Genomic DNA, 173,520 nt, shown 5'->3' on the forward strand with positions numbered 1-173,520 from the left:
CAAATCGAGACAGCTACCTGTGTAGAAGTTATCAGTTGATTTTGAATATAGAATGTAGACAAAAGCCATATTCAAATATAAAAAAAGCTCCTTCAATAAAGAAGAAGCTTTTCGTACTGATGGCGGGACTTGAACCCGCACGACCTAATGGTCACAGGATTTTAAGTCCGGCGTGTCTACCAATTCCACCACATCAGCTTAATTCGGTTGCCAGTTGCAACCGGGACTTAACAAAAAATGCCGAATTGCATCGGCATGTTGCTTGAGCGAAAAACGGGATTCGAACCCGCGACCTCCACCTTGGCAAGGTGGCGCTCTACCAACTGAGCTATTTTCGCATTTTTAAATTCTGCGCTCTAACATCCCGATAGCTATCGGGAGAGCTATTTTCGCATTTTTAAATTCTGCGCTCTAACATCCCGATAGCTATCGGGAGAGCTATTTTCGCATTTTTAAATTCTGCGCTCTAACATCCCGATAGCTATTTTCGAGTTTACTTTTAATGAACGTCACTTCCTATTGAAAGCGGGAGCAAATTTAAAAATTTTACTTCAAAAGCAAAGTCTTTTTTGATAAATTATTAATGAATTTTACTTTTTAAATTTTACCGATGCATTCCGCTGTAGCATCCGCCGAATCTCGTTCAGTTTCATTAACGCCTCTATGGGCGTAAGTGTATCAATATCAATATCTAATATTTCTTCGCGTAGCTCTTCCAAAAGTGGATCGTCCAATTTAAAAAAGCTCAATTGTATTTCCTCTTTTGAAACTGCTTTCATTTCTTCTGTCAATTCTTCGGAAGCGTGGCTTTTTTCAAGCCTTTTCAGAATTTTGTTGGCTCTTTGCAGCACCGCTTGCGGCATTCCAGCCATTTTCGCAACGTGAATTCCAAAACTGTGATGGCTTCCACCGGGAACCAATTTCCGAAGAAAAAGCACATTGTCTTTCAATTCCTTTACCGAAACATTATAATTTTTGATTCGTGCAAAAGTCTCCGTCATTTCGTTCAATTCGTGATAATGGGTAGCAAAAAGCGTTTTTCCGCGCGAAGGATGCTCGTGCAGATATTCGCTAATGGCCCACGCGATTGAGATTCCATCATAGGTACTTGTTCCACGGCCAATTTCATCCAAAAGAATCAAACTCCTTTCGGAAAGATTGTTGAGAATACTTGCCGTTTCGTTCATCTCTACCATAAAAGTAGATTCTCCCATCGAAATATTATCGCTCGCGCCAACGCGTGTAAAAATCTTATCAACACAACCCATCCGAACCGCAGAAGCTGGAACAAAACTGCCCATCTGTGCCAGCAAAACAATTAAAGCCGTTTGCCGAAGAATGGCCGATTTACCACTCATGTTTGGCCCAGTAATCATAATGATTTGCTGGTTGTCGCGATCTAGAAAAACATCGTTTGCAATGTAGGGAGCGTCGGGAGGCAACTGCTTTTCAATTACAGGATGACGACCTTCCTTTATATCTAAGTCGAAAGTTTCATCTAAAAGCGGGCGCGTGTAATTTGCTTCTTTGGCCTGCGTTGCAAAAGAACACAAACAATCCATTTGCGCAATCAAAGCTGCATTTTGCTGTACGGAACCAATAAACTGAAGCATCCAATCCACTAGCTTTCCAAAAATTTCCTGTTCCAAAGCCAGTATTTTTTCTTCGGCGCCTAGAATTTTTGTTTCGTATTCTTTCAGTTCTTCGGTTATATATCTTTCAGCGTTTACAAGTGTTTGCTTCCGAATCCATTCCTGCGGAACCTTGTCTTTATGGGTGTTTCTAACTTCTATATAGTAACCGAAGACGTTGTTGGAATCAATTTTAAGGGAAGAAATTCCAGTGCGTTTGGTTTCGCGCTCCAGCATATCACCTAAATATCCCTTTCCGTTGGCTGAAATATTTCGAAGTTCATCGAGTGTTTCGGAAAAACTTTCGGCAATTGAATTTCCTTTCAGAATATTCACCGGAGCATCCTCAAAAAGTGTTTCCTTTATTTTGTTCCGAAGTAATTCGCAATCATGCAATTGTTCGCCTATAATTTTGAGCGATTCGTTTTTAGAATTTAAGGCCAACGCTTTAATCGGAACTACAGCTTCCAAAGAATTTTTAAGCTGAATAACCTCGCGTGGATTCACTTTGCCTGTCGCTACTTTTGAAATCAATCGCTCCAAATCGCCAATGCGTTTGGTGTATTGTTGGGTTTTTTCTAAAACCACGGGATTGTCGAGCAGAAAACTTACAACCTCGTGCCGACGTACAATTTTTTCAGCATTTTTAAGCGGAAGTGCCATCCAGCGTTTCAAAAGTCTGCCGCCCATCGGCGAAATGGTTTTGTCAATAACATCCAAAAGCGTAACGGCATTCTGCTGATTGGAATGGTAAAGTTCCAAATTACGAATGGTGAAACGGTCCATCCAAACGTATTCGTCTTCTGCAATTCGCGATAAACGTGAAATATGCTGCAGTTTGGTGTGCCGCGTTTCACTTAAATAATGAAGTGCGGCTCCGGCGGCAATAATGCCCTCGTCCAAATGGTCCACGCCAAAACCTTTCAGATTTTTTGTGTCGAAATGTTTCGTAAGCGTTTCAAAGGCATAATCGTTTTGGAAAATCCAATCTTCCAAATGGAAAACGTGATATTGGTTCCCGAAAGTTTCAGAAAAAAGCTTTCGCTTCTGTTTCGAAAAAAGCACTTCCGAAGGGTTGAAATTCTGAAGCAGTTTGTCAATATATTCCGCAGAACCCTCAGAAACTAAGTATTCTCCAGTGGAAACATCTAAAAAAGAAACACCGACTTTCGGATCTTTAGAGAGATTCCCGCCTGCGCGGGAACTAAAGTGAACAGCTGCCAAAAAGTTATTTGACTTCGATTTTAAAATATCATCGTTAAAAGCAACCCCCGGTGTAATCAATTCCGTAACGCCACGTTTTACTATGGTTTTGGTCATTTTTGGATCTTCCAATTGATCGCAAATAGCAACGCGGCAACCGGCCATAACCAGTTTTGGCAAATAAGTATTAAGTGAATGATGTGGAAACCCAGCGAGCTCAACATGGTCGCCACCATTGTTTCGGGCGGTAAGTGTAATATTCAAAATTCCTGAGGCTCTTACTGCATCCTCTCCAAAAGTTTCGTAAAAATCGCCCACGCGAAACAGCAGCAAAGCATCGGGATACTTTGCTTTAATGGTATTGTACTGCTTCATTAACGGGGTTTCCTTTTTGGGCATTTTTTATTTTTTATTCTAATTGTTTATTTAAGTGATAAATGTAACGAAAATGCCTTTTTATTTAAAATGAAGGGGTTGGGAATTATTGGGTTTTATCAACAATTCCCGCACCACTTTGCACCTCTGCGCCTTTGCGAGAAAAATTTGCACGCAAAGGCGCTAAGACGCTAAGAGCTACCTTTCACAATTAACTTTTAACAACTAACTTTGCCCCCTATGAAAAATCGCAAACTAAAAAACAGCGAACTGGACCGAATAAACACCGAAGAATACAAAGCTTCGGAAAAAACGCCGTTGATAATTATTCTTGACAACATCAGAAGCTTGAACAACATCGGCTCTGTATTCCGCACAGCGGATGCTTTTTTGGTGAAGAAAATATATCTCTGTGGCATTACTGCACAGCCACCGCACAAAGATATCCAGAAAACCGCTTTGGGAGCGACTGATAGTGTGGATTGGGAATATGCTGAAAATACGTTGGATGTGGTTTCAAAACTTCAAAATGAAGGTGTTTTTGTGGCCTCCATCGAGCAAGCGGAACTTGCCGTTAACCTCACCGATTTTTCTGTTCAAAAAGAATTGACTTATGCTGTGATATTTGGAAATGAAGTGAAAGGTGTGCAGCAAAAAGTGGTTACTTCCAGCGATGCGGTGATTGAAATCCCACAGTTTGGAACAAAACATTCATTAAACATTTCGGTAAGCGTAGGAGTTGTGGTTTGGGATTTATTCGTGAAGCTGAAAAACTTAAAAAGATATTCTCTTCAAAAAAAGCGGTGAAGCAATAATTCCACGTGAATCAATACAATGCTGAAAACACCAAGCACGATGGCAAACTTTAGAATATTGTGTAAAATAATGTAATGTATTTTGTTTTTTGAATACCATAAAACCGCAAGAAACACAGCCAATCCAGCAATGCTTGCGTAAAAATAATAATCCATGTAGCCTATTTCTTCCTTAAATTTTGTGATCAGCAGAAAGATTGGCGCTAGCGTTAAAATACTTAAAACCGTAAGCATCCTTTTTGAAGTTCTTTCGCCATAAACCACGGGAATGGTATTGTAACCGTGGGTTAAATCTCCTTTTAGGTTTTCGAGGTCTTTTACCAATTCGCGCATGGAAATAAGCAAAAATAGAAAAGTGGCATGTACAAAAATGATGACGTCAAAATTTCTGTAGTGCACAAAAATTGCAAAAAACGGAATAACCGCGAGAATGGCAGCCGTGATGTTTCCTATGAAAGGATATTTTTTCAGTTTATGAGAATAGAACCAAAGAAAGAAGATGTAAATCGAGAAAAAAAGGACGGCTCTAAATGAAACATAGCTCGCAAAAATGACCGACAAAAAGTTGAGCACAAAATAGGCCGATAGCTTTGTACGCTGACTAACGAGCTTGTCGAGCATCGTTTTTCGGGGACGGTTTATCAAATCCTTTTCGCTGTCGTAAAAACTGTTGATGATGTAGCCGCTTGCAATTGCTGAAGAAGAAGCAAGTACCAACATGAGCAAATTAACATCAAACAAAACATCGCGAACGCGCAAATCTGGAGCCAAAATGTAAATACTCGTAAGATATTGGGCAATTACAATTATGAGAATATTGTAGCCGCGAACCACAGAAAACAAGCTGAAAAACTTTAGGAGGAAGAGTTTTTGTTTTCGGTTCAACATAAAATTTAAAAATTGAAGGAATCAGAAAGAACTTCAGAAAAAGCTATTGCTAAAAACTATAAACCACTTCCAGTTTATAATCTTTCAAGGCTTTGCGCGCTTTATCAATATCTTCTGTAAAGCCGAGCATATAGCCTCCACCGCCAGATCCGCAGAGTTTTAGATAGTATGCGTTGCTGTCAATTCCTTTTTTCCATAGTTTGTGGAATTGTGCAGGAATCATAGGTTTAAAATTATCGAGCACCACTTTTGAGAGTTGCTTGATGTTTCCAAAAAGTGATTTTACGTCGCCTTGCAGAAAATCTTCTACGCAGGCGTCAGTATGTTTTGTGAATTGGTTCTTCAGCATATTACGGAAACCTTCCTGCTTCATATTCTCCATAAAAATCTGAACCATCGGCGCGGTTTCACCAGTGCTGCCGCTATCCAATAAAAAGACGGCACCTTTTCCATTTTCGGTTTGTGAAGGTATTCCGGCAGGTTCAATATTGTCTTTGGAATTGATTAAAATAGGAAGGCTCAAATAACTATTCAAAGGATCCAAACCCGAAGATTTTCCGTGGAAAAAAGATTCCATTTCAGCAAAAATAGCTTTTAAAGTGAGTAATTTTTCACGTGTTAGATTTTCAAGAACGGTTATTTTATCATTGGCATACTTATCATAAATGGCCGCCACCAAAGCACCGCTGCTTCCTACACCGTAACCTTGCGGAATACTGCTATCAAAATACAGCCCCCTTTCTACGTCATTTTTCAAAGCTTCCATATCAAAAGAAACCAATTGCGGGTTTTCAGTTTGAAGCGTCTCCAAATAGCCAGAAAACCTTTTAAGGCCTGCGTTTGATTTATGGGTAGATACAGTGTGGTGAGCATCAATCTTCAGCGCACCTTTATAAAAATTGTAAGGAATGGAAAGTCCTTTGGAATCTTTAATAATTCCATATTCGCCGAAAAGTAAAATTTTTGAGTAAAAAAGGGGGCCTCGCATAGATTGTGTTCTTGTAACTATAAAAATACAGGTTTTTATTCTTAAAACTGAAATCTGCCACAAAGATAACCATTAAAACAATTATAGTTTCAGAAATATATGTGAATAAATCCATTCACCAATCTCTTCAATAAACTGTATTTAAGCCTGGTAATATTGTTTTTATGAAACTAGATAAAGCATCGATCCATTGATATATCACACAAAATTGCACCCAGTGAAATTTTCTCACTCCTCTCTGAGCCTTTTATAAATCACTACTCTTTTGAGTTTCTGCTTCCAATGGAAAGAGTGACAATCCACTCTACCATCCCCATCTTGATCAAAACATTAACAATCAAACTTGGACGGAAATTAAAGAACAAGACCCGTGCATTCAAAAAAAATCGTCACAAAATACCCCAATAGAAAATAAATTGTATCTTTCAATACAATATCCCCGGCTAGGTTTTATCTTTTGAAGCATTACTGTAGTATGGTATCCATAAACCGGAAATTTCTTTTTGTCTTTCAATTTTTTTTTCTTTTCGCATTTTCCGAAGGATTCTCACAGGAAAATACTGCTACCGTAAAAGAAATCCAAAATCTCGTTGAACAAGATTCTTTAGTAAAAGCACGATCAGAAGTTTTAAAGAGTATTGCCTATTACAAAGTTGAAAAAAATTACGATAGTCTTTACAACTACATTCAGTTTGAAGGAAGTTTTAAGCTGAACAAAGGCGACAAAAAACTGGCCATTAAAAAAGCGGAAAGTCTTACCGAGCAAATAATTGAAAACGCCTCTCCACATTTTGTTGTCGAGGCTATTACTGAATTAGGCTGGATTTACGATGATGCCGGGCAACATCAAGAAGCCTATAATCTGCTTGAAACAGCCATTCCCTTCGCACTTCGCAATAAAGAACCGCAAAATACAGACGTTGCAGGTGTGGAGTACCGTCGCGGGTATTACGCCTCCAAAATGGGCGATTTTCCTTTGGCAAACAAACATTACCAAAAGGCATTACGCCTATTGAAAAAAAGCGGAAAGGAGGACTATGTTTTTTACAATCAAGTTTTCAACGCTTTGGGTGGAATGATGTGGCAGGAAGCAAAACTGGACAGTGCAAAATTCTACTTTCAAGAAGCCGTGAAGGTATTGGAGAAAACGGACGATACCGATATTATGAACCGTTATTACCGTCCCTCACTGGTAAAAATGAACCTTGCAGTTTTGTGGAACGCGTTGGGTAAAAACCAGGAAGCCATTGCAATTTCAGAAGAAGCGCTCGCCGGATTTCAAGAATATATAAACCGCTCAACAGATGAGGCGCGAACCTTTAAAGCAAAAAACCACCAATGTGTGGTTATAGATAATATGGCCACGTTTTATAACACATTGGGCGAATATTCCCGGTCACAGGAACTCATTGAATATTCCTTTGAACAGAAAAAAAGGTTATTTGAGAAGAATGACATCAACCTCATCATTTCAAATATCATTCTTGCAGAAGCCAAAACGGCAAGTCGCGATTTTGAAGGTGCCGCAGAAAATGCCGATCAAGCACTGGAACTTTTAAAAACCAGTCCCGGCGCCGATTTATACTGGGAAGCCGCAGCCCTATCAACTCGCGCCACCATTTATGAATTTATGGGCGATGTTGAAAACGCAGCCAAATTCTATGAAAAGGCTGAAACCGTCTATCGAAAATCCATGGGAACTACTTACACCAAGGATTTTCTGGACAATATTTTGGAATACTCCCTTTTTTCTGCAAAAAACCAAAAAAAGGAGAAAGCAATTGCATTGGCGAAGGAAACCTATGACTTTACGCATACCGGCGATTTTAAAAACACCCTTCAGGAATTTTATCATATCATCAATTTAGCGCAGGTGCATTACCTGCTGAAAAATTATAAAGAAGCAGAAAAGTACAGTGACGAAGCACTCCTTTTCAACGTTTTAAAAGAAGGCGAGAAAATAAGCGCTACCGATTCTATTTTAAGCCAGTACCGAAAACCACAGGCGTTGCTGATTAATGCGGCCTCAAAATATTATTCAGCAGAAAATAAAAATCCATTTTTCTTAAAAGAACTGTTGCAGCAGGTAGAAGAAGGGATTTCTATTCTTGACCAACGAAAAAAAGTAGTAACCAACCACGAAGATGTTACCCTCCTCATTACCGAAAATGAAGAACTTTTAACTTTTGCTGGAAAACTGAGACTTGAGCTTTTTGAATCTACCAAAGACCAAATGTATCTGGACAAGCTTATTGCACTGCACGAATCCAGCATTTACAACCGAATCCGTTCGCGTTTAAACCTTCGTGAGAACGTGGCTTTTCAGAATATACCCAAAGAAGTTTTAATACGCGAAAAGCAGCTGAAAGATAAAATGGTTAGTTCACTGAACGATTCCGAAAGCGGCAGCATTACTACATTTTTTGAAGCTTCAGAGAATTGGGAACGCTTTTTAGATTCCCTAAATCTCAATTTTCCAAAATACTACAAAATGCGCTATGCAACTTTGGAAGAACCTATTGATGACCTACAAGAAAAAATTCCTGAAAACACAACAGTAGTTCGCTATATATTTATAGAAGACCAACTGTATGTATTTGTGGTTTCCAACGTGCTTAAAAAAATGATTCGCTTGAATTATGCTACCGTTGCCAACCATATTTCAAATCTTAAAAACGATGAGTTTTCAGTTGAAAAAGCACGACCCTTGCTTTATGAATTGTATCGCGCACTATGGTTTCCGCTTGAAAAATATGTGTTGACCCCAAAAGTGGTGATAGTTCCAGACCGCGAATTATTTAACCTCAGCTTTGAAACCCTAACCCCAAAACCATTAAAGAATTTTCAGGAAATGGCAACAAACAGTTTACTGGCGAAGTATGAAATTTCATATAATTTTAGCCTGCTGCTCTACAAAGACAAAGGAAACGTTGCAAATTATTCTTCAGACTTTATTGCCTTTGCGCCTGGTTTTAATAAAAAGATGAAAGATGATTATAAACTTGCCATAAAAGATTCGGTAAAATTGGACAAAAGCTATCTCACGCTACTGCCGCAGCCTTTTAGCGAAGATTTGGTAAAACAATATTCTAAAATTTTCAACGGTAATTATTTTATAAATGAAAATGCAAGTAAAGAACTGTTTATAAACCAAGCCAAGGAACACAAAATAATCCATATTGGCACCCACGCCGAGAGCAATAACATAAGCCCAGAACTCAGCCGCCTTATTTTTGCAAAAAAGACAGGTGCCAAAGAAAATTATGATGAAAATTCACTGTATTCCTTCGAAATTTATAATATAGACCTCTCCTCCAATCTCGCTATTCTAACGGCCTGTGAAACTGGAAAGCCCACTTATCAAGCCGGCGAAGGAATGATTTCTTTGGCACACGCTTTCAATTATGCAGGCAGTGAAAGTATTTTGACCAGTCTTTGGGAAATAGACGAAGAATCCAGCGCCAAAATTGTCAAGCTTTTTTACGATAATCTTTCCGAAGAAATGCCAAAGGACGAAGCCCTGCGAAAAGCAAAACTAAGCTACATAGCCACTGCTGAAGGCCGAACGGCAGCCCCGCAATATTGGGCTGGCCTCGTACTAATTGGCGATACTGCACCTATAGATTTGGGCAATCGCTTAGCTTGGTGGTGGTATTTATTGGCAGGAATTGTTGCTATTTTACTGGTAATAACTATCCTTAGAAATAGAAGACAAACAAGCGATTAAAGTTGTTTAGCGCCCAAGCCAATCTCATCATCTATAATCTCTCCGTTTTTACAGAATTGTTTAAGTTCGGCTTTTATAAATTTTAAAATAGTTTCCATTTCAGCCTTTGGGTAAAGTACGTGAACATTGGCGCCCGCATCTAGTGTGAAGCAAATGTCACTGTTGGTTTCCTCTCTAAATTTCCAGATGCGATTTATAATTTCTAAAGTGTTGGGCTTCATCAATATGAAGTACGGCATCGAGGTCATCATCATTGCATGTAAAGACAACGCTTCGCTTTCCACAATTTTTATAAATTCGGAAATATCGCCATTTTCAAAAACTGGGATCAATTTTGAAAGATTGTCCTTCGCCTGCCGAAAACGCTCCGCAGCAAAGGGATGGTCAAACATTAGTTTGTGGCCAAGGGTACTGCTCACTTGTTTTTCGCCTTTATCAACCAAAAGAATGGTGTCTTGATAATTCTGAAAATTCTCGTGAATTTTGAAAGGATATTTCGTCCCGAAAAGATTGCTGCTACCGTCAATTTCTGGATTTTCGCCCCAAACAATTAGTGGCCCTTCCAAACTTCGGCAAGCACTACCCGAACCCAAACGTGCAAGAAAAGAAGCTTTTTCATTAAAATATTCTTCCGTAATATTAGGTTGCATTTGCCGTTCCATATCCATCAAACAAAGCGCTAGTGCACTCATCCCACTTGCTGAGGAAGCAATGCCGCTACTGTGCGGAAAACTGTTGGAAGTTTCTATTTTAAATTTGAAATCTTTCAGAAATGGTAAATACACTTCTATCCTTTCAAAGAATTTTTGGATTTTCGGCTCAAAGGAAATTTCTCTTATTCCGTCGAGGTACACTTCGAAATCAAATCCCTTGCACTCTGTAGCTTTAGTGAATATCCGCTTTTCAAACGACAGAGAGGTTTTTGTGTTGCAATTTTTCAAAGTAAAACTAATAGAAGCGTTCATCGGCAACTGCTCTCCATATTTACCCCAATATTTTACCAAAGCGATATTACTGGGTGATTGCCAAGAAACTGTGCCAGAAGATAAGGGGTGGGAATAGTTGGAAATGATAAAACGGTGTTCGGCCATAACGTTGAGGATAGTATTACAAAAGTAAAATTCTTTTCGGTTAAAGTGATGACATAATGGGGTTGTTTCGATATAAATATAGGCTAAAGAAGGATCAAACACTTTAAGGATTATAAAACAATGATTTTTCGATAGCTTGTGAGGTTGTATAACAACCGGAATGCCCCTGAAATATGGGGCATTTTTTTTATCCAACAGTTTTCATCCGTAATCAAGCATCCGTCCTCCAGCATCCGTCTTTGTTCTTTATTCTTTCATCTATTAAGTCTTGGTTCGTGGTTCCCTTAAGCCGTGTTTCAAAAATAACAGTGATGACATTTCCAAACTTTTTCGATGTATCTTTATAATCCTTAAAACCAAATAATTATGAAAACTTCAATTACATTTTTCGCATTATTATTGGGCGTCTTTAGCGCCTTTTCACAAGACCCAGCCATTATTTGGCAAAAAACGATTGGTGGCAACGACACTGATTTTTCTACCGCCTTTGAAGCTACTTCTGATGGAGGCTTCATCATCGGTGGCTATTCCACTAGCAACATTTCTGGCGAAAAGACAGAAAACAGCAACGGCGCCATCGACATTTGGATTGTTAAGATTGACGCTTCCGGCAACATTATGTGGCAAAACACCATCGGCGGGAGCGGGAACGATTGGCTAATCTCTATAAAACAAACTTCAGATGGTGGTTACATTGTTGGTGCGGGTTCAGACTCAAACATCTCGGGCGATAAGACCGAAAATTCTCGTGGCGGCTTGGACTACTGGATCTTGAAACTGGATACCATCGGTAACATTGTATGGCAAAAAACTTATGGCGGCAACCAGCCCGAATTTGACAATAACGTGGTCCAAACTCCAGATGGAGGCTACTTTGTGGGTGGTTATTCCGACAGTGATGTGAGTGGTGACAAAACCGACCCAACAAACGGTCAGCGCGATCTTTGGGCTCTCAAACTGGATGGCAGCGGTGCCATTGTTTGGCAAAATAGCATCGGTGGTAGTTTGGTTGACCGTCCGTCAGCGGCATTTCAAACCACTGACGGAGGGTTTATTATGGGAGGGTTTTCAAATTCTCCTGCCTCGGGCGATAAAAGCGAAAACTCCCGAGGCGGCAACGACAACTGGATCGTAAAACTGGATGCAAGCGGAAACGTACAATGGGACAGAACCTATGGCGGAAATGACAGCGATGTGCTTCGCGATATGATACAAACAGCAGACGGTGGCTACTTGGTGGGCGGTTATTCAAAATCGAATATTTCTGGAGATAAAACCGAAAACTCCCAAGGCGATTACGATCACTGGATATTGAAACTTGACGGCAGTGGAAATATCGTTTGGCAAAACACCATTGGCGGTAGTGGCATCGATTACCCGCGCGATGTGAAACAACTTTCTGATGGCACGTATATGATCGCCAGTTGGAGCAACAGCAACATTAGTGGCGACAAAACCGAAAACAGCAACGGTGGTTATGATTATTGGTTGGTAAAACTGGATACTTCTGGCAATATCGTTTCCCAAAACTCTATAGGGGGTGCCGCGGATGAAAGCGGTCCATACGTTCTGCCAACTTCTGATGGTAATTTCGTTATGTTCTGTTCCTCAGATTCAAATATTTCTGGTGATAAAAGCGAAAACAACCGCGGCCTGGACGATTATTGGGTGTTTAAAACAACTCCTGCAATTTTAGGAGTTTCAAAAAATACTTTCGGGCCTTCGCTTAGCGCATATCCAAACCCTACAAACGGAAGATTTACGATAAATCTGGGCGAAAGCTTTTCTGAAACTCACGTTACCATAATCAATATGCTGGGACAAGTTATTTTTACTTCAAAATATAAAAACACCCAAACTCTTGATGTGGAGATAAGCGGCGCGGCCGGAATCTATCTTGCAACCGTAAAAACACTTGATGGAAAACAAGCAACCCTTAAAATAACCAAACAGTAATTTTTCATTTTCAATTAGTTGAAGCCCCTTAAAATAGGGGCTTTTTCCATTTCAAAAGATATGGTTCTTTAATATTGTATTTCCGACTTCCCTTCAGTCAGGTTTCATTCCAATCCCGCGAACCTTCTGTCTTGTTTCGTGTTTCCCTTTAAGTCGTGCATCAAAAAGCATAAAATTTCCTATCTTTCACAAAAGTTTAAAAACACATTAAAACAATTCTTTAAAATAATATATCCATGAAAAATCTAATTATTCTCTTCGCCTTCGTTCTTTTTGCTGCCACCGCACAAAGCCAATCCCTTACCCAAAAAGACATTACCGGCACTTGGCTTGTTGTGAATGTTGAAAACAGCAGCAGCAACCCACAAATGGCAGCGGCAATGACCAATGCTGTTATTAATTTGTATGCTGAAAATAGTTTTGAAGTAAAGGAAAAACAGGAAAACGGTTCAGCTTACGTATATAACACCACTACAAATAAAAATGCAACTTGGAGTTTCAATCCAAGCACCCAAACCATCTCTACTACCCGCACAAAAATGTCTTTTAAAATTTCCAAAAGCGGCGACAAAGTGTTTTTTACAGAACAAGACAGCGGGTTAAAACTTGAGGTTATAAAGCCTATTTAATAGTGAAAGGAAAAAGATTCACAATGGCTCCATGAATAAAATCCATACAGAAATTTACCGCAATGGTGGTCTAAAGATTTCTGATTTCCAAACCGAGCCCGAAAGCAAGGAATACAGCGCCTGCCAATTTAAAGTAAACGGACAGATTGTAATATGCCGTACTGCAAAAATAACCCCTAAAAAAGTGGGGCAGTTCGTTACCTTTTGGAAACGGAGCAAAGTAGGAATCACCCAACCCTATTCTGAAAAAGACAACTTTCACTTTTACGTTATTAATGTAGAGAGGGAAAACCGTATGGGCCAATTTGTGTTTGCCAAATCCATTTTAATAGCCAAAGGAATCGTTACTACTGAAAAGAAAGACGGAAAAAGGGGGTTTCGAGTGTACCCCTGTTGGGATTCACCCACCAGCAAACAAGCTGAAAAAACACAGCGATGGCAGCTCGATTATTTTTATGAAATTGGGGAAATAATCAATTTTGAAAAAGTAAAAAAATTATACAACGCCAGCAGCTAATGCAAGGATCCAACCTGTGTCAACTATAATAATTCACCAGCTTAAATTATGATAACAAGCATAGCAAAATAGACAGTACTACTGTTCGGAGTATTTATAATTTTTGTAGGATTCCTTATGCTCTTTGCCCCTAAAAAAGCAAGAGCAATACTAAGAAAAGCCGGAAGCAACAATTTTATTAACTACGCTGAAATTACAATCCGACTAATCCCAGCGGCAGCAATGATTTTATACTCAGATTTCTCCAAGCTCCCGATAGCATTTAAAATATTCGGATGGATTATGGTTCTAACATCCTTAATACTCTATATGGTTCCAAGAAAAACACACCACAGTTTTTCAATGAAAAGTGCAGACAGGCTTAAGCCAGTTTATTTTCAATTGATTTCACCATTTGCAATGCTATTCGGCGCGTTAATACTTTATAATTTGAATTGGGTTTAAATACACTTACGGGCGCGACACCCCAAGCCAATCGTAACTCCATCGGCAAAACATAAAAATGAAAATCGCAACACTAAATATTGATTGGGCCAAGAAGTATAAATCGAAAAATTCGAAAAAAGCTAGTCAATTAACCAACAGAAACATGGCATTGATTTTCAATAATTTAAAAAAAATGTGCTGAAACAAATGAAATATTTTCAATAACAATTAGATATATTTTAAGATTATTTTAAGGGTTTACTATATTTGGAAAATGAAAAAGTACATCCTACTGGCATTAGGGCTATTTAGCTTTGCCGCAATTGGTCAAGAAAAACTAGATATTACTGACCTCGACGAAATTAATAATTCCATTGCATTAAAATCTCAAGAAGAAGACTACGATGGTGTTCTTGAAGTACTAGAAAAGATCAACAAAAATGACACGACTTACGCTAGTTCACTGATCAGAAAATCCTACTATTTGATGGCTTTGGAGCGGTATGAAGATGCCAATGCAACCATAGATGAAGGTCTAGCAATGAAAGTTGGTGATCTAAAAAGCTCATTTTACCAAAACAAAACGGTCTTGTTTATAAAACAGGAAAAATTTGAGAAAGCCATTACTGCCGCTGATGAAGGATTAGCAGTTTTCCCTGCAAATCATATATTGCTTTACAACAAGGCTGTTGCTTTACAAGGACGGGGTCTACTTAAGGAGGCGGTTAAAGCCTTAGAACAAGTAATTGCTATGAGTCCTTTTTATGCCAAAGCATACATACAACTTGGTTCTATTTATTATGCTCAGGAGCGCCCTACGCAAGCATTAATGGCATATAACTTAGCACTTATGGTAGAGCCAGACGGTGAAAGTTCATTTGAGAGACTTAAGGCGATCAACACAATGTTTAGTTCAGAGAATGAAAACAAGCGAACTCCCGATCTAGTGCTTTCTGAAGACGATAAGGCTTTTGACGACATTGATCTGATAATAAGCAACCGGATTGCCCTAAACAAAAATTATAAAATAGATAATGATCTGGATTTTGAATTGACCAAACAAAATCACGCACTCTTGGTCAAGCTTGAGGATTATAAAGGCAAAGGCGGTTTTTGGAGTGAAAAAGTCGTTCCCTTTTTTCAGTGGATTCAGGATTCTAAAAATTTTGATGCTTTTAGCTATACCATTTCCTATTCCATAGAAAATGAAAAGTTTAAAAAGATTGTTGAGAAAAAAACTAAGGAGGTTAAGGAATTTATAAGAGTCGCAATTCCGGCTTGGACTACAATTACCAGAACTGATAATAAAGCACTTTCTAGTGACAAAACAGTTCAATACGTATATGACGGGAGTTCACTTTCCCTAAGCGCTATGGGTACTATGGAAGGTGACGAAAAACAAACTGGAGACTGGTTTTATTTTAATGAACAGGGAAGAATGGTCACCGAAGCACATTATGATGGGAATGGAGAGCGCACAGGTAATTGGAAATGGTACAACGATCACTTAGAACTTAGAGAATCTGCCATTTATAAAGATGGCGAGCTGGAAGGGAAGAACACTATTTTCTACCCTAACGGGCAGTTGTCTATCAAGGCATTTTACAAAGATGGCGAACTTAATGGCGAATACCTCTATTACAACGAGAAGGGCGCGCTGAAACAAAAAAAATATTACGAAGCTGGAAAACTGACAGGTACCTTCACCTCTTACTTTAGTGTAGGCGAAGAAATTCCAGAATTTATTATCCCTTACAAAGAAGACGAGGTACAAGAGAAAGCCAGCGAGTATTATGCCAACGGAAAACTATATTCTGAAATTCCCTTTCAAGATGGAAATCGACATGGTAAAGAAAAAACATTCCATTTAAATGGTAATGTATTGAATGAGTTCACTTATGTAGACGGTAAGCTTCAAGGGAGCTATAAATCATATCATAAAAATGGTAAAATTTCTGAAGTAGGCACGTATGAGGAAGATCTTTTACAAGGATCTTATACCTCCTATTATCCGGATGAAACATTAAAAAGTGAGGCCCGCTATGTAGATAATTCCCTTGACGGAAGCTTCACGTTTTACGATTATGATGGCAAAAAATATTATAACTATACTTACAAAAGGGGAGATATCATTGATTATAGGTTTTTCAATAAAAAGGGTGAAGTCTTAAAAGAAGGAAAAAAACGAGGAGGCGAATTCTATTACAACGGTTTTGCCGCTAACGGAAATCTTACTTCTGAAGGGCTCTATGATGTTTCAGGTGGACGAAAAGGAGAATGGAAATATTATGGCCAAAATGGTAATTTAATGGCAAAAGGCACTTTTGAGGATGATTTGACAAAAGGAATTTATACTTCATACTTTCCTAACGGAACGACAGAATGGATAGGTAATTATAGAAACGACACCCTTACCGGTTACTACGCAAACAACCATAAAAATGGCAATATAGAGAATCAAGGAGGTTATAAAAATGGGCTGCAGCAAGGAGAATGGCGTTTTTATTATACTGACGGAAGTTTAAAAAGCGTCAATTTTTTTCATAAGGGAGATTTTCAGGGAGAGCAAGAATATTATGGTATTGACGGAAAACTAACAAACACTGCTTTATACGATCATGACAATCTTATATCTGAAACTTTTTATGACCGTGACGGAAAACAATTTCAGATAATAAACTATAAACCTTCAAAAGAAGATACGCTGCTCATATTCAAACATTACAATGGAAAAACACTTACAGAGACTTCTTTCATCCATGGAATAAAACATGGAGCATATAACTCGTATTTCTTTGACGGAAAAATAGAAAACGAAGGGAAATACCTCAACGGCTCTCAAAACGGGGCTTGGACTTGGTACTTTGAAAACGGAAAACCTAAAATAGTAGCCAACTATGTTTTGGGCAGTCGGGACGGCGAGTTTGTTCGGTATTATGAGAATGGGCAAATTGAAGATTCAAATTTTTTCGAATTAGGTGATCCTGTGGGAACTTGGAAATCCTATTACGAAGACGGTACCCTTTACACAAAAACCACTTATCTTAACGGAGAAGAACACGGTCGTAAGGAGTTTTACAGTCCAACCGGAAAGCTGCAATTGATTCGCTTTTACGACTACGGCACCCTAATTGGATATAGTTATAGCGATAAGGATGGTAAAGAGTTGGCAATGATTCCTATCGCTAATGAAACGGTCAAGATCACTGCATACTACGATAACGGGAAAGTTTCCCGGGAATTGGAATTTAAAAACGGGCAATACGCAGGCGCTTATAAAACCTACTTTTATAATGGCCAACTCAAAGAAGAGTTTGAACACGAAAACGGTGAGTATCAAGGCCCAACAATTTCGTATTATGCAAACGGAAATATTAAGGAACGACAGGATTACATAATCGGGGAACTTCACGGAAAAGAAACTAAATATTATGAAGATGGCACGCTTAAGGAAGAAGCCTTTTACAAAAATGGCATCCAAACAGGAAATGCGACCAGTTATGATAAAACAGGAAAAAAGACCAAATCTGAAGATTATTTTAATGGAAAAATATATGCACAGCAGACTTTTTAGCTTTAACAACGTATGGGTCATTTTGATTCTGGTTGCAACTTCTGCACAGGCTCAATATTCTGAAATTTATCAGAAATATAAGGATAAGCATCCTGAAGCCTCTGTTGTTTGCCTAAATCAGGAGTCTAATCTTTTTATCACTCTTAACAATGGGGCGTTTGATATTGTTCAAGAGAACATAGAGGAGAATTTATACCTCAATGAGGCAGCCACACAAGGATCTCAAAAATCCATAAACTTTTCAAGCTTTTTTGAGATGGAAGATATCGAGGCTTCTGCCTTTAACTACGAAGACAACAAATACAAAGAAGTAAAAGTTTCTGAGTTTACGGAAAAAGATGAGATGGGCGAATCTTTTTATGACGATACAAAATCGATAAACTTTATTTATTCAAACCTAAAAAAGGGTTCCACGTCGAAGCTTAAATATTCCCAGAAAATCAAGAATCCACGGTTTTTAACTCCTTTCTATTTTGGCGACTTTTCTCCCATAGCTCAGAATAAATTCAGTATTACAGCAGATGCTTCGGTGAATTTAAAATTCAAACAGTTTAATACTGAGGGAGTGAATATAGCATTCACTAAACAAGAAAAACGTGGTAAGATCATTTATACTTGGGAATTAAAAGATGTAAAAGCATTCGATTACGAATCCCAGTCATCAACTTATAAAAATGTACTTCCGCACGTGGTTCCGTTTATCGCGTCCTATCAGGTAAATGGCAATACGGTACCCGTGCTTAATGAAACCAGAGATCTTTATAATTGGTATTACTCGTTAGTCAAGGATGTGAATCAAGAGCCAGCAGACCCCGAACTTATAGCACTTACTAAAAGTCTTACCGATGGTCTTGATAGTAATCTAGAAAAAGTAAAGGCCATCTATTACTGGACACAACGCAACATCAAATATATCGCTTTTGAGTATGGTCTAGGCGGATTTATTCCCAGAGAGGCCAATCAGGTTTTTAAGAAAAAGTATGGCGATTGTAAAGACAATAGCAGCCTCCTTTATAAAATGCTTGAAATTGCCGGGTTAAAAGGTCATTTAACTTGGATTGGCACCCGCAAAATTCCTTACAGTTATGAAGAAGTGCCAACGCCCATTGTGGACAACCACATGATCCTGAGTTACTTTGACGGTTCTGATATTTATTATTTGGATGCAACCGGCAGAAATATCCCAATAATGTATCCTTCCTCCTTTATACAGGGAAAAGAAGCACTTATTGCCCTTGACGACAGCAACTATCGTATTGCGAAAGTGCCAATTATTCCAGCCGAAAAGAATTCAGTTAAAGATATCACCCAACTCAAAATAGAAGGAAAGCAACTCGTTGGCTCAACAAAAGTAGAAGTGTCCGGATATAACAAAATCGATTATATCTATGCACTGGGAAATCTTAATACAAAGAGTGAGCGCGATAATTTTTACAACGATATTTTTCAGAAAGGAAACAATAAGTTTATTGCTCAGAATATTTTAGAAACCAATAAGGACGATTACGACAAAAACATGATTGTTTCTTACAAATTTACAATTGGTGATTATCTCCAGCAATTTGGAGATCAGATTTTCATTAACCTCAACCTCAATAAAAATATTTCTCAATACCGCACAGACCCTAACCGTAAGCGCGATATTGAGGTAGATTACAAAAACTATTTTACTTTTGAAACTGAACTCCTAATTCCCCAAGGGTACCAAGTAGATTATCTTCCAGAGTCACAAACTTTTGGTAACGACTTCATAAAAGCGACCATTAATTATACCCAACTTGATGGAAAAATAAAATATAAACACACCGTAACCTGCGACTTTTTAATCCTAGATCTTAACCAGCAAAAGGAAGTTAATGAACTCATCAAAAACGTTGAAAAAGCGTATAAGGAAGTGGTGACTTTTACTAAATCAGAATAACAAACTATGAAAAAAATGATCAGTTGTTGGGCGCTTTTATTTATTGCTCCCCTACTCCTCGCGCAAGAGAATCCATTTTATAAAAACTATTCTTGGGAAGAAAATCCTGATTTTTCCGTAAAGGCTTCAGATAGCACTTCAATTATTGGTCTAAAGGACAAAATTATCTCCGAATTTATTTTTGAAGGCGAGGATTTTTTGGAGTATTTCTTAGAACACAAAGCGGTGTGGCTCAACAGCGATGAACGCATCGAGGAATATAACAAAATATATCTGCCATATGATAACAACTCAGAACTTCTTGTAAATAAAGCCCGTGTAATTAAGCCTAACGGCGAAATTTTAGAACTTGACGATTCAAAAATTCTAACAGCCGAAAATGAGGAAACACAACGTGTTTATAAATTTTTTGCCTTTGAAGGCATCGAAAAAGGAAGTATCATCGAGTATTATTATTTGGTAAAACGCGTCCCTGAATATTCCGGCAAGCGACTCACTTTTCAGACTTCTTACGACAAGAAAGATGTCTCTTTTGATCTTTACTCACCTTCCAACTTAGTGTTCCAGTTTAAAAGTTTCAATGATCTGCCTGAAATTACAAGAAATACGCTCTCAGAAAAAAAACTGCATTGGACGATGCGCGCTGCAGAAATTCCTGGATTAGAGGAGGAAAGCCAAGCGGCTTATAAGGCCTCAAGCGCCTTCGTGATATACAAACTGGATCAAAATCTGTCAAATAACACAAAAGATATTACTTCCTATAGCAAGGTTTCGCAGAATCTATACAATTTCTATTATGGCGAAATTGACAAAAGAGCACAGAAAAAGCTTAATAAATTTTTGGACGAAGCAGGTGTAAAACCAGGTACGGATACAGATGAGATACTCCGAACATTGGAATCCTACATCAAAACAAATGTCTACCTCGGGAAAGGCGAAAATGTAGGCAGCGATCTAGAGAGCGTCCTCAATCAAAAAGTGGCCAGTTCTAAAGGACTCATGAAGTTGTTTATTTCACTTTTCAATACTTTAGATATTAAGCACGAAATAATATTGACCAGTGACCGTCAAGACCTAAAATTTGATCCGGAATTTGAAGCAAACACGTTTCTGAATGAGTACCTGTTCTACTTTCCAAAGACCGATAAATATATGGCTCCAACAGAGTTCGACTCGCGTTACGGTTTTCCACCGGCGTATCTTACAGACACCTACGGACTGCACATTAAGGAGGTTGCTTTGGGTGATTTTAAATCTGCCACGGGAAAAATAGAATATATCAATCCCGTTCCTGCAGAAGAAACTGTAGATAAAATGATCATCGATGTCAATTTTGATCCCGAAGATCTCACCGTGACTACTATCAAACTCGACCGTACTTTGAGTGGTTATTATGCGATGTATATGCAACCCTTTATGAACATTATTCCTGAGGAAAATAAAACCGAGCTTCTTGAAGATTTTGCTAAACGGCTTGACGAAAGTGCAGCCATAAAAAGTAAGGAAATGAATAATGCTGATCCCGCACTTTTTGGAATAAAACCCTTGCAGTTTGTAATCGATTTTGAGTCGGAAGCTTTTGTGGAAAAAGCTGGAAACCGCTACCTTTTTAAAGTGGGTGACCTTATTGGTCGGCAAATACAGATGTATCAGGAAAATGAGCGCAAACTCCCGCTCGAAGACGAGTTCACGCGCACCTACTACCGCACCATAAATGTTAAAATTCCTGAAGGTTATCGTGTCGCCAATGCTGAGGACATTAACATTAATCACTCCTTTTCCAAAGATGGAAAAGAAGTGTTGATGTTTAAGTCGTTTTATGAAATGGATGGTGACACCTTAAAAATAACTGCTGATGAATTTTATAAAATAAATAAAATTTCAAAAGAATTCTTTGAAGATTATCGAACAGTGGTAAACAGTGCTGCAGATTTTAATAAGGTAACTTTGGTTTTGGAACCCAAATAAATCCCGGATAGAAATTCTTCAAAATATAACTAAAGTTCTTTCCCACACCACAAAAATTAGGTCGTAAATAGCGGCCTTTTTTTGCGGAATGCGGAAATCCATAAAGTGAGCTCTGGGTTAAAGTGTTATCTTTTAATAGATATTGAATCGAGAATAAAATTAACCAGCAACCAATAATTAATCAGCCGTTGTAACATTCTGAAACAAATAGCGTTATATAGATTCATCAATCTAAATCCATATGCTACAACGCTTTTTCATCTTCTGCTCCGGCGCAGATACCGACATCCTTGACGAATGTTCCTCTGGCGAACGCACCAAATATGCCGGCATTGGCGCCACCGTTTTCTTTACCGCCGTTATGGCAACCATCGCTGCATCTTATGCGCTTTATACAGTTTTTGACAATTACTACTCCGCTATTTTCTTCGGAATAATTTGGGGATTGTTGATTTTCAATCTGGACAGATTCATCGTTTCCACCATCAAAAAACGCAATAGTTTCTTTGATGAATTAATACAGGCTTCGCCACGAATTGCTCTTGCAATAATCATTGCCATCGTAATCTCAAAACCTTTGGAAATGAAGATTTTCGAAAAGGAAATCAACCAAGTTTTGCTTATCGAGAAAAACGAAATGACCCTCGCCAACAAAGACCAATTGGCATTGCAATACACGCCTTCCGTAACAGCATTAGATACTGAAATTGCAGGTTTAAAAAAGGAAGTAACCGACAAAGAAACCGAAGTAAACGCGCTTTACAGTACCTACATCTCCGAAGCAGAAGGAACCGCTGGCACTCAAAAATTAGGCAAAGGCCCAGTATATAAAGAAAAACGCGAAAAACACGACGCCGAACTCGCAGCCTTAGCCGAACTCAAAAAAACCAACGCCGAAAAGATTACGGCAGCCGAAGCAAAAATAACAACCCTCGCCACAGAATACAAAACAAAAGTAGCAGACACCCAACCCATAATCGACGGCTTTGATGGTTTGATGGCACGCGTAAATGCACTGGACAAACTTCCTTTATTACCTTCGTTATTTATCTTTTTGCTTTTCTTAGCCATTGAAACTTCGCCCATCCTTGCAAAATTATTGTCTCCCAAAGGCGCTTACGATTTAAAACTAGAAGAACAAGAAAGCGCATTAAAATCTTGGGTAACCCAACAGAAAACCCAACGAGACATACTAGTAACCACAGACCGCGACATAAACAACAGAGTCTACGCAGACATTGCAGAAGAACAGGAACTTTACGATTACAAACGTAAAAAAGCCCGTGAATTGATGCAAATGCAAGCAGATGCTTTTTATAAAAAACAGAAGAGCGTTTTATAACCTTTGCCTTTATTAAAATTTTGAAAAGCTCCTCCCCTGATAGGGGGAGGTGGCATTTCATTTTGCTTTTCGCAAAATGAAATGACGGAGGGGGACAGGATTTTAGTCATTATTCAGTAGTTTTGTTAGTCAATTATCCTCAATAATACTATGTCTAAAGCCACCCTCGCAGAAGCTTCAAAAATTGCCCGCAAAAACTATAATATAAACGTCAAAGCCTCAAAACTAGACGGCTATGTTGACGAAAACTTTTTATTGAAAACAGCATCGGGTGAAAAATTTCTTTTGAAAATTTCTTCCGAAGTAAACCACGAACAGTTAGATTTTCAAATTCAAATTCTGAAACATCTTTCTTCAAAAAATCTAGCAGTTTCACTTTCTGAGATTGTTCCAAATAAAGAAGAAAAACCACTCACCAAACTTCAAAATAATAAAGCTGCAAGAGTATTGACTTGGCTTCCCGGACGTCTTTGGGCAACGGTTAATCCAAAAACAGAAAGTCTGCGACACAGCCTAGGCGAAGCTTCTGGAAGTTTGACAAAAGCATTACAAGATTTTGAACATTCCAGCGCAAACAGAAACCTGGATTGGGATTTAGCAAATTCTGCTTGGACTTCAAAACATATAAATCGATTTTCAGGAGAACGAAAAAAGATTCTTCAATACTTCCAAAATCGTTTCGAAGAAATTCAAACAACATACAAAAACCTTCCGAAAAGCATTGTACATAGTGATATAAATGACTACAACATTTTAGTAACTGAGGATTTAAACAACCCAAAAGTTTCTGGTTTAATAGACTTTGGTGATGCCGTTTTTACCCAAACCATAAACGACCTCGCTATTGTTTTAGCGTATGCAATAATGGCTCTCCCCGATCCACTCACTGCGGCCTTGGAAGTTATAAATGGCTATAACAAGCACTACAAACTCTCTGATAAAGAGCTGCAATGTCTTTGCACTTTGGTCGGAATGCGTTTGGTAACAACGGTAACTAGCGCTTCCCTAAGAAAAGCTGAATTCCCAAATGACGAATATTTCGTTATCAGCGAAAAACCCGCTTGGGATTCACTGGAGAAATGGTTTGAGCTGAATGAAAATTTCGCCTATTATTCCTTCCGAAGCGCTTGTGGATATACAGCGCATCCACTGGAAAAGAAATTTGAAACTTGGGCCAAAACCAATCAAGTTACTTTAAGAACGATGTTTCCAACTGTTGCTTCTGAAAAAGTAGTGAATCTCGACATGAGCGTTGGAAGCACACTGCTCGGCAATCTTTCGGAATATAATGACCCAGAGGTTTCGGAATTTAAACTTAACCAATTTCAAAAACATCATCCTAAAACCATTCTACTGAACGGTTATTTAGAAACACGGCCTTTCTATACCACAGAAGCCTTTAAAAGCGAAGGCAACAATGGCCCGCAATACCGCACCGTACATTTGGGAACTGATTTTTGGGTATCAGCAAAAACACCCGTGCAGGCACCGTTTGATGGAACCGTAAAAATAATGCACCATAACGATTACGACAAAGATTACGGCCCAATGCTCATCTTGGAACACTCTTTTAAAGGCGGAAAATTCTATTCTCTTTACGGCCATTTATCCCTGATGTCGCTAGAAATTTTAAAAGTTGGGCAAAAGGTAAAACAAGGCGATCGAATTGCGTACATCGGCGGGTCTAATGAAAACGGCAATTGGGCGCCGCATCTTCACTTTCAACTTATTTTAGACCTTTTGGGAAATAACGAAAATTTCAATGGTGTGGCTTTGCCTTCAAATGTTGAAATCTGGAAAAGCATTTGCCCCAATCCAAATTTTATTTTTAAAGAAGAATTAGATACTTCCGAAGAAAAGATTTCTGATAAAAAAATCATCAATTTCAGAAAGGAGCATCTCGGAAAAGGCCTAAGTCTTTCTTATGATAAACCGCTACACATAGTCCGCGGAGAAGGGGTTTATTTAATTGATATTGAAGGTAGAAAATATCTAGACACCGTAAACAATGTAAACCACGTGGGCCATCAGCACCCAAAAGTAGTTGCCGCCGGGCAAAAGCAAATGGCAGTTTTGAATACGAATACACGCTATTTACACGAAGAGATTATCGCTTACGCTGAAGCTTTGCTGAAAAAATTACCAGCGCATTTATCGGTACTCCATTTTGTGAATTCGGGTAGCGAAGCAAACGAACTTGCGCTGCGAATGGCAAAAACCATTACAGGAAACAAAGATTTTTTAATTATCGAAGTTGGCTATCACGGAAATACAAATACCGTGATAGACGTAAGCTCTTATAAATTTGGAGGTAAAGGCGGTTTCCCCAAACCTGAAACCACGCACATTCTTCCACTTCCCGATACTTATAGAGGAAAATATACTTCCGAAAATTGTGGAATTGATTACGCAAATCACGCCAAGGAAATCATTCAAAATTTAAAAGCGGAAGGAAAAGAAATCGCAGGTTTTATAGGCGAAACTATGATAAGCTGCGGCGGACAGATTGTTCCGCCAAAAAATTATTTCAAAGAAGTTTACAAACACGTTCGCGAAGCTGGCGGCATCTGCATTGCAGATGAAGTACAAACAGGTTTTGGCAGAATGGGCAAAACCTTTTGGGCGTTTGAACTCTATGACGTTCAGCCAGACATAGTTACAATGGGGAAACCCGCTGGTAACGCGCATCCGCTTGCCATTGTAGCTTGCACAAAAGAAGTAGCCGAAAAATTCAATACCGGGATGGAATATTTCAACACCTTTGGCGGCAACCCCGTTTCCTGCGCCATTGGGCGTTCGGTTTTGGAGGTTATTGAAGAAGAAAACCTCCAGCAAAATGCTTTGGAAGTCGGCGGTTTTTTAATTGCTGAATTGAAAGCACTTCAAAAGCAATTTTCAATTATTGGCGACGTACGTGGCGAAGGACTGTTTTTAGGATTTGAATTAAACAATTCAAATAAAAATCCGTTACCGGAACACGCTACTTTTTTGGCAAACAGAATGAAGCAACTTGGAATCCTAATGAGCATCGATGGTCCAGACCACAATGTTTTGAAAATAAAACCGCCTATGGTTTTCAGCAAAGAGAATGCAGAAGAACTTATTTTTAGATTGAAAACTGTTTTTGGGGAAGATTTTATGTCCTTCGGCTCCGCTCAGGAACCAACACAATAATAAAATTTTTGCGTCTTAGCGCCTTTGCGTGAAAAAATTGCTCGCAAAGACGCTAAGGCGCAAAGTTAAAAAGTAGAAATAATCTATGAATCATTCTTATTAATCAAATAAGCATAGGCTTCCATCCCTTTGGTATGCTCAAATATTACTTTTAGTACACCAATTAATGGTAGCGAAATAACGGCGCCCACAATTCCCCAAAGCACTGAAAAAAGAATAACGCCAAATACCGTTATAAATGGGTTCAGATTGATTTCATCACCAATAATCCACGGAGTTAGAACGTAATTTTCAACTAATTGCGCTGCGGAGATAACACCAATCACAATAAGAGCAGGCGTGGTTCCCGAGTAGAGATATGCTAGGATAACCGCAATACCGCCACCTATAATATTTCCCACATAAGGTATTATAGAAAAAAGCGCTGCAAAGATTGCTAAAAATAGCGCGTAGGGAACAGAGCCAAGTGTAAAACCAAGGTAATATATACCGAACAAAAAAAGCATAATCTTACCCTTTCCAAGAAGATAGCCGTTAATGATTTTTGATGAATCACTTAAAAGTGAAGCCATTGCAGAAGGATTTGAAGAAAGCTTTTTGAAGAAATTGACGAACATATTTTTCTGCATCAAAAAGAGTATTATATAAATAAAAATTATCAGCGATTGGGAGAGTAAATTCATTAAGGATGATAGAAAGACTCCCGCTACGCTTTCCAATTTATCGACCAATCTTTTGTTGTTTTCTATATAATCTCCGTAATCCCAGTTTAACTGTTGGTTCGCCCATTGAGATAGATTATTCAATTTCTCGCCTGCCTTTTCCTTAATGGTTGGCCAATCGCCTGCCATTATATTAATTTGTGAACTTATAAGCCACGTAAGCAGTAGAAAAATCACTAACATCAATAGTATAGACAGTGTTATAGATAACCAATTTGGCAATCCCCACTGCTTCAGTTTTTGCGTAGGTTTATCTAATAGAATAGCTATGATTACCGCCACTAGCAACGGCATTAAAAGGCTGGAACCAATATATAAAATCGCTAATATGCTTCCTACTATAAGAAACGCTCTAATTAAATAACTGCCAGAAATACTTATTTTTGGATTGCTCAAAATATTATTTTTTAGAAACCTGAGGTTTTCAACTTACCCTTTCTGTAAATTTAACTGATTTTTTTAATTTCTCCTTCGTTATAGTCACTACTGTTTATGAATTTGAATATTAGTTATCTTTATTGTTCCTTATTTTTTACTTAAAGCCCAAACGAAAATTCACAATAACAAAATATTAAATTTGAATTTTATGAAAAAACTACTGCTACTTTTTTGCTTAATCGCAACGTTGAATGCTTTCTCACAAACCGAAGCTGATGATAAAGAAGCCATTCTTTCGGTATTAAAAACACAGGAAAATGCGTGGAACAAAAACGATTTGGACGGTTTTATGCAAGGTTATTGGAAAAGCGATTCCTTAAAATTTTACGGTAGTAAAGGAGTTACAAGCGGTTGGCAAAAAACGCTGGACAATTATAAAAATGGCTATCCTTCAAAAGAATATACAGGCAACCTGAGTTTCACAATTGAAGCTATTACCAAAATTGAAGCTGATTCGTATTACGTAATGGGCCAATTTCATTTGGTTCGGGATGCCGGAAATGCAAACGGAGTATTTCTCATTATTTTCAGAAAAATAGAGGGTGAATGGAAGATTATCGCAGATTTGAGCTGCTAACTTTAGCCACTTTTAAAAATCATCAGGATTCTCAATAATTTTGTGAGCTCTTATAATGTGCGCTTCCAAGATTTCAGAATTCATCTTTTCCAATAGGCTCATCATCATACTCATTCTTTGATTGTGTTTGAAATATTCCCGTTTTTCATTTAGAAAATTCCAATAAAGCGAATTAAATGGACAAGCGTTTTCTCCAGTTTTTTCATTCACATTGTAAACGCAAGTTTTACAATAATTACCCATTTTATTGATGTAGCTTCCACTGGAAATATATGGTTTTGTTGCTACAATTCCACCGTCTGCATATTGGCTCATTCCTCTTGTATTCGGCATTTCCACCCATTCTATTGCATCTATATAAATTCCCAAATACCAAGCATCTACTTCATCGGGATGAATCTGGGTGAGCAGCGCAAAGTTCCCAGTAATCATCAATCGCTGAATGTGGTGTGCATAGGCATTATCCAGACTTTGAGTGATGGAATGACTTAGACAATTCATTTTTGTATTACCTGTCCAATAGAAATCAGGCAATTTATTTTGATTGTCCAATTTATTGAGATGTTGATATTCTGGCATTTTCATCCAATAAATTCCACGCATATATTCCCGCCAACCCAAAATTTGACGTACAAAACCTTCCACTTGTGAAATGTCTATTTCAGATTTTCGGTCGTAATAGGTTTCTATCGCTTTATTTACGACTTCTTGAGGTGAAAGCATTTTTGAATTTAATGAAAAAGAAAGCCGCGAATGAAAAAGGAAAGCCTGTTCCGTATGAAGCGCATCCTGATAATCGCCAAAATGAATCAATAAATTATCACAGAAATAATTGAGCATTTGTAAACTATCCGCGCGCGATGTGGGCCAATTAAATGTTGTAGCATCAATATTCCCAATTGTTTTTATTTTTTGCTTTTCAATCTGTTTTAAAATTGAAGAAACGTCTTTTCGGAAACCTTTTTCGTGGGGAATTTCGGGCTTGCCACTCCATTTTTTTCTATTGCTTTTATCAAAATTCCACTTTCCGCCTTCGGGATTAGTTTTGTTTTCCATCAAAAGCTCGTGTTTCTTTCGCATATCGCGGTAGAAATACTCCATCGTCATCTCCTTTTTTCCTTTGTAGAAATCGGCCATTTCTGTTCGCGTAGTGTAGAAATGTTCAGTGTCAAAAGCTTCGTTTTGTATATTTAAATAGTTGCAAAAATTTCGTAGTTGCTCATCTAATCTATATTCATCGGGAAGCTGATATTCAAATTTTTCAATGTTATGTTTTTGAATTAGATCTTTCAGATTTTCAACTAAATCCTGTTTGTTCTCTTCGGAATCTATTTCGTAATAAATTACTTGATGTCCGTTACCTTTTAAATGCTCGTGAAAATTCCGCATCGAAGCAAAAAACCCGACTACTTTTTGAATGTGATGGTTTACATAATCAGTTTCCTGACGCATTTCCGCGATAAAATACAGCGTATTCTGTTCGGTTTTTGAGTACCAAGAATGTTTGTGGTTCAATTGATCGCCAAGAATGAGACGTAGTGTTTTCATAAAGTATTTAGTTGAAAGAAGGTATTATTTAAGCCAAGTTTTTTGATACTTTCCATCTGCATCATATCGTTCTACCTGCATTTTTATATTGAATTTTCTATCGCGCGGATCGTTGCCAACGCCGCTATTGTAAATCCAATTTCCCCAATTGCTGTGCACGTCATAATCTATTAGCATACTTTCAAAATAAGCTGCGCCTTTTCGCCAATCCTGCAATAATTCCTTAGCCCAAAAACTGTTTGCGTTTTGCCTCCCACGATTGCTCATAAAACCGGTAGCTGCAATTTCATTCATATTCGCGTTTATAAATGGTTCTTTTGTTTTGCCATTAATCCAGTTTTTGAAAGTTTCTGAATCGTTATTCCAATCTAAATCTTTCTTCGAAATTCCTTTTAACTGAAAAATTTTAGAGCCGTGTTTAAGCGAAACATATTTAAAATAATCACGCCACAACAATTCAAAAATCAGCCAATACGTGCTTTCATTTTCTACGATTTCACTTTCAAATTTTTTAACTTCTTCGTAAATATAGCGAGGCGAAAGACTGCCGTTGGCGAGCCAAGCAGAAAACTTGGAGCTGTAATCAGCGCCTAACATTCCATTTCTAGTTTCCTTATAATTTTTCAGATTTTTCGTTTCCCAGAAATATTGCTTCAAGCGTGCTTCCGCAGCATCTTCTCCTCCTCTAAATGGAAATGCCGAACGTGAATCAATCTCAAAATCTTTTAATCCCAAATCTTTTAAAGTCGGAACTTCTGTGTTGTTTTCCACAAGATTGTTTTCTTGCTGAATTCCAGGTTTTTCAATACATTTTCTAACCTCAGCATTTGCTTCAACTTTTTTTCTGAAGTTCGTAAATACTTCTGGAATATCTGAAAAATCACTATAGGGAATGTCTTCCGGATGGAAGAGAAACTGGTCGTAGGTTTCAACAAAGTTGCAGTCGGGAAGTTTTTTCCGAAGATTTTCAAAAACGTGAACTTCTTCGCTGGTCCATTCGCGTTGGTAATAAATTGATTTTATTTGATGAGTTTGTATAATTTCTGGAAGAATCAATTCTGGTTTTTCGTGAAATACCAAAAGACTAATATTAAGTTTTTCGAGATTCTTCCGAAGATTTTCAACCGTTTCAATCAAGAATTTTGCGCGGAATTTTTCAGTTTTCTTAAATCCGTATTTGGTAGTTGAAAATTGGCGTGGATCAAAAAAATAGACTGCGATTACTTTTTCATTTTCACTTAAAGCCTTAGAAAGTGAATGGTTATCACGCACTCTTAAATCTTTGGTAAACCAAACTAAACCGGTGGATTGTCCTTGTTTTTCTGACATTTTTTACTGCAATATATTACGTTGTCCCAATCCCGCTCCCATTTCTTTCGCCAAGTAAAAGAACGAGCACAAGTGGGGCAAGTTTTCTAGGGAAGATCAGATTTCCTTTTCATTAACTAATTCCCCTTTATTCGCTCCCAAAGGTCTGAAAGCAGTTTGCCGCCTTCCTTAACTTCTTTGGGTTCTTCTGTAATTTTAACGTCGTCACCTTCATTTTCTATCAAAAAGCTGAAAGCAAATTTATCTGACTGTGGATCTAGGCTGATCTTCCCAAAACGCAAATCGTTCAAATAGATTCCGTCTTGTTTTTCAGAAATGGTGTACCAACCTTTGGTTATTTTTATAAGCCGTTGTACTTTATTGTATTCCCCGAAATTGCCAAGCGCTTCGTGATTTTTAGGGTACGGAAAAAACTGAATAGGCTTCGTGTCGAAAAACGAATAATCGCCAATTAAAAAAGCATCTTTAGTTTCTACATTTGCTGTCCACAAAATAGTGTTCAATGGGCTTGGTTTTGTAATCATGCCCAAATAATCTATGTTTTGTTCCTCAAGTGCTTTTTCAAACTTTTGATACGTAATTGCCTTTGTAATCAACGTTAACACCATATATGAACTGCTCACAATTAAACCAAGATTGTTGAATTTTCGCCTTTTAATGCTCCCCCGTTTTTGAAGCATTGCCAAAATTAAAAACACTAAAAATGGCAGTGTGTAAAGCGGATCGATTACAAAGATATTCTTGTACTCCAAACGAATATCCAGTGGCCAAAAAAGCTGCGTACCCCAAGTGGTATGTGCGTCGAGTAAAGGATGCGTAAAAAAACAGAGGAACCAAAACCAAAGCCATTCTTTTAAACTTGCCCGTCTGTCCCACAAAGAAAGTAACCACCCAAAAAGTAACCCAAAAACCACAGCAAAAACGATGGAATGCGTAAACCCACGATGAATTTCCAAAGCGGTTACAGTATCTGTAAACCTATTTGCAATAACATCCAAATCTGGAATTGTGCCTGCAATGGCGCCCAAAAGCATTGCTTTATTGCCAATCTTTTTCCCCAAAACCGCTTCGCCAACGGCAGCACCTAAAACTATTTGTGTTACTGAATCCATTCGGAAAACATTCTTTTTATTTGTGCAGCCGTGAAAATACGCACTTCCTGAATATAAAAAAAGGATGCTTTTTTAAAACATCCTTTTTCAACAAATTATAAATGCCAAAGCTTATTTTGAAAGTTCCGCCACTAAAGTGTAAGCGGTATCACCGTGAATTCCAGTGAAATATTTCCCCCATTTTTTTCCTCGTTGTTTTCCAGAATCTCCTGGCCAAGCTTGACCAATCAATTCTCCATTTTTATCGAACATCTTCTCCATATCACACATAGAATCTACAAAAAATGCTTCTACAAATTCGGTTTTATCACTTCCCCATACGTGAACATTTGGATAATACCCTTTAATATATTCGTTTTTTGAAAGAACCTTTGCGAAATGTTCAGCTCTCATTTCATCGAATTCTTTCTGTGAACCATCTTCGGGAAACGTGAAATAAGTTCTTCGAATATAGAGAACCAAATCTTTGGTGTTGCCCTGCGCTATTAACTTAGCACCATCGATGGGAGCATAAATTTCGTCGGAATGGTTTGCCGAGAAGTAATCATCGCGATTTTTAAAAAAGGCTCCCCTTGCTTTTTCATCGGGCCAAGCTTGTTTGGCAAGCTCCTCACTTCTTTCAGCAGCCTTGTCCATAGCTTCCCATGATGGATAGGTCTGTACATAAAGAACTTCAGAATTGTCTGGTGAAAAAAGATGTGTGTAATAAGATGCCGAAGTAATATATTGATTTTTACTCACTACTTTTTGCAAATACTCCTTTTCCGCAGCTTTCCAAGCATCCATGCTGAAGTCTTCTTTATCCATATTCCAATGCATCGTTGTGGCTGAAAGATACTTTGGCCTATTAGCTTCATTTTGGGCTAAGACACTAAAACTTAATAGCAACATAATAGATGCCATTGCAATAAACTTAAGGTTGGTTGTTGTTTTCATAATCCTATAAAATTAAATTAGTATAAATATTAAATTGATTACTATTTTAATATTTGGAACAATACGTGGAGTAAAATAAAGATACTAATGAAGGATAAATGAGGAATAACAGAGATTTAAATGTACAAAAAAATAGTTACAAATAGCCGTTTTACTGATATTTATGAATCAATCTACTATTCTCATCTTTTTCAGCAGAAATGAGGCGTTCATATTTTGGCAAATTCCGGGTTTGAAAGTATAATCGAAAAAGAGTTCATCATTTTCAATACGCGCGTCGAAGAAATAATTTTTCACTTCTGGCAATTCTTCTGCAGCAACACAAAGACTTAAATCGTGTGTGGCGATAATTCCAGTGGAATTGCTTGCCACGAGTTTTTCAACAAATTTTCGGGAGCCGATGGCTTTATCAGTACTATTTGTTCCTTTCAGAATTTCATCGAGAATTATAAAATATCGATCCGTTTTTATTTCGTCCACAATAAATTTTAGGCGTTTCAATTCGCTGAAAAAGTAAGATTCGTCGTCCGTCAAACTATCCGTAGTCCGCATACTTGTAATGAGTTTTATGGGATGGTATTCTGCTTTTTCGGCACAAATTGGCAGGCCTATATTCCCCATTACAATTTGGAGGGAAACGGTTCTTAAAAACGTACTTTTTCCCGCCATATTCGCGCCTGTAACTATGAAAAACTCTTCAGAATTTATCTTAAAATCATTTCGAACCATTGTTGATTCATTTAAAAGTGGATGACCGGCGCCTTTCACATTTAAAACTGGAATCTCACTATTTATTTCTGGAAAAACATAATTGGGGTGATTGAATTTGAAATTTCCCAAACTATTGTAAGCATCAAAAAAAGTGATACTTTCAAACCAAACAGGAACGCTTTTTTTATGGGCTTTGATCCACTTTTCTATATTGTAACATTGCCGAAGATTACGAAGCGTAAATCCATTTATGATTGTACCAAAAATCATAATATCTCCTTGACCTAAAACATCTAAATATCTGGAAAACTGCTTTAAAACTGTTGAAGTTTTTGTCTCTGATTGGATAATAGAATTTCTTTTTTCAGAAAGGATCTCAGTAGAAAAATCTTCATTTTCAATCTCTAAAATTAGCTTATAATATTGCTCAAAAGTGCTTTGCATTTTTGAAGTGTGGGAAGAAAGATTATTTACTTTTTTCTGAAAAAATCCTGAAATTGCTAATCCCAAAACGAACCATCCTGCAGTAACATATCCCGAAAGTAAATCAATAGAATTCAAAACGATTAAGGCTACCGAAATTGTTGAGAATACAAGTGAAACTGGTTTTATCCATTTTGGAACAAAACTTTTATAGTTTTTAAGCCAATCGGTAACCTCTGTTGCGGGAACTTCAGTTTTTACTAAAGAAGCTATTGCTGAAAACTGCTGACGCCATTCGGGTTTTCCAGCAATTTCTTTGATAGCTTTTTGCTTTTCTGGAATGTTATTAATTTTATTTTCTGTGAACAATTTCGCCAAAAAATCTGAACCACTTTCCAAAGCAGTTCTATTCAAGTATTGAAAAATGGAGCCGCGTCCAAAAAGATCAATATCCTGACTGTAAAAATGTAGCGGATCTTTATATTTTTCACCGGAAGGCAAATGATGGAACGCACGACTTAAAACTTCCAGCTCCGTTTCACTTTGAGCAATTAAGGCTTGTTTGAGATCCCTTTGGTACTGCAACTCGCTGTGTTTTGAAACCAAATAGATAAAAGCTGCAATAGCAACAATAATAATCGCGGTTACAATTTTTGCATTTCCAAAGAAAAAGTAGACGCCAAAACAGGCTAGCAAAAAAACCAGCAATCGAATAGTACTAGAGAAAGCAAGTTTCTTCTTTACTATTTTTAAAGCTTCGGAATGGATTTCAATCTGTAATTTGTAAAAATCAGCGGGATGACTCATCTAGTTTTTTGCGGTTTTAAAGGGAAGCAAGTTCTGCTTGAAGTTTTTCTGTGAGGCTTTTTACAACCAAATCGTAAGAATGATCGATCAATTCTAAAACAATTTTTTGTGGAATATTTTTTTCTAGTTCCACTGTGTTCCAATGAATTTTGCTCATGTGGTAGCCCGGAATTATCAAACCATCGTATTCTTCGCGAAGTTCGATTGATCGTTCGGGATCACATTTTAGATTTGCAGTTGCGGGATTTACAGCAACACTCGTTAGTGCAAACATTTTGCCCATTACTTTAAAAGCAAGTATTTTTTCATCAAAAGGAAAAGATTCAGTAACTCCCTTTTTAGCAATGCAATATTCTCTAAATTCTTCTATGTTCATTTTTCCAGCTTTGGCTTTTCTTCGGCAGCATAAAGTGCAGAATAATCCAATTTCCAATTGATAGTTTCCACTAAAGTTTCCATCAATTTAATAGTTTCCAATGCCTGTTTTGAAGCTTCGTTAAACAAACCTGTTTCTGGAATTTTATCTACGATATGCTTTTTTGCTTCTTGGTTTATATCTGTCAAATCTGAAGCTGTAAAAGGGTTTGCCCAGCCTTCGCGTTTGTCATAATATTTAAAATCTGTTTCAATGGTGAGCAATTCTGGCTGTGGAAAATTAGTGAGAATAATAGTCCGGTTCTTTGTATCGGCTTTCATCTTAACTTTTGTGAGGTCGAAGCCAATGTGCGCTTTTGCTTCAATTAAAATCAATGCTTTCTTTTTCCCCAAAACTAAATTGAGCCATTTGTCTTTTACGTTTTCGTAATAGAAAATTTCAGAGAAATCGCCTTCCACAGTGATGAATTTACAGACGCTCCGTATTTTTTCCATTAAAATAACAGACTGTGTATTTACTTTTTCCCGCTTTCCGGCACCGTTGAAACGAGCGAAAATAAAGTAAGCCAAAACGGCGCCAACGGCCAAGCCTATAAAAAGATATTCCATAATATTAATTTCCAATGCGTCCTAAATGTGTATTCTTAAAACTGTCCGGATATTTTAACCCATAGCCGAAAATTCTATCGAAAGCTGCGTGTGAGAACAAAATTACACCTATTAAAATTAACAAAGGATTATCAAGATAAAACCCTGTCAAACCTATGCCAATCGCAATCGCTTTGTGATGAAAAAGATTGTAAGTGAAAGCGCCAATTTTAGTGCTTATCAAATACCCGAGCATTCCAATATCTGGCGTGAGCAACAACGCCGGAAACCACCACCACGCATAATCTAATTGTGAAAAAAGGTAAATTCCCAAAATGAATTGCGCCAATTCCTCAATTTTTAAAATTGTTTGCATCTTAAATAATTTTATATAAAACCGGTTTGCTGGGTGTGGCATCGTTGTGAAAGGATGCAATCTGCAAATTCAGCAAAAAACTTCCATCTTTAATAGAATCGCTCACATAAATCAATTCTGTAATTGTACAGTCTTCACGCGGGTTTTCGGGATAATTCCAAAATGCTTTGTGTGCCAAAAGTTTGCCTTCGTCCTTTTCTTGGTCAACTGAAGGCAGATCAATTAATAATTGTTTAACTCCAATTTCCCTTAAAAACAAAGCCGCTTTTTCGTGAAGAAATGGCCAATTAGTATCTGACCAATGCTTTGATTTTTTTTCTGAATTATTAGGAAGCGTCCTGATTATTATTGCTTCGGGCGTTTTTCCGTTTAAAGCTTTTTTAATACTTTCTTCGGAAATGATTTCGTCTTCGTCGATTTTTTCAGGTTTCACGGAAATCACTTCAGCTAAAAAAAAGAAGGTTTTTAACGCGTCGTTCACTGAATAAAATTCATTTGAAATATGCCCAAAACACTCTGTGTGCGTACCGTGAGCGTGTGGATTAAAAAACACATTATTGAAATTTACCGAAGCACCTTCCGAAACCTTTCCGGTCCAATCGCCCATTTTTACAGGCACAATTATAGGTGTGTTTTGATACCAAGCCAACGGATTTTCTTCGGAAGCTTGCATTGGGATTGATATATCTAGCGGTTGTGCAAGATCAACTTCAAATGTGCCATTATGCGTTTTAATAGTAGCTTTCATCAACCTAAATTTACTAAGAATAAATCTGCCGCAATGCCGTCACTTAAAAACTTTCCCTTTTTTGAAATTTTCAAGGTTTGGTCCTCGAGAATTAATAGGTGATTTTGTAAATTACTTTCAGCTTGCTTTAAGAGGTATTCAGCATAAAGTTTTCCAAATTCCTTTTCAACTTTATCTAAAGAAACACCTCTTTTAGTGCGCAGTCCGGTCATTATATATTCGTTGTATCTATCTTTTTTGGAAAGAATTTCTGCTTCCGAAGGAAGCGTTCCTGCCTCAATGCTTTTTATATATTTTGTATTGTTGGCAACATTCCAACTGCGCGAATTTCCGTCATAACTATGTGCTGACGGACCGATGCCTAAATACGGTTTACCTTCCCAATAGGCGGTATTGTTACGGGAATGGGAGCCCGCTTTTCCAAAGTTTGAAAATTCATAATTTTCCAAACCTGCTTTTTCTGTTTCGGCCAATAAAATTTCATAATGCTGCTGTGCAACCTCTTCATCAACGGGCGGAACGATTCCTTTTTCAATGAATTTTTTCAATGCCGTTTTTGGCTCCACCGTTAAAGCGTAACACGAAAGATGCGGAACATCAAGTTTTAGAGCTATTTCAAGATTTTCTTTCCAACGTTCATTGCTCATTCCGGGAATTCCGTATATCAGGTCAATGCTTATATTCTCAAAATATTTTTTCGCTTCAACAATACACTCCAAAGCTTCGGAAGCATTATGGGCACGATTCATCAGCTTTAAGTCTTCTTCAAAAAAAGATTGGACTCCGATGCTCAAACGGTTAATTCGTGAATTTGTGAATTTGTGAATTTGTAAGTTTGAAAGATCGTCAGGGTTTGCTTCGAGGGTGATTTCGGGGTTTTGGGAAACTTTGTAGTTTTTATAAATTGTTTCAAAAATCTGCTGCAATTCTTCGGAAGAAAGCAGGCTGGGCGTTCCGCCGCCGAAGTAAATGGTTTCAACTTCACCTTTTAATTGGTCTTTCCGAAGCATCAATTCCCTGCATAATGCATTCACCAACTCGTCTTTTTTTTTCAAAGAAGTAGAAAAATGGAAATCGCAATAATGGCACGCCTGTTTGCAAAAAGGAATGTGTATATAAAGGCCGAAACCACTATTTCTATTTTCAAGATATTCTGAATTCATCGCTATATTCAAGGAATACACTGTTTTAAAGCCGAAACTTTCTAAGACTTCAAAATTAGTTATTATTTTTACCGAAATTGGGGTTCTTCGTTTAAAAAGCCAAGTATCAAATAATTCAAAAAATATTAAATTATGCATCGCTTTTCAGTATACTTCTTTCTTTTGTTTTCCATAATTTCTTTTGGGCAAAACAATGATGAAAAATTAAGGGTAGGTTATGCGGGCTCAGCACCTTTCGTACTTCATGATACAAAAGCACAAGGAATTATTTTTGACATTTGGAAAGAAATAGTGTTCGATCTCAATCTGGAATACACGCTTCAGGAATTCTCCTCTGTTGAAGAAGGCATTGCCGCAGCCAAGAACAACGAAATAGACATTCTATTGGGTCCAACAACGATTAACGTGGAACGCGCTGAAGAAATTTCGTTTTCACAGCCCTACTATAATACCGAAATGGCCATTTTGGCGCCTGTACAGGAACTGACCGTTTGGGATAAAATAAGTCCTATATTTTCAGAAACATTTCTATTTGCCGTACTCGGCCTACTTTTGATACTTACTATCGTTGGCTTATTGTTTTGGCTGGTGGAAGGTAGAAAATATAAAGACGAATACGGCCAACATATTCATCAAGGCATCGGCTCTGGCATTTGGTTGGCAATAGTAACGATGACGACGGTTGGATATGGTGATATTGCTCCGCGCACGCCTGCTGGCAGGGTTGTCATGGGTTCTTGGATGATTATATCTCTAATTTTAGCTACGTCGTTTGTGGCCGGAATTGCCACAACGCTATCGCTAACTACACGCGAAGACAAAACCATTACGAGCATGCAACAGTTGGAAGGCAAAAAAGTAGCAGTTCCTGATTATAAAAAAATCATGGATCGCGTACGCAATGTAGATGGCACCCCAATAGCGGTGAAAACCGTTGCCGAAGGCTATAAAATGCTTATTAACAAAGAAATAAATGCCTTGATTTATGACGAAATACCACTGGAATATCTTTTTGAAGCAAAAGAAAAAGAAGATTTTGTGCTAAGCAAGAAAAAAATTGAGCCACAATATTATGGGTTCGTATTTCCTATAGGAAGTGATTTAAAACGAAAAGTAGATTTAGAAATAATTCACCTTCAAGACACAAAGGAAATCGCTCATATTGTGGAAGATTGGATTTCTAGGAATTAACGCTTCGACTCCGCTCAGCGACCGAAAAAAGCATCAATGTTCTCATTGGTTGCCGAGTATTTTGGCAAAGCTCAACATAAACTGCACAGAGAAACAAACTGCAACTGCTAACTGCTACTTAATTCTACTTTCATTCTGTTTCACAAAAGCTGCCCAACCGGTATAGCTTTTGCCCACTTCTATTTTACCTGAATTGTAAAAATGACAAACTGCAGCAGCCAAACCATCCGTACTGTCTAAGTTTTTAGGAAGCTCTTTCAAGCCCAAAAGACTTTGAAGCATTTTTGCCACTTGTTCTTTGCTGGCGTTTCCGTTACCGGTGATCGCCATTTTTATTTTTTTTGGGGAATATTCTGTAATTGGTATTTCCCGCGAAAGTCCAGCCGCCATTGCTACGCCTTGCGCTCTACCAAGTTTAAGCATTGACTGTACGTTTTTACCAAAGAAAGGCGCTTCAATTGCAATTTCGTCTGGGTTGTGGGTATCGATGAGTTCTATGGTGCGCTCAAATATAAGTTTCAGTTTTAGATAATGGTCGTCATATTTCTTTAACTGAAGCTCGTTAAGTTGCATAAACTCCATATTTTTTCCAACAACTTTTATAAGCCCGAAACCCATAATTGTGGTTCCGGGGTCTATTCCTAAAATAATTTTTTCTGATTTGGTTTCCATTATAATAGAGATTCCTGCTGAAGTTTATCCTGAGCTTTTCGATTTGTTTAAATATGAAATTGGTCGAAGGGCAGGAATTAGTATTTTAGCAACATGATTGCCGCATCCCACAAAACTAAACAATATCTGCTTGCTACCGCGAAAGTTTTGGTGCTTGCGGTAACTTTTGGGTATATTTTTTATAAACTTAAAAATAATCCCTCTTTGAATTTTGGGGAATTTACAGCTACTATCTTTTCCAAGGGAATCATTTCAGGTTACTTTCTTCTGCTATTTCTAATTTTAGCTGCAGCCAATTGGTTTTTTGAAATTTTAAAATGGCAAACTTTGGTTTCTACTTTTGAAAAAATAAATTTCAAAACCGCTGCAAAACAAAGTTTAGCATCACTCACAGTTTCATTGGCAACCCCAAACCGTATTGGTGAATACGGCGCAAAAGCTTTTTTTTTTGAAAGTAGGAAACGAAAAAAAATACTCTTGCTAAACTTTTTTTCCGGTGGAGCGCAAATGCTTGTCACAATCTTTTTTGGTATTTTTGGATTGCTTTACTTGTTTCGAAATTTCAATATAGACCTTTCTATTGCAACATTAAGTTACATTTTAATTGGTCTTATCCTGCTTTTTGCAATTGCGTATTATTTCAAAGAAAAACAACTATTGCTGAAAGGTTTTTCAATAGCAAAAACCATTAAATTTTTTAAAAGTATTCCGTTTCAACTACAATTTAGAACAGTATTTTTTTCAACATTTCGATATGTAATTTTCAGCGGGATGTTTTATGGATTGTTGCTTTTTTTTGGTGCAGACATTCCTTTTTCAAAAGTTATTCCGTTGATTTTCGCAATGTATCTCTTGGTTTCTATCTTACCCACCCTTTTTATTTTTGATGTTGTAATCCGCGGCGGTGTTGCGGTTTGGCTGTTTTCTTTTGCTGGAGTTCCAGAGTTAATTGTTTTATCCACTGTACTCGCAATGTGGCTGTTCAATTTTGTGCTGCCCGCACTTTTGGGCAGTTTTTTCGTGCTAACCTACCAATCCACAACCCGATGATTTGGGTTTTTATATTTCTTTTTGCCAGCTATTTTATTTTTATGGTGGCGTTGGTTTACGGTTTTAAAAAAGTGCAGCTTTTTTTTTCCGCTGAAATACAACCAGCCAATCGTTTTACAGTTGTAATTCCTTTCAGAAATGAGGCTGAAAACCTTCCATTTCTTTTGAAAACAATTGAGGAATTAAAATATCCTTTAGAATTTTTTGAAGTCATTTTTGTAAACGATGCTTCCGAAGACAGTTCTGAAGCAATCATTTCTCAAGCAATTGAGAAAAGTAAAATTTCAATAAAACTAATTCAAAACAAACGCGTTTCGGCTTCGCCTAAAAAAGACGCTATTTCAGAAGCAATCAAAAATTCAAACTTTGAATGGATTGTAACCACAGATGCAGATTGCGAACTTCCCGAAAATTGGTTGAAAGAGCTGGATGCTTTTATTCAAAAGGAAAATCCAGTGATGGTTTGCGGTCCCGTACTTTATGCTTCCAATGGAAGTTTTATTGAAAATTTTCAGCAATTGGATGGTTTGAGTTTACAAGCTGTAACTGTTGGTAGTTTTGGTTTAAATAAACCAATGTTGAGCAATGGCGCAAACTTGGCATATTCTAAAAATGCTTTTTTAAAAGTGAATGGTTTCGAGGGTAACAACCACATTGCCAGTGGCGACGATGTTTTTCTTTTGGAAAAGATGAAAAAAACATTACCAAATCAAGTTCGATATTTAAAATCAAAAGAAGCAGTAGTTTCTACAAAACCCCAGGAAAATTGGAAAAACGTTGTAAACCAACGTATTCGTTGGGCTTCAAAAACTTCAAAACAACAAACCGATACTTCCCTAATTTTAGGAATAGTTGTGTTTTTTGTGAATATTTCAATTTTAGCTTCTCCGCTGCTTATGGTTTTCAATCCCGAAAATTTAAATCTTTATATCTTTTTAATCGTCTTAAAAATAATCACAGATTACGCAGTTTTACTGCAAGCATCACGCTTTTTTGAAGTAAATATTTCACTTTTAAAATTTTTATGGCAGACTTTTTTTTATGCAATAATCGTTTTGATAGTTGTGTTTGGAAGTTTTCGCGGTAATTATTCGTGGAAAGGGCGAAGCTTTGAAAAGCAATGATAAATTGATTAAATTTTTTACCTTAGCCATACTTTAAATAAAGCCCCTATGAAATCGCTCCTCTTTGTTTTCGCCTTATTTCTTCTACTTTTCACAGAAAACCTGCAAGCCCAGCAACAATACGCTATTGATGGCCAAACGTACACTTTGAATACGGAAGTTGAGGGTTCTTTAACTTTACTTTGGAACACTATTGATGGCGAATACCGCTATTTTTCAAAGAAAGGAGAAAACATAGTAGAACTCAAAAACACAAAACAAAACGGTGATTACCAAGAAGAATACAAAGAAACATTACAGCAACAAACTAGTGATGCTATGGTTTCAACTGAAAAAGTGAAGTTAACATTACCAAGCCTTCACGACTTTTTTGTGCAATACAACAAAAAGAAGGATCCAAGCTTCAATGAAACAGAAAATTCAATAGACCCTGGATTGCGTCTTGGAGCATTTGCGGGGTTAAGCAACAGTGTTTATACTGAAAACCCAACAAACGCGCTTCAAGCGGTGGCTGGATTAGATTTGGAATTGGTTGATGACATAAAGTTGAAAAGACACGCAATGGTGCTTCGTTTCAAGCAGACATTTGAAAGTAGTGACAACAAATATTCCGCATCGCAATTTTCGTTGAATTACCGATTTAAATTTGTGAAAACACCAAAATTTGACGCATTTATAAACTGCAAATTTGTTTCGTTTACCCATTCAAAAAGGGAAGTTACCACTGTAATTGAAACATTGCCTCCTATTATTATTACTGAAAACAATTCGGGCAGTGACTTTAACGCACCAGTTACCTTTGGAATTGGTGCTGATTATAAAGTTGGCAACGGCTACATAACTTTCAACTATAATGATATTGTGGGATTGAATGTGGAAAGCAATGATAAATTTCCTGTAGATTTTACACTCGGTTACAAATTCAATCTGTAATCAATTAGTTTGAATAATTACCGGTAAAGTAAATTGGGTTTTAACGGGAATCCCTCGCTTGTATGCGGGAGCTACGGGTTTAAGTGAATCAATACTTTGTAAAAGCCACTTTTCCAAATCAGGGAATTCTTTTTGCAACAACGTATCCATTTTTATCTCTAGAATGGAGAGTTTCCCGTTACTGCTTATTTCAAAATTTACCTTAACCGTATCGTAGATCTCCCGCACAGCAACCATCTCTTCGTGGCTGATGGATTGGTACAAATGCGAACTTATGGTGCTAATAAAACAGTCTTTCTGTTCAGGTTTTTCCAAGGAATTTTCGCAATTTGAAAATGAAGGATAACGGTCCACTTCCTTCCAATCAATAGTTTGCATTTCTTCTTTATATATTTCATCCGAAGAAACCTTTTCAGTCTCAAAAAACTGGCAGGAAGTTGCCACTAGTAAAAGAAGTAAAAAAATAAAACCGTTTTTCATTCCAGAAAAAATTCAACTTGAAAAGTACAAATTTACTGAAACATAATGGCTTCAAAGTGTAGTTGTTGGTTGAAATAAAAAAGCCGAAGAATTTCTTCGGCTTCAAAAATAATTTGGCACGACTTATTTTACCTCAAAAACAATAGGTAAAGAATAGAGTACGCCTACTTTTTCACCTTTTTGTTCTCCGGCTTGCATTTGTGGAAGTAGTTTCACTACACGAATGGCTTCTGCTTCAAGTTCAGGTTTTGGTGCACGGGCACGCACGTTTACTATCTTTCCGGTTTTGTCTATTTTAAATTGTACAGCGATACGCTGGCGACCTAAAAGCCCCAGTTCTTCACCAAGTTTTATATTGAAATTTTCCCCAACAAAACGACTTATACGCTCAGAAAAACACTTTTTCATTTCCTCGTTGTCACCGGAGCAACCTGGATAGGTCGGCACTTTTTCAATGGCTGCAAAAGGAAGATCAGATTCATTATCGTCTTTAGTTTCATCCAAATAATCCTGGACTGAAGTGTAAACTTTATCTCCCGGCTGTGCTTCCGTTGTAAGAAATCTTAACGCTTTTTCTTCCTCTGGCGTCATTTCGCCCTTTTTCATAATTGCTTCGGACAGTTCGTTAATTTTGTTCATCACTTCGGAATCTGACTGCTGGACAGTTTGGGTTTCCTCGGCTTTTGGATCGTTGCTGCAAGCAGTGTAGATTAACATTCCGCAGATTGCTGGTATTAATAGAAAATACTTGAACTGCGCGGTTTTTTTTGATTGTGATTTTTGTAACATAATGATTCGTTTTTTGATTAATGATTGATTGAAAAATGTATTGATGAATGAAAAATTTTCTGTTTGGAATACTTCAGAAAGTAGGTTTTGATAATATTGCTTTTTATCTTTTTCAGCTGCAACCTTAGCATCTGCAATAAATTCGTGAAGTGTGGAGATTCTATTCTGAAACAAATAAACCATTGGATTGAACCAAAAGACAATACGAAGTAGTTCAAAAAAAAGAAGATCTAATGTATGTTTTTGTTCAATATGAATTTTTTCGTGGGCAATGATGCTGGTTTTATTTATTTCGGAAATGTTTTCGCCTAAAAATATAGTGTTGAAAAAGGAAAAAGCTGTGTTTGTTTTGGGTAGGATTTTCAGTTTAAATCCATCAAAATATTCAGTGCGTCCAGCGAATTTGAGTTTAGCTATTTTGTAAAATTTCCAAACAAAAAGAGGCGTGCTAACCAACATCCCCAAATACCAAACATCGGTTAAACTCGGGAGCCAATAGGCTAGTTCATTAGAAATTATTTCTTGCGAATTACCACTAATGATAACGGCTGGCAACTGAATTATATATTCCTGCGGAATGGTTTGTTGAATAAAACTTAAATGTATAAACGGTAAAACTAAACCCAGAACTGGGGCGAGCAACAGATAAATTCTGTTCAAATCGAAGAATGTTTCCTTTTTCAAAAAGAGATCGTAAACTGCCAAAAAGAGTATTTGAAAAGCGAGTATTTGTAGTACGGAATGTATCATTTTTCAGGTTTTTCAGAATTAATTTCTTTCATAATAGTTTCCATTTCTTGAATACTGATATCATTTTTCTTCATAAAAAAAGAAACCATACTTTTAAACGAACCTTGAAAATAGCCATCCATCAATTTATTTAATGATTGGCTGGAGTACTCAGTCTTCTTCACTTTTGGGAAATAAACGTGGCCTCTACCTTCTTTTCTATAATCAACAAATTCTTTACTTTCAAGAATCCTCACAATCGTAGAAACTGTGTTATAGGCAGGTTTTGGCTCTGGCAATTTTTCTATAATTGAAGCAACATTTGCTTCTTCTAAATCCCAAAGGATTTGCATGATGTCTTCTTCTGCTTTTGTTAGTTGTTTCATTTTGAGTATTGAGTATTGAGTATTGAGTATTGAGTATTGAGTATTCAAATATAACTAAATAGTTAGTTTAAACTAACTATTTAGTTATATGTTTTAAAAAAAACCTCACAGGGTTTTATCACTTGTGAGGTTTTAGATTATTTATGAATTAGCTTTTTATACCCAAACAGTTTTTTCTTCAATAGAAGTTTTACGTGTTCCTTCGGAAAGTTCGTCATCAAACTTCCCTAAATAGAAAAATCCTAAGCACCGCTCTCCTTCTTCCAATTGAATAAATTTATCCATATATTTTATAATACCTGGAGAGGCCCAATAAGCGCCGATAGACATTTCGTGTGCAGTAAGCCACATATTTTGAACTGCCATAGCTGTTGCTGCAACCTCCTCCCACTCTGGCAAACTTTCATTGGGATCGCGCTGCATACAGATTGCTATTACACAGCCCGCTTTTACGGGACTGTCCATAAATTTATTATAGGTAAATTCTGAAAAAGTATCGGTTGTCTGTTTGTAGATTTCGGCTACAAATTTACCTAGAGCAACTTGGGATGTGCCGTGAAAAACCTTAAAACGCCAAGGTTCTGTGCGTTTATGGGTTGGAGCCCAATTAGCAGCTTCTAAAATGGTTGAAATCTCCTCCTTAGTGATTGGCTGATTGTTGTATTGTGCAGGAAAAACCGAACGACGGTTTTTAATAGTTTCTGAAATCATTTTTCTTATTAATTGGGTCGTGAAGATAATAAAAGCAAGATTAATTGTTTATTGCTAAAGCAAAAAAAGCCGTTACATTAGGAAAAGCTTCTCATCGGTCTATTTAAAGATAGTACGGGCGATTTTATACTAATTGTTTGGAAATTAAATGAAATCAATTAAAAAAAGGTATGTTTATCACACACCTCTTTTTAACCAAATCTCAATAAAAAATATTACGCAACCTTCGGTTTTGATTGTTGTAGGGCTAAGCTATAGATAACCAAGCCAAATCCAATTTTATTAATTGCATCCGCAATGTTATAAAATACATCCATACTCAGTCCGCCAAATATACCTTCGTACCATCCAGGAGTACCTGCCATATATCCAATCGGGTAGATTGCCCATCCAACCAGCACAAACCAGCACAGAATTTTATGAGCACGTTGTACTGAGCCACCTGCTGCTTTTGCCAACTTTGCCGCTCCTCCGAGCCAAATTTCATAAACAATTGCAAAATAAGCGATTCCTGATACCAATCCCCAAATCTGGGCGCTTTCAGGATAAACTGCTTCTCCTAAATATCCTGTAACAAGCATAATGACGGATAGAAATATTAGTTTCGCCATTAACGATTTTTTCGCGCCCGCTACTTTTAGTATTAAGTAGAATTCAACACACATTAATGGTACCGTAAGAATCCAATCTACATATCTAAAGAAAGTAGGCGATTCTAAGTTCGCTATCCAATAATCTCGCATGTACCAGTAATGTACTGCTGCAATAAAAGTGATTAACCCCGATACCAAAACGGATGTTTTCCATTTGCGTTCGAAATCATTCATTGAAAAAAAAAAGAAGGCAGAAGCTGCCATCATAGCCATAGTCCCGATAAAGAACGTAAAGCCTACATAATCATCTGTAGCCATTCTTGGCACTAAGGAAATAAAAGTTGTCAAATGTCCCATAATATTTTAAGTTTTTTGTTTAAACTAATTTACAAAACATTAAACAATAATATCTTCAAAATTTAAATTATTTTAGTAAAATATTTAGACAATAATTTTTGGGATATGAAATATGAAAGGGTAGCAATTGTGACAACTTTTTTCAGCTTATGGCTGTCTGTTTCTTTTATACATCCTTCCCAAGAATTCATTGCCCTTTTTCTTATATTTTCATTCGGAATTTTACACGGCAGTAATGATCTATCCCTAATCGCTAAAGTCAACACCGCTTCAAGACCGAAGCATTTGGCCATTTTTATTAGTTCCTATGTGGTAACGGTTCTTGTAGCGAGCCTCCTTTTTTACTTTATACCAGTTGTTGCTTTGGTTTTCTTTATTTTTTTCAGTGCCTTTCATTTTGGGGAACAACATTGGAGTGCGTCACTAAATAACACCTCTAGGCTGAATCGATTCTTATTTCTAAACTACGGCCTTGCCTTAGTGTTCATGCTCTTTTATTTAAATTCGGAAGCCACTCAAGCTGTCGTTTTTTCACTTACCAAACTAACGGTACCTAAACAATGGTTTTTATGGATCTTTATAGTGAGCAGTTCATTATGGGTGTTACAAGTCCTGCTTTTAGCATACCGAAAATGTATATTGTTACAACAGCTATTTTTCGAGATATTTATGTTTTTGATTTTTGCCATTGTCTTCAAAACGGCGACACTTATTTGGGCTTTTGGAATTTATTTTATTTTTTGGCACAGCATTCCTTCAATATTAGAACAGCAGTCCTTTCTATATGGTGAAGTATCTTTACGAACTTTTATCATCTATTTGAAGTCTTCTTTTTTCATATGGCTCGTTTCTATAATTTCGATAATACTTTTGTTTTTTTGGTTAGAAGACGATGCGATTTTCTTGCCTGTTCTATTTGCATTTCTAGGTGCCATTACGTTTGCCCATTCTTTCACTATCTCTCAAATGTTCCGTCTGAAAAAATAGAAGCCTCGTAAACTATCAAACTTGAAGCGCTAATCGTTTAAAACGAAAATAAGGAATATGTGAGTGAGAAAATTAGTAAGTAAAGGAGAGATAGTCTGTGTCTGGGTGTTAGGGAAGAATCGTATAATCAAAGTATGCAAAAACTGATTCGGGCGACACAAAGTGAATCATAAAGAGAATATCGCGGATTTCCAAATCATTTCCAAAAACAAAAAAAGCCCATCCTAATGGATAAGCTTCTCATCGGTCTATTTCTAAACCACATCCACCTACGTTAAAACTTCGGTGGACAACACAACATCTTAGTTTGCACTTCTGCTAAGGATTCGGCGCATATAAGCGGTCTGGTAGAAGATTGATTAATCACTTTCAATTGATCTACTTTTGACAACTCCGTATTAAGAGCATCAGTGATACCTGTCTTAAAATAATCATACTCTCCATCCCCTTTAAGTAAAAAAGGAGTTAAGCGAAGAAAAGCAAAAATAATAACGTAATTTTATTCATAATTTAATTGAAATTTTTAATTAAATAATTAAAATGCCACAAGAAAATATTTTATTTTTAAAATAACCACTACGTACAATATGATGTTATTGTTAATTAACATTTCCTAAGAAAAATCATAAAAAATAAAAAAGCCACCCGTTTGATGCGGATGGCTTCTTTCAATTATTATAAAAAATCACTTTACTTTTTAATCAATCTGTAGATTCCGGTTTGTCCTGCTGAAACTACTTTCATCAAGTAATCTCCGGTGGATAAATTAGAAACATTTAACTGCGTAGTGATTGACCCTATGTTTTGATCGATCACTTTTTGACCTAAGATATTGTAAATAACCACACTTTCTATGGTGCTATTTGCACGAAGATGCAACACTTCATTCATTGGGTTTGAATAAAAGGTAAACCCATCTATCGCATTGTCTGCTGTTCCTAATACATCTGTTACAAAAGTAAAAGGACCAGACCAAGTACTAGTTCCGGTTCCACCGCAATCAGCTTGTACGTAATAATCATAAGAAGTATTAGGCATTAAACCTTCTAATAAGTACGGTTTTGCTAACACCACTTGAGGGTTTCCTGTTCCTAAAGTAAACCCAGAAATGCCCCATTCAATGTTCCAAGTAGTTGCTGTTCCATTTTCCGTCCAATCTAACATAGCAGAGGTTAATTGAATATCAATTGCAGTTAAGTTGGAAGGGTTTGAACAAGGATCGCTTCCCCAAGAAATCAAAGCGTAACCACTATAACCCATGCCTGGACCACCCCCATTTCCGTTTCCACCACCACCTCCACCACCGTAGGGCATTCCATTGGCTGAAGGATCGGTTATGTTACAAGAGATATCTGTAAATCCAGCACCTTTACCTCCACTTCCGCCAGGAATTCCACCTCCAGCACCGCCACTTCCACCAGGTGTTTGACAAATTCCTGTCCAAGGGATGGTATCTCCACCATTAAATCCATTTCCTAGTGACCCAGCGGCACCACCTCCACCTCCACCGAAATAGGTATAATATCCGCCACCACCGGCACCACCTGTATAATTTAAAGCACCTCCAGAACCGACACCGCCAGCTCCGCCGCCACCAACTTCTGGATTAGCAACCGAAATTCCTGGTCCACCACCAGTTGCCTGATTAAATATTCCAACGGTTGTTGCTCCTCCAGCGGTATTAACTCCTCCAGCGTCACCAATTGTTACTGAAATTGTTTCTAAGGGGGTTACCGAAAAAGTTCCTATTGAATAACCACCTCCACCACCTCCGCCAGCGCCATTAATTCCACCACCACCGCCTCCACCAACAACCTCAATTGTAATGGATGTGACATCAGGAGGAACAGTAAAATCTCCAGAAGTAGTAAATGGTTGCGAACCTGATTGAGCGCAAATGAAGTTAGCTAATAGGACAATTGAAAGAAAAGAAAGTATTTTTTTCATGATTGGTTAGCGTTAGGTATTTGTTAAAAATTGATCTTTTCGTAAAGTTCTTAAAAAAAGAAAGAATCCGTTTAATGTTTTTTTGGAAGAATAATTGAAAGATACTACTATTTTCTTTAGGAGTTTCTTCTGTTTATTGTTTATAAATGTCTATTGCATAAAAAAAAGTTCTATTAAAATGTAGAAAAAAATAGCCTGATTAAGATTTTGTGGCTCAACACTATAGCCAAAACAGTGTCCATACATTATAAAAACATACTCAACTACTTTGATAACCGAAGTACAAACGCATCAGCAGAATGATTCAATGCAAAAATAAAAGCTTTTAGAGCACAATTCAGAGGTGTGAGGAACGTAGATTTTTTCCTATTTAGACTAACAACAATTTTTGCTTAATCCTAAAATACCACAACTTTTTGACTTGACCCTACCTCAGTGGGTGCCTAAAATAGGTCAAAAAAGCATCTATATTGTGTTAAAACAAAAAAAGCCCATCCTAATGGATAAGCTTCTCATCGGTCTATTTCTAAACCACATCCACCTACGTTAAAACTTCGGTGGACAACACAACATCTTGTTGCGGTCTGGACGAGACTCGAACTCGCGACCCCCTGCGTGACAGGCAGGTATTCTAACCAACTGAACTACCAGACCAAATTTTCAATCTACCTTTCGGCAGACCCCAACAACAGTTGGGCATAGTGAAAAATTGTTACCAATACATTTTAGGACAAGTCCCTTGCTGTATTAAGCGGTGGCAAATATACCACTCCATTTCATTTTCGCAAACTATTTTTTTAAAAAATAATAATTTTTATCCAAACTTCTGACGCTCCACTAGATATGTGGTCAAAATCTTATTGAAACTCTCGTTCACATCAGTTAAAACGTATTTAATTCTGTATTGAGCACATCGCAACTGCAGTTCGGTAAAGTAATTTTGAACCGCTTCCTCATATTGTTCCTTAATATTATCTGCATAAAGGTTTACGTGTTCACCTGTTTCAACATCCACAAAACGCTTCGGGCGGTTACTGAATTCGAAATTTACCTCTCTTTTTTTATCGAAAGTGTGGAAAAGAACAACCTCGTGTTTATTATATTTCAAATGCTGAAGCGCTTCAAATAACTTTTCCGCTTCAGTATCACTCTGGAACATATCGGTAAATAAAAAAACCAACGAGCGGCGTTTTAACTTTTCCGCAATTAAATGAAGGTGCTCATAAGTCTTGGTTTCTGTTTTTTCTTTTGAAGAAAGCAATGCCTCGTTCAACTTTTGAAGTAACATTTGGTGATGCCGTTCACTTCCTTTTTCCGAAGCATAAAACTCATATGCATCGCTGTAAATACTAAGACCTACGGCATCGCGCTGACGCTTCATTAAATTCATAATCGCTGCAGAGGCCAAGACCGAAAACCCAATTTTGTTCAGAGAATTTATATTGAATTCTTTCAGTTTCGGGTAATGCATCGAGCTGCTGTTATCCACAATTAGATGGCAACGCAAGTTCGTTTCTTCTTCGTAACGTTTTGTGTAAAGTTTATCCGTTTTAGCGAAAAGCTTCCAATCTATATGCTTTGTACTTTCACCCCTGTTGTAAATTTTGTGCTCCGCAAATTCCGCAGAAAATCCATGAAACGGACTTTTATGTAATCCAGAAATAAAGCCTTCCACCACTTGTTTGGCAAGTAGCTCGAGGTTTTTAAAACCTGTAATCTCATTGATTTCACTTTCAATATTCATTTTATGATGGTTACTGAGCGAAGCCGAGGTGTGTTTAATTCTTTCTCAATATTCAAACTCGAATTTTTCTACTGAATAGTTTTTTTCAAAATATACATATCGGCCAAATCACCTTCAATAGTGTTTCCTTTTACATCTAACATCCACAGCTGGTTCTCTCCAACTTTATACTGAAAGCCGCCAGTTTCCGTCCTCAAACGGATCATAGCGCCTGCATGGTTCCAAATAAATTCTCCCGTTTGTTTGAGTTCATTTTCACCCGTGGATCCGCCCAAATAGGTCTGTGAAAGTATAAAGGTTTGGTCTTCATTCAACTCCAAAACGGTTTTGATTCCCTTACAATCTGCACAAGGTGTAGTACCTTCGTAAACACCTGCCCAGTCCAAAGAATTTTCAGAGCTATGTATGTCTACAATAGCTGATTCCACATTTTCTGTATTTTCTTCGGAAATGGTTTCTTTCTTTTCATCGTTATTGCAACCAACTAATGTGACCGCTGCAACTGCAAATAATAATACTACTTTTTTCATAAATTTATTTCAGAATTTTATCTACAATCCCGTATTCCACAGATTCTTCAGCACTCATCCAATGGTCCCGGTTGAAGTCTTTCATTACTTTTTCAAACTTCTGGCCACAGTTTTCCGCTAAAATACGTGCGCTTATTTCTTTGGTTTTTAAAATTTCCTGTGCCGTAATTTCAATATCGCTCGCAACTCCACGGGCACCTCCGCTTGGTTGGTGAATCATAACACGTGCGTGCGGCTGAATAAAACGTTTTCCTTTTTCGCCCGCGGAAAGTAAAATACTTCCCATTGACGCTGCCAAACCTGTGCAAATTGTAGAAACCGGACTTTTTATTTCACGAATGGTATCATAAATTGAAAATCCCGAGGTAACGTAACCACCCGGACTGTTTATGTAGAATTTTATTTCGTCGTGGCTCAGCGCATCGAGGTACATCAAGCGATCCACAACGTGGCGCGCGCTTTTGTCATCTACCATTCCCCAAATGAAAACCTTTCTTTCTTCGAGTAATTTACCGTCAATTTTATCCTGTACTTTATTTGTTTTTTCCATAAGTCGTGTCCCTGCCGCGGCGGGAAATATCTTTTAATTTAAGTTCTAAAATTTATTTTAAAAACCGCTCCCCCTTTAGGCGTGGGACAAACGGTTTTTACTATTTCACTAAAATAACAAAAGGCCCGGCAATGCGCCAAGCCTTTTTATAATTTATTTTCTAATTTAATCTTACAAAAGTGCATCAATTGCCTCAGCGTAAACATTTTTAGGGGCAACGCCTACTTGGCGACCTACTACTTCACCATTTTGAAAAACCAAAACGGTTGGAATGTTTCTAACACCATATTTTGCGGCAAACTCTTGGTTTGCATCTACATCTACTTTTCCTACCACCGCTTTGCCTTCGTATTCTTTGCTTATTTCTTCTATGATTGGCCCTACCATTCGGCAAGGTCCGCACCAGGCTGCCCAAAAGTCAACCAATACCGGTTTGTCACTTTTTAAAACCGTTTCTTCAAATGTTGCGTCTGTTATTTCTAATGCCATAATCTTTGTTTTTAATGAGTTTTCAAAAATAGTTATTTTTTATGCGAAATCTTATACTCTTAATATATGTTTAGGAAATGTGGGTATTGTTTCTTTCTATTGTTAATTTAATTTATAACTCAACTGCTCCCGCTCAAGTTCGTCCAGCAATTCCTTCGAAATATTTACCTTATGTTTCCGACTGGGCATAGTAAGATGAATTTTTTCCTCCTTTTCATAAACCACAAAAAATAACTGTTTTTCGCCTTTGTGTGTTTTTACTAATTCTTTGAGCGAGTCAATTTGTCCATCTTTCAATTCGCTCAAAGGAATTGTCAATGTCAATTTTTTCCCGTGAATTTCCATCACATCGTGCAACAATTGAATGCTGTTATACTGAAGTCGTGGCTCGCCTTTTTTGCCAGTATCACGGTTTATCCAACCTTCTTTCACAAAAACACGGCCGTAAATAAAACTGTTTGGAACCAAGAAATGGCGCCATTTTAAATACTCTTCACCAAAAATTTTAAAATCGTAACTGTCTTCATAATCTTCAACTGTGAAAATTGCCCAACCCTTTCCAGCTTTAGATTCCCGGTGCTGCACATCACTAACAACACCTCCAAAACACATTTCCTTATTGAGGAATTTTTCAAGATTATTGAAATCTGAAACCTTACAATTGGTAAAACTGTCCATCTCTATTCTGAAATCGTCCAGCGGATGTCCTGAAATATATACGCCTACCACTTCCTTTTCCTGCTTTAACTTTTTCATCGTACCCCACTCCTCACAAGGTGGCACTTCGGGTTCGGGAATCTGTACTTCGCTGGCATCACCAAAAAGGCTTACCTGTGAAGAATTTTGTGTTTCCTGATATTTTGCCGCATAGCGAAGCACCTTTTCAATAAACATTACCCCATCGCCATCATCATGCAGATATTGCGCTCGGTGTGTATCGAAACTATCAAAACCACCAGCCAAGGCGAGGTTTTCAAAAGCTTTTTTATTTGCTGAACGCAGATCGATTCGCTTAGACAAATCAAAAACCGATTTGTACTTTCCGTCTTTTCTGTGCTCAACAATTGTTGCAACGGCACTGCTGCCAACTCCTTTTACGGCGCCCATCCCAAAGCGGATGGCGCCTTGATCGTTCACTGTGAATTTATGAAAAGATTCGTTAACATCTGGCCCCAAAACCGTCATTCCCATTCGCTTGCATTCGTCCATAAAAAAGGTAACTTGTTTTATGTCGCTCATGTTGTTTGAAAGCACCGCAGCCATATATTCCGCGGGATAATGCGCTTTTAGATAGGCAGTTTGGTAGGCAATCCAAGCGTAACAAGTGGAGTGTGATTTGTTGAAAGCATAACTTGCAAAAGCTTCCCAATCCTTCCAAATTTTTTCAAGTTTTTCCGCATCGTGGCCTTTTTCGGAAGCTTGGGCTACAAATTGCGGCTTCATTTTATCGAGCACTGCTTTTTGCTTTTTACCCATCGCCTTTCGTAAAACGTCAGCTTCACCTTTCGTAAAACCTGCAAGTTTTTGAGACAACAACATTACCTGCTCTTGATAGACCGTAATTCCGTAGGTTTCCTTTAAATATTCCTCCATTGCTGGAAGGTCATATTCTATTTCTTCTTCACCATGTTTTCTTTTCACGAAACTCGGAATGTATTCCATCGGACCCGGACGGTACAGTGCGTTCATCGCAATTAAATCTGCAAAAACCGTTGGCTTCAATTCCTTCATATATTTCTGCATTCCGGCAGATTCATATTGAAAAATTCCAACCGTTTCTCCTCTTTGGAAAAGCTCGTATGTTTTTATGTCATCTAGCGGAAATTCATCCGGATCGAGGTCTATATTGTGTTTGTGCTTTACGAGTTTTACGGTATCTTTTATAAGCGTCAAAGTTTTCAAACCGAGGAAATCCATTTTCAGCAAACCCGCACTTTCAACCACGGAGTTGTCGAACTGCGTAACGTACAAATCGGAATCTTTTGCAGTGGCAACGGGCACGAAATCTGTAATATCACTGGGCGTGATAATTACTCCGCAAGCGTGAATTCCAACATTTCTAACAGAACCTTCAAGGATTTTTGCTTGGTTTATGGTTTGCGCTTCAAGATCACTTCCTTTGGAAAGGTTTAAAAGCTCGTTCACTTTTGGAAGCTCATCGCTTCGGAAACGGCTTCGCAATTCCGCATCGCTCAAACCGAAAATTTTGTTCAGCTTGGTCATATTCGGAATCAATTTCGAAATTCTATCGGCTTCATTCAATGGCAAATCCAAAACTCTTGCCGTATCGCGAATGGAAGATTTTGCCGCCATCGTTCCGTAAGTGATAATCTGAGCTACTTGATTGCTTCCGTATTTATTAATTACGTAATCCATTACCTTACTTCGCCCTTCGTCATCAAAATCGATGTCGATATCGGGCATACTCACACGGTCCGGATTTAGGAAACGCTCAAAAAGCAGATCGTACTTAATGGGGCAGATATTTGTAATTCCCAAGCAATAAGCCACCGCACTTCCCGCCGCGGAGCCACGTCCCGGACCAACGGAAACGTCCATTTTACGAGCTTCAGCAATGAAATCCTGCACAATCAAAAAGTAACCGGGATAGCCTGTGTTTGCTATTACACTCAACTCAAAGTCTAATCGTTGTTTTATTTCCTTAACACGCTGTGATGCTTCCTCGAGAAGCTCAAAACTCGTGAGGGCTTCATAAGAAACCTCAATCAATTCTGGGTAACGCCTTTTGGCACCTTCGTAGGTTAAATAGCGCAAAAATGCGTTCTCCCCACGTTTGCCGCCATCAATATCTTCGGAATTCAAAAAATTCTGTGGAATACCAAAATTGGGAAGCAAAACATCGCGATGCAAAGAGTAAGGCTGAATTTTTGAAACCACTTCCTCAATATTCAAAATCGCCTCGGGAAGATCTTTGAAAAGCAACTTCATCTCGTCCTGCCCCTTGAAATAATATTCTTGGTTTGGCAAACCGTAACGATAGCCGCGACCTCTGCCAATTGGAGTTGCCTGTTTTTCGCCATCCTTTACGCAAAGCAAAATATCGTGGGCGTTGGCGTCTTCTTTCTTAATATAATAAGTGTTGTTGCAGGCGACGAGCTTTACCTTATTGCGCTTCGCCATTTCGATTAAAACATCGTTTACGCGTTTTTCATCTTCCTGATCGTGGCGCATAACCTCCACATAAAGGTCTCCGCCAAACATTTCTTTCCACCAAAGCAGTGCTTCCTCAGCCTGATTTTCGCCGATATTCAAAATTTTTCCGGGCACTTCGCCGTAAAGACTTCCCGTTAAAACAATGATGTCTTCCTTGTATTTTTCAACTATATTTTTATCAATTCGTGGCACGTAATAAAACCCTTCGGTGTAAGCGATGGATGCCATTTTTGCCAAATTGTGATATCCGTTTTTGTTTTTGGCGAGCAATACGATTTGATAACCGTTGTCTTTGTGAGTTTTGTTGAGATGGTCTTCGCAAACAAAAAATTCGCAACCAACGATGGCTTTTAATGGCTTTGCCGAAATTTCTTCTTCTTCATTTTTGGGTAGATCTGCGAGGGATTTGTTGTAATTACTGACCGCCTGCACAAAATGGAACGCGCCCATCATATTGCCCGTATCGGTTATCGACACTGCCGTCATATTATTTTCAACCGCAGCATTTACCAAATCCAAAGTGCTGGAAGTGGATTGTAAAATCGAAAATTGCGAATGGTTGTGAAGGTGAACAAACGGAGCATCTTCAAGCGTGGCGATGTTTTCCTTTATTTCTTCGGAAGAAATTTCTTCGTTTTCCGAAGCGGCCTGCATTTGCTTTCGGATTTTGTCCGAAGCCTTTTTCAGATTTATATGCTCAAGCTCAATTAACTGAATTGTTTGCGGATTTTCTTCGGAAAAGTTTTCGAAGTAATCCGGCTGAACGTCCAATTCTTTCTTAGTAAAAATCTGACGACGCACCAATTCGAAAAAACAACGCGTGGTTGCTTCAACATCTGCCGTTGCGTTGTGCGCTTCGGCGAAAGGTTCGCTGAAAAGAAATTCGTGAAGCTCTGTTAATGTGGGAAGTTTAAATTTTCCGCCGCGACCGCCTGGAATTTGGCAAAGTTGAGCCGTGGTTTCGGTACACGTATCTAAAACCGGAAGATTGGGCAACGGGTTTTCAAATCCCAAACGGAAAAATTCCGCGCCCATAATGTTTACATCGAAGCCTACATTTTGACCAACGATGAATTTGGTCTTTTCCAACGACGCGATAAATCGCGTCGCTACATCAGCCAATTGGAGACCTTCATTCTTTGCCAATTCGGTAGAAATTCCGTGAATTTTTTCAGCATCAAAAGGAATGTTGAAACCATCGGGCTGCACCAGATAATCCTGATGCTCAATCAAATTACCCAATGCATCGTGCAATTGCCACGCAATCTGAATACAGCGCGGCCAATTGTCGCTATCGCTTACGGGAGCGTTGTAGCGTTTGGGAAGACCTGTGGTTTCTGTATCGAAGATTAAAAACATGTGATTAACGATTTAAGACTGATGATTGCCAATTTAAGGTTTAGAATGTGTCACCCAGAGCGCTCCCGATTGTTATCGGGACGAAGGATTGAAACGAGGAAGTAAAAATAGAAAAACCTCCCGCTTTTGGGAAGTAAAATTATCAGGAGTTGTTCACAATAAAAAACCGTCTTTGGAAAATTCCAAAGACGGTTTCATTCTTCTTTTTCAAAATATTAAGCGACTGTTGCCTCAAAATTTTTGGCACTTTGCCACGCAGTTTTTATTGTGTCACGTTGACTAGTCAGAATTTGCTGAGTTGTGGGCGGCAATGTAGTGTCTTTAATCACTTCATTATACTCTTCAACGGCAGCTTTTTCACCTTTTTGAACTTCTTCTAAAATGGTTTCTTCATTATTTGAAGAAAACGCAGTTTCAATGTCTATCCAAGTTCTATGCATCGCACCAGTTGTGCTTCCACCCTTTTCAGGAGTTTCGCCATAGTTTTTAATTTCGGTTTTTAGTTCGTGACCAAAATCATATCGTTTTTGAGCTTGATCGTTAAAGAATTGCTTCAATTTTGTATTATCCACTTTTTCAGCTGCTTTTTTATAACCCTTCTCGGCGTCATAATTTTTCTCTAACAGTTCGTTTAATTTATTACTCATTTTTTCAGTATACTTCATCATCTTTCATTTTAAATTACACAGTTGTTTTTTCGTCATCATTCCTTTCAAGTCAACTGTTCAACTTCATTCGGATATAACCTAATATAGCCTGAATAAAGGGCTTTCAACGAATTATTAACCTAAGCTTACCACAAATTAACAAGGTTTAACCTTTGAAGCACAATTAATCTGAAAATGTTAATTTAATAAGCAACATCAAACTGCCCTTCGGTTATTTCAGTTCTGTTAGTGATAAAAGAAAAAGTGCCTTTGATGGTTTTCTCGGCAATATTATGCTCGAGGATAGTTACCAGCCCATTGGTAGTATCTTCTGGTCCATTAAGACCTTGATATTTGGCAGCAAAACCTCCTCTTGGTAGTGTATATTCTCCGGGTTCAACATTTGCCGTAACGGAAATTACGATTGTGGCATTGGCAGTACTTCCAGAAGTTATAATTGTATTACCCGTATTACGAGATGAAACTATTACCGGTATAAAAGGATTATCGTCTACCCTTGCACTAAAAAGCCCCGCATTGGTAGGGTCGCCAATATCCCCACTACTATATGAAATATTATAGAAGATACCCTTGGACACATAAATAGTATCTATACCCGGAAGGAAGGCGTTAAAGTTGAAGACACCTGAAAGCGTCTTGTTGGTCTCGTTAATTTCTGAAATGCTTACAACCCCCTCCCCATTCGGTTTTGTAGTATAAATATTTCCACCTATATCTTCATAGACCGCGTAATTTCGGGTTCCTTCACTAATGGCAAAATTCCCTTCGCCCAAACGTGAAAGCTGCAATGTCATTGATTCTTCGTCATTAAAACCTTGTATGGTAAGCGTACCATCGTCATTCAATGCCGCGCGGGCATCTGCTGAAATATATAATCTATCGTCCACTTTCGCCTGCAAGGCAACTTCATTGGTTTGTGTATCTTCGCAAGAAATAAGCGACATTGTGGCTAAAAGAACAAATAGAAACTTTTTCATTGGTTATGGGGTGTTTAGGGATTTTCACAAATGTAAAATAAATACTTTAATTGGTTGAATTTCAAAAAGAAAATATACTATCTTTGCCGTCCTTAATTATAACCGGGGTCGAGAACCCCAAAAATTAATTTAAACATGCCTGTAAAAATCAGACTACAAAGACGCGGAAAAAAAGGGAAGCCTTATTTCTGGATTATCGCGGCCGATGGCCGTAGCAAAAGAGATGGTAAATACCTTGAAAAAATAGGCTTTTACAATCCAACAACAAACCCTGCACAGATTGACCTTGATGTGGACAGCGCTGTAAAGTGGCTTCAAAATGGAGCACAACCTACAGATACTGCCCGTGCCATTCTTTCCTACAAAGGAGCTTTAATGAAAAATCACCTTGCTGGTGGTGTTCGTAAAGGCGCTTTGACCGAAGAACAAGCTGAAGCAAAATTCAACGAATGGTTGGAGTCTAAAAAAGGCTCAATCGATCACAAAAAAGCAACACTTTCTGAATCTAAAGAAAAAGAAAGAGCTGAAGCACTTGCTGCTGAAAAAGCTGTAAACGAAAAGCGTACCGCTGAGGCTGCTGCCGCTGCTGCGCCAGCAGAAGAAGAAGTTGCAGAAGAAACTGCTGAAGCACCAGCAACTGAAGGCGAAAATGCTGAAACTGCTACTGAAGACAAGCCAGCTGCCAAAACTGCGATAGAAGAGGCTGCTGATGAAGCTAAAGAAGACAAATCTAAAGAAGCTTAAATTTCAAAGCGATGCAAAAGGAGAATTGCTTCTACTTGGGCAAAATCGTTAGGAAATATAGCTTTAAGGGCGAACTGCTAGTAAAACTAGATACAGACGAACCCGAACTTTTTACCAAAATGGAATCGATTTTTGTGGAACGACGCAAAAACCTGATTCCATTTTTTATTGAAGAAAGCTCACTCCACAAAAGCGAACTGCTGCGTGTACGTTTTGAAGATGTAAAAAACGAGGAGGAGGCCGATGCTCTTATTGGCGCACATCTTTACCTGCCTTTGGAATTCCTTCCAAAACTTGCAGGTAATAAATTTTATTATCACGAAATCGTCGGTTTTTCTGCTGAAGACGAATCATTCGGAAAAATTGGTGAAATTACTGGTGTCAACGACACTACTTCACAAGCTTTATTTGAAATAAATTGCAACGGAAAACAAATTTTGATACCGATGATTGACCATTTTATTAAAAAAGTGGATCGTGAAAACAAAACCATACTTCTCGATGTGCCGGAAGGGTTGATTGAAATGTATCTTTGAAAAGGTTTCAAGTTCCAAGTTTCAAGTTGCTGAGCGTTAATTACAGAGCAAAGTCGAAGTTAGCCGAAGCACCAAAATCGTAAATCGGCAATCGTAAATCTAAAATCATTTGAAGCCTTTTAAATTTAAACAATTCACTGTTGAACAAGATCGCTGCGCTATGAAAATTGGCACAGACGGCGTTTTGCTCGGCGCTTGGATTTCGATAAAAAACAGTCCATTTTCTATTTTGGATATTGGCGCTGGCACAGGAATTATTGCACTTCAACTTGCCCAGCGTTCCAATGCTGAAATGATAGACGCCATTGAAATTGATGAAAACGCTTACGAACAGTGTGTTGATAATTTCGAGAATTCTCCGTGGGGCGACAGACTGTTTTGCTATCATGCTTCACTTGAGGAATTTGTGGAAGAGATTGAAGAGAAATACGACATCATCATTTCAAACCCCCCATTTTATTCCGAAGATTATAAAACTTCCAACGAATCTCGTGATGTTGCACGCTTCAGCGATGCGCTTCCATTTGATGAGTTGATTGAAAGCGCTTCGCAATTACTTTCCGACGAAGGGATTTTCGCAGTTATCATTCCGCGGAAAGAAGAAGAAAATTTCATAAAGATGGCTTCGGAAGTAAATCTGTTTCCAAACAGAATTTGCCGGGTTCGTGGCAATGAAAATTCTGAGGAAAAAAGAAGTATGTTGGAGTTTTCTTTTGAAAAAATTTCAATTAAAATTGAAAATCTTACCATTGAAACTTCACGACACGATTATACCGAAGAATACAAGAATCTGGTGCAGGATTTTTATCTTAAAATGTAGGTGTTTAAGGTTGTGATTTCTACATTTGTATTCCTTTAAATTATTTATAGATGAAACCAGATTTATTCGAAGCTCCCGATTATTATAATCTTGACGAATTACTTTCCGATGAACACAAATTGGTACGCCAAGCTGCCCGCGATTGGGTAAAACGCGACGTATCGCCCATTATAGAAGAATATGCCCAAAAGGCAGAATTTCCAGAACAGATTATTAAAGGTCTTGCTGAGATTGGTGCGTTTGGCCCCTACATTCCCGAGGAATACGGTGGTGCAGGGCTTGACCAAATTTCCTACGGATTGATTATGCAGGAAATTGAGCGTGGCGATAGCGGGGTTCGCAGTACTGCTTCAGTTCAATCTTCTTTGGTGATGTATCCAATTTACAAATACGGAAACGAAGAACAACGCAAAAAATACCTACCAAAACTCGCTTCTGGCGAATGGATGGGCTGTTTCGGTTTGACCGAGCCAGACCACGGCAGTAATCCCGCCGGAATGACCACCAGCTTTAAAGACAAGGGCGACCACTATCTTTTAAATGGTGCTAAAATGTGGATCAGCAACGCTCCTTTCGCACAAGTTGCCGTAGTTTGGGCGAAAAACGAAGAAGGTAGAATTCACGGTTTAATTGTAGAGCGTGGCATGGAAGGCTTCTCAACTCCTGAAACTCACAATAAATGGTCGCTTCGTGCTTCGGCAACTGGCGAACTTATTTTTGACAACGTGAAAGTTCCGAAGGAAAACTTACTTCCGAATAAATCAGGCTTGGGCGCGCCACTTGGCTGCCTTGATTCTGCACGTTACGGAATTGCTTGGGGCGCAATTGGCGCTGCGATGGATTGTTATGATACAGCGCTTCGTTATTCAAAAGAAAGAATGCAGTTTGGAAAGCCTATTGGTCAATTCCAACTTCAGCAGAAAAAACTTGCCGAAATGATTACCGAAATCACCAAAGCACAATTACTAGCTTGGCGCGTGGGTGTAATGCGAAATGCAGGAACCGCAACAAGCGCACAAATCTCTATGGCGAAACGAAATAATGTAGATATGGCGATAAATATTGCCCGAGAAGCAAGACAAATACTCGGCGGAATGGGCATCACTGGTGAATACAGCATTATGCGCCACAGTATGAACCTTGAAAGCGTAATCACGTATGAAGGCACTCACGATATCCATTTGTTAATTACCGGATTAGATATTACTGGGCTGAACGCGTTTCAATAAAACAAAACACATCCCATAGAAAAGCCACGAATTCATGAATATTTTATACTATATTCGTGAATTCGTGGCTTTTAATTTTTGACAATGTCTTCTTTCAAAAGAATTTCCAGAGCTTACCAATCTGCACGCCGGATTTCTTTTAACGATACTTCTAAATTTATAATTTTCAGTGATTGCCATCGCGGCGACAACAGTTTTGCAGACGATTTTGCCAATAATCGAAACATATACTTTCACGCCCTTCAGGATTACTACAAGAACGGTTTTACGTATTGTGAATTAGGAGATGGCGATGAGCTTTGGGAAAATATTTTTTTTAAAGATGTTTTTGAAGCGCATCATAATGTGTATGAACTGATGAAACTTTTTTATGCGGAAAACCGGCTTTATAGATTGGTCGGGAATCACGATATGGCGTATATGAACCAAAAATTTGTAGAGAAAACACTCTCTACCTATTTTGATAAAATAACAGGAAAGGACGCACCTCTTTTCCCAGGAATTGAATTTACAGAAGGTTTGATTTTGGAGCACGAAGAAACCAAACAGGAAATTTTTATGATGCACGGCCACCAAGCAGATTGGATGAATTATGTTGGTTGGAAATTTAATAGATTTATGGTGCGTGCACTGTGGCGACAATTACAAATTTTTGGCATTGGCGACCCAACAAGCCCTGCGAAAAACTACAAAGAACTTATAAAAGTTGAAAGAAGAACAAAACGCTGGATTGTTGAAAACAAAAACGTTTTTACTATTATAGGTCACACGCATAGACCACGTTTTCCAGAGCCCGGCGACATAGCTTTTTTTAATGATGGAAGTTGCGTTCACCCTAGAAGTATTACAGGAATAGAAATTAAAAATGGTGAGATTTCATTAATAAAATGGCAGATTGACACCACTGAAGACGGAACGTTGAAAGTTGTAAAAATGCTTTTGGAAGGACCTCAAAAATTGATCGATTACAAAACCAAATAAAAATATATTCCGTAAGAAATGAAAATTATAAAAATCACACTCCTTTTCGTCTCTCTTTCTCTATTATCATGCGGAGTTTCCAGAAAAAACAATTCTTCGGAAGCCACTTATAAATATCTGGCGCTTGGCGATAGTTACACAATAGGCGAAAGCGTTTGTAGCGACTGCAATTATCCGAAACAATTGACGGATAGTTTAAACAATACTTCAAAAGAAAAAACTTCGGTAAAAATTATTGCAAAAACTGGTTGGACAACAACAGATCTGATTTCGGCAATTGCTGCTGAAAACCCTTCAAAAGATTATGATTTGGTTACGTTGCTTATTGGCGTTAACAACCAATACCAAGGAAAGCCTTTTTCGCTTTACGAAGAAGAATTCCCAAAACTACTGGATATGGCGATTGATTTTGCCAAAGGAAAAAAGGAAAATGTAATTGTACTTTCCATTCCGGACTATGCTTTTACGCGTTTCGGACAAAAATCTGGCAAAGCAGAGAAAATAACTTCAGATTTAATAAGATACAATGCTTTCGCTGAAAGGATTTCAAAAGAAAAAGGGGTTCATTTTGAAAACATCACGCCAATTACACAAGAAGGTTTGGAAAACCTGAAACTCGTTGCTTCAGATGGATTGCACCCTTCAGAAGTTGCTTATAAAAAATTTGTTGAGCTGATGTTTGACAGTGTTTTAAAAATACTCCGCTAAACTTCGGGAGCTAATTCTATTTCTAAACCGTCCAGTTCTTCCTTTATAAAAATCTGACAGCCAAGACGGCTGTTTTCTTTCACATTAAAAGCTTCGGCAAGCATTAAATCTTCATCGTAGCTCATTTCAGGAAGCTCGTGATTGCTTAAAACATAACACTGGCAAGAGGCGCACATGGCCATTCCGCCGCAGATACCGATAGTACCTTCGGGAGCCAATTCGTATGATCGAACTATTTCCATAAGGTTCATATTCATATCTGTTGGAGCATCAACTTCGTGTTTAACTCCTTGGCGATCAATAATCGTTACTTTTATATCAGTCATTTGTTAATTGATTGACCTAATAACAGCCTTTGGGGCTTCTTTTTTACTTCCATCAAAACCTTCTACACCACCAACGGTAGTATATTTCATTACATAGCGTTTATCGGGGAAAATACGCTGGTAGGCACTTTGGCACATTAATGTTGCCTCGTGAAAACCACAAAGTATCAGCTTCAGTTTTCCGGGATATGTGTTTACGTCGCCAATGGCATAGATACCAGGAATGTTAGTCTGATAGTCTAAAGTATTATCAACTTTTATTGCATTTTTTTCAATTTCAAGTCCCCAATCTGCAATTGGACCAAGCTTTGGCGACAATCCGAACAGCGGAATAAAATGGTCGCATTCACGGTTGAAAACCTCAGCACCTTGTTTTATTACTACTTCTTCTAAACCATTATTACCAACCAAACCAATTACTTCGGCAGGAGTTATCAATTCAATTTTTCCAAGGTTTTTTAGTTCCTGAACTTTATCAACACTGTCCAAGGCACCGCGAAATTCGTTTCTGCGGTGGATAAGCGTAACACTCTTTGCTACATCTGTCAAGAAAATACTCCAATCTAGGGCAGAATCACCACCTCCAGAAATAACCACATTTTTGTCGCGGTATAATTCAGGGTCGCGAATAATGTATTCAACACCTTTGTCTTCAAAGTCAGAAAGGTTTGTAATTGGCGGTTTGCGTGGTTCAAAACTTCCCAATCCGCCGGCTATAGCAACAATTGGCGCATGGTGTTTCGTGCCTTTCTCTGTGGTGACTATAAAAGAGCCGTCATCTAATTTTTCAATAGTATCAGCACGTTCGCCCAAGGTGAAGCCAGGCTGAAAGGGTTCAATCTGCTTCATTAAATTATTCACTAAATCACCAGCAAGTACTTCCGGAAAACCTGGAATATCATAAATAGGTTTTTTAGGATATATTTCGGTACACTGCCCTCCAGCTTGCGGAAGGGCATCTATTAAGTGACATTTCAGTTTTAGCAATCCTGCCTCAAAAACAGCAAAAAGACCTGTGGGCCCTGCACCGATTATGAGAATATCTGTTTTTATCATGAAAGACTATTTCTTAATTACGTTCAAAAATAGTTTTGAAATTGAGTTAAAAAAATGACGGTTGTCATTACTATGAAATGCTTACAACTTTTTCAATCTGAGGGGCATGTTTTTTTATAGTCATTTCTACACCGCTCTTGAGTGTCATTTGGTTTACGGAACAGCCCACGCAAGCACCTTGCAGCTGAACATTCACCACTTTTCCATCTTCAATGGACAGAAGCGCAATGTCGCCGCCGTCATTCTGCAAAAATGGACGTATCTCGTCTAATGCTTCCTCTATTTTTGTTGTAAGTTCTTGGGTTGTCATATTATTTTTTTACGGCGCTGCAACCTGCCATTGTTGTAATTTTTATAGCTTCCGTAGGCGGAAGGTTTTCGTTTCTACGAACGGTTTCTTCTACCACGTTTCTTGTAATTGCTTCAAATGCTTCTTCAATTTGCGTTGCCGTTTGAAGAGCTGCTGGTCTTCCCGCATCACCCGCTTCACGAATGCTTTGAACTAAAGGAATTTCGCCCAAAAATGGAACATCTAAATCTTCAGCCAAATGTTTTGCACCCTCTTTCCCAAAGATATAATATTTATTTTCAGGAAGTTCAGCTGGCGTAAAATAGGCCATATTCTCAATAATTCCCAAAACGGGAACGTCGATATTTTCTTGACGGAACATTGCCACTCCTTTTCTGGCATCGGCCAAGGCCACATTTTGCGGGGTGCTAACAACAACCGCTCCTGTGATTGGCAAGGATTGCATAATACTTAAATGTATATCTCCCGTTCCCGGAGGAAGATCGATTAACATAAAATCCAACTCTCCCCAAGCGGCATCAAAAATTAATTGATTTAAAGCTTTTGCAGCCATCGGTCCACGCCAAATTACAGCCTGGTCTGCTTGTGTGAAAAAACCTATAGAAAGAATTTTTATTCCGTAATTTTCAACGGGCTTCATTTTGCTTTTACCATCAATGTTCACGGAAAGTGGCTTCTCCATTGCAACGTCAAACATTATGGGGATTGATGGACCATAAATATCCGCATCCAAAATCCCTACTTTGAAACCCATTTTAGAAAGTGTAACCGCCAAATTTGCCGTTACGGTAGATTTTCCAACGCCGCCTTTACCGGAAGCTACGGCAACAATATTCTGAATCCCAGGAATTGCTTTTCCTTTTATAAGATTCGGGTTTTGAGGTTTTGCGGGTGCTTCAACTTTAATGTTCACTTGCACTTTAGCATTTGCATCCACTTTCTCGTGAATGGTTTTTATTACATCTGCTTCCGCGCGTTTTTTTATGTGAAGTGCTGGTGTGGAAAGTTTCAAATCCACGATAATTTCGTCTGCAAAGGTCATAACATTCTGAACGGCTCCGCTCTCCACCATATTTTTTCCTTCACCTGAAACTGTAATAGTCTCGAGGGCTTTCAGGATATCTTGTTTTGAAATGCTCATTTTTTTATTCTTAATATTTAGACTGATTCTAAAGTACAAATATAGTGGGAAAACTTCGGAAAATGAAGCTGTAAGATTGAAATGATTTATAGTGTGATAACTGGAATATTAGATGACTGGATTGTAAGAAATTCGTCACCTAGCTATTTCCAAAAATTTGTTAATTTTTGAATAATTGGGAAATAAATTAAACAATCACTTATATCATAATAGCACATTTTCAAAGCTCATTCTTAGGATCCCAAAAATGCTTTTCAAAATTTTGGATTTTGTTGTCAACCACTAAAATTCCTTCGCTTTCCAAAAGCTGTTGCATTAAGTTTGTACCCTGAAAATGATGCTTACCAGTAAGCAGTCCATTTCTGTTAACAACCCGATGTGCGGGAACGTCTTTATTATTACTTCCATTCATTGCCCAGCCCACCATTCTGGCACTTCCGGCTGCACCCAAATGCTTAGCTATTGCTCCGTAAGATGTAACCCTTCCGTGAGGAATAAGTTTTGCTACCCGATAGACTTTTTCAAAAAAACCTTCATTGGACATATTATATCTCCCTTAAAATTTTGAAAAGCGTAATTACCGATATAATAGCAGTTACAATTCCAATTACGTAATTCATATTCAGTTTTAGCTTGCGTGACTGCTCTTTCGGTCTAAAAAACTGAACATATAATGCTAGGCTCGCGAATGTGCCAAGGCCCGATGCTAATACAGCAATCCAAAGTTCTGGCTGCGAAAAAGAAAAAGCTCCAAAGGCCGAAAAAGTAATACCGAGATACATCCAGTAAGGTATTGGAAGCAGGTTGAGCATCGCAATAAAAACACCTAAAAAGAATCTATTTTTTTTTGAATGCTCTCCACGATCGCGCAATTCCCTGCGTGTATCCTTTGCAATAAAGATGAAGTAAATGGTAAGGCTAATAAATATTCCCAGAGCCACCTTTTGAAGCATGCTCACAATTTCCGGATGCTTGCCTATATATCGCGCAAAAATCAGGGCAATATATGTTTGCAGCATGACAGTAATACAAACACCAATTGAAAAAAGAAAGCCTTTTTTTCGGCCCTCCTTCATACTTATTTTGGCTGCATACATGTTTATTAAACCAGGCGGCAACACCCCAATAAATGACCCAAGTAAACCTATAAGTAAGTTGTAAAAAATCGCCATTTAGGGCCTTTATTTCTGTGAATATACTGAATTTTTAACTAACGGAATTTAAACCGAATGTAGGTTATTTTTTTACCCACTTCTAGATATTGTTGTTCATAAAAAGTTTGAATATTAGTCACAGCTTCCGGCGCACCTTGGCTACCATAAACATCGTGATGGGCATATTCAATTTCTTCATCCAAGCCGTGCAGAAGTCCGAGTGTATAGCCGTGCATAAATTCGCTATCGGTTTTTAGGTGAACAACGCCACCCGGTTTTAGTATTTTTTTATACTTCCGGAGAAAATCTCCGTTGGTTAAACGATGCTTTGTACGCTTGTATTTTATCTGTGGATCTGGGAAGGTGATCCAAATTTCATCCACTTCGTTTTCACTAAAAATATGATCCACAAGTTCAATCTGGGTACGTAAAAAGCCAACATTACCCAGATTTTCCGCCAAAGCAATTTTTGCACCGCGCCAAAAACGGGCACCTTTAATGTCTATCCCAAGAAAATTTACATCGGGATATCCTTTTGCAAGATTTACAGAGTATTCTCCTTTTCCGCAGCCCAGTTCCAAAACCAAAGGGTTTTCATTTTTAAAGAATTTTTTTCGCCAGTTTCCTTTAAGTTTCAGCGCATCGCTTAAAACTTCTTCCCTTGATGGTTGAACTACATTTTCAAAAGTTTCATTTTCTTTAAAGCGTCTTAGCTTATTTTTGCTTCCCACGGTATAGTTCGATGTTTAAAATTCAATATTCAAAGTTGCAAACAATAAAATGTTTTAAACTTCCCATTTCGTATTACGAACGACAAAATTAAGGAAATATACTCCCGCTGCAATTATTGCTACCTTTGTTTTTATGCCGAAAAACAAAACAATTCTAGTAGCACCTTTAAATTGGGGTTTAGGCCATGCCACACGCTGCATCCCAATTATTCGCGCATTACTGGAACATAATTTTAATGTTATGCTCGCTTCAGACGGAGCGGCACTGCTGTTGCTTCAGAAAGAATTTCCCGAGTTGGAATCCATTGAACTGCCTTCATATAATATAACCTACCCAAAAAAAGGAAGCCATTTTAAATATAAAATCCTCTTCAAACTTCCGCATATAAAAAAAACTATCAATTCTGAAAAGAAGATGATTAATCAATTAGCAGAAGCTGGGAAAATTCAAGGTATCATTAACGACAACCGTTTTGGGGTTAGAAATAAAAATATTCCCTCCGTATTTATTACGCACCAGCTAAACGTTTTAACTGGTAGTACTTCTTTCTTCAGCAGTAAAATGCATCAAAAAATCATCAAAAAGTTTGATGCTTGCTGGGTGCCAGATGTAGATGATGTTGTCATGAACCTAAGCGGAAAATTAGGTCATTTAAATAAAGAAGCATTTCCCGTTAATTACATTGGCGTTTTGAGCCGAATGGTTAAAAAGGAACTACCAAAGACAATAGACATTCTACTATTGCTATCGGGTCCAGAACCTCAACGCAGCATGTTTGAAGAAAAACTGAAAACTGTTTTTAAAGGAAATGATAAAAATATATTAATGGTTCGTGGATTGGTTGAAAAGGAACAGAAATGGGAGAATTTTGAAAAAATTAGAACGGTGAACTTTATGCAAAGCACAGAACTGGAAGAAACTATCAATAAAAGCAAAATAGTTGTTTCCCGCTCTGGCTACACTACTATAATGGATTTGACAATACTGGAAAAAAAAGCCTTCTTCATTCCCACACCCGGACAATACGAGCAAGAATATTTGGCAAAACGGTTAAAAGATTTGGGAATTGCACCTTACTGCAAACAGGAAAAATTTAAATTGAAAAAACTGAATAAGGTCGCAGTTTATAAAGGATTGAAGACACTATCACAGCAACCAGTTAAGTACCCAAAGTTATTTTCCCTTTTCCAAGGTAAATGAAAACTCAGAGCCAATGCCTAATTGGCTCTCCACATAAATTTTTTCATTGTGGGCCTCCACAATGTGCTTTACAATAGAAAGTCCCAAACCACTCCCTCCCTCTTTGCGCGAACCGCTTTTGTCTACTCTATAAAAACGTTCAAAAATACGCTGTAGGTTTTCTTTGGAAATACCTTCGCCATTATCTGTCACTCGCACTAAAAGTTTATTTTTTGTAATATTTTCAACGCTAACTTCCGTGGTCCCGTCCTGCTTGCCGTATTTTATTGAGTTTACTATTAAGTTAGAAAGAACTTGCTCAATTCGCTCCTTATCTGAATTTACAAGTATTTCTCCAAAATATTCCTTATCGAAAACCAGAGAAATATTCTTTTTGGCAGCTTTCATTTCAAGCAGATCAAAAACATTTTGAACCATTGTCAAGATGTTGAAATTTTCTTTATTCAGAATAAGACCACCAACTTCCAACTTGGTAATCATATCTAGATCTTTGATAATATAGATAAGCCTCTCCACTCCCTTACTGGCGCGTTGTAGATATTTTTTACGAACTTTTTTATCTTTCATCGCACCATCAAGCAATGTCAAAATATAACCTTGGACGGTAAATAAAGGAGTTTTAAGCTCGTGCGAGATATTGCCCATAAATTCCTTTCGATAATTTTCACGGATATTCAAGGTTTCAATTTCGAGCTTTTTTACACTTACATAACGCTCTACTTCGCGTGTAAGCACTTCCATGTCTGTAGTTATGGAAGGTTTGGGAAAATCTTTCTCGTTTAGAATCCGAACGTCTTTGTAAATTTTTTTAATTCGCAGATAAATAAATTTCTCAATCCTATACTGAAGAATAAAAAACGAAAGCAGAAAGGAAACCACAAAAAAGAATAGTAGCCAAGTAGAGATTATTTCCAACAATAAGTATAAAAAAACACCCATTGCCACTGTGGAAAACAAGGCAATGAGCAATGAGGTTGTAGCCGCAAAATTATATTTCTTTGAAAATTTCATTTCAGCTAAACTACGAACTTATAGCCAACTCCTTTTACTGTTTTAAATTTATCATCACCTATTTTTTCGCGGAGCTTTCTAATGTGAACATCAATGGTGCGTCCGCCAACAATTACATCATTACCCCAAATTGTGTCCAGAATGTCTTCACGCTTAAAAACTTTTCCTGGCTTGGAAGCTAAAAGCGCCAATAATTCAAACTCTTTTCTGGGTAGCACCATTTCCTTTTTTCCCAGCAGGATTTTATATTCTTCGCGGTTTATGGTCAGGTTACCCAATTTTATTTTTTCATCTTCCTCTTCTTCCTTAAACCTGCGCAATAATGCTTTTACTTTGCTAACTAGCACTTTTGGTTTGATAGGCTTGGTGATATAATCATCAGCGCCAGCTTCAAAGCCTGCCATTTGTGAGTAGTCTTCGCCGCGAGCGGTTAAAAAGGTAATTACGGTTTCAGAGAGCTCAGGAATGTTTCTTATTTTTTCGCAGGCTTCCATACCATCCATTTTTGGCATCATCACATCCATAATTATAAGCTGGGGCTTTACGCTCTTTGCTTTTTCAATTGCTTCCAAGCCATTTTCGGCAGTTTCAATATGGTACCCTTCAGAAGTAAGGTTATATCTAACTATTTCAAGAATATCCGGTTCATCATCTACCAACAGTATTGTAATGTCCTTTTTTTTCATATTAGAATATATGTTTTCAATGGTTCAAAGATACTATTATTTAATGGCAGCAAATGTTTAGCACGCTTATTGGTAACCTTAAGATAACTTTTAAATAACATAGCTCTAAAACGAGAAAAGTTTGATAATTGAGTTCTTTTTATAAACGTTTATTAATTTTTAATTCTTTGAAAGTGAAATATTTAATATCTTTAGTAAACAATCTAAACCAAATGTTATGAGAAAAATTACTTCAATTGTCGCACTTTTAATTAGCGCAGTTTCTTTTGCTCAAATAGCACTAACGAGTTTTGAGGAACCAGCAGCTTTTTCCGGTCCATATACTGATACCGGCGACGCTTCCGTAGCGCATGATTTAATCAACAATCCTAATGAACCATTAGTAGATTACACAGCGTCCAACATTGAGTTAGGCTTCAATGCCTCATATATTCCTTATGATACCCCGGGTGAAGGATTAACAGACGGTGATTTTGTAGGTGTAACAGATTCTAAACCGACCTCGTCAGATCCTTATACTGATGGAGTTCAGGGTTATAAAATAAGTGATGTAGATGGAAACTACATTTTAACTTTTGATGCAGTTGATCTTGCCGGAGTTGGATCTCCTTCCATAAGTTTAGACTATTTTATAGCAGAAACTGGCTATGAAGGTAACGGAACCGTTAATTCATCAGGTTCAGACAGATTGCGAATCTACATTATGGACCTTACAAATAGTACGGAAATTGACATCCTCAATACTGAGGGCAGTGATATTAATGACTTAGGCATTGAAGGCTCTTGGATAACGGGATCTGTAAATTTGGCTACAAACACAAATGTGCAGCTTATTATAGAGGGCAGAACCAATGCCGGTCCAGAGGCATTCTTCTTCGACAATATTGTTTTTGCTGGTACTTTGGGCTCGAGCCAACAGACCCTAGATCAGTTTGCAATGTATCCAAATCCTGCCACCAAAGGCTATGTGAACATTACCTCAAGAGTAAGCGGCGCTAAAAATGTCTCAATTTTTGACGTACTTGGAAAGCAGGTTATTAAAACAACACTTGTTGATGATAGATTAGACATTTCAAAATTGAACAGCGGTGTTTATATCCTTAAAATAGAACAAGAAAAAACTTCTACCACCAAAAAATTAGTTGTTAATTAATCTATTTTAAATTTTATTTTTAAAGCTTCTGTTTCAGCAGGAGCTTTTTTATTTACTTATTTTTGAAATGAAATTTCGTTGTTGAAAAATATGCTGGAAAAGAACATTTTTAATATTAAAAATTCTGAAGATTTTGAGCGAATAGCTATTGAAGTATTCCGTTTTCAATATGAAAATGTCTCGGTTTACAAAGATTTTTGCAATCTTTTGAGTACAAATATTTCCGAAGTAAAATCAATTATTGACATCCCTTTTCTTCCTGTTCAATTCTTCAAAAACCATAAAGTTATTGCCAAAGATTTTACCGAAGAAACCATCTTTACAAGTAGCGGAACTACTGGTAGCATTACCAGCAAACATTTTGTGACCGACTTAAAAATTTACGAAGAGAGTTTTCAAAAAGCATTTACCAAACAATACGGCGAACCAAAAAATCTTAAAATTCTAGCATTGCTTCCATCTTATTTGGAACGCGAAGGCTCCTCTTTAATTTATATGGTTGAAAAGCTGATTGAAGAAAGCAACAATTCAAATAGCGGGTTCTATTTATATGAAATGGATGCTTTGATTGAGAAGTTGGAAATGCTAGAAAAAAGTGGCGAAAAAACATTGCTTATTGGAGTATCCTACGCGCTACTAGATTTAATTGAAAGAAGAAACTTTCAGCTAAAAAATACAATTGTAATGGAAACTGGCGGAATGAAAGGCCGCCGAAAAGAAATGATAAAAGAAGAACTGCACGAAATTTTAAAGAAAGGTTTCGGGGTTGATAAAATTCACAGTGAATACGGAATGACCGAACTGCTCTCGCAAGCCTATTCCGGGGGTGATGGAATCTTCAAATGCCCACCGTGGATGAAGATTTTAACACGCGACACCGAAGATGCACTATCCTATACTTTCGGAAAAACTGGTGGAATAAATGTTATTGACTTGGCAAATCTTTATTCGTGTTCCTTTATCGCCACACAAGATTTAGGAAAAACCTTTGCAGATGGAACTTTTGAGATTTTAGGCCGTTTTGATAGTAGTGATATTCGTGGTTGTAACCTGATGGTTTTATAGGGAAATGTTTAACACAATGCGCTGAATTTCAACGTAAGTTATTGGATAAATGCCCGACCAAACCATTATGAAAAAGTGATGATTTTTCATAATTTGGTTGGTTAGTTAATTGAAGAATCCCCGTGCAAACTTTGCCGGGGATTTTTTTTGTTTATAATAGTTATGACTAAACTGCTTTTATAATAAAGTAGTTCTTCTTGCCACGCTGCAACAATACAAATTGTCCATTGATTAAATCGCTGTTTGAAACGGTAAAATCGTCAGTAACTTTTTCCTTATTTACAGAAATTGAATTTTCTTTTAAGGCACGACGGGCTTCCCCATTAGATTTCAAAAAGCCTGTTTTTTCAGCTAATGCTCCAATAATATCAACTCCTTCCTCTATTTCTTCTTTTGAAATTTCCGCTTGCGGCACTCCTTCAAAAACATCGAGAAACGTTTTTTCGTCCAGTGTTTTCAAATCTTCGGAAGTGGAATTTCCAAACAAAATTTCAGAAGCTTTTACGGCCTTTTCAAACTCTTCAGCGCTATGGACCGTAGTTGTTACTTCCTGCGCCAAACGTTTTTGAAGCAAGCGCATATGTGGTGCTTCTTTGTGCTCTGTTACCAACTTTTCTATAGTTGTTTTATCAAGAAAAGTAAATATCTTGATATACTTTTCAGCGTCGTCGTCGCTGGTGTTTAGCCAATATTGGTAGAATTTGTAAGGTGAAGTTCGGTTGGCATCTAGCCACACGTTTCCTCCTTCGCTTTTTCCAAACTTACTTCCGTCGCTTTTTGTAATCAAAGGGCAGGTAAGTGCATAGCCTTTTCCAGCATCAACTCTTCTTATTAATTCGGTTCCTGTTGTAATATTTCCCCATTGATCGCTGCCGCCCATTTGTAGCGTACAGTTCAAATTTCTGTAAAGGTGAAGAAAATCGTATCCCTGAATTAATTGATAAGTAAATTCTGTAAAAGACAAACCATCCGCACTTTCGCCACTCAAACGGCTTTTCACAGAATCTTTCGCCATCATATAGTTTACAGTAATGTGCTTACCAATACTTCTGATGAAATCCAGAAAAGAGAACTCCTTCATCCAATCATAATTGTTCACTAAAACAGCCTGGTTTTCAACACCTGAAGAAAAATCCAAAAACTGTGAAAGTTGGTTTTTTACACATTCTTGGTTGTGGCGCAATGCAGCCTCATCAAGAAGGTTTCGTTCGGCACTTTTGCCTGAAGGATCTCCAATCATTCCTGTAGCACCGCCAACCAAAGCAACTGGCCTGTGCCCACTGCGTTGATAGAATGACAGAAGCATAATAGGAACCAAATTGCCAATATGCAGCGAATCTGCCGTTGGGTCAAAACCCACATATGCAGAACGCATGGTTTCCATAAGGTGTTCTTCTGTTTCGGGCATTACATCGTGTATCATACCGCGCCATTGTAATTCTTCAACGAAATTTTTCAGCTTCATTTTTATAAAATTTTTACTCCGCCTATAAGGCTTTGGAGTTTGAGGATGCAAAGATAGCGTTCTCCTATAAAGATTCAATAATCAATGTTCAATAATCAATCTTAAGTAGGCTTTCAATGTATTTCGATTTTGTCGAGATAGCTATCGGAATCGATTTCAATTTCAGTATTTTCGCTTTATGATATTAGTAACTGGCGGCACAGGCTTGGTGGGCTCGCACCTCTTATATTTTCTGTTGAAAGAAAATGCAAGCGTGCGCGCAATTCACAGAAAAGGCAGTGACTTACAGTCTGTGAAAAAAGTTTTTTCGCTTTATACTTCTGAAGTAAATGCTCTTTTCAAAAAAATTGAATGGATTGAAGCAAATGTTACCGATGTTACCGCACTGTCGGTAGCATTTAAGGATATTACCAAAGTATACCATTGCGCGGCATTCATCAGTTTTGACCCTTCAAAATATTCAATCTTAAAGAAAGTAAATCAGGAAGGCACCGCAAATATTGTGAATATTTGCCTTGCGAACCGAGTTGAAAAATTATGCTATGTGAGTTCAGTTTCAACATTCGGAAATAGCCTCAACAACAAACTAATTAACGAAGAAACACCTTGGAATCCAGACCAAAAAAATAGTGTTTATGCCATTACAAAATACGGCGCCGAAATGGAAGTGTGGCGTGGTACTCAGGAAGGTCTTGATGCAGTAATTGTAAACCCGGGAGTTATTTTAGGCACATCGCCAGATGGCGGCGGAAGCGGTGTAATTATTGCGCTAGGTGCAAGCGGCATTCCTTTTTATCCTTCGGGAGCAATGGGAATTGTGGATGTTACAGACGTTGTAAGAGCAATGATACTACTAATGGATTCTGAAATAAAAAATGAACAATTCATCTTGGTTGGTGAAAATGTAACTTACCAAGAAATACTTTCGAAATTAGCGCTACACTTCGGCAAAAAACCACCGACTATAAAACTATCAAAAGGTTTCATGTTTTTTTTTAGCGGAATAGATTGGCTCTCGAACAAACTTTTCAATACAAAAAGAAGAATTGTAAAAGCCACGGTTCGCTCTATGTTCAAAACATCTTTTTATGAAACATCAAAGCTTAAGAAAGCTCTTGATTTTACTTTTACACCTACAACAGAAACACTCGAAAGAGTTGCCAACGAGCGTAAAAACTCATCAAATTAAACTATCTCTTATTGGCTCCACGCTTACATTTTTCTCACCAATAGTATCATTTCCAATTTTTTCCATTTCGCGAATACTATCCATTTTTTTCTGCATTGTAGTCAATCTGGCCTCAACTTTTTGAAAAATATCCATATAACTATTTATATCAGCCGCATAGTAGGCATTGCTATTTGCAAATTGAAGACTGTCTATCCCAAAATTATTATAGATTAAAGAATCCATCTTTATGCCTTTGTCAATAATAGTTTGGTTGTTTACACTTCTGGCGGCGTTGGACATATAGGTTTCTGTGAGTATATCTACCATTTGGTCCTTCGGAATAAGGTTTTCTGGTTTTTTGGGTAGTTCAACATTTTGGCAGCCAAAAAAACTTAACATCAACATAAAAAGAAAGGCCGCGTGTTTCATTATCTATTAAAGGTAAGTCTTTCAGGATTGCTTTTATTCGCGAATTTCGTGTTTTCATAAACCACAACTCCGTTTACCAAAGTATGTGTAACGCGCGATTTGAAGATAGTACCTTCAAACGGCGACCATTGACATTTGTAAAGCAGGTTCTCTTTTTTTACAGTCCAGGGCGAATTTAAATCTACCAAAACCAAATCGGCTTTGTAACCTTTTCTTATGTAGCCGCGCTCCTTTATTTGAAACAAGATAGCAGGATTGTGTGCAAACTTCTCAACAATTTTTTCCAAGGTAATTTTTCCCTTGTGGTACAATTCCAAAAGTGCAACTAAAGCGTGTTGTACCAATGGCCCTCCCGAGGGCGCATTCAAGTATTTATTGTTTTTTTCTTCCAAAGTATGCGGCGCATGGTCTGTTGCAATTACATCTATTCGGTCATCCAAAAGCGCCTTTAGCAATCCGTCTCTATCATTTTGGGTTTTTACCGCCGGGTTCCATTTTATTTTTGACCCTTTTGTTTTGTAATCTTCGTCAGTAAACCAAAGGTGATGAATACAAACCTCTGCGGTAATCTGCTTTTCTGCTAGCGGTTTATTATTGCTGAAAAGATGCGTTTCCTTTTCTGTTGAAAGATGAAAAACGTGAAGTCGGGCACCCGTTTTTTTTGCAAGTTTTATCGCATTTGAAGAAGAAATATAACAAGCCTCCTCACTTCGTATTATTGGATGAAGCTCCATGGGTATATCTTCCCCGTATTCCGCTTTATATTTTTCAAGATTTTGTTTTATTGTTGCTTCATCTTCGCAATGCGCTGAAATGAGTAACTTAGTTTTGCTGAAAATTTCTTCTAAAACTTTAGGGTTGTCCACCAGCATATTTCCTGTAGAAGAACCTAAAAATAATTTTATCCCCGCAACTTTTTGTGGATCAACTTTCAGGATTTCGTCAATATTATCATTGGTTCCGCCAAACATAAAGGAGTAGTTTGCCCACGAGGTTTTGGCAGCAATGTCAAATTTATCTTCAAGCAATTCAATCGTCGTAGCTTGTGGAATGGTATTAGGCATTTCAATAAAAGAAGTAATTCCGCCTGCCACAGCAGCCTTTGACTCGGACTCAATATCAGCCTTGTGGGTAAGTCCCGGTTCGCGAAAATGAACTTGGTCATCAATCATTCCGGGCATTAAATAGCTTCCGTCAGCATCAATAACTTTCGTGTCGGAAGATTTTGCACTAATTGTTTCGGAAATTTCTGCAATGCGACCGTCTTGTACCAAAACGTCGCCTTTTACAATTTTTCCTTCATTTACAATATTTGCGTTCTTAATTAAAACTGCTTTCATTTGTCTATTATATTCTTTTTTTTAAGGACAAATGGAACATCTTGCTACAATATTCCACTCTTCATTAAAATTTAATGAAATGATGTTTCATTAAATCTCTTTCTGTTAAATACACTTTTAAATTTCATTGCAATAACTCCAAAAATAGCTTCAGAAATAATGCCCGAGCTCATCTTAGATTCTCCTTTTGTGCGGTCTGTGAAGATTACCGGTACTTCTTTAATTTTGAATTTGTTGATGTAGGCCTTAAACTTCATCTCAATCTGAAAAGCGTAGCCAACAAAACGAATGTTGTCCAAGTTTATTTTCTCCAGCACATTGCGTCTGTAACAAATAAATCCAGCAGTGGTATCATAAATATCCATCCCCATTACAAACCGCACATATTTTGAAGCAAGCCACGACATTAAAACCCTGCTCATTGGCCAGTTTACCACATTTACGCCTTTCACATAGCGCGAGCCTATAGCCAAGTCATTTCCTTCTTTATGGCAGGCGTTAAACAAGCGGATAAGATCGTTTGGATTGTGCGAAAAATCGGCATCCATTTCAAAAATGTAATCGTACTCCTTTTCTAGCGCCCACTTAAAACCGGCAATGTACGCTGTTCCCAAGCCTTTTTTTTCGGCTCTTTTCAATATGAAAAGTTTTTCGGGATATGTATCAAAATTGGCTTCAACAACAGTTGCGGTCCCGTCAGGAGAGTTATCGTCCACAACCAAAACGTGAAACTCACGTTGCAATGAAAAAACCGTGCGCAGCAATCGCTCTATGTTTTCAATTTCATTGTAGGTTGGCACAACTACTACCGCCTTGGACATACTCCTATTTTAGCGCAAATGTACCCTTTTTTGAATAAATAAATGTGAAGTAAAATCTAATTCCCGTCTCAAAAAAGAAATTTATTTTACTGTACCTTTGCCAAAAAAAATAAAGGTGGACTTCAGCCAAAGACTTATAGAATCAACCGATTGGGCTACTTATTTGTTGCTTGGCTGCTTCGTTATATTTGCGTTGGCTAAATATTATTACCCAAAAAGATTTCAGGAATTTTCCATGCTGCCGTTAACCAACCAATACTTTTTTGTGCACGGCAAAAATGATGAATTGAACCATCCCTTCAACATGATGCTTTTTGTGGTGCAGATTATTTGTGTTTCCATATTTGTTTTTTTGCTTTTTCAAGTTTTTAATCCCTCTGAGGTTCAAAACAATAAATGGCTTTACATTCAAATTTGTACCGCCTATAATGTATTCGTTTTGATAAAATTTTCTTTGGAAAAAATTGTGGCAAATATTTTTTCAATGGATGCGGTTATTAACAACTATTTATATCAAAAATTGAGCTATCGCAACTTTCTGGGTATTTTATTTTTTGCTGGTAACCTTTTCTTTCTTTACATCTATCCTCCCAACGCATCATCATTGATCGCTTTTGGTGGAATTTTATTGACCTTAAACGCTATTGCACTGCTTTACAGTTATAAGAAAAACGGAAAATTGATATTGAGCAATTTCTTCTATTTTATTTTGTATCTTTGCGCACTTGAAATTTCACCCTATATTATCCTTTACAAAAGCTTTGTTTAAGTCGTAATATTTAATAAAATCAGGACTATTTATGAAAGTGAAAACTATTTTGGTTTCCCAGCCCGAGCCTAAAATTGAAAATTCGCCTTATTTCGATTTAATTGAAAGACAAAAGGTAAAAATAGATTTCCGCCCTTTCATTCATGTTGAGGGCGTTTCAGGCAAAGACGTCCGGACCCAAAAGGTTGATCTTGCAAATTATACGGCCATAATTCTTACCAGCCGAAACTCTGTGGACCATTATTTTAGAATTGCTGAAGAGCTTCGTTTTAAAGTTCCGGACTCAATGAAATATTTTTGTTTAAGTGAAGCCGTTGCTTATTACCTTCAAAAGTATGTAGTTTACAGGAAAAGAAAGATTTATGTGGGCAAGAGGACCTTTTCTGAACTTGCACCACTAATCAAAAAATACAAAAACGAAAAATTTCTGCTTCCAACTTCAGATAAACTAAAACCTGAAGTGCCACTTGTTCTTAACGAATTGAAAGTAGATTGGAAAGAAGCCACTTTTTATAGAACGGTGATAAGCGATCTTTCGGATCTTCGCGATGTTTATTACGATATCTTGGTATTTTTCAGCCCAAGCGGAATTCAATCGCTTTTAGAAAACTTTCCAAATTTTGAACAAAAAGAAACGCGCATTGCTGTATTCGGAAACACAACGGTAAAAGCGGCTACTGACGAAGGCCTGCGCGTAGACATTCAAGCTCCAACTCCTGAAACTCCTTCTATGACGATGGCTTTGGAAAAGTACATTAAAGAGGTGAATGGTAAAAAATAATATGGATTAATTGCAATTAGAAAAGGCTTGCCAATTGGCAAGCCTTTTTCTTTATGGGTATTTTCAGAAACTATTCTGAAGCAGGAGCTCCTGCTAGAATTTCATCATTAGCATAAGTTTCAAACTTCGCAAAGTTCTCTTTGAAAGAGTTCGACAATTCTTTAGCTTGAATATCATACGCTTTTTTGTTCTTCCAAGTTTCCTTTGGGTTCAATATTTCTGAAGGCACATTGGGACAGGATTTTGGCATCATCAGATTGAAAATTGGATGTCTCTCAAACTCAACGTCTTTTAGTTTTCCTTCCAAAGCAGCAGCAATCATTGCGCGGGTATATTTCAATTTCATCCGGCTACCCACACCATAAGGACCGCCGGTCCAGCCGGTGTTTATCAACCAAACATTAACGCCAGAATCTTTCATCTTTTTACTCAACATTTCAGCATACTCCGTAGGGTGAAGCGGCATGAATGGTGCGCCGAAACAAGCTGAGAAGTTTGGCGTGGGTTCATTAATTCCTTCTTCGGTACCGGCAACTTTCGCCGTGTAACCACTAATAAAGTGATACGCAGCTTGCCCCGGAGTCAATTTTGAAATAGGAGGCAAAACACCAAAAGCATCTGCCGTTAAAAAGAAAATATTTTTAGGGTTGTGACCAATTGATGGCTCTTGAATATTATTGATATGGTAAATTGGGTAACTTACACGGGTATTCTGTGTGATGGAAGTATCAGCAAAATCAACTTCACCGTTTTCGTTCATTACAACATTTTCGAGAATAGCACCTTGCTTTATTGCATTGTAAATGTCTGGTTCATTTTCTTCAGAAAGGTTTATAACCTTGGCGTAACAACCGCCTTCAAAATTGAAGATTTTGTTATCTGCGGTCCATCCGTGTTCGTCATCACCTATCAATTTACGATCGGGGTCTGCAGAAAGCGTTGTTTTTCCCGTTCCCGAAAGGCCAAAGAAAATAGCTGTTTCGCCATCATCGCCCACGTTTGCGGAACAGTGCATTGGCATTGTGTTTTTATCAACAGGGAGTATAAAATTAAGCGCTGAGAAAATTCCTTTTTTAATCTCGCCCGTGTAACCAGTACCACCAATTAAAGCAATTTTTTTAGTGAAGTTCAAAATCGCGAAGTTATGCTGCCGCGTACCATCTACCTCTGGATCTGCCATAAAACCAGGAGCATTCACGATAAGCCATTCTGGATCAAAAGAAGCTAATTCTTGCTCTGTGGGACGAAGAAACATATTATAGGCAAACATATTTGACCAAGGAGTTTCGGTAATCACTCGAATATTTAGCTTGTACTTTTCATCGGCGCAAGCATAGCTATCGCGCACGTATATTTCTTTCTCTGAAAGATAATCAGCAACCTTGTCATAAAGCCTGTCAAACATATCTGGCGGAAACGAAATGTTTATATTCCCCCACCACACCTTGTCGCGCGTAATATCGTCTTTTACAATAAATCTATCTTTTGGGGATCTTCCGGTAAATTCTCCCGTATTTACTGCCAAGGCGCCGCTAGCGGCTTCTGTCCCCTGTCCTTTTCGCAGTGTCTCATTGTGAAGCTCTTCAGAAGAAAGTTGATATTTAACTTTTGCATTTTTGATTCCATATTCATCAACAGAAATCGTTTTCGTAGCTTGGTTTTTATCGACCATACCTTTTTTAAATTTTGTAGAGTACAAAAGTAGGAAATCTTAGAGAGATTGAGGAAAATATAAAAAACATTTATTGCTTCTTTAACGAAAGCAATGAATACGCCAGCCAAATCCAGCCTATTATGAACAAGAATCCCCCTATTGGGGTTATAAAACCAATTTTCGCCGAGTTAAATGGTAAGACAGCATTTAGTGCGAGCAAATAAATAGATCCTGAAAAAAGAATTATGCCCGCTATAAAAAGCCAAAACACGGTTTTCTTTATCTTTTCTGAAATTAAAGGCGCCATTCCCAAAACCAAAATACCAAGGCAGTGATACATTTGGTAACGCACTCCAGTTTCGAAAGTTATGAGTGCAGAAGCATCTACGATATTCTTTAAACCGTGTGCTCCAAAAGCACCAATTGCTATAGTAACAGCTGTAAGAAAAGAAGCCGTTGTGACCATATTTTTATCAAAAACCGTCATTTTTAAAATTTGGAATTAGTAATTTCGTCCTTTACAAAATCTATCCTCAAAGTTAACAAAAAACTCTCCCAATGAGAAACATATTAATTATAGGCGCAGGAAGATCTGCCACAAGTTTAATCCGTTATTTACTGGACAAAAGTGAAAAGGAAGACCTCTTTATAACCATTGGCGATATTTCAATACAATCTGCTCAAAAATTCACCGCAGACCACCCAAATGCCCGTGGCATTATGCTCGACGTTTTTAATGATTTGCAAAGAAAGGAAGCTGTTGAAAATAGTGATTTGGTTATTTCTATGCTACCCGCGCGCTATCATATTGAAGTGGCTCGAGATTGTCTCGAGTTTGGAAAGCATATGGTTACAGCATCTTATGTGAGCAACGAAATGCAAGCGCTTAACCACAAAGCAGAATCAAAAGGACTGATTTTTATGAATGAAATTGGCCTTGACCCCGGAGTAGATCATATGAGCGCGATGCAAGTAATAGACAGAATACGGGCGAAAGGTGGCAAAATGCTACTTTTTGAATCTTTCTGCGGTGGTTTGATCGCCCCGGAAAGTGATGACAATCTGTGGAATTATAAATTTACTTGGAATCCCCGTAACGTGATCTTGGCTGGGCAGGGTGGTGCTGCCGAATTTATACAGGAAGGGAAATTTAAATACATTCCTTATCACAGACTTTTCCGAAGAACTGAGTTTATCAACATTGAAGGTTATGGCAAATTTGAAGTATTAGCAAATAGAAACTCCCTACAATACCAATCCGTTTACGGACTCGAAAATATTCTTACCCTATATCGTGGAACCATCAGAAGAGTCGGCTTTAGCAAGGCTTGGAATATGTTTGTTCAATTGGGAATGACCGATGACACCTATACCATCCCAGATTCTGAAAACCTTACGTATCGTGAGTTCGTAAACTTATTTTTGGCCTATTCCCCAACGGATTCTGTTGAGCTTAAACTTCGCTATGCCCTAAAAATCGATCAAGATGATTTGATGTGGGAAAAATTGGAGGAACTAGATCTTTTTAATACGCAAAAAACCATTGGCGTTAAGAATGCAACACCAGCCATGGCACTTCAGAAAATACTGGAAGACAAATGGACATTAGCGTCAGAAGATAAGGATATGATAGTAATGTACCACAAATTTGGTTACGAATTGGATGGAAAAAAACACCAAATTGATAGCCATATGGCATTGATTGGGGAGGACCAGACCCACACCGCTATGGCAAAAACCGTTGGACTGCCAGTGGCCATTGCATCTATAAAAATTCTAAATGGTGAAATTACAACGCCTGGAGTACAACGTCCAATCGCTAAAGAGGTTTATGAGCCTATTCTAAAAGAACTTGAAGAAAACGGAGTAATTTTCAGGGAAGAAGAAGTGGAATATTTGGGATATAATCCGGAGAATCTTCATCTTGGTTAGATGTTAGAATTTAAAAAAGCCCGCGAATTTGCGGGCTTTTTTATATCAGAAATTGTCAATTTTTTTTATCTTCTTCCCAAGAATATGGAGATGAAATATAATAAGGTAGCTAAAGAGCCGAGCGCTGCAACCACATAGGTTCTAGCTGCCCATTTTAGTGCGTCCTTTGCTCCTTCATGCTCCTGTGGCGTAACCATGTTACTGCTTTCCAACCAGACTAATGCGCGTTTGCTAGCATCAAATTCTACAGGTAGTGTAATAAAGGCAAAGGCGGTTGTTACTGCAAAAAGTATAATTCCAACTCCGAAAATCCAAGTACCAATAGCCGTTCCCATTGCGAATAGAATGATACCTGCCATTATCACAAAATTGGAGAGTTTACTGGAAACGCTTACCGCCGGAACAATAGTGGAACGTAATTTCAACCAACTGTAAGCTGTAGCGTGCTGTACCGCGTGTCCACATTCGTGGGCAGCAACGGCTGCAGCTGCGGCGTTGCGTTGCATATAAACGGGTTCGCTCAAATTCACTGTTTTCTTTGTAGGGTCGTAATGATCCGTCAGTTGGCCAGGAACGGAAATCACCTGAACATCGGTAATGCCATTATCTGCCAGCATCTTTTCTGCAATTTCCTTTCCGCTCATTCCATTCTGAAGGTGGATTTTGCTGTACTCTTTAAACTTTTTCTTTAGTTTGTTGCTTACGTACCAACTCACCAAAAAGATAATTCCTGCAACTATATAGTATCCAAACATGTTTTTTATTTTAAAATTCTTACTTCAAATTTAATCAAAAAGTGTGCAAGTTTTTAGCCTACGATATTTACAATTTTTCCAGGCACAATAATTACCTTTTTCGGCGTGCGTCCCTCCAAATACTGGGCTGTTTTCTCGTGTGCCATTACGGCAGTTTCTATTTCATCTTTGTTTAAATCAAGCGGAAGTTCGAGCGTAAAACGCATTTTTCCGTTAAAAGAGATTGGATATTCCTTGCTGCTCTCCACTAAATACTTCTCCTCAAATTTTGGGAAAGGTGCTGTGGAAATACTTTCTGAATGTCCCAGTTTCCGCCAAAGTTCCTCAGCAATGTGTGGCGCATAAGGCGAAATAAGAATTGCCAACGGCTCCAAAACATCTTTTGAATTACATTTTTGCGCAGTAAGTTCATTTACCGCAATCATAAAAGACGAAACCGAAGTATTGAAACTGAAATTCTCAATATCTTCCTGCGTTTTTTTAATTGTTTTATGAAGCGTTTTCAAGTCCTCCCCCTGCCCCTCCGAAGGAGGGGAGTCAGTTACGTAAAAACTTTCATCCGGTCCAGAATGATAGAGTTTCCAAAGTTTTTTTAGGAAACCGTGCACGCCCGTAATTCCGGCGGTATTCCAAGGTTTTGCTTGCTCCAGTGGACCGAGAAACATTTCGTATAATCTTAAAGTATCGGCTCCGTATTGCTCGCAAATATCGTCGGGATTTACCACATTGTATTTGCTTTTGGACATTTTTTCTACTTCGCGGGAAACAATATATTTTTCATTATTATTATTTATTTCTATTCCTTTTTCTGAAATAAAAATAGCCTCTTTATATTCTTCTCTTGAATTTCGAAATGCTTCAATATCTAATTCATTATGAATATTTACCAAAGACACATCTACATGCAAATCATTAATAAAGGGTACTAATTGGCTTAAAAAATCTTCCGAAACATCTCTTGATTGTTCGCGTATAATACTTAATAATTTATTTCGTAAACTAATTGTGGACAATAGTCCATTTTGAACTTGTCCTTTTTCCCTTAAAATATTATATGATATAAAGAAATTTGGAATTTTTTTTAATATTTCAATAGTTTCAGAATTATCTTCTTTTACATTTCCGGAGGCCAAAGTAACTCGATAAACAAAAGCACTCTCCCCCAAAATCATCCCTTGATTTATCAGCTTTTTGAAAGGTTCTTCCACTGGCGCAAAACCGCGGTCGTGCATAAATTTTACCCAAAAACGGCTGTACAACAAATGGCCGGTGGCGTGCTCGCTTCCACCAATGTATAAATCCACATTTTTCCAATAGTTTAACGCTTCTTTTGAAGCAAAAACTTCGTCGCGCTTGCTATCACTTTCAGTTTTTCCGGATTCCATATATCGGAAAAAGTACCAACTACTTCCAGCCCAACCTGGCATTGTGTTTAGTTCAAGAGGAAAAATGTCCTCCCCCGACCCCTCCAAAGGAGGGGAGACAACCTCCCTAGTTCTTTCATCCCAGTGCCATTTTTCAGCTCGGCCCAAAGGTGGTTCGCCTTCTTCGGTTGGTAAATATTTTTCAACATCGGGAAGTCGCAATGGCAAACATTCCGTGGGGATTGCGTGCGGCATTCCGTCTTTGTAATAAATCGGGAACGGCTCGCCCCAATAACGCTGGCGACTAAAAACGGCATCGCGCAAACGGTAATTTATTTTGCCTTCGCCAACACCTTTTTCTTCAAAGGCAGCGATTATTTTTTCGGTAGCTGCGGAATAGCTTAGGTCATTTAAAAAATCGCTGTTCGTGATGGTTGTATTTTCCTTATCGGAATATGCTTCCTCAGAAATATCTGCATCCTTAAATATATTCGGAATTGGTATCTTAAAATGTTTTGCAAAATCATAATCACGCTGATCGCCGCAGGGAACGCTCATTACTGCGCCCGTTCCGTAGCCAGCCAAAACGTAATCGCCAATCCAAACCGGAAGGGAATCACCCGTAAAAGGATGTTCCGCATAAGCACCTGTGAAAACGCCAGTAATGGTTTTTACATCGGCCATTCTTTCGCGCTCGCTTCGTTTTGCGGTGGCTTCCACATAATTTTCAACAGCTTCTTTTTGTTCCGAAGTTGTGATTTTTGAAACTAAATCGTGCTCTGGCGCCAAAACCATAAAACTTACCCCGAAGATAGTATCGGGACGTGTTGTAAAAACTGGGATTGTCCCCCTTGCCCCCAAAGGGGGGATTGAGACCTGTTCTAAATGCTCTAAAAAGTCCCCACCTAAATCCTCCCCCGTAGGGAGGACTTTTAATGTTGATTCAATTTTTGATACTACTTTTTGTAAATTATTTATGACCTCATTATTAGTAAATCGTAGAATTTTAAACCCTTTTTTTTCTTTTAAAAGCAATTCCCGTTCTCCATCTTTTTCAAGTTGATATTGATGAATTTCGCCGTCAACTTCAATAATTAATCTTTTGGAAAGACAAACAAAATCAACGATATAATTATCGATTGGATGTTGTTGGCGGAATTTATAGCCTACTTTTTTTGTGCGTAATTCGTTCCATAATATAGATTCCGCTTTTGTTGGATTTTTACGCATCTCCTTAGCACGGGAAAGCAATGTTCCGATTATAGCAGAATTTCCCGTCAAATAACCCGCGCTCTCAGCTCCTCTTCCTTTGGAATCTGTTGAGACGTTCACATCTCCCCTTCCTTTGGAAGGGGCCGGGGGTAGGACTTTGAATTCTACTATCGCTCCCTTCGAGCGCCCAATCCAGTTGGTCTGCGAATCTTTAAGCGGTTGCGGCCAGTCTATTTTATCAAGTCCATCTAGCAAGCGTTGGGCGTAGGCGGTAATGCGCATACTCCACTGTTTCATCTTTTTTCGGATCACGGGATAGCCACCGCGTTCGGAAACGCCATTTACTATTTCGTCATTTGCCAAAACGGTGCCTAATTGTGCACACCAATTCACTTCGGTTTCGGCTAAATAGGTTAATCTGTATTTTAAAAGGATTTCTTGTTTTTGGATTTCTGAAAACTCAAGCCATTCGGAAGCAGTAAAATGTGCAATTCCTTCATCGCAGGCTGCGTTTATGTGGATATTTCCTTCCGAAGAAAAAATACTTCGCAGCTCTTCAATGGAGCGTGCTTTATCAGAGTCTTTATCGTACCAACTTTCAAAAAGCTGTAAGAAAATCCACTGCGTCCATTTATAATATTCGGGATTTGAAGTTCGCACTTCGCGGCTCCAATCAAATGAAAACCCAATTCTATCCAATTGTTTACGGTAGCCTTCTATCTCGTTTCCGTTTTTATCCACGCCGCCTTCAATATTCACCTTTGTGGTTTCGGCTGGGTGTTGCCCAGTTTGGATTGCATATTGTTCCGCAGGAAGTCCGAAAGAGTCATAACCCATGGGGTGCAAAACATTGAAACCTTGATGGCGTTTAAATCTTGCATAAACATCACTAGCAATATAACCAAGCGGATGCCCAACGTGTAGACCGGCTCCGGAGGGATATGGAAACATATCCAACACGTAATATTTTGGTTTTTCGCTTAAATTTTCAGCTTTAAAAGTATGGTTTTTGGCCCAATGCTTTTGCCACTTTGCTTCTATTTCGTTGAAGTGATATTTGCTCATTATGGATATTTCAAGTAAAAAAAATGAACTCCTTCGCTGAAGCCTCGGAGTTTGGGGACAAATTTAAGGTTTATTGAAGAAGTAAAACCCTATAATTTAAAAATTTGGATGTAATAAATTTCCAGAATAAAGTACCCAAATCATTGAAAGGATTGCTGAAATATTAATAGCGATCCCGAAGAGTTTCATTTGCGCTACGGTATAAGGTTTGTTTTTGAAAAAAACGAAAATATCCAAAATAAGCCACAAGGAAAAAGCAAACAAAAAACCCGACAGCACCCAATCATCAAACCAAAATTTTAAGATGTACACTTCAAATAAAAGCAGAAAAAGCATAAGAAACTTTGCCTTTTTTCTTCCTATTAAAACTGCTGTAGTTTTCTTTCTGGCCAATTTATCCGGTTCTATGTCCATTATTTCCCCAGCAATGTGGGCCTGAAATGCAAATAGTGAAAGATAAAGCAATGTTTGCCACGGAATCATTTCCAAATCGTTCAAAAGAATACTGAAAAGTGCGGTAAAAACGTAACCAACCTGCATTAAAATCTCGAATGGTGGGCGCTCTTTAATGCGAAAAGGTTTGTAATTATAAATGATATTAATAACAATCATAAACAAAAGCAAAATAAACAATTCACCACCCCCAACATATGAGAAATAGGCTAGAAAAGGTACCATTACAATAAAAATATTGCGCGGCACGCTTGCCAATTTTTCTTTGCTTAGTTTGGCTCCAAATAGATAATTTCCTTTCCTTGGGTTTAATGAATCTGCCTTTCCATCGGTAAAGTCATTCAAGCCATAAACTAAGAAATTCAATGGAAATGTTACAAAGAAGAGGCCAACCCAGAAAAGTGGCTTCTCCCAAAAATTTGAAGATAGTCCAAAAGGGACTAAATAAATCCAAATTGTTGGAAACCATAGTCCCGGCCGGGAGATTTTTAGGGCTTTCAGTAGATTCTTGATAGTAGCAATTAAATTTAAGGCGCTTCAAATTTAATCTTATTATAACAAATCGGAAACTTTCAGCGTTGTTTAACACAAGATGCAAAATTACTTGTATTTTTACGCCAAAATTTAGCAAACCTTATGAGTTCTTCTTTTGAAAAATACCAAAAACGCAGGTTGATTTCTTCCTATTTTTCAGTGGTCATTAGTATTTCTTTGGTACTTTTTCTCTTGGGATTGTTGGGATTGTTGGTATTGAATTCAAAAAAAGTAGCCGATTATTTTAAGGAACAAATAGCAATTACCGTCTTTCTGAAAGACACTGCAAAAGAGGTTGAAATTACACAACTCAAGCAAAGTCTCGCGTTGGCAGAGTTTACAAAATCTGCAAATTTTGTTTCGAAAGAAGACGCAGCGAAGGAGCACCAAGAAACTTTGGGCGAGAATTTTATTGAATATTTGGGCGATAATCCACTGCAAAACAGCATAGACGTTTATATTTTGGCAGATTACGTTACGCCACAAAAAATGGAGGAAATAACTAACGAACTGAAAAACAAGAATTTTGTTGATGATGTAATTTATGACAAACCTTTAATCGCGCAGCTTACTGAAAATGTACAAAGAATAAGTTTTTGGGTTTTAGTAATTAGCGGAATTTTTACCTTTATCGCTGTGTTGCTTATAAACAGCAGTATTCGACTTTCTATTTATTCAAAACGATTTACTATAAAAACGATGCAAATGGTTGGCGCAACTAAAAAATTTATTCGCAAACCCTTTGTTTGGAAAAGTGTCCGCCTGGGGATAGTAGGAGCAATTGTAGCTATGATTGGGATGGGCATAGTTCTTTATTACTTAAACGAAAGCTTTCCACAACTTCAATTATTAAGCGATCCTGTATTGTTGGGAGTGCTCTTTGCAATTATATTTTTGATGGGCGTTTTAATAACCTGGATCAGCACTTTTATTGCTACACAACGTTTTTTAAATTTGCGCACCGATGATTTGTATTATTAACCGTTCATCTAGGTACTAGAAACCTGTAACTTTGAACTTGTAACCTGTAACCTTTTTATAATGGGAGAGAAAAAACGAAAAGAGGATTTTAAACCAGAATTTGTTTTTGAGAGAAAAAATTACACTTTTATGCTCATAGGCGTCGTTTTTATTGCGCTTGGTTTTATTTTGATGACTGGAGGAGGAAGCGACGATCCAAACGTTTTCAATCCTGAAATTTACAATTGGCGCCGCATTCGTTTAGCTCCAGCCCTCGTGCTTTTAGGCTTTGCAATTGAAGTGTATGCCATTTTATTGAAACCCGATAGCAAAGAAGAAAATTAGTGGATACATTACAAGCCGTCGTTCTTGCAATTATTGAAGGACTTACCGAATTTTTACCCGTTTCTTCAACGGGACATATGATAATCGCCTCTTCCTTTTTTGGAATTGCTGGCGATGATTTTACCAAGCTTTTTACCATCGTTATCCAGCTGGGAACCATTATGAGCGTTGTGGTGTTATACTTTAAACGTTTTTTTCAGAGTATGGATTTTTACTACAAGCTTTTTGTAGCTTTTCTTCCTGCGGTATTTTTAGGACTTCTTTTAAGCGATTTTATTGATAGTCTTTTAGAAAACCCAATTACCGTTGCGGTTTCTTTAATTATTGGCGGATTTATTCTCTTAAAAGTGGACGATTGGTTTGGCGATGGAGAAGAAACTGAAATTTCATATTTAACAGCTTTAAAAATTGGTTTCTTTCAATGTTTGGCAATGATCCCTGGCGTTTCGCGAAGTGGTGCGAGCATTGTAGGTGGTATGAGCCAGAAACTTTCAAGAACTGTGGCTGCAGAATTTTCTTTCTTTTTGGCAATTCCAACAATGTTGGGAGCTACGGTAAAGAAAAGTTATGACTATTACGAAGCAGGATTTCAGCTTTCTTCAGAACAAGTTAATTTACTGATAATTGGGAACGTTATTGGTTTTATCGTGGCTTTAGTCGCTATCAAATCTTTCATAAACTACTTGAGCAAACACGGTTTTAAGATATTCGGCTACTATCGCATTATTGCTGGAATCGCTGTTTTATTAATTCACTTTTTCATTCAAGAACTTACAGTAATTTAATGACTGCGGAAGACTACAAAGAAGGCCAAGTAATTTTGATAGACAAGCCATTGGAGTGGACTTCATTCCAAGCAGTGAATAAAGTGCGTTGGTTAATCAGAAAATCTTTCGGAATTAATAAAATAAAAGTGGGTCACGCAGGTACTCTCGATCCTTTAGCTACCGGGCTTTTGATTATTTGTTCCGGAAAATTGACAAAAAAAATAGATACTTTTCAAGCGCAGGAAAAGGAATATACGGGAACATTCACTTTGGGCGCAACCACGCCCAGTTACGATTTGGAAACTGAAGTTGATAAAACTTTTGACATTTCAAAAATTACTTCAGAAAAAATACATGAAGCTACAAAACTATTTTTGGGCGAAATAAAACAACAGCCCCCAATTTTTTCAGCTTTGAAAAAAGATGGAAAACGCTTGTATGAATTCGCCCGAAGCGGTGAAGAAGTTGAAATTCCCTTTAGAACCGTCACCATTTCAGAATTTGAAATAACGAAAATTGAGCTTCCAAATGTTGCTTTCAGAGTGGTTTGCAGTAAAGGGACGTACATTCGCTCGCTAGCAAATGATTTTGGAAAAGCTTTAGAAAGTGGTGCCCATCTTTCTGCTTTGCGAAGAACCCGAATTGGAAAATTTTCTGTGCAAAATGCTATTGGGATTGATGCTTTTGAAGCCTCACTCCCAAGTTAAAATAACGCCAATACCCTCCTAATTTTCAACAGTTTTGTGGAATTTTGCTGAAAATTTCGGTACTTGCAATAATGAATTTAAATTATTCATACAGAGCTTTCCTCATAACTTCCCTACTTACGGGCTGTTTGGTGCTTTTACTTTTCAGTGTAAAACTTTCCAAAGAACAGGAAGAAAGCAACGAAGAAACCTATGACGTTGTTATGGCAACTGAGGAATTACTGCCCGAAGATCTTGCCATTGCTGAGCTTACCCCAGAAAAAGTAAAAATTGAAACCAACCGTGCTTATAACGAAGCTGAAAACTTCATCTCTTCCGTAGAAAATGACGACCAAGAAATAACTGAGACCACCGAGGGCAAACTTCAGGAAATGAACGATGCCATGGAAGATTCAAAAAATGATAACGGCACGGGAACTTCGGTTATAACAAAACCCGTAAAGGAAAAAAAGAAGAAATTCTCTAATAGCGAAAGCGGTAAAGAGAACGATGCAGTTGTGAAAAGTGGCAATAGGAATACAACGATAAGCTATCAATTAATAAACCGAAAAGATATAGAGCTTCCCAACCCTGTGTATACATGTTATGGTTTTGGAAAGGTGGTGATAAACATTGAAGTAAGCAATCTAGGGAAAATAGTTAAAAGTTCATACAACAAAACTGCTTCCTCCACTTCCAATGAATGCTTGATTGATGCGGCTTTAGATTATGCCGAACAAGCACGGTTTAATACAGATGCTTCAAAAGGCAAACAATTGGGAACTATTACTTTTAACTTTCCAGGCCAACAATAATAAGTACGCAGTAATCAGTAGGCTCGAGATTTATCGCGTGCATTATTTAAAATACTAATTATGATTTCAGAAAAAGTGCGCTGTGGTTGGTGCGGAACCGATGAGCTTTATGTGAAATACCACGATCAGGAATGGGGTTTGCCCGTTAAGGATGACGCAACTTTTTTTGAATTTCTGCTTTTGGAAACCTTTCAAGCTGGATTGAGCTGGCTAACGATTCTTCGAAAACGTGAAAATTTCAGAAAAGCTTTTGATAATTTCAACTATAAAGAAATCGCCAAATACGACCAAGCCAAAATTGATGCGCTACTTCAAGATGAAGGAATTATTCGCAACAAATTGAAAGTTCATTCTACAGTTACAAATGCAACGCTTTTTATGGAAATCCAAAAAGAATTTGGCAGTTTCAGTAATTATATTTGGCGTTTTGTAGACAATAAGCCTCTTAAAAGTGTTTGGAAAACCTATAAAGAAGCACCAGCAACAATAGCTGAAAGTGATGCTTTGAGCAAAGATTTAAAAAAACGAGGGTTCAAATTTGTGGGCAGTACGGTGGTGTATGCATTTATGCAAGCCACAGGTTTAGTAAATGACCACGTAACAGATTGCTTCCGTTATAACGAGGTTTAATTATTTTAGAAATGAAATGCTCTGTAAACTTCGCGAATTAGTTACTGCCACGGCTTTTAAGGCTTGATTGTATTGATTTTCAATTTCGGGATCTGTATTTTTCTCTTCAGAAAATAATTTCTGAAACCAAGCAACCGCTTTACCATATTCACTTTTGAAATAATATGTCGTAGCCAATTTTTTATAAATAAGAGGGGTTCCGTAGCCTTCCTCTACCACTTGTTCATACACCCGAGCCACGTCAATGTCTTTATTGACATCAGTTTTGTGAAGTTTCGATTGCGAAAAGGAAATTGCAGAAATACCAGTAAATAAAAAACAAAAAAGCAGTTTTCGTTTAGTAATCATATGGGATAATGAGTTTTTCACGAATAATTATGTTTATGGGGATGCAGTTATTCGCGAGGTTTGTTATCCAAAAGAACTAAAAATCTTCCAATTTATTGCCGTCAGCGAAGAATTTAACACATTCTGAGTAGCTTTTCGCTCTAATAAAATTGTGTTTTCAGTAGTTCTTCTTCGTTGATATTGAGCTTTTTAAAGTTTAGGTCATTAAGTTTTATTGAAAAAGCCACAAGAGATTATGGCTTTTTCAATAAAATTATATTTTAAAAATTGGATTACAACTTAATGACCTTTTTATGAATTTTTCCGAAGTCGCCTTCAAAAGAAACTAATAGTGTTCCTCGCCAATTTTGGTTAAGGTCCAACGTTATTTTTCCGTTGCCGTTTTCAATATTTGCATCATACAATTTCTGACCCAAAAGGTTATGGATTTTTACATTTACTGGACCTTGAATGGCATTCATATTAAAAGAGACCTTGCCATTTGTTGGGTTTGGATAGGCCGCTGAAATATGATTTTGCGCCCAGTCGTCTGCCGATAAGTTTTCCACTTGAATAGTCCAATAACCCGCAGGCGCTACGATGGGGCGGTTCAATTCTTTTCCTGAAAGAGCCTTGGCCCATATATAATATTCTATATTAACGGGGGAATTTGGAATAGTCAAATCTGCAGTCCAATTATCAGAATTGGATGGTTTCATTTCAATTTCGTTATAAGTCGTTGAACCCTCTTCTCTCCAAAAAACTTTGGCTTCTGACACAATTGAAATATGCCTCATATATGCATCAATAGTTACTGTACTTCCGGCATTAGCCTCGTCAATAGGTTGATGCACAATCCAAAGTGGATCTGCAACGCCGATAGTATGTGTAATACAATGAATAGCGCCTTTGGAATTAATCAAGTTTTCCCCTGGATTATCCACATCTATCCCAACAATATTGTAACCCGGTAACATTTCTTGATATTTTGCCAATGCCGGTGCATCTACTTCTGCACGATATGTGGGAACCATAATGGTTTTGTTTACAAAAACAGCATTGCTGAATGTATTGTATGGCCCGCCAGTGTTGGGGTAGTTTCCACCTGTACTGGGCGGTGCATCAATCCATTCAATATTATACGGTGTGCCAAAAGGCGATTGAAAATTATCTAAAACATATTGAATGTTTGCTTCAATCTGCGGGCCGTCTGCTACTCCAGGAGGATATTTGCTCACAAGGATTGTTTCTTCGTCCAGCAATTTCATATGCATATCAATATGATGGATAACATCATAGGGAAGTGTATTCATCTTCACAAAACGGTTAATACCCATATATTCCTGCATAATAGCATCTATTTGCGATTCGGTTTTTACGCTTACTCCATAAGGATTTCCGGGAGCATTTTCATCCAAAATTAAGTTTGACGCAAAAGCATTTCCCAAACCGTCACTCATATAGTTACCTCCTGTATTCACTAAATCGTTAGTGCCAGAGTTGGTAGTATAAAGAGGAATACCGGCTTGTGCAGCGTGTGCAATAGGCATCACGTCGTCATTCGGTCGCGGACGGTTGTAGATCCAATCTGTAAGTGCGAGCTCGCCCACATCATCTGAGTATACTGTGTTTCCGGCATAATCGCGAATCCAGATACTATCCCAATCTACGTCCAAGAAAATTACATTGGTAAGATCTACACCATTGGTGGTCAGGTAATTTGCAACTGAAGCCTCGTTTTGGGTGGTGATAATTACTTTACACTCCTGTACGCCTGCCTGCACTATTTGTCGGAGAATAATTGGGTATGAAGGATTCCAAGTAACCAAAAGATACTCTACTTCTTCCCATTCCGCAGCAGCGCGCACAGGGCCAGAAGGCGGTGGTGAAAATCTAGGGCTTGTAAACTGAAATTCCGAAACCAGCGCTTTCTCGGTTTCGGTGAGATTGTGCGGAAGATTTGGTTTTTCCTGTGAAATGGCGAAAGCGGTCTGCAATGCCATCAACAATACCAGAAGGTATTTTGTGTTGTTATTTTTCATAATATTAGCGGATTGTGGAATACGAAGATAGAGTTTTAAATTATTTTATAATCAACTAACTAAGCGAAAAAATCAATAGTATCTAAAAGGAAATTTAATTTAAATAGAGTAATTAGAGAATAATCGTTTTACTCTAAGACCCTTTCAATTGTTGGAGAAGAACCATCTTTTCTTCAGTTTTAAAAAAATTAAATCTTTTGTGTCCATCATCAATATTGAATTCAATTCTTCCGAAATCATTATACCACTTTTTATAGAAAATTTTAAGGTTAGAAATTTTTTTCATTTCAAATTGACGATTACTACTTTTCAAAAACGCATTAGTATAATCTATATGAAGAATATCATTTTCAATCCAGATTTTATCAATGTATGAAAATCTGAAAGTAAATAGGCTATATGCGGTTCCAATAAAAATCCCATCAAACCAGCAATAAGCACGGAGAGTTCGGAAAACAGACCAATTATAATTACTATAATTGGAACCGCAACAAAAGGAAAATAGCAGTTAAAGAGTATTTTAAAAGGTCTATTCATAATGCACTTTCAGATATAGCCTTTTTAGAAAATAAGAAAAATTCATTCAGTCTTAAAGTTTTAGCATCCCCAAAAACTCCCCTCTGCCAATCTCCTCCGCTCCCAGACTTTCCAAATGCTCATTATAAAGTTGGCAATCGATAAATTTATAATTTTTAATCTTTACATATTCCGAAAGATGATAAAAAGCCACTTTTGAAGCATCGCTCACCAAGCTGAACATGCTCTCGCCACAAAAAACTTTTTTGTGAGGTAGCTCTATCACGTAGAGGCCGCCCACTAATTTATCGTTTTCCCAAACCTCAATAGAGACAGCGTATCCAGCTTTGTGTAAAGCTGTATAGGCCTCTTGCATTTCTTTGGTTATCCACGTTCCTGCTTCACCTTTCCGTGGGACTGTGGCACAATAATCTATGACCTCAGCAAAATTTTTATTGAAAGTAATTTGGAACTTTTCACTTTTCAAGGTCTTCCGAAGACTTTTGGAAACCTTGAATTTTTCGGGAAACAAAACCATCCGTGGATCTGGGCTCCACCAAAGAATGGGCTGATCATCTTCAAACCACGGAAAGATTCCAGAGTTGTAAGCAAGCAGCAAGCGCTGCACCGAAAGATCGCCTCCAAGGGCTAGCAGTCCATCGAAAGTAGCTTCTTTAGGATTGGGAAACCAAAGCTGTTCAGTTAAATAATGCATCATCCAAAATTGGTAAAAATTTTCACATAAAAAAACCTCGAAGAAATTGGTATTTCTTCGAGGCCATTTTAACCATAGGAATGGTTACCATCCTTAATTAAAAGGGAAGATCGTCGTGTTCTTCTTCGTTAAAATCATTAGCCGGCTCAAAAGCATCAGCGGGTGGCATTGGAGGCATATCGCCACTTGGGGATGCCTGTGATGCATTTTCAACACGCCATCCTTGAATGCTATTAAAATATTTGGTTTCGCCCTGTGGGTTTACCCACTCGCGACCGCGAACATTAATGCTAACTTTCACATCCTGCCCCACTTTATAGTTGTTCAGCAAGTCTGTTTTGTCCTGCACAAATTCAATCATTATATGCTGCGGATATTGCTCTTCGGTAGTAATTACCATCTCACGTTTCCTAAAACCATTGTTTCCGTAGGTCTTGGTTTCATCTATCATTTTTATTTTTCCCTGTAATTCCATTTCTAATTTTTTATTCTTAATTATTATTTTTGATTAAATATGCACGCGATGAATCGCGAGCCTACAACTTGCTTAGCAAAAGCTTCCATGCTTCTTCGATTTTTCCATCGCAAAGAAACGTTTGTGCTTTTTTATGGATCAATTCTGAATTGTTTGAAGCAACAATTTTTTTAAGTTCGTCCGAAGCATTTATAAAGATATTAATTTCTTCTGAATTTGGGAAATTTTCTACGTTACCCAACATTCCCAAATCGTTCCCAGTCAATACCTTGCTGTTGCGGATTTTTTCGGGAAGTGCATCTACACCTATTCCCAAACTTGATAATGGTTTTGGCACTTCAAAAAGACCAGCTTTGGCGCGGCTGTACCAATTACCGCCAAGACGCGAAACCGTATCAATCTTAAAAGGATCTATTGCGCCGTTTTCATCCAAGATTTCTTCTTTTATGTGGATTTTTACTACTTCGCAAATCACTAAATTTCCTGCACCGCCTTCTGTACCTAGTGCGATAACTTCATTCACTTTACATTCCAATTGTACGGGAGCTTCAGCAACACGTGGTGGTTTAATCATTTCTGACGCTAATTCTGTAAATCCGGCTTTTGCAAATTCGTTTACACCTTTGGCATATTCCGTTGAGGAAAGGGACATTTGCTGCACCATTTCAAAACTAACAATGTTTATAACCACTTCGGGCACTTCCAAAACATTTTCATAAGTATGTTTCGTTGTATTATCGCGCCCGCGCCTTGCGGGTGAAAATACCAAAATGGGTGGCTTTGCGCTAAAAACATTAAAAAAACTGAAAGGCGAAAGGTTTACATTGCCATTTTTATCTACAGTACTTGCAAATGCAATAGGTCTGGGCGAAACTGCGCCCAGTAGATAACCGTGTAATTTTCCGGTGGATAATTCGTGTGGTTCAATAGAGATCATTGCTTGCAAATGTACCCAAAGATTATAGCTTGTAAAAACTTGATTGTACAATAATATCAACATATTTGCTTTATATTTAAACCTGCTTTTGGAATGTAGGTCTACTTTTAAAGTTCAATCTGCTATTAACTTTTTTTATATGCTTCGCAACAAATCACTCTCCCGTTGGGGTTTTATTTTGGCTTCCCTTATTGTAATCAGTCTTATTTTGTGGAATACGTACATTTTTTTTAGTCAATTGAAGGAAAACGAACGTGCCAAAATGGAGATTTGGGCAGTAGCGCAAGAGGAGTTGGCGCAAAGCCAAGAAGACGAAGGAAGCCCAATAAGCGAAACCGCCCTTACTATAATAAGAAGCAACAGCTCTACCCCAATGATCCTGCATACTTTAAAAGAGGATAGCTATACTGGAAGAAATATTGATGAAGAAATACTGGACAATGAAAAAGACCGAAAAAAGAAAATAGAACAGTTTATTTCGGAATACAAACCGCTTGAGGTAACTTATAACGACCAAGTGCTTTCTGTAATTTATTTTGGAAATTCTCCGTTAATCAATAAACTTAAATATTACCCAGCTGCATTAATTTTGATAATATTTCTTTTCATTCTAGCAGTTTACCTTTTTTACAAAACTTCCAAATCTGCCGAGCAGAATAAGCTTTGGGCAGGAATGGCTAAAGAAACAGCGCACCAAATAGGCACACCGCTATCTTCATTAATTGGTTGGACAGAAATTTTAAAAAGCGAAAATGTAAATCCAGAATATATTTTAGAAATGGAGAAAGATGTTTCCAGATTAGAAACAATTACAGAACGTTTTTCAAAAATAGGCTCGATGCCGAAACTGGAACGCTGTGATTTGGTTGAAGAGACAAAAGCAACATTTCAGTATTTACAAAAACGAACTTCAAAACTTATACATTTTCAACTAAACATTCCGGAAGATCCTGTATTTGTTCAATTAAACCCGCAGCTCTTCAGCTGGACCATAGAGAATCTTGTGAAGAACGGCATTGATGCGATGAAAGGAAAAGGAACCATAACCATTTCCATAGAAGAAAATCCTAAATATGCGCTAGTTCACATTACCGATACAGGAAAAGGTTTGACCAAAAGTGAATTTAGAAGAATATTCACACCAGGCCACACTACCAAAAAACGTGGCTGGGGCTTAGGTCTTTCACTTGCTAAACGAATTATAGAGGAATACCATAATGGAAAAATCCGTGTTCTTAAAAGTGTCCCAAACCAAGGCACAATTATGGAAATAGCACTAAAAACTGAAAACTGACAATGAAACATAAAACCCACACGCTGCACACAGCGCGCTTGAAAAATAATTGTCCAACGTGTTTTGGAACAGATGGGCTTGAAATCACTTTTACACAGGAAGAGAAAGAAACGCCATTCTTTAAAACACCAGATACAGCGGTAGCTGAAAAACTTTATTGTAGCACCTGTAATAACAATATCTACCCCGTAAATTGGACCGAAGACATTGAACGCGTTTTTGATTACAACAAAAAAATAGCGGAAACCAATAAGCAATATTTAAAGGTAAAACCACTATTCTATATTTTAATTGTTACAGCTATTGTTCTCGTAGCGGCCGTAATATATATTTTAATCCCAGCTTAGGCTTTCAATTTTTCTGAAATTGCTTCAGCCAAAAATTTAAATTCCTCAGAAGTCATTTTTACTTTTTTGGTGAAACGCATGTCATCCATTTCATTTAGCGGAATAAGATGAACGTGCACGTGCGGCACTTCCAAACCAACTACAGCCATACCAACCCGTTTGCAGGGAACAGTTTTTTCCAAAGCTCGGGCTACTTTTCTGGAAAACTGCATTAATTGCAAATACATATGTTCACCCATATCGAAAACTTTATCGATTTCATCTTTCGGAACACATAACGTGTGCCCCTTTGCGTTCGGGTTTATATCCAAAAAAGCGATGAAATTATCGTCTTCTGCAATTTTGTAACAAGGAATTTCACCCTCGATTATTTGTGTGAAAATAGATGCCATATTTAATCTCTTGTAATTTCCAATATTTCGAATTTAAGCACACCATTGGGCACTTTTATCTCTGCAACCTCGCCTACCTCTTTACCCAGCAAGCCGTGACCAATTGGAGAATCTACGGAAATCTTTCCGGATTTAAGATCGGCTTCGCTTTGTGCTACCAACTTATAAACCATTTCCATACCGTTGTTTTGGTTTTTAATCTTAACCTTAGAATGTACCAAAACTTTACTCAAATCCAATTGCGATTCATCTATCAAACGGGCATTTGCTAAAACCTCCTCCATTTTGGCGATGCGCATTTCAAGCATTCCCTGCGCTTCTTTGGCGGCGTCATATTCAGCGTTTTCACTCAAATCGCCTTTATCGCGGGCTTCAGCAATTGCATTGGAGGCTTTTGGACGCTCCACATCACGTAGCTGATCTACTTCATCCCGTAATTTTTTTAATCCTTCAGCGCTATAATAAGATACTTTACTCATAACTTCATCGTTTGTGTATGCAGAACATACATATTCTTTAATATAACAAAATCCCGACTCGTGGCGGGACTCACTTTAATAAATTGAAAAAATCCCATACGCTGACGGGATTGTGTTTAACAAATATACTAAAAATTTACTTGTTCTGTAATTTGTTGTAATTTCGGCCTTAAAATTATTTTGATGAAAAATATAATTCTTCTTCTATTGACTGTTTTAATAACGCTTTCTTGCTCAAAGAATGATGATAAAAAAGAACGCAATCCCTTTTTAACTGACCCTGTTGTAAGCTTAAACTTGAACCTTAATTTGCCAGAATACAATCCGTTGAAATTTCCCGGCAATTTCGTACTAACTTCGCAAGGAATAAAAGGAATTGTAGTTTTCTGCGTAAGTGAAACCCAATATTTTGCATTTGATCTTACAGATCCAAATCACGTTCCCAGCGATTGTTCGCGAATGGAAGTGAACGGCCCAATAGCCAGTTGTCCTTGTACAAATGATGACAATGAGTATAATATTATTAATTTCGGAAGGCATACTACTGAGCCAGATGCAAAATACCCTATGCAGCAATATCGTGCGGAGCGCAACGGCAATAACATTGTAATTAGTAATTAACTTTCAAAATATGCTTCAATAGAATTTAGTAGTTAGTTACATTACAAATATATTAGTCTAAAATGAAAATCTTAATTAGCATGCTTATTTTATTTTCTTCAATCACTTCAAAAGTAATTTTTGATTTTAACGAAAAATCCAACATCAAAGACTGGCTTATAGTTGATGATGTGGTAATGGGCGGTAAATCTTCAGGAACCTTTAGTTTAAGTAAAGAAGGTTTTGGTGTTTTTGAAGGAAACATACTGTTAGATAATAATGGAGGATTCTCTTCTGTGCGATATGGTTTTCAGAAAATTCAAGTAAAAAATCACACTAAAATTGTTATTAAACTAAGAGGCGACGGCAAAGAATATCAATTTAGGATTAAAGCAAATTCCGATGACTATTATTCGTATATCGCACCTTTTAAAACCTCGGGGGAATGGGAAGAAATAGAAATTCCTTTAAAAGAAATGTATCCTTCATTTAGAGGAAAAAAACTTGACAAACCAAATTTTACCGAAAACTATATTGAAGAAATTACCTTTTTAATAGGAAACAAAAAAAAGGAAAAGTTTAAACTTTTGATTGATAAAATAGAAGTGAAGTGACACCCTTAAGGCATCACCAATGAAGTCTATTTCGGTGCTTATTCAAAAAAAACAGTGAAAAATAATTCTTAACTTATATCAAGAAAATGAAAACTCGGACCTAAAAAGACCCAAGCCTTCATTTATAAGAGATAGAGACAATTCAGCATAATTTCTTTAAAACTTCACAGTAGCCCCCACCAGAAAATTAATAGTAGCCTGCGGATAATAGCCAGCGCCTTCAACAGTAGTTACAGTTCCCGGATTACTGAAATCATCATCATACGTATAAAAATAGCCGTTGGAAATATATTTCACATTAAAAATATTGTTCACCAAAGCTGAAAAAACCACTTCTTTTATCAACGGAAGCGAATCCAAAGTGTAAACTATATTCAAATCATTGATGAAGTAGCTGTCCAGTTTTGAAGCTTCGCTATCAATATTCCCCATATATTGTTCACCCACAAATTTTGAAAGAAAGCCTAATTGTAATTTTTTTATTGGTGTATATTCCAGCATATTTCCTGCAACTACAGAAGGCGAAAATGAAATATTTGTGTTGCCCAAATTAACCAATCCACCATCGCGAGAGGCAACAAAATCTACGTTTTTATTAGTGCTCAAAGCTATATTTGGAATAGTTCTCAAATTTTTCAAAAGTTGTATTTCTGCATCAACCTCTAATCCCAAACGGTAGCTTTTTCCACTGCTCGTTCGTAAACCCGCACCCACATCGTTCAATTCTCCTGAAAGCACTAATTGGTCTTTATAATTCATATAAAAAATATTGGTATTTACCTTTGTCTTCTCGGAAGCAAAACGCCAGCCTAGTTCAAAATCGTCTAATTTTTCAGGGGTAATAATTCCCTGCTCGTAATCGTTCCGAGATGGCTCGCGATGCGCTTTTCCGTAAGAAAAATAGAATTGATTTGAAAGATTTAATTTATAAGTCAATCCGGCTTTTGGGTTGAAAAATGAATAGTTTTCATCCACATTTAAGGGCACCAAATCTGACGTAATCCCCGAAGTTTTATAATTCAAAAACCTGCCCTGCAAATCGCCGAAAATGCTCCATTTTTCATCAGTTCTATAAGTGGCTTTTGAGAAAACAGTAAACTCGCTTTTCTCACCATTTCCATTATAATAACGATCGCGGATTTCAGAATTACTGGCGTAACGCGCCCAAATTACTTCCCCATAATGATCGCCCGTGTAATAGCTGTAAAAAGCTCCACCCGTAAAATCTATCTTATTGTTTTTATAATTCACGTTTGCATTAGCTGCATAAAAATGGTTGTCTAACCAACGGCGTCTGATTAAATCTGTAGTATTTATAGTATCTCCGCCAATTTCAATTGGTTCAAAACCATAGGTTTCAAAATCCTCATCTTCTTTGTATTGCTCAAAATACCCCTTTCCTTTTGTGTAATTGAAAGAAACATTCGTGCTCCAGTTGTTGTTGAAACGTTGGTTCCAAAGTAATTGATAGTGATCCTGCGCATAATTATCAACTTCATTATCATAAAATTGAATATTTCCCTCTTCATCGGTATATTCTCCAACAGTATTGTAGGTTCTGTCATTTTTAAGTTTTTCGGGATCTTCCAAACCGTTCCAAGATTGGTAAGTTATATTTTTACCACCAAAAGCTAATGCTTTAATTAGCGTATTTCTATTCACAAACGCTCCCTGCAAAAAATACGATTTCAAGTCTGAACTGGCTCTGTCAATATATCCGTCGGATTGAATGGTTGACAATCTTCCTGCTAATTCAAAATGATTAGAAAGCAATCCAGTACTGAACTTAACGTTATGTTTACTCGTATTATAACTGCCAAAGGAATTCGCAATTTCACCGTAAGCTTCGTTAGAAACGGCATCGCTCAACAAATTTAAACTTGCACCAAAAGCTCCAGAACCATTGGTGGAAGTTCCCACGCCGCGTTGCAATTGCAAGCTTTGCACCGAAGAAGTAAAATCGGGCAAATTCACCCAAAACGTCCCTTGGCTTTCAGAATCGTTATACGGAATTCCATTGAGCGTAACATTCACGCGCGATGCGTCGCTTCCTCGAACACGAATGTAGGTATAACCCACGCCCGCACCCGCATCGCTCGTGGTAACAACGGATGGCAGATAGTTTAGCATATACGGAATATCCTGCCCAAGGTTTCGTTTTTCAAGTTCCTCTTTGTCGAGGTTTGAGTGGGTAATTGGTGAATCTGCATCAACGCGGACGGCTTGCACCAAAACTTCATCTAAAGTTTCAACTTTTGTTGTGTCTTGTAATTTTCCCTGTGGCGTTTCCTGAGCGGAAACCGTACAAAATAGTGAAGTAAATACTGCGGAAATCAATAACTTTTTCATTCGTGATAATGTTTAAATTATACGAATAAAAGGGGCTTTATTCTATGTTAGTTAACTGTTTAAATAAAAAATCCCTGAAAATAATACGTCGTGCATTATTACAGGGGGTTTCTATTTAGTGTCCCTTGGCAGCATTACCCGCCCAGGTTCTTTGGGTATAATCTCAGCCTTTTGAAGTTCGAATTTTGAGCGACGAGCGACGAAATAATTTCGTATCTCGTATTTCTAATTTCCTATTTCAAAAAGCACCCCTTTGAGATGTTCGGCAAAGATACCTCTTTTAAATCTCAAATTGCAAATAACAAATTCCAAATAATTGCAAACAATAAAAATTAGTACATCAATCAAGTGTTGGAGGTTTTCGGTTGGATTTTTTGAAAGCGTTTTCCTTTTTAGATTTTAAACGTCTTTCAATCGCCCCTTTTGAAGGTTTTGTTTTTTTTCGTGGCTTTGCTACTTTCAAATTTTTCTGAAGCAGTTCAACCAACCTTTCAATAACGATGGCTTTGTTGCGGTGTTGGCTTCTTGTTTCGCCACATTGAAGCGTAATAATTCCTTCGGAAGAAATTTTTGAAGATAGTTTGTTGCGAAGTCTTTCCTTTTCAGTTTCCGAAAGTGCTTGCGAAGCTTCCAAATTAAATGAAACCTCAACTTTTGAGGCAGTTTTGTTTACGTGCTGTCCGCCCGGACCGCTGCTGCGGATGGCTTTAAAAGAAAGTTCTGATATTAAAATTTCTGTGTTCACTTGGGTTGGTGTACTTCGTTCAAAAGATCGTTTACGGTTTTTACAGGATTGAAAGTGATGAGCGGCACTTCTACAAAAACCGTTATCCAATTTGCCATTGCGCCGTTCCAAAGTCCGGGAAGCTCCAATGCTTTAATAGGTTTTCCTTGATAGGATTTATGTGAAATGAAACCTGCATCCGGATCTGAAAATTTTAGCAAATCATATTTTTCACCTTTATAATTACGCATCCCACAAACCAAATCTACCGGATTGAAATGCGTGGCCTTGTCAACCAAAGCTTTTTGTTGCGGGTTGTTAGTGTCAATTTGTGACATTTCTACAATTTGATACGAAAGATTTCCATTTTTATCTTTTACAAGAAATGGTCCGCCGCCGGGAGCCCCAGTATTTTCAACAACACCACAAATGCGGATTGGGCGTTCCAGAATTTTTAAAAGATCTTCCTTAAATATAGGAGTGTTTTTTATACTTAAATCTACCGAAATAAATTCAGCAACATTTTTTATAATTTCTTCGGAAGGATTTTCGAGGTGAAGCTTTTCAATGAAACTGAAAATTTTCTTCTGAAGGGAAATCAATTTTCCGGCCAATACTTTTTTCTGAAAAGCGATTGTTTCCACATAATTTTCAGAAACAACATTATCTATATTTTTGATGAAAATAATATCCGCATCCACATCGTTCAAGTTTTCCAATAACGCTCCGTGGCCGGAAGGACGTAAAAGCAGATCGCCGTTTTCATCTAAAAACAATTCGTTTTCGGGGGTTGCTGCAACTGTATCTGTCTCATTTTTCTGAAACGAATAGGATATATTAAAACGCACCCCTGTTTTCTTTTCAACAAGATGTTTTACTTCGTCGAAGCGTTTTTTGAATTTTTTTTCATGACCTTCGGAAACTGTAAAATGCAAATTAGCCACGCCGTTTGTAGCTGCGTAAAATGCCGCTTCATACAATTGTTCGCCAAAAGCAGTAACGTAATTTTCGCCGTATGTATGAAAAGGAACGAGTCCTTTCGGGGTATTGCTAAAATTTAATCCAGTTTCCTCCAACATTTCCTGAACAAACAGAAAGTATCTTTTCCCCTGTTCAAAATTTTCAAGTTCAGAATATTTTTCTTCTAATTTATCTTTTACCAAAAAAGAAAATGCAAAATTATCAATTGACTCAAAGAATATTTTTAAATTCCTGTTTTCTTCTTTTTGAAGAAATGATTCGATATTATCTTTTGGATTATAGCTTTCCAAAAACTGATGCAAAAACTTAAACATTCGAGTAGCCGCACCCGATGCCGGAACAAATTTCAGTATATCGAGCTTATCTTTTTCGGTTTCGAAAAGAGTGGCAAAGTGCTGTTGTTCTTTTTCTGAAAACACTTCAATTCCTTTATCGGCTGAAGCAGGTTCCATGACATTGGCGAAGGGAATTCCCTCCTTAAAAATTTCAAGTTGGTGTTTAACTTTAGCCTCGGAAAGCCCGTGATTCTTTATTTGTTGCAGGTTTTTTTCTGTAAACATCTTAGTTCTTCTTCAGCAATACATCAATAATCTCGACTGCTTTTTTAAATCGTTCTTTTTGGTTTCCCTTTAAAATTTTATACGGAAAACCCTGTTCTTTCAATTCAGCCTCAAAAATACGAAACATTTCCTCTCGATTGTTGGGTCTGTCGCGCAAGTCGTCCACTTCCCAAGGCGTGTCAATATAGGTTAAAAGGTAGATGCTGTAATTGTTCCCCCCCACGGCGGACAGGTTGGTTGCTTCGTTTTTTATTTCCGAAGGGCAAAATCCGTTGTAATAATATTCGGAATATACTTTCAGTTCGAGCAAATTTGTATCGCAAATCAACAGATTTTCAACTTGTTGCGAAGCCTCATTTTCAAGTTTCAACTGTCCTTTGGCGATGGGAATTAAATCTTCTCTAGCAACCAATTCTTTCTTGGAATCCCACTTTTTTTGAAGGTATTCACGCATAAATTCCGGAACCCAAAGCGTGTTATAATGTTCCGCCAACTGTTTTGCAAGCGTTGTTTTTCCAGTAGATTCGGGTCCGTATAAAACTACTTTTATCAATTGAGCAGACTGGTTTCGGGTTTGTTCAGGTTTTTCTTCCACGCGCGGTATCCGTAAATTGAAATGATTACAAAAAGCAAAAATTGAAACGATGTAAAAATCAAACCTTTGTAAAAATACAAGGGTAGCGAAATTATATTACCAATCAGTAAAAAAGACCAGTTTTCCAGTTTTTTTCGCGCCAAAAGCCACATTGCCACAAAAAATATGGCTGTAGTAAGTGTGTCAACATAAGCTGTCCAACTATTCCATTTGTCGAAAAATTTATAAATGGCAAAAATGAAAATCAAAGTTGCTACAAAAATGAAAACGCAGATTTGCTTCTCTTTTAAACTTGTTGTGGTTATGGGCGTATAATGTTCGGCATCAATCTTTCGTGTCCAAATATACCAGCCGTAAATGCTCATTGAAAAATAATAGGCGTTGATTACCAAATCGCCCAAGAGCCCGTAGAAAGCTAAAATATAAACAAAAATTGCGGTGCTCAAAATTCCTGTAGGATAGATTAAAATATTGTCCTGTTTGGAAAACCAAGCACTAAGCAGACCTAACACAACACCAATTATTTCAAGGATTATAATGTGTGTGGGAACGCCTTGGTATTGCTGAAAAAACCAATCAAAAATGGGGCTCATAATCGCTTCTATCCGATTTTACAATTTTTATATAAAGCAAACCTCTTTCCACGGCTTCCAAAGCAACTTTAATTTCTTTTTGAAGCAGGTCCATTACCGTATCATAATCGCCATAAACCTGTGTACTCAGCGGATTTTCCAAAACTGTGAGGCCAGAATTTCGTAAACTTTTTATGAAATTGATAATTGCGGGTTCGTAATCGTCTTGTATTGGTGTGAGGGTAAGTTCAACTGAAATTTTCATTGCTTTAAAATTTTTGTTTCAAAGTTACGATTATAAAAGTATTCAGTTAACAGTAGCATTTGGCAGTTTTTGGAATTTGGATTTTTGAGATTTGGAATTTATTTGGAGTTTGTTTTTTGTTATTTGGTGCTTTCGATTTCGAAGGCCGTTCCCATAACTATCATATCGGCACCCGATCTGTAAGCTGTTTCTTTTTGTACTTCTGTTTTTATTCCCCCACCAACAATTAAAGGAATATTGATAGCTTTTTTTACTTCAGAAATAATTTCAGGTTTTACAGGAATTTTTGCGCCGCTTCCTGCTTCCAAATAAATAAGTTTTGCTCCCATAAATTGTCCGGCCAAAGCTGTATTCACAATCAACTCAATATTTTCCTGCGGCAGTGGTTCCGTTTTTGTCACTTTTGAAACCGATGAATTATTTCCACCATCAATCAAAATATAGCCAGTGGAAATAATTTCCAAAGCCAAATTTTTCAATTTCGAAATGGATTTTATTTGTTGGCCAACTAAGTATTCCGCATTTCTTCCCGAAAGCAACGTCAAAAATAAAAGAGCATCTGCAAGCGGTGTAATGTGCGAATGATCGCCCGGAAAAAGAAAAATGGGAAGTTTCGATTCAGCTTTCAAAGCTTTTACCGTTTCTTCGGTTTCTCCATTTGCCACTGTACTTCCGCCCACAAAAAGATGTGTTGTTTCCTTTGGAATTTTATTTAGAAATGATTTCGTTGCAGAAATATCAAATTTATCTGGGTCGATCAAAATAGCGAGTTGCTTTTCTTTTCCGGCAACCAACTTTAGAAAAGATTTATAAAAAATTCCTTCCATCTATTTTTCTTCAGAAATAAGTGCATAAGCACAAGTGAACTCTTCAAATTCCAGAAAATCCACATCATATTGCACTTGTTTGTCTTCGTAAGTTACGGTTGCAGTTGTTTTGGTTTCATCGAGCCTAAAATCTTCAACATAAATATTTTCCAAAAAACTCACTCCTTTTTCGGCAAAACTTTTATAAAGTGATTCTTTCGCACACCAAACAATGGTGAGTTTGCGCATCATTGCATCTTCATTTGCGATGGTTCGGTATTCTTCAACCGGTGTGAATTTATGAGCTATTCTAAGGATTTTGGTGCGTTGCATTTCAATATCGATACCCACTTCGGTATCGCTAATAATTATCGCAGAAAAGTTGTAGGAATGGGTAATTGAAATGTGTTTATCGCCAGTTAAATGCGGCTTGCCGTTTTCATCATAATATAAATCGTGATCCGTAAATCCTTCCAAAGCCATCAAATGCCGAATGCTCATAAACCCGCGACGGTGAAGGTCGCTTTTCATATTCAGCACCCTATTGGTACAATTTTGTGTTAGATCTATCACTGCTGAAAGCGTTTCAAAAGATTCTTCAATCTTCCAAATGAAAACTTTAGTGTTTGGGTTTACTGTTATAGTTTTGTAAAGTGGCATAAACTTTCAAAGGATATTTCGTAGTTTTGCAGACTTAAAACCAGAAAATTAATTTTAAATAAATGTCCGCTTTTGCGGGTATAAATATAACAAATATGTCAACGAAAACTGTGCCTTACACGGCGTTTAAAGTAAAAGATATTTCCCTAGCAGACTGGGGAAGAAAAGAAATTGAGCTTGCCGAAGCTGAAATGCCCGGGCTTATGAGCTTGCGTGAAGAATACGGAAATGAGCAGCCTTTGAAGGGCGCACGTATTGCTGGGTGTCTTCACATGACCATTCAAACTGCCGTGCTTATTGAAACATTAAAGGCACTGGGAGCAGAAGTTACTTGGAGCTCATGTAACATTTTCTCAACCCAAGACCATGCAGCTGCTGCAATTGCTGCTGCTGGATTTCCGGTCTATGCTTGGAAAGGAATGAATGAAGAGGAATTTGAATGGTGTATTGAGCAAACACTTTTCTTTGGCGAAGACCGCAAACCCTTGAACATGATTCTTGACGATGGTGGCGATTTAACGAATATGGTTTTGGACAAATATCCAGAGCTTGCCGATGGCGTTAAAGGTATTTCTGAAGAAACTACTACTGGTGTTCACCGTCTTTACGAGCGTATGAAAAAAGGAACATTGCCAATGCCGGCTATCAACATTAACGATAGCGTTACCAAAAGTAAATTCGATAATAAATATGGTTGTCGTGAGAGTGCTGTGGATGCAGTGCGCCGTGCAACAGATATAATGATGGCTGGAAAGCGTGTTGTTGTTTGTGGTTATGGTGATGTTGGTAAAGGAACTGCCGCTTCTTTTAAAGGTGCGGGAAGTATCGTTACAGTTACTGAAATTGATCCAATCTGTGCGCTACAAGCTGCAATGGACGGTTTTGAAGTGAAAAAATTGGAAACCGTTGTTGGAAATGCAGATATCGTAATTACAACTACTGGAAATAAAGACATTGTTCGCGGAGAACATTTTGAAGCGATGAAAGATAAAACCATCGTTTGTAATATTGGCCATTTTGATAACGAAATTGCAGTTTCTTGGTTAAAGACCAATCACGGAAAGACCCACGTTGAGATTAAGCCACAAGTTGACAAATACACAATTGACGGAAAAGATATTATTCTTTTGGCCGAAGGTCGTTTGGTAAACCTTGGTTGCGCCACCGGCCACCCAAGTTTTGTGATGAGTAACAGTTTCACCAACCAAACTTTAGCGCAAATAGAGCTTTGGAAAAATGGTGAAAACTATGAAAACGAAGTGTATATGCTTCCAAAGCACTTGGATGAAAAAGTAGCGAAACTACACCTTGAAAAAATTGGGGTTGAACTTACTGAACTTCGCCAAGACCAAGCTGAATATATTGGCGTGGAAGTTCAAGGACCGTTTAAGCCTGAGTATTACAGATACTAATGATTTACGATTGTAGATTTTAGATTTACGATTTTTTGAAATTGAAACCCTTGCAGATTTGCGAGGGTTTTTTTTGTTGTGAATAAGTTTCAAAATATTTTATACAGAATTAAATTCTGTATAAGAAAAAAAATATATATTTATAACCATATATAAGGTTGTATAACATGGTTATTAAAGAATTTTATTCTGTTTCAGAAGCAGCAGAAATACTTGGTAAAAATCCGGAAACTTTACGTCGATGGGATAATGACGGAAAGCTGCAAGCTGTTCGGGAACCGATGAGCAATTACCGGGTTTATAAAAAAGAAAATCTTGAAATATTTCCTGAGTTTAAATCATATTTTGAAAGAATCGACGAAAGTAATTATGTTGAACCAATAAATAATTATTCTGTTTTAGAACTTTTTGCGGGTGCTGGCGGTCTTGCAATTGGAATGGAAGAGGCAGGTATAAAATGCAAAGCTTTAAATGAAATTGACAAATGGGCTTGCCAAACATTACGTAAAAATCGTCCAAACTGGAATGTACTTGAAGGAGATATTAGAGAAATGGACTTCTATGAATTCAAAGATAATATTGACGTAGTCACGGGAGGATTTCCTTGCCAAGCGTTTAGTTATGCAGGTAAAAAATTAGGACTTGAAGATGCTCGCGGAACACTCTTTTATGAATTTGCCCGTGTTGTAAAAGAGACAAAACCTAAAATCTGTATAGGTGAAAATGTTAGAGGTCTGCTCAGCCACGACAATGGGAAAACATTGGAGGGAATGATTTCTATTTTAGATGAAATTGGCTATAATGTAGTTTCACCAGTTAGAGTATTAAAAGCTATAAATTATAATGTTCCGCAGAAACGTGAACGATTGATTTTGGTTGCAATACGAAAGGATATTAATACTGAATACGAATATCCAAAACCTTATTCTGAAATATATAATTTAAAGGATGCACTGAAAAAGGGAAAATTATTTGATTCCAATGTTCCAAAATCCAAAGGCGCGAAATATCCACAACACAAAATGGATGTTCTGGACTTAGTTCCACCAAAAGGATATTGGCGAGATTTACCGCTTGATATTCAAAAGGAATATATGCAGAAAAGTTTTTTCTTAGGCGGAGGAAAAACGGGTATGGCGAGAAGAATTGGATGGGATGAACCTTGTTTGACTTTAACTTGCAGTCCTGCACAAAAACAGACCGAGCGTTGTCACCCCGAAGAAACTAGACCCTTTACGGTTCGAGAATATGCACGAATTCAAACTTTTCCCGATGAATGGAAATTCGAGGGTTCGGTTTCGCAACAATATAAGCAGATTGGGAATGCAGTTCCGGTTAATTTGGCGAAGGAAATTGGATACTCGATTATTAAATTTTTGAATAACATTCAGTTAAATGAAAAACCTAAAATTAATGATGAAATTGAAGTAATTTCAACTTTTTAATTTTTCAAACCCATTATAGTATAGAAAGTTTTCAAAAGTAATTTCATCGAGAATCGTTCTTCCATTCTTATTTGCACTTTCAGAAATGTCTGAAAGAATATTGTTTTCGTTTTGTTTTTCCTCGGAAACGCTTTTTATAAAATCATTTACTGCTTTAGGCAGAGATTTATACAAATCATAAAAAGCATTTTCTTTCCTAGTTATCATTTCATAAAATTGATCTCCCGATATCATATAAACTCTACTGTGACTATATTCTTTTCTATTTATAATTCCTTCCCACTTTTTACAAAAACTTTTCTTTGCCAGTATCTGTACTAAATAGCATTTAGAATTTCTATTATCATCGGCAAATCTAGCAAGTTTCTGAAAAGCACTTTCAGCAGAACTACTATTCATTGTATTATGTTTGTTTTTTATTTCGGCAAAAAGAGAACCATCATCCGCTTTCAAATCATATCCCATCAAGCGACCACTGCTAAAACCTTTTACACCGCCCAATACCTCTTCGTGGAAAGTGCCAATTGCATTATTTACAGATTTATCTATTTGTCGGGACATTTCAAGCTTTATCAATTCTTCTTCGGAAAGCTCATTAAATTTCGAATCGAAAGTCAATTTAAAAATATCGACTTTATTATTATAAAATTTCTCTTTGGTAAATTCCTTTTTAGCCGAAAGATAAGAGTCATATAGTTTCGAAATGCACTGCAATAAATGTTTATCTGTGATAAAATCAACATAATTGTTTTCCATTTCGCCAAGATTATTCATAATTTGTATAGTAAGACATGAACTACGAAGATAACAAAATAAAAGTCCCAAGATTCAACGAAGAATCAGGTTTCTACACCACAAAAAAGCGCTCAAAAATGATGAGTAAGATACGTGGGAAGAACACCAAACCCGAATTGCTTTTCAGAAAAGCGCTTTGGAAAAAAGGAATTCGTTATCGTGTGGACAGCAAAAAACTTCCCGGAAAACCTGCTGTTTCCATTCAAAAATATAAACTTGCTGTTTTTATTGATGGTGAATTTTGGCACGGTTACAATTGGCCAGAACGAAAAGAAACCCTAAAAAGCAATCGCGCTTTTTGGATTCCAAAAATTGAACGGAATATGCAACGCGACCGCGAAGTGAACAAACAGCTAGAAGAAATGGGCTACACCGTTTTCCGTTTTTGGGCTAATGAAATAAAACATAATTTACACAAATACATCAACGACGTTTTGGTGTACATAAATACAAGACAAAATGATTAATTCAAAACTACCCAATATTGAAACTTCCATTTTCGCCACAATGAGCAAAATGGCCGCAGACCACAACGCCCTAAACCTCTCCCAAGGCTTTCCGAATTTTCCCAGCGATTCCGCTTTAAATGCATTGGTAGATCAAGCAATGAGCGATGGTTTTAACCAATACGCACCAATGCCCGGCGATTTTGAGCTTCGCATGGAAATTTCAAAAAAGATTGAAAACCTTCACAACCACTTTTACAATCCCGAAACTGAAATCACGATAACGGCTGGCGCTACGCAGGCTATTTTCACCATAATTGCTGCTACCATTAGCAAAAACGACGAAGTAATTATTTTCACTCCAGCGTATGATTGTTATGCGCCTACTGTGGAATTGTTCGGTGGAAAAGTTATTCCCATTCAACTAAAACCTCCTTTTTACAAAGTGGATTGGCAAGAAGTTGCTGATAAAATTTCTTCGAAAACAAAAATGATAATCATCAATAGTCCGCACAATCCAAGTGGAATGTTATTTTCTAAAGAAGATATGCTCCTGTTGCAGGATTTGGTGGAGAAAAATGATTTGTTGGTTTTGAGCGATGAAGTTTACGAACATATCATTTTTGATGGAAATGTTCATCAAAGCGCCTCAAAATTTGAAGCCTTGGCAGCGCGAAGTTTTATTACGGCTTCCTTCGGAAAAACATTTCACAATACAGGTTGGAAAATGGGGTATTGTGCCGCGCCGGAACGATTGATGAAAGAATTTCAAAAAGTGCATCAATTCGTGGTTTTCTGTGTAAACCATCCCATCCAAAAAGCATTGGCCACCTATTTGAAAGATCCGGATCACTATTTAAAACTTTCAAATTTCTATCAGCAAAAGCGGGATTTCTTTTTGAATTTGATGGAAGGCTCCAACTTCAAAATCATTCCTTCAAAAGCAACTTATTTTCAAATGCTTGATTTTTCAGAGATTTCGAATGAAAGTGATATCGCTTTCGCGGAAAGGCTTACAAAGGAATTTAAGATTGCAACAATTCCAACTTCCGTTTTTAATGAAGGAAAAAAAGACTTTAGGCAAATACGCGTTTGCTTCGCCAAAACAGATGAAACTTTGGCTCAAGCAGCCCAAATTCTGAAACAATTTTGATTACTGAAACTTATTCAACCTCCAACTCGCAATAAGTTTTACCAATTAAAACATTAAAACAACCGATTGCTTTTTAATGTATTAGTGGTTTTAATTGGTATTTTCGTAGAGCTTACCCTTAAAATATTTCAATTATGGAAAACAAAGAAGATAAAAACTACCACAAAAACGGAAATCCCAGTGGAAACACAAGCGATGCATGGGAAATAAATGATGATGGTGCTGCAGCCCAATGTCCCTATTTCGGGAATACCCAGCATCAAGTTGCAGGTGGCGGAACAACAAATGGCGATTGGTGGCCAAATAGTTTGCGCTTAAATGTGCTTCGTCAACAAAGTTCGATGTCGGATCCGATGGGGAATAGCTTTAACTATAAAGAAGAATTTGAAAAGCTCGATTACAAAGCTTTAAAAGAAGATCTCGTAAAATTAATGACTGATTCCCAAGATTGGTGGCCCGCAGATTACGGGCATTACGGAGGATTGTTTATACGTATGGCTTGGCACAGCGCAGGAACTTATCGCGTAACCGATGGCCGCGGTGGCGGAAATACAGCAAACCAACGTTTCGCTCCATTAAACAGCTGGCCTGATAACGGAAACTTAGATAAAGCCCGTTTGTTGCTTTGGCCAATTAAGCAGAAATATGGCAAACAAATTTCTTGGGCAGATTTATTACTTCTTGCAGGAAACTGCGCTTTGGAATCTATGGGCTTTAAAACCTTTGGTTTCGCTGCTGGTCGCGAAGATCTTTGGGAACCGGAACAAGATGTTTATTGGGGCTCGGAAACGCAGTGGCTTGGTAACGACAAACGTTACGAAGAGGGCCATCTTGAAAAACCTTTGGCAGCAGCCCATATGGGATTAATTTATGTGAATCCCGAAGGCCCGAATGGAGTTCCTGATCCGCTCGGTTCAGCACACGATATTCGGGAAACTTTTGGAAGAATGGCAATGGACGATTATGAAACTGTAGCTTTAATTGCTGGCGGTCATACTTTCGGAAAAGCCCACGGAGCAGGCGATGCCGAAAAATATGTAGATTCTGAACCTGCGGGAGCTGGAATTGAACTCCAAAGTAAGGGTTGGATTAATAGTTATAAATCAGGGTTTGGTGATGATACTATTACGAGTGGTTTAGAAGGTGCTTGGACGCCGGTTCCAAATAAATGGGATGATGATTACTTTAGGGTTTTGTTGGATTACGATTGGGAACTGACCAAAAGTCCAGCTGGAGCACACCAATGGAAACCAACAGCAGCTTCAAATGCACGAAAAGCTCCGATGGCGCACGATGCTTCCGAAACACAGGATTTAATGATGTCCACGGCAGATATTGCCCTGAAAAAAGATCCTGCTTATTTAAAAATTTCAAAACATTTCCGTGAAAACCACGCAGAATTTGAAGATGCCTTTGCACGGGCTTGGTATAAATTAACGCATCGAGATATGGGTCCTGTTTCCCGTTATTTGGGCCCAGAAATTCCATCGGAAGAATTGCTTTGGCAAGATCCAATTCCAGAAATTAATCATACATTAATTGATGACAACGATATTTCCTCTTTGAAGGGAAGAATTCTTGATTCTGATCTTTCCATTTCTGAATTGGTTTCTACAGCTTGGGCCTCAGCTTCAACCTATCGTGGTTCAGACATGCGCGGTGGAGCAAATGGTGCGCGAATCCGTTTAGCCCCTCAGAAAAATTGGGAAGTGAACAACCCTTCGCAATTAGCTAAAGTTTTGAGCAAATTTGAAGAAATTCAAAAAGATTTCAATCATAGTCAAAGTGACGACAAACAAGTTTCAATGGCAGATTTGATTGTTTTGGGCGGAAGCGCAGCAATCGAACAAGCCGCTAAAGATGCCGGTCAAAATGTAACCGTACCTTTCACGCCCGGAAGAGGCGACGCTTCGCAAGAACAGACCGATGTAGATTCATTTAAACATCTTGAACCTTCTGCAGATGGTTTCAGAAATTATTTGAAATCTGAACAACACGCTTCTTTTGAGGAATTATTGGTTGACAAATCACAACTATTGACCTTATCAGTTCCCGAAATGACTGTATTGATCGGTGGAATGCGCGTTTTAAATACCAATTTTGATGGTTCTGATCACGGAGTGTTTACAGATAAACCCGGAACATTAACAAATGATTTCTTCGTAAATCTTCTCGATTTGGGAACTACTTGGAAAGCAATTGGCAATGACGATCGAGTTTTCGAAGGTCGCCATCGCGCAAGTGATACTTTTAAATGGACCGGAACGAGAGCCGACTTAATTTTCGGCTCCAATTCTGAGCTTCGCGCCATTGCCGAAGTTTATGCCTGCGAAGATTCCAAAGAGAAGTTTGTATATGATTTTGTCTCCGCTTGGAGCAAAGTGATGAATTTAGATCGTTTTGATTTGAAATAATTTTGTATTTAACCTGCAAGGTATTCCCGCTTTTTCAGTGGGTTCCTTGTAGGTTTTTCAATATAAATCACTTTCTTTTCTTAATTTTAAAGGATGAAGGAACAACTTTTTAACGCCATAAGACAGGAAAACTTTTCAGAACTTGAAAAACTTCTGACAAATAATCCTGAATTGGTTTCCACGAAAGATTTACGTGGCTCCACCCCTTTGCTGCTCGCAACTTATTATGGTTTATATGAAATTTCAGAAGTTATTTTAAAATTTCCGCAAAATATTGACGAACAAGATGCTTCTGGCAATACCGCTTTGATGGGAGTTTGTTTTAAGGGCTTTGACCATATTGCAAAACTATTGTTGGAAAACGGTGCCAATCCAAACATTACAAATTTCAACGGTGCTACGGCTTTAATATTTGCTGCCACTTTTGGCCGAAAAGGAATAGCGGGGTTGCTTATGGAAAAAAGCGCAAACACTTCTTTAAAAGACGATAAAGGCCTAACCGCCGCAGATCACGCAAAAATGCAGGGATTACGGGAAATGGTGGAATTGCTTGAAAATAAAAAACACTAGCTAATAAAGAAAATAGATAATTTGAAAGAAAATCTTAAAATAACAATCATTCAAAGCGAATTGCACTGGGAAAATGCAACAGCGAATCGCGCTATGTTTTCCGTGAAAATTCAAAATATTGAAGGCGAAACAGATTTGATTGTTCTTCCCGAAATGTTTTCCACAGGTTTTTCAATGAATGCTGAAAAACTTGCCGAACCAAACGATGGAGAAACATTAAATTGGATGATTTCCGAAGCACAGAAAAATAATTGCGCAATCACCGGAAGTGTTATTATTTCTGAAAACGGTAAATTTTACAATCGGATGTTTTTTGTATTTCCCGACGGGAGTTACAAAAAATATGACAAAAAACACACCTTCACTTTAGCGAAAGAAAACGAAACTTATACCGCCGGAACCGAGCGTATAATTGTAAATTACAATGGCTGGAAAATTTGCCCCTTGGTTTGTTATGACCTGCGTTTCCCCGTTTGGGCAAGGAATACAGAAAACTATGATGTGCTGATTTATGTTGCAAATTGGCCAAAAGTGCGCACCCTTGCTTGGGATACGCTACTACGTGCAAGAGCGATTGAAAATATGACCTATTGCATTGGGGTAAACCGTGTGGGCTTCGACGGAAATGACCATGAATATATTGGTCATTCTGCGGTTTACGATGTTTTGGGAAAACAGATTACCTCTTCAGCATTTGATGAGTTTACCGAAACGGTGATCTTGGAAAAAGAACACATTGAAAGCAACCGCAAGCACCTTCAATTTTTGAATGATCGCGATCATTTTACTTTAAAATAAAGGTTTCGTTCAAGCTCCAGTTGGCACGTACTTCAATCTGTTTTGGATAGTAAATTATTTTTTCGGGCGCCATTCGGTTTAGGAAGCTTCCTGTATCCCATCTTCGGTTTTGGTTTGTGTCGTAAATAATCCGTAAGAAATATTTATCTGGTGATAGCGCATCAAAAAACACATTTTTGTTTTCCGTAATATATTCTTCGGCCACAATATTATACTTGCCATCCAGCATTTGCACAATTACAGGAAATTGCTCCACATTTACCAGAGTGAGGTTGAGCGTTCCATAATCTGATGAAAGCCTCGTTTTTACATTGAATAAAATTGTGTCATTGCTTTTTTCAAAAAAATCAGTCAAGGCACCGGGCAATAGTTTTATTGAATAGCTTTCATCTTCCTTTTTCGGAAAAAATACTTCGGCCCAATTATATTCTTTATTCAGTTTTACGGTGGCCTCAACTAAAGTAGAATCTTTCGCCATTATTTCAAATTTTTCAGCATCAAGAGAAATAAGTGGCGTATTAGCTCGCAGTTTAAAAGTATCTTTTAATTTAAGGGTTCCGGTTTTCAACGCTGAAATATTCAATGAGTCTTTAAAAAGTTCGCGCATTCTTACCGTGGCCGTATCTATAATAGCTCCATTGGTAATTTTAAAAATCAGGGAATCCGTTTCAATAGCTGGCTTAAACCAATAGTGTAGCGTGTCTTTTTTTTCATCTTTAAAAACTGTGGAAATATAATCTTCGGGCACTTCTGAAAGCATCTCTATATTTAAACTATCCGCACGACCTTCATAACCAAAAAGAATATGGTTTTTGCCGACTTGGCTTGGGCGAACAAATTTATAACTTGGTGTTTCCTTAAAAAGAGTCAAGGTATATGTGGAATCTGTGGGGATTGTAATTAATTCTTTTTCAAAACCTATTTTATCGTTTTGCGGCTGAAAAATGTAGTCGCTATTTTTTTCCTTCAAAGCTAAAAGCAGATATTTTCCTTCCTTTAAATTGCTCAGCTCAAAGATTCCCGTGCTGTCTTTGGTAACGGTTATATAGGTTGGCTTTTCAGAATAAATTATTGAATCCGTAAAGGTTTCATTTGCTTCATAAAGCATTACTGTAGTTGGAACTTCTGGCGCTATAAGCTGTGCGTCCTTTACTCTTCCTGATAGTTTTAAACTGTCAATATAACTTCCTGTGGAGAAAATATACTTAAAATACTCAAACTTATTTTCCTCATTATTGTCCACAATGCTATTTCCGAAATTGAAGGAATAGGTTGTATTTGGCTTTAAAGTATCGAGGATTTTAATTTTTAAGGTTTTGGAAGTGCTCAAAGGAGTTATAATTGGCGCAAACTTCATTGGTGGCGAAATGATGAGCTCTTTGTTTACCTCTTTCAATTTTATAAACTCATCAAACCTAATTTCTATTTCGTTGCCCGTAAAGTTAGTAGAATAATTTTCGGGACTGCTTTTCACAATCACTGGCGGAATAGTATCCCGCAAGCCACCCGAAGGCGTTCCTTTTTTTGCGCAATCTGTAAAAGAAAGCAAAAATAAAAATGCGATTGGTATATAAAGAAGGCGGTGTTTCAAGTTATAGTGTTTGGTAAAAGATGGAAGTTCAAAATTAAGCAATACAAAAGAACTAATAACAATTAAAACTATTAACAATTAAACAAAGGCAATTGTGGCTATGCTAATTTTTACATTTTCACTTTTCAGCAATTGGAGCGCACATTTTTCAAGCGTTGCACCCGTGGTTATAATATCGTCTACCAATAATATATGCTTGTTTTCTATAGCTTCCAGATTTTGAATTGTGAAAACTTCTTCAGCCTCAAAACGCAGTATTCTTGTCTTGAAAACTTGCGAGCCAGATTTTGAAACTTTTATTAAGACATCATTGCGATACGGCACTTTTAGGGACTTTGCAATTTCCTTCCCAAATCCTTCTACTTGATTATAGCCGCGCTTTTTCAGTTTTTGTTTGTGAAGCGGTACAGGAATCACCAAATCTATTTCCTTATAAGGATTCAATTCTGAAAGTTCGGCTCCAAGCCATTTTCCGAAGAAAAAACTTATCTCCTGTCTTCCTCGGTATTTTAGGTTGTGGAGCAATTCCTGCGTCAAGCCGCGCTTCTGAAAGTAAATAAGTGCTGTGGCATTTTCTACTAGAAATCTTCCATAAAATTTATTCTTCAGCATATTATTGTCCGTTTTGTGAAATGCTGCTATAGGAAGCGAATGAATACATTCTGCACAAAGCACGTCTTCTCCTTGTAATAACTGCTGTTTACAGCCTGCACAGACTTTTGGAAAGAGAAGATTTAACATATTTTAAGAATTTTTACCATTTTGTAAACGTTTGTTAAAGAATTACGTGCCTACATTTACCGCCTAAACTTAACTTCTTAATTATGAGTACAGAAAACGAAAATAACAGTGGCAAATTCAAGATACTGATAGGAGTGCTATCGGTACTTCTAATTGCCTTGGCTGTATATACAGTAACACTATTCAATGATAGTAAAAATACGGTATCAAATCTTGAAATGCAAAAAGCTGATATTGAGCAGGAGTTAGAAGGCCTAATTGCAAACTATGACGAGGTTATCAAAGACAACGAACTAAAAGATAAAGACTTACTAGCTGCACGCGAAAGAATTACTGTTCTTTTAGATTCAGTAAAGGACGCTCAAGCTAATGTATCTTTGATTGCAAGATATAAAGCTGAAGTTGGTAGACTGAAACAAGAGCGCATATTGCTCTTTAGACGTGCTGACAGTTTGATTTCAGCCAACAAGCAACTTGCTATGGAACGCGACAGTACATCAACAGAACTTCAAAATACACGTATGGTTGTTGATTCCGTTAGCCAAGAAAATGTGGCAATGAACGAAACTATTAAAAAAGGATCTGTCGTTAAGGCTACAGATTTGCGCGGTGAAGCCGTTATTATTAGAAACAGTGGAAAAGTTGTGGATACCAAACGTGCCAGCCGTGCTGACAAAATAAGAGCCTGCTTTACCTTAGCGCCCAACGCAATTGCACCAAGAGGTGATAGAACGCTTTATGTACAAGTTTTAAATCCTCGTAACAAAATGATGGGTGATGATGCTGTTAAACAGTTTGAAGACAAGAATATAAATTACAGTAGTTCTACAAATGTTTTCTATGAAAATGACGAACTTGATGTATGTATTTTAGTAAATTCTTCCGAAATGGATCTTGTGGAAGGTCGTTATACAATCAATCTTTTTGATGGTCCAAACCAAATTGCGACTACATCTATGGAGCTTAAATAAACGTATTTGAAAATTTCAGATGCGTAATTTCAAAATAAATGAAACCGCCGTGAACTTATCACGGCGGTTTTTTTATTTTTGCGCTATGGCAAACAACGACGATCAATTTAAAAAAGTAGTCTCCCACGCAAAGGAGTACGGTTATATATTCGCTTCAAGTGAAATCTATGACGGGCTAAGCGCTGTTTATGACTACGCGCAGAACGGTGTAGAACTTAAGAAAAACATTCGTGAATATTGGTGGCGCAGCATGGTGTACATGCACCAGAATATTGTAGGTATTGATTCCGCAATATTAATGCACCCCACAACTTGGAAGGCTTCCGGCCACGTTGATGCATTCAACGATCCGTTAATAGACAACAAAGATTCCAAAAAGCGCTACCGCGCAGATGTGCTGATTGAAGATTATGCTGAAAAGCTCTACCAAAAAGCACAAAAGGAAATTGAAAAAGCAAAAGGTCGTTTTGGCGATGCTTTTGATGAACAAGAATTTATAACAACAAATCCGCGTGTTGTAAAATATCTTGAAGAACGGCGCACCGTTTTGGAACGCATGGCGCGTTCACTTGAAAAAGAAGATTTGGCAGATGTAAAAGCTTTGATTGAAGAGCTGGGCATTGCAGATCCGGAAACTGGTTCTAAAAATTGGACAGACGTTCGTCAATTCAATTTAATGTTTGGGACCAAATTGGGTGCTTCTGTAGAAAGCGCGATGGATCTTTACCTTCGCCCAGAAACTGCACAGGGTATTTTTGTAAACTTTTTAAACGTTCAAAAAAGCGGAAGGATGAAAATTCCTTTCGGAATTGCTCAGACTGGAAAAGCGTTCCGTAATGAAATTGTTGCACGACAGTTTATCTTTCGTATGCGGGAGTTTGAGCAGATGGAAATGCAATTCTTTGTTCGCCCCGGTGAAGAGCTTAAATATTACGAACAGTGGAAAGAAACCCGTTTAAAATGGCATCTTTCCTTGGGAATGGGCGCAGAAAACTACCGCTTCCACGATCACGAAAAACTTGCGCATTATGCTAATGCGGCAACAGATATTGAATTCAATTTTCCTTTCGGTTTTAAGGAATTGGAAGGAATACATTCCAGAACCGATTTCGACTTAAAAGCGCACGAAAAATTCTCAGGGAAAAAGCTGCAATTCTTTGATCCAGAACTCAACGAAAGCTACGTACCCTATGTTGTTGAAACCTCTATTGGTCTAGACAGAATGTTTCTTGCCGTGTTAAGCAATTCACTACAAGATGAAACTTTGGAAGATGGCAGTATTAGAACCGTTCTGAAATTACCTGCAATTTTAGCGCCCGTAAAAGCAGCCGTTCTGCCGTTGATTAAAAGAGACGGTTTACCCGAAATTGCACAACAAATTATTGACGATCTTCAGTGGGATTACAACGTAATTTATGACGAAAAAGATGCCGTGGGAAGACGCTACCGTCGCCAAGACGCCGTGGGCACGCCTTTCTGTATTACTGTGGATCATCAAACTATCGAAGACAATACCGTAACAATCCGCTATAGAGATACAATGGAGCAGGAACGCATTAAAATTGAAGAAATTTCAGAAAAGATGAAGGAGACCATTTCATATAAAAACTGGCTTTCTGAATAATTTTTTAGGTGATTAATTCTATTTCGAAAAAGGAGGATATTAATTTATTCTCCTTTTTTATTGAACTATAAATTTATTCATCCCGATTTTTTATTTCAGTAAGTTCTACCGGAGCGGCATTTTCACATCTATTCATTCTTCGAAGTCCATTAAATTTTACCCAAACTGTTTGGTTATCTCTCCTAAAAGTTTCTTCCAAATTGATAGGATCTACATAATAAAACTCCCTCTCTCCCTGCTTTAACTGGATAGTATATTCACAATCTCCAACTATATCTGAATAAATTATTCTACCTGGCAAATAACCATCATCCATCATTTTTTCCGCGGCTATTTTCTTGGCTTCTATTTCAGCTGCGCTATTGGTTTCAAGATTTTGCGATTTATTTTGAGAGGAAATACAGGAAAGGATGAAAATTGAAAAGATAGCGAAAGTGACTTTTAAAACCATTTTTATAAAGTTTAATGATGGATGAAGATACAAAAAGTATGCAGCTAGATTCTACGCTAATTCCTTAATTATAAAAAAAATTAAAATTTTAAAATCGAATATTTCAGAAAATAATAATAATATTTTTGTATATGTCGAAATTATAAGCATATTTCGACATATATTTGCAACGTGTCGATTTTGTCGACATATTACAAATATATGTCGATATTATGTACAATCCTGAAAAACCATACAACGAACTCCCGTTGCTTCCACTTCATAAAGAGTTAGAAACGAAAGCGATACTTAAACAAGCCATTTCATCCAATAAAATACTGGCAGAATTGAAGGGACGAGCAGATGAAATCCCTAACCAATCGATGCTTGTTAATGCCATAACGCTACAAGAAGCAAAAGATAGTTCCGAAATTGAAAATATTGTAACTACTCAAGATACCCTATACAAAGCTTTTTCGTCTAATATATCAGAAACGGATGCCCAAACAAAGGAAGTTTTAAGATATCGGCAAGCACTTTGGGAGGGCTTTAATGAATTGAAAAATAGGCCACTCGCAACCAATTCATTCATAAAAATTGTGCAGACCATTAAAGAAAATAGCTCGGGAATTAGAAATGCACCGGGAACAGTTATAACCAGTAATAACAAGACAATATATACCCCACCCGAAGGGGAAAACACAATTCGAAACCTTCTTAAAAATCTAGAAGATTTTATGCACGCCGATGATGACTTGGACTACCTTGTAAAATTGGCAATTATTCACTATCAGTTTGAAGCCATACATCCCTTTTTTGACGGAAACGGCAGAACGGGAAGGGTGCTAAACATTCTTTATATTGTTGAGAAAGGTTTATTGGAGAGTCCTATTTTATATTTAAGTAAATATATTATTGAAAATAAAAATGACTATTATAAAAACCTCAGAAATGTAACTGAAAATGCTGCGTGGGAAGCTTGGATCCTATTTATGCTAAAAGGTGTTGAAGAAACTGCCAGATACACTTTGAATAAAATAAATAAAATCAATACCTTAATGCACACCACAATTAGCTTTGCAAAAGAAAATCTTCCCACACGGGTTTATTCTAAAGAATTGATTGAGCTTTTATTTGAACAACCCTATTGTAAAGTTAAATATATCGTTGATAAAGGCATTGCCAAACGCCAAACCGCTGCGGAATACCTTAATGAGCTTGAAAAAATTGGTATTCTAAAATCTCAGAAAGTCGGGGTGGAAAATCTATATCTAAATGTGAAATTGTTTGAGCTTTTGAAAAATTAAAAATAAGCCCGCAACTGAATGCTACCTGTATGTACCGTTTTGGTAGTTTCGCTTTTTCGACCAAAATATGAAAGATTGGCGTCCAAATATTTAGTTATCCGCTTCTGAAAAAGCAAACGCCACGTAAAATTGGTCCCCGGCTGCAATCCTTCCAGCATTTGGTAAGCTACGGGTGAAAAAGGACTTCCTTCAAATTTATTGTCAATATAATTGAACTCACCATTTATTGAAATCTTTTCAGCGTTGGTATATGCAAAGGAAAAACCGAGCGTTTGCTGATTAAGATTTTCCATTTCACCTAGCTTATTATCTTGATTTGCAAATTCATAGAACACATCAAAACGGGTCTGCTGACTCAATAAATAGGAAATTTTCGGGTTGAATTCATAAGAATCGAGACGATAATTACGGTTTGCAAAATTCTCTGAAAGACTTTCATTACTGCCCATGGCTCCTTTTAAATTGAGCAACCAACTTTCCTGAAATTTATGATTGAAATTAAATTGGTGGCTTTTCAAGTTATTGCGCTGCAAACCCACAGCTAGCAAATTATCTGCCGAAGTAGCTATAAAAGTGTAGCTAGTAGTATAGCGCTGCTTCCCACGATTGTAAAATAGCGCGTTTCTAAAATTCAGCGTAAGTCCCAATTGGTCATCACCACCATCTTCAAAAGGATTTATATTGAAACCGTCATTTTTTCGCTTCACTTTCCGATCCAAAACATAGGAGGTTTGATTGTAAAAATGTGAAAGCACTTTTTTAAACCCTTCCTTATTTGACCAATTTTGAGGATTCAACGTAAGGATTTGGCTGAATTTATTCTGCCTAATTTTCAAAAAAACCTGATTGGGAAGTAAAATCCGAATGTACTCAGCCTGATCTTGAAATTGTGCCACCTCAAATTCTTCAAGCTCTTGAATTCCATTGTTATTATAATCAATCCAAGTGTAAACACCCTGTCCCGGCTCAGTTTTTACATAGGTAAATTCCTGCTGCGCAATCACTCCGTTGTTAGATTCCAACGCAGTATTTAACCGAATGCCGCCGTCAAAAAGCGATTGATTATATATTATCCGCGAGTTGAGCGAACGTTCGGTTTCGCGTTTATCAATAGTTACGGGCAGCGAATCGTTGGGGTCAAAACCCGTTCCCGGTTTGGGTTCGTATTTCAAGGTTCTGTAATTTGCAAAAGCAGAAAGCTGGGTGTTTTCAGTGTTTATAAGCCTCGATTTTAAATAATAGGTGTTGGAAGAATTCACTTTTTGAAGCAGATTATTCCGAACACTATCATTCACCCGAAACTGATAACCCGCTTCCACAAAAACTTTTGTACTATCGCCAATCCCTGAAAACACTTCATAAGAACTAAATTTTTGGCTAATTGGCGAAATGCTGTCGCGAACAACATCTCTTATTTGGTTGTCTTCCAAAGCAACTTTTCCACCCACCCAAGCTTTTTCTAAAGAATAGGTTGTGGTGTTGTTCAGTCTAATAAATTTAGATGAAATGGAATCTGCTTTGCTATTCAGAAAACTTCCGTATGTAAAAATTCGTAATTTTTTCAACTTTAAATCTGAAGCAACAACGTGTCGTGTACCATTAAAATTTTCGGAATAACTCAAGTTCTGAAACTCATAGCGACCGCCTCCAATTTTTGGTTGCGAAACTTCAAAACCCGAAATAACAAAACTCTGGTTGCCCATTGGATTTAAAAGATTCCAATCACGATTAAATTCAATATTGTAAAGTCTTTCTATAGTTCTGAAATCTCTTTGAACAAAATCTAACGAACCGAAAGCATCAACTTTCAGCGTATCGGCCGTTGTTAAAACACGTTGTTTAAACGCCAATCGTCCCGCAAAACCATCGTTGTTATTATCATCAATATCACTGAAAAGATTCAGGTCGTTTTGGCTACCCGCCACTTCAAAATCAATTCGTGTTTTCTCTGATGGGTGGAAACTTCCGTTTAGGCCGCCAACTTGCAATTTTAACGGCGCATTCAATCTAATAACAGGAGCATAATTTCCTTGGGGCACGCCGTTCACGGGAGCCACATATTCAAAAATACGGCTTATCGCGTTGGTCTCACTTATTACATAATTGCCATTATTTGCTCCTACAAGTGAAAACCGCACACTGAAAAGTTCATCATCGGGATTGCTCGAAAAGACGAAAACTTCTACGCCATTTAAAATTTCCTTTTTATAAAGAATTTTATTTTCAGAATAGATATCGGGCACGGCAGAAGGAGCGTTCATTAAATCGCGATCATCGCCCGCAGCTTGCAAAATAGCAACTTGTTCTTCGGAAAGATTTTGCTGCAACGGCTGATTTTTTGCATCGTTTTCAGAATATACATACACGCCTAAATCCAAATTTTCACTGGAATAATTTCCGCCGCCGTAGCCAATGAAACGCGTATAACTTCTATCTGTATATTGGTACTCCACCGTAATCCGCATATTGCTGGTTATGGGGTATGTTGGGTTAAATTTTATTTCGCCCGCGTTGTAATCTATTACATAATCTTCGTTTTCGCCGCGGTTTAAAAGCAATCCATTTACATAAACCCTTTCGCTGCCGGAAACTACTAAAATATAGAGTTCGCCGTTGGGACCGACCAATTTATAAGGCCCTTGGTTACCTTCCTGCCCAATAAATTCACTTTTTGAAAAAACGCCACGCACCAATGCACCAGAAGCAAATGCCGAAATTTTTGAGCCATCTTCATTGTTAAACGTTCCGCCGAGCGAGATTCCCTGTACCTTTTTTGTAAATCTTCCGAAGTAACTGTTGTTGTTTTGAAGATCAATATCGCCCGCACGAATGTTCCAATTATCGCCAAAAAGTTCAATGAAAATCTGGTCAAATTCATTTAAACTTTGTGAATAACCGCCTTCCTGCGTTGGAATATTAGCATCTTGAATAGAAGCCCGAATAGAAACTTTATCGCTCAGTTTCCCCGTAATTTGAAGATCGAGTTCACTGTTTACCACTGCATTTTGATTATTCCCAATGGTGATGCCCCGCGAAATGCTTCCCGAAGTATTTAATCCATCAAATGGCGTGAAAGCATTTTTATTTGTGCTTTCGTCTAGCGAATACAGTTTGTCTATTTGTCCAGTATTTTCAACAATAATTTTGGGGTCGAGCGCAAAGTATTCACGCGTTAAAAAACCTGGATACTGTAAATATTGAATGGAAAGCGAGTCCTGCTGTTGCTGCAATTCTTCAGAAAAAATAATAATTCCTCTCTTAAAATCGATTCGATAGCTAAAAGGATCTGGTGAATTTCCATCTTTATCTAGAATTACAAACCGCTTCGGATTAATACCCGCACTGTCCAAAACCACCGTATCTCTTAAAGCAACTTTCTTCTCTTTATAGTTTGAAGAAATATCCTGCGCATAGCCAGCGGCCACAATAAAAAAGAGAAAAACAAACAGGTATAACTTCATTACCAATATAACTTAATGTAGCGGATTATATTTTGTGAATATATTATGAAAATCTTTATGGGCGTGAGCGGTGTAAAAATACAATGTTAATTAACTTAGTGCCTTTAAATAAAAGCTACTTACAATGAAAATCATTTCATACAACGTAAACGGAATACGCGCAGCGATGCGCAAAGGTTTTATTGATTGGCTGAAAGCTGCAAACCCAGATGTAATATGCCTTCAGGAAACAAAAGCTAATTTTGACCAAGTGGAGATCGAGGAAATTGAAAAAGCGGGTTATCCTTTTCATTATTGGTACAGCGCGGTAAAAAAAGGCTACAGCGGCGTTGCAATTTTTTCAAAAATAAAACCGAACCACGTAGAGTACGGCACCGGCATTGAATATATGGATGCCGAAGGAAGAAACATCCGTGTAGATTTTGACCATGTTTCAGTAATGAGTCTGTATTTGCCCAGCGGAACAAACATTGCCCGTTTGGAACACAAATTCACTTATATGGCCGATTTTCAGAAATATGTTGACAATCTAAAAAAAGAGATTCCAAACTTGGTTATTTGTGGCGATTACAACATTTGTCACGAAGCCATTGACATCCACGATCCAGTTCGGAATAAAAACGTTTCCGGGTTTTTGCCCGTTGAAAGAAAATGGCTGGACGGTTTTATGAAAAGTGGTTTTATTGACAGTTTTCGCCATTTCAATAAAGAACCCGATAATTACACGTGGTGGAGCTACCGCGCGAACGCCCGGAACAACAACAAAGGTTGGCGGATAGATTACAATCTGGTATCGGAACCGTTGCAAAAGAATCTAAAACGCGCCGTGATATTGCCCGAAGCGATGCACAGCGACCATTGCCCGCATTTGGTGGAATTGGAATTCTGACCACCCAGACCTGACAGGTTTTAAAACATGTCAGGTCTTTTCCCCTTTAAAAACACTATTCTAAAAACCATGAATTTCCCAGAAGATTTCTACACACATTTACAGAATCATAATTACACCGAAATAAAAGGTGGAATTGAAAGAGATACATTTTTGGAAATTTGGGTGGTTTCAGTTAACACCCGAGTTTTTGCAAGAAGTTGGAATAAGAGTGCCCGAAGTTGGTTTACAGCTTTTCTTGAAACAGGTGTCGGTCAATTGAAATATGGTGAAAAGGTGATAAATGTAAAAGGGGAGAAACTTGATACAACAGCACCAATCCAAGAAGAAATTAACCAAGCTTATTTAAAAAGATACAACCAAAAAGAAAATATTTTTTATTCCGAAGGTATCACACAACCAGAATATTTAGACTACACAATGGAATTTTTTTATTCTGAAAAAGCTAATAAATGAAATATACAACTCTCCCCAATACAGATTTAAAAATTAGCAAACTTTGTCTCGGCACGATGACTTGGGGTCAGCAAAACAGTGAAGAAGATGCTCACGAACAGCTCGATTTCGCTATTGAAAAAGGAATCAATTTTATTGATTGTGCCGAAATGTACCCAGTTCCCGCAAATCCGAAAACGCAGGGAAGAACGGAAACGTATATTGGTAGCTGGTTGGAAAAAAAGAAGAATCGAGAAGATTTGATTATCACTTCAAAAATTGCCGGACCAAGCCGTTCGATGGACCATATTCGTCAACCATTGGATTTCAGTAAAAAATCTTTGGAAGACGCCATTCATAAAAGTTTGAAAAGATTACAAACCGATTATATTGATCTGTTCCAACTTCATTGGCCTGAGCGAAACACAAATTATTTCGGCCAACTTGACTATACGCACAAAGCAGACGAAGTTTGGAAAGATAATTTTTCAGAAGTTTTGGAGGATTTGGAAGGTTTTGTGAAAGCAGGAAAAATTCGCCACATTGGGATTTCAAATGAAACTCCCTTTGGCGTAATGCGCTGCATCGAGGAATCGCGGAAGGGAAAACTCAAAATTGTTTCCGTTCAAAATCCTTACAATTTGTTGAATCGAAAAGATGAAATTGGCCTTTCGGAAATCATTCAACGAGAAAATATTGGTTATTTGCCCTATTCGCCTTTGGGATTTGGAACGCTCACAGGAAAGTATTTGGATGGAAAGGCTGATGCAAATTCCCGCATCAATCAATTTAAGCAATACAGCCGTTACAGCAGCAAAACCGCTTTGGAAGCGACTCGGCAATATTATGAAATTGCCAAAAAACACAATCTAAGTTTAACGCATTTGGCTTTGGCATTTATTCTTCAGAAGAAATTTGTTACCGCCCCGATTATTGGAGCTACTTCAGTTGAGCAACTTTCAGAAAATATTGAAAGTATCAACATTTCGCTTTCTAAAGAAGTTTTAAAGGAGATTGATGCCGTTCACAGTCAAATTCCAAATCCCGCACCGTAGTCCCCACCCGACCCCCCCCCCCCCCCCCCAAAGGGGAGGAGTTTGCGCAAGAATTCCCCCTTTGGGGGTTAGGGGGACTATACAAACGCACTATAACCAGTAATCGCCCGTCCAACAATCAACGTGTTGATTTCTTTGGTTCCTTCGTAACTATAAATCGCTTCGGCATCGGCAACAAAACGTGCAACGTCATATTCCAAAAGAATGCCGTTACCACCCATTACTTCGCGGGCGCGGCTAACAACATCGCGGGTTCGCATACTGCAGAATACTTTTGCAAGTGAAGCATGCTCATCGGTCAACAAATCTTCGTCCTGCAGTTCCGAAAGACGGAAACACATAGTTTGCATTGCGGTCAAATTTGCTATCATTTCCACCAAATGATTTTGGATTAGCTGAAACGAAGCAATCGGCTTGCCAAACTGTTCGCGCTTTTTACTGTATTTCAGGGCTGCTTCATAAGCACCACGTGCGCAACCCACGGCTTGCCACGCAACTCCCGCACGTGTCATTCGCAAAACTTTGGCCGTGTCTTTAAAAGAATCACATTTTTGAAGTCTATCACTTTCGGGAACGCGGCAATCCGTCATTGTTATCAGCGCATTTTGCACCGTACGCAGTGCCATTTTATTTTCCATCTTTTCGGCTTTAAAACCAGGATTTCCTTTTCGCACTAAAAAGCCTTTTACTTGATCGTCTGCCTCGTTGCGTGCCCAAATTATAATCACGTCTGCAAATGTGGCATTTCCGATCCATTTTTTCTGCCCGTTCAAAACCCACTCATCACCTTCTTGCCTGCAAGTGGTTCCTAAACCTCCCGCAACTGCTGAACCCACTTCGGGTTCCGTAAGGCCAAAGGCGCCAATAAGTTCCATTCGTGCCATTTTGGGAAGCCATTCCTGTTTTTGTTCTTCGCTCCCGCAGATATATATGGAACCCATAGCCAAACCACTATGCACCCCAAAAAAGGTAGAAATGGAAACATCCACACGGGCAAGTTCCATCGCTACTATTCCTTCCATAACGTAAGTTTCGTCGGGCGTTCCGTAGCCTTTATAGGTAAGTCCGCAAATGTTTAATTCTGCCATTTTTGGGATGATCTGGAATGGAAATTCAGCTTTGTTCCAGTATTCATTGGCAATCGGCTTTATTTCGTCTTCCATCCAATTGCGCACCTTTATTTGAAGTTCGCGTTGCTCTGGGCTCAACTTCAAAGATAAATCATAAAAATCACCATCTATGGGCGGGAGTTTGTGCTGCCCCTTTTTTCCGCCTTTGTGTTTCAGCATTCGCATTAAACCAGCAAGTTGCCGATCATCGAGCTCGCCAACGGTTCTCATAATTTCAGAAAGATCTACTTTTTGCGAAAGTTTTCCGAGCGCATCGAGATCTATCTCTTTCATTAAATGAATGGTTTGCTTAATTTTTGAAAAGATGGACATAACAGTTTTTTTGAGAATTGAATTCTAAAGATACTATTAAGCAATTTTCCAATGACTAAAGAAAAGTTAATTTGGAGGAAGCGGTTTTATAACGGTTTCATTTACGTAGCCCTTTAAACTATCGGTTGTTTGAATATGGTACCACTTTTGGTTTTTGCCCAAAACAATAAGAGTGTCGTTTTTTTTCAAACTTCCAAATTCTTTGTAAGCCGAAGCAGGACCTTTGCGGACATCCACCCGATTTTTTAAAGTAACAGCTTTTACGATTGCTGAAGGTTTTTCACTGGGTTGGATTTCCGTTTTTTTGATGAAAGAAAGCGGATTTACCGCGCCTTTTGACTTATAAATGCCAAAGTGAAGATGTGGCGCTGTGGTTTTTGCATTTCCAGTATTTCCAACAAAACCCAACGTATCACCAACTTTCACTTTTTCCCCTTCGGAAACTGCGATGCTGTCTAAATGTGCATAATAAACGGTTTTCCCGAAAAGACCGTCGCGCAGCCAAACCTGTTTTCCGCCAAGGCCGCGTTCACCAGCAGAGGCAATCATTCCATCTGTGACAGCTACAACTGGCGTTCCGCGGTCTGCAAAAATATCTACTCCTTCGTGGGAACGGCTTCCAGCGTCGCGCGGATCTGCCCAAAAACTTTGGATGTTTTTGTTACCGCCGCCGCTTACTGGAAACTCGTAAAGCGGTTCTGTATAAATTTTCAACACAAAAGGAAACTGCAATTGCATTTGTGCCTGGACAATAACTTTGTAAAAACCTGAAGTTTCAATTTCCTGTGAAAGCGTTGCTTTTTTATCTTCGGAACTTTTTAAAAGTTTAAAAATTTTGAGCGAATCGCTTTTAGCCTGAAAAATATCTATAAAAACGATAGCCGAATCGGGCTGTTTTTCAACTTCCACAACAATGCGTTCACCTTCTTTCAACTGAATATTATAACTGTAAACGTTGAAGTTTTCTTCGGAAAAAACGCCACTTTCAGAATACGGCAAGGTTATTTGAATACTGTCGCGCTTTGAATTTTCAAAAGCATTTTTCCAACGAAGCAATAGCGAATCCTTTTTTGAAAAATTGCGCTCATAAACCTCGCGCGCTGTTGGTTGCACAATTACATCGGCTACTTTACGGACTTGCTTACAGCCCAAAATGAGTATTCCGAAAAGCATTAAAACGAAAAGAATTTTGTAATTCATAGCGATGTTAAGTTAGCAAGAAGTCCCCCTAACCCCCAAAGGGGGAACTCACGCTTGATGGGTTCCCCTTTGGGGATTAGGGGGACTATCCAAATAGATGATGCACCACATCGTGTACTTTTGCCACTTTAATAATATTTATGTTAAAGTTGTTCTTCGGGATTTTGCAGTATTTTGAAATAACGATGGAAGTAAAACCAAGTTTTTCGGCTTCCAAAATTCGCTGTTCCACTCGGGTTACGGGACGCACTTCGCCAGCGAGACCGACCTCAGCAGCAAAGCAAAGACGCTTGTCTATAGCGATATCAATATTTGAGGAAAGCACTGCGGCAACAACTGCCAAATCCATTGCGGGATCGTCAACGGTGATTCCGCCTGTTACGTTCAAAAAAACATCTTTTGCGCCAAGTTTGAAACCAGCGCGTTTTTCCAAAACAGCAAGAATCATATTCAAACGTTTTGCGTTGTAGCCCGTGGCGCTTCGTTGTGGTGTGCCGTAAACGGCGCTGCTCACCAATGCTTGAATTTCTATCATCAATGGGCGCATGCCTTCCAAAGTAGCAGAAATTGCCGTGCCGCTTAACTCTTCGTCATTTTTGGAAATCAATATTTCCGAAGGGTTTGAAACCTCTCGCAATCCGCTGCCCTGCATTTCGTATATGCCCAATTCATTGGTACTTCCGAAGCGGTTTTTATTAGCGCGCAGAATTCTGTAAATATGGTTTCTGTCGCCTTCAAATTGCAAAACAGTATCTACCATATGTTCCAAAATTTTTGGCCCGGCTATGTTTCCGTCTTTGGTGATATGACCAATCAAAATAACAGGTGTTCCAGTTTCTTTTGCAAATTTTATAAGCTCGGCAGCAGTTTCACGAATTTGTGAAATGCTTCCGGCAGTACTTTCAATAGCATCTGTATGTAAAGTTTGAATGGAATCGATGACCACAATATCCGGTTCAATTTCTTCGATGTTTCTGAAAATATTTTGGGTTTTTGTTTCGGTTAAAATGAAACAGTTCTCTGAAATTGGTTGAATGCGTTCTGCTCGCATTTTTATTTGCTGGGCACTTTCTTCGCCGGAAACATACAACGTTTTATAGGGAAGTTGGAGTGCAATCTGAAGCATCAACGTACTTTTACCAATTCCGGGTTCGCCGCCCAAAAGCGTCAATGAACCTGGGACTAATCCACCACCGAGCACACGGTTAAGTTCGTTGTTTTTTGTATTGAGACGTGCTTCTGCTTGTGTTGAAATTTCTGAAATACGCTGTGGTTTAGCAACTCTTTTAGAAGTACTTTCAGCAGATTTCCAACTTACTTTTTCAGCTTTTTGGATTATCTCTTCAGCAATGGTATTCCATTCTTTGCATGAATTGCATTGCCCTTGCCATTTGGCATATTGCGCGCCGCAGTTTTGACAGAAAAATGTGGATTTTGTTTTGGCCATAATTGTTCCGCTAAAATAAATATATTTACGCTACAAACCTTCGCTAAAATGAAACGCTTATTCCTCACACTATTTTTTTTGTGTATTTGCTCTTTGGTTGTCACCGCCCAGCAATACCAATTTAAAAAATACAAGGTCGAGGAAGGTTTGGTAAATAATGAGACTTTTGACATTCTTCAAGATCAACGAAACCGAATATGGGTGTCTACTACTGGCGGAGTAAGCTGTTTTGACGGTAAAAATTTCACAAATTACACGGTTGATGATGGTTTGCCTTCAAATATTTGCTTCAGTATTTTTGAAGATTCAAAAGGACGCATTTGGGTTGGAACTATGGGTAAAGGCATTAGCATAATAGAAAATGGAAAAGTTACCAATCCAAAAGGAATTGATTTTAATGCTTTGGCAAGCGCAACTTCTTTTTTGGAAGGCGAAGATGGTATTATATACATCTTTTTTATAAATGGAATTGGTGTTTATAAAGATGGTAAGCTAAGTTATTTATTTGATAGCAGCGAAATGGGAACACTTCATTTTCAACAAGCAGCTTGGTACGATTCCAATACTATTTATATCGCTTCACTTAAAAAAGGGATTTTTAAACTGACCTTAAATCCATTTAAGCTGGAAAATATTTATAATCAAGACGATGGAATAAACAATATTTGTTATTCAATAGTGGTTGATAATGAAAAGAATATTTGGGTAGGAGCCTATGGCGAATTAAATAAAATAACAAATGGCAAGCTTACCATTTACAAATTCAATCCAGAAGATTTTAATGATAACCGCATCTACGGAATCCTTCAAGAAAATGATGATGAACTTTTTTTAAGCTTTGAAGGAAACGGTTTTGGAATATTTAATAAAAAAACAGGCAACCTAGAGGTAATAAATGAAGCTCAGGGACTTCCTACAAAATACCTTTACAGAATAATTAAAGATACCGAGGGCAATCACTGGATGACGAGTTATGGCGAGGGCATTATACGTTTTCGGGACACTGCTTTCAAAATCTATGACGATAAGCAGGGTTTGCCATCTAAATCTGTTTACGCCATTACACAATGGAATGATGAGGCTGTGGTGGCAACAGATAAGGGCATTATTGCATTAACAGATAGCCAGGAAATAAAGCACTTGGCAAAAGATGTTTCAGTAAAAAATATCTTTGTCACGCCAGAAAATAATCTACTTTATACAACCAATGAAGCCGTCTGGGAACTTTCAAAAGATGGAACGCAGAAACTAATCGATGAGGGGGCATACAATTTATTATTTAGTGATAAAAAAAACACCTTTCTTTTTGGAACGGATAAAATAAAAGTAATAACGAAAGATTCATCCTACTCCATAAAATCTTCACGGTCCATCGCTATTGAACCTATAAACGATCGATATGTGTTATGCAAAATTTCGGGCTTATTTCAATTGCACAATAATAAGGTGGATACTATTCCAGGATTGAGCCATTTAGAACACAACAATTTCAGAAGCATAGACGCCATAAATGAAAATGAACTGATTGCCGGAAGCGAAAAAAACCTTTACTACCTCAAGCTTGAAAACGACAAATTTCACATAATGATTTTTGATATGAAGCGATTTGAATCCCTAAAACGCTTCAGGTCGCTGAAAGTGGACGGTAATAATCTCTGGATGACTGGACAGGATCTTTTATTGAAAGTAGACCTTTTACAATTATTAAAAAATGACACCATAATAGCCAAAACCTTTAAAACTGTTCCGAATTTTTTGGAAAATGAAGTAGACTATAATTCTTTAATAGTTACTAAAGATAGGACTGTACTTGCTACTTCTCTGGATGGAGTATTGGCATTTAACGAAAATGTTTACAAACCAAATACACTCCCGCCCAAACTAGAGCTTTCAAATATCCTATTGTTTGCAGAACCACTAGAAGATAGCCTTTACAGAACAAAAAAGGGAATTGTGCTCCCCTATCAAAAAAATTATTTGAGCTTCTCAATGGAGGCAATAACATTTACCAACCCAGAAGAGGTTAAGTATCAATATCGCATGAAAGGTCTTCGCGATGGAGACGAGTGGTCCCTACCAACAAAAGATCCCAAAGTTGTGTTCTCATATCTTCCGCCTGGAGAATATAAATTCGAATTTACAGCAGATAATGGGGCTGGCATTTGGCAGACACAGCCCTTTCAATATTCGTTTATAATAAGAGTTCCGTTTTGGAGAACATTGTTGTTTTGGGTTCCCGTACTATCTATTACCACGATTAGTATTTTTCTTATTTACTATTTCAGAAATAAAACAGAACAAAAAAGAAATGAAACATACACGCACAATCTTTTGAAAGCCCAAGAAGAAGAACGCACCCGGGTGGCACGCGAACTTCACGATAGCGTTGGACAAAAACTTATGCTTCTTACCAAGAAAACTAAAATTACCGGAAATCAAGAAATGGAATCTTTAGCGAGCAATACCTTGGAAGAATTGCGCACTATTTCAAGAGGGCTTCATCCCGCAACCCTGGAACGTTTAGGGCCAACGGTAGCAATAAGAAATATGGTTGATGAAGTAGATTCAAATACAGGTATATTTTTCACCCATGAAATTGAAGACATAGATGCTTTGATAAGCAGAGAAGCATCCTTACATTTGTATAGAATTATTCAAGAAACATTAAACAATATGGTGAAACATGCCGATGCCAAGGCCGCCTCTGTGATTATAGAAAAAAAGAAAAACATTATTGAAGTTATAATTTCTGACAACGGAAAAGGTTTTGAAATTTCCGAAAAAATAAAAACCAGTTCAAGCTTAGGAATGAAAACGCTGCTAGAGCGTGCCAAAATTTTGAACTCAAAACTTGATATTAAAAGTCAAATTAATAAGGGCACTACTATAACACTTATTATTCCTATTTAAATGATTGACAAAAAAAATATTTCTATTGTTATTGCCGATGACCATCCTATGATTTTAAAAGGATTAAACGATGAACTTAGCGCAAGCAACTACAATGTTTTGGCGCAAGCAGCAAATGGAATGCAAGCATTGGAAGCTATTTTAACACACAATCCCACCATTGCGCTACTTGATATTGACATGCCGCTTTTAACAGGCTTTGAGGTGATTAAAATGGCTAAACAAAAGGCGGTTGACACCAAATTTATAATTTTATCATTTCACAAGGAAAATGAATATATCTCTCAAGCCAAGACTTTACAAATTAATGGCTATCTATTAAAGGAAGATTCCTTTTCTGAAATTGAAGAGTGCATTCAAGAGGGTTTAAAAGGCAATATTTACTTCAGCCGTTCATTTGCACCTTCTTCATTGGCAATCGTTTCGGAAGATTTAAAAAAAATTAAGTATTTAACTTCCTCTGAAAAAACCATTTTAAAATTGGTTGCTGAAAAAATGAGCAGCGGAGAAATTGCAGAAAAACTCTTTATATCAATCCGTACTGTAGAAAAACACCGAAGCAACATAATTATGAAGCTAGAAATTGAAAATACCACCACAAACGCACTGACCAATTGGGCCTATTTGCACAAAAATGTTATTAAAGAACTTTAGGGTTAATACCCAAAATCAGTTTTTATTTTGTCCGCCCGGTCTAGTAATTTATCAAGTGTTATAAAGTCTACTTCTTCTTTATCATAAGCTCCTTGAAAGATTTTCATTGCTTTTTTCGGCTCACCAGTCTCTTCGTAATAACGACCCAAATAATAATCTCCTAAAACTGTATCTGGATATTGTCTTTTGGCCAATGTAGCAATTTCCCGTAGCGATTCCCACTGGTTTCTTTTTTCCGCAGCGGTTGCAGTAGCAATAAAATCGTTTACGCGTATATTGTTCGTAATTCCGAAGAGATCTTCAATCACTTTATATTTGTCCAATAAGTATTGGCTAATTGGCGTATCCAATTTCAACAATACTTCAGTATATTCTTTTTTGCTGATTGGCCGATAGACTGAAAATATTTTCTCCAAAGCATTGGGAATGCCACGCCCGCCCAAAGAATAGTGGGTAGCACCCTCGAAGTTGTCGTAATAAAAGTTGAATGTCTTGCTATTTATGGCGCTTAATTGATTGTTTAAATCTTCACTAGATTCCATCAAACCTTTAATATCATCAGTTCCTGTAGCCAAATAATAAAATATTTTTCCGGGAATTGCAGGAATTCGTTCTGCAAGTCGTTCTTCCATCATCGGAGCCAAATCTGGGCTTAGGTTAATGTATCCATTCATTAATGGCGGGTCTTTAAAAAGGTAGTAGTTTAAGAAATTGGCAGTAAAGTCGTGCCCCACCCCAATTATAAATTTTGCGGTTCGGTATTCTTTATCAATATAGGGTATGAGCTCCAGACCAATAAATTCGAAAAACTGTGCGCCTTTATCGCCCGGCATAAAGGTACGGTCATCGTAGGAGCAATCCTCGTAACGTGACTCGCCTTGCATAATCCCTACAACTATTGCCTGCGGCATGTCTTCCCAATAACTGAAATAATCTACATTTCCAGCAACAGGCTCAAAAAGGTAATCGGCATCCAACACCAAAATTATAGGGTATTTTTTATCAATGTTGGAGTCGTAATTTCTGGGAAGCTGTATTTTCAGCTTTCGGGATTCACCGAGCTTTGTTGATTTGAATTCTTCATAAATAATTTGTGAAAATGAAGCGTAATTAATTAAAACGCAGATTGCGAAAAGCAGGAATTTTTTCATTGGTTAGTAGTTTTAGGCTTCGGAAAGATAACAATTTTTGAATTTGTTGTTTTTCCGAAATAAAAATAAATACAAAAAGCTACAATTTTGATCGCTTTCTGTTGTAGATAGGAAGTAATACTAGTGAAACCACCCCGAATAAAACAATGGAGGTAATATTTGAAATCCACACAATCCATCCAAAGGCCGTACCCACTGTTTTTGCAATTCCGAAAACTGTCAAGATTCCCGCAACGGCAGCAGGATAAGTACCAAAGCCGCTATTCGTAAAAGCAAATGTAAAACTCCCCACCACAAAAGTGATAATAATTGTGCCAAAAGGAATATTTGCTGTTTCGGGCAATGCGTGCAGCGCCGTATAAAAAGAAAGCAGGTAAAGCCCCCAGATAATAAATGTGTGAAAAAGAAAAGCTCCTTTCTTACGCATTTTCAAAATACTGAAAACACCTTCTTTTAAACCTATTACGAAGTTTTTCAACTTCTTGTTGATGTTTGATTTTGAAAACTTAATGTAGAGCGGAATGCTTACGGCCACTAAAATAATTCCGAGCACAATTACATATAGAATTGACGGCGGCACACTATCAACAACATAATCATATAAAACATCAAATTTTATAATTAAGGCCAAAGCTGTAAAGAAAAGCAGGAATAATAAATCTACAACTCTTTCAGAAATAATGGTTCCGAAACCCTTTTGAAAAGGAACGCCTTCGTATTTGTCCAATATAATACCCCTAGAAACCTCACCGCTTTTCGGTATAAAAATATTCATTAAATAAGCCACGGAAATTGCCATAAAATTGTTGGCCAATTTGGTTTTATACCCCAATGGCTCCAACATAAAACTCCAACGATAGGATCGTGAAAGATGGCTTAAAATGCTAAATGCAACCGAAAGTAACACAAAGCCATAGTCTGCATCGGCAAAATATTTTTGAGTTTCTTCCAGCTGTTGTGGCGTGAAAGACTGGTAGATGTACCAAATCAAGAAAACTCCCAATACTAACGGAATGGCAATCTGTAAAAATTTTGAAAGGGAGCGGCTCAAATTAACGGAGTAAATTTGTTTCCTCGTCTGGAAAAACCAATGCAGGTTTAAAGGCTTTAGCCTCCTCTATTTCCATAATAGCATATGTAATAAGTATAAGCACATCGCCAGGAGCAACGCGCCTCGCGGCAGCTCCGTTAAGCGTAATCTCGCCGCTGTTACGTGGACCGGGAATGGCGTAGGTTTCTAGGCGTTCACCATTATTATTGTTTACTATTTGAACTTTTTCGCCTTCAATAATGTTGGCGGCGTCCATTAAATCTTTATCAATAGTAATGCTGCCGATGTAATTTAGATCGGCGCCAGTAACTTTTACCCTATGGATTTTAGATTTTATTACGTGTATTTGCATGCTGCAAAGGTATTAATTTAAAGGCATATTATCTATTAGCCTAACTTCGTCCGCAAGCACCGCGATGAATGCCCTGTATTTTAGGTCTTCGTTTTTTCGCTTTGCTGTTTTAAGGGTTTTCTCGTTGGCAATTTCAAAATATTCCAATTCCAAGTGGGGATTTTGCAAAAACCGTTCCGCAACTAAAGTGTTTAAATCTGCAATCGAGGTAGAACTGAATTTTTCCCGCACCTCATTCAATGTTCTATAAATAATTGTGGCTTCTTCAATTTGCTTTGCGCTCAGCCTTTTGTTTCGCGAACTCATTGCAAGTCCGTTATCTTCTCTCAATATGGCACATCCTATAATCTTTACGGGTAGATTTTCAATAGCTACCAATTTTTTGACGATCTGTAATTGTTGAAAATCCTTTTCACCGAAATAGGCCGCATCAGGCTTAACTATTCTGAAAAGTTTGTTTACAATGGTTCCCACTCCGTCAAAATGTCCGCTCCGGTGCTTACCTTCCATTTCGTTTTCCAGACCTCCAAAATTGTATTTTTTTGCGAATATAGAGTCTTCGTACAAACCTGAAACCTCTGGCAAGTAAACAATCAAGTCACCCTTTAATCTTTTTAGAAGTGAAATATCGTCTTCGGGAGTACGTGGATATTTTTGAAGATCGGCGCTATTATTGAATTGGGTCGGGTTTACGAAAATGCTTACCACCACCAAATCATTTTCAGCTAAAGCTTTATTTACTAATGAAATATGCCCTTTATGTAAAGCACCCATCGTTGGCACAAAACCTATTTTGTCATTTTTCGCAGCGGAGGATAAGGCATGCACCAATGTTTCTTTCTGGGTATGTATTAACATAAAATTGGGTTAAGAGCGGGCAAAATTAATATATTAAAGACAATCTACATAAATTTTCGTAATTTTGCGTGTTTTTAAATGCCTCGGAGTATTGGGGCCAATTGCAAATAATTTCTAAAAACCCAATAGATGAAAGATAAAAGAGTCTTGTATGTGTCTTCCGAAGTAATTCCTTACCTTCCTGAGACCGAGATTTCTTCAATGTCGTTTGAAGCTCCCCGCATGATCAACAACAATGGCGGCCAGATACGAATCTTTATGCCCCGCTACGGCAACATAAACGAGAGAAGACACCAATTGCACGAAGTGATCCGCCTTTCTGGAATGAACTTGGTTATCAACGACTTGGATATGCCTTTGATTATAAAAGTAGCATCCATCCCCAAGGAGCGCATCCAGGTTTATTTTATTGATAATGAAGATTACTTTAAAAGAAAAGCTACTTATGCCGATGAAGATGGAAATTTTTACAAAGACAATGATGAACGCGCTATTTTCTTCGCCAAAGGAGTTATTGAAACGGTAAAAAAATTGAACTGGGCGCCAGACATCATTCACGTTCACGGATGGTTAGCTTCTTTCTTGCCTTTATACTTGCGAAATTATTACGGCAACGAGCCACTTTTCGAAAACAGTAAAATAGTTACCTCTGTATACAATCAAGGCTTCGAAGGAACGTTAGCTAAAAACACAATAGACAAAGTTAGGTTTGATGCCATTGATGACGAAGCCATTACGAAACTTGAAGATCCCAGTTACGTAAACTTAATGAAAATAGCTATCGAAAATTCTGATGCTGTTATTGTTGCGTCTGAAGAAATACCCAAAGAACTGGAGGATTTTATTAACACTATTAATAAACCAGTGTTAAAATATCATAATATGGAAAACTTTTCCCAAGCATATTTGGATTTTTACAGTTCGAAAATTTTAAAATAAACTCTTCAACAATTTTATTGAAAATGTTTCCTGAAACATTTCACCTAAAAACAATTAACGAGAACCGATGAAAATTAAAAATTTGCTGCCCATTACTGGTGCTATTTTCTTTATAATTATTGCATTTTCCTCGTGCCAAGAGGATATTTCCACTATAGGTTCCGAAATTTTGGGAACAGAAACCCCTAATGGTATTTTAGACGAATCCCAAACCATTATAGCATACAGTAGAAAACTAGGGCCCGTGCAGAGCAATAGACTGCCCGCATACCAACTTGGTGTGTATAACGATCCCGTTTATGGAAAGTCTACCGTAAATCTTTTGTCGCAGCTCACGCTTTCAAGTAATGATCCAAAGTTTGGTGATAGTGCCGTTGTGGACAGTGTTTTTGTGTATCTACCTTATTTCAGTACCGCCACTACGGCTGATACCGTAACCACTTATGCACTGGATTCCATCTATGGTTCTACGCCCATAAATATATCAATTTCATCTTCAAATTATTTTTTGCGGGAGTATGACCCTAACAGTGGTTTTCAGGAATTTCAAAATTACTACTCTACTCAAGGCGAAACATTTGAGCAGTATTTAGATACAGAGCTTGCTTCGGTGGAAAATTTTATTCCCACCAGAAATGGTTATGTGTTGTATAAAGATACGGATGAGGAAGAAAAAATTGCGCCGGGTCTTCGTGTAAAATTGGATACAACCTTCTTTCAAGAAAAGATTTTAGATATGGAAGGTGCTCCAGAATTACGAAACAGTAACAACTTCAAGGATTACTTCAGAGGAATTTATTTTAAAGTAAATTCACCCACAAACAACGGGAGTCTTTTCATTTTTGATGCTACAGAGTCATATATTACAATATTCTATAGCTATAATAACGAAGATAATTCTGAAATACGCGAAAATGGTACTTTCAAATTAAATTTCAACGGTATTAACGTAAACACTTTTGAAAACGAACTGCCGTCCCCAATTCAAAATGCAGTTGAAAACCCAAACATCCAGACAGGAAATGAAAATCTTTACCTACGTGGGGGCGATGGTATTATTTCGATAGTAGAACTTTTTGGAAAAGACAATGACAATAATGGCGTAGCGGATGATCTTGAGACACTTCGCGATAAAAAATGGCTTATAAACGAGGCAAACCTAATCTTTTACGTTAATCAGGATTTAATGGTCGGTGGAGCCACAGAGCCCGAAAGAATTATAATTTATGACCTTAAGAACAGTAATGTTTTGGCAGATTATAATTTAGACCCTACCAATGGTCTTCCTCCTGTAGATGCGCTCAGCAACCACTACGGGAAACTGCAAAGAGGCAGCGATGGCAATGGCGAATTTTACAAAATAAAGATTACAAATCATATTAGCAATCTAATCAATAAAGACAGCACTAATGTTCCTTTGGGCGTGGTGGTTTCACAAAATGTTCTGACCAGAACTACCGCAGAACTTCTAAACCCCATGGAACCTTTTATTGAACAAGTTCCAACCAGTAGCGTTGTATCTCCGGAGGGAACCATTCTTTATGGAAATGCAACGCCGAACCAAGAAAAAAGATTAAAACTCCAAATCTATTATACTGAACCTAATTAAAACCTGCTTATGTGTGGAATTGTAGGATATATTGGCAAGAGAGAAGCATATCCAATCATTCTTAACGGACTGAAACGTTTAGAATACAGAGGTTATGACAGTGCCGGCATTGCTCTATTTGACGGAACCGATATCCAACTTTGTAAAACAAAGGGAAAGGTTGCAAGCCTTGAAGAGAAAGCCGAAAAAGAAATTTCCCTAAAGGGAAGCCTTGGTATTGGTCACACCCGATGGGCAACCCACGGTGTGCCGAACGACGTTAATAGTCACCCTCACTATTCCAATAGTGGCGATTTGGTGATTATCCATAATGGAATTATTGAAAACTACGATTCTCTTAAAAAAGAATTGATAAAAAGAGGCTACACCTTTAAATCTGATACAGATACCGAAGTACTTGTAAACCTTATTGAAGACATTCAAATAAATGAAAAGGTAAAACTTGGGAAAGCTGTTCAAATTGCTTTGAACCAAGTTGTAGGCGCCTACGCCATTGCCCTTTTTGACAAAAAAAAACCGGATGAGATTGTTGTTGCCAAGTTGGGAAGCCCACTAGCCATAGGTATTGGCGAAGATGAATTTTTTGTAGCGAGTGATGCTTCGCCGTTTATTGAATTCACCAACAATGCTATTTATCTTGAAGATGAAGAAATGGCAGTCATCCGTCGCGGGCGCGATATAAAAGTCCGAAAAATAAAGGACGATAAATTGGTTGCACCTTACATTCAAGAGCTTCAAATGAATCTTGAACAAATTGAAAAAGGCGGCTACGAACATTTTATGTTGAAGGAAATTTTCGAGCAGCCCTCCGTTATAAAAGATACTTACCGCGGTCGTTTACTTGCCGATAGAGGTATAGTTAGACTTGGGGGTCTTGAGGATTATATTGAGAAATTTATCAATGCAGATCGTATAATTATTGTGGCCTGCGGAACTTCATGGCACGCTGGTTTGGTTGCAGAATATATTTTTGAAGACTTGGTGCGCATCCCCGTTGAAGTGGAATACGCTTCCGAATTCCGCTACCGCAACCCCATTATTTCAGAAAAAGACGTAGTTATTGCCATTTCACAAAGTGGTGAAACCGCAGATACGCTCGCCGCCATAAAGCTTGCAAAGTCCAAAGGCGCATTTGTTTATGGTGTCTGTAATGTAGTGGGCTCCACTATTTCGAGAGAAACCCACAGTGGCACTTACACTCACGCTGGGCCTGAAATTGGAGTTGCTTCCACCAAAGCATTTACTACACAAATCACCGTTCTGGCTATGATGGCACTGCGTTTGGCAAAAGCCAAAGGCACTATAAGCCAAAGTGATTTCATGCTCTACTTGCGCGAGCTGGAACTTATTCCAAATCACGTAGAAGAGGCCCTGAAAACCGATGATAAAATAGCAGAAATTTCTGCTGTATTCAAAGATGCACGCAATTTTCTTTATTTAGGAAGAGGATACAACTTCCCGGTAGCCTTGGAAGGCGCATTAAAACTTAAGGAAATTTCATACATCCACGCCGAAGGCTATCCCGCTGCCGAAATGAAACACGGCCCCATAGCCTTAATAGACGAACATATGCCCGTTGTGGTAATTGCCATAAAAAGCGACCATTACGATAAAGTGGTGAGCAACATTCAAGAGATAAAGGCTAGAAAAGGGAAAATTATAGCAGTAGTTTCAAAAGGAGATACCGCAGTTAGGGAGCTTGCAGATTACGTAATGGAAGTGCCGCATACTCCAGAAGCCTTATCGCCATTGGTCACAACCATTCCACTGCAATTACTCTCATACCATATTGCCGTAATGCTTGGCAGAAACGTGGACCAGCCTCGCAACTTGGCGAAGTCGGTTACTGTAGAATAAGTTCTAATTTGAACATCTTTCTTTATTCCTCTTAGCGCATTTTGCAAGAAACCCTTGTACAATTGAAGACGCAATCAAAATACCAAAAAACAAATAGTCATAATTGGGATGGTCTTTAAAAAGCGCCGCTGTTCCAAGTAAGAGAGCAGCCCAAAGCAGTGCGTTTATTATGATAATTTTTTTCATACTCTATTTGTAAATTTTTTAGGCAAATTGTTACAAAATTCTTTTCAGTAGTTTAAATTTAAACTATGAAAGTCATCAACCTAATTTCCGGTCCGCGCAATCTTTCCACGGCTATCATGTATTCTTTCTCGCAGCGTCAAGACATTACGGTTTTAGATGAACCTTTTTACGGCTATTACCTTCAAAATGCTTCGTTGGAAAGCGAGCATCCTTCGCAAAAGGAAATCCTTCAAACCATGGAATTGAAGGAAGAAAAAGTGGTTGAAAGCATAAATTCCCTTTCAATAAAGAAAAATGTATTTGTAAAAGGAATGGCTCACCATTATTTGACTGAAGCACCTTCTTTTATATTGAATTGGGAAAACGTTATCTTGATTCGCCATCCCAAAAAGTTGATTGCCTCCTTTTCAAAAGTAATCCACACCCCAACTTTAAATGATATCGGTATCAAAAAAGCTTCAGAACTTTTTTTATTTCTGAAGAAAAACGGCAAAACGCCAATAGTGATTGATAGCGATGAGCTTTTGAAAAATCCCGAAAAATATCTAAAAAAACTATGCGATTTGCTGAATATTCCTTTTTCTGCGAAAATGCTTCGGTGGAAAAAAGGCGGTATCCCAGAAGATGGTATTTGGGCAAAACATTGGTACGGCAACGTTCACAATTCCGAAGGATTTGCAGTTCAAAAAAGTAGCTCGCAGCCATTGCCTGCACATTTGGAAACTTTGCTGGATGAAGCTTTGCCATATTATGAAACTTTAAAAAATAATATTTTAGTTTAGAAAGAAAATTAAACCCATAAACATATAAACTCTCAACTCCACAAAAATGCTTCAAAAATCCCACCCTAAAAACGACAAAATCCAAGTATTTATAAAAGACAAACTATACCCGCGCAGCGAAGCAAAAGTTTCGGTTTTTGATAGTTCCGTACAGGGCGGTGATGCAGTTTGGGAAGGATTGCGCGTTTATCCGGAAGGGGTAGTTTGTTTGGACAAACATTTAACCCGTTTACACGAATCTGCAAAAACATTGATGTTTGCAGATATTCCTTCCAAAGAATTTATCAAAAAAGCAATAAAACAAACCCTCGAGGCAAACGGAATGCATGATGATACTCACATCCGTTTAACATTAACGCGCGGCGAAAAAATAACTAGCGGAATGGACCCGCGCCTAAACCAAAATGGTTCCTGCTTGATTGTTTTGGCAGAATGGAAACCTTTGGTTTATGATAACAATCACGGCATAAAAGTAATAAGCACCAGCCAGCGCCGTAACTCTCCACAATTTTTGGACAGTAAAATCCACCACAACAATTTGCTGAATAACATAATCGCGAAAATCCAAGCCAACGTCGCTGGAAAAGATGCGGGATTAATGCTGGACGATCGCGGCTTTATTGCTGAACTTAATGGTAGCAACCTTTTTATGGTGAAAGACGGAAAAATTTTTACACCGTTTGCACACGCTTGCCTTCCCGGAATTACGCGTAATTCTGTGATTGAAATGTGCCAAAAACACAATATCGAAATTACCGAAGCAGATATTACACTTTCACAATTCTACAATGCTGACGGAGTTATCGCAACTGGTACAATGGGTGAGCTTACGCCGATTGTTGAAATTGACGGACGCATCGTTTCCAAAGACGATACCCTTCAGAAAAAAATAATTGAGCTTTTTGCTAAAGAAGTTCGGGGATTGTGTGAAAAGCTTTGATTTTTTAAAACTTTAAAAGATCTAAACAATAGTTCTGCCTTCACAAAAAACTCCAAATTTTTTCAACATTCCCATTGCAATTTTCATTCAGAAAAAACTATCTTTGCACCGTTCAAAACAGGGGTGGTTTTTTCGCCCTTAGATAACTATAAAATAAACAGTTACTCATGTCACAAAGCATAGGAAAAGTTGCACAGATTATTGGCCCGGTAGTTGACGTTGCGTTTGATAGCGGATCGGAACTTCCAAAAATATACGACTCTTTAGAGGTAAACAACAACGGAAACCTTTTGGTTCTTGAAGTTCAGTCTCACATTGGTGAGAGCATGGTGCGTACCATATCAATGGATTCTACAGATGGTTTAAGCCGTGGTGTAGATGCAGTTGCAACTGGAGCACCAATCCAAATGCCAATCGGTGACGAAGTTTACGGCCGACTTTTCAACGTAATTGGTGATGCTATTGATGGTATTGGAAACTTGCCAAAAGCTGGCGACAACGGTCTTCCAATTCACCGTGACGCTCCAAAATTTGAAGATCTTTCTACTTCTACCGAAGTTCTCTTCACAGGTATTAAAGTAATTGACCTAATTGAGCCTTACGCAAAAGGTGGTAAAATTGGTCTATTCGGTGGTGCTGGTGTTGGTAAAACGGTACTTATTCAGGAATTGATTAATAATATTGCGAAAGGCCACGGTGGTCTTTCGGTTTTCGCTGGTGTAGGCGAACGTACTCGTGAGGGGAATGATTTGCTTCGCGAAATGCTTGAGTCTGGCATTATTAAATACGGTGACGACTTTATGCACTCTATGGAAAATGGTGGATGGGATCTTTCAAAAGTTGATAAAACAGCTTTGAAAGAATCTAAAGCTACTTTCGTATTTGGACAGATGAACGAGCCACCGGGAGCACGTGCACGTGTGGCACTTTCAGGTTTGACTATTGCTGAGTATTTCCGTGATGGAGCTGGCGAAGGACAAGGGAAAGATGTACTTTTCTTCGTAGATAACATTTTCCGTTTTACGCAAGCGGGTTCTGAGGTTTCTGCACTACTTGGGCGTATGCCTTCGGCGGTGGGCTACCAGCCAACTTTGGCAACAGAAATGGGTGCGATGCAAGAGCGTATTACTTCTACAAAAAGAGGTTCCATTACTTCTGTACAGGCGGTTTACGTTCCTGCGGATGATTTAACAGATCCAGCACCGGCAACAACTTTTGCCCACTTGGATGCTACAACCGTACTTTCGCGTAAAATTGCTGAGCTTGGTATTTATCCAGCTGTGGATCCATTGGATTCTACTTCTAGAATTCTTACTGAGGCTATTCTTGGAAAAGAACATTACAGCTGTGCGCAAAAAGTAAAGGAGCTTTTACAGCGTTATAAAGAATTACAGGATATTATCGCGATTCTTGGAATGGAAGAACTTTCTGAGGAAGATAAAATGGCCGTAGGTCGCGCACGTCGTGTACAGCGTTTCCTTTCACAGCCTTTCCACGTAGCCGAGCAGTTTACAGGTATTCCAGGAGTTTTGGTTGACATTAAAGAAACTATTAAAGGTTTCAACATGATTATGGATGGCGAACTGGATCATCTTCCAGAAGCAGCCTTCAACCTTAAAGGAACTATCGAGGAAGCAGTTGCCGCGGGCGAGAAAATGCTTGCTGAAGTTTAAAATTAGTTAATGGTTGATAGTTGTTGGTTGATAGAGCTTCCAACAACTATCAACTAACAACAAACAACCAAAAATATGTACTTAGAAATAGTAACCCCCGAAGCATCCTTAGTTGCTGGAGAAATAGAAAGCATAATCGTGCCAGGTGTGGAAGGCGAATTTCAAATGCTTAACAATCACGCTCCTATTGTTTCTGTTTTACAGGAAGGAAAAGTGAAGTTTAAAGGAAACCCAACTATTGCGGAAGCTTTTCAGAAGAAATTTACACAAGAGGACGGAAAGTGGGTGCTACAAATTTCTGGCGGAACCGTTGAGTGTAACAACAATCGTGTCATGGTTTTGGCAGATTAAAACTGTTCAAAGGTTCCAATCTCGATGACTATCGGGACGAATCCCAAATTCCTTTTATAGGAGTTTGGGATTTTTGTTTTGTTTAAATCCATAAAGTTATATTAACAATGGCCCAAACAATAAGTTGAGATTTGTAAATTTACCCGTTGATGAAAACTATGCAGCTACAGCAAATAGATAGGGTAAAAACCATTACCAAAGAAGATTTTCTAAAAAATTATTTTAAACCACAAAAACCCGTTGTTATTGAACGGTTTATTGAGGACTGGCCTGCATTTAAAAAATGGGATCTCGATTATATTGCCGAAGTAGCCGGAGATGTAATGGTTCCGCTTTACGATAATCGTCCCGTGAGCCATAAAGACGGATTTAATGAGCCTCACGCCACTATGAAAATGCGTGATTACGTGAAACTTCTTAAAAAAGAACCAACCAAATACCGCATCTTTCTTTGGAATATTTTAAAGGAAGTACCACAGCTTCAAAAGGATTTTGAATATCCAGATTTCGGGCTGAAATTAATGAAAGGATTGCCAATGCTATTTTTTGGCGGAAAGGATTCATACACATTTATGCACTATGATATCGATTTGGCAAATATTTTTCACTTTCACTTTCACGGGAAAAAAGAAGTAATTCTGTTTGACCAAAATCAAAACGATTATTTATACAAAATCCCACACTCGTTAATTACTCGGGAAGACATAGATTTCCACAATCCAGATTATGGAAAATGGCCAGCACTTAAAAAAGCAAAAGGTTATAAGGCAAATTTGGAACATGGCAACGTTCTATATATGCCTGAAGGCTACTGGCACTATATGCGCTACATAACGCCAGGTTTCTCAATGAGCCTTCGTGCAATTGCACGTAATCCTAAAAACTTAGCAAAAGCTTTTTATAACATTGGCGTTATGCGCTATTATGACCAATTGATGCGAAAGCTAAAAGGCCAAAAATGGATTGATTGGAAAAACGAGCAAGCAGTTGTTCGCACTAACAAAAGGCTGTAATTTCTTAATATTTCAGTATCTTTCTTTTAAAATTTTTTAAGATGAAATCCTTCATAGCTATAATCGCTCTTCTATATTTCCAGGCAACTTTCGCGCAAGCCTATACTGGAAAAGGTGATGTGAAATTCCAAGTTGGCGCCCATTTTCAAAATAACGGTACCGGAATTATGGGAAGCCTTGATTTTGGCGTTGGCGAAAATATATCGTTGGGAGTAGCTTCCGCATATCTTTTGGGAATTGATAAAGTGAGAGATTTGGATGGCAATAAAGAGCCATTTGCAAAATTTGAGGACCGTTTTGATTTTAGGGCACGCTTTAACGCAAATCTAGGAAATGTCATTAATGTTGATGAAAATTTTGATGTCTATCCTGGACTTTACGCAAGTTTAAAAAACTTTGGCGCACACTTGGGAGCACGATATTTTTTCACCAGCGGTTTTGGTGTTTTTACGGAAGTGAGCGTTCCTATTTCCAAGTACAATACAGATTCCTTAAGCACTGCTGAAAAATTGCACAATCAGGTTTCGGTTAGTTTGGGTGCTTCTTTTAATATTTAGGCATAACCCCAAGCCACTGAATGCAACTTGAAGCGGTTGCGACTTCGGTGGTTACGTAAATGAATTTTTTTATATTTGAGGATAGGAAATTAAACTATATAATAGGAGTAAATACTATATTGTATTTATTTGGATGTTGTAGCACATTATGAAAAAACTCATCTTTGGAATTTTAATCACTTTTTTGATTTCAGCTTGTAGCTCGAATGAAGAAAATTATTTGATTAAATTCTACGATGGAGAATTTGACGAAATCGGTGTTCCTTCTGGCTATCTAAATTCAAAAGGAGATACAATTGTGCCGATTGGAAAATATTATTATTGCTACACTGACACAATTAGGAATTTCGGAATGATTGTCGAAAAAGAAACTGGAAAAATACTCGGAATTGACCAAAATGCAAATGAATTATTTGAAGTTTATAAGTACGATAATGGCCCTGATTATACAAGAGATGGGCTTTTTCGAATTATTCAAAATGGAAAATTCGGATTTGCCAATGAGAATGGAGAAATAGTAATTCAGCCAAAATACAAATGCGCTCGACCGTTTGATAATGAAATTGCAATGGTAACTGACTTTTGTGAAATAAAACCAATGGAAAACAGAGAAATTTGGATAGGTGACAAATGGTTCAAAATTGACACACAAGGAAACAAGATAATGAAATAACGTTGCCTAACAATGTAAATAAAACATAGCTATTACAGGCTTTTCGAGAGGTTTTTGTGTATTTTCGAAGACCGCCAAATTTTTAAATTTGGCTTTTAGTAAAATAAAGAGAAAAAGTAAAATTTAAAAATTCGGCTCGTGTACAATCCGAAAAATTAGCGTCTATTTACACACTACATATACGGAGAAGCAATAAATCCCCATAAAAATAATGTCAATCACAAAATTAAACCCATTAAAAAGTAAAATTTTTAATTTTTTTACTAGTTCATTCGAAAATTCAAAAGGAATAGAAGAAATAAAAAATCTGCCCAGGGATTCAAATATTAAAGTTTTAATTTCAAGACCGAATCACCGCCTTGGCAATCAGCTTTTGTTAAGCCCATTAATTCAAGAAGTGAAAAACCAATTTCCAAACTGTAAAATTCATTTGGTCGTTAATGGAAACCTTTCTCCTATATTATTTTCGGAATTTCATTTTATCGATACTATTATTAAGCTGCCCAAAAAACCATTAAAAAATATCTTAAACTATACAGCTAAATCAATTGGTCTAATGTCAAATAAATATGACGTCGCTATTGCGGGTAATGAAAACTCTAATTCGAGTAAAATATTTATCAAATTGTCCAGAGCTAAATTCAAGATTTATAATTCTGGGAATATCGACTCGTATAAACCAGAACATATAGCGAAAAAGCCGATATATAATTTAATGAAATTATTGATCGCGCCTAATGAGTTAAGGGACTACAATTACCCAAAATTATCAATCAAACTAACTAATGAAGAAATTGAAAAAGGCAAGCTGCTACTTAGAAAATTGTTTGGAAATAACAAAAATACTATCTGTATTTTCACTTTTGCTACTGGAGCAAAATGTCATTCTAAAGAATGGTGGTCAACATTCTATACACAGCTGAAAAACGAATTTAATGATTTTAATATTTTGGAAATATTACCTATTGAAAACGTTTCACAAATCAATTTTGAAAGTAAACATTTTTACAGTAAAGACCTTCGCGAAATTTCTTCGGTCATTGAGAATTCAAGTATTTTTATTGGGGCTGACAGTGGTATGATGCATTTAGCAGCATCTACAAATACAACTACATTAGGCTTGTTTAATGGTAGCAATTATAATGTATATGCTCCGTACGGTAATGAAAATCAATCCATAGATACTAACTCTGTGCAAATAGATGAAATAATAGAAAAAATTAAGAAGCTAACGTTATAACAAAGATTTGAGTTAAGGACCAAATCCATATAAGCCGCTTTGTTTTTTAATTCAGACAAGAAAATTAACAATATCTAGATATTTTAAAAAGAGAGCACTACCCATCAAGAGAATCTTTTCTGTCGAAAAAAAACAACAAGGTTTCTCGCCTTGCTGGCGCGAGTTTGCACCTCTTGCCCTTGGCAAATATCATTTTGAGATCTCCCCAACCTTCCCATAAACCAACTCACTCTCCCACCCTCGATAAAAAAGATAGTCCGCCAGTTTTTTTCGTTTTTTCTGAAGATTTTTTTCTGAAACCAATTGCTGCAATCGTTTTTCTGCCAAGACCTCAAAGGTTTTGTAATATTCTGAATCTGGTATTTCCTTTAAGGCAATTTTAATGTTGAATTTTGTAATTTGGCGCATTTTCAGTTCATTGACAATCCTATTTCTCCCCCATTTTTTGGTTCTAAATTTTCCACGGGCAAAAGCTTGCGCAAACCGTGTTTCATTTAAAAAGTTGTGCCTTAGTAAATGATCTATTATCTGTTCTACCGCTACAGGAATCATCCGCATTTCATAAAGTTTTTGATGTACCTCTTTGTGGCAGCGCTCTTGGTAGGCGCAGTAGCGTTCCATTCTTTTGGTGGCTTCATCTACGGTGTATGTTTTTTGGGTGTTCAAAGTTCTATTTAAATATTTAGGTGAAGATAAAACTTTTTATTTCCGCAGAAAAGAACCAAGACCGCTGCGCTACAAGAACCAAGAACCAAGAACCAAGAACCAATACAATAGTAACAACAGTATCCATAGCATCAATAGCAAATAAAAAAACCCCTTCCGAAGTGAGTCTTCAAAAGGGGTTTTGGTTATTTTATCAATTCACCATCTTTATCGTGAAAGTGATATTCAAGATACGTATAAGCATCCCGAGGTTGGATTTTCACCCATTTTTTGTGCTCCAAAAACCATTTGGTGCGCACGCTTGGGAAACCTTTGGTTAGAAAGGCCGCTATAAAAGGATGGGTATTAAGAGTTATCTTTTTATAGTCTTTTTTGAAAAGGCGCTTTACCTCCTCGTTTATTCTGTTTACAACAATAATAGGGGCTTCTATTTCGCCATCGCCGCCTACGTTCGGATCTTCCTCACGGGTTTTGATGTTCATTTCAGGCCTAACGCGTTGACGGGTTATTTGTATTAACCCAAATTTACTTGGGGGCAGAATTTTGTGTTTTGCCCTGTCATCCTTCATTTCGTCACGAAGGTGGTTGTAGAGCTGTTTACGGTGATTGGCATTTGCCAAATCAATAAAATCAATCACAATAATTCCTCCCATATCGCGCAACCTTAGCTGTCTTGCCACCTCGGTGGCTGCAATCATATTCACTTCCAGCGCTGTGCCTTCCTGTGTTTTTTGCTTGTTGCTTCGGTTACCGCTATTCACGTCTATTACGTGCATTGCTTCGGTGTGTTCAATAACCAAATAAGCTCCTTTGCTACCTGATACTGTTTTACCGAAGGAAGTTTTAATCTGCCGTTCTATTCCGAATTTTTCAAACATCGGAACATTGCTGTCATAAAACTTTACGATATTGTCTTTTTTGGGTGCAATTTCTTGCACATAATCTTTTATTTGCAAGTAAAGGGTCTCATCGTCAATATGTATCGCAGAGAATGAATCGTTAAACATATCGCGGATAATAGAGGCTCCCCTATTTAGCTCGCTCAGCACTTTTGAAGGGTGGTGCGCCCCTTGTAGCTTCTTACACATCGCCGTCCAGCGATCCATAAGGCTCTGTAAATCTTTGTCCAGTTCTGCTACTTTTTTGCCCTCGGCAACGGTTCTAATTATTACGCCAAATCCTTTTGGTTTTATACTTGTTATCAAGCGTTTTAACCTGTCTTTTTCTTCGTTGCTTTCTATTTTCTGTGAAACAGAAACTCTATCGGAAAATGGAACCAAAACAATATATCTTCCGGCTATAGATAGCTCAGAGCTTATACGTGGTCCTTTGGTGGATATGGGTTCTTTTACAATTTGAACCAAAATGGATTGATTGCTTTTTAAGGCATCATTTAAGTTACCATGCTTATCAATCTCTTTTTCGAATGGAAAATTATTTAAGGTATAATCTTTTAACTTACCTGAACTCACGCTTTTCACAAATTTCAATTGTGAAAGCACTTTGGGACCAAGATCATGATAGTGTAAAAAACCATCTTTCTCGTAGCCTACATTCACAAAAGCGGCGTTAAGCCCTGGAACCGTTTTGCGGATTTTGGCGAGAAATATGTCGCCTACCGTAAAATTGTTACCTTCTTCTTCTTTGTGAAGCTCAATAAGTCTTCCATCCTTTAAAAGGGCAAAATCAACTTCTTGTGAACCGGATCTAATAAATAATTCGTTGTTCACTTTATATCAATTTTGTTGTTCCGATGTAATATCGGAACTAATTAAACAATATTTTTCACAGGTTTTCTATAAAAACCCGGCGAAACTACACCAAAACCAAAAGCCGGCTGTTGCAATTTCATTTTCAAAGAACGATTTTTCGTCTGTTTTATTCGGAAATAACACAAAAAAGGTAAAATTTCCGAAATACTTTTAAAACAGAAAAAGTAGTTTAGAAACTACTTTTTCTTTTTGTGGCGGTTAGCGCGACGTCTTTTCTTGCGCTTGTGAGTCGCTACCTTATGTCTTTTTCTTTTTTTACCACTTGGCATACTAAAGTCTTTTTTAATGCTCCACCAACGCGGAACGGGTTATTATTATTTTACGTCCACATTTGTCTTTACTCCTTCTACAAAAACTTTTGCAGGCTTAAAAGCCGGAATATTGTGGGCTGGTATTTTAATGGTTGTGTTTTTAGAAATGTTTCTTCCTGTTTTCTCAGCTCTTGTTTTGATAATAAAGCTTCCAAAACCTCTTAAATACACGTTATCTCCACCTTCTAAAGAATTTTTTACTTCTTCCATAAAGGTCTCAACTGTAGCTTGAACTTCATTCTTTTCCATTCCTAACTTTTCTGAAATCTTTGCTACGATATCTGCTTTCGTCATTACTTTTAAATTTTAATTAATTTTCTTTTACTAATTTTTTTTTGAGACCGCAAATATACATATTTTAAAATCAATAAATCAAACCATAATCCTTTAAAATTTAATAGGATATAGATTAATTTTACCCAATGCCGAAAATAGCCCCACATTTTTCCAAAAAGCTCATTGCGTGGTATTTACAAAATAAACGCGAATTGCCGTGGAGAAATACACTTGACCCGTACCGTATTTGGCTTTCAGAAATTATGCTTCAGCAAACCCGCGTTTTGCAAGGTTTGCCCTACTATTTGAAGTTCGTTGAAGCTTATCCAAAAGTAGAAGATTTGGCCAATGCCCCAGAAGATGATGTTTTGAAACTTTGGCAGGGCTTGGGCTATTATTCTCGCGCCCGAAATCTTCACGCTACCGCAAAAATAGTTTCTGAAGAAATGAGCGGTGTATTTCCAGATAATTACAAAGGTTTGTTGAAATTAAAAGGTGTGGGCGATTATACCGCCAGTGCTATTGCGAGTATTTCTTTCAATCAACCCGAAGCGGTGGTGGACGGAAACGTGTATCGCGTGCTCTCCCGCTTTTTTGGAATTTCCACTCCTATTAACATAACAGCAGGACAGAAAGAATTTAAAACGCTAGCACAACAACTAATTGATAGAGCTCAACCAGGTACTTTTAACCAAGCAATTATGGAATTCGGGGCGCGCTTCTGTGTACCGCAAAACCCAGATTGTGGAAACTGTATTTTTAATGAGAACTGCTGGGCTTTTCAGCAGAAAAGAGTGGCGGAGCTTCCTGTGAAAATTAAGGCGAAGCCCGTTAAAAAAAGGTTCTTCAATTATATGGTGGTGCTTTCTGAAAATGAGCAGACTATATTACAACAGCGCACTGGAAAGGGAATTTGGCAAAAACTCTATGAATTTCCGCTGATTGAAACCTCGGAAGAAATGAATCTTTCCGCCCTAAAAAATCTTCAGCAGTTTGAAGATTTTTCGAAAGGCCTGAACATTGAGGACATTTCACTTTTCAACGAAAAATCCGTTATCCACAAACTGTCGCATCAGCATTTGAACACGCGTTTTTGGATTGTAGAAATTTCCGAAGAAAAAGAAAGCAGCATTCCTATTTCAGAAGTGAAAAATTATGCAGTTCCAGTTTTAATTGCAGATTTCGTTTCGGAATTTTTTGAGAATTATTGATTTTGCTTACTTTAATATTCACAGCGTGAAATCATTTCATATAAAAATTTAAAAATTCCTTATATTTAAAACGCAAAATCTACCTTTGCACAAATTGAAAAAGCAAGTATTATGAGTGGAACATTGAACAAAGTAATGTTGATTGGGCATACGGGCGATGATGTAAAAATGCATTATTTTGAAGGCGGAAACAGTTTAGGCCGTTTTCCTATTGCCACAAACGAAACCTATACCAATAAAGCAACAAACGAGCGTGTTACCAATACGGAATGGCATAACATTGTGGTGCGCAACAAAGCCGCAGAAATCTGCGAAAAGTATTTGAAAAAGGGCGACATGGTTTATATTGAAGGTCGTTTGAAAACTCGAAAATGGCAAGATGACAAGGGAATGGATAGATACAGTACCGAAATTCACTGTACAGATTTCACATTTCTGACCCCAAAAGGCGATAGTAATAATTCTGCAAATAGCAGCTCTGGGCAAAATACACAGAAACCTCAGCCCTCATCAGCGCCACAAAACAACAATCAAGTTTCTGAAGAAGAGGACGATCTTCCTTTTTAACTTTCAACTAAAACCAATAACTTGGACACAGACCCCCCTGGTTTATCATTCTTTTTTACCGTTTTGGATTTTTCCCAAATAACAAGCGGCGTAATGCTGGTTGTTCTTTTAGCCTGTTCGGCCCTAATTTCTGGCGCTGAAGTGGCTTTCTTTTCATTGACACCTTCAGATTTTGAGGCCAATGAAGAAAAATCCCTTTCAAAAAAGCTGGGTATTGTTCAAAACTTGCTGGCAAGACCAAAAAAATTATTGGCCACGATTTTGGTTGCCAACAATTTCATAAACATAGCGATTGTTCTTCTTTTTGAATCCTTGAGCTCTGTTTGGTTTGACAGATGGGATTATTCGCTGAATCTTTATTATTTTGAAGTAAGTGTTGTATTTCTCCTAAAAGTAGTTTTAGTAACCTTTCTTATTTTGCTTTTTGGTGAAATTCTTCCAAAAATTTATGCAAACCGCAACCGTATATCGTTCGCAGTATTTATGGCGCAGCCGCTCAATGTATTGGATACTTTGCTCTCGCCAATAAGTTTACCGATGCGCCACGCCACCATCTACCTTCACGATCGCTACGGAAAACAGAAATCTAACATGAGCGTAGATCATCTATCGCAGGCGCTCGAACTCTCTAACCAAGACACCACTTTCGAGGAACAAAAAATACTCCAGGGGATTGTAACCTTCGGACTTACCGACACCAAACAGGTAATGAAAAACCGAATGGACATTTTTGCACTTAGCGAAGACCAGCCTTTTAAAGAGATTTTGCCAGAGATTATTCAGCACGGCTATTCGCGGATTCCCGTTTATAAGGATAGTATGGACAACATCACCGGTATTCTGTATGTGAAGGATTTAATTCCTTACACAGACCGAAAAATTCTGGATTGGAAAACCCTAAAACGCGAAGCTTATTTTGTTCCGGAGAACAAAAAACTGGACGATTTGCTGAACGAATTTAAAGAAATGAAAATGCACCTCGCTATTGTTGTAGATGAATATGGCGGCACCAGCGGTTTAATTTCTTTGGAAGATATTATCGAAGAAATTGTGGGTGAAATTAGCGATGAGTTTGACGATGAGGACCTGATATTTTCAAAACTTGATGACAACACTTTTGTTTTTGAAGGAAAAACTCCATTGAAAGATTTTTACAAAGTAATAAAACCCGAAGATCCAGCTATTTTTGAAGATGAAAAAGGTGAAGCGGAAACACTGGCCGGATTTCTATTGGAAATTTCAAAAGGTTTTCCGAAGAAAAATGAAGTAATATCTTTCCACAATTATGCGTTTACTATTGAAGCGTTTGAGGGCAAGCGTATAAAACAAATAAAACTTACCATTGAAAATCTATAGTTTCGTCTTCGTTTTAATTTCCAGTCTTTTCATCCTAGCTTCATGTGATAACGATGTTCTGGTAAAACCTTCGGCTATGTTACGTTTGGATTATCCCAAACCTGAATACCGAATTGTGGAAACGGGCTGTCCCTATAATTTCGCGATGAACGAAAACGCCACAATGATGAAAAAGAAAGCTTGTGGTATCAATATATATTACCCAAATATGAAGGCTACTTTATATTTAACCTATCAAGACGTTCGGAATAACAATCTAGATTCCTTAATGCAGGATGCGCAAAAACTAGCTTACGACCATACGATAAAAGCGAACAGCATACCCGCATATCCTTTTGTGAATCCAGATTCAAAAGCGTACGGAATGTTTTATCCCATAAACGGAAATGCTGCCACCCAAGCTGAGTTTTACGTTACTGATAGTATCAACCATTTTTTGAACGGCGCCTTATATTTTGATGCCAAACCAAACTTCGATTCTATCTATCCCGCAGTGGTTTACCTTCGCGAAGACATCCGGAAATTGATGGAAACCATTATTTGGAAATAAAACTGTTTAATCTTTAATTTAAAAAAGTTAACAAACCATTCACAAATGGTTCGGCAAGTTTTCGTAACTTTTGACAGTTAAAACTAACCACTATGTTAAAAGTATATTCTCGTTACGGCATTTGGATTGCATTAGGTCTGATTGCATATTTTCTTCTTTTAAAATTAATAGGACTTCATCAATACCCTATCTTGAGTTCAGTTAACGGATTGATTTTCGGATTCGGAATTTATATGGCAATGAAAAAATACGCTTCGGGAGAAAGCAAATTCAAATATGAAAAAGGTTTTGAAGTAGGCTTACTTTCTGGAGGTATTGCAACTATTATTTTTACGGCTTTTATGGCGGTCTATATGTACCAACTAGATACCGAATTTTCCAACGCAATTATGGAAAATTGGAATCTGGAATATGATGCGGGTACCCTTATGCTAGTTATTTCTGTTTTAATCATGGGCTTTGCCACGAGTTTGGTATTGACGCTCGCCTTTATGCAACTTCTCAAAAATTCATGGAACACCCAAGATGGAAACAGGAACACCATGAAATAAATTAAGTGTTCGGTGTTCGGTGTTCAGAAAATTAAAAACCATTTCAATACTTGGGCAATTGGTTCTGAAAAGATTAAATAAAAAATACTTTGTCATTTCCTTTTTAAAAATTATATTTGCAGCCCCCTACGCAAACCTTGTTTGCTTCGGAGGCCAAAGCCGCCGCAAACGTTAGGGAAATTTAAGTTTAACTAATTTATAAACGATTCGCTATGTACGCAATTGTAGAGATAGCAGGGCAGCAAGTAAAAGTTGCGAAAGACCAAAAGGTTTTTGTTAATCGTTTGCCAGTAGAAGAAGGTAAAACAGTGTCTTTTGACAATGTACTTCTTATTGGTGACGGAGACAATATTACCATTGGCGCCCCGGCTATAAACGGCGCTCAAATAGGAGCAAAAGTCGTAAAGCACCTTAAAGGTGACAAGGTTATAGTTTTCAAAAAGAAACGCCGTAAAGGATACCGTGTAAAAAACGGACACCGCCAGGCTCTTTCTGAAATTGTAATTGAAAGCATTGTAGCTTCAGGAGCTACACCTGCTAAAAAGGAAGAAGCTAAGAAAGCTGCTCCAAAAAAACAAACAAAAGCTGTGGCTCCAAAAGCAAAAGCCGAAACCAAAGCGCCAGCTAAAAAAGAGGCTCCAAAAGCCAAAAAAGAAGTTGAGATTAGTGAAAATCTTGTTAGCCGTGCCGAGCACCGTGCTGAAGATGCAAACATCGAAATCAACATCGATAAAGTGCTTCACAGTATTGGAACTGCTTTGAAGGGCGATGCCGATGATCTTAAACTGATCAACGGAATTGGCCCAGTTTACGAAGAAAAATTGAACGAACTTGGTATTTATACCTTCGAGCAAATCAGTAAACTTAAAGCTGCAGATCGTGAGGAACTTTCAGCCATTGACGGTATTACCCGTGAAAAGATTGAAGGTGACGAGTGGGTTAAGCAAGCTAAGGAATTGTTGAAAAACAAATAAACCGAAATCATTAATTAAAAAATTATAAACCATGGCTCACAAAAAAGGAGTTGGTAGTTCCAAAAACGGTCGCGAATCGGAATCGAAACGTCTTGGCGTTAAGATTTTTGGAGGACAGGCTGCTATTGCTGGAAATATCATTATAAGACAAAGAGGGAATACACATCACCCAGGTGACAATGTATACGGTGGTAAAGATCATACCCTTCACGCTAGAGTGGACGGTACCGTAAAATTTACCAAAAAGAAAGATAACAAAAGCTACGTTTCTATCGTTCCAAACGCTGAAGCATAGTAACAAAGTTGTTCTAAAACTAAAAAACCTTCACAGTGATGTGGAGGTTTTTTTAGTTTAAATTAATTGTTTTCAAAACTCTGATAAAGAAATAGGGCTTTCCAATAACGTCCATTTAGACTCTTCAGGATAATGAGAGTATATGAATTCTGAAGGCTTGGTTAACAACCAAAAATCGTCGGGTCCCTTGGCACTGCCGTAACCTATAGCCCAAGTAATATCAAGCAATTTCCATTGCCCATCCAGCTTTACAGCACTCCAAGTATGGTTAGGCTTCTTATTTTTTTTGACCTTTCTCGAATAGTCTTTTGTGAATCCATGTACTACTTCCGCAGACAACCCTACATTTCCGCAAAGGCTTTTAAAAAGAAAAGCAAAGCCACCGCAAAGTGCCATTTTTCGCTCTAAAACCTTTTTGATTACATTTTCCTCGGAAGTGTAGAATTGTTTTTGAAGCGTTGAACTTAACCGCAATTCATTGTCATAGGAAATGTTTGAAGTAATCCATTTATAAATCGCCAAAACTTTATCCTCGTCAGAAGCAGCGTCTTTTGTGATTGCAAAAGCAAGCGCGGCAGTAGAATAAGACGATTTTTGTTTTTTGGAAGTAGGCTTTTCGTAATCCTTATTTTTTCCTATTACGGCACCTATCTGAGCGGAGGAGCTAAATACAAAACCTAAAAAAAATATAAAAACAAATAGCTTTCGCATAAATCGAAATAATTTAATTGAAAACGCAACTAATAGAATTATATTTAAATTAAGCTGTTAAATATTATTTGAGCAATTCTTTTAAATGATCTTCTGAAACGTTCAGCAAGCCCACTTTAGGCAAACGCCGAGTAAGCTCTCTCCAGTTTTCATCATTTTTATAGATATTCTGCAGCATTTCAGACGCACGCTCTATTTTGTTATCGTTTGCTAAAGTTATTGCCGTCCAATACTGCATTTCCAAGTTTTCAGGAAACATTTTCATAGCAGCATTGTATTCTTCCATTGCTTCTTTCATTTGTTTCTTTTCAACATATAGATCGCCTTGGTTCATATGTTCATAAGCTCGAAATACTTTTAATAACCTATCAATTTCTTTTATAGGATTTTCAGAATCATCCACGCGTAAATCTATGAGTCTGTCATTCCACGGTCCCTCAGTGGCTTTTGGAGCAACAATCATTAATGCAGCAGATTGTTTTCCACGAATGTCACCTCCAGCATTTTGCGCGGCTTGCAATACTGCAACCATTCTTTCGGCTAAAGGCATTTCACTATTCTCTTTCCAAGCCTTTTCCATCGCTGGCACTACTTTATCGTTGAGCATCATATTTGCCTGTACGGAAAAGTTTTCGCCGTTGGCATGACCTGCATACTCTATACAGTTTTTACCCGTATGTGTCGCAACTCTACCTTGTTTATCCAGAATCGCAACCTGTCGGAAATCCCTTCCGTCGTCATCGCTCAACAAAATATCCAATGCCTCTTGAGGAGATTTTCCCTGTTTCAGCAACTCCAAACCGCGAATACCGAACGATCGGTTAGTAAAAGATTGGGTTGCGACAACGCCCACGCCAGCCTCCCCCCAAGAAACACCAGTGCCTACACTAAACCAATGACTTTGAACCGCTACCGCCATTTCTCCTGTTTTTGCATCACGCCCCACTATTGAAAAGGTGTGTGCCAAGGGATCATTAGGTTTATTTGTTTGCGCCATAGATGGAAAAATCGAAAAAAGACTGAAGAATAAAAGAATATTTTTCATTGTATACAATTTAGTATCTAAAGATAAAATTTTATTACAACAATTAGAAGGTTTTAAACTACTACCTCTGTGAGGTCATTAGTTATTTTACAATTTGATATTTTTTAATTCTTTAAATTTATGATAAATAGTTTAGTGTTTAAATTCCATTATAATATACTATTTTAGTGCTTTTTTAAAACCTACTTTTAAAACTTTCTGAATTTTGAATTATTTACGCTACTATATACTCTTATCTTCCTTTATAGGATTTGCGCAAAATACCCAAGATACTATTTCAACTCAAGACAAGAAAGAATTTGCTATGCTTAAGGATTCCTTAAAAGCACGGCAGGATAGAACGGATTATATGTTTTTTGAAGGAAAGTATGACTCCGTAATCTTATCTTCCATAGATAATATAAAGCTAGCCGAAAATCTGGGCGATTTAGATGCCGCCTATTATTCTAGATATATGATTGGGGCTTCATTTATCTATCTGAAGGATTTTAAGAATGCCCACGTTTATGGAGAAGACTATCTGAATTTTGCAGAAAAATCGAAAGACGATTTTAAGATTGCCCGTGCCTATAATTTTATGGGAGCACTATACCTCACTGAAAAAAAATACGATTCTGCCCTTCCCCTATTTAAAAAAGCACTTCCGCTTTCTTTAAAAAGAAAAGATACTCTAGAGGCTTCCTTGGTGTATTATAATCTCTCTGAATCTTATCTTAACCAAGGCGACAATAAGAATGCCCAACGTTATTTCCAAAAAGCAAAACAGGGAATAGACGCCATGAAATCTGAAGCATTAGTGACTGAAATGAGCCTGCTACAAGGAAAGTTGAACCTTTCTTTAAACAATCCAAAAGAAGCTATTGCAAACTTTAAGAATGCTATCGATTTTGCAGAAGAAAAAAATTATATAGATGACTATCTAATTGAGGCCTATAAAGAATATAGTATTGCGCTTTATGAGACTGGGGAATATAAAGAAGCATTTTTAGTGCGTAAAAAATTCGATAGCCTTACCCAAATTCAGTTCGAAAAAGAAAAATTGATGGCAATTCAAAACGCAGCTGCCCAGTTTAGCGTGAATGAATATAAAAAACAAGCACGTCAAGCAGAACTAGAAAAAAAACTGATTTCAGAAAAAATATTATTGAGCAATACCCTTCTTTATTTCTTTATTGGAGCAGTAATAGTGATGGGACTATTTTTGATAATTCTATATATATCGCACACAGGAAGAAAAAAACTAACCCTTATCCTAAAAGAAAAAAACCAACAGTATTTAAAAGCAAAACAGAAATCGGAAAAACTAGCTTTGGCCAAAAGCAAGTTCTTTTCAACGGTTAGCCACGAATTGCGAACCCCTCTTTATGGCGTTATTGGCTTAAGTTCTGTTCTTCTGGAAGACGAATCGCTCAAAAATCATCAAGCAGATTTAAAAAATCTAAAGTTTTCTGCAGATTATCTTTTGGCACTTATAAATGACGTGCTTCAAATAAGCAGGCTTGAGTCTAACACACTCGAGGAAATGAGAGCTCCCTTTGATTTAAGGGATTTGGTTAAGTCTATTGTATCTTCTTTTCAATATGCTTTGGTGCAGAATAAGAACCAACTTCACGTGGAGATTTCAGAAAATATTCCAAACACCATTGTCGGTGACCGTGTACGTCTTTCTCAAATTCTTATGAATTTAGTGGGTAACGCCATAAAATTTACCACTAACGGCAATATCTACATTAAGGCTCAGGAAGTATTAATTTCTGAAAATGAAGCGACTATTAAATTCAGTATTCAAGATGATGGGATAGGCATTCCAAAAGAAAAACAGAAAGCCATTTTTGAGGAGTTCCAACAAGTTGATTCCGAAGTATCTAAAATTCAGGGCACCGGTCTGGGGCTGACTATTGTAAAAAAATTACTTGAGGCTTCAAAGTCTTCCATCAAACTTAGAAGTAAGCCCGGAAAGGGATCTAAATTTAGTTTTACGCTAAGTTTTCAAATTTTAAAACACTTGCTTCAAGACAAAATACTGGACGATAATAATATCCTTAATGGCAAAAGAATACTTGTAGTAGACGACAACCGAATCAACCAGATAGTAACCAAAAAAATAGTGGAAAACCACGGAATGATCTGTGACATAGCAGAAAATGGAGATGTCGCTATTGAAAAGATGCAGACCGAAACTTTTGATCTCGTCTTGATGGACATAAATATGCCGGGCAAAGATGGAATTGAAACTACTAAAGAAATAAGAAAGTTTGATAAATCAACCCCGATAGTTGCTTTAACCGCCATTGAGGTTGAGGAAATGAGAAATAGAATTGAAGCTTCAGGAATGAACGATATTATTGTTAAACCTTACGACACAGATAAGTTTTTGAAAATTATACTTAACAATCTCAATCAAGAAGAAGATTCGCTTTATAACAATGAAAAATTTTTCATTGACTAGTAACAAAAAAAAATCCTAAGCACTTGCCTAGGATTTTAATGTTTGTATAATATAACTATCTATTTATCCCTTCAAGCTAGCACCAAGATATTCACGATTCATTCGGGCTATGTTTTCCAATGAGATTCCTTTTGGACATTCTATTTCGCAAGCACCGGTATTACTACAGTTTCCGAAGCCTTCTTTGTCCATTTGCGCAACCATATTCAATACGCGTTCGGTTGCTTCAATCCTCCCCTGCGGAAGCAAAGCAAACTGGCTCACTTTTGCAGAGGTGAAAAGCATCGCACTGGCATTTTTACAGGCTGCCACACAAGCGCCACAACCTATACAAGTAGCTGCGTTGAATGATTCATCAGCATCGTGTTTGTTGATGGGAATGGTGTTGGCATCAATAGTGTTTCCAGAGGTATTCACTGAAATATAACCTCCAGCTTGTTGAATTCTATCAAAAGAACTTCTATCTACTACCAAATCCTTTATTACGGGAAATGCTTTAGCGCGGAAGGGTTCAATAATAATTGTATCACCATCGTTGAACATTCGCATATGCAATTGGCAAGTGGTTACCAATCTATCTGGTCCGTGGGGTTCGCCGTTAATTTGTAGTGAACAACTTCCGCAGATTCCCTCACGGCAATCGTGATCAAACTCTACGGGTTCTTCACCTTTGTTTATAAGGCCTTCGTTAAGTATGTCAAGCATTTCAAGAAACGACATATCTCCCTCAATACCATCAAGCGGATAGGTTTTTAATTCGCCTTTTGCTTGGTTATTTTTCTGTCTCCAGATTTTTAAAATAAGTTTCATCTTTATATAATATTTGATAAAGTGGAAGATGAAATGCCCAAATTATTCATCTCCAGTTATTTTGAAATATGCTAATGGGCATTTCATAGTCTATTTATATGATCTTGATTTAACTTCAATATTCTCATACTCCAATTCTTCTTTATGAAGTATTGCATTTCCGGGTTCTCCAGTGTATTCCCAAGCGGCAACGTACATAAAGTTTTCGTCATCACGGAGGGCTTCTCCTTCTTCGGTTTGATATTCTTCGCGAAAATGACCACCTGCAGATTCATTTCTGTCCAAGGCATCTTTTGCAAAAAGTTCTCCCAACTCCAAGAAATCTGCAACTCGGGTCGCTTTTTCAAGTTCGCTGTTCAACTCACTTAATTCACCTGGAATTTTTACATCTCTCCAGAATTCTTCGCGCAATGCTCTAATTTCAGACATTGCTTCTTTTAGGCTTTCGGCATTACGCGCCATTCCACATTTGTCCCACATAATCTTTCCAAGCTTTTTATGGAAATGATCTACGGAATGTGTTCCTTTATTATTTATCAATTTGTCCAACAAATCGCGAACGTTCTTTTCAGCTTCGTCAAATTCCTTAGTATCTGTCGGTATTTTTCCAGTTTTAATATCGTTTGCCAGATAATCGCCAATGGTATAAGGCAATACAAAATAGCCATCTGCCAAACCTTGCATTAGGGCCGAAGCTCCCAAACGGTTTGCACCGTGATCACTAAAGTTGGCCTCACCAGTTACATAGCACCCAGGAATTGTAGACTGCAAGTTGTAATCCACCCAAACGCCGCCCATTGTGTAATGTACAGCAGGATAAATCATCATTGGGGTTTCGTATGGATTCTCGTCAACGATCTTCTCATACATCTGGAATAGGTTACCGTATTTGTTTTCGATAACTTCTTTTCCAAGCTTACTTACCTCTACTTCACTTGGATTGTGATTTCCGTGCATTGCGGCCTGCTCTTTGCCGTAGCGCTCAATTGCAGAAGCGAAATCTAAAAATACTGCTTCTCCGGTTTTGTTTACGCCGAAACCAGCATCACAACGTTCTTTTGCTGCACGGGATGCAACATCACGCGGCACTAGGTTTCCGAAAGAAGGATATCTTCTTTCCAAGTAATAATCGCGCTCTTCCGCTGAAAGTTCTATAGGCCTTTTCTTTCCTTGGCGGATAGCCTCAGCATCTTCTTTTTTCTTAGGAACCCATATTCTACCATCGTTTCTTAAAGATTCAGACATTAAAGTCAATTTACTTTGATGGTCGCCGGAAACGGGAATACAAGTTGGGTGAATCTGTGTATAGCAAGGATTTGCGAAATATGCACCTCTTTTATGAATTTTCCAGGATGCTGTAACGTTGCTACCCATTGCATTGGTTGAAAGATAAAATACATTTCCGTAGCCACCAGAAGCAATAACCACGGCGTGTGCGGAATGTCTTTCTATTTCACCTGAAACCAAATCGCGGGCAATGATTCCTCTTGCCTTGCCATCTACGATTACTAAATCTAGCATTTCATGACGGTTGTAAGGCGTAATTTTTCCACGGTTTATTTGGCGGTTCATTGCGGAGTAAGCACCTAAAAGCAATTGCTGTCCCGTTTGTCCTTTCGCATAAAAAGTACGAGAAACCAAAACTCCACCAAAAGAGCGGTTGTCCAAATACCCTCCGTATTCACGAGCAAAGGGAACACCCTGTGCTACGCACTGGTCAATAATATTTGCAGAAACCTCAGCAAGACGGTAAACGTTAGCTTCGCGAGAACGGTAATCGCCACCTTTTACCGTGTCATAGAATAATCTGTAGTTTGAATCGCCGTCACCTTGATAGTTTTTGGCGGCGTTGATACCTCCCTGTGCAGCAATAGAGTGTGCACGACGCGGAGAATCTTGATAGCAAAATGTTTTTACGTTATAGCCAAGTTCTGCAAGCGTTGCGGCGGCACTTCCGCCGGCAAGCCCTGTTCCTACTACAATAATATCTATATTACGTTTATTGGCAGGATTAACCAGATTTATATCATTTTTATGATTTGTCCACTTATCTGCTAAGGGTCCTTTTGGGATTTTTGAATCTAATATTGACATAGCGTTGCGTTTCGTGGTTATTGAATAAAGTGAAGGTAAAGCGCAATGAAGATAAACCCTAAAGGAATAAATATTGCGTAAAACTGCGTGAATGCCCGTAAACCTTTTGAGTATTTGTTGTTCCAGCCCATGCTTTGGAAAGACGAAGAAAAGCCGTGCCAAAGGTGAAGCATTAAAAGCACAAAGGCCAAGCAGTATAAACCTGTGCGCACAGGGCTTTCAAATTTGTGAAGCAACTCTGGGTAATAACGAGTAGCGTCCAGCGGATTGCTTTCAACGTATTTGTGAATTATCTCTGGGAACCAGAAATCGTAAAAGTGAAGTCCTAAAAACGCCAAAATAACGGCACCGCTAATTATCATATTTCGCGAAGCCCAAGTAGAGTTTTTGTTTCCTTTAAAAGATTTGTAACTTATCTGTCTTGCATTGTTATTTCTTATTTCAAGAATCAATCCCATCACGAAGTGGAAAACCACTCCAAAAATCAAAACAGGTTGTAGAATGAACTGAACCAAAATATTGTGCCCCATAAAGTGGGACCAACTATTAAAAGTATCAGGGTCTATGACCGAGGTGATATTTATTGTGAAATGCTGTCCTAAAAACAACACGAGAAACAAGCCGGAAAGTGCCATCGCAACTTTTCGCGCAATTGAAGAGGATAATATTGCCATTATGGTTTTATTTCGAGAATAATTACCTACAAAAGTACGTCACCCAAAATTGAATGCCAAGAAAATACCTCTATTAGTATCTTATTTAGATTTGTTATATCAAAAAAGCCATTCACTAGCAGTGAATGGCTTTCATATTATTTAAAAATGTTACTTACTGAACTACCAACTTCTTAGTAGCAGTGGCTTTGTTTTGAGTAACGCTTACCATATAAACACCAGCTTTTAGAGAAGAAATATTCAACTCTCCACCAGCAATAGTTGTATTGATAACCTGCTTACCTAAAATATCGTAAACAACAACTTGTTTGTCACCAGCAACAGTTGTGTTGATGTTAACTTTCCCGTTTGCAGGGTTTGGATAAAGGCTAAAGCTTGAAATAGCATTGTCATTAACACCCAAAGAAGGAATCAATTCAAGACCGAATATTGCATTAGAAGGAGTAGACTGGCTAAGACCTATCATTGTTACGCCTCCAGGAACAACATCGTCAGAGATAAAAAGACCTCCTGATAATACTTCAGTAGTGCCAGGAATGGCATCGTTAAGGTAACGGTATGTTACTCCTGTTGGAACCCCGGAAGGAAGTGCCAATTGAACAATTACATCCCTATCCACATCACCAGTAGCACCATCTTGACTATGGGTCCACAAAAATGGACCACCTGTAGAAACATTATCTACAGCTCCACCATAAACAGCTTGTCCGTGGACTGCCGCTGGAATAACGGATAATTGAGCTCCATCCATATCTACTGATGCGATGTCTGAACCAAAATCGCCAATCCAGAAACCACCTGCGCCACCATCTAAGGTAGGATCGTAAGTACACATTCTAGCTTCTGCGCCCGAAGGGGCAATAATATTGATGGTATTGTTTATAGTTCGGCTCGGAGGATCTATATCATAAATCACTGTTGTGGCCGTACCTATAAAAATACTAGTTCCATCTGTAGTCATAGAACGTGTTCCGGTAACTCCAGGAATGCTAAAAGTTTCAATAAAAGCCCCTGTGTTGTCTAACACATGGATTAAATCTGAAGCCCAAGCAGAAACCCAATACTGATTGTTAAAGAAAATAACACCTGCATTTCCTTGTGCTCCTATAGCAGCCCCAGCATCAAAGTTGATTAACACATCAAAAAGTGCAGATTGAGCTTGATTACTAACATAGGTAGAGCCATTTGGTGCTTCGTCTACCTTTTGTGCGTGCGCGGTAATCGTTCCTATTGCTAGGGCAAATACCAATAATTGTAGTTTTTTCATCATATAAAATGTTTAGTTGTTATGAAGTAAATGTAGTGATTTATTTGACTGTTATTATAAAATTTTTATACTTTGAAAATAAATTTATTTTCAAAGTATAATCCACCTTTCGGAAGATAATATTTTCCATTTTACCTTTCTTAATCTTCACATTGGCCTTTTCAAGAGTCTTTATGCCTTTTTCAGAAATAGAAAAATCATAATCAATCACATTTACAGCTTTCTTCGAGGGGAAATAATTTGTTTTCACCAATCAAAAAACTGTTAGATTTTTTATAAAATAAAGTTAATTGGTTAAATATTAACCGCTTACAATGAATGAAATCAGTAGTTTGTAGTATAATTATTAAAAACTTAAAAAAAGAACTATGAAACCACTAAGAACACTTTTAATCGCATCTCTTGCAACCATATTGTTTGCTTGCGGAAATTCGCAACAAGCAACTACGAGCAGTGTAAATAACGCGCCAGATACTAATGCAACCATCGGCAAGGTGGAAGACAATAGCATGAGCAGTAAAAAAATGAATGATAATGAAGTCGAGGTTTATTGGATAGGGCTCAAGAAAAAAGATATGAAGTCTATGTATGAATATGTTAACATGAGCCAAGACCAAATCCTGAAATATCAACGCGGATATGTTGACTATATTGACAGTATGCAAAACAAGAATAAGAGACTGACAATAGACCAAAAAGACTTATTGAAACAGCGAGATGGAATTTTATATGATATTTTAAAAACTGCACAGTATGATAAGTATCAAGAATGGAAAAAGAAAAACTCAAATTACTAAATATAGTTTTACCATTTAAAAATTAAAAAGAGGTCGTCTAAAAACTATTTAGGCGACCTTTTATTTTTTGGTCTTTTTGATTTTATTCTGAAGCTGATTGTTTAATTAGGTGATTAGTCAGTAGATCAAATTAAGCAAAGCGATTCTTACATCG

General features: G+C 37.7%; 159 protein-coding genes, 3 tRNA genes and 1 pseudogene. 74 read left to right on the forward strand and 89 right to left on the reverse strand.

Annotated features, from left to right (window positions below):
* Positions 1 to 114: 114 nt before the first annotated feature.
* The 3 genes from ESV24_RS07650 to mutS form a co-directional block, all read right to left on the reverse strand.
* Positions 115 to 198, reverse strand: a tRNA-Leu gene (locus ESV24_RS07650).
* 67 nt (positions 199 to 265) lie between these two features.
* A tRNA-Gly gene (locus tag ESV24_RS07655) sits at positions 266 to 338 on the reverse strand.
* A gap of 252 nt (positions 339 to 590) precedes the next feature.
* Positions 591 to 3,233 carry a DNA mismatch repair protein MutS gene (gene mutS / locus ESV24_RS07660; RefSeq protein WP_111814360.1) on the reverse strand — a complete coding sequence of 881 codons (2,643 nt, stop codon included), beginning with the start codon at positions 3,231 to 3,233 and terminating at the stop codon, positions 591 to 593.
* 216 nt (positions 3,234 to 3,449) lie between these two features.
* On the opposite strand from mutS, the gene ESV24_RS07665 reads away from it, so the two are divergent.
* Positions 3,450 to 4,016 carry a TrmH family RNA methyltransferase gene (locus tag ESV24_RS07665; protein WP_111814359.1) on the forward strand — a complete coding sequence of 189 codons (567 nt, stop codon included), beginning with the start codon at positions 3,450 to 3,452 and terminating at the stop codon, positions 4,014 to 4,016.
* On the opposite strand, the gene ESV24_RS07670 is transcribed toward ESV24_RS07665, so the two are convergent.
* A complete protein-coding gene (locus tag ESV24_RS07670) occupies positions 4,001 to 4,912 on the reverse strand; it encodes a geranylgeranylglycerol-phosphate geranylgeranyltransferase (protein WP_111814357.1) in 912 nt (303 codons plus the stop codon). The two genes, ESV24_RS07665 and ESV24_RS07670, sit on opposite strands and share 16 nt — an antisense overlap.
* A gap of 49 nt (positions 4,913 to 4,961) precedes the next feature.
* Positions 4,962 to 5,900, reverse strand: a complete 939-nt coding sequence (locus ESV24_RS07675) for a mevalonate kinase family protein (protein WP_111814354.1) — start codon at positions 5,898 to 5,900, stop codon at positions 4,962 to 4,964.
* Between the two features lie 475 nt (positions 5,901 to 6,375).
* Between ESV24_RS07675 and ESV24_RS07680 the strand changes: the two genes are divergently transcribed.
* Complete coding sequence (locus ESV24_RS07680) at positions 6,376 to 9,627, forward strand: CHAT domain-containing protein (protein WP_111814351.1); 3,252 nt, start codon at positions 6,376 to 6,378, stop codon at positions 9,625 to 9,627.
* Here the strand turns inward: ESV24_RS07680 and ESV24_RS07685 are convergent.
* Positions 9,624 to 10,718, reverse strand: coding sequence for a diphosphomevalonate decarboxylase (locus ESV24_RS07685; RefSeq protein ID WP_111814349.1), 1,095 nt, complete (start codon positions 10,716 to 10,718; stop codon positions 9,624 to 9,626). The two genes, ESV24_RS07680 and ESV24_RS07685, sit on opposite strands and share 4 nt — an antisense overlap.
* A gap of 366 nt (positions 10,719 to 11,084) precedes the next feature.
* Between ESV24_RS07685 and ESV24_RS07690 the strand changes: the two genes are divergently transcribed.
* The 8 genes from ESV24_RS07690 to ESV24_RS07730 all read left to right on the forward strand — a co-directional run bounded on the left by ESV24_RS07690 (position 11,085) and on the right by ESV24_RS07730 (position 26,225).
* Positions 11,085 to 12,674: a T9SS type A sorting domain-containing protein gene (locus ESV24_RS07690; protein WP_111814347.1), complete on the forward strand. Its 1,590-nt coding sequence runs from the start codon at positions 11,085 to 11,087 to the stop codon at positions 12,672 to 12,674.
* 236 nt (positions 12,675 to 12,910) lie between these two features.
* A complete protein-coding gene (locus ESV24_RS07695; RefSeq protein WP_111814345.1) occupies positions 12,911 to 13,303 on the forward strand; it encodes a DUF2147 domain-containing protein in 393 nt (130 codons plus the stop codon).
* A gap of 31 nt (positions 13,304 to 13,334) precedes the next feature.
* Positions 13,335 to 13,820, forward strand: coding sequence for a MepB family protein (locus ESV24_RS07700; RefSeq protein ID WP_111814343.1), 486 nt, complete (start codon positions 13,335 to 13,337; stop codon positions 13,818 to 13,820).
* Between the two features lie 700 nt (positions 13,821 to 14,520).
* Positions 14,521 to 17,820, forward strand: a complete 3,300-nt coding sequence (locus tag ESV24_RS07710; RefSeq protein ID WP_111814341.1) for a tetratricopeptide repeat protein — start codon at positions 14,521 to 14,523, stop codon at positions 17,818 to 17,820.
* The gene (locus tag ESV24_RS07715) at positions 17,717 to 19,741 is read left to right on the forward strand and encodes a DUF3857 domain-containing protein (RefSeq protein WP_235003973.1); all 2,025 of its coding nucleotides are present in this window, start codon (positions 17,717 to 17,719) and stop codon (positions 19,739 to 19,741) included. Before ESV24_RS07710 ends, ESV24_RS07715 begins: the two co-directional genes overlap by 104 nt.
* 6 nt (positions 19,742 to 19,747) lie before the next feature.
* Positions 19,748 to 21,709: a DUF3857 domain-containing protein gene (locus ESV24_RS07720; RefSeq protein WP_111814339.1), complete on the forward strand. Its 1,962-nt coding sequence runs from the start codon at positions 19,748 to 19,750 to the stop codon at positions 21,707 to 21,709.
* Between the two features lie 241 nt (positions 21,710 to 21,950).
* Entirely contained in the window at positions 21,951 to 23,051 is a 1,101-nt protein-coding gene (locus ESV24_RS07725) for a DUF4407 domain-containing protein (RefSeq protein ID WP_111814337.1), read from the forward strand.
* A 150-nt stretch (positions 23,052 to 23,201) separates the two neighbouring features.
* The gene (locus ESV24_RS07730) at positions 23,202 to 26,225 is read left to right on the forward strand and encodes an aminotransferase class III-fold pyridoxal phosphate-dependent enzyme (protein ID WP_111814335.1); all 3,024 of its coding nucleotides are present in this window, start codon (positions 23,202 to 23,204) and stop codon (positions 26,223 to 26,225) included.
* An 83-nt stretch (positions 26,226 to 26,308) separates the two neighbouring features.
* Here ESV24_RS07730 and ESV24_RS07735 read toward each other — a convergent pair whose 3' ends face one another.
* Positions 26,309 to 27,343, reverse strand: coding sequence for an AI-2E family transporter (locus tag ESV24_RS07735; protein WP_111814333.1), 1,035 nt, complete (start codon positions 27,341 to 27,343; stop codon positions 26,309 to 26,311).
* 190 nt (positions 27,344 to 27,533) lie between these two features.
* Here ESV24_RS07735 and ESV24_RS07740 point away from each other — a divergent pair, with 190 nt between their 5' ends.
* On the forward strand, positions 27,534 to 27,962 hold the full coding sequence (locus ESV24_RS07740; protein ID WP_111814331.1) for a YybH family protein: 429 nt from the start codon (positions 27,534 to 27,536) through the stop codon (positions 27,960 to 27,962).
* A 12-nt stretch (positions 27,963 to 27,974) separates the two neighbouring features.
* Here the strand turns inward: ESV24_RS07740 and ESV24_RS07745 are convergent, their stop codons facing one another.
* The 11 genes and pseudogenes from ESV24_RS07745 to hemW form a co-directional block, all read right to left on the reverse strand.
* The gene (locus ESV24_RS07745; RefSeq protein WP_111814329.1) at positions 27,975 to 29,510 is read right to left on the reverse strand and encodes a cryptochrome/photolyase family protein; all 1,536 of its coding nucleotides are present in this window, start codon (positions 29,508 to 29,510) and stop codon (positions 27,975 to 27,977) included.
* A 24-nt stretch (positions 29,511 to 29,534) separates the two neighbouring features.
* Complete coding sequence (locus ESV24_RS07750) at positions 29,535 to 30,839, reverse strand: DASH family cryptochrome (protein ID WP_111814327.1); 1,305 nt, start codon at positions 30,837 to 30,839, stop codon at positions 29,535 to 29,537.
* Positions 30,806 to 30,880, reverse strand: a pseudogene (locus ESV24_RS15665) (DUF2256 domain-containing protein); the annotation flags it as partial. The pseudogene ESV24_RS15665 and the gene ESV24_RS07750, both read right to left, overlap by 34 nt.
* 75 nt (positions 30,881 to 30,955) lie before the next feature.
* Positions 30,956 to 31,951: a metal-dependent hydrolase gene (locus ESV24_RS07760; protein WP_111814325.1), complete on the reverse strand. Its 996-nt coding sequence runs from the start codon at positions 31,949 to 31,951 to the stop codon at positions 30,956 to 30,958.
* A gap of 111 nt (positions 31,952 to 32,062) precedes the next feature.
* The gene (locus tag ESV24_RS07765) at positions 32,063 to 32,887 is read right to left on the reverse strand and encodes a hypothetical protein (RefSeq protein WP_111814323.1); all 825 of its coding nucleotides are present in this window, start codon (positions 32,885 to 32,887) and stop codon (positions 32,063 to 32,065) included.
* Positions 32,888 to 33,055: 168 nt separating this feature from the next.
* Complete coding sequence (locus tag ESV24_RS07770; RefSeq protein WP_111814321.1) at positions 33,056 to 34,828, reverse strand: MutS-related protein; 1,773 nt, start codon at positions 34,826 to 34,828, stop codon at positions 33,056 to 33,058.
* A gap of 16 nt (positions 34,829 to 34,844) precedes the next feature.
* Positions 34,845 to 35,204: an MmcQ/YjbR family DNA-binding protein gene (locus ESV24_RS07775; protein WP_111814319.1), complete on the reverse strand. Its 360-nt coding sequence runs from the start codon at positions 35,202 to 35,204 to the stop codon at positions 34,845 to 34,847.
* Complete coding sequence (locus ESV24_RS07780; RefSeq protein ID WP_111814935.1) at positions 35,201 to 35,812, reverse strand: DUF4230 domain-containing protein; 612 nt, start codon at positions 35,810 to 35,812, stop codon at positions 35,201 to 35,203. Before ESV24_RS07780 ends, ESV24_RS07775 begins: the two co-directional genes overlap by 4 nt.
* Before the next feature lie 4 nt (positions 35,813 to 35,816).
* On the reverse strand, positions 35,817 to 36,167 hold the full coding sequence (locus ESV24_RS07785; protein ID WP_111814933.1) for a DUF4260 domain-containing protein: 351 nt from the start codon (positions 36,165 to 36,167) through the stop codon (positions 35,817 to 35,819).
* A 1-nt stretch (position 36,168) separates the two neighbouring features.
* Positions 36,169 to 36,915, reverse strand: a complete 747-nt coding sequence (locus ESV24_RS07790; protein ID WP_111814317.1) for a cyclase family protein — start codon at positions 36,913 to 36,915, stop codon at positions 36,169 to 36,171.
* Positions 36,915 to 38,078: a radical SAM family heme chaperone HemW gene (gene hemW / locus ESV24_RS07795; protein ID WP_111814931.1), complete on the reverse strand. Its 1,164-nt coding sequence runs from the start codon at positions 38,076 to 38,078 to the stop codon at positions 36,915 to 36,917. The genes ESV24_RS07790 and hemW overlap by 1 nt, the downstream gene beginning before the upstream one ends.
* Positions 38,079 to 38,210: 132 nt before the next feature.
* Between hemW and ESV24_RS07800 the strand changes: the two genes are divergently transcribed.
* A complete protein-coding gene (locus ESV24_RS07800; protein WP_111814315.1) occupies positions 38,211 to 39,269 on the forward strand; it encodes a transporter substrate-binding domain-containing protein in 1,059 nt (352 codons plus the stop codon).
* Between the two features lie 114 nt (positions 39,270 to 39,383).
* Here ESV24_RS07800 and ruvC read toward each other — a convergent pair whose 3' ends face one another.
* Positions 39,384 to 39,941 (reverse strand): crossover junction endodeoxyribonuclease RuvC, encoded by a 558-nt coding sequence (gene ruvC, locus ESV24_RS07805; protein ID WP_111814313.1) that lies wholly within the window; start codon positions 39,939 to 39,941, stop codon positions 39,384 to 39,386.
* A 93-nt stretch (positions 39,942 to 40,034) separates the two neighbouring features.
* On the opposite strand from ruvC, the gene ESV24_RS07810 reads away from it, so the two are divergent.
* Genes ESV24_RS07810 through ESV24_RS07820 form a run of 3 tightly spaced genes read left to right on the forward strand, consistent with a single transcriptional unit; the run spans position 40,035 to position 43,048 of the window.
* Entirely contained in the window at positions 40,035 to 40,991 is a 957-nt protein-coding gene (locus ESV24_RS07810) for a lysylphosphatidylglycerol synthase domain-containing protein (protein WP_111814311.1), read from the forward strand.
* Entirely contained in the window at positions 40,988 to 42,115 is a 1,128-nt protein-coding gene (locus ESV24_RS07815) for a glycosyltransferase family 2 protein (protein WP_111814310.1), read from the forward strand. The genes ESV24_RS07810 and ESV24_RS07815 overlap by 4 nt, the downstream gene beginning before the upstream one ends.
* Positions 42,116 to 42,163: 48 nt before the next feature.
* The gene (locus ESV24_RS07820; RefSeq protein ID WP_111814308.1) at positions 42,164 to 43,048 is read left to right on the forward strand and encodes a hypothetical protein; all 885 of its coding nucleotides are present in this window, start codon (positions 42,164 to 42,166) and stop codon (positions 43,046 to 43,048) included.
* Here ESV24_RS07820 and ESV24_RS07825 read toward each other — a convergent pair whose 3' ends face one another.
* The 5 genes from ESV24_RS07825 to ESV24_RS07845 form a co-directional block, all read right to left on the reverse strand.
* A complete protein-coding gene (locus tag ESV24_RS07825) occupies positions 43,049 to 43,528 on the reverse strand; it encodes a hypothetical protein (RefSeq protein WP_111814306.1) in 480 nt (159 codons plus the stop codon).
* A gap of 123 nt (positions 43,529 to 43,651) precedes the next feature.
* On the reverse strand, positions 43,652 to 45,067 hold the full coding sequence (locus ESV24_RS07830; protein ID WP_111814304.1) for a M56 family metallopeptidase: 1,416 nt from the start codon (positions 45,065 to 45,067) through the stop codon (positions 43,652 to 43,654).
* Positions 45,064 to 45,432 carry a BlaI/MecI/CopY family transcriptional regulator gene (locus ESV24_RS07835; RefSeq protein WP_111814302.1) on the reverse strand — a complete coding sequence of 123 codons (369 nt, stop codon included), beginning with the start codon at positions 45,430 to 45,432 and terminating at the stop codon, positions 45,064 to 45,066. Before ESV24_RS07835 ends, ESV24_RS07830 begins: the two co-directional genes overlap by 4 nt.
* Before the next feature lie 156 nt (positions 45,433 to 45,588).
* The gene (locus ESV24_RS07840; protein WP_111814300.1) at positions 45,589 to 46,143 is read right to left on the reverse strand and encodes a nitroreductase family protein; all 555 of its coding nucleotides are present in this window, start codon (positions 46,141 to 46,143) and stop codon (positions 45,589 to 45,591) included.
* A 215-nt stretch (positions 46,144 to 46,358) separates the two neighbouring features.
* Entirely contained in the window at positions 46,359 to 47,054 is a 696-nt protein-coding gene (locus ESV24_RS07845; RefSeq protein ID WP_415501064.1) for a bacteriorhodopsin-like, read from the reverse strand.
* Between the two features lie 144 nt (positions 47,055 to 47,198).
* On the opposite strand from ESV24_RS07845, the gene ESV24_RS07850 reads away from it, so the two are divergent.
* Positions 47,199 to 48,080, forward strand: coding sequence for a Brp/Blh family beta-carotene 15,15'-dioxygenase (locus ESV24_RS07850; protein ID WP_111814296.1), 882 nt, complete (start codon positions 47,199 to 47,201; stop codon positions 48,078 to 48,080).
* Between the two features lie 690 nt (positions 48,081 to 48,770).
* Here ESV24_RS07850 and ESV24_RS15585 read toward each other — a convergent pair.
* The 9 genes from ESV24_RS15585 to ESV24_RS07900 form a co-directional block, all read right to left on the reverse strand.
* On the reverse strand, positions 48,771 to 50,027 hold the full coding sequence (locus tag ESV24_RS15585; protein ID WP_160110583.1) for a T9SS type A sorting domain-containing protein: 1,257 nt from the start codon (positions 50,025 to 50,027) through the stop codon (positions 48,771 to 48,773).
* A 580-nt stretch (positions 50,028 to 50,607) separates the two neighbouring features.
* A tRNA-Asp gene (locus tag ESV24_RS07865) sits at positions 50,608 to 50,681 on the reverse strand.
* Between the two features lie 160 nt (positions 50,682 to 50,841).
* Positions 50,842 to 51,771 carry a DUF58 domain-containing protein gene (locus ESV24_RS07870; RefSeq protein WP_111814292.1) on the reverse strand — a complete coding sequence of 310 codons (930 nt, stop codon included), beginning with the start codon at positions 51,769 to 51,771 and terminating at the stop codon, positions 50,842 to 50,844.
* Positions 51,772 to 51,839: 68 nt separating this feature from the next.
* On the reverse strand, positions 51,840 to 52,301 hold the full coding sequence (locus ESV24_RS07875; protein ID WP_111814289.1) for a copper resistance protein NlpE: 462 nt from the start codon (positions 52,299 to 52,301) through the stop codon (positions 51,840 to 51,842).
* Between the two features lie 4 nt (positions 52,302 to 52,305).
* Positions 52,306 to 52,851: a ClpP family protease gene (locus ESV24_RS07880; RefSeq protein WP_111814287.1), complete on the reverse strand. Its 546-nt coding sequence runs from the start codon at positions 52,849 to 52,851 to the stop codon at positions 52,306 to 52,308.
* Positions 52,852 to 53,022: 171 nt separating this feature from the next.
* Positions 53,023 to 53,340 (reverse strand): thioredoxin, encoded by a 318-nt coding sequence (gene trxA, locus ESV24_RS07885; RefSeq protein ID WP_111814285.1) that lies wholly within the window; start codon positions 53,338 to 53,340, stop codon positions 53,023 to 53,025.
* Between the two features lie 102 nt (positions 53,341 to 53,442).
* Positions 53,443 to 57,873: a DNA polymerase III subunit alpha gene (gene dnaE, locus ESV24_RS07890; protein WP_111814283.1), complete on the reverse strand. Its 4,431-nt coding sequence runs from the start codon at positions 57,871 to 57,873 to the stop codon at positions 53,443 to 53,445.
* Positions 57,874 to 58,088: 215 nt separating this feature from the next.
* Positions 58,089 to 58,538 (reverse strand): ferritin-like domain-containing protein, encoded by a 450-nt coding sequence (locus tag ESV24_RS07895; protein ID WP_111814281.1) that lies wholly within the window; start codon positions 58,536 to 58,538, stop codon positions 58,089 to 58,091.
* A gap of 185 nt (positions 58,539 to 58,723) precedes the next feature.
* Positions 58,724 to 59,518, reverse strand: a complete 795-nt coding sequence (locus ESV24_RS07900; protein ID WP_111814279.1) for a DUF6252 domain-containing protein — start codon at positions 59,516 to 59,518, stop codon at positions 58,724 to 58,726.
* A 135-nt stretch (positions 59,519 to 59,653) separates the two neighbouring features.
* Here ESV24_RS07900 and ESV24_RS07905 point away from each other — a divergent pair, with 135 nt between their 5' ends.
* The 6 genes from ESV24_RS07905 (at position 59,654) to ESV24_RS07930 (ending at position 64,536) form a co-directional block, all read left to right on the forward strand.
* Positions 59,654 to 60,262 carry a 30S ribosomal protein S16 gene (locus tag ESV24_RS07905; protein WP_111814277.1) on the forward strand — a complete coding sequence of 203 codons (609 nt, stop codon included), beginning with the start codon at positions 59,654 to 59,656 and terminating at the stop codon, positions 60,260 to 60,262.
* 11 nt (positions 60,263 to 60,273) lie between these two features.
* On the forward strand, positions 60,274 to 60,798 hold the full coding sequence (gene rimM, locus ESV24_RS07910; RefSeq protein ID WP_111814275.1) for a ribosome maturation factor RimM: 525 nt from the start codon (positions 60,274 to 60,276) through the stop codon (positions 60,796 to 60,798).
* Between the two features lie 160 nt (positions 60,799 to 60,958).
* Entirely contained in the window at positions 60,959 to 61,618 is a 660-nt protein-coding gene (locus ESV24_RS07915) for a tRNA1(Val) (adenine(37)-N6)-methyltransferase (RefSeq protein WP_111814273.1), read from the forward strand.
* 50 nt (positions 61,619 to 61,668) lie between these two features.
* Entirely contained in the window at positions 61,669 to 62,847 is a 1,179-nt protein-coding gene (locus ESV24_RS07920) for an acyl-CoA dehydrogenase family protein (protein WP_111814271.1), read from the forward strand.
* 84 nt (positions 62,848 to 62,931) lie between these two features.
* Positions 62,932 to 63,828, forward strand: coding sequence for a metallophosphoesterase (locus ESV24_RS07925; protein ID WP_111814269.1), 897 nt, complete (start codon positions 62,932 to 62,934; stop codon positions 63,826 to 63,828).
* Positions 63,829 to 63,846: 18 nt separating this feature from the next.
* On the forward strand, positions 63,847 to 64,536 hold the full coding sequence (locus tag ESV24_RS07930) for an SGNH/GDSL hydrolase family protein (RefSeq protein WP_111814266.1): 690 nt from the start codon (positions 63,847 to 63,849) through the stop codon (positions 64,534 to 64,536).
* Here ESV24_RS07930 and ESV24_RS07935 read toward each other — a convergent pair.
* The 7 genes from ESV24_RS07935 to trmB all read right to left on the reverse strand — a co-directional run bounded on the left by ESV24_RS07935 (position 64,533) and on the right by trmB (position 69,254).
* The gene (locus ESV24_RS07935; protein WP_111814264.1) at positions 64,533 to 64,862 is read right to left on the reverse strand and encodes a 2Fe-2S iron-sulfur cluster-binding protein; all 330 of its coding nucleotides are present in this window, start codon (positions 64,860 to 64,862) and stop codon (positions 64,533 to 64,535) included. The two genes, ESV24_RS07930 and ESV24_RS07935, sit on opposite strands and share 4 nt — an antisense overlap.
* A gap of 3 nt (positions 64,863 to 64,865) precedes the next feature.
* Positions 64,866 to 65,918, reverse strand: a complete 1,053-nt coding sequence (locus tag ESV24_RS07940) for an NAD(P)/FAD-dependent oxidoreductase (RefSeq protein ID WP_111814262.1) — start codon at positions 65,916 to 65,918, stop codon at positions 64,866 to 64,868.
* Between the two features lie 70 nt (positions 65,919 to 65,988).
* Entirely contained in the window at positions 65,989 to 66,228 is a 240-nt protein-coding gene (locus ESV24_RS07945) for a NifU family protein (protein WP_111814260.1), read from the reverse strand.
* Position 66,229: 1 nt separating this feature from the next.
* Positions 66,230 to 67,369 carry an Mrp/NBP35 family ATP-binding protein gene (locus ESV24_RS07950; RefSeq protein ID WP_111814258.1) on the reverse strand — a complete coding sequence of 380 codons (1,140 nt, stop codon included), beginning with the start codon at positions 67,367 to 67,369 and terminating at the stop codon, positions 66,230 to 66,232.
* A 220-nt stretch (positions 67,370 to 67,589) separates the two neighbouring features.
* The gene (locus ESV24_RS07955) at positions 67,590 to 67,913 is read right to left on the reverse strand and encodes an MGMT family protein (protein ID WP_111814256.1); all 324 of its coding nucleotides are present in this window, start codon (positions 67,911 to 67,913) and stop codon (positions 67,590 to 67,592) included.
* Position 67,914: 1 nt separating this feature from the next.
* Positions 67,915 to 68,541 carry a LysE family translocator gene (locus ESV24_RS07960; protein ID WP_111814254.1) on the reverse strand — a complete coding sequence of 209 codons (627 nt, stop codon included), beginning with the start codon at positions 68,539 to 68,541 and terminating at the stop codon, positions 67,915 to 67,917.
* Between the two features lie 38 nt (positions 68,542 to 68,579).
* A complete protein-coding gene (trmB, locus tag ESV24_RS07965) occupies positions 68,580 to 69,254 on the reverse strand; it encodes a tRNA (guanosine(46)-N7)-methyltransferase TrmB (RefSeq protein WP_111814252.1) in 675 nt (224 codons plus the stop codon).
* Between the two features lie 133 nt (positions 69,255 to 69,387).
* Here trmB and ESV24_RS07970 point away from each other — a divergent pair, with 133 nt between their 5' ends.
* Positions 69,388 to 70,455, forward strand: coding sequence for a glycosyltransferase (locus ESV24_RS07970; RefSeq protein WP_111814250.1), 1,068 nt, complete (start codon positions 69,388 to 69,390; stop codon positions 70,453 to 70,455).
* Here the strand turns inward: ESV24_RS07970 and ESV24_RS07975 are convergent.
* Complete coding sequence (locus tag ESV24_RS07975) at positions 70,429 to 71,466, reverse strand: sensor histidine kinase (protein WP_111814248.1); 1,038 nt, start codon at positions 71,464 to 71,466, stop codon at positions 70,429 to 70,431. The genes ESV24_RS07970 and ESV24_RS07975 overlap by 27 nt on opposite strands.
* Positions 71,467 to 71,471: 5 nt before the next feature.
* Positions 71,472 to 72,152, reverse strand: a complete 681-nt coding sequence (locus ESV24_RS07980) for a response regulator transcription factor (RefSeq protein WP_111814246.1) — start codon at positions 72,150 to 72,152, stop codon at positions 71,472 to 71,474.
* A 217-nt stretch (positions 72,153 to 72,369) separates the two neighbouring features.
* On the opposite strand from ESV24_RS07980, the gene ESV24_RS07985 reads away from it, so the two are divergent.
* Complete coding sequence (locus ESV24_RS07985; protein WP_111814244.1) at positions 72,370 to 73,305, forward strand: T9SS type A sorting domain-containing protein; 936 nt, start codon at positions 72,370 to 72,372, stop codon at positions 73,303 to 73,305.
* Between the two features lie 90 nt (positions 73,306 to 73,395).
* The gene (locus tag ESV24_RS07990; protein ID WP_111814242.1) at positions 73,396 to 74,370 is read left to right on the forward strand and encodes a LuxE/PaaK family acyltransferase; all 975 of its coding nucleotides are present in this window, start codon (positions 73,396 to 73,398) and stop codon (positions 74,368 to 74,370) included.
* A 166-nt stretch (positions 74,371 to 74,536) separates the two neighbouring features.
* On the opposite strand, the gene tyrS is transcribed toward ESV24_RS07990, so the two are convergent.
* Positions 74,537 to 75,835, reverse strand: a complete 1,299-nt coding sequence (gene tyrS, locus ESV24_RS07995) for a tyrosine--tRNA ligase (RefSeq protein WP_111814240.1) — start codon at positions 75,833 to 75,835, stop codon at positions 74,537 to 74,539.
* 178 nt (positions 75,836 to 76,013) lie between these two features.
* Between tyrS and ESV24_RS08000 the strand changes: the two genes are divergently transcribed.
* Complete coding sequence (locus ESV24_RS08000) at positions 76,014 to 77,024, forward strand: NAD-dependent epimerase/dehydratase family protein (protein WP_111814238.1); 1,011 nt, start codon at positions 76,014 to 76,016, stop codon at positions 77,022 to 77,024.
* On the opposite strand, the gene ESV24_RS08005 is transcribed toward ESV24_RS08000, so the two are convergent.
* From ESV24_RS08005 to ESV24_RS08015, 3 genes are all read right to left on the reverse strand, one after another.
* The gene (locus ESV24_RS08005) at positions 77,016 to 77,435 is read right to left on the reverse strand and encodes a DUF4296 domain-containing protein (protein WP_111814236.1); all 420 of its coding nucleotides are present in this window, start codon (positions 77,433 to 77,435) and stop codon (positions 77,016 to 77,018) included. The genes ESV24_RS08000 and ESV24_RS08005 overlap by 9 nt on opposite strands.
* Complete coding sequence (locus ESV24_RS08010) at positions 77,435 to 78,775, reverse strand: dihydroorotase (protein WP_111814234.1); 1,341 nt, start codon at positions 78,773 to 78,775, stop codon at positions 77,435 to 77,437. The genes ESV24_RS08005 and ESV24_RS08010 overlap by 1 nt, the downstream gene beginning before the upstream one ends.
* A 71-nt stretch (positions 78,776 to 78,846) precedes the next feature.
* Entirely contained in the window at positions 78,847 to 79,596 is a 750-nt protein-coding gene (locus ESV24_RS08015) for a polyprenol monophosphomannose synthase (RefSeq protein WP_111814232.1), read from the reverse strand.
* Between the two features lie 115 nt (positions 79,597 to 79,711).
* Between ESV24_RS08015 and ESV24_RS08020 the strand changes: the two genes are divergently transcribed.
* Together ESV24_RS08020 and ESV24_RS08025 are read left to right on the forward strand one after the other, a co-directional pair.
* A complete protein-coding gene (locus tag ESV24_RS08020; RefSeq protein WP_160110582.1) occupies positions 79,712 to 80,365 on the forward strand; it encodes a DUF4271 domain-containing protein in 654 nt (217 codons plus the stop codon).
* 31 nt (positions 80,366 to 80,396) lie between these two features.
* Positions 80,397 to 81,146, forward strand: coding sequence for a uroporphyrinogen-III synthase (locus tag ESV24_RS08025; RefSeq protein WP_111814228.1), 750 nt, complete (start codon positions 80,397 to 80,399; stop codon positions 81,144 to 81,146).
* Positions 81,147 to 81,216: 70 nt separating this feature from the next.
* Here ESV24_RS08025 and pckA read toward each other — a convergent pair whose 3' ends face one another.
* Together pckA and ESV24_RS08035 are read right to left on the reverse strand one after the other, a co-directional pair.
* Positions 81,217 to 82,818 (reverse strand): phosphoenolpyruvate carboxykinase (ATP), encoded by a 1,602-nt coding sequence (gene pckA / locus ESV24_RS08030; protein ID WP_111814227.1) that lies wholly within the window; start codon positions 82,816 to 82,818, stop codon positions 81,217 to 81,219.
* A gap of 70 nt (positions 82,819 to 82,888) precedes the next feature.
* Entirely contained in the window at positions 82,889 to 83,287 is a 399-nt protein-coding gene (locus tag ESV24_RS08035; RefSeq protein WP_111814225.1) for a DUF423 domain-containing protein, read from the reverse strand.
* 71 nt (positions 83,288 to 83,358) lie between these two features.
* On the opposite strand from ESV24_RS08035, the gene ESV24_RS08040 reads away from it, so the two are divergent.
* On the forward strand, positions 83,359 to 84,732 hold the full coding sequence (locus ESV24_RS08040) for a saccharopine dehydrogenase family protein (RefSeq protein WP_111814223.1): 1,374 nt from the start codon (positions 83,359 to 83,361) through the stop codon (positions 84,730 to 84,732).
* 65 nt (positions 84,733 to 84,797) lie between these two features.
* Here the strand turns inward: ESV24_RS08040 and ESV24_RS08045 are convergent, their stop codons facing one another.
* The 3 genes from ESV24_RS08045 to ESV24_RS08055 all read right to left on the reverse strand — a co-directional run bounded on the left by ESV24_RS08045 (position 84,798) and on the right by ESV24_RS08055 (position 90,103).
* A complete protein-coding gene (locus ESV24_RS08045; protein ID WP_111814221.1) occupies positions 84,798 to 85,487 on the reverse strand; it encodes a zinc metallopeptidase in 690 nt (229 codons plus the stop codon).
* A 53-nt stretch (positions 85,488 to 85,540) separates the two neighbouring features.
* A complete protein-coding gene (locus tag ESV24_RS08050; RefSeq protein ID WP_111814219.1) occupies positions 85,541 to 89,128 on the reverse strand; it encodes a leucine--tRNA ligase in 3,588 nt (1,195 codons plus the stop codon).
* A gap of 96 nt (positions 89,129 to 89,224) precedes the next feature.
* Positions 89,225 to 90,103, reverse strand: a complete 879-nt coding sequence (locus ESV24_RS08055) for a UbiA family prenyltransferase (RefSeq protein ID WP_111814217.1) — start codon at positions 90,101 to 90,103, stop codon at positions 89,225 to 89,227.
* A gap of 114 nt (positions 90,104 to 90,217) precedes the next feature.
* Between ESV24_RS08055 and ESV24_RS08060 the strand changes: the two genes are divergently transcribed.
* From ESV24_RS08060 to ESV24_RS08085, 6 genes are all read left to right on the forward strand, one after another.
* On the forward strand, positions 90,218 to 91,096 hold the full coding sequence (locus ESV24_RS08060) for a cell division protein FtsX (RefSeq protein WP_111814216.1): 879 nt from the start codon (positions 90,218 to 90,220) through the stop codon (positions 91,094 to 91,096).
* A 60-nt stretch (positions 91,097 to 91,156) separates the two neighbouring features.
* Positions 91,157 to 91,420 (forward strand): DUF3098 domain-containing protein, encoded by a 264-nt coding sequence (locus ESV24_RS08065; protein ID WP_111814214.1) that lies wholly within the window; start codon positions 91,157 to 91,159, stop codon positions 91,418 to 91,420.
* Positions 91,420 to 92,205, forward strand: coding sequence for an undecaprenyl-diphosphate phosphatase (locus ESV24_RS08070; RefSeq protein ID WP_111814212.1), 786 nt, complete (start codon positions 91,420 to 91,422; stop codon positions 92,203 to 92,205). The genes ESV24_RS08065 and ESV24_RS08070 overlap by 1 nt, the downstream gene beginning before the upstream one ends.
* The gene (gene truB / locus ESV24_RS08075; protein ID WP_111814211.1) at positions 92,205 to 92,894 is read left to right on the forward strand and encodes a tRNA pseudouridine(55) synthase TruB; all 690 of its coding nucleotides are present in this window, start codon (positions 92,205 to 92,207) and stop codon (positions 92,892 to 92,894) included. Before ESV24_RS08070 ends, truB begins: the two co-directional genes overlap by 1 nt.
* 71 nt (positions 92,895 to 92,965) lie before the next feature.
* The gene (locus tag ESV24_RS08080) at positions 92,966 to 93,688 is read left to right on the forward strand and encodes an energy transducer TonB (RefSeq protein WP_146743122.1); all 723 of its coding nucleotides are present in this window, start codon (positions 92,966 to 92,968) and stop codon (positions 93,686 to 93,688) included.
* A gap of 60 nt (positions 93,689 to 93,748) precedes the next feature.
* Positions 93,749 to 94,318, forward strand: a complete 570-nt coding sequence (locus tag ESV24_RS08085) for a DNA-3-methyladenine glycosylase I (protein ID WP_111814207.1) — start codon at positions 93,749 to 93,751, stop codon at positions 94,316 to 94,318.
* Here ESV24_RS08085 and ESV24_RS08090 read toward each other — a convergent pair whose 3' ends face one another.
* From ESV24_RS08090 to ESV24_RS08115, 6 genes are all read right to left on the reverse strand, one after another.
* Positions 94,319 to 94,666, reverse strand: coding sequence for a hypothetical protein (locus ESV24_RS08090; protein ID WP_111814205.1), 348 nt, complete (start codon positions 94,664 to 94,666; stop codon positions 94,319 to 94,321).
* Positions 94,667 to 94,938: 272 nt separating this feature from the next.
* Entirely contained in the window at positions 94,939 to 96,687 is a 1,749-nt protein-coding gene (locus tag ESV24_RS08095) for an agmatine deiminase family protein (protein ID WP_111814203.1), read from the reverse strand.
* Between the two features lie 330 nt (positions 96,688 to 97,017).
* Positions 97,018 to 97,224, reverse strand: a complete 207-nt coding sequence (locus ESV24_RS08100; protein ID WP_111814201.1) for a hypothetical protein — start codon at positions 97,222 to 97,224, stop codon at positions 97,018 to 97,020.
* A 52-nt stretch (positions 97,225 to 97,276) separates the two neighbouring features.
* Positions 97,277 to 97,918: a leucyl/phenylalanyl-tRNA--protein transferase gene (gene aat / locus ESV24_RS08105; protein ID WP_111814929.1), complete on the reverse strand. Its 642-nt coding sequence runs from the start codon at positions 97,916 to 97,918 to the stop codon at positions 97,277 to 97,279.
* 97 nt (positions 97,919 to 98,015) lie between these two features.
* A complete protein-coding gene (locus ESV24_RS08110; protein WP_111814199.1) occupies positions 98,016 to 98,393 on the reverse strand; it encodes a DUF3127 domain-containing protein in 378 nt (125 codons plus the stop codon).
* 61 nt (positions 98,394 to 98,454) lie between these two features.
* On the reverse strand, positions 98,455 to 99,330 hold the full coding sequence (locus ESV24_RS08115) for a flavin reductase family protein (RefSeq protein ID WP_170227875.1): 876 nt from the start codon (positions 99,328 to 99,330) through the stop codon (positions 98,455 to 98,457).
* Positions 99,331 to 99,469: 139 nt separating this feature from the next.
* Between ESV24_RS08115 and ESV24_RS08120 the strand changes: the two genes are divergently transcribed.
* Together ESV24_RS08120 and ESV24_RS08125 are read left to right on the forward strand one after the other, a co-directional pair.
* Positions 99,470 to 100,624, forward strand: coding sequence for a sensor histidine kinase (locus ESV24_RS08120; protein ID WP_111814195.1), 1,155 nt, complete (start codon positions 99,470 to 99,472; stop codon positions 100,622 to 100,624).
* A gap of 2 nt (positions 100,625 to 100,626) precedes the next feature.
* The gene (locus ESV24_RS08125) at positions 100,627 to 100,971 is read left to right on the forward strand and encodes a hypothetical protein (RefSeq protein WP_111814193.1); all 345 of its coding nucleotides are present in this window, start codon (positions 100,627 to 100,629) and stop codon (positions 100,969 to 100,971) included.
* Here ESV24_RS08125 and ESV24_RS08130 read toward each other — a convergent pair.
* Together ESV24_RS08130 and greA are read right to left on the reverse strand one after the other, a co-directional pair.
* Positions 100,968 to 101,363, reverse strand: coding sequence for an HIT family protein (locus ESV24_RS08130; RefSeq protein ID WP_111814191.1), 396 nt, complete (start codon positions 101,361 to 101,363; stop codon positions 100,968 to 100,970). The two genes, ESV24_RS08125 and ESV24_RS08130, sit on opposite strands and share 4 nt — an antisense overlap.
* 2 nt (positions 101,364 to 101,365) lie before the next feature.
* Positions 101,366 to 101,842 (reverse strand): transcription elongation factor GreA, encoded by a 477-nt coding sequence (gene greA / locus ESV24_RS08135; protein WP_111814189.1) that lies wholly within the window; start codon positions 101,840 to 101,842, stop codon positions 101,366 to 101,368.
* Between the two features lie 183 nt (positions 101,843 to 102,025).
* Between greA and ESV24_RS08140 the strand changes: the two genes are divergently transcribed.
* The gene (locus ESV24_RS08140) at positions 102,026 to 102,463 is read left to right on the forward strand and encodes a hypothetical protein (protein WP_111814187.1); all 438 of its coding nucleotides are present in this window, start codon (positions 102,026 to 102,028) and stop codon (positions 102,461 to 102,463) included.
* A gap of 62 nt (positions 102,464 to 102,525) precedes the next feature.
* On the forward strand, positions 102,526 to 103,056 hold the full coding sequence (locus ESV24_RS08145; RefSeq protein WP_111814185.1) for a CIA30 family protein: 531 nt from the start codon (positions 102,526 to 102,528) through the stop codon (positions 103,054 to 103,056).
* A 156-nt stretch (positions 103,057 to 103,212) separates the two neighbouring features.
* Here the strand turns inward: ESV24_RS08145 and ESV24_RS08150 are convergent, their stop codons facing one another.
* The 8 genes from ESV24_RS08150 to ESV24_RS08185 all read right to left on the reverse strand — a co-directional run bounded on the left by ESV24_RS08150 (position 103,213) and on the right by ESV24_RS08185 (position 110,568).
* Complete coding sequence (locus ESV24_RS08150; protein WP_111814183.1) at positions 103,213 to 105,405, reverse strand: TonB-dependent receptor; 2,193 nt, start codon at positions 105,403 to 105,405, stop codon at positions 103,213 to 103,215.
* A gap of 340 nt (positions 105,406 to 105,745) precedes the next feature.
* The gene (arfB, locus tag ESV24_RS08155; RefSeq protein ID WP_111814181.1) at positions 105,746 to 106,150 is read right to left on the reverse strand and encodes an alternative ribosome rescue aminoacyl-tRNA hydrolase ArfB; all 405 of its coding nucleotides are present in this window, start codon (positions 106,148 to 106,150) and stop codon (positions 105,746 to 105,748) included.
* Positions 106,147 to 107,670 carry a DUF4301 family protein gene (locus tag ESV24_RS08160; protein ID WP_111814179.1) on the reverse strand — a complete coding sequence of 508 codons (1,524 nt, stop codon included), beginning with the start codon at positions 107,668 to 107,670 and terminating at the stop codon, positions 106,147 to 106,149. Before ESV24_RS08160 ends, arfB begins: the two co-directional genes overlap by 4 nt.
* Position 107,671: 1 nt before the next feature.
* A complete protein-coding gene (locus ESV24_RS08165) occupies positions 107,672 to 108,223 on the reverse strand; it encodes an AAA family ATPase (protein WP_111814927.1) in 552 nt (183 codons plus the stop codon).
* Positions 108,220 to 108,858 (reverse strand): nicotinamide riboside transporter PnuC, encoded by a 639-nt coding sequence (gene pnuC, locus ESV24_RS08170; RefSeq protein ID WP_111814177.1) that lies wholly within the window; start codon positions 108,856 to 108,858, stop codon positions 108,220 to 108,222. Before pnuC ends, ESV24_RS08165 begins: the two co-directional genes overlap by 4 nt.
* Positions 108,842 to 109,102, reverse strand: a complete 261-nt coding sequence (locus ESV24_RS08175; RefSeq protein WP_111814175.1) for a thiamine-binding protein — start codon at positions 109,100 to 109,102, stop codon at positions 108,842 to 108,844. The genes pnuC and ESV24_RS08175 overlap by 17 nt, the downstream gene beginning before the upstream one ends.
* A 119-nt stretch (positions 109,103 to 109,221) precedes the next feature.
* Positions 109,222 to 109,929 (reverse strand): phosphoglycerol geranylgeranyltransferase, encoded by a 708-nt coding sequence (locus tag ESV24_RS08180; RefSeq protein WP_111814173.1) that lies wholly within the window; start codon positions 109,927 to 109,929, stop codon positions 109,222 to 109,224.
* A complete protein-coding gene (locus tag ESV24_RS08185; protein ID WP_111814171.1) occupies positions 109,930 to 110,568 on the reverse strand; it encodes a 4'-phosphopantetheinyl transferase family protein in 639 nt (212 codons plus the stop codon). It lies immediately after the preceding gene.
* Positions 110,569 to 110,663: 95 nt separating this feature from the next.
* Here ESV24_RS08185 and ahcY point away from each other — a divergent pair, with 95 nt between their 5' ends.
* Positions 110,664 to 111,980, forward strand: a complete 1,317-nt coding sequence (gene ahcY / locus ESV24_RS08190) for an adenosylhomocysteinase (protein ID WP_111814925.1) — start codon at positions 110,664 to 110,666, stop codon at positions 111,978 to 111,980.
* A gap of 167 nt (positions 111,981 to 112,147) precedes the next feature.
* Positions 112,148 to 113,425: a DNA (cytosine-5-)-methyltransferase gene (gene dcm / locus ESV24_RS08195; protein WP_111814169.1), complete on the forward strand. Its 1,278-nt coding sequence runs from the start codon at positions 112,148 to 112,150 to the stop codon at positions 113,423 to 113,425.
* Here the strand turns inward: dcm and ESV24_RS08200 are convergent.
* Positions 113,414 to 114,199 (reverse strand): Eco47II family restriction endonuclease, encoded by a 786-nt coding sequence (locus tag ESV24_RS08200; protein WP_249041581.1) that lies wholly within the window; start codon positions 114,197 to 114,199, stop codon positions 113,414 to 113,416. The genes dcm and ESV24_RS08200 overlap by 12 nt on opposite strands.
* A gap of 17 nt (positions 114,200 to 114,216) precedes the next feature.
* Here ESV24_RS08200 and ESV24_RS08205 point away from each other — a divergent pair, with 17 nt between their 5' ends.
* The 5 genes from ESV24_RS08205 to ESV24_RS08225 all read left to right on the forward strand — a co-directional run bounded on the left by ESV24_RS08205 (position 114,217) and on the right by ESV24_RS08225 (position 119,601).
* Positions 114,217 to 114,687 (forward strand): very short patch repair endonuclease, encoded by a 471-nt coding sequence (locus ESV24_RS08205; protein WP_111814167.1) that lies wholly within the window; start codon positions 114,217 to 114,219, stop codon positions 114,685 to 114,687.
* The gene (locus ESV24_RS08210; RefSeq protein ID WP_111814165.1) at positions 114,680 to 115,819 is read left to right on the forward strand and encodes a methionine aminotransferase; all 1,140 of its coding nucleotides are present in this window, start codon (positions 114,680 to 114,682) and stop codon (positions 115,817 to 115,819) included. Before ESV24_RS08205 ends, ESV24_RS08210 begins: the two co-directional genes overlap by 8 nt.
* Positions 115,820 to 115,953: 134 nt before the next feature.
* Positions 115,954 to 118,233, forward strand: a complete 2,280-nt coding sequence (gene katG, locus ESV24_RS08215) for a catalase/peroxidase HPI (protein WP_111814163.1) — start codon at positions 115,954 to 115,956, stop codon at positions 118,231 to 118,233.
* Between the two features lie 93 nt (positions 118,234 to 118,326).
* On the forward strand, positions 118,327 to 118,803 hold the full coding sequence (locus ESV24_RS08220) for an ankyrin repeat domain-containing protein (RefSeq protein ID WP_111814161.1): 477 nt from the start codon (positions 118,327 to 118,329) through the stop codon (positions 118,801 to 118,803).
* 21 nt (positions 118,804 to 118,824) lie between these two features.
* A complete protein-coding gene (locus ESV24_RS08225; protein WP_111814159.1) occupies positions 118,825 to 119,601 on the forward strand; it encodes an amidohydrolase in 777 nt (258 codons plus the stop codon).
* Here the strand turns inward: ESV24_RS08225 and ESV24_RS08230 are convergent.
* Both ESV24_RS08230 and ESV24_RS08235 read right to left on the reverse strand, forming a co-directional pair.
* Positions 119,588 to 121,192, reverse strand: a complete 1,605-nt coding sequence (locus ESV24_RS08230) for an Ig-like domain-containing protein (protein ID WP_160110581.1) — start codon at positions 121,190 to 121,192, stop codon at positions 119,588 to 119,590. The genes ESV24_RS08225 and ESV24_RS08230 overlap by 14 nt on opposite strands.
* Positions 121,193 to 121,270: 78 nt before the next feature.
* Entirely contained in the window at positions 121,271 to 121,933 is a 663-nt protein-coding gene (locus ESV24_RS08235; RefSeq protein WP_111814155.1) for a ComF family protein, read from the reverse strand.
* Between the two features lie 83 nt (positions 121,934 to 122,016).
* On the opposite strand from ESV24_RS08235, the gene ESV24_RS08240 reads away from it, so the two are divergent.
* Both ESV24_RS08240 and ESV24_RS08245 read left to right on the forward strand, forming a co-directional pair.
* Positions 122,017 to 122,904 (forward strand): hypothetical protein, encoded by an 888-nt coding sequence (locus ESV24_RS08240; RefSeq protein WP_111814153.1) that lies wholly within the window; start codon positions 122,017 to 122,019, stop codon positions 122,902 to 122,904.
* A gap of 85 nt (positions 122,905 to 122,989) precedes the next feature.
* The gene (locus ESV24_RS08245) at positions 122,990 to 124,528 is read left to right on the forward strand and encodes a glycine--tRNA ligase (protein WP_111814921.1); all 1,539 of its coding nucleotides are present in this window, start codon (positions 122,990 to 122,992) and stop codon (positions 124,526 to 124,528) included.
* A 73-nt stretch (positions 124,529 to 124,601) separates the two neighbouring features.
* Here the strand turns inward: ESV24_RS08245 and ESV24_RS08250 are convergent, their stop codons facing one another.
* Complete coding sequence (locus tag ESV24_RS08250; RefSeq protein WP_111814151.1) at positions 124,602 to 124,979, reverse strand: hypothetical protein; 378 nt, start codon at positions 124,977 to 124,979, stop codon at positions 124,602 to 124,604.
* A 212-nt stretch (positions 124,980 to 125,191) separates the two neighbouring features.
* Between ESV24_RS08250 and ESV24_RS08255 the strand changes: the two genes are divergently transcribed.
* The gene (locus ESV24_RS08255) at positions 125,192 to 126,265 is read left to right on the forward strand and encodes a Fic family protein (RefSeq protein WP_111814149.1); all 1,074 of its coding nucleotides are present in this window, start codon (positions 125,192 to 125,194) and stop codon (positions 126,263 to 126,265) included.
* Here the strand turns inward: ESV24_RS08255 and ESV24_RS08260 are convergent.
* Positions 126,262 to 129,726: a hypothetical protein gene (locus tag ESV24_RS08260; protein ID WP_111814148.1), complete on the reverse strand. Its 3,465-nt coding sequence runs from the start codon at positions 129,724 to 129,726 to the stop codon at positions 126,262 to 126,264. The genes ESV24_RS08255 and ESV24_RS08260 overlap by 4 nt on opposite strands.
* A gap of 124 nt (positions 129,727 to 129,850) precedes the next feature.
* Here ESV24_RS08260 and ESV24_RS08265 point away from each other — a divergent pair, with 124 nt between their 5' ends.
* From ESV24_RS08265 to ESV24_RS08275, 3 genes are read left to right on the forward strand one after another with little or no spacing between them, the layout of a single operon-like run.
* Complete coding sequence (locus tag ESV24_RS08265; RefSeq protein ID WP_111814147.1) at positions 129,851 to 130,615, forward strand: exodeoxyribonuclease III; 765 nt, start codon at positions 129,851 to 129,853, stop codon at positions 130,613 to 130,615.
* 27 nt (positions 130,616 to 130,642) lie between these two features.
* Complete coding sequence (locus ESV24_RS08270; protein ID WP_235003970.1) at positions 130,643 to 131,071, forward strand: DUF2255 family protein; 429 nt, start codon at positions 130,643 to 130,645, stop codon at positions 131,069 to 131,071.
* Positions 131,068 to 132,105: an NADP(H)-dependent aldo-keto reductase gene (locus ESV24_RS08275; RefSeq protein WP_111814146.1), complete on the forward strand. Its 1,038-nt coding sequence runs from the start codon at positions 131,068 to 131,070 to the stop codon at positions 132,103 to 132,105. Before ESV24_RS08270 ends, ESV24_RS08275 begins: the two co-directional genes overlap by 4 nt.
* Before the next feature lie 77 nt (positions 132,106 to 132,182).
* On the opposite strand, the gene ESV24_RS08280 is transcribed toward ESV24_RS08275, so the two are convergent.
* From ESV24_RS08280 to radA, 3 genes are all read right to left on the reverse strand, one after another.
* The gene (locus ESV24_RS08280) at positions 132,183 to 133,547 is read right to left on the reverse strand and encodes an acyl-CoA dehydrogenase family protein (protein WP_111817035.1); all 1,365 of its coding nucleotides are present in this window, start codon (positions 133,545 to 133,547) and stop codon (positions 132,183 to 132,185) included.
* A 66-nt stretch (positions 133,548 to 133,613) separates the two neighbouring features.
* The gene (locus ESV24_RS08285) at positions 133,614 to 134,747 is read right to left on the reverse strand and encodes a M23 family metallopeptidase (protein ID WP_111817036.1); all 1,134 of its coding nucleotides are present in this window, start codon (positions 134,745 to 134,747) and stop codon (positions 133,614 to 133,616) included.
* 85 nt (positions 134,748 to 134,832) lie between these two features.
* The gene (gene radA, locus ESV24_RS08290; protein ID WP_111817037.1) at positions 134,833 to 136,194 is read right to left on the reverse strand and encodes a DNA repair protein RadA; all 1,362 of its coding nucleotides are present in this window, start codon (positions 136,192 to 136,194) and stop codon (positions 134,833 to 134,835) included.
* A 48-nt stretch (positions 136,195 to 136,242) separates the two neighbouring features.
* On the opposite strand from radA, the gene ESV24_RS08295 reads away from it, so the two are divergent.
* Together ESV24_RS08295 and ESV24_RS08300 are read left to right on the forward strand one after the other, a co-directional pair.
* Positions 136,243 to 139,104 carry a sensor histidine kinase gene (locus tag ESV24_RS08295; protein WP_111817038.1) on the forward strand — a complete coding sequence of 954 codons (2,862 nt, stop codon included), beginning with the start codon at positions 136,243 to 136,245 and terminating at the stop codon, positions 139,102 to 139,104.
* Positions 139,105 to 139,758 (forward strand): response regulator, encoded by a 654-nt coding sequence (locus tag ESV24_RS08300; protein ID WP_111817039.1) that lies wholly within the window; start codon positions 139,105 to 139,107, stop codon positions 139,756 to 139,758. It begins immediately after the preceding gene.
* 2 nt (positions 139,759 to 139,760) lie between these two features.
* Here the strand turns inward: ESV24_RS08300 and ESV24_RS08305 are convergent, their stop codons facing one another.
* From ESV24_RS08305 to panC, 4 genes are all read right to left on the reverse strand, one after another.
* Positions 139,761 to 140,909 carry an alpha/beta hydrolase gene (locus ESV24_RS08305; RefSeq protein WP_111817040.1) on the reverse strand — a complete coding sequence of 383 codons (1,149 nt, stop codon included), beginning with the start codon at positions 140,907 to 140,909 and terminating at the stop codon, positions 139,761 to 139,763.
* A gap of 79 nt (positions 140,910 to 140,988) precedes the next feature.
* The gene (locus tag ESV24_RS08310; protein ID WP_111817041.1) at positions 140,989 to 141,960 is read right to left on the reverse strand and encodes a lysylphosphatidylglycerol synthase transmembrane domain-containing protein; all 972 of its coding nucleotides are present in this window, start codon (positions 141,958 to 141,960) and stop codon (positions 140,989 to 140,991) included.
* Between the two features lies 1 nt (position 141,961).
* Positions 141,962 to 142,312, reverse strand: a complete 351-nt coding sequence (gene panD, locus ESV24_RS08315; protein ID WP_111817042.1) for an aspartate 1-decarboxylase — start codon at positions 142,310 to 142,312, stop codon at positions 141,962 to 141,964.
* Positions 142,313 to 142,324: 12 nt separating this feature from the next.
* Complete coding sequence (gene panC, locus ESV24_RS08320; RefSeq protein ID WP_111817043.1) at positions 142,325 to 143,170, reverse strand: pantoate--beta-alanine ligase; 846 nt, start codon at positions 143,168 to 143,170, stop codon at positions 142,325 to 142,327.
* Between the two features lie 129 nt (positions 143,171 to 143,299).
* Between panC and ESV24_RS08325 the strand changes: the two genes are divergently transcribed.
* From ESV24_RS08325 to glmS, 3 genes are all read left to right on the forward strand, one after another.
* Positions 143,300 to 144,109 carry a glycogen/starch synthase gene (locus tag ESV24_RS08325; RefSeq protein WP_111817044.1) on the forward strand — a complete coding sequence of 270 codons (810 nt, stop codon included), beginning with the start codon at positions 143,300 to 143,302 and terminating at the stop codon, positions 144,107 to 144,109.
* A gap of 67 nt (positions 144,110 to 144,176) precedes the next feature.
* The gene (bamH, locus tag ESV24_RS08330) at positions 144,177 to 145,718 is read left to right on the forward strand and encodes a BamH family beta-barrel-assembly machinery protein (protein ID WP_111817045.1); all 1,542 of its coding nucleotides are present in this window, start codon (positions 144,177 to 144,179) and stop codon (positions 145,716 to 145,718) included.
* A gap of 9 nt (positions 145,719 to 145,727) precedes the next feature.
* Complete coding sequence (gene glmS, locus ESV24_RS08335; protein ID WP_111817046.1) at positions 145,728 to 147,575, forward strand: glutamine--fructose-6-phosphate transaminase (isomerizing); 1,848 nt, start codon at positions 145,728 to 145,730, stop codon at positions 147,573 to 147,575.
* A 3-nt stretch (positions 147,576 to 147,578) separates the two neighbouring features.
* On the opposite strand, the gene ESV24_RS08340 is transcribed toward glmS, so the two are convergent.
* Positions 147,579 to 147,761, reverse strand: a complete 183-nt coding sequence (locus ESV24_RS08340; protein ID WP_111817047.1) for a hypothetical protein — start codon at positions 147,759 to 147,761, stop codon at positions 147,579 to 147,581.
* A 65-nt stretch (positions 147,762 to 147,826) separates the two neighbouring features.
* On the opposite strand from ESV24_RS08340, the gene ESV24_RS08345 reads away from it, so the two are divergent.
* The 8 genes from ESV24_RS08345 to ESV24_RS08380 all read left to right on the forward strand — a co-directional run bounded on the left by ESV24_RS08345 (position 147,827) and on the right by ESV24_RS08380 (position 154,990).
* Positions 147,827 to 148,543, forward strand: a complete 717-nt coding sequence (locus ESV24_RS08345) for a sulfotransferase-like domain-containing protein (protein WP_111817048.1) — start codon at positions 147,827 to 147,829, stop codon at positions 148,541 to 148,543.
* 46 nt (positions 148,544 to 148,589) lie between these two features.
* Complete coding sequence (locus ESV24_RS08350) at positions 148,590 to 149,483, forward strand: aminotransferase class IV (RefSeq protein WP_111817049.1); 894 nt, start codon at positions 148,590 to 148,592, stop codon at positions 149,481 to 149,483.
* 167 nt (positions 149,484 to 149,650) lie between these two features.
* The gene (gene atpD, locus ESV24_RS08355) at positions 149,651 to 151,156 is read left to right on the forward strand and encodes a F0F1 ATP synthase subunit beta (RefSeq protein ID WP_111817050.1); all 1,506 of its coding nucleotides are present in this window, start codon (positions 149,651 to 149,653) and stop codon (positions 151,154 to 151,156) included.
* A gap of 75 nt (positions 151,157 to 151,231) precedes the next feature.
* The gene (locus ESV24_RS08360) at positions 151,232 to 151,507 is read left to right on the forward strand and encodes a FoF1 ATP synthase subunit delta/epsilon (protein WP_111817051.1); all 276 of its coding nucleotides are present in this window, start codon (positions 151,232 to 151,234) and stop codon (positions 151,505 to 151,507) included.
* Between the two features lie 158 nt (positions 151,508 to 151,665).
* The gene (locus ESV24_RS08365) at positions 151,666 to 152,520 is read left to right on the forward strand and encodes a cupin-like domain-containing protein (RefSeq protein ID WP_394364095.1); all 855 of its coding nucleotides are present in this window, start codon (positions 151,666 to 151,668) and stop codon (positions 152,518 to 152,520) included.
* A gap of 41 nt (positions 152,521 to 152,561) precedes the next feature.
* Entirely contained in the window at positions 152,562 to 153,077 is a 516-nt protein-coding gene (locus tag ESV24_RS08370; RefSeq protein ID WP_111817053.1) for a DUF6646 family protein, read from the forward strand.
* A gap of 220 nt (positions 153,078 to 153,297) precedes the next feature.
* On the forward strand, positions 153,298 to 153,750 hold the full coding sequence (locus tag ESV24_RS08375; RefSeq protein ID WP_160110636.1) for a WG repeat-containing protein: 453 nt from the start codon (positions 153,298 to 153,300) through the stop codon (positions 153,748 to 153,750).
* Between the two features lie 211 nt (positions 153,751 to 153,961).
* Positions 153,962 to 154,990 carry a glycosyltransferase family 9 protein gene (locus ESV24_RS08380; protein WP_111817055.1) on the forward strand — a complete coding sequence of 343 codons (1,029 nt, stop codon included), beginning with the start codon at positions 153,962 to 153,964 and terminating at the stop codon, positions 154,988 to 154,990.
* A 189-nt stretch (positions 154,991 to 155,179) separates the two neighbouring features.
* On the opposite strand, the gene ESV24_RS08385 is transcribed toward ESV24_RS08380, so the two are convergent.
* The 3 genes from ESV24_RS08385 to ESV24_RS08395 form a co-directional block, all read right to left on the reverse strand.
* A complete protein-coding gene (locus ESV24_RS08385; protein WP_111817056.1) occupies positions 155,180 to 155,656 on the reverse strand; it encodes a regulatory protein RecX in 477 nt (158 codons plus the stop codon).
* Positions 155,657 to 155,841: 185 nt separating this feature from the next.
* Entirely contained in the window at positions 155,842 to 157,386 is a 1,545-nt protein-coding gene (locus ESV24_RS08390; protein ID WP_111817057.1) for an Rne/Rng family ribonuclease, read from the reverse strand.
* Positions 157,387 to 157,742: 356 nt separating this feature from the next.
* Positions 157,743 to 158,033 (reverse strand): HU family DNA-binding protein, encoded by a 291-nt coding sequence (locus ESV24_RS08395; protein WP_014782104.1) that lies wholly within the window; start codon positions 158,031 to 158,033, stop codon positions 157,743 to 157,745.
* A gap of 128 nt (positions 158,034 to 158,161) precedes the next feature.
* On the opposite strand from ESV24_RS08395, the gene mutY reads away from it, so the two are divergent.
* The 7 genes from mutY to rpmA all read left to right on the forward strand — a co-directional run bounded on the left by mutY (position 158,162) and on the right by rpmA (position 163,519).
* Positions 158,162 to 159,226: an A/G-specific adenine glycosylase gene (gene mutY, locus ESV24_RS08400; RefSeq protein WP_111817058.1), complete on the forward strand. Its 1,065-nt coding sequence runs from the start codon at positions 158,162 to 158,164 to the stop codon at positions 159,224 to 159,226.
* 111 nt (positions 159,227 to 159,337) lie between these two features.
* The gene (locus ESV24_RS08405) at positions 159,338 to 159,793 is read left to right on the forward strand and encodes a single-stranded DNA-binding protein (RefSeq protein WP_111817059.1); all 456 of its coding nucleotides are present in this window, start codon (positions 159,338 to 159,340) and stop codon (positions 159,791 to 159,793) included.
* A 21-nt stretch (positions 159,794 to 159,814) separates the two neighbouring features.
* The gene (locus ESV24_RS08410) at positions 159,815 to 161,149 is read left to right on the forward strand and encodes a gliding motility-associated protein GldE (RefSeq protein ID WP_111817060.1); all 1,335 of its coding nucleotides are present in this window, start codon (positions 159,815 to 159,817) and stop codon (positions 161,147 to 161,149) included.
* Positions 161,136 to 161,699: a gliding motility lipoprotein GldD gene (gene gldD, locus ESV24_RS08415; protein WP_111817061.1), complete on the forward strand. Its 564-nt coding sequence runs from the start codon at positions 161,136 to 161,138 to the stop codon at positions 161,697 to 161,699. Before ESV24_RS08410 ends, gldD begins: the two co-directional genes overlap by 14 nt.
* Positions 161,700 to 161,791: 92 nt before the next feature.
* Positions 161,792 to 162,250, forward strand: a complete 459-nt coding sequence (locus ESV24_RS08420; RefSeq protein WP_111817062.1) for a DUF4199 domain-containing protein — start codon at positions 161,792 to 161,794, stop codon at positions 162,248 to 162,250.
* Positions 162,251 to 162,462: 212 nt separating this feature from the next.
* Positions 162,463 to 163,224 carry a 50S ribosomal protein L21 gene (rplU, locus tag ESV24_RS08425; protein WP_111817063.1) on the forward strand — a complete coding sequence of 254 codons (762 nt, stop codon included), beginning with the start codon at positions 162,463 to 162,465 and terminating at the stop codon, positions 163,222 to 163,224.
* 31 nt (positions 163,225 to 163,255) lie between these two features.
* Positions 163,256 to 163,519 carry a 50S ribosomal protein L27 gene (gene rpmA / locus ESV24_RS08430; protein ID WP_111817064.1) on the forward strand — a complete coding sequence of 88 codons (264 nt, stop codon included), beginning with the start codon at positions 163,256 to 163,258 and terminating at the stop codon, positions 163,517 to 163,519.
* A gap of 72 nt (positions 163,520 to 163,591) precedes the next feature.
* On the opposite strand, the gene ESV24_RS08435 is transcribed toward rpmA, so the two are convergent.
* Together ESV24_RS08435 and ESV24_RS08440 are read right to left on the reverse strand one after the other, a co-directional pair.
* Positions 163,592 to 164,230 (reverse strand): transglutaminase domain-containing protein, encoded by a 639-nt coding sequence (locus ESV24_RS08435; RefSeq protein ID WP_111817065.1) that lies wholly within the window; start codon positions 164,228 to 164,230, stop codon positions 163,592 to 163,594.
* A gap of 64 nt (positions 164,231 to 164,294) precedes the next feature.
* Positions 164,295 to 165,275 carry a DUF1028 domain-containing protein gene (locus tag ESV24_RS08440; RefSeq protein WP_111817066.1) on the reverse strand — a complete coding sequence of 327 codons (981 nt, stop codon included), beginning with the start codon at positions 165,273 to 165,275 and terminating at the stop codon, positions 164,295 to 164,297.
* Between the two features lie 205 nt (positions 165,276 to 165,480).
* Here ESV24_RS08440 and ESV24_RS08445 point away from each other — a divergent pair, with 205 nt between their 5' ends.
* Positions 165,481 to 167,724: a tetratricopeptide repeat-containing hybrid sensor histidine kinase/response regulator gene (locus ESV24_RS08445; RefSeq protein ID WP_111817067.1), complete on the forward strand. Its 2,244-nt coding sequence runs from the start codon at positions 165,481 to 165,483 to the stop codon at positions 167,722 to 167,724.
* A 63-nt stretch (positions 167,725 to 167,787) separates the two neighbouring features.
* Here the strand turns inward: ESV24_RS08445 and ESV24_RS08450 are convergent, their stop codons facing one another.
* From ESV24_RS08450 to ESV24_RS15520, 4 genes are all read right to left on the reverse strand, one after another.
* Positions 167,788 to 168,534 carry a succinate dehydrogenase/fumarate reductase iron-sulfur subunit gene (locus ESV24_RS08450; RefSeq protein WP_111817068.1) on the reverse strand — a complete coding sequence of 249 codons (747 nt, stop codon included), beginning with the start codon at positions 168,532 to 168,534 and terminating at the stop codon, positions 167,788 to 167,790.
* 90 nt (positions 168,535 to 168,624) lie between these two features.
* The gene (locus tag ESV24_RS08455) at positions 168,625 to 170,628 is read right to left on the reverse strand and encodes a fumarate reductase/succinate dehydrogenase flavoprotein subunit (protein ID WP_111817069.1); all 2,004 of its coding nucleotides are present in this window, start codon (positions 170,626 to 170,628) and stop codon (positions 168,625 to 168,627) included.
* A gap of 17 nt (positions 170,629 to 170,645) precedes the next feature.
* Positions 170,646 to 171,302, reverse strand: coding sequence for a succinate dehydrogenase cytochrome b subunit (locus tag ESV24_RS08460; RefSeq protein WP_111817070.1), 657 nt, complete (start codon positions 171,300 to 171,302; stop codon positions 170,646 to 170,648).
* 154 nt (positions 171,303 to 171,456) lie between these two features.
* On the reverse strand, positions 171,457 to 172,572 hold the full coding sequence (locus ESV24_RS15520; protein ID WP_235004053.1) for a T9SS type A sorting domain-containing protein: 1,116 nt from the start codon (positions 172,570 to 172,572) through the stop codon (positions 171,457 to 171,459).
* A 365-nt stretch (positions 172,573 to 172,937) separates the two neighbouring features.
* Here ESV24_RS15520 and ESV24_RS08470 point away from each other — a divergent pair, with 365 nt between their 5' ends.
* Entirely contained in the window at positions 172,938 to 173,366 is a 429-nt protein-coding gene (locus tag ESV24_RS08470) for a hypothetical protein (protein WP_111817072.1), read from the forward strand.
* Positions 173,367 to 173,520 lie beyond the last annotated feature (154 nt).

This window comes from Aequorivita lipolytica, from assembly GCF_007997135.1.
Lineage (GTDB): Bacteria > Bacteroidota > Bacteroidia > Flavobacteriales > Flavobacteriaceae > Aequorivita > Aequorivita lipolytica.

What these genes read in the sequence shown, in the direction of transcription:
- ESV24_RS07985 (WP_111814244.1), top strand. Translation starts at nt 72,370, where the DNA reads ATGAGAAAAATTACTTCAATTGTCGCACTTTTAATTAGCGCAGTTTCT.
- ESV24_RS08180 (WP_111814173.1), bottom strand. Translation starts at nt 109,929, where the DNA reads ATGGAAGGAATTTTTTATAAATCTTTTCTAAAGTTGGTTGCCGGAAAA.
- ESV24_RS08090 (WP_111814205.1), bottom strand. Translation starts at nt 94,666, where the DNA reads ATGATTACTAAACGAAAACTGCTTTTTTGTTTTTTATTTACTGGTATT.
- ESV24_RS07925 (WP_111814269.1), top strand. Translation starts at nt 62,932, where the DNA reads ATGTCTTCTTTCAAAAGAATTTCCAGAGCTTACCAATCTGCACGCCGG.
- ESV24_RS07710 (WP_111814341.1), top strand. Translation starts at nt 14,521, where the DNA reads ATGAAAAAGTACATCCTACTGGCATTAGGGCTATTTAGCTTTGCCGCA.
- ESV24_RS07825 (WP_111814306.1), bottom strand. Translation starts at nt 43,528, where the DNA reads ATGAAAAACGGTTTTATTTTTTTACTTCTTTTACTAGTGGCAACTTCC.
- bamH (WP_111817045.1), top strand. Translation starts at nt 144,177, where the DNA reads ATGAAAATTAAAAATTTGCTGCCCATTACTGGTGCTATTTTCTTTATA.
- ESV24_RS07775 (WP_111814319.1), bottom strand. Translation starts at nt 35,204, where the DNA reads ATGAACATAGAAGAATTTAGAGAATATTGCATTGCTAAAAAGGGAGTT.
- ESV24_RS08250 (WP_111814151.1), bottom strand. Translation starts at nt 124,979, where the DNA reads ATGGTTTTAAAAGTCACTTTCGCTATCTTTTCAATTTTCATCCTTTCC.
- ESV24_RS08340 (WP_111817047.1), bottom strand. Translation starts at nt 147,761, where the DNA reads ATGAAAAAAATTATCATAATAAACGCACTGCTTTGGGCTGCTCTCTTA.
- ESV24_RS08470 (WP_111817072.1), top strand. Translation starts at nt 172,938, where the DNA reads ATGAAACCACTAAGAACACTTTTAATCGCATCTCTTGCAACCATATTG.
- ESV24_RS08305 (WP_111817040.1), bottom strand. Translation starts at nt 140,909, where the DNA reads ATGAAAAAATTCCTGCTTTTCGCAATCTGCGTTTTAATTAATTACGCT.
- ESV24_RS08120 (WP_111814195.1), top strand. Translation starts at nt 99,470, where the DNA reads ATGCTTCGCAACAAATCACTCTCCCGTTGGGGTTTTATTTTGGCTTCC.
- ESV24_RS08370 (WP_111817053.1), top strand. Translation starts at nt 152,562, where the DNA reads ATGAAATCCTTCATAGCTATAATCGCTCTTCTATATTTCCAGGCAACT.
- ESV24_RS08200 (WP_249041581.1), bottom strand. Translation starts at nt 114,199, where the DNA reads ATGAATAATCTTGGCGAAATGGAAAACAATTATGTTGATTTTATCACA.
- mutS (WP_111814360.1), bottom strand. Translation starts at nt 3,233, where the DNA reads ATGCCCAAAAAGGAAACCCCGTTAATGAAGCAGTACAATACCATTAAA.
- ESV24_RS07750 (WP_111814327.1), bottom strand. Translation starts at nt 30,839, where the DNA reads ATGTCAGAAAAACAAGGACAATCCACCGGTTTAGTTTGGTTTACCAAA.
- dcm (WP_111814169.1), top strand. Translation starts at nt 112,148, where the DNA reads ATGGTTATTAAAGAATTTTATTCTGTTTCAGAAGCAGCAGAAATACTT.
- ESV24_RS07820 (WP_111814308.1), top strand. Translation starts at nt 42,164, where the DNA reads ATGAAATCGCTCCTCTTTGTTTTCGCCTTATTTCTTCTACTTTTCACA.
- ESV24_RS07700 (WP_111814343.1), top strand. Translation starts at nt 13,335, where the DNA reads ATGAATAAAATCCATACAGAAATTTACCGCAATGGTGGTCTAAAGATT.
- ESV24_RS07830 (WP_111814304.1), bottom strand. Translation starts at nt 45,067, where the DNA reads ATGATACATTCCGTACTACAAATACTCGCTTTTCAAATACTCTTTTTG.
- ESV24_RS15585 (WP_160110583.1), bottom strand. Translation starts at nt 50,027, where the DNA reads ATGAAAAAAATACTTTCTTTTCTTTCAATTGTCCTATTAGCTAACTTC.
- ESV24_RS08185 (WP_111814171.1), bottom strand. Translation starts at nt 110,568, where the DNA reads ATGCCACTTTACAAAACTATAACAGTAAACCCAAACACTAAAGTTTTC.
- ESV24_RS08220 (WP_111814161.1), top strand. Translation starts at nt 118,327, where the DNA reads ATGAAGGAACAACTTTTTAACGCCATAAGACAGGAAAACTTTTCAGAA.
- ESV24_RS07895 (WP_111814281.1), bottom strand. Translation starts at nt 58,538, where the DNA reads ATGAAGTATACTGAAAAAATGAGTAATAAATTAAACGAACTGTTAGAG.
- ESV24_RS08095 (WP_111814203.1), bottom strand. Translation starts at nt 96,687, where the DNA reads ATGAAAAATAACAACACAAAATACCTTCTGGTATTGTTGATGGCATTG.
- ESV24_RS07870 (WP_111814292.1), bottom strand. Translation starts at nt 51,771, where the DNA reads ATGAATATTGAAAGTGAAATCAATGAGATTACAGGTTTTAAAAACCTC.
- ESV24_RS07945 (WP_111814260.1), bottom strand. Translation starts at nt 66,228, where the DNA reads ATGACAACCCAAGAACTTACAACAAAAATAGAGGAAGCATTAGACGAG.
- ESV24_RS08275 (WP_111814146.1), top strand. Translation starts at nt 131,068, where the DNA reads ATGAAATATACAACTCTCCCCAATACAGATTTAAAAATTAGCAAACTT.
- ESV24_RS08350 (WP_111817049.1), top strand. Translation starts at nt 148,590, where the DNA reads ATGCTTCAAAAATCCCACCCTAAAAACGACAAAATCCAAGTATTTATA.
- ESV24_RS08045 (WP_111814221.1), bottom strand. Translation starts at nt 85,487, where the DNA reads ATGTTTGGATACTATATAGTTGCAGGAATTATCTTTTTGGTGAGTTGG.
- ESV24_RS07730 (WP_111814335.1), top strand. Translation starts at nt 23,202, where the DNA reads ATGTCTAAAGCCACCCTCGCAGAAGCTTCAAAAATTGCCCGCAAAAAC.
- ESV24_RS07900 (WP_111814279.1), bottom strand. Translation starts at nt 59,518, where the DNA reads ATGAAAAAGTTTCTATTTGTTCTTTTAGCCACAATGTCGCTTATTTCT.
- ESV24_RS08205 (WP_111814167.1), top strand. Translation starts at nt 114,217, where the DNA reads ATGAACTACGAAGATAACAAAATAAAAGTCCCAAGATTCAACGAAGAA.
- ESV24_RS15520 (WP_235004053.1), bottom strand. Translation starts at nt 172,572, where the DNA reads ATGATGAAAAAACTACAATTATTGGTATTTGCCCTAGCAATAGGAACG.
- ESV24_RS08235 (WP_111814155.1), bottom strand. Translation starts at nt 121,933, where the DNA reads ATGTTAAATCTTCTCTTTCCAAAAGTCTGTGCAGGCTGTAAACAGCAG.
- ESV24_RS07960 (WP_111814254.1), bottom strand. Translation starts at nt 68,541, where the DNA reads ATGGCGATTTTTTACAACTTACTTATAGGTTTACTTGGGTCATTTATT.
- greA (WP_111814189.1), bottom strand. Translation starts at nt 101,842, where the DNA reads ATGAGTAAAGTATCTTATTATAGCGCTGAAGGATTAAAAAAATTACGG.
- ESV24_RS08210 (WP_111814165.1), top strand. Translation starts at nt 114,680, where the DNA reads ATGATTAATTCAAAACTACCCAATATTGAAACTTCCATTTTCGCCACA.
- dnaE (WP_111814283.1), bottom strand. Translation starts at nt 57,873, where the DNA reads ATGTTTTTAATCTTCGATACAGAAACCACAGGTCTTCCCAAACGCTAC.
- ruvC (WP_111814313.1), bottom strand. Translation starts at nt 39,941, where the DNA reads ATGGAAACCAAATCAGAAAAAATTATTTTAGGAATAGACCCCGGAACC.
- ESV24_RS08420 (WP_111817062.1), top strand. Translation starts at nt 161,792, where the DNA reads ATGTTAAAAGTATATTCTCGTTACGGCATTTGGATTGCATTAGGTCTG.
- ESV24_RS07955 (WP_111814256.1), bottom strand. Translation starts at nt 67,913, where the DNA reads ATGTCCAATGAAGGTTTTTTTGAAAAAGTCTATCGGGTAGCAAAACTT.
- ESV24_RS08435 (WP_111817065.1), bottom strand. Translation starts at nt 164,230, where the DNA reads ATGCGAAAGCTATTTGTTTTTATATTTTTTTTAGGTTTTGTATTTAGC.
- ESV24_RS07915 (WP_111814273.1), top strand. Translation starts at nt 60,959, where the DNA reads ATGAAAATTGGCACAGACGGCGTTTTGCTCGGCGCTTGGATTTCGATA.
- katG (WP_111814163.1), top strand. Translation starts at nt 115,954, where the DNA reads ATGGAAAACAAAGAAGATAAAAACTACCACAAAAACGGAAATCCCAGT.
- ESV24_RS08395 (WP_014782104.1), bottom strand. Translation starts at nt 158,033, where the DNA reads ATGACGAAAGCAGATATCGTAGCAAAGATTTCAGAAAAGTTAGGAATG.
- ESV24_RS07780 (WP_111814935.1), bottom strand. Translation starts at nt 35,812, where the DNA reads ATGGAATATCTTTTTATAGGCTTGGCCGTTGGCGCCGTTTTGGCTTAC.
- ahcY (WP_111814925.1), top strand. Translation starts at nt 110,664, where the DNA reads ATGTCAACGAAAACTGTGCCTTACACGGCGTTTAAAGTAAAAGATATT.
- ESV24_RS08025 (WP_111814228.1), top strand. Translation starts at nt 80,397, where the DNA reads ATGAAAGTGAAAACTATTTTGGTTTCCCAGCCCGAGCCTAAAATTGAA.
- ESV24_RS08245 (WP_111814921.1), top strand. Translation starts at nt 122,990, where the DNA reads ATGGCAAACAACGACGATCAATTTAAAAAAGTAGTCTCCCACGCAAAG.
- ESV24_RS08050 (WP_111814219.1), bottom strand. Translation starts at nt 89,128, where the DNA reads ATGAGCAAATATCACTTCAACGAAATAGAAGCAAAGTGGCAAAAGCAT.
- ESV24_RS08270 (WP_235003970.1), top strand. Translation starts at nt 130,643, where the DNA reads ATGTCAGGTCTTTTCCCCTTTAAAAACACTATTCTAAAAACCATGAAT.
- ESV24_RS08145 (WP_111814185.1), top strand. Translation starts at nt 102,526, where the DNA reads ATGAAAATCTTAATTAGCATGCTTATTTTATTTTCTTCAATCACTTCA.
- ESV24_RS08060 (WP_111814216.1), top strand. Translation starts at nt 90,218, where the DNA reads ATGAGTTCTTCTTTTGAAAAATACCAAAAACGCAGGTTGATTTCTTCC.
- ESV24_RS08035 (WP_111814225.1), bottom strand. Translation starts at nt 83,287, where the DNA reads ATGACGGTTTTTGATAAAAATATGGTCACAACGGCTTCTTTTCTTACA.
- ESV24_RS07935 (WP_111814264.1), bottom strand. Translation starts at nt 64,862, where the DNA reads ATGACTGATATAAAAGTAACGATTATTGATCGCCAAGGAGTTAAACAC.
- ESV24_RS08005 (WP_111814236.1), bottom strand. Translation starts at nt 77,435, where the DNA reads ATGAAACACGCGGCCTTTCTTTTTATGTTGATGTTAAGTTTTTTTGGC.
- ESV24_RS08455 (WP_111817069.1), bottom strand. Translation starts at nt 170,628, where the DNA reads ATGTCAATATTAGATTCAAAAATCCCAAAAGGACCCTTAGCAGATAAG.
- ESV24_RS07725 (WP_111814337.1), top strand. Translation starts at nt 21,951, where the DNA reads ATGCTACAACGCTTTTTCATCTTCTGCTCCGGCGCAGATACCGACATC.
- trxA (WP_111814285.1), bottom strand. Translation starts at nt 53,340, where the DNA reads ATGGCATTAGAAATAACAGACGCAACATTTGAAGAAACGGTTTTAAAA.
- ESV24_RS08085 (WP_111814207.1), top strand. Translation starts at nt 93,749, where the DNA reads ATGATTTCAGAAAAAGTGCGCTGTGGTTGGTGCGGAACCGATGAGCTT.
- ESV24_RS08240 (WP_111814153.1), top strand. Translation starts at nt 122,017, where the DNA reads ATGAGTACAGAAAACGAAAATAACAGTGGCAAATTCAAGATACTGATA.
- ESV24_RS08000 (WP_111814238.1), top strand. Translation starts at nt 76,014, where the DNA reads ATGATATTAGTAACTGGCGGCACAGGCTTGGTGGGCTCGCACCTCTTA.
- ESV24_RS08140 (WP_111814187.1), top strand. Translation starts at nt 102,026, where the DNA reads ATGAAAAATATAATTCTTCTTCTATTGACTGTTTTAATAACGCTTTCT.
- ESV24_RS07670 (WP_111814357.1), bottom strand. Translation starts at nt 4,912, where the DNA reads ATGTTGAACCGAAAACAAAAACTCTTCCTCCTAAAGTTTTTCAGCTTG.
- ESV24_RS07675 (WP_111814354.1), bottom strand. Translation starts at nt 5,900, where the DNA reads ATGCGAGGCCCCCTTTTTTACTCAAAAATTTTACTTTTCGGCGAATAT.
- ESV24_RS07930 (WP_111814266.1), top strand. Translation starts at nt 63,847, where the DNA reads ATGAAAATTATAAAAATCACACTCCTTTTCGTCTCTCTTTCTCTATTA.
- truB (WP_111814211.1), top strand. Translation starts at nt 92,205, where the DNA reads ATGACTGCGGAAGACTACAAAGAAGGCCAAGTAATTTTGATAGACAAG.
- ESV24_RS07740 (WP_111814331.1), top strand. Translation starts at nt 27,534, where the DNA reads ATGAAAAAACTACTGCTACTTTTTTGCTTAATCGCAACGTTGAATGCT.
- ESV24_RS07835 (WP_111814302.1), bottom strand. Translation starts at nt 45,432, where the DNA reads ATGAAACAACTAACAAAAGCAGAAGAAGACATCATGCAAATCCTTTGG.
- ESV24_RS08110 (WP_111814199.1), bottom strand. Translation starts at nt 98,393, where the DNA reads ATGGAATTACAGGGAAAAATAAAAATGATAGATGAAACCAAGACCTAC.
- ESV24_RS08040 (WP_111814223.1), top strand. Translation starts at nt 83,359, where the DNA reads ATGAGAAACATATTAATTATAGGCGCAGGAAGATCTGCCACAAGTTTA.
- ESV24_RS08265 (WP_111814147.1), top strand. Translation starts at nt 129,851, where the DNA reads ATGAAAATCATTTCATACAACGTAAACGGAATACGCGCAGCGATGCGC.
- ESV24_RS07970 (WP_111814250.1), top strand. Translation starts at nt 69,388, where the DNA reads ATGCCGAAAAACAAAACAATTCTAGTAGCACCTTTAAATTGGGGTTTA.
- ESV24_RS07765 (WP_111814323.1), bottom strand. Translation starts at nt 32,887, where the DNA reads ATGAAAACAACAACCAACCTTAAGTTTATTGCAATGGCATCTATTATG.
- ESV24_RS07665 (WP_111814359.1), top strand. Translation starts at nt 3,450, where the DNA reads ATGAAAAATCGCAAACTAAAAAACAGCGAACTGGACCGAATAAACACC.
- ESV24_RS08405 (WP_111817059.1), top strand. Translation starts at nt 159,338, where the DNA reads ATGAGTGGAACATTGAACAAAGTAATGTTGATTGGGCATACGGGCGAT.
- ESV24_RS08065 (WP_111814214.1), top strand. Translation starts at nt 91,157, where the DNA reads ATGGGAGAGAAAAAACGAAAAGAGGATTTTAAACCAGAATTTGTTTTT.
- ESV24_RS07770 (WP_111814321.1), bottom strand. Translation starts at nt 34,828, where the DNA reads ATGAGTCATCCCGCTGATTTTTACAAATTACAGATTGAAATCCATTCC.
- rplU (WP_111817063.1), top strand. Translation starts at nt 162,463, where the DNA reads ATGTACGCAATTGTAGAGATAGCAGGGCAGCAAGTAAAAGTTGCGAAA.
- ESV24_RS07940 (WP_111814262.1), bottom strand. Translation starts at nt 65,918, where the DNA reads ATGATAAAAACAGATATTCTCATAATCGGTGCAGGGCCCACAGGTCTT.
- ESV24_RS08440 (WP_111817066.1), bottom strand. Translation starts at nt 165,275, where the DNA reads ATGAAAAATATTCTTTTATTCTTCAGTCTTTTTTCGATTTTTCCATCT.
- ESV24_RS08080 (WP_146743122.1), top strand. Translation starts at nt 92,966, where the DNA reads ATGAATTTAAATTATTCATACAGAGCTTTCCTCATAACTTCCCTACTT.
- ESV24_RS08380 (WP_111817055.1), top strand. Translation starts at nt 153,962, where the DNA reads ATGTCAATCACAAAATTAAACCCATTAAAAAGTAAAATTTTTAATTTT.
- ESV24_RS07800 (WP_111814315.1), top strand. Translation starts at nt 38,211, where the DNA reads ATGCATCGCTTTTCAGTATACTTCTTTCTTTTGTTTTCCATAATTTCT.
- ESV24_RS08295 (WP_111817038.1), top strand. Translation starts at nt 136,243, where the DNA reads ATGAAACGCTTATTCCTCACACTATTTTTTTTGTGTATTTGCTCTTTG.
- ESV24_RS08345 (WP_111817048.1), top strand. Translation starts at nt 147,827, where the DNA reads ATGAAAGTCATCAACCTAATTTCCGGTCCGCGCAATCTTTCCACGGCT.
- rpmA (WP_111817064.1), top strand. Translation starts at nt 163,256, where the DNA reads ATGGCTCACAAAAAAGGAGTTGGTAGTTCCAAAAACGGTCGCGAATCG.
- glmS (WP_111817046.1), top strand. Translation starts at nt 145,728, where the DNA reads ATGTGTGGAATTGTAGGATATATTGGCAAGAGAGAAGCATATCCAATC.
- ESV24_RS08175 (WP_111814175.1), bottom strand. Translation starts at nt 109,102, where the DNA reads ATGAAAATTTCAGTTGAACTTACCCTCACACCAATACAAGACGATTAC.
- ESV24_RS08150 (WP_111814183.1), bottom strand. Translation starts at nt 105,405, where the DNA reads ATGAAAAAGTTATTGATTTCCGCAGTATTTACTTCACTATTTTGTACG.
- ESV24_RS07810 (WP_111814311.1), top strand. Translation starts at nt 40,035, where the DNA reads ATGATTGCCGCATCCCACAAAACTAAACAATATCTGCTTGCTACCGCG.
- aat (WP_111814929.1), bottom strand. Translation starts at nt 97,918, where the DNA reads ATGCATTATTTAACTGAACAGCTTTGGTTTCCCAATCCTAAAGAAGCT.
- ESV24_RS07975 (WP_111814248.1), bottom strand. Translation starts at nt 71,466, where the DNA reads ATGAAATTTTCAAAGAAATATAATTTTGCGGCTACAACCTCATTGCTC.
- ESV24_RS08125 (WP_111814193.1), top strand. Translation starts at nt 100,627, where the DNA reads ATGAAACATAAAACCCACACGCTGCACACAGCGCGCTTGAAAAATAAT.
- ESV24_RS08365 (WP_394364095.1), top strand. Translation starts at nt 151,666, where the DNA reads ATGCAGCTACAGCAAATAGATAGGGTAAAAACCATTACCAAAGAAGAT.
- ESV24_RS07990 (WP_111814242.1), top strand. Translation starts at nt 73,396, where the DNA reads ATGCTGGAAAAGAACATTTTTAATATTAAAAATTCTGAAGATTTTGAG.
- ESV24_RS07760 (WP_111814325.1), bottom strand. Translation starts at nt 31,951, where the DNA reads ATGGATTCAGTAACACAAATAGTTTTAGGTGCTGCCGTTGGCGAAGCG.
- pnuC (WP_111814177.1), bottom strand. Translation starts at nt 108,858, where the DNA reads ATGAGCCCCATTTTTGATTGGTTTTTTCAGCAATACCAAGGCGTTCCC.
- ESV24_RS08255 (WP_111814149.1), top strand. Translation starts at nt 125,192, where the DNA reads ATGTACAATCCTGAAAAACCATACAACGAACTCCCGTTGCTTCCACTT.
- mutY (WP_111817058.1), top strand. Translation starts at nt 158,162, where the DNA reads ATGCCGAAAATAGCCCCACATTTTTCCAAAAAGCTCATTGCGTGGTAT.
- ESV24_RS08450 (WP_111817068.1), bottom strand. Translation starts at nt 168,534, where the DNA reads ATGAAACTTATTTTAAAAATCTGGAGACAGAAAAATAACCAAGCAAAA.
- ESV24_RS08300 (WP_111817039.1), top strand. Translation starts at nt 139,105, where the DNA reads ATGATTGACAAAAAAAATATTTCTATTGTTATTGCCGATGACCATCCT.
- ESV24_RS07745 (WP_111814329.1), bottom strand. Translation starts at nt 29,510, where the DNA reads ATGAAAACACTACGTCTCATTCTTGGCGATCAATTGAACCACAAACAT.
- radA (WP_111817037.1), bottom strand. Translation starts at nt 136,194, where the DNA reads ATGGCCAAAACAAAATCCACATTTTTCTGTCAAAACTGCGGCGCGCAA.
- ESV24_RS08360 (WP_111817051.1), top strand. Translation starts at nt 151,232, where the DNA reads ATGTACTTAGAAATAGTAACCCCCGAAGCATCCTTAGTTGCTGGAGAA.
- ESV24_RS07680 (WP_111814351.1), top strand. Translation starts at nt 6,376, where the DNA reads ATGGTATCCATAAACCGGAAATTTCTTTTTGTCTTTCAATTTTTTTTT.
- hemW (WP_111814931.1), bottom strand. Translation starts at nt 38,078, where the DNA reads ATGAATTCAGAATATCTTGAAAATAGAAATAGTGGTTTCGGCCTTTAT.
- ESV24_RS07690 (WP_111814347.1), top strand. Translation starts at nt 11,085, where the DNA reads ATGAAAACTTCAATTACATTTTTCGCATTATTATTGGGCGTCTTTAGC.
- ESV24_RS08130 (WP_111814191.1), bottom strand. Translation starts at nt 101,363, where the DNA reads ATGGCATCTATTTTCACACAAATAATCGAGGGTGAAATTCCTTGTTAC.
- ESV24_RS07840 (WP_111814300.1), bottom strand. Translation starts at nt 46,143, where the DNA reads ATGATTTCAGAAACTATTAAAAACCGTCGTTCGGTTTTTCCTGCACAA.
- ESV24_RS07875 (WP_111814289.1), bottom strand. Translation starts at nt 52,301, where the DNA reads ATGAAAAAAGTAGTATTATTATTTGCAGTTGCAGCGGTCACATTAGTT.
- ESV24_RS07790 (WP_111814317.1), bottom strand. Translation starts at nt 36,915, where the DNA reads ATGAAAGCTACTATTAAAACGCATAATGGCACATTTGAAGTTGATCTT.
- ESV24_RS07950 (WP_111814258.1), bottom strand. Translation starts at nt 67,369, where the DNA reads ATGAGCATTTCAAAACAAGATATCCTGAAAGCCCTCGAGACTATTACA.
- ESV24_RS07845 (WP_415501064.1), bottom strand. Translation starts at nt 47,054, where the DNA reads ATGGCTACAGATGATTATGTAGGCTTTACGTTCTTTATCGGGACTATG.
- panD (WP_111817042.1), bottom strand. Translation starts at nt 142,312, where the DNA reads ATGCAAATACACGTAATAAAATCTAAAATCCATAGGGTAAAAGTTACT.
- ESV24_RS08285 (WP_111817036.1), bottom strand. Translation starts at nt 134,747, where the DNA reads ATGAATTACAAAATTCTTTTCGTTTTAATGCTTTTCGGAATACTCATT.
- atpD (WP_111817050.1), top strand. Translation starts at nt 149,651, where the DNA reads ATGTCACAAAGCATAGGAAAAGTTGCACAGATTATTGGCCCGGTAGTT.
- ESV24_RS08100 (WP_111814201.1), bottom strand. Translation starts at nt 97,224, where the DNA reads ATGAATAGACCTTTTAAAATACTCTTTAACTGCTATTTTCCTTTTGTT.
- ESV24_RS07980 (WP_111814246.1), bottom strand. Translation starts at nt 72,152, where the DNA reads ATGAAAAAAAAGGACATTACAATACTGTTGGTAGATGATGAACCGGAT.
- ESV24_RS08260 (WP_111814148.1), bottom strand. Translation starts at nt 129,726, where the DNA reads ATGAAGTTATACCTGTTTGTTTTTCTCTTTTTTATTGTGGCCGCTGGC.
- ESV24_RS08015 (WP_111814232.1), bottom strand. Translation starts at nt 79,596, where the DNA reads ATGTCCAAGGCGGTAGTAGTTGTGCCAACCTACAATGAAATTGAAAAC.
- ESV24_RS07720 (WP_111814339.1), top strand. Translation starts at nt 19,748, where the DNA reads ATGAAAAAAATGATCAGTTGTTGGGCGCTTTTATTTATTGCTCCCCTA.
- pckA (WP_111814227.1), bottom strand. Translation starts at nt 82,818, where the DNA reads ATGGTCGATAAAAACCAAGCTACGAAAACGATTTCTGTTGATGAATAT.
- ESV24_RS08280 (WP_111817035.1), bottom strand. Translation starts at nt 133,547, where the DNA reads ATGTCCATCTTTTCAAAAATTAAGCAAACCATTCATTTAATGAAAGAG.
- ESV24_RS07715 (WP_235003973.1), top strand. Translation starts at nt 17,717, where the DNA reads ATGGCATCCAAACAGGAAATGCGACCAGTTATGATAAAACAGGAAAAA.
- ESV24_RS08325 (WP_111817044.1), top strand. Translation starts at nt 143,300, where the DNA reads ATGAAAGATAAAAGAGTCTTGTATGTGTCTTCCGAAGTAATTCCTTAC.
- rimM (WP_111814275.1), top strand. Translation starts at nt 60,274, where the DNA reads ATGCAAAAGGAGAATTGCTTCTACTTGGGCAAAATCGTTAGGAAATAT.
- ESV24_RS07880 (WP_111814287.1), bottom strand. Translation starts at nt 52,851, where the DNA reads ATGGAAAAAACAAATAAAGTACAGGATAAAATTGACGGTAAATTACTC.
- ESV24_RS07850 (WP_111814296.1), top strand. Translation starts at nt 47,199, where the DNA reads ATGAAATATGAAAGGGTAGCAATTGTGACAACTTTTTTCAGCTTATGG.
- ESV24_RS07695 (WP_111814345.1), top strand. Translation starts at nt 12,911, where the DNA reads ATGAAAAATCTAATTATTCTCTTCGCCTTCGTTCTTTTTGCTGCCACC.
- ESV24_RS08160 (WP_111814179.1), bottom strand. Translation starts at nt 107,670, where the DNA reads ATGTTTACAGAAAAAAACCTGCAACAAATAAAGAATCACGGGCTTTCC.
- tyrS (WP_111814240.1), bottom strand. Translation starts at nt 75,835, where the DNA reads ATGAAGCTGAAAAATTTCGTTGAAGAATTACAATGGCGCGGTATGATA.
- ESV24_RS07905 (WP_111814277.1), top strand. Translation starts at nt 59,654, where the DNA reads ATGCCTGTAAAAATCAGACTACAAAGACGCGGAAAAAAAGGGAAGCCT.
- ESV24_RS07815 (WP_111814310.1), top strand. Translation starts at nt 40,988, where the DNA reads ATGATTTGGGTTTTTATATTTCTTTTTGCCAGCTATTTTATTTTTATG.
- ESV24_RS07685 (WP_111814349.1), bottom strand. Translation starts at nt 10,718, where the DNA reads ATGGCCGAACACCGTTTTATCATTTCCAACTATTCCCACCCCTTATCT.
- panC (WP_111817043.1), bottom strand. Translation starts at nt 143,170, where the DNA reads ATGTTAATACATACCCAGAAAGAAACATTGGTGCATGCCTTATCCTCC.
- ESV24_RS08010 (WP_111814234.1), bottom strand. Translation starts at nt 78,775, where the DNA reads ATGAAAGCAGTTTTAATTAAGAACGCAAATATTGTAAATGAAGGAAAA.
- ESV24_RS07920 (WP_111814271.1), top strand. Translation starts at nt 61,669, where the DNA reads ATGAAACCAGATTTATTCGAAGCTCCCGATTATTATAATCTTGACGAA.
- ESV24_RS08115 (WP_170227875.1), bottom strand. Translation starts at nt 99,330, where the DNA reads ATGATCTCTATTGAACCACACGAATTATCCACCGGAAAATTACACGGT.
- ESV24_RS07785 (WP_111814933.1), bottom strand. Translation starts at nt 36,167, where the DNA reads ATGCAAACAATTTTAAAAATTGAGGAATTGGCGCAATTCATTTTGGGA.
- ESV24_RS08460 (WP_111817070.1), bottom strand. Translation starts at nt 171,302, where the DNA reads ATGGCAATATTATCCTCTTCAATTGCGCGAAAAGTTGCGATGGCACTT.